We start from the raw sequence: 230,686 nt of genomic DNA on the forward strand, positions 1-230,686 counted from the left end.
CGAGCCGGCCTCTTCCGTCGCGCGCGCCGCGCCGAAGATGCGCTTGGGGCGCTCCAGGGCTCGGCTGTCCACGCCGCCCGTCATGGTGCGGCCCGAGCTGTCGACTTCCTTGTTGTAGGCGCGCGCCAGACGCGTGATGGAGTCCAGGAGGACGACCACGTCCTTGCCTGCTTCCACCAGGCGGCGAGCGCGCTCCAGCGCCAGCTCCGCGACCTTCAGGTGGTCCCCCGTGGGCCGGTCCGAGCTGGAGGCCAGCACCTCGGCCTTGATGCTCCGGCGCATGTCCGTCACTTCTTCGGGCCGCTCGTCGATGAGCAGCACCATGACGTGGCACTCGGGGTGGTTGGTGATGACGGCCTGGGCGATCCGCTGGAGCATGATCGTCTTGCCCGTCTTGGGCGGCGCGACGATGAGCGCGCGCTGTCCCTTGCCGATGGGAGAGATGAGATCCAACACCCGCGTCACCATCTCGCGGTGGCCGCTCTCCAGCTTCAGGCGCTCCAGCGGGTCCACCGACGTGAGGTCGGCGAAGTGGGGGAGGCGGGGCGCGGAGTCGAGCGGACGCCCGTCCACCGTGTCCACCTTCTGCACCATGCCCTTGTGCCCGCGCATCTGCGCGAACGCGGTCAGGTACTGGCCCTGACGCAGCCGCAGCTTCTGCACGAGGTTCTTGGGGAGCTCCGGGTCGTCCGGCGCCGGCAGCAGGTTGCGTTTCACCTGGCGCAGGAAGGCGTTGGGGCCCTTGGCTTCCGTGTCCAGCACGCCCTCCACCGGCGACAGGTTCTGCTGGGGCGCGGCCTGGCCTCCGCCGTGGTGCGGACGCTGCTGCGCCTGCTGCGGCTGGCCGCCTCCCTGCTGCTGCTGTTGCTGCTGCGGCGCCGGTTGTTGCTGCTGCTGTTGCTGCTGGGCCTGACGCTGCCGGTACTGCTCCAGCTCCTGCGGCGTGAGGAACACCTGCACCTGCTGGCCGTCCGGGCCCGCCTGCATGCGGTACGCCTGACCGTCCGGAGTGAACAGCACCTGGGCGCCACGACGACGGCGGCGGCGGCGGCGGCGGCGGCCGCTGGGCTGCCCGCCGGGGCCACCCGCCTGTGCGGGGCCTCCCGCGGGAGACTCGCCCTCATCGGGGCCGTCGTCGCCTTCGTCGTCACCCCCGTCGTCATCCGCGTCGTGGGGCGGAGGCGGTCGGGCCGCCGCGGGGGGCGGTGGGGGGACGCGGGGGTCGTTGTCGGGATTCTCGCTCATGAGGCTCCACGCTGCGCGTCTTGCGTGGGCGCTCCCGTAGGGAGGCCGGGGACGCCAGGAAGCAGGTTGGTGGGACAGGATGACGGACGCGGGGCCTTCGAGGAGGCCGAACCGCCCGTCCCTGGAGCACCCCGGCGGCCCGAGAGCCGGCCGGGAGGCATTCGCAACCCTAACAGAGGCCGGGGCCGGGGGCTCCCAGAATTTCGCGTTCCCGGCGTGCGTGTTCGGCGTCGGACCTCTTCAGTGCAAGGTGAGCGTGAAGGGGACCATGGCCTTGAGGCCCCCGCGCAGCACCTCGGGAGAGTCCAACCCCAGCTCGCGGGCGAGCGCGGACAGGGCTTCTGGGGGACCGGGGGGCGGGCGGGGGAGCAGCAGCCCCGCCAGCATGTGCACGCCCGGCTCTCCGTCCAGCCGAGACAGGAGCCCCTTGGCCCCGCCCATCACCACCACGTCCAGCTCCTCCGACGGCTTCACGCCTGCCCGCTTGCGCGCCGTGGCCTCGGCCTCGAAGAGACCGCCCATGGCATCCACGAGTCCGCGCGCCAGGGCGTCCTGGCCGCTCCACACGCGCCCGCGCGCGACCGAGTCGACCCGCGCCTTGTCCAGCTTCCGACGGGCCGCGACCTCGGTGATGAACACGTCGTAGGAGTCCTCGACCCACCGCTGCACCGCGGCCTGCTCGTCGGGCGTCCACGGTCGCCACGTGCCGAGCAGGTCCGCCATGGGGCCGCGCACGACGGTCTCCTCGTTGACGCCGAGCTTGGCGCCCAGCCCCTGCAGCGCGGGCTTGATGTAGTAGACGCCGATGCTGCCGGTGAGCGTGGTGGGCTCGGCGAGGATTTCGTCGGCGCCCACCGCGGCGTAGTAGCCGCCCGAGCCGGCCACGTCGCCCATGGAGGCGATGACGGGCTTGTGCTTCCGGGCCTCCAGCACCGCGCGGTAGATGAGGTCCGAGGCGAGCACGTCGCCGCCCGGCGAGTCCACGCGCACGACGATGGCGACGACGGACGGGTCATCCTGCGCCTCCTGCAGCCCGCGCAGCACCGTCTCCGCGCCCGCGATGCGCGCCAGCCCGAACGGGTCCTCGCGGCTGCTGCCCCCGGTGATGTCGCCCATCACCGGGACGATGGCGATGCGGCGGCGGTGGCCCCAGCGGTTCTCCCGCTCGTCGCGCGGGGAGTAGGTCGGGTCGAAGCGCGCGCCCGGGACCCACTCGGCGACGCGCGCGTCCAGCTCCGTGGCGGAGATGACGCCGTCCAGCAGGCCCGCGGCCAACGCGCGCCGAGGCGACAGCAACCCTTGCGCCCATGCGGCGCGCTGACGCTCGGGGGACAGCTTGCGCCCGGCCTCCACCGCCTGCTCGTAGTGCGCCACCTGCGTGTCGAGGTAGCCGTTGATGGTCTCTCGCTGCGCGGTGCTCAGGTCCGTGCGGGTGAACTGCTCAGGCGCGGTCTTGAACTCGCCCACGCGCGCCACGTCCCAGGTGACGCCCAGCTTCTCCATCGTGCCGCCCAGCGAAATCATGGACACGGCCAGCCCGTTGATGGGCAGCGACGCCTCCGTCAACGCGTACACCCCATCCGCCGAGGACGCGGCCAGGTAGGCCTTGTCGTCCGCGGACAGCAGCACCGCCACGACCTTCTTCCCCGCCACACGCAGCCGGAGGAACGCCTGGCGCAGCTCCTCCGCCGTGCCCCAGCCCACACCGGGCAGGCCCTCCATCTTCACCACCACGCCGCGCAGCCGCTCGTCGCGCGCGGCGAGGTCCAGGAAGCGCATCAGCCGCAGGTATGGGTCTGTCTCGCTGACGCCCAGCAGCGCGAGCGCCGGGCTCACGTTGCTGGACAGCGCGTCGTTGAGATCCAACAGCGTCACGATGCCGCCGGGCGTGCGAACGCCGCGGTAGCGCTCGCTGGAGAGCCGCACGGCAATCACATGGTCCAGCCCGTCATCCGAGCCGCCGAGCGCATACGTGAGGCCCGCGTGTCCCAGGTCCATGGTGGCGGACACCTGGAGCGCCAAGGGCACGCCGTGCTCGAAGCCGTGGGAGACGCCCGCGCCCACGCGCAGCCCGGGCACCATCTCCGCTTGGAGCGTGTACGTGGCCTGGCCTCGGCGGAACGCGCCCTCCGTGAAGCGCCAGTCGATGCCCAGCGTGTAGCGCTCGTCCAAGGGGCGCAGGCCCACGCCGAACCCGTAGCGACGCCGCAGCTTGAGCCCGTCCTCGTCCGGGGCGTTGAGTTCCTGGACCGTGGCCGCCAGGGACAGCGCGCGGTCAGGGCGAGCCGTCAGGCCCACATCCCAGGTGGACAGCCGGTCAATGCTCCGCGTGTCCGAGCTGAAGTCGTGGTACGCGAAGCCGAGCTTCAACGTGCGCGGCCCCAGCGAGAGTCCGAAGGACGTCTTGCGGTAGTCCGGCTCGCCGTGGCCGCGGATCCACTCGAGCGAGAAGCCCGCGCCCAGGCCCAGCAGTCGCGCGCCCAGGTAGACGCCATCTCCCAACGCGTCCCGGTCGACGTCGCGCTCGTGCAGGTAGAAGAGCTGCGCGGCGTCCATGAAGCCCAGGCCCGCCGGGTTGAGCGTCAGGGACGGAGCCTCGTCCGACAGCGCGATCCCCGTGGGGGGCAGCGTCACCCCGCGCGGCGGTACGGCGTCCTGGACGATGTCGCTCGTCTGGGCCAGCGCGAGCGACGGCAGCAGCGACAGCAGGGGTAGGAGGCGCATTCGCCCCGGGACTCTAGGCCGCGAGGCCCCCGGGACAAGCGCCGTCCATCACCATTCCTCGGTTCCCGACACCCCGTCGAGCGGGTCCTTGCCGGAACGCTTCTTCTCGGACTGTCGCGTGCGGCCACCGCGGTCCTCGGCGCCCCAGTCCTCGGTGCCCGCACGGCCCTCCAGCGGATCCGAGCTGCGCACGACCTTCTCGCCGCCCTCCACCGTGTTGACCATCTGGTTCACCACGCGCTCCATCTCCGACTTGAGCTGCCCGAACTCGTCGCCCTGGAGCACCATGCGCCGCGAGCCCAGGCGCTTGCCGGAGGCGGTGTCGAAGAGCGACACGGTCAGCTCGGACGTGCCGTCGCCCACCGCGCGCACCGTTCCCAGCAGCGCGCGGTCCAGCTTCAGCGACTTGCCCAGGTTCATCACCGCGGTGGAGTTCGGGACGTTGGTGCGGCCCACGTCCCCCGCCACCCGGTCGAGCTGCGCGTCATAGGCCTTGTACGCCGGGGTGGGGGACAGGTTCGCCATGACCTCCACGTCGTCCGGGGTGACTTCCATGACCTCGCCGTGTTGGCGGAAGCCCGGACGCTCGATGCGCACCAGGTGCTTGCCCACCGTCATCGCGGAGATGGTCAGCGGCGTGTAGCCCTGCGGCTCACCGTCCACGTACACGCGGGCGCCGGCCGGGCGTGACTTGATGTTCGCGCTGCCGCGAAGCTGCGAGGTGCGGCTCGTGGCGACCTGCACGCGCAGGGTGATGAAGTCCCGGCTGAAGCGCTTGGGATTGAGCTCGAAGGTCGGCGACAGGGCGATGAGGTCGATGATGGCCAGCTTCGCCTCTTCCACGTCGCCGCGAAGCTGGAGGATGGCGCCATAGAGCGCGAGCGAGTCGCACAGGGGCGAGCAGGAGCGCATGGCCGCCGTGGCCGTCTGCAGCTCCTTCATCGTCGCGCGGACCTTGTGCTCCGCGTCCTCGTAGTCCTTGGCGTCGAAGGACTTGACGCTCTCCTCGTAGCCCTTCTTCGCGCGCTGGAGGGATGCCTGGGCGGCCTCGTCATCCGGCAGGCCGAACAGGTCCGCCGACTTGCGCACCGAGAAGTTGGCGAACTGCCCGAGCGAGTCGCTCATGTAGCCCTCCATCTGCACGCTGGCCGACTCGGAGGGCGGATCCATCGGGATGAGGAGCGCCGCGGCGCGCTTGGGCGCGGTGGGGGTAGCGGCGAGCGCGAGGGCCGGGAGGAGGGCGAGCGCGAGGACTTTCATGGCTGGAATCCTGGCAGGGTGCTGTCAGAACGTCACGCCGCCCGGCATGCCGCTCACGGGGTTGAAGCCACGGCCCTTGTCCTGCGTCGCCACGAAGACGACTCCGGCGGCGACCGCCGCAGTGCCACCCACAGCCGCCCAGAACCAGGGCTTGCGCCACACAGCCGCGGACGCGGTGGGCGTCGGGCCGTCCACCGGGACGACCGGGCCGGTGAGGAAGGTGTGCACCTGGTCCGCGGCGTACGTCAGGCTGTGCTTGCCATCGCGCGCGGCCAGCTCCACCTCCAGGCCTCGCAGGCGGTTCTTCGTGCGCAGGTCCCACGCCTGCAGCTCGGATTGGAAGCGGCCCTTCTTGTCCTGGCTCACCGCGGCGAGCACCACGTAGCGCGCGCCCAGCCGCTCGGCGAGTGCGCCCACCTCGGGCGCCGCCACGTTCGCGTCGAAGGCTTGCGCGGTGGACGCGCGGGTGGCGGCCTCACGCAGCGCGGAGTGCGCCGGCGACGGCTCCAGCTTGGACTTCACGCTCGCCGGGCCCGCGGCCTTCACCTCCGTGTACGTGGCGTACGAGGTGTAGCCCGCGAGCTGCACCACCACCGGATAGCCGCCCGGGGGCAGCGTCACGCCCTTGAGCGGCGTGGTGCCCACCTCGCGACCGCGCACGAGCACCGTGGCGCCCTCGGGGATGGACTCCACCGTGAGCGTCCCCGGCGCCTGCTTGGCCAGCTCCGCCTGCGCCTCGGAGAACGCCTTCTGCACGTCCTGGCCGAAGAGGGCCGTGTCCGGCCGCGTCGTCGGCTCGGCCACCAGCGCGTGGGTGAAGGCGGTGCGGGCGCCGGGCATGTCGCCGTTGAGCAGCAGCGACGCGCCGAGCATCAGGTACGTCTCGCCCAGCTTCTCGGCGCGCATGTCCGCTGGCTGCTGGGTGTACGCGTCCGCGGCGGCCTTGAACTTGGCGGCGGCGGCCTCGGGGTCCAGGTTGTCGTAGGCGGAGCGGCCTTCATCGAAGAGCGCGTCGGCCTTGGGCGTCGGCATCGCCGGCGCGGGCGGGAAGGCCGAGGCCAGGCTCACGAACTCCACGTCGTTGCGCGAGCGCAGCATCCGCATCAGCTCGCCTTCGAGCTTGGCGGCGGCGTCCGCTGCCTGAGGCTGGCGCGCGGTGGCGAACAGCGCCACCTGGCTTGAGGCCACCGCGGGCACCGGCGCTTCCTTCACGCGCGAGGGCAGGGGCTCCGGCGTCTTCACGGGCGTGGCCACGGCCGGGGTCGTCTTCGTCGTGCTGGCGGGAGTCTTCGCCGGCGTCGAGGCGGGCTCCGCGAGCGGCTCCGAGGGCGTCACGCTCTCGGGTGGCTCGAAGGCCTCGGAAGACTCGGCGGCGGAGGGCTTGGTGGCCGACGGCTTCTTGGCGGACTTGGACGTCTTGGCGGTCTTGGCCGCCTTCGGCCGGCGCGTCCGGGAAGCGGCATCGGCGGAAGGAGCGCTCAGCGAGATCGCGAGCGCGAGGATCATTGCAAGGCGAGCGAAGGGCACGGCCGGCGATGCTAACCGACACGGGGGGCGGAAGACCATGGGCCTCCGACCGCCCCCCGGCCCCTTCCGCTAGACGTCCAGATCCTGGACCTCGCCGGCGCGCTCGGTGATGAACTTGTACCGAGCGCTGACGTCCTTGCCCATCAGGTCGTTGATGATGCGATCCGTCTCCAGCGGATCGTCAATGGTGACCCGCAGCGTGATGCGGTTCTTGGGGTCGAGCGTCGTCTCCTTCAGCTCGTCGGCCGTCATCTCGCCGAGTCCCTTGAACCGCATGATGTTGGGCTTGGAGTTGACGCGGCCCTTCTCGCGGATGATGCGGTCGCGGTCCGGCTCGTCCAGCGCCCAGTACGTCTCCTTGCCGATGTCCACCCGGTACAGGGGCGGCTGCGCGATGTGCACCGCGCCGCTGTCGATGAGTGGGCGCAGGTGTCGGTAGAAGAACGTCAACAACAGCGTGGCGATGTGGTGGCCGTCGCTGTCGGCGTCCATCAGCAGGAAGACCCGGCCGTAGCGCAGCTTGGACTTGTCGAACTCCGCGCCGATGCCGCAGCCCAGCGCGCTGACGATGTCCTGCAATTCGCGGTTGGTGGCGACCTTGTCCGTGGAGGCCTGCTCCGCGTTGAGCACCTTGCCGCGCAAGGGGAGGATGGCCTGGGTGCGCCTGTCCCGTCCCTGCTTGGCGGAGCCGCCTGCGGAGTCACCTTCCACGATGAACAGCTCGCTGACGCTCGGATCCGTGGATGAGCAGTCCGCCAGCTTGCCCGGCAGGTTGAGCCGGTGGCTCACCGCCGTCTTGCGCGTCACCGCCGCGGAAGCCGCGCGGCTGGCCTCGCGGGCCCGGGCCGCGATGATGATGCGCGCGAGCACCGTCTCCGCGATGGACTTGTTGTCGTTGAGCCACTTCTCCAGCGCCGGCCGGATGACGCCGTCCACCTGACCCGCCACCTCCGGGTTGTTGAGGCGGCCCTTCGTCTGGCCCTGGAACTGCGGCTCCACCACGTAGACGGACAGGATGGCGGTGAGGCCCTCGCGGATGTCCTCCGCGGTGAGCGTCACGCCCTTGGGCGTCAGGTCGTGCGTCTCGATGTAGTTGCGCACCGCCTTCACCACGGCGCTGCGCAGGCCCGCCTCGTGCGTGCCGCCCATGCCGGTGGGGATGCCGTTGACGTAGCTGCGGATGTGCTCGTCGGTGGCCTCCGTCCACGCCAGCGCCGCCTCCAGCCGCACCCCGTTGTCGCGCGAGTGATAGAAGGCCGCGCTGCCCTCGGGCACCATCGGCTTCTTGCGCTCCGTCACCACCTTGGTGAGGTACTCGGCGATGCCGCCGTCGTGCTTGTACGTGACGTGCACCACGGGGCTGGCCGTCTCGTCCTTCCAGACGACCGTCATGCCCTTGTGCAGGTAGCTCTTGGCCTCGAGCCGCTCGCGCACCAGCTCCGCGTCGAACTTGAGCTTCTCTCCGAAGATCTCCGGATCCGGCTCGAAGGTGATGGCCGTGCCGGTGCCGCGCGCCGCGCCATCCACCTTCAGCGCGGAGGTCGCCTTGCCGCGGGCGTACGTCTGGACGTGCTTCTTCCCGTCCTTCTTGATCTCCACCAACATCTTGCGCGAGAGCGCGTTCACTACCGAGCTGCCCACGCCGTGCAGACCGCCGGAGTGGATGTAGTTGCCCTGCTCGAACTTGCCGCCCGAGTGCAGCGTGGTGAGGATGACCTCGAGTGCCGGCTTCTTGAAGCGCGGCATGATGTCCACGGGGATGCCGCGCCCGTTGTCCACGACGGTGATGGTGCGCCCGTCCTTGTGGAGCGTGACTTCCACCGTGGTGGCGTAGCTGTTGATGACCTCGTCCACCGAGTTGTCGAGGATCTCCCACAGCAGGTGGTGATAGCCCGTGCTGTCGGTGCCCCCGATGTACATGGCCGGGCGCTTGCGCACCGGCTCCAGGCCCTCGAGGACCTGGATGTCCGCGCCTGTGTAGCTGTCCTTCTTCGCCATGGGGTCCTCCGACTAGTCCTTCTTCTCGGGGAGCGGCACGAAGGTGACGGGCCGGAGCACGTCCTTCACCGCGTCGCGCCGAGACATCTCGTGGCCCTTGCCGCCTCGTCCCGTCACTTCGTGCTTCGCGGGGGTGAGGTGCAGCTTGCGGCCCTTCTGGGTCTCGAACTCGAGCATCACGTCCTTCTGGTTCGGGGCCACGGCCAGGAAGTCCACCACCCGGTCGCCGTCCTCCACCTTGATGACGGTGACGCCCTTGCCGGGGCCGGCCAGCTCGTTGACCTCCGACACCTTGCACACGAGCGCGTGCGTCTTCTCCGTCAGCACGCCCAACAGGTCGCGATCGCCCACCGGCTGCGTGCCGATGATCTCATCGCCCTCGCCCGTCTTCGCGTAGCGCCGTCCGGCGCGCGTGGAGACCTCGGTGTGCGGCGCAAGAAGGAAGCGCAGGCCCAGGCCCTGCTTGGTGACGGCCACCAGCTTCTCCGGCTGATGCAGCCGCGAGTCCAGGGACAGGGCGCCCACCACGCGCTCGCCGTCGTCGAACTTGAAGAGCTTCTGCACCGGGTCGCCGTAGCCCGTGGACGCGGGCACGTCGTTGAAGCGCGTGACGTAGGCGGTGCCGAAGTTGCTGAGCAGCACCAGGTTCGCCTTCAGGCTGCCGGCGAGCACCGTCATCACCGCGTCGCCCTCGCGCAGGCGGGTGGTGGACGGGTCCTTCACCTCGCGCACGCGCTTGATCCACCCGTCGCGGGTGATGACCACGTGGGCGTCCTCGTCCGCGATGAACGCCTCCGCCGAGAACTCCATCTCCTCGGCTCCGGCGCCGCCGACGCGGGTGCGCCGCTTGTCCGCGTAGGGACGAATCTCGCCCAGCTCGTCCTTGACGGTGCCCCACAGCTTCTTCTTGTCCTTGAGCACGCCCTCGATGCGCTTGATCTCCGCGCGCTTCTCCTTGAGTTCCTTCTGGACGACGAGGATCTCCAGGCGGGCCAGCTTGTAGAGCTTCATCTCCAGGATGGCGTCCACCTGGAGCTCGTCCATCTTGAAGCGCGCCATCAACTTCTGCGCCGCGTCCTGCTTGCCCTCGGACTGGCGGATGATGCGGATGATCTCATCCAGCGCGTCGTAGGCCTTCTCGAAGCCCTCGAGGATGTGGACGCGCTTCTTCAGCTCGGCCAGCTCGTGCTGGAGCCGCCGCGTCACGATGTCGAAGCGGAAGTCCAGGAAGTACTGGAGGATGGTCTTGAGGTCCAACCGCTTGGGCGTGCCGACCTCGGGGTTCTCCGAGGGCACGAGGCACGTGAGGTTGACCGCGAAGTTCGTCTGGAGCGGGGTGTGCTTGTAGAGGTACGCCATCACCAGCTCGGGATTGGCGTCCTTCTTCAGCTCCAGGACGATGCGCACCTCCTTGGTGGACTCGTCGCGCACGTCGACGATGAGCGGCAGCTTCCGCTCGCGCACCAGGTCGCCAATCTTCGCGACCAGGGTGGACTTGTTCACCGTGTAGGGGATGGAGGTGACGATGATCTGCTGGCCGCCGCGCTTGAGCTCCTCGGTCTTCCACTCACCGCGGATGCGGACGCTGCCCTGGCCCGTCTCGTAGATTTCCCGCAGCTCGGGCTTGCTGTTGAGGATCTGCCCGCCGGTGGGGAAGTCCGGGCCCTTGATGAACTTGAGCAGGTCCTTGGTGGCCAGCGTGGGCGCGTCGATGAGGGCCATCAACGCGTCCAGCAGCTCGCCCAGGTGGTGGGGCGGGATGTTGGTGGCCATGCCCACGGCGATGCCCGTGGTGCCGTTCATCAGGAGCTGCGGCACGCGCGCCGGGATGACGATGGGCTCGTTGCGGGTGCCGTCGTAGCTGGGCCGGAAGTCGACCGTCTTGCTCTCCAGCTCGCGCAAGAGCTCCGTGGCCAGCTTCTCCAGGCGGCACTCGGTGTAGCGGTAGGCGGCGGCGAAGTCGCCGTCGAGCGAGCCGAAGTTTCCGTGCCCGTCCACCAGCGGGTAGCGCAGGGAGAAGTCCTGCGCCATGCGCACGAGCGCGTCGTAGATGGAGGCGTCGCCGTGCGGGTGGTAGCGACCCATGATGGCGCCGACGACCTGCGCGCACTTCTGGTACTTCGTGTCGAACGACAGGTTCAGGTCGTTCCACATTCCGTAGAGGATGCGGCGCTGCACCGGCTTCAGGCCGTCGCGCACGTCCGGGAGGGCGCGCGAGGTGATGACGGAGAGCGCGTAGTTGAGGTAGCGCCGGCGCGCTTCCTCGCCCAGGGACGCGGGCACCCCGTTGGCGTCACCGCCGCCGCCGCCGGACGCGGAGGAGCCGCCTCCGCCGCTGCCCGAGGCCCCCTGCTTCTTTCGCGTCTTCGTTTCGGCGTCTGCGAGCATGGTCATGGAATCCAGATGGGTCCGTTCCGTACCCAACGCGGTGGGCGCCTTCCGCACTCCGCAGGCTGGGTGGCACAACTCGATGAGGGCGGCGGAACTACCACGCCCCCCCGACATTGAGAACGAATTCGGGAGGTTGCGTCATCTCCGCGCAGTTTTGTCTGAACTTTTGTTCAGTTCTATCCGCCGACCGGACCCTCACGCAACCCCTGGGAATCCTGGGGAACAGGGGGCCCAGCGACCGGCCTGGGGGGCCGTCGCTGGGATGGCGCGAGGAGGGCGGAGCGTCGAGCCGCTACTTGGTGCCCGCGGCGGGGGCGCGGCTCCAGTTGCCGGCCTTGCCGCTCGTCTTGCCGTTGTTGTTGCCCTTGAAGATCTGCACGCTGCTGCCCGCCCCGCTGCCGAGCATGCCGGTGACGGTGCCCTGCACGGGCTTGGCTCCGGGCGGGTGGTAGATGACGCGGACCTTCCGGCCGGAGGGCAGGGTGGCGGTGGTGGCGTCCACGAGCACGTAGACGGTGTTGCCGTCCGACTGGACGCGCTCGGGGTCCTGGCGGTGGTTCAGCTCGGCGAGCAGCTCGCCGTCGTCCGCGCTCTTGGCCTCGTCTCCGAGCTGGCGCACCTTCACGCGCAGGAAGGCGGACGACGTGCCGCCTTCCTTGTAGTCGCGAGCGCCCTGGATGATGACGGCCAGGTCCGCGCCGTTCTCCGGCGCGCCGCTTCCCAGGCGCAGGCCCGTCTGGGGGTTGGCGTCCGTGTCGAGGAAGAGGGTGGCGTTGGCGCAGCGGTTCTTGCAGTCGTCGCCCCAGGGCAGCTTGTCGAAGCGCAAGCGCATGGCGAAGTCGCTGCCTTGCGGGCCCACGGTGGCGTCGGTGATGACGGGACGCTCCTCGTCCATGGGGGGCTTGTAGCGGAAGGTGACGCTCGATTTGCCCGCAGCGGCGGCGCTCCCACCGAGGAGCAGGGTACAGGCAAGCAGCGCGGGCAGACGAATCACGGGAGAGACCTCCTGGCGGGACGGGGGCAGGGGACGCATTCAAGTGGGAGCGGCCCGCGCCTTCAAGCCTTCCGCGTAGAGTGGGCCGATTGGAGGCGACCATGCCGACGCCGTACGTGCGCCAACTGAAGCTCGGGCCGATGGACAACTTCGTCTACCTCGTGGGGCCGGCGGACGGCGCCGAGGTCGTGGTGGTGGACCCGGCGTGGGACGTGCCGGCCATCGAGGCGGCGGTCGCGGCCGACGGCAAGCGCGTGGCGGGCGCGTTCATCTCTCACAGCCACTTCGACCACATGAACGGCCTGGGCGAGCTGCTCTCCCGCCACGATGTGCCCGTCTACGCGCAGGGCGCGGAGGTGGACTTCTCGCCCGAGCTTCGCGACGTGGGCGGTGACGCGTTGCAGCGGCTCGGCGCGGGGGACTCGGTGCTCGTGGGTGCCCGCGCGTTCCAGGCGCTGCACACGCCGGGTCATACACCGGGCTCGCACTGCCTGTTGGCCCAGGACGCGCTCGTGTCCGGGGACACGCTGTTCATCAGCGGGTGCGGCCGGTGCGACATGAAGGGCGGCAACCCGGAGGACATGTATCGCTCGCTGTCGCAGGTGCTCGGCAAGGTGCCGGACACGGCGCGGCTGTTCCCGGGCCATGACTACGCGGAGGTGCCCGTGGCCGGCATGGACCAGGTGCGCAAGTCGAACCCCTACTTCGCGTTCCCGGACGTGGCCTCGTTCGTCGCGTTCCGCATGCGCCCAAGGAAGTGAGGTCCGAGGATGCCCGGTGGCAAGCGTCTTCCACCCCCCGCGACGTGGCCCCAGCTCTGGATGCAGGTGGGCCTCTACGCGTTCATTGCGGCCGTCTTCCAGCTGGGCGGTGTGTTCTCTCTCGTGGGCTTCTTCCGCGGGCTTCATCGCAGGCCGGAGACGGTGGCTGTGGGCGTGGCCACTTCGGCCATGGCCCTCGCGGTCATGGCCGAGGTGGTCCGCATCTACCGCGCGGGGCCTCTGCCCCAACATCCCGAGGCCATCGCGTCCATGTCGGTGCCGCCGCGCCATTTCTTGATTCTGGCGACGATCCTCTTTGCTCCCCTGTCCGTCTTGTTCTGGTCGGGCATGCGACCGCTGGTCGTGATTCCCGTGGGCGGCTGGCTCTATGTGGCCTTCCGGCTGTGGCACGACCGAGGACTCCGCGCGGGCGGCTCGGGCTCAGGCCCTCCGGGCCCGGGGAACGGGCGGCATCTGCACGCCTCCCCTCGGCCGGGCGTGCAGGGACCAGTAGGCAAAGAGTCCCAGGAGCGCCACGGACAGCAGTGACCACACCGCGGCCCAGACGATGGACGGAACCCACGTGAGTTCGGCCAGCAGCGCCGCGTCGCTGTGCGCTCGCACCGCGCTGTTCCACAGGTCATCGCGCAAGTCGAACAGCACGTAGAGCGCGGTGAACGCCGCCAGGAACAGGTTCACCGCGTCCACCAGCCCGTCCGGCAGGAACCGCGCGCCCAGCGCCATCACCACGGCCGTGCCCAGGCAGAACATCAGCGTGAAGCCGTCGCCCGCGTAGAGAAACCCCATCACCGCCAGCCACACGCCCGCCGCGCCCAGCACCCACCGGCGCGCGTGGAACCGGAACGTGGCCAGCATCAGCAGCGAGCCCGCCACCGCGCTGCCCACATACCCCGCTGAGTACACCGCCACCTGGTTGAACACGCCTGGCGGCAGACGGGACAGGCAGGCGCCGGACTCGTTGGCCGCCAGGTGGATGCGATCCACCGAGCCCCCCACGAGCAGCGTGGCGAGCGCGTGGCCGCTCTCATGCATCATCACCACCAGCAGCTTCAGGGGCCACAACACCGGCGAGTCCCAGAAATACCAGGACACTCCCAGCAGCAGGAGCAAGAGGGTCATCCGTCCCAGGTCCAGCGTGGCTCCGCTCGCGGTTCGCATCTCGGTTGCTCCCTCCCCTGGACACGGGAACTCCTAAGTCCGGTCCATCTTCCGCGAAAACGGCTCGCCGCGTACTGGAGGAGTCGCGTGCGGGCGGCGGACGGGGTAGGGAGGGAGGACCATGAAGAAGACGCTCCTTCTCCTCTCGCTCGTGGCTGCCCCAGCGCTCGCTGGGGAAGGGAAGTGGACCCCGCAGCAGGTCCTGGAACTGGACCCTGCGTGGCTCAAGGCCCAGGGCCTTCAGCTTCCTCCCAAGAAGTTGTGGGATCCCCAGCGCGGCACGGGCCTGCTGGCGGGCACGGTGAACACCGGTGGGTGTTCCGGCTCCTTCATCTCCGGCACGGGCCTCATCATCACCAACCACCACTGCGCCTTCTCCATCGTCCAGGAGCACAGCAGCCCGCAGAAGGACCTCATCACGCAGGGCTTCCTCGCCAAGGAGCGCTCGGATGAGCTGCCCGGCAAGGGCTCTCGCGTGCAGGTGCCTCGGGCCTTCAAGGACGTGACGGCGGAGGTGCTCGCCGCGGTGCCCGCCGGCGCGGATGATCTCACGCGTTACAAGGCCATCGACCGCAAGCAGAAGGAGCTGGTCGCCGAGTGCGAGAAGCGCCCGGCCACGCGCTGCCAGGTCGCGACGTTCGACGGCGGCGTCAACTACACGCTGGTGGACGCGGTGGAGCTGCAGGACGTGCGGCTCGTCTACGCGCCGCCGCGCGAGGTGGGCGAGTACGGCGGCGAAGAGGACAACTGGATGTGGCCGCGCCACACCGGCGACTTCGCCATCATCCGCGCGTACACCGCGCCGGATGGCAGCTCCGCGCCGTACAGCGACAAGAACGTGCCCTACAAGGCGGAGTTCTTCTTCCCGCTGGCCACCCAGGGCGTCAAGCCGGGCGACTTCGTGATGGTGCTGGGCTACCCGGGCACCACGTTCCGCACGCTGCTGGCGGACGAGATGGCCGAGCGCGAGGCGCGCTTCTACCCGAAGGTGCGCGACGTCGTGGGCGAGGCCATCCGCATCATGGAGTCCGAGGGAGAGAAGGACGCGGCGGGGAAGATCGCCGTGGCCTCGGTGGTGAAGGGCCTGAACAACTTCTACAAGAACTCGGGCGGGCAGCTCGCGGGCCTCAAGCGCGGCCACATCGTGGAGAAGCAGCACGCGGCCGAGGAGGCCGTGGTGTCGTGGGCCGAGAAGGGCGGCGCCAAGTGGGTGGAGTCCCTCCAGGCTCGCGAGGCGCTGCTCGCGGAAGGACGCGCGTCGGCGAAGACCTTCGAGCGCGAGTTCCTCCTGTCCATGTCGGGACGACTGGCGCGCAGCACGGCGCTGGCCACGACGGTGGCTCGGCTTGCCCAGGAGCGCGCCAAGCCGGACATGGAGCGGCGCCCCGAGTACATGGACCGCGAGCTGCCGCGCATCAAGGACCGGCTGGAGCGCGAGCAGAAGAACCTCTTCCTCACCGCGGACAAGAAGGTGCTGTTCGCCTTCGTCAAGCGCGCGCAGGCGCTGGGCCCCGACGAGCGCATCGCCTCCATCGACACGCACTTCGGCAAGGCCTCGACCGACGCGGAGCTGACCGCGCGCATCGATGCCCTCTATGCGCAGACCAAGGTGCTCACGCTGGACGAGCGCCTGAAGATGGTGGGCGAGAGCGTGGCGCAGCTCGAGGCGCGCAAGGATCCGCTGCTCGCCTTCGGCCTGGATTTGGCGAAGGAGCAGGCCGCGCTGGATGACCTGAAGGACCGTCGCCAGGGGGCCATGTCGCGGCTGCGGCCGGCGTGGCGCAAGGCGGTGATGGCGCACGCGGGCAAGCCGGTGGCGCCGGACGCCAACAGCACCCTGCGCGTCACGTTCGCCAAGGTGCAGGGCTACTCGCCGCGCGACGGCGTCATCTACACGCCGCAGACGACGCTGACTGGCATGCTGGAGAAGCACACGGGCCAGGAGCCGTTCAACGCGCCGGAGAAGGTCCGCGCGGTGGCCGAGGCGAAGCGCTTTGGCGCCTGGGCGGATCCCCGCCTCAAGGACGTTCCGGTGGACTTCCTCGCGGACGCGGACACCACGGGCGGCAACTCGGGCAGCCCCACCGTCAACGGCAAGGGCCAGCTCGTGGGCGTCAACTTCGACCGCGTCTGGGAGAACGTGGCCAACGATTTCGGCTACAACCCCGACGTGGCGCGCAACGTGAGCGTGGACGTGCGCTACGTGCTGTGGATGTTGGATCAGGTGGAGGACGCCGACGGACTGCTGCGCGAGCTGGGCGTGCGCAAGGGGTCGCCGGTGGCGAAGGAGACGCGCTGATGGCGGATGCGACGGATGGACTGCCCACGCTGCCGACGTTCCGACCCGAGGAGCAGGTCTGCGGCAACTGCAAGCTGTGGAGCCCGCACTCGGTGGATCACCGAGGGTGGGTGGGGCCGTGTCGGCTCCAACCCCAGCGTGGGCTGTATCCTCCGTCGGCCCCCATTTGCGACAAGTACGCGCCTCGGGGCACCGCGGTGGCCCCGACGGCGCAGTCTGGAGCCGGGCGTGAGCGCACGGCCCGGACCGTGGCGCCCGTCATCATCCGGCGCCGCGTGGACCCGAACGAAGCGGTGGACCTGGAAGGGTTGAGCATGACGCGTGAAGAGCTGATGGACATCTTCCGGGAGGCCTCCGGTCTGGCCGATGCGCCGCCGCTGGCCAACAAGTGGGAGGGCGGCACGGTGCGCCTCGTCCCTGGCAACCCGGAGCTGCAGGCCAAGGACCTTCCCATCGACAACTTGTTCCACAAGGTCGTGATGATTCGCGACCGGCTGCGCGTGCTGGAGCAGAAGCTCAACGCGCACCCGAAGTTGTCGGACGCGGAGAAGGTGGAGATGCAGAGCTACGTCACGCGCGTGTACGGCTCGCTCACCAGCTTCAACATCCTGTTCAAGGAGAAGGGCGACCAGTTCGTCGGCAGCAAGGGCGACGAGTAGCGCCGCGTCGTCGTCACGGCTGCTGTCCGCGCTCCTCCATCACCGCGAGGGCGCGGATCCGTCCCCGGTGCAGGGCGCTCTTCACCGTGCCCTCCGGAATCTGGAGCAGCCGCGCAATCTCCGGGTAGCTCAGGCCGCGCTCCTCGCGCAGGTAGAGCACCTGGCGCTGCTGCGCGTTGACCTCCTCCAGCGCCTCGTGGAAGTGGCGCTGCATCTGCGCGCCCACGGCCTGGGCCTCGGGGGACGCGACTTCTTGAGGCTCATGTCCGAGTCGCTCACGACGCCGGCGCGCGCGCAGCCAGTTGATGCTGCTGTTCACCATCACCCGATGCAGCCACGTGGTCCATGCCGCGCGTCCGCCGAACCCTGGAGTCCGGCGCGCCAGACGGGAGAAGACGTCCTGCACCACGTCCTCCGCGTCGTCGATGTCCCCGACGATGCGCCGGGCGATGGCCAGCGCGCGGGGACGGTGCTCGGCATACAGCTCGGAGAGAGCGGGCAGCGGGATGAGGGCGGCTTGCATCATGCGTGGGGGTCTCCTCTGTTCCCCCGATGAGGGCTTGGGGGTTGGAACGCACGAGCGCCTGGAAGGGTCTAACGGCCCCGAGGGGTCACGCTCGGGGCTGCGTGCGACGGTGGGCTCGTCCCGCAGGGTGGGGGGACGTGGCGGAGGACTCCCTGCATGCCCCGTCGCGTGCCTGACGAGGAGGCGGGCGACGGGGCTGCTCGTCAGCGGGCGCGCGCCGGGGGGGGCCCCAGCTTGTCGTGGGCGCGCCGCGTGGCGTGCGGGCGAGGGAGGGACGGATGGAGCGCGCGGCCGACCCGGAGCGAGGGGGGCACCGAGCCCCAGGACGACGACTCCGACGACGGAGGCACTCGGGCGTCCTCGACTTTCTCTTGGGGAGGCCGCTCTCCACGGCCCAGGCGCTGCACGAGCGCATCGGCATCGTGGCGGGCGTGGCGCTGCTGGGGCTGGACGCGCTGTCGTCCGCGGCCTACGGCCCCGAGGCCGCGCTCACCGTGCTGCGTCCGCTGGGGACCCAGGGCGTGTGGCTGTTGCTGCCGGTGGTGGCGTGCATCATCGGCCTGCTGATGATGGTCGCCAGCTCGTACATGCAGACCATCGCGGCCTACCCCCACGGCGGCGGCGCGTACACCGTGGCTCGCGAGAACCTGGGGCAAGGAGCAGGACGGCTGGCGGCGTCGGCCCTCATGCTCGACTACGTGCTCAACGTCGCGGTGGGTATCTCCGCGGGCGTGGGCGCGCTCGTGTCCGTCTTCCCCGGGCTGCACGCGTACACGCTCGCGCTCACGCTGGGGCTGCTCGCGCTGCTCACGCTCATCAACCTGCGCGGCGTGCGCGAGGCCGGCGCCGTGTTCGTGCTCCCCACCTGGCTGTTCATCGCCGCGCTGGTCACGACGCTGGGCGTGGGCGCGCTCCAGATGCTGACCCACGGAGGCCATCCGCTCGTGGAGGTGCCACCGCCGTCGCTGCCCGCGCCCACGAGCGCTGCCACCGTATGGCTGGTGCTGCGCGCGTTCGCCAGTGGCTGCACGGCCATGACGGGCGTGGAGGCCATCAGCAACGGTGTCCCGCTGTTCCGCGACCCCTCCATTCGTCGTGCGCGCACCACGCTCGCGCTCATCGTCGGCACCCTCGTGTTGCTGTTGGCGGGCGTGGCCGTGCTGTGCCGCGCCTATGGCGTGGGCGCCACCGTGCCGGGCTCTTCGAGCTACCAGAGCGTGTTGTCTCAGCTCATCGGCGCGGTGATGGGGCGCGGCGCCTTCTACTACGGCGCCATGGCGACCATTCTCGCGGTGCTCTCGCTGTCCGCCAACACGAGCTTCGCGGACTTCCCGCGCGTGTGCCGCCTGCTGGCCCAGGACCGGAACCTCCCGGTGCCGTTCGCGCATCGGGGCCGGCGGCTCGTGTTCTCCTACGGCATTCTCACGCTCGCGGTGCTGGCGGCCGTCCTCCTCATCGTCTGCCAAGGCATCACGGATCGCCTCATCCCGCTGTTCGCCATGGGCGCGCTGCTGGCCTTCACCTTGTCGCAGCTCGGCATGGTGGTGCATTGGAACCGCCACCGGGCGCAGGTGGGGTGGCAATGGCGGCGCGCGGTCAATGGCGTGGGCGCGACACTGACCGCGCTCACGCTGCTCATCGTCGGCGTGTCCAAGTTCGCCGAGGGCGGCTGGGCCGCGCTCCTGCTCATCCCGCTGGGCGTCCTGCTCTTCTCTCGCTTTCACGCGGCCTACGCGCGCATGGCCCGCGCGACCGGGCTGCAGCGCCCCATTCGCCTGCCCGCCACGTCATCCTTCATCGTCGTCGTTCCGGTGGACCGCTGGTCGCACGCGTCCGAGGCGGCGCTGTGCTTCGCGCTGGAGCTCAGCCAGGACGTCCACGCGGTGCACGTGTGCACGGGCGAGGACGCGGAGGCGGAGCTGAGCGCCGCGTGGCGCAACTACGTGGAGGGCCCCATGGCCGCGGCAGGACGCGAGCCTCCGCGCCTGGTCCATGTCCCGTCTCCGTATCGCGGCGTGGTGTGGCCGCTCCTGGACCATGTGGACTCGCTGCTGGAGCAAGCGCCGCATCGCACCGTGGTGGTGGTGCTGCCCGAGCTGTTGGAGCGTCGATGGTTCCTCTCCGCGCTCTACGGACATCGCTCCGAGGTGCTGCGCAGCGCGCTCCTCATGAGCGACGAGCGGCGGCTCGTGGTGACCAGCGTGCCTTGGTACCTGCCCAGCGCGGACCGGCCCGAGCCTCACTCCGCCTGGTGGGGTGCCTCCCCCGGCGACGAGGCCCCTTCCCACTGAGGCCCGGGCTACACCGTCTGCGGGGCGTGCTCGTGCGTGGACTCGCGCGAGCGCACCTCGTGGGGCTCGCTCATCCGCGCCTGCGCGGCGTAGCTGGACAGGTCGGGCTGGCGCATGTCGTGCCACCGGGTGTCCGGAGCGATGAGCGCATCCGCCTCCGACGGGCCCCAGGTGCCAGGCGTGTACAGATGCAACGGCGTCACATCTCCGAGGACGGAGTCCACCACGCGCCAGGCCTGCTCCACCGCGTCCTGCCGCGCGAAGAGGGACGAGTCGCCGCGCATCGCGTCCCCGAGCAGCCGCTCATAGGGTTCCTTCTGCGCGCCTCGGTTGCGCAGGGCGATGAGTTCCACGTCCTCGCCCACCATGGCCTCGCCTGGGCGCTTGGTGCGCGCGCCGATGGAGATGAGCACGTCGGGCCCCAGCCGGAAGCGCACGAAGTCCGGCGTGCCGGGGTGGCCGTTGTCGAAGATGGGGTAGGGCGGGCGCTTGAACTCCACGCGCACCTCCGTGGCCGTCACCGGCAGGCACTTGCCCGCGCGCAGATAGAAGGGCACGCCGGCCCAGCGCCACGAGTCGATGTGCAATCGCACCGCGGCGAACGTCTCCACGTTGGAGGTGGGCGACACGCCCGGCTCGCGGCGGTAGTCGGTGAACTGGCCGCGCACCACGTCATCGGGCCCCAGCGCGACCATGTGACGGAAGACGCGGCTGCGCTCGTCTCGGATGTCCTCGGGGGACGGGCCCGCGGGAGGCTCCATGGCCAAGAGCGCCACCACCTGGAGCAGGTGGTTCTGCACCACGTCGCGCATCGCGCCCACCTGCTCGTAGAACGAGCCGCGCCCCTGCACGCCAATGCTCTCCGCCAGCGTGATTTGCACGCTGCTGACGTACTGGCGGTTCCACACCGGCTCCAGGAACGAGTTGGCGAAGCGGAAGAAGAGCAGGTTCAGCACCGGCTCCTTCCCGAGGAAGTGGTCGATGCGGAAGATGGCCTCCTCGGGCAGGAAGCGGTGCAGTTCCAGGTTGAGCGCGCGCGCCGAGGTCAAATCCCTTCCGAAGGGCTTCTCCACCACCACGCGCCCATTGGCGAGCGCGCCCGCGTGCGCGAGTCCCTCCACCACGACGGCGAAGAGCGCTGGCGGAATGGCGAAGTAGTGCAGCGGGCACGTGGCCCCGTCCATCGCGGCCTTCACCCGCGCGTACGTGTCGGGCGAGCGGTAGTCCCCGTCCACGTAGCGCAGCAGCGAGCACAGCTTGGGGAAGGCCACGGGGTCCACTCCGCCGTGGGCCATGATGCTGTCGCGGGCGCGCTGGCGCAGGTGCTCCAACGTCCATCCGGACTTGGCCACGCCGATGACGGGACACGACAGCCGTCCCGCGCGTACCAGGGCCTGGAGGGCAGGGAAGATTTTCTTGTACGCCAGGTCACCCGTGGCGCCGAAGAAGACGAGGGCATCGGACAGGAGTTCAGCCATGGCTCAGGCTCCCGGGGTGGGCCGCTCGAGGTGTCCGCCGAACTGGAAGCGCATGGCGGACAGCAGTTGGTTGGCGAAGGCGCTCGCGCCCTGGGCGCTGAAGCGCGCGAACAGCGCCGCGGCGAGCACGGGTACCGGCACGCCCTCGTGGTCCGCGGCCTCCAGCGTCCATCGGCCTTCGCCCGAGTCCGCCACGCGGCCAGAGAAGTTCTGCAGCGTCGGGTCCAACCGGAGCGCGCGCGCGGACAGGTCCAGCAGCCACGAGGAGATGACGCTGCCGCGCCGCCACACCTCGGCGATGGCCCCGAGGTCGAAGTCGTAGAGGTAGTGCTCGGGGTTGCGCAGGGGCGCGGTCTCCGCGTCCACGGGCCGGGGATGCTTTCCCACGTTCGCCTTGTGCAGGATGTTGAAGCCCTCGGCGTAGGCGGCCATCAGCCCGTACTCGATGCCGTTGTGCACCATCTTCACGAAGTGCCCCGCGCCGTGGGGCCCGCAGTGCAGCCATCCCTCCTCGGCGGGCAGGGGCGGCGACGCGTCGCCGGACTGGCGCTCCGCGCTCGCCACGCCTGGCGCGAGCGAAGCGAACAGCGGCGCCAGCCGGGTCACCACGTCCGCCTCGCCCCCAATCATCAGGCAGTAGCCGCGCTGCCGACCCCACACCCCGCCGCTCACTCCCACGTCCACGGCGTGCAGGTGTCGCTCGCGCAGCTCGCCCGCGCGGCGCAGGTCATCCAGGTAGTAGGAGTTGCCGCCGTCGATGACGGTGTCGCCGGGCTCCAGCAGCGGAATGAGGGCCTGGAGCGTCAGGTCCACCAGCCCCGCGGGCAGCATCAACCAGACGGCGCGCGGAGCGGCGAGCTGGCGGACCAGCGCCTCGAGCGAGTCCGCGCCCGTCGCGCCCTCCTGGCGGAGCGCCTCCACGGCCGTCGGGCGGATGTCGGTGACGACGCAGCGGTGTCCCGCCTGGAGCAGCCGGAGCGCCATGTTCGCGCCCATCCGCCCCAACCCCACCATGCCCACGTCCATGCGCGCCTCCCCGCCCCGGGAGTCCGTGCCACGGGGCGTCGCTCACGGTGAGCACTGGTGGACGGACGCGGCAGCACGGACCGAGCACAGGGCCTGCCTGGAAGGCCGCCCCGCGCCCGCGCGGGCCTATTCCTGCTCGTCCTGTCTCGTGAGGCCCCAGTCCTTCAATCGCTTGAAGAGGGTGGAGCGGGCCACGCCCAGCTCCCGCGCCACGCGCTCGCGGTTGTTGTTGCAGCGGCGCAGCGCGGCTTCGACGATCTGCCGCTCCAGCTTCTCCATCATCTGCTCCAGCGTCATGCCGGGCGGCAGCTCCGGCACCACCACGCCCGTCTCGCGGTTCAGCTCCTGGTCGAAGGAGATGTCGCCCGCGTCGACGGCGGTGCCCTTGCGCAGCAGCAGTCCCCGGTGCACCACGTTGCGCAGCTCGCGGATGTTGCCCGGCCACGCGTGCTGCTGCAGGCGCTCGGCGGCGGCGGGGGTGAACGTCACGGACTGCCCGCGCGGCGCGAAGAGGCGCAGGAAGTGCTCGGCCAGCGCGACGATGTCCCCGCGGCGGCTGCGCAGCGGAGGCAGGTGCAGCGGGATGACGCAGAGGCGGTAGTACAGGTCCTCGCGGAAGCGACCCTCGCGCGCCGCGGTCAGCAGGTCCACGTTCGTCGCGGCGACCACGCGCACGTCCACGTGGAGCGGGCGGCTGGCGCCCACGCGCTTGATTTCCCCGCTCTCCAGCGCGCGCAGCAGCTTGGCCTGGACGTCCAGCGGCAGCTCGCCAATCTCGTCGAGGAACAGGGTGCTGCCATCGGCCTCCTCGAAGGCGCCCTTGCGCGCGTTCACCGCGCCCGTGAAGGCGCCCTTCTCGTGGCCGAACAGCTCGCTCTCGATGAGTTCCTTGGAGATGGCCGCGCAGTTGACGGGGATGAGCGTGCGGTCCGCGCGCGGCGAGCACGCATGGAGCGCCTGTGCCACCAGCTCCTTGCCCGTGCCGGACTCGCCCAGGATGGTCACCGCCGCGGTGGATGGCGCCACGCGCTCGATGAGCTCCGAGATGCGCCGCACGGAGGGATCATTCCCGATGATGCCGTGGAACGATGTGTCCTTGCGCTGCGCCGGTACGGCCTCCAGCACCAGCTCCGTCTCGCCCACGCGCAGCGTGGTGGGCAGCGCGACCTCTGCCTCGTGGACGCGCACCGGCCCCACCCACGTGCCGTTGGTGGAGCGCAGGTCCACCACCTGGAAGACGCTGTCCCGCCGCGCCACCTTCACGTGGCGACCGGAGATGAAGCGGTCCTGCGCGAGCACCAGGTCGCAGCCCGCGTCCTTGCCCACCGTGAAGCTGTCGCCCGTCATCCGGTGCACGGTCTCGGTGAGCCCCTGCCGCACGCGCACCTGGGCCGGAAGCCACCGTCCCGCTCGCGCATCGGGGGCCCGCACCGCCGTCGTGTGCGCGCCTACCTCGGTATCCGGCTCGGCCTCACCACGGGTGGTCACCCGGAACACCGCGCGCCACGGGCCCAGCTCCAGGTCCGCGCCGTCCGCCAGCTCGCCGCGCTCCACGCGCTGGCCGGCCACCACGGTGCCCTTGCCGGACAGGTCCTCCACGAGGCAGCGCTGGCCATCCCACGCGAGGGCCACCTGCTGGCGGCTCACCTCGGGGTCTGGAATGGCCACGTCGCATGCGTCGCCGCGCCCCAACACCAGCCGGGCGCGCTCCACCCCCACCCGCAACACCTCCTCGCCACGACGGAAGAACACCAGCTCCGGCATCCCAGCCACTCCCACGAAGGTCAGTCCGGGGATGCGTTTACATGGCGCGCTGGCCGGCTTTCAACCCCACGCCCGGAGTGGGCGTGGGGGCTCGCACGGGCCTAGCGCTTGGGCTGGAAGCGCACGCTGCTCAGCATGCCCGTCAGCTTGCCTGCGCGGTACTGCGGGTTCTCGCGATCTGCCGGCAACATGTTGAGCGCGATGCTCAGCGGTCCCAGGCGCTTCTGGAAGTCCGGGTCGAACTTGATGCGCACGTCCAGCGCCAGCTCGCTGTACTCCGGACGCTTGCCGAGCTTCACCGTGCCGGTGCCCGAGCCGTCCAGGTCATCGCTCTTGAGCGTCAGCGTCTTCACCGTGCCCAGGCCCTTGTCGAACTGGATGTCCCCGTTGAGTTCGCCCAGCTGGATGCGCGGGGCGTCCATGGGCATGGCGGGAGTGCCAGGGGAGAGCGGGATGGCCACCTTGCCGCCCTTGATGAGCAGCCCCTTGGTGTCGAGCGTGAGCGTCCCCGTCGCGGCGGACCAGTCCGCGGAGCCGGCCTTGAGGACCGAGCCGGGCATGTTCAGCGCCAGGTTCCCGCTCACGTTGCCCTCCATGTCCAGGCCCGTGTAGGCCGGCAGGTTGCCGCCGTCGGCCTTCAGGCCCCGGGCCTCCAGCCGGATGGCCAGGTCGGAGAGCCCGCCCACGCTGAAGAACACCGAGCCGCCCATGGCGTTGGCGTTCACCGCCAGCCCCGGAGGGAAGAGGGTAGGGCGCATCGCCACGCTGTCGAAGACGAGCGCCTCGCCCAGCTCGGCGGCGCCCAGCATCGTACTCTCCCCGCGCGCGAGCGACGCCACCGTGTCCGGGCTGAGCGGCGCGGGCGGCTTGCTCAGGCGCACGTCGTGGGCGGTGATGCCATACAGCCCGGGCCGCAGGCTGCCGATGCGCACGGCGAGCCCCTGGGCGGCGGCCTCGGTGACCACGCGCGAGCGCACCGCGTCGTACGGGAAGGTGAACAGCAGGCAGAGCATGAAGGCGACCACCGCGAACGCGGCGTAGCCGAGGACGACCTTCCAGCGAGCGGGCTTGGCGTCAGAACTCATGGCTTATTGCTTCATCCGGTAGGTGGCGACGGTTGTCCACACCGCCAGCGTGTCGGTGGCGGGCCGCGGCTCCACGCGCAGGTACTTCACCTTCACCACGCCCGGGCCGCTCTCCACCGTGCGAAGGAAGTCCGTCAGCTTGCGCAGGTCCACGTCCGTGAAGGTCAGCTCCACGGAACTCTCGATGATCTTCCCGTCCCCGATGCCCACGTCTCCCTTGGGCGACATGTTGGGCACGGTGAGGCCGGCCGCCGTGGCCTTGTCCTCGATGTAGCTGATGAGCCGCACGTTGCTGCGCGTCAGCTGCTGCTCCACCGCCTGCCGCTCGGACTGGGCCTCGCGGTAGCTGGCGGCCAGCGCCTGCACTTCCTGGAGCTTCGCCTGCTTGTCCTGCGTGCGCCGGCGGTAGCCCTGCGCGCTGTTGGCGAAGCTGAAGAGGATGGCGAACACGATGAACGCCGTCACGGCCGAGCCCGCCAGCGCCACGAGCTTGCGCTCGCGATCGCTCAGTCGCTCGAACCACGTCTGGAGGGGACCGAAGAGTTCCCGAAGTTTTCCCATGGCCTAGCTCTCCCCGCCCTGCTGCTCGCCGGGGCACTGCACCTGCACGTCCAGGCGGAAGGAGAGCTTCTGCCCGTCGCGAGTCTTCTCCACCTTGCCCTCCTTCACTTCCTTGAAGCAGCGGTGGTTCTTCAAGGCCGTGGAGAGCGCGTCGATCTGCTTCGAGCTGTCCGTCTCACCCTGGAGGATGATGCGGTCCAGGTCGATCTGGATGCGGTCGAACTTCACCGGGATCTCCGGGGGAATCCGCTGCGTCACCTCGGACAGCAGGTTGACGGCGGACAGCTGCGGCAGCGCCGCCGCCGGGCTCTCCACGCCCTTGAGCATGTTGAGCGCGCGGTCGTAGTTCTTCTCGCAGGTGCCGAGGATGCGCTGCGTGGTGTCGCACAGCACGGCGTCCACCTGCGCCTCGCGGCGCGACAGCACCGTGTTGCGCACGACGCCGAACGCCACGAGCAAGAGCAGGAGCGTGACGCCGAACGACGCCAGCAGCCCCAGCTTGTCCTTCACGTAGTCGAAGTCGCCCTTGAAGGCGAACTCGCCCCGGCGCAGGTTGAAGCGCGGCGCGCGCGCGCCCGAGGCATTGCCTCGCATGGCCAGCGCGTATGCCTGAGCGGCCGAGGACTGCTGCGCGACGGGGATGACCTCCGTCGAGTCCGCGGGGAGCGCGAGCACCCGCACGGGCACCCGCAGGTCCTGGCTGAGCTGCTCCGCCAGCCCGGGCATCTTCGCCGTGCCACCGCTCAGGACGATCGCGTCCACCTGCTGGCGAGTGCGAGCGGTGAAGGCCTTGAACGTCTGACGCAGCTCGCGCAGCACGGGTTGGATGCCGCGCACGAAGGCCGCCGCGGCGCGCTCGGCGTCCGGCCCCTGGGCCGCGCCCGCCATGGCGCCGTGCTGCTCCTTCCACTGGTGCGCCTCGGGATAGGACGTCTGGAACTCGGTGGCCAGCGCGCGGCTCAGGTCCCGGCCGCCGCCCGCGAACGTGCGCGCCATCTCCACGCCCTGGCCCGGCCGGCCAATGGCCACGGACGTGCGCTCGTGCCCGATGTCCACCACCGCCACCGTGCCGCCCTCGCCCACGCCCTGGAAGAGGCCCGGCGCCTGCTGGAGCAGGTTCTGATAGGCGAGCCCCGGGTGCGTGACGACGCGCGGGTCGAGCTTCATTTCACCGAGCAGCCCAAGCAGGCCCTTCATCTCCTCCTGGCGGACGACGCCCACGAGCAGGTCCGCGGCCTTGTCCTTGGGGTTGCCCGCGTCCTTCAGCCCCACGACCTGGTAGTCGTAGACGGACTCGGAGATGTCGAAGGGGAGCTGGCTGCCAATCTCGAACGGCAGCGCCGCCTCCACGCGACGGGCGTCGGAGAAGGGGAGCTGGAGCGCGTGCGTGGTGAGCCCCGGACCGGGCAGGGCGATGACGACCTGATCCAGGTGCCCGGGGGGAATCGCCGCCATCAGCTCTCGCAGCGCGGCGCGCAGCGTCTCCGCCTTGTCGCCCTCGGGCGCGCGGCGCACCTCGGCGTAGGCCTTGGGGGTGTGTCCCTTCTGTTTGGACTCCAGCACCACCGCCTTCACGGATTGGCTGCCGAGGTCCAGGCCAAGGATGCGGGCCATGCTATTCCTCTCTCCAGTACAGGAGCTTGCCCAGCCCGTCGTCGAGCCGGATGACCGCGGTGAGCGTCTTCTGGACGCTGCCCGCTTCTCCCACGGATTTGATGGTGAACGTCGTGCTCTTGTCGCCCAGGTAGCGATTGTTGGCGACGTTGCTCTTGATGCTCGGGTTGGTCGCGACCCCCGCCGCCTCCATCACGGCGAGGAAGTCCTGCACGGACATCCCGAAGAAGCTGAACATGCGCGCGGCGCGGATGCGGGAAATCAGCTCGTTGAGGAACACCGGATCCGTCAGCCGGGGATCCGGCCGGCTCGGGTCCGCCGCGGACATGATGGCCAGCCCGAGCATCACCGGATCATCCGTGTTGATGTTGGGCTTGGAGTTGGGGTCCGGGTACACCGTGAGCCGGTCCCGGAAGGCCGCCATGAACGCGTCGTTCACGCCGTGCACGCGGTACAGCTCGTCCAGGCTGTCGAAGCGGGCGTTCTTCGGCTCGTAGCGCGGCTCATAGCGGCTGTAGGGCGAGCCCTCGTCCGCGAAGCCATTCACCAGCGGGTTGGTGGGGTCCTTCAAGTTCAGGTTGGACTGGGAGGTGTCATCGTCGGCCCAGTCCTTCATCGCGAGCAGGACCTCTTGGGGCGTGGTGCGCACCTTGTTGGCGTCCTCGTGGTCCCAGAGGAACTCGAAGCGCTTGTCGGACATCATGTCCAAGAGCCGCGACGCGGTGGGCAGCGCATCGCCCGCGCCCGAGTTCAGTCGCACGACGTTGAGCTTCTCCTCCTCGTCGCTGATGGTGGCCAGGAAGCAGCCCTCGAATCCGCCGAAGGAGCGCTTGTGCATCTGCGACGCGACCTCGGAGGAACCGCCCTGCTCCTCGTCCTCCTCTTCCATCCGGAACTTGGAGTCCACCTTCACGGGCGCGGTCTCCGAGCGGCCCTCCTCGTCGGTGGCGCCCTCGCTCTTCACCAGCCCCTTGAGCATGTGGCAGTCCACGCGCGCCAGCTTCCAGAGCTGGATGTTGAGCGACTGCGGCTGGGCCTGCTGCGCGCCTCCCTGCTGCGCGCCGGGCATGATCTGCTTGAGAAGGTCGCCGATGTTCGGGATGGGCGTCTGGTCCACCTGCTTCTGGAACCGCATGAGCAGTCGGCCCAGCGCGATGCCCGAGCGCGCCATGTAATAGGCGCGGACCTCGTCCCGCTGGTTGGCGGCGAGCTGGAGGTCCACGCGCGTGTTGTAGGCGAACTCAGTGGCCACCACCGTGAGCAGCGCGATGGCCACCACCGCGATGATGAGCGCCACGCCGCGCGAGCGACGGCCCTCGCGGACAACCGGACCCTGTGGAGGCTGCGCGGCGGCGCTGGCGGGGCGCCTCCGTCGGGGCGCCTGCTGGAAGAAGGGCAGGGGCATCAGAACCTCGGCAGCTCCGTGTTGAGCATCACGCGCGTCTGCGTGGTGTAGCGCGCTTCCTTCCCATTCTCGTCGAGCGCGGTGACGGTGATTCGCACGCGGGTGGGCAGCACGGAGCGCTGCTCGTTGCGGCGCGTGTCCCACTCGTCATCCCACTCCTTCTTCTCCGAGTTCCAGTAGGCGAACTCCAGGGTCTTGACGCCCTCGAACAGGACGTCCGTGGTTCCGCCGCGGTCCATCCGGTCGCCCACGTTGGGGTTGACCCGTCGCTTGAGGTCCAGCCGCCCGCGCGCGCCGCGGTCGTTGGAGGACTCCACGAAGTACTCCACCACCGCCTGGTCGGACTCCTTCACGTCGGTGTACAGGCGCTGGTTGGCGAACGTGGTGAAGAGCAGCTTGTCGCGCTCCCCCACGAAGTTGGTGGGCCGGTCGTTCTGATCGCGGAAGCGCTTCAGGTCATACCGGTCGCTCACGTAGGCCGAGCCAATCTCGCGGGCCATGCGGTTGAGCGCCACGCGCACCATCCGGTAGTGCTCGGCCTCGCCCTCCACGGTCTCCTTGGCGCTGAAGCCGGTCTGGAAGGCCATGGCCACCACGGTGCCCATGAGCGCGGTGATGGCCACGGCGACCATCACCTCCATCAGAGTGAAGCCCCGCGTGAACCCGCTTCGCGCGTGGCGCTTCCTGCGAGCGCTCATTGGAGGTTCCTCCCCGCGCCGAAGTTCGGCATGTTCAGCCGGCCGAACGGGCTGTTCGGAGCGTTCGGGACGATGCCGCCCGTGCCCGGGCGCTGCGGTGAGCCGCCGTTCTGCTGCTGCAGCCACTCATTGCGGTTCTGCAGCGGCTTGCGCGTCGTCGGGTCGAGCATGGTGCGGCCGTCCGGACCGGGCACCGGGTTCTGGACGATCATCCCCGTGGACGGATCCACCCACTGGCCGCTGGTCGCCTGGCTCTGGGTCCCCGGGTTGGGCGTGAAGGGCGTGGAGCCATTGCGGTCGCCACCCGGCCCCAGCGACACGACGTGGGTCACCACGTCCATGCTCTCCACCTGCTTGCCATCCTTCCAGTACACCGTGAGGTGCACCTCGCGGACGGACTTGGTGAGCTGGTCCACCATCTGCGTGAACATGGGCTGCGCCATGCTCATGGCCGAGCCCTGCAGTCCGTTCATGCCCTGCGTCATGCCCGAGGCGCTGTCGCCGCCCTTCTTGTCGCCACCACCCCCGAACATGGCCGCGAGGCCGCCCAGTCCGTCACCGTCTCCGCCGCCACCCATGGGCAGGTTGAAGATGGCGCCGATGAGCTGATCCGGCGACACGCCTTGCGTGCGGGGCGCGATGATGCGCGCGCGCCACTTGAACTGGGGCCAGCCCTCCTCGGAGAAGTCGCCGGAGTCCTCGTCGTCGTCGTTGTGGAAGCCCTCGTCATAGAGCTTCTGCTCCAGGTCCGTCATCTTCGAGCGGGCCAGGAGCGCCGCCACCGTGAGCCGCTTGGTGTAGGCGTGGTTGGCCACGGCCCCTGAGTTGAGGTCGAAGATGGCCATGAGCGCCAGCGAGAGGATGGCCATGGCCACCACCACCTCCAGCAAGGTGAAGCCGCGCGTGCGTCTCATGAGCGGGGGACCTCCAGGGCCTCGGCGACGATGTTCACCTTGCCCGTGAGGGGTGACACGTCCAGCGTCCACACGTTCTCGCCCTGGCGCAGGTACACCATCGCCTTCTCCGTGTAGCCCTGAGGGAAGAAGTAGAGGTACGCCACGCCGCTCTCCACCGCCGTGTGCTGCTGCCGCGTCCACACGGACACGGACACGCCCGCGGGCAGCTCGCGAGGGCCCACCTCCTCGGCGGTGAAGGAGGAGAACTTCGTCGTCTCCTCGACGCGCTCCTTCTCCTGGGCCATCAGCTCCTGCGCGGACGGGGTGCTGTTGTCCGAGCGCGTGTAGTTGCGACGCTCATCGCGCCCGCTGCCGTGGTCTCGGGCGCGCTCCGTGCGCGCCTTGGCGTCGTCTCGCAGCGCGGCGTCCCGGTCTCGCGAGGTGGTGACGCCGCTGCCCGCGCATTCCGCGTGGTAGCGCGTGGCCTCTTCGGTCTTCGGATCGGGAATCTCGAAGACGAGCCGGCACGTCTTGCCGCTCAGCGCCGCCGAGTCGTAGAGCGAGCGGATGACGCCCGCCATCTCCACCGCGGAGCTCTTCGCCTTGGCGCCCGTCAGCGCGCCGATGCCGATGGCCACGGCGGCGAACAGCACCGCGGCGATGGCCAGCGCGATGGAGATTTCAATGAGGGTCAGCCCGCGGCGCGAGCGCTGACGCCACGCTGCCGAGAAGGGCGAGAACCTCAAGGTTGACCTCCCTGTGCCACGAGTCCGCCACTGAAGACGTCCGTCGCGTCCCCCGTGCCTCCCGGCTGTCCGTCCGCGCCGAGCGACAACACGGCGCCCGTGCGGCCCTCCATCCGGTACACGTAGGGGTGGCCCCAGGGGTCCAGCGGAATCTGCCCGAGCACCTTCGAGTCCAGGAGCGGCTGGAAGCCCTCCTCCTGCGAGGGGAAGCGCCCCATCAGCCGGTTGTAGGACTTGAAGATGCCCTCCAGGCGGCGAATCTGATCGCGCGCCTGTCGCTGCGGCCGGCTGAGCGTGGCGTCATTGGTGGCCCACACCAGGCTGAAGGCCAGCAGCGTCGCCGCGGTGAAGACGACGCCGAGCAGGACCTTCCCAGTCCGGGAAGGACGCGCCTGGGCGGGAGGAGTCGGTGAGGAAGCAAGCTCGGTCATCGGGGCCATTCCTACGACAACACGTGAGAGGCGCGTCGACTTCGTGTTCGAGGGCCGCGCCTGCTTCAGGGCTTCGCGGCCCCGTCCTTGGAGGAGATGTCGGCGTCCGAGCCCTCGCCGCCCGCGTTGCCATCCGCGCCGTACGACATGACGACCGGCTTGCCGCCCTCGTTCATGTACACGTACTCGTGACCCCAGGGGTCGGTGGGCACCTTCTCCAGGTTCTGCGTGTCCACCAGCGCCTTCAGGCCCGTGCCCGTATCGGGGTAGCTGCCCTTCTTCGTGTAGTAGAGCTTCAGGGCGCTCTGGATGCTCTTGATGTCCAGGCGAGCCGTGTCCTGCTTCGCCTCTTCCAGCTTCGGAATCACGGCCACGCCCACCGCGGCCGCGATGAGGCCGAGGATGGTGATGACCACCATGATCTCGATGAGGGTCATGCCCCGACGGTTGCGGCGGCGCTGCGACTTCGTGTTCGTCGTCGTCATCTCTGCACTCCTCTTCGGGTGACTTTCTGGCAAGCCACCGGGATGTCGTTGTGTCGTCGTGTCAGACTCAGGGCGAGGCGCTGAGTCCAGGCTGGGCGCGGGAGGTCGGCTCCGCGTACAGCCTCGCTCCCACTGTCACCAGGGCCGCCGCCAGAGCGAGAAGCCCCGCCAGCGTCGCGCGTTGGATCCACCGGTCGAGCGTGTGGTTCATCGGTTTCCGGGCTCCCTAGTGGATGGCCGTGTTCACCTGAAGGATCGGCATCAGGATCGAGAACGCGACGAATGCAATCACCGCGCCCATCATCACGATGAGGATGGGCTCCAGGAGCGAGGTGAGGGCGCCGATGCGCACGTTCACCTGCGTCTCATAGCTGTCCGCCACGGACATGAGCATGTCCTCGAGCTGGCCCGAGCGCTCGCCGATGGCGACCATGTGGTAGACGAGCGGCGGGAACTGCCCCGAGCGCTTGAGCGGGTTGGCGATGCTCTCGCCCTCGCGGATGGACTCGCGGGCGTCCTCCACGGCCTCGGCCAGCACCGAGTTCGTCATGATGGCTTTGACGATGTCGAGCGCGGCCAGCATGGGCACGCCGCTCTTGAGCAGCGTGGACAACGTCCGGGCGAAGCGTGAAATTGCCAGCAGGCGCACGAGGCTGCCGAAGATGGGCGCCTTGAGCGTGAAGCGATCCCACTTGGGCTTGCCCTTGGGGCTCTTCGTCCAGCGGGCGAAGAAGATCACCCCGGCCACCATGGCCGGGAAGATGACGAACCACCACCCCTGCAGGAAGTTGCTCGTGGCGATGAGGATGCGCGTCTGGATGGGCAGCGTCGCCTTCATCGTCTCGAAGATCTTCGTCACCTTCGGCACGACGAAGACCATCAGCAGCACCAGGATGCCGCCGCCCACCACCATCATGATGGCGGGGTAGAGCATGGTCCCGATGATCTTCTGCTGGAGCTTGGCCTGGTTCTCCGTGAAGTCCGCCAAGCGCAGCAGCACCGTCTCCAGCGCGCCCGAGGCCTCACCCGCGCGCACCATGTTGACGTAGATGCTGGGGAAGATTTTCGGGTGCTGGCCGAACGCGTCGCCCAGGGACGAGCCCTCGTTGACGCGCTGCTTGATGTCCGAGAGGGCGCGCTTGAGGCGCTCCTTCTCCGCCTGGTCCACCAGGGCGTTGAGGGAGTCCACCACGGTGACGCCCGCGCCCAGGAGCGTGGCGAGCTGCCGGGTGAGGATGGCCACGTCCTCGGTGCTGACGCGCCCGCCCGCCAGTTTGCGCAGGTTGATGTCGCGCGCCACCAGGGACGCATTGCCGCCCTGGGACACCGCGCCGCGGCTGCCCTCGGCCTGGCCGAGGACGTCCGTGAGAAAGAGGCCGTCCGCGCGCAGCTTGGTGCGCAGCGTCTTGGGCGAGTCCGCTTCCAGCAGGCCCTTGATCTGCTTGCCCGCGCTGTTGAGTGCTCTGTATTCGAAGACCGGCATGGGAATGGCTCACCCCCCGGCGCTCCTGCGAGGGGAGCGCGGGGTTAGATGTCCTCCTGCGTGATGCTCAGCACCTCAGCGATGGTCGTCTCGCCCAGCGACACCTTGCGCGCGCCGTCCTCCAAGAGCGTCAACATTCCCTTGGACAGGGCGGACTTCTTGATGGTGCCCGCGTCCACGTTCTTGAGGACGAGCTGGCGCACGTCATCGTCCACGGTCAGGAACTCGTAGATGCCGGTGCGGCCGCGATAGCCGTTGCGGTTGCACGCCGGGCAGCCCTGCGCCTTGTAGATGCGATCCACGCCATAGCGCGCCTTGAACGACGCCACGGTGTGTCCCAGCTCCCGCAGCTCGATGTCCGTGGGCGTGTACTGCTGCCGGCAGTCCGGGCACACCCGGCGCACGAGGCGCTGGGCAAGGATGCCGGTGAGCGACGACGCCACGAGGAACGGCTCCACGCCCATGTCGACGAGACGGGTGACCGCACCGGCCGCGTCGTTGGTGTGCACCGTGGAGAGCACGAGGTGACCGGTGAGCGAGGCCTGGATGGCGATTTCCGCCGTCTCCTTGTCGCGGATCTCACCGACCATGATGACGTCCGGGTCCTGGCGCAGGAAGGAGCGCAGGCCCTGGGCGAAGGTGAGGCCAATCTTCGGGGCGATCGCCATCTGGCTGATGCCCTTGAGCTGGTACTCGACCGGGTCCTCGACGGTGAGGATGTTGAGGTCCGGCGTGTTGATCTTCGACAGGGCGCCGTAGAGCGTGGTCGTCTTGCCGGAGCCCGTGGGGCCCGTCACCAGGACGATGCCGTGCGAGCGCTTGATGACCGCCGACATGGAGCCCAGCACCTGCTGGCTCATGCCGATTTCCGCCAGGTCCAGCAGCGTGGCCGACTTGTCCAGCAGACGCATGACGATGCGCTCGCCGAACGAAGTGGGGATGGTGGACAAGCGGATGTCGATGTCGCGGCCGGCCAGCTTGATGCGGATGCGGCCGTCTTGCGGCAGGCGCTTCTCCGCGATGTTGAGCTGCCCCATCACCTTGACGCGCGCGACGATGGAGTTCTGGTAGCGCTTGGGCGGCTTGATGACTTCCTGGAGCACACCGTCCACGCGGAAGCGCACCAGCAGCTCGCGCTCCATGGGCTCGATGTGGATATCGCTCGCGCGCTCCTTGGCGGCGCGGAAGAGCACCGAGTTCACCAGTCGGATGACCGGGGCCTCGTCGTCCGCGTCGAGCAGGTCCTTGGGCTCCTCCAGCTCATGGGCGAGGGAGTCCAGGTCCTCGGTCGTCTCCATCTCGTCGACGAGCTGCTCGGCCTCGTTGACCGAGCGGTCGTACACGGCGTTGATGGTGTCGACGATGGTGGACGCCAGCGCGATGCGCGGGCTGATGTTCTGCCCGAGCAGCAGTCGCGCGTGGTCCAGCGCGGTGGTGTCCAGCGGATCCGCCGCGGCGAGGATGACGGCGTCTCCCTCCACGGCGAGCGGCAGGATGTGCGTCTGGCGGGCGAAGTTGATGGGGATGCGCTTGACCAGCTCGACATCCACCTCTTCGGTGAAGATGCGCTGGAGGTAGGGCAGGTCGAGCTGGTGGCCGAGCGCGCGCGCCACGTCCTCCTCGGTGACCGCCTTCAATCCGACCAGCACCTCACCCAGACGGCCGCCCTTCTCGGCCTGCGTGGCGAGCGCCTCCTGGATCTTCTCCTCGGTCAGGGCCGGGACGAGCGCGCGGAGGATCTCCCCCAGCGGCCGGCCGCAGAGATAGGCCTGGCCATGGGCGACGACCTGCGTGGCGTCGTTGCGCGGCGCGGCGCCGGACGCGGCGGCGCCTTGAGTGGTGGGATCCGCGGTCACGTTCATGGACTCATTCCCCCTGGCCCGGCTGGATGCGCAGGCGCTCGGGCGACGCGTCCGGACGGGACGCGGGGGCCTCGGGCTGCGCGCTCGGAGCGGGCGCTGATTTGTCGGAACCCGCGGGGGGCGGCGCGAAGTCCCGTTGGGCGGCGCCGTTGGGCGGTGCCTGGACCTCGGGGCCCGCGCCGGGAGCGGGCGAGGGGGCGGCGGACGGCTGGTTCGTGCGGGGGGCCGGCGGGGGAGCCTGGGGCGTGGCCGGACGGATGACGCGCTCGCCAGCGGAGCCCGGGCCGCCGTTCTCCACGCGCTGCTCTTCCTTCATGACGGCCTGGTTCATGCGCATGAGCGGACCGGGCTTGCGGCTGAAGTCCACCGCCACGTCGTAGCCCGCCACCTGGCCGTAGAACTGCTCAACGAACTGCTGACGCTCCTTCATCTTGCGCTCGAAGATGCGGCGGAAGTCCTCCTGGCCTCGGATGATGTAGGGCGTGAGGAAGAGCAGCAGGTTCGTCTTGGTCTTCTTGTTCGTCGTCTGGCGGAACAGGTGACCGATGAGCGGGATGTCACCGAGCACCGGCACCTTGGCCACGGACTCGATGGTGCGGTCCTGCATGATGCCGCCGATGACCACGGTCTCCTGGTCCTTGGCGATGACGGTCGTCTTCGCGCTGCGCTTGCTGGTGGTGGGGCCGAGCACCGGATCCGTGGAGGCGATCTCCTCGGTCTGCTCGGTGATGACCAGCCGGATGTAGTCGCTCTCGTTGATCTGCGGCTTGACGGTGAGCTTCAGCTCCACGTTCTGGCGGGTGATGGGCGCGTAGAGCGAGCCCAGGCCACCCAGCGACGCGAGCAGCGACGGGTTGAGGCCGCCGGTGGTGCCGGTGCCACCCGCGGCGCCGCCCAGGCTGGAGGGCGAGAAGCCGGACTGGAACGGGACGTTCTGGCCCACGGTGATCTCCGCCTCCTCGTTGTCGCTGGTGAGGATGTGCGGGGTGGACAGCACGTTGACGTCCGAGGACTGCTGGAGCGCGTGCAGCACCACGCCGAAGGCGGGAATGTCGATGCCCAGGTTCTTCAGCGCGGGGATGACCGGGCCCTGGATGCCGGCGAGGAAGCCGCCGAAGCTGGCCAGGTTGGCGAGGCTGAACGACGGAGGCGCGCCGGACGAGGTGTACTTCGTGCCCACGATGCCCGCGGCGTCGTTGTCACCCGCCTTCAGGCTGAAGCCCTGGTGGACGTTGACGCCGAACTCGCTGTTGCGGTCGAGGTTCACCTCCATGATGACGGCCTCGACGAACACCTGGCGGCGCGGCTGATCCAACTGCTGGATGACCTGGACCAGGTTCTTGTAGTCCGACTGGCTGGCGATGATGACGAGCGAGTTGGTGCCCTTGTCCGCGGAGATCTTCACCTCGCCGCTGAACAGCTCCGCCGCCTGGGTGCCCGCCGGGCGCTGAATGCCGCCGGGAGCCTGGGGCGGGGGGAGGTTGCGCGGGCGATTCGCCGTGCCCTGCGCCAGCGACTGGAGCGTGGCGGCGAGCTCCTCCGCGTTGGCGTTCTCCAGCGCGTAGATGTTGATGCGACCGCCGCCGCCCGCCGGGATGTCGATCTCCCGGACGATGTCCTGGATGCGCGCGAACGCCGCGGGGCTGGCGACGATGATGAGCTTGTTGGTGCGCTCGTCCGGGAGGATCTGCGTCAGCGTCACCGGACCACCGCTGGCCTCCTGGCCACCCGGGGACACGGCGCCCTCTCCGGGAGGACCGCCCGGGTTGACGGGCGGCGTGAACGAGCCGGGGCGCTGGCCTGGGCGCGTCGTCTTGGACTCGAAGAGGCGCTGCACCGTGGTGGCCACGTCCTGCGCGGTGGCGTACTGCACCTGGATGACGCGCATCTCGTCGCTGGCGGCGCGGCTGTCGAGCTGATCAATCAGCCGCTCCAGACGGTGGATGTTGGAGCCCACGTCGTTGATGATGATGGTGTCCGGCGGGAACGGGATGGTGTCGCCGTCCTTGGACACGAGCTGCTGGAGCACGCCGCGCAGGGGCTCCACTTCCACGTTCTTGATCTTGAACAGCTTCGTCACCATCTGCTCGTTGGTGGTGTACGGCTGATCCGGATCCGTGATGGTGGGGATGGGGTTCTGCTTGGCGGAGCGCTTGTCGACAATCTTCAGGAAGCGCCCGTAGGGGTAGACGGCGAGCCCGTTGGCGTCGAGCGCGGCGAGGAACGCGGAGTAGAAGGCGTCCGCGTCCACCTCCACGCGGCCGTTCTCCGGTCCGATGATGGAGATCTTCCCGCGCACGTTCTCCGGAAGGATGAACGTCTTGCAGGTCGCGTCCGAGACGGTCTGCACCAGCTTCTCGATCTCCACCTTGTCGAAGTAGATGCCGTAGCGCGCATGGCGCCGGGCGTCCTCACAGGTGGGCGTGGTGCGCGAGCCCTGGGGCTCGTTGCCGGAGCCCTGGTTCGTGGCGGGCGCGGCGGGCGCCTGCGGGGAAATCGTCCGCGCACCCGGAGGCGTGTTGTCGGGCAGCGAAGGACGGCGTTGCGCCCACGCGGGAGCGGCGAGCGCGAAGCACAGACAGAGCATCCAGGACAGGAGCGTCTTCATGGAGGAGCGGGCGCTGCTGGGGGTGTTTAACGGACGTTGTACGATTTGCGGATCGGCGCTCCGTTGCGCTCGATCTCGATCTCGATACGAGAGGAGTCCTTCAGCTTCGAGTAGACCTCCAGAGCCTTCTCTGGACTGTTCATGTCGAAGCCGTTGATGCGTCGGATGACGTCACCGTTCTGGACGCCAATCTTCGAATAGATGGAATCCGGGCGGATGGAGAAGAGCTTGAAGCCCACGGCCTGCCCATCCTTGAAGGCCGGAACGATGCGCGCCTGCATGGCCACGTCGTTGAGGTTGCCCAGGGTGCGGTCAATCTCCGCCTTGGGCACTTCGTACTCGTTCTCGCTGAGGGCCTTGATGCCGTTGCCCAGGCCGTTTCCGGCGGGCGGCGCGGTGTTGGCGGGGGCGGTGGTGGGCGGCGGCGTGTAGGCCGCGACGGCACCGTCACCCGGCTGCCCGTCGATGAACTCACGGCGGCCACCGTTGTTGATGATGACGCGCTCGCGCTCGATCTCCATGATGGTGGCGCCCTGCAGCGTGTTGCCGATCATGTACGTCTGCGAGCGCTGCGTGACCATGTCCTGGATGGACGCGAAGGACCAATCCGGGTTGGCCGCCACGAGCGTGCCCAGCAGCTTCACGCGCATGCCGCTCTTGGCAGGGGGCGCGTTGGGATCCATCTGCGGGGGACCCTCAGGCTCCTTCACCGCCACCTCGGGCTCGGGAATCTTGATGCCCGTGAGCTTGGACAACCGCTCCATGTCGAGCGAGGCCACGCTGGTCTCCGCCGCACGAGCGTGGTGCGGCGCGCGCGCGGACTGCCCCGATGAAGGGGCCGGCGCGATGGCGGACTCGACGAACAGGTTCACCGTGCGCGCCGCCAGCAAGGCGACGAACAGGATGAACAGCAAGCTCACCGTCCAGAAGTATTTGCGAAAGAAGAGTTCCATCACGCTTCCAAGAGAAAGCCAGCCCCGGATTCAGCAAGCCAAGTGCCACCGGCGGGGGCGGGCAGAGAACTTGAGCCTTACGGCCAAGTGCTCGGAATTATTTCGGAATAGCGGACGCGCCGGAGGGGGCGAGCGGGCCCGCGCCGCTGTGCGGACAAATTGTCAAAAGCGAGCGGGGGCTGGTGTGACGCCCTGTCAGTCCGGCACGCCTGGGGGAGGGGGCGTCTCCGGGCCGGTCTGCTCACGCTCGAGCTTGCGGTAGATGGTGCGCGCGGCGATGCCGAGCAGCCGCGCGGCCAGCGTCTTGTCGCCCCGGGTGTGGCGCAGCGTTTCGTGGATCACCCGGCGCTCGATCTCCTCCATGGGCGTGCCAATGGGGATGACGAGCTGACCCGCGGAGCCGAGCGGCCCCTTGCGCACCGACTCGGGCAGGTCGCTGGCCTCCAGCACCTCGCCGCGGGCGAGCACCACGGCACGCTCCACGGCGTGCTCCAACTCGCGCACGTTGCCGGGCCACGCGTAGTTCTCCAGCACGCCCAGCGCCTCGGCGGAGAAGCCGCGCAGCACCTTGGCGTTCTTCGCGGCGAAGCGGCGCAGGAAGGCATCCGCCAGCAGGGGGATGTCCTCGCGGCGCGAGGCCAGCGCGGGCACGCGGATCTCCACCACGTGCAGGCGGTAGTAGAGGTCCTCGCGGAAGCGGCCCTCCGCGACCTCCTTCTGCAGGTCCTTGTTCGTGGCGGCGACGAGCCGCACGTCCACCTTCACCGTCTGCGTGCCGCCCAGCCGCTCCAGCTCTCCCTCCTGCAGCACGCGCAGCAGCTTCACCTGCGCGGTGAGGGGAAGCTCGCCTACTTCATCCAGGAAGAGGGTGCCTCCGTGGGCGCGCTCGAAGCGGCCCTCGCGCCGGGCCACCGCGCCCGTGAAGGCGCCGCGCTCCACGCCGAACAGCTCCGCCTCCAGGATGCTCTCCGGCAGCGCGCCGCAGTTGACCGCGATGAAGGCGGCCCGGGCTCGCGACGAGTACTCATGCAGCGCGCGAGCGGCCAGCTCCTTGCCCGTGCCGGACTCGCCCAGCAGGAGCACGGTGGCGGTGGAGGGCGCGGCCTGCCGCAGGGTGTCCAGCATGGCGCGGAAGGCAGGGGACTGGCCCACCATGGCCTTCCCACCCGAGGGGGATATCTCCGCCAGCTTCGCCTTGAGCGACTGGTTCTCCGCCACCAGCGCCTGCTTCTCCAGCGCCTTCTGGACCGCCTTCACCAGCGAGTGGCGCTTGAGGGGCTTGGTGATGAAGTCGTAGGCGCCGTCCTTCATGGCCGCCACCGCCGTCTCCACCGTGCCGTAGGCGGTCATCAGCACCACCTCCACGTCCGGGCGGATGGCGCGGCTGGCCTTGAGCAGCTCCTGCCCGTCCATGCCGGGCATCATCAGGTCCGTCACCATCACGCTCACCTCGGGGCGCCGGAGCATCTCCAGCGCCTCGGTGCCCTGGGCCGCGGTGAGCGTGGCGAAGCCTTCCCGCTGGAAGATGCGGGCGACCGAATCGAGGTTGGCGCGGTCGTCGTCGACGACCAGGACCGTGGGCGATGTCATGGGTGTGCGTGTGCCTTTCGCGGACCACGGACTTGCAAGGCCTGTTCCCTAGCTGGCGTCCTCATCCGGCTCCAGGGGCCCGCCCCCCATGCGGCCGATGTCTTCCTTGCGCACCGAGTCCACCTTGAACTTGCGGGCGCTGGCGAGCATCCGCTCCAGGGTGGCGTCGAAGTCCGGCGGCGCGCCGTCCTTGCGGAAGCGCAGGAAGTTGATGCGCGCGACGACGAAGTTCTTGAGGTAGGGGCTCTGCATGCCCCGCTCCTTGAGCGCGTTGACGACGGCGACGACCGCGTCGTCCAGCTCCAGGAGGCGCGTGGCGCGGGCCTCGCGCAGGGGGAGCATCTCGGCGAGCGGCCGGGACTGGAAGGACTCCACGAGCTTGACGAAGGGGTGGTAGGCGCCCGCGGAGAAGCGGGGGCGCAGCTCATAGGCCGCGCCCAGGGTGATGAACGAGGGCTCGTCGAAGAGCGGCGCGAAGTTCGTCTCGGGGCCTCCGCGCCCGGCGCCCACGAGGCCGCGGTACATGCGGATGACCTCGAGCGAGCGCTCCTTTAGGTTGTGGGCCTTCTCCGTGTTGAGGGCGAGGATTTGATAGGCCACGTCCTCCTCGGGCAGGAGCAGCGCGACGATGGCCTTGGCTCCGAGCAGCTTGCTGGCGTGCAGCCGGTGGTTGCCGTTGGGTGTCCAGTATCGGCCGTCCTTGCGCACCGCGATGACGGGGTCGAGGAAGCGATCCAACCGCTCCATCGCGGTGGCGAGCCGCTTCACGTGCGGCTCGGACAGGTCGCGTTGGTAGGGCGTGGGCTCCACCTTGTCGATGGGCAGCGCGGCGAGCACGACGGGGTGCGCGCCCAGCGGATCCCGATAGACGCTGAGCACCTCGCCGCCGTCCGCGCGGACCGCCTCCAACAGCTCGATGGGGTACGCGGCGGCGTCGCTGGCGACCTCCGCCACGGTGAGTCCCCTGGACTTCGGCTCGGCCTTCTTGCGGCGCGGCTTGCGCGGCGTCGTCGTCTTGGCGGCGGCCTTGCGTGCGGACTTCGCTGCCATGTGCGTGCCCCTCCCTGGACGCGCGCCGCGATGGCGCGCCGGGTGTGTGGATACAAGAGACCCCTGACATCCTCTCGCCCCAGCGCCAGGAGCGTCAGCGGCGGGGGAGCGTAGGGCGACGTGGCGGGGCGGACTACGCGCCCGAGACCGTGAGCTGACGGAAGCGGACAGTGGGCGCGCCCACGGGGCCGCCTCGGAACTGGAGGTCGCTGGCCACCGCGTCCAGGTCGGTCAGCATCTGGAGCAGGTTGCCGGCCACGGTGACCTCCTGCACGGGGTGCGTCAGCTCGCCCTTGTCGATCCACAGCCCGGTGGCGCCCGCGGACAGGTCCCCGGACACGGGATCCGCGCCGTGTCCCAGGAGCGCCGTCACGTAGAGGCCCTGATCCACCTCGCGGATCAGCTCCTCGGGCGCGCGCTTGCCCGGCTCCAGGTAGAGGTTCGTGGTGCCGATGCCCGGCAGCGCGTTGTAGCCGCGCGCCGCGTTGCCCGTGGTGCGCGCCTTGGCCTTGCGCGCCGTGAACGCGTCGTAGAGGAAGTGGGTGAGCACGCCCTGGTCCAGGATGGGCGTGCGCCGCGTGGGCACGCCTTCGCCGTCGAACGGCGTGGTGGCAAGGCCGCGCGCGAGCAGCCCATCATCCACCAGCGTCACATGTGAACCCGCCAGCCGCTTGCCCTTGAGCGACGCCAGCACGCTGGCCTTCTGGTGCACGGCGTTTCCGTCCGCCGCGGTGGCGAGGTTGCCCACGAAGGACGCGGCCACCAGCGGATCGAACAGCACCGGCACCTGCTGCGTCTTGACCTGTCGGGCGCCCAGCATGCGCACCGCTCGGCGCGCGGCCTCTCGGCCAATGGACTCGGGCGACTCCAGGTCGTCGAGGAAGCGCTTGTAGTCGAGCCAGTACCCCGTCTGGAGCTGGCCCCCCCCCGAGGCCACCGGCACCGCGACGATGTACACGTAGGTGCCGCTGTGGCTCCCCGTCATGCCCTCGCTGGAGGCCAGGTAGACCTCCGTCACGAAGTCACCGGCGGACACCGAGTCGAACGTGGCCACGCGCGCGTCCTCGTCGCGCCCGGCCTTCTCGGCCTCGAGGGCCGCGCGAATCTTCCAGTCGCCGGCGAGCCCCGCCACCTTCGGGTCGAAGAGGGGGCCTGGATCCACGGGCTTGCCCAGCTCGTTGCGGGTGGGCAGCCCGTTGAGCTTGTTGGGCGCGGCGGCCTCGGCCAGTTGCACGGCGAGGTCCGCGACTCGGTCCAACCCCGCGGGCGTGAAGTCGGACGTGAAGGCGAAGCCGAGCCGGTTCTTCACGATGACGCGGACGCCCACGCCCTTGCTGGTGGCCTCGGTGAGGTCCTCCACCTGGCCCTCTCGCACGCGGACGCTGCTCTGCCGGCCCACCTCGAGGAATGCCTCGGCCTGCTGCGCGCCCTTCTTCTTCGCGCGCTGGACGACCTTCTTCGCGAGCTGCTCGTAGTTGCTCATGGTCGACGTCTCCCTCTTTCCGTCCGGCCTCAGCCGACCCGCGTGCCGCCCACCGTCACGTTGTCGATTCGCACCGTGGGCAGCCCCACGCCCACCGGCAGCATCTGCCCATCCTTCACGCACACGCCCATGCCTGGATCCGGGCGCGGATCGCACCCCACGCGCGTGACGTTCTTGAGCGCCTCGGGCCCCACGCCCACGAGGATGGCGTTCTTCACCGGGCGGCCCAGCTTGCCGTCCTCGATCTGGTAGGCCTCGCTCACCTCGAAGACGAAGTTGCCGTTGCTGATGTCCACCTGGCCTCCGCCGAAGGTGGCGCAGTACAGCCCGCGCTTCACCTCGCCGAGGATGTCCTCGGGCGCGTGGTCTCCGGGCGCCAGGAACGTGTTCGTCATGCGGGGCAGGGGCATGCTCTTGAACGTCTCGCGGCGGCCGCTGCCCGTGGAGCGCTGGCCCATCAGCTTCGCGTTGAGCGAGTCGTAGAGGTAGCCCTTCAGGACGCCCTTCTCGATGAGGACCTTGCGCTCGGCGGGAGTGCCCTCGTCGTCGATGTTGATGGAACCGCGGGCGCTCGCCACCGTGCCGTCATCGATGACCGTCACGAGCTCCGAGGCGACTTTCTCGCCCAGCTTCCCGGCGAAGAGGGACGTGCCCTTGCGGATGAAGTCCGCCTCCAGGCCGTGGCCCACCGCCTCGTGCAAGAGGATGCCGCTCCAGCCCGGCGCGAGCACCACCGTCTGAGGGCCCGCCGCGCAGTCCACCGCGCCCAGCGTGGCGATGGCCTGCCGTGCCGCCTCTCTGGCGACTTCCTCGGGCGGGTGCAGGTCCCAGTGCGTGAAGGGCACCCGACCGCCGCCGCCGTACATGCCCGTGCGCCGCTCGTTCCCCTTGCCCAGCGCCACCACATGCACCGCGAGCCGGCACAGGTCCTGCGTGTCCTCGCTGTAGTGCCCGGTCGTGTTCGCCACGGAGATGCGCCGCGTCTGGTCCACGTAGGTGGCGTTCACCTGCTGGATGCGCGAGTCGAAGCCACGCGCCGCCCGGTCCGCGCGCATCAGCAGCTTCGTCTTGAGCGAGACCGCCACGTCCTCCAGCGGCGTGGCCACCCGATAGTGGCTGGGCACTGGCGCGCGGTGCACTGGGAACGAGCGCTCGGCGCCACCGCCCTGGGCAATCATCGCGGCCGTCTGGGCGGCGCGCACCAGCGCGGGCTCGTCCCAGTCGTCCGAGTAGGCATAGCCCACCTTCGCTCCGGCGATGACGCGGACGCCCACGCCCTGCACCAGTCCCACCTGGGCGCTCCGGATGCGGGATTCCTCCAGGACGACCGCGGTGGTGGAGGTCCGCTCGACGTACACCTCGGCGAAGTCCCCGCCGCGCGCCATGGCCTCGGCCAGGAGGCGTTCGAGCAACCCCGACGGCAGCAGCGGGGTGGGCGCGGGCTGCCGTGTCGCCAGCGGGGCGAGCTGCGAGGGACGGGCCCGCCTTGGCGGGGCTGATGCTCGGGGCATGATCGGACTCTCCCAGGGTGAAGGGTGGGGCGCGAAGTACCTACATAGGAGGCACGGCGGCCGGGTTCAACGGACAAGGGCGGCCAGTCTTCCTGGAGGGACGGGCCTGTCCGCATTCCCACCGTGGGGACAGCCATCTAAGATGCCCGCCGCTTCAACCTGGAACCTGCACATGCCTCCTCGTCGTCCCCCACCTTCGTCTCGCGCGGGCACCGGTCGTCCGGATGGCGCGCCGGCGGAACGCAGACCCAAGCCCGCGGCCTCGGGCCGTGCCTCCCGTCCGGCGCCGGAGGAAGAGGACTGGTCCGCGCCCGAGTCGGAGGAGGGGGGCTCGGACGAGGCTCGACCCGAGCTGTACGGTGAGGATGACTCCCAGCGCTCGCTCACGGGCGAGACGCGGGTGGCCTCCGTGGAGGTGCTCCGCGAGGAGGCGTCCAACAGCTCGGAGGACGAGGACGACAACTCCGAGGCCACGCGCGCGGGGCCTCCCGTGTTGGTCGAGTCCCTGGAGGGGCCGGACAAGGGCCGCAAGAAGCGCTTCCAGGGCGTGCGGCTGGTGGTGGGGCGCGGCAAGGACTGCGACTTCGTCCTCACGGACCAGTCCGTGTCCCGGCGCCACCTGGAGTTCGTGTACGGCGAGAAGGGCGTCGTCATGCGCGACCTGGGCAGCGTCAGCGGCACCAAGGTCAATGATCAGCGCGTGGACGAGTGCCTGCTGAAGCACGGCGACGAGATCGCCGTGGGCAAGACGCGCCTGCGCTTCGTGGACGAGGCCGAGCAGATCAAGGAGCTGCGCGCCAAGGCGGACAGCGAGAAGGAGTCGGCGCCCAAGGAGAAGCCCGCTCCGGCCAAGGAGGGCGCGCGGTCCTCGGGCGCGGCGCGTGGCTCGGACGTGGATCCGAATGATCCGCGCTTCAACGAGGCGACCAACGCCAACTACAAGCTCTCGGACCTGATGCGGCCGGGCGCCCAGCCGCAGGGCAGCTCCCCGGGGCCGAGCAAGTCGCGACCGCCGGCGCGCTCCGTCAGTCGGACGCCGCAGGGGATGGATCCGAAGATGAAGCTCTTCGCTATCGGCGGCGGCGTGGTCGTGCTGCTGCTGGTGATGGGCCTCGTGTTCGCGAAGAAGGATCCGCCGCCTCCGCCGCCTCCGGATCCGAAGATCGCCAAGTCCACCCAGCTCATGCAGCGGGCCCGCGAGTCGGTTCGCGGGGGCGAGTTCGCGGACGCGGTGCGCTTCGTGGAAGAGGCCGAGAAGCTCAACCCTGGCGTGGACGTGGATGGGCTGGGCAAGGCCGCCCGCAAGCAGCAGGCGGTGGCCGAGGCGCTGGAGCAGGCGCGCGCGCTCATCGCGGAGAACAAGTTCGAGGAAGCGCGGGCGAAGCTGGCCGCGGCGCCCCAGGGCACGGCGAAGAGCGACGAAGAGAAGACCAAGCTGGAGACCGAACTCCAGGAGAAGGAAGGCCAGTTCCTCGTGTCGCAGGCGGACGCGGCGCTCGCGTCGAGGGACCCCGAGGCGGTGCGACCGCTCCTGGAGAAGCTGCCCGAGAACGCCCGGCCCATCTACCAGCAGAAGCTGACGGACCTGGAGGCGGAGCTGGCGAAGGAGGCGACGGACGCGGCCCGGCAGACGCGCATCCGCAACGCCAACGCGGCGGACTCGGCCAAGCGTCGCCGCGAGGAGCTGGTCGCCGAGGCCTTCATCGACGTGGAGCGGCGCTTCAACGGCGGTGACTTCCAGCGCGCGGTGTTGGAGTGCGACCGCGTGGTGGACAAGAACAAGGCGGACAAGGACATCCGCGATCGGGCGCGCGACCTCAAGCGCCTCATCCCGCTGTTCAAGACGGCGTTCGAGGACGGTCAGCGCAAGTACCAGTCCGGTGCGCTGGAGGCGGCGGTGAAGCCGCTGCGCCGCGCCGCCGAGCTGTACCGGCAGATTGGCTTCAGCGGCTCGCTGGTGAACTCCATCGACGAGCAACTCGCCTCGGCGTCCGTGTCCGCGGGCCAGGCGGCCTTGAAGCGCGGCGACCTGGGCGCGGCGTCCACCCACTTCCGCGAGGCGCTGCGCCTCAACCCGGGCGACTCGCGCGCGCGGGACGGGCTCAGCACGCTGCAGAAGCGGGTGGAGGAGCTGTTCCTCCAGGCGTACATCCAGCGGGACCGGGATCCGCAGGCCGCCACGGAGAAGTTCAAGATCGTCATCGAGGCATCCGCCGAGGACGCGGACGTCAAGCGCAAGGCCGAGATGTACCTGGGCGAGATGCAGCCGAAGTCGGGAGAGTGACACGTGGGCCGTGCGCAGGGTGGGATGATGCAGACAGGGCGAGAGGTTCGGGATGAGTGAGTCGTCGCTGCGTGAACTCGGGGTGGACCTCATCGAGGAGCGCCAGTTCGAGCGGGCCCTCGCGGTGTTCGCCGAGGCGGTGCGCCGTGTGCCGGCGGACCATCGCTCGCGAATGCTGGCGGCGCGGTGCCTGGCCGAGCTGGGCGAGCGAGAGCGCGCCGTCACCGCGTACCACGCGTGCGCGGAGGGACTCCTGCGCCGCGACTACCTGCTCAGCGCCATCGCGGCCTGCAAGCTGGGGCTGGAGCTGTCTCCGTCCGAGCGGCGGCTGAAGGACACACTGGTGCGCGTCCACTCGCGCGCGGCACGCAGCGCCCCGGGCCGCGCGGCCGTGCCTCCGCCGCTGCCTCCCGAGGTGCTCTACGACGGCAAGGTGGACACGGACCTCATGGGCCTGATGGGCGAGGAGCTGTCCTCGCGCGCCATCGAGGTGCTCGCCGCGCCGGATCCGGGCGGCGCCGCGGATCCGCACGGCCGTCCGCCGCTGCCGCTGTTCGCGGACCTGGGCCGCGACGCGTTCATCGACCTGGTGGCCCGCATGGGCTGGCGCGTGGTCAAGCCGGACGAGGTCATCATCCACGAGGGTGAGCCGAACGACCACCTGCACGTCATCGTCGCTGGCAAGTCAGAGGTGACGCGTCGGGTGGAGGGCGAGGCGCGCACCCTGGGCTTCCTGGGCGGCGGCTCCATCTTCGGAGAGATCTCCCTGCTCACCGGCGCGCCACCCACAGCCACGGTCACCGCGGTGTCCGATGCGGAAGTCTTCGAGATCCGCCGTGAGCACCTCAACGTGGTGGCCAAGAGCCACCCGGACGTGCCGCAGGTGCTGGCGGACTTCGCGCAGCAGCGCATGGCCCGCAACCTGATGGCCACCTCGCCCATGTTCCAGCAGCTCCCCGAGTCGGAGCGCGGCGCGATGCTCCAGCGCTTCACCTTCCGGGCCCTCCAGGCGCGCGAGAAGGTGCTCGTGGAGGGTGAGCACTCGCCGGGCCTGTTCCTGGTGCTCGCCGGCGAGCTGGTGGTGCAGAAGGAGGACCCCGCTGGCGGCGTGGTGACGCTGGGCGTGCTGCGCGAGGGCGACGTGGCGGGGGAGATCTCCCTGCTCACGGGCCTGCGTGCCACGGCCACGGTGGTGGCCACGCGCAAGACGGCGGCGGCCTCGCTGGACCGCGGCGCCTTCCACGAACTGGTGAAGGCCTTCCCGCACATCCGCACGTACCTGGAGCAGCTCTCGGATCGCCGACTGAAGCAGATTGGCGAGGCGCTGCGGCCCGCGGAGATCATCGACGCGGACGAGCTGGTGATGGAGCCGGACACCGAGGCGGGAGCGGCGTGAGATGGTGACGGTGACGCGTTCGCGCGTGGTGGCGGGTGGACTGGCGTTGGTGGCGGCGTTCCTCGTGCTGTGCTTCTGGCCGCGCGAGGAGCCCGGGGTGAAGGACGCCGTCACCCGGCAGATCATCAACATGACCCGCGCGGCGGAGGAGAAGAACGTCGGCGCGGTGATGGAGGGCGTGTCCGAGCGCTTCAAGACGACGGACGGGTGGAACCGTCAGGACGTGCATCGCATCCTGGCGGGCCAGGTGCTGCGCGGCCAATGGGTGCGCATCTTCACCACGGACATCGACGTGCACGAGGTGTCGCCCACGCAAGGCGACTTCCGCGCGCGCTTCATCTTCGGCCGCTCACAGGCGGACAAGCTGGAGGACCTGGCGCGTGAGAGCGTCCTCAGCGCCTATGCCATCGAGGGCACGTTCGAGAAGGAAGCCGACGGCGAGTGGCGCGTGGTGAAGGCGAAGCACCGCCAGTTGGATCCCGCGGAGCTACTGTAGCGTCGCCGCCGTCTGCGTGACCCACGCCTTGGCCATGTTGGCCTGCCCGGCGGCCTCGAGCCGCTGGCGCACGGCCTCGATGCGAGAGGCGAGCTGGGCGCGGGGGACACCCTGGGCCCGCGCCCGCACCAGCCCGAAGTAGTGGTGCTGGCAGCCCACCGCGAAGTCGCCCTGCGCGAAGAGCAGGTCCCCCATCGCCGCGTAGGCCTCCGGCAAGGTGCCCGCGCCCGTCTCCGGCGCCACCGCGGCCAGCAGCGGCTTGGCTCCCGCGTAGTCCTTGCGCGCGAGCAGCAGCGCGCCCTTCGCGTACTGCGCCCGGGCCATGCCCACGCCACGCACCGCGAGCGCCTGCTCGTAGGCGGCCAGCGCGTCGTCCTGCTTGCCCGCGGCCTCCAGCACTCCGCCGCGCGCCAGCCAGTAGCGATCATCCCGGCTCAGCGCGGCCACGGGCTTGCCGTCTGGCGGCGTCACCTTCACATCTCGGAACGTCGTCGCGTAGGCGTCCAGGAGCGCCAGCGCGCCGGCACCATCCCCCGCGGACTGGAGTGCACGCGCACCCTCGACGTAGGGCAGGGGAGCGGTGCGGCGCGCGGCCACCGCGGCCTCGAAGGCGGCCCGAGCCTCGGGTGACTTCTTCGCGGCCAGCACACGGGCGCGGGTGAAGAGGGCGAAGCGCTCGTCGGCGCGCGCCCGGAGCGCTTGATCCGCCGCGCCCAGGGCCTCGTCCAGCGCGCCCTTCGCCAAGGCCATCTCCGCTTGAAGCGCCTCGGCTCGTGCCTGGAGCGTGGGCGTCAGCTCCCGCCCGCGTCCGCGCACGTCCGCGAGCGTGGGCTCAGCGCTCTCCCGGGGCTGGCCCGCGTACAGCCTGGCCAGCGCGGCCGTCACGCGCGACAGCAGGTGGTCCGGGTTCGCGGTGGTGGCGCGCGAGAAGGCCTCCACGGCCTGGGTGTACTGGCCTTCGTCCAAGAGGGCCTCGCCGTACGCGGTCGCGAAGCGAGGGTCCTTCCAGGAGGCATCCGCCGCGCGCGCGTAGGCCTGTCGTGCTCCCGCCAGGTCGCCCTTGAGCTGGAGGACACGCGCCTGCGCCAGCGTCAGCCGAGGACTGTTCGCCCCCTGGGACCGAAGCTCCTCCAGCAGCCGCTCCGCCTCGGCCGTCTTGCCCTCGGCGAGCAGGAGCTGTGCGCGCGCGCCGTAGCGCTCCCCGGAGCGTGAGTCCAACGCCTCCGCGCGCTCCAGGTGCGCCCGCGCCCGCGCGTCCGCTCCGGGCTGCCGGTGCTCCAGCCACATCTCCGCCTGCACATCGGCCGCGAGCGCCTGGGCGTCCCGCATGTCGGAGTTGAGGGCGAAGAGCGCGTCCAACTGCTGCATCGCCACCGCGAGGTCCGCCGGGTTGTCCCGCTGCGCCGCCGCGCGCGCCATGCGCAGGTGCGTCTCGGTCTCCTGGCGCACCTGCCCGCGATGCACGCCGTACGTCACCCCGCCCGCCAGCAGCGCCGCCACCACGCCAATCTGAGCCAGCGCGCTCCCCAGGCTCTCGCGCCGCGGTCCCCCGTCGCGCCCCTTGCCGCCTGCCGTGTCCATGGGACGCCCCTCTCCCGCGCGAAAATTGAATGGTTTCGGACGTTTATGATGACTATACGAGATGCACTGATATGTCTGGCTTCCGTGGGTGTCAACGCCGGGAACCGGTGGGGCATCCGCTCGGGAGGTGCGCGATGGCGGTGTACACGACACTCTCGGCCGAGGCGTTCGCGCAGGTGGCCGAGGCGTTCGAGCTGGGTGCGGTGCGGACGGTGACTCCCATCCCGCAAGGCTCCATCAACACGAACCATCGCCTGGACACGGCGCAAGGCCGCTACTTCGTCCGTCACACGACGGTGCGCACGGAGGCGGACCTGCGCTTCGAGGCCGCGCTGCTGACGCACTTGTCCCAGTTCCACTTCCCCTCGCCGGTGCTGCTGTCCACGCGCACGGGCGCGAACTTCCTGCCGCTGGAAGGCGGGCGCGTGAGCGTCTTCCGCTGGCTGGTGGGTGAGGAGCTGCGGCGCGAGCAGCTCACCGCCGAGCACGTGGAGCAGCTAGGCCAGGAACTGGGCAAGCTGCACCGGGCCACCCAGTCCTTCAGCGCCTCGCGCGACAATCCCTACGGCCCGAGTCAGGTGAGCGGGTGGCTGGAAGGGCTGCGCCAGCGCCCCGAGCCGGAGCTGGCGGAGGCCGCGCGAGAGCTGACCTCACTGCTCGCGCGAGCCGAGTCCGAGCGCCAGGGCTTGGAGCCCCTGGGCGTCATCCACGCGGACCTCTTCCTGGACAACGTGAAGTGGCTCGGGGAGCGGGTGGGGGCGTTCTTCGACTTCGAGATGGCCTGCCGGGAGGCGTACACGCTCGACGTGGCCATCACGCTCAACGCGTGGTGCTTTGACGGGGCCTATCAACCCGAGCTGTGCCGCGCGCTGGTGCGGGGCTACCAGGACGCGCGCCCGCTGTCCGAGGTCGAGCGCGCCAGCCTCTACGGCCACGCGCTCTTCGGCGCCGTGCGCTTCACGGCCAGCCGCATCCGGGACTACCACCTGTCCCCGCTGCCGCCGGACAAGCTGACGCCCAAGGACTACCGCACCTACTTGTCCCGGGCGCGTGCGCTGGCGACCCTCGGCCCCGCGGGTCTTCGCGACCTCGTCGGGGCCTGAGGGGCGCGCTTGCGGCTCAGATGCCGGAGACAATCTTCCAGTGGCCATCCACCCGCTGGAAGACCATCTGCTTGAGCTCCGAGTCCTGATCCGCGCGCGGCGTCAGGCCCGGCAGGCGCCAGCTCGCCTTCCAGTAGTAGACGGCGGCGGCCACGTCGCCATTGTCGCTGAACTCCACGCGGCGCACGTTCATCTCCACCTTCGGGTCCTTGATCTTCTGGAACAGGGCCTGGAGGTGCGGCAGGAGGTTGGCGTAGGTGAGGTCGTCCTCAGGGCTCTCGGTGCCCGCGTCATCGTGGAACTTCGGGGACACGAGCGCGACGATCGCCTTGGCGTCCAGCGCCTCGAGCGCGGCCCGGTAGCGCTCCATCTCCTGCAGGATGGCGCGCGTCTCGGACGTGTCGCTGATGTTGGTGCCGGGGATGCGCTTCGGGGCGCACGCGGCCAGCAGGGACAGGCAGCAGACGACGAGGAAGCGTTTGTGCATGACGGGGCCTTATGGGGTGAACCACTCAGGTGTCAACCCATTCCCTGGCCCCTCGCGCCGCCTCGCCGCGCGCCTCAGGCGGCCTTGCGGATGACCTCGGCGATGAAGCGGTTGAGCACCGGAATCTCGTTGTCGAGAATCTTCAGGCCCTCGGCCTGGATGATCTTCTCGCCGATGAGCGCCAGCGGCTTCATCAGGAAGGGAAGCTTGAGGGAGATTTCTCCGTCCAGCGAGCGCTCCGTCTGGCCGTTGCCCAGGTCGCGGAAGCGCAGCACGCCCGTGTTCACCAGCATCTTGGAGATGGTGCCGGAGGTGGGCACGTTGGTGAAGGACATCTCCTTCTTGCGCTTGTCGTAGGTGGACGTCTCGATGAAGGCGAACCACTCGGGCGGAACCTGCTTGGGCCCGATGGACGAGATGACGGGCTTGGGGCGGTAGCGCACCTTGCGGCGCACCACGTTGCCCTCGTCCTTCACCTCCAGGGGCTGCAGCTCCAGCAGCACGCCGTGGTGCTTGAGGAGAAATTCGAAGTAGCGCGCGTCGAGCAGCGCGTTCTCCACCTCCGTCACCGACCCCTGGATCCGCTGCCTCGTCTCGAATCGCATTCCCTGCCTCCTGCGGGTGTAGGCAATGTCGCGCCCGTGGCGCGGGCGCCAGCGTCTAGCGGAAAGCCTGGCGCGGCACCAGAGGTCCGCGGAAGGTGGTTTCCTCGAAATCACACCGAGCCTGCCATTCTGACGCTGCCAGACGGAACGCCGGCCCATAGTCGGGAACCGAACCGAGCGCGTGCCGCACCGCGCCGCAATCTCCCGCCAGGTACGCCGTCTCGATGCTCAGCCTCCACGCCTCGCGACGCAGGGCCTCGGGCAGCACGTCCAACGTCAGGGCGCGTTGCAGGTGCTCGGCGGCCAGCGCGGGCGCGCCGGCTTGTCCCAGCCGCCGCCCCAGCAGGTAGTGCAGGTACGCATCCTGTGGCGCGCCCTGGAGCGCGCGAGAGAGCAGCAGGAGGCGCAGCTCCTCGCGGGGCGCGCGGAAGTACGCGGTGATGGGTTCGCGCAGCCCCGGGGTGTCCAGCGCGGCCAGCTTCACCTGCGCCGTGCGGGTGGGGTCCGGGCCCGCGTCGAGCGCGAGCACGCTTTGTAGGAAGCCGCGCGCGGTGTCGGGCTGCTCCTGTCGCAGGGCCACGTCGGCGCGAGCCAGGGCCACGTCCGCGGCGAGCGCGGGCCGGTCCTTCACCTGCTCCGCCAGCGCGCTCAGCACGGAGGCGGCCTCGTCCGAGCGCTCCAGCGCGTCCAGAGCCACGGCCTGTCCCAGCCGGTACGTGGGCTCCTCGGGCTGGAGCTGCGCGGCGCGCGCGTAGCGTTGCAGCGCGTCCTCGGGGTCGCTCGTCAGCGCGTCGCGGGCGGTATCGGCCAGTCGGGCCACCTCACGCGCACACGCGCGCGAGAAGAGGCTTCCCGTGCGGAAGCGAGCGAAGGCGCGCGCCACCGCCGAGGCATCCAGCGGCAGCGCATCCACGTAGCGCTCCCACTCGGACACCAGTTCGTCCAGGGGCCGCCCGTAGGCGCCGGCGAAGTCCGCGTGCGCATAGGCGGCGAGCAGCTTGGGCGCGCCGTAGGTGTCCGCGAGGTAGCGCAGGAACGAGCCCGCCACCGTGTACGCGCGCGCGGGCGCGGACTGGTAGAAGCCCTCGGGGCCCATCAGCTTGCGCATGTCCGGCGCCAGCTTCTGCTTGCGCATGCCCGCGGCCCACTGGTGCAGCGTCAGGTCGCCCTGGACCGGATCATCCGCCGCCACCGCGAGCCCCTCGATGACGCCCATCAGGGGCCACACGCCCATCCGCGTGGTGACGTGGAAGAAGCCGCTGCCCGCGGGGCCCGCCATGACGTGCGCCAGCTCGTGGTGCAGCGTGCTGTGCGGGAAGGGCCGGTCCTGGATGTGCAACTCGCGCCGCCACGGCTTGGCGAACTGCGTGCGCCCGGCGCCCACCAGCCGCTGCTTCTCGTCCTCGGAGCGGTAGAGCCACACGGTAATGCGGCCCTCGGGGGCCACGCCCAGGAAGCCCGACAGCTGCGCGTAGCGGAACTCCAGGTCGCGCGCCATCCGGTCCATGTCCTCGCGCGGCTTGCCCCGCGGGTAGTGCAGGACGAAGTGGTCCGTCTCACGCACGCCGCCGAGCTGCTCCGCCAGATAGCCGTCCGTCATGCGCAGGCCCAGCTGGGGCCCATGTCGCTCCAGCATCACGATGCTGGTCGCCGCCAGCGCGACGAGCACCAGCGCCCCCGCGCTCCGGGGTCGCCCCAACCGTCCCGTCGTGGCGTCCAGCAGCGCCGCGGAGAGGGCGGCGAGCAGCACGGCCCACAGCAGGGTCTCCAGGCGGAACCAACCCAGCGCGGGCGTGACGTGGAGCGCCTCGTCGTACAGCGGCCCGGGCAGGTGCCCCAGGAAGTGATTGAAGGCGAACACCTGAGGACCGGCCACCAGCGGCCACGCCGTGGCCACCGCCGAGCCGAGCACCAGCAGGGCGTAAATGCCCGCCGCGCCCCGAGGGCGGCTCGCCGCGAGGCCCGAGAAGACGCCGGCCGCCGAGGCCAACAGGGCGGTGGGCAGGGTGAGCAGCGGAAAGAACCCCACCAACTCGAACGGGTCGCACGCCGTGCGCAGCCGCGCGAAGAGTGTGGCGCACACGAAGGGCGGAATGAGCACCGCGACGTTGAGCAGGGCACTGGCACCCCAGGCGCGCAGCACCGTGACGGCGGGGGAGGTGGCGGGTTCGACCCCGGCGGGCCGGGGCCCCGTCGCCTGGAGGACGCGGCGCTCCTGGAACGCCGCGGCGATGCCCGTGCCACCCCCGAGCAGGCCCCCGGCGATGGAGAGGGCCAGCCCCAGCTCGAAGCCGGGCACCTCGAAGAGCGGGGCGAGCACGAGCGCCGAGCCACCCCCGGCGAGCAGCAGGACGATGGCCAGGACGGCCGGGCGGGCCAGCAGGCCCCGGGCACGAAGGAGGACTTGCCGCATGGCCTCCCCTATACTCCCCGCCAGCATGTCCGAACAGAAGAGCGGATCCGACCTGCGCCAGCACGGGCGCGCCCCAATCGAGCTCAAGGTCGATTACAAGAAACTCAACTCCTTCTTCGCTGACTACACGAAGAACATCAGCAAGGGGGGGACGTTCATCAAGACGAAGAAGCCGCTGCCCATCGGCACGCGCTTCCTCTTCAAGCTGACGGTGCCCCAGCGCGAGGCCCCCTTCGAGCTGCTCGGCGAGGTCGTCTGGTCCAAGGCCGACGGCGAGGAGCCGGGCATGGGCATCCGGTTCATCTACAGCAGCGAATCCCAGCGCGTGGACTTCGAGACGCTCGTGGAGCGCCTGATGTCGGACAGCCTGGGCTCCGACCTGACCGAGAAGCTGCTCAACAAGCCCCTGCACCCCCAGCACCCGTCATGACGCGCTCGCTTCGTGCCGTGGCCCTGGGCGCCGCGTTGCTGGGCGCGCCGGCCTGCCAGGAAGCCCCGGCCGCGCCGCCGCCCCGGCCCCCAGCCCCGCGTCCCGCCTCGAAGGACCTCGCCGCGGAGGACTATGTGATGCCAGCGCTGCCGCGCGCAGCCGTGCGGCTGAAGGACGCCTTCGGGGGGGTGCACCGCGTGGAGGTGGAGGTGGCCGCCACGGCGGACGCCCGCACCCGTGGCCTCATGTGGCGCAAGGCGCTGCCCGCGGGCCAGGGCATGCTCTTCATCTTCCCGGAGGAAGAGGTCCAGAGCTTCTGGATGCGCAACACGCTCATCCCGTTGGACATGCTCTTCATCAATGCCGAGCGCCGCGTGGTGGGCATCATCGAGCGCGCCGAGCCGCGCACGCTCACGGGCCGCACGGTGGGCGTCCCGGGCCTGTACGTGCTGGAGGTTCCCGGAGGGTGGTGCCAGTCCGTGGGCGTGGCTCGCGGCGGCACCGTGGAGTTCGAAGGACTCGGCGGCGTGCGCGCTGAACCCTGAGTGAGAACGTCACGCGAGGTCGCCGGGTTGTCACCTTCCCGGCGTCCTCGTGATGAACAAGTCACCGCCCGCAGCGACCGTTCGCCACATGGCCTCCCCAGGATGCGCCCCGCGTCACGCCACGCGGCGAGGCGCTCATCCTCTGGAGGTTTCGGTTCATGTCTTCACGTCTCGTGGGGCTCGCCACCGCGGCGCTGCTCCTGGGCAGCACCACGGCCCTGGTGGGTTGCGAAGGAGAGAAGGGCCCGAAGGGAGATACGGGCGTCGCGGGTCCGCAGGGGCCTCAGGGCCCGCAGGGTCCCGCCACCGTCATTCCAGACGCGGGCGTCCCGGACCCGGGCCCCGGTGCGCTCGCATCCGCGCACGAGGCCGCGCATCAAGCCGGCACGCCGCACGCTGACCGCGTCATCTTCTTCCTCGGGGACGGCATGGGCATCCCCGTCGTCACCGCCGCGCGCATCTTCGCTCGGGGCGAGGACGGTGAGCTGACCCTGGACACGCTGCCCGAGACGGGCTTCGTGCGCACGTACTCGCGCGACTCGCGCGTGACGGACAGCGCGCCCTCCATGTCCGCGTACATGACGGGCGTGAAGATGAACAACGACATCCTCTCGATGTCGCCGGAGACCGCGTTCAACGGCAAGGGCTCCGCCGTGCCGACGTTCCTGGAGTGGGCCGAGGCCGCCGGTTGGTCCACGGGCGTCGTCACCACCACGCGCGTGACGCACGCGACGCCCGCCGCCACCTACTCGCACATCAGCAACCGCGACCTGGAGGAGGCCATCGCCCAGCAGCTCGTGCCGGGCGCGCCGGGCTCCAACTCCAGCCTGGGGGATGGCCTGGAGGTCATCTTCGGCGGCGGCAGCAAGCAGTTCACCACGCGCGCGGACAAGCGCGACCTGGTGGCGGAGCTGAAGGCCCGCGGCTACGGCTACGTCACGCAGGCCGCGCAGCTCCAGGACCTGCCTCTTTCTGGAGCGCCGAAGCAGAAGGTGCTCGGCCTCTTCACCGAGAGCCACATGTCCTACGAGCTGAACCGCGACCCGGCCAAGGAGCCGAGCCTCGCGCAGATGGCCGTCAAGGCGGTGCAGGTCCTCGACCAGAACCCCAAGGGCTTCTTCCTCATGGTGGAGGGCGGGCGCATCGACCACGCGCTGCACGAGACGACGGCGAAGAAGGCGCTGAAGGACACGGTCGCCTTCGACGACGCGCTCGCGGCGGTGCTGGCCGAGGTGAAGAAGAAGGATCCGAACCTGGAGCACACGCTCGTGGTCCTCACCTCGGATCATGACCACACGCTCGTACACCTGGGCTACGCGAAGCGCACTGGCGCCACCACGGCGACCAACGCGGGCGTGCTGGGGCTCGTGCGCAACTACGCCGGTGCGCAAGAGGGCGCGCCCACGCTCGACGCGGATGGCCAGCCGTACACCATCCTCGGCTTCGGCAACGGCGAGCGCCGCGTGATGGGCTCGCGCGCCTTCGCGCCCACGCTCACCGAGGACCTCACCGCGGGCGACGAGTACCACCAGGAGGCCGCCATCCACATGCCCACCGGCGCCGAGACGCACGGCGGCACCGACGTCACCCTCCGCGCCGTGGGCTTCGGCTCCGAGCAGTTCCACGGCTTCATGACCAACACCGAGGTCTTCGGCCTCCTTCGCAACGCCTCCAAGCTGTGACGCGGACAAAGGGAATCGCCGCCATGAACCTCAAGAACACGCTGCTCGCCGGGGGCACCGCCCTGGCCCTGATGGCCGCTCCCGCGCACGCCGCGGGCAAGGCGAAGAACGTCATCTTCTTCCTCGGCGACGGGATGGGCCCCACCACCGTCACCGCCACGCGCATCTATGTCTACGGCGAGGCGGGCAAGCTCCAGATGGAGAAGCTGCCGCGCACGGCCCTCATCAAGACGTACTCGCTCGATGCGCAGACCACCGACAGCGCGCCGTCCATGTCCGCGTACATGACGGGCGTGAAGATGCGCAACGAGGTGCTGTCCATGAGCCCGGACACCGTCGCGCGCATCGAGGCGGACGGGCACTGCGCCGCCACGGGCAACGGCTCGCCGGTGCGCACCATCCTGGAGCTGGCCAAGGCCGCGGGCAAGTCGGTGGGTTCCATCACCACGACCGAGCTGACGCACGCGACGCCCGCCGCCACGTACTCGCACATCTGTCATCGCGACCTCGCGTATGACATCGCGGCGCAGGCGGTGCCCGGGGGCGCGGGCGCGAATCCGTCGCTGGGCACTGGCGTGGACGTGCTGATGGGCGGCGGCGCGAACCACTGGACGCCCGTCAACGCCACGACCAATCCGAAGGGCCGGCCGGATGGGCGCGACCTCGTCGAGGAGCTGCGGTCCCAGGGCTACACCTACGTGAAGGACGCGACCGGCCTGCGCACGATTCCGTCGACCACCACGAAGCTCATCGGCTTGTTCTCCGCCACCAGCCACATGAGCTACGAGCTGGATCGCGACTCCACGAAGGAGCCGAGCCTCGCGGAGATGACGCTGGCCGCCATCCAGGTCCTGAAGAAGGCCTCGGCGGCGGACAATGACGATCGCGGCTTCTTCCTCATGGTGGAGGGGGGGCGCATCGACCATGCACTGCACGGCACGCAGGTGCAGAAGGCGCTGGGTGACGCGGCCGCGTTCGATGCCGCCATCAAGGCCGCGGTGGACAGCGTGGACCTGAGCAACACGCTCATCGTCGTGACGGCGGACCATGACCACACGCTGGCGATGAATGGCTACGGCCAGCGCGGGCAGGGGACGCACGTGGTGGACGTGGTGCGTGACCCGGCCACGGGCACTCCGCTGGTGGATGGCGATGGCTATCCCTATCCGACGCTGGTGTTTGGCAACGGCCCCAACCGGCCGCTCGTGCGCTCCAGCACGGACACGGTGAACGTGCTCGACAAGAACTTCACGCACCTGTCGGCCGTGCGCGTCTCCAGCGAGACGCACGGCGGCGGCGATGTGATGCTGATGGCCGGCGGCGCGGACGCGGAGCTGTTCAAGGGCACGCTCGACAACACGCGCGTGTTCCAGTTCCTGAAGACGGCGGCGGGGCTGTAGTCATGGGGCGCGTCGCGTTGCTGCTGCTGGGGGGGCTCCTCGTGTGTGGGGCGTGTGCGGAGCCTCCGCGGACTCCTGGGAGCGAGCCACCCGTGGCCGTGCTCATCTCGCACGAGGAGCAGGGGGTCCGGCCGGATGGGGTGACGCAGGTGCTCCGTTATCAAGAGCGCGTGCTTCGCCGGGACGGTCACCTGTGGTCGGAGCGCGTGCTGGATGGGCGCGTTCCCGCCGTGGCCCACTCCGAGTCGCGGCGCGACGTGCATGACTGGAGCGTGGTGCCGCGCTGGGTCTCTCGCGAGGCCGATGGGCGCGTGCGCCTGCGCTTCGTCCTCGCGGACTCCCGCGAGGTGGTGGAGGTAGAGCCCCCGGAGTACGACTCCGTGGGCTTCACGCCCGCGTGGGATGAGCTGTCTCACCAGGTCTCCAACGAGGTGCTCGCGCGGCTCACGCCCTCGACCCGTCCGGATGCCCCCGAGGGTGCCCGGTGGTTGGAGGCCACCACGGCGGACCGCTACATCCGAGTGCTGTGGAGCGACAAGCTCGCCCTCGCGCTGGAGATGGAATCCGGTCGCAAGGATGGGACCGCGCTGCATCGCGCCAAGGTCCAACTGGAATCGCTGCCCGCGACGGCGCCTTGGGAGTCGACTCGTGCTTTCGCTCGCAAGGACATCAACGATTATCGCGACTGAGTCAGTCCGATAATCCTTCTTGAGCCTGTTTTGCGTTGATACGCTCCGGGTGTTTCACCACACACCCGGAGACGGTATGTCCATTGGAGTGAAGCGAGTCGCGGCGGTCGTGGCGTGCGCAGCGGGCCTGCTGCTGGGAGCTTGTGGCGGGGAGATGGAAGATGGGCAGGTCGCCCCGGTCGCGACCCAGGAGTCCGCCATCATCGTGGGGGGCTCTGAGGTCAGCCAGGTGTATTACTCGGATTCGACGTACACGGTGCAGGTTGGCTGGGCCCTCACGAAGTGTGACGGCTCATACAAGCTGGAAGGCTATCGCACCCAGTACGTGATGACGGCTGTCTATCATTGCTGAGTCGTTCACCGAGCACCCCTTCCCAGACAGGGAGGGGTGCTTGGGTCATTGAGATGTCCCGTTCGCGCGGCCAGCCAGTTCGGCGATGCGCAGGATGAGCTGCCGCATCGTCACGGTGCCCAGGAATGCGCCGGTCGCGTCCGTGACCACCACGGGGTCCTGGGTTGCCGACGTGGCTCGTGCCAGTGCTTGGGGCATGAGTGCGCAGACAGTCATGTCCTCCTCGGCGATCAGCGGCGCGGGGTGCGTGTCTGACCGGGCCTCGAATCGCTGACGCGTGATCAACCCGCGTGGCTGTTCGTGCTCCAGGAGGACGACATGGTCCAGACCCGGCGTCTGCTGAAACAGCGTCGCGAGGCTCGCGTCATCCACGGGTGTTTGCGCGCTGGCGCATCGGACGGCGAGGTTGCCCACGGTGTCTTCGCCCGAGGACGTGCGGTGGTGCAGCGCACGCATGGTTCCGTGGCGTCGCCGCTCGAACTCTTCCCCGGGGAGCGGAGGCGTCGGCGCGGGGCGCGCGAGCAGGAAGCCCTGCGCGTGGCGAATGCCCAAGCGCAGCAGCACGGCCAACTCGTCCCAGGACTCCACCCCCTCCGCGATGAGCGTGGCGCCCACGTTGGTGGAGAAGGCCACCAGGGACTTCAGCAGATGCTGGAGATAGGCGTGGTGGTGGATGTCTCGCACCAGCGCCTGGTCCAGCTTGATGAAATCTGGCGCGCTGTGCACCAGGGTCACGAGCCCTGAGTGCCCCGCGCCGAAGTCATCCAGGGCGATGCCGAAGCCTCGCGTGGCGAGCGCTCGTGCCAGGCGTCTCAATTGCGCGGTGTCTTCGAAGGCGCCTTGCTCGGTGATCTCCAGCACGAACTGACGCGGGTGCAGGCCGTGCTGTTGGACCAGGGCTTCGAGGGCGGTGTCCGCGAAGCGCTCGTCGGCGAGGACCTCGGGGCTGACGTTGAAGAAGAACGGCGCGCGGCGGTGGGCCGCGGGAAGCTCGGCGATGCGGCGGAGCGCGGAGCGCCAGCATGCGTGTTCGGCCTCGAAGGTGACGCCCTCGTGGCGGGCGCGGGTGAAGAAGTCGAGGGGGGACTCGGAGGAGCCTTCACCTCGGGACAGCACCTCGTGACCCACGATGTTGCCGGTCCGCAGGTCCACGATGGGCTGGAACACGGACGCGATCCGAGGCTCGTCTCCGCGCCACAGCCAGGACTGCGCCGGGGCGACCGGGGGGGAGCGGGGTGGGTTCATGTCCGAAAGATGTAGCCGAAAGTCCCCCGTGCTTCAGGGACCCTCGTGTCACGAGCAGCCACGCGAGCATGGCGTTGGCGTCACGCCGCCATCACGGCGACCGAAGCAGCGCTTGAGTCCGCGGCTGCTCGGCGCGAGGTGAGCTGGCTTCCAGCTCCACGCCGAATGCCCGGGCGCGGTGAGGCCCGCGCGCTCCAACCGTGTCACTCGCGCGGTCGCTCGGTCATCGAACGAGGGGCCGCGGTGTTCGGGGCCGCGTCGGAGATCGGCTCCACAGGCAAGAGCGCGGGGACCATCCGCTGCGTCTCCGGAGACGCCGAGGCAAGGGCCTCCAGCGTCGGCTCCACCGGCGTGGGAGGAAGCGCCGCTCGCGAAGTCTCCACGGGAGTCGAACCACCCGCCGCCCGCGCCATCTCCGCCGAGGCATGGGCAGGGCTCTCCAGCCGCGACTCCGCCCCTGTGGCCGCGGGCACCTGGGCGAGCGTGGCCTGGGCCGCGACCGTATCCAGCGCGTGCCCCTCCTCCCACTGCGCGGAAGAGAGTGAACGGAAGCGTCGAGCCAGCGCGGCCAACTCGGCGGCCTTGAGCTGGGCATGTCCGCTGCGCAGCGACAGGAGCGCCACGCGAGCCCGCTCCAGCAAGGCGACCTCCGCGCGCAACTTCGCGAGGATTCGCTCGCGACGCTGCCGCAGCTCACCCAGTCGCTCCACTTCTTCGCCGAGCGACTGGGCCGCGAGCTCGAGCTGCCGACGCGCCACCGGATCCGTGCTGGCGCGAGCGCTGCGCTCCAATCCGTCCCGCTCCGCTTGGAGCTCCGCCTGGGCGCGCTCCTCGAGCTGCGCCTCCACGCCCGCCCACTCGGAGGCCAGCTCCACCGCGCCGCGCGTGATGCGCGCCAGCGTGCGGGCCAACTCCTCGCGGGCCGGCTCACGCGGGAGCTTCGCGAGGGACTCACCACACTGGCGATAGAGGCTCAGGGCGCGCTCGGCCAGCGTCCGGAAGTCTCCCGCGAGCTGGGGCAGCAGCTCCTCGGCGCGCGCCTCGACAGGGTCGGCGGACAACCCGATATGCGCGGCGATGGCGCTCAAGCCCACGAACAGGCCGAGGATTCCACCCGTGAGGCTCGCGCTGAGCAGCGCGGGCGTGGCCACATCCGCGAGACGTGAGGCGAAGATGCTCGCGACCTCGGTGCCCGCCAGCGTGAGCCCCGCGGCGAGCAACGCGCCGAGCGAGAAGTGCAGCAGGGTAGGGCGGGCCTCGGCCACCTGGCCCTCTTCGCCGCGCTCGTTGAGGCGCGCGCGCACCAGCAGGGCGCCCGCCGCGGCGGCGCTGATGGCCAGCGTCCACCCTGGCGCCATGCCGAGCGCATAGGGCAGGGAAGTGAGCACGACCCCCAGGCCTGCCACGAGCGCCCGGTCCCACTTGTCTCCCTGGGCACAGGCGAGCACCACCGCGACGGGGACCCACCACGACAGCGGCAGGGGCAGTCCCACCCGGCTGGTGGCGAACTGGAGCAGGCCCGCGCCAGCGCCCGCCGCGAGGGCGCGCGTCACGGTGCGTTCGAAGACTTCACGGTGATGGAACTGCAGCACGGTGGCACTCATCGGTCGCCCCTGGAACGGCGTCAGGCCAGGAATTCCACCTGGAACGCGTGGCCGAATTAAAAGGTCTGCCGATGAGTGCTCCCCCCATCCCCCCGACGATGCGCGCCTTGGTGTTGACGGCTTACGACGGCCGCCCCGAGTCGCTGCGCGTCCAATCGCGTCCCGTCCCCAAGCCTGGACCGGGACAGGTGCTGGTGCGGCTGGCGGCCTCGCCCATCAACCCGTCCGACCTGATGTTCGTGCGAGGGCGCTACGGCGTGCGCAAGTCGCTGCCCGTGGTGCCAGGGTTCGAGGGCAGCGGGACGGTGGTGGCCGCGGGCGGCGTCGCGGGGCGCCTGCTCGTGGGACGTCGCGTCGCGTGCCTGGCGCCGTTGGACGGCGAAGGGCTGTGGGCGGAGTACGCGGTGGTGCCCCTGCCGCAGTGTCTGCCGCTGCGCGCGCGCATGAGCGACGAGCAGGGCTCCACGCTCTTCATCAATCCGCTGACGGCCTGGGCGCTGTTGGAGCGCGCACGACAGGAGGGCCATGGCGCGCTGGCGCAGACGGCCGCGGCGAGCGCGCTGGGGCGCATGCTGGCCACGCTGGCCCGTCGTCGCGGACTGCCCATGGTGCACGTGGTGCGTCGGCCCGAGCAGGTGCAGGTGCTGCGCGCGCTCGGCGCCGAGCACGTGCTGAGCAGCGCGGAGCCCGAGTTCGACGAGCGTCTGCGTCTCCTGTTCCACGAGCTGCGCGTGACGCTGGCGTTCGATGCGGTGGGCGGCCACATGACGGGGCGCCTCTTGAGCGCGATGCCGGACGGCGCAACGGTGACCGTCTACGGCGCGCTCGCGGAGCAGGAGTGCCGCATCGACCCGGGCGACTTCATCTTCCACGACAAGAAGGTGGACGGCTTCTGGCTGGCGCGTTGGGGCCGCGGCCGCTTCGGGCGCGAGCAGCTCCGGGCGCTCGTGGGCGCGGCGACGCTGATGGGCAAGGCCCTGGAGACACCCATTCGCGCGAGCCTGCCGCTGGAGTCCGCGGGCGAAGCGCTGCGCATCGCCTCATCGGACATGACGAGCGGCAAGGTGCTCTTCGCGCCGAGCCTCGACGGTGGCGCGCAGTCCTGAGCGAGGCCTACGCCTTGGGCCGAGAAATCGGCCCCGTGCGGCCCTTCGTCACACGCAGATAGTCCGCGGGAGCCAGCACGAGCTGCGTGCCGCGAATGCCCGCGGACACCGCGATGGTGTCGAACAGCTCCAGCGTCTCATCGACGAAGACGGGGTAGTCCTTCTTGCCGCCTATCGCGGTGCAGCCGCCGCGCACGTAGCCGGTGAGCGGCTGCAGCTCCTTGAGCGGAACCGTGTCCACCTTGCGGTCTCCGCTGAGCCGGGCGAGCGCCTTGAGGTCCAACTCGGCGTTGCCCGGCACCACCGCCATCAGCACGCCGGTCCGGTCGCCGCGCGCCACGAGCGTCTTGAACACCTGCTCGGCGGGCATCCCCACCTTGCCGGCCACGGTCTCCGCGGACAAGTCATCCGGGTCCACCTCGTAGTCGCGCAGCTCGTAGCGCACGCCGAGCGAGTCCAGCAGCCGGGCGGCATTCGTCTTCATGGCGTCACATCCCCAGCGCGGTGGCGGCAGTCTTGACCCGAGCCAGTGCCTCCTCGGGGGTGGAGCCCACCGCGGAGAGGTGGCCCATCTTCCGGCCCTTGCGAGCGTCGCGCTTGCCATACAGATGCAGCCGCACGCCGGGCATGGCCAGCGCCTGGGCGAACCGCGGCCCGCCCTCGCGCAGCCACAGGTCGCCGAGCAGGTTGACGATGGCCGCCGGGCGCACCACCTCCACCGAGCCCAAGGGCAGGTTGCACACCGCGCGCACCGCCTGCTCGAACTGGCTGGTGAGGCACGCCACCTCGGTGGAGTGGAAGCTGTTGTGCGGACGCGGCGCCAGCTCGTTGACGAGCAGGCGGCCGTCTCTCAGCAGGAACATTTCCACGACGAGCAGTCCCTCAACCTGGAGCGCGTCGGTGATGGCGCGCGCCACCTCGGTGGCCTGCGCCGTGATGGCGGGCGGCAGTTGGCCTGGCAGGAGCGACCACGCGAGGATGCGCTGCTCGTGGTGATTGAACGCGGGCGGGTAGACGACGGCCTGCCCGTCCGGGCCGCGCGCCACCAGCACGGACAGCTCCGACTCCAGGTCGAGCGCGGCCTCCACCACCACCGAGCGCTCACCCAGCTCGCGCCACGCGGTGGGCGCCTCGTCGGCGCGGGAGACCTCGTACTGGCCGCGTCCGTCGTAGCCCCCCTCGCTGGACTTCACGAAGCACCGGCCGCCCAGGGCCTCGATGGCCTGCGCCAGCTCGGCGGCGGAGTGCGCCTCGCGCCACGGACCCAGGGGGAAGCCTCCGCGCGCAAGCCAGCTCTTCTGCCGGCCGCGGTGCTGAATCACCTCCAGCACGCCCGCGCCGGGACGCATGGGCGTCTGACGGGCCACGGCGTTGAGCGTGGCGAGCGGAATCTTCTCGATCTCCAGCGTGACGACGTCGCACGCGCGCGCCAGGTCGCTGGCCGCGTCGATGTCGGAGAACGCGGAGGTCAGGCAGCGGTCCACCACCGAGCGCGCGGGCGCGGTCGAGTCCGGATCCAACGCCTGCACCTGGTAGCCGAGCGTACGCGCGGCCAGGGCCATCATCCGCCCGAGCTGTCCCGCACCGAGGATGCCCAGCGTGCCGCCAGGGAGCACCGTGCGCGCCTTCATCCCTCCACCTCGCGCTCGCGCAGCACTTCCTGCGTGCGGGCCGTGCGGTAGGCGGACAGCCGCTCACGCAGCTCGGGGTACTTCAGGCAGAGGATGGCGGCGGCATGCAGCGCGGCGTTCGCGGCGCCCGGCTTGCCAATGGCCTGCGTTCCCACCGGCACGCCCTTGGGCATCTGCACGATGGACAACAGCGCGTCAAAGCCGTTGAGCACCGTGGTGGGCATGGGCACGCCGAGCACCGGCAGCAGCGTCTTGCTGGACACCATGCCAGGCAGGTGGGCCGCGCCGCCCGCCGCCGCGATGATGACGGACAGGCCGCGAGCCTCCGCGGTGGAGGCGTACTCCATCATCCAGTCCGGAGTGCGGTGCGCGGACACGATGCGCACCTCGTGAGGGATGCCCAGCTCGTTGAGGATATCGATACCGGGCTTCAGGAACTCCAGATCGCTCCTGCCACCCATGATGACCCCGACCCACGGGGTGCTCGCCGCGCTCGCCATGCTGTGAAGCGCCTCCCATGCGCTCTTCCGGCTGAAGCCCGGAGGAACGCGGAGATAGGGCGGCGTGATTCCATCGGTCAACCGGGAATGTGCGCTCCGCGTCGTTGCAATGACTTCACAATGCCATGGCGCGAGCCGTGCCCCTCCCGACGGGCGGCCGGGAGGGCGGTGGCCATGTGCGCCTACTTCTCTTGCAGGCTGGCGATGTCAATCACGAAGCGGTAGCGCACATCTCCACGGAGCATGCGCTCATACGCCTCGTTGATCTTCTGGATGGGGATGAGCTCGATGTCGGACGTCACGCCGTGCTGGGCGCAGAAGTCCAGCATCTCCTGCGTCTCGCGGATGCCACCGATGAGCGAGCCACCGAGCCGCCGCCGCCGCATGATGAGCGGGAAGGCAGACAGCGGGGTGGGCTCCTCGGGTGCGCCCACGAGGATCATCGTCCCGTCCACCTTCAAGAGGCTCAGGTACGTGTTGTAGTCGTGCGGCGCCGACACGGTGTCGAGGATGAAGTCGAAGCGCCCCGCCAGCCGCTGGAACGTCTCCGGCTGCGACGTGGCGGCGAAGTCGGTGGCGCCCAGGGCACGCGCGTCCTTCTCCTTGGAGGGCGAGGTGCTCAGCACCGTGACCTCGGCGCCCATGGCCCGCGCGAGCTTCACGCCCATGTGGCCCAGGCCTCCGAGCCCCACCACGGCGATGCGGTCCCCCGCCTTGAGCCCGTAGTGCCGCAGCGGCGAGTAGGTCGTGATGCCGGCGCACAAGAGCGGCGCGGCCTTGTCCAGCGGCAGGCCCTCCGGGATGCGCAGCACGAAGTTCTCGTCCACCGTGATGCGCGTGGAGTAGCCGCCGTAGGTCACCGCGCCACTGCCGCGCTCGCGGCTGTTGTAGGTGCCCACCATGCCTTTGTCGCAGTACTGCTCGTCACCGGCTTTGCACGGCGCGCACTCGCGACACGCGTCGACGATGCAGCCCACGCCCACGGTGTCGCCCGCCTTGAAGCGGCGCACGGCACTGCCCACCTGGGACACGCGCCCGACGATTTCGTGACCGGGGACGAGGGGGAAGATGGCGCCGCCCCACTCATCCTTGGCCTGATGCAGGTCCGAGTGGCACACGCCGCAGTAGAGGATGTCGATGAGCACGTCGTGGGCTTGGGGCTCTCGGCGCTCAATCGAGAAGGGGCCGAGGGGGGCCTTGGCACTCGGGGCGGCATAGGCGCGGGTCTTCAGCATGGAGGCTCTCCGCAAGTGTGGAAACGACGCGGCCCCGGTGCATGACCGAGGCCGCGTGGCGGGAGACTAGTGATGAAGGCGCGCGTCCGCCGAGGAAAGCGCCATCGGCTCGGCCCGGTCGCTCAGTAGGTGGTGCCCAGTCGGCCAAAGCTCTTGAGCGCTTGCACCTTGCTGTTCTTCACCGCGGCGCCCACCGCCGAGGGCGTGGCGGCCGACTCGTACTCGTCGAGGGCGGCCTTCTGCTGGGCCTGATCCTCGGCCACCGCCGCGGCGCCCGCCACGGCGGCGGTCTCGGTGAAGAGGGTCTGGTTGTCCTGCAGGTAGGCCTTGGCCTCTTCCTTACGGCCCTGGCTCATCGCCTCGGCGGCCTTCTGGAGGTTCTGGGCGCTGCGGGCACGGGCCGCATACACCGTGGCGTCCTTGTCCTGTCGCGCGAGGATCTCCTCGCGGCGATCCGTGACCTGCGCGCTCAGCGCGGCGGCGCTCTCCACGCCCTTGTTCTGGAGCAGGTCCGTGTACGCCAGCTTCAGCCCCGTGACTTGCACGGACTGACCCACGGCGTTGCCCTGGACGAGCAGCCGCACCACGACGCGCTCCACCTGGCCCGCGGAGAAGTCCGGCATGGCGACGCGCACGACGTTGCCCGCCTGGTGCGCGGTGTAGCCCAGCACCTCGCCCAGCGTGACGCCGTCGGGCAACTCGAAGGACAGCTCCACGTTGCGCGCCACGGTGGTGGAGGCCTGCTGAAGGTCGCGCTGGAAGAGGGTGGCCAGCTTGCCCGCGTCCTCGAGGAAGCCGTAGGCACCGGCGCCGTACTCGGCGAAGGACTGCATGAGGTCCTCGTTGAAGTCCGTGCCCACGCCAATGGCGCTCACCGTGACGCCCGCCGCGCGGATGTCGCGCACCTCCTGCTGCAGGCCGGCCGCGTCGCTGATGCCCTCGGTGGGCTGGCCGTCGCTCATGAGGATGAGGCGGTTGACCCGGAAGTGCTCCATCCCGGAGGCGAGCTGGAAGCGCCCGGCGGACAGGCCCGCGCTGATGTTGGTGCCGCCGTCGTCCCAGATGCCCTCGATGAACTGCAGCATCCGCTCGCGGTTGGCGGGCGTGGCCGGCTGCGACGGAAGGCTCTTCACGTCCGAGCCGTAGTGGATGATGGCGAGCCGGTCCTCATCCCGCAGCAATCCCACGAGGTGCCGCGCGGCCTGCTTCGCCTGCGCCAGCTTGTAGCCGCTCATGGAGCCCGAGCGGTCGATGACCACCGCGAGGTTGACCGGGCTGCGCGTGGAGCCCGGCACCTGCGCGCCCGTCAGGTCCACCGTGGCGAACACCTCCGAGGCACCCTGCGGGATGTACGGATGCGACAGCCGGCCCGTCAGCGAGAGCGAGCCCAGCGACGTGGTGGCCGGTGGAGTGGGGGGGATGGGGGTCGCCACGTGCGTCGCCGGGGGAGGCGGCTGCGGCGACCCACCGGCCCGCGGCAGCCCCAGCACCAGCGCGGTGAGAGCGAGGCCGCCGGCCAGGGCGAGGAAGAGGACCGTTCGGTTCATGGCAGGGCTCCTGGGCGTCCTCGGAGGGGACGCCGCCCTGCCTTTACGAACGACGTGGGGAAATAGGTCTACGCCCCCACGCCGGAACTGTCAGGGAGTCTGCGTTGCGGGCACCGTCGCCGCGCAGAAGAACGGCGACGTGTTCTCGCCGAAGATGCGCCGGTAGCCGGCCTCATCGGAGATGCGCAGTGCGTCCAGGGTGGCCTGATCCAGCATCATCGCCCGGCAGGTGAGGCGATCGCGCAGATCCTTCGACACGGCGGTGTCAGTCACCTCACAGCTCTTGGAGGAGCCCTCGACGCAGGCCTTGCTGCAGTAGCCCCCGGCCAGGGATTCCGGGTTGCCCGAGCCCGCCATGGAGGCGTCGCGCACGCAGACCAGATCCTCGCACTCCACTGCGCCAAAGGAGATGAAGTCCTGGTTGGGCTGCAGCTCCTTCTCCTTCATCAGCACGAACTTGGCCGTGGGGTCAGGGTCGCTCGCGTTCGGCTTGCGGACCAGGTTGCACGGCAGGCCCAGCTGGGTGGTCACATTACAGCCGCCCAGCAGGACGACAGCGCAAAGCAGGAGGGCGGATCTCGCGGACATCGTCAGGAACCTCGGACGAAAGGGGGAGTGAGCGGCGGGGGCCGCTTGCAAACGAAGGGAGCCGCTTCGTGGGTCGAGGCTACCACACCGATTCGGCCTGCCAACGCAAGCGCCCAGAGCAGGTGTTGTCCTGACGAGACTGGAATTGTGCAGAGATACCGAAGGGATACATCGCTTCCACGCACTGCGTGGCGGTTGATGGTTCGAGACACGGCCGATAGGATGCACAAACCAGAGTCACGCTGAACCCCGGTGGCAGTACGCCCCCTCCCCCACGGAGCCCCCGGACTTGAACCGCCCGACGCTGCTGCTCGCGCTGAGCCTGATGTGGCCCACGCTGGCCCTTGCCCAGAAGCCTCAAGAGGGCATGGGTCTCGACCTCACCGAGGACACCCAGGCCAAGCCTCAGGAAGACACCCCCGCCCCGCCTCCAGCTGAGGAGGCCCGACCCGCGACGACGCTCGCCAGCAGTACGACGGATGCGCCCGTGCCGGATGCTCCGCCGCCGCTCATCGACATCACCCAGGAGGACCGGGTGAAGAGCGTGCAGCGCAAGGTCTATCTGAAGAAGAACCGCTTCGAGCTTTCGCCGCTCGTGAGCATCTCCGTGAACGATCCGTTCTACTCCAAGGTGGGACTGTCGGTTCGCGGCGCGTGGTACCTGGCGGACACGCTGGCCTTGTCGGCGCGCGTCTCGCTCCTCCAAGTCGTTCCTTCCGATGACGTGCGCACCGCCAAGCGCACCTTCAACAGCAAGATCTACAACTCGGTGCCGGAGTGGTCTGGCATGGGAGACGTGGAGTGGGCGCCGCTGTACGGCAAGGTCGCCTTCCTCAACTCCATCCTCCACTTCGACGGGTACCTCCTGGGCGGCCTGGGCGTGGTGAAGACGGAGACGTCGTCGCTGCCGGGCCGGGGCCTCAACCCCGCGGCGGACCTGGGCCTGGGCATGCGGTTCGTGACCAAGGACTTCCTGGCCGTGAACGTGGCCCTCATCAACACCGCCTACGTGGATCAGCCGCTGGGCAGCAGCAAGGGCGCCATCCAGAACGTCATGACCCTCAACGCCGGCATCTCGATCTTCCTGCCGCTGCACTCGACGGGGAGGGACTCGGAATGAAGTCCGCCCTCCGCCTGCTGTTGTCATTGTGTCTGGTGCTCCCAGCGCTCTCGCGCGCCGCCGAGCCCGCGCCCGCCGCCAAGTCCGAGGGCTCCGACGCCAAGCCGGTGCCGGCCGCCGCGCGGCCCCCGGCGCCCATCGCCAACTCCGAGGACGAGGCCGGAGACGTGTCCGAGGTGGACAAGGACGCGCTCGGCCCTCTGCGCGAGCGCATCCGCCCGGTGTCCGGCCACATGTTCCTGAAGAAGGGGCGCTTCGAGTTCAGCCCCTCGGCCACGGTCACCATCCGCGACGCGTTCTTCAAGAAGTACATCTTCGGCGCCACGCTGACCTACCACCCGTTGGAGACGCTCGGCGTGAGCCTGCGCGCTGGCTACGCGCTCAACTCCGTGGCGGGCTCGGCGCAGATCTGCTCCTTCACCGAGGGGGCGGATGGCTCGCAGCGCGGCTGCCGCGCCCCGAGCAAGAGCGAGCTGAACGGGACAGCCCCCGGACAGCTCACGCTGATGGGCGGCGCGGACCTCCAGTGGGCCCCCATCTACGGCAAGCTGTCGCTGTTGGCGGAGAAGTTCGTCCACTTCGACATGTACGGCATCGTCGGTGCCTCCGTGGTGCAGTACCAGGGGCCCTACTTCCGCACGGAGAACGACTCCACGCCCGTCGACGTCGTGAGCAAGTCGTACCTCACGGGCGGCGGCAACGTGGGCGTCGGCCTGCGCTTCTTCTTCAATCGCTGGATGACGCTGCGCACCGAGGTGCGTGACCTCATCTACGTGGAGAAGGGCCGCGAGCCCACGCCCCACTACCTGCGCAACCAGCTGATGTTCGAGCTGGGTGTGTCCTTCTTCTTCCCCACTGCCCATCCCGAGTCATGATGAGCATCCACCGGCTCCTCCGCATCGCCGTCCTCGGGCTCGCGCTCGTGTGGGCGGCCCCCAGCCACGCGCAGAGCTTCGAGGGTCTGGACCTCGCCGGTCAGACCAAGAAGAAGAAGAAGCGCGGCGGCTCCTCCACCACCACCAGCGCGTCCGCGAAGAAGAAGGCCCCGCGCAAGACGCGCACGGCCAAGGGCAAGGGCAAGGTCGCTCCTCCTGAGCCGGACACCGCCACCGCCGAGAGCGCCGCGCCCGCAGCGGCGACGCCCTCCATCGCGACGCCCTCCGCCACGCCGTCGCCGGTAGCCCCGGCCGCGCCCGTGGTGGCCAAGCCCGCGCCCGTGACGCCTCCGCCCGCCACCGCGTCCTCCGGCAGCGGGGGACTCGGCCTGGACTTGACGAACGACACGCCCAAGCCCGCCGCGCCCACCATGACGTTCGATGCGGTGGACGTGTCCGGCAAGACGGCGGACCGCCAGCGCCTGGACGTGGCGGTGTCGCTCTTCAAGAACGACGAGTACGAGAAGTCCGCCATGGCGGCGCACGAGCTCTTGAAGGACCCCAAGCTCGCGGGCCTGCACACCGAGGCGCGCTACGTGCTCGCCAAGTCGCTCTACCGCATGGGGCTGTACCACTCGTCGCTCGGCGAGTTCTCGAAGATCCTCGCGGTGGGCCCGTCCACGCGGTTCTTCAAGTCGAGCCTGGAGTGGCTGTTCTTCATCAGCCGCAAGACGAAGAACGAGACGGTCATCCTGGATGAGATTGCCCGGTACGCGAACTACGAGTTCCCGGAGAAGTTCCGCAACGAGTTCCGCTACCTCTTGGCGCGCTACCACTTCGTGCGCGGACGCGCGCTGGACCAGGTGGGCCAGTACGCGGACGCGGACAAGAGCTTCGAGGAAGTGAAGCGGCTGGCCCTCACCATTCCGCGCACGGACACGTTCTTCGCGCGCGCCAAGTACCTGGAGGGCCTGGCGTACTTCCGCAACGGCGCGCGTTCCAAGGACGCCGCGGGCAAGCGCTCCAACAACGATGTGGTCGCGTCCGTGGAGGCGATGAAGGAGGTCGTTCGCCTCACCCGTCCGCAGGCGGGCCGCGTGGGCGAGCAGGCCAAGCTGGATCAGTCGCTGCGCGAGCTGGCCTTCATGCAGCTGGCGCGCACGCACTACGGCATGCAGCAGAACCGCTTCGCCATCTTCTATTTGAACAAGGTGGAGCGCGGGAACACGCAGTGGCTGGAGTCCCTCTTCGAGGCGAGCTGGGCCAACTACCGCATCGGCCAGTACGAGCAGGCGCTGGGCAACCTCATCACGCTCTCGTCGCCGTTCTTCCGCGAGGAGTACTTCCCGGAGGCGCTCATCCTCAAGGCGGTCATCTATTACGAGAACTGCCGCTACCGGGAGTCCAACCTCATCCTCCAGGACTTCGAGCGCACGTACCTGCCGGTGCATGACCAGCTGGACTCGCTCGTGAAGAAGAACATGGACGCCAGCGAGTACTACACGGTGCTCGCCGACGTGCAGAAGAAGAACAAGGACGGCCTGGAGAAGAACGGCACCGACGTCATCCTGGAGCGCATCCTCCGGCTGGCCCTCACGGACCAGGACCTGAAGAAGACGAACGACTCCATCCTCGAGCTGGAAGGTGAGATGGACCTGTTCTCCAACAAGGGCGACACCTTCAAGTACTCGGAGCTCACCAAGGAGCTGCTGGAGGGGCTGAAGGGGCAGCGCACGGGGCTCATCTCCAAGGCCGGCATCATGGCCAAGGGCAAGCTGGAGACGGAGCTGGGCTCGCTCAAGCAGTTGCTCGCCAACGGCCTGCGCATCAAGTTCGAGACGACGACGAAGGAGAAGGAGTTCCTGGAGGAGCAGCTCAAGGCCGGTGGCCGCACCGCCATCGTCAAGAAGTACAAGTTCTCGGTGGCCGTGGCGGACGATCAGCTCTACTGGCCGTACGAGGGTGAGTACTGGCGCGACGAGCTGGGCACGTACCAGTACACGCTCACCAAGGGCTGCATCGAGCGGGACACGGCCAACCGCAACATCCAGTCCGCCGAGGCGAACTAGCGCCTCGGGGCGAAGGGATGTCCTTCCCATCCGCCGGAGCGCCCGCGTGCGCTCCGGCGGTTTTCGCTTTCTGAAGGTCCGTGCGTGAAGGAGACGGTGGTGGCTCGGGTGGCGTCGTTGCGGGTGGTGTTCGGCATCGTGGCGCTGGACCTCATCGGGTTTGGCCTGCTGATTCCCCAGTTGGGGGTGTACGGGGTGAAGTACGGCGCCTCGCCCTTCACGGTGGGGTTGCTGGTCTCCGTCTACTCGCTGATGCAGCTGGTGGCGGCCCCGGTGCTGGGCCGGTGGTCGGACCGCTTCGGGCGGCGCCGCGTGCTGCTCTTGAGTCAGGTGGGCTCGCTCCTGGGCTACGTGCTGTTCGCCTTCGCGCACGCGCTTCCGCTCTTGTTCCTGTCGCGCGTCATCGACGGGTTGTCGGGCGGCAACATCTCCACGGCGCAGGCGGTGGTGGCGGACATCACGCCGCCGCACGAGCGGGCGCGGGGCATGGGGCTCATCGGCGCGGGCTTCGGGCTGGGCTTCGTGCTGGGGCCGGCGCTGGGCGGATTCCTGGGCGCGTGGGGCGGCAACCTCGCCATCGGCCTGTTCGCGGCGGCGCTCACCGCCATCAACCTGGCCTGCACGTGGCGCTTCCTGCCCGAGACGCGGGTGCCCGGGGCTCCGGGCGTGCCGGTGCGCTCGGCGAAGGGCGCGGCGTTGGCGTTGCGGCTGCCCGTGGTGGGGCGGTGCCTGCTCCTGGTGCTGCTGTTCAACACGGCCTTCGCGCAGATGGAGGGGACGTTCTCGGTCTACCTGCTGACGCGCTTCCTGTCGTCCGGGCCGGTCGCCTTGGCGGGTGGGTGGCTGCTCCATCCGGTGATGCCGGACGCCGCGGTGCTGCGCGAGGCGAGCCTGCGCGCCGGGTGGCTGTTCGCGCTCGTGGGCGTGCTGTCTGCCCTGGTGCAGGGCGGGCTGGTGCGGCGGCTGGTGGGTGGCAAGAAGGGACAGGGAGGGCGGGAGGCCCCGGTGGCCGTGGTGGGCTTCGGCCTGACGGCCGCGGGGCTCGGGCTGCTGCCGATGGCGACCTCCTACGTCGGGTTGTTCCCCATCATGGGACTGTTGGCGGTGGGCTCGGCGCTGGTGAATCCCTGCCTGTCCGCGCTCGTTTCGCTCTACGCGCCGGAGGACCGGCAGGGCGCCGCGCTGGGGGCGTATCAGGCCTTCGGCTCACTGGGCCGCATTCTGGGGCCCGCGCTGGGCGGCCTGCTGTTCACCCGGCTGGGGCCCGCGGCGCCCTACGGCACGGCGGCGGCGATGGTGGCGGTGGGCGGGGTGGTGGGGCTGACCCTGATGGCTCAGGTGCGAATGACGGGGGCGGGGCAGAGGCAAAGCTCGTAAGATGGGAGGCATGGTGGGCAAGCCGGAGCAGGTCACGATCGCATTCGACGTGATGGGGGGAGACTACGGGCCGACGGAGGTGGTGCGCGGTGCGGCCCAGCTCTCGCTGGAGTCGCCTCACATCCACACGCTGCTCGTGGGGGATCGCGCGCTCATCGATGAGGTGCTGGCGCAGACCAAGCACAACGGCGAGCGCCTCTCCATCCACCACGCCGCGGAGTACATCGGCATGGACGAAAAGCCGGGCGAGGCGCTGGCGCGCAAGCCCCAGGCCTCCGTGTCCGTGGCGGCGCGACTGGTGGCCGAGGGCGAGGCGCAGGCGCTGGTGTCCGCGGGCAACACGGGCGCGGGCGTGCTCGCGTGTGCCCGGCACTTCCAGCTCATCCCCGGCGTGCGGCGCGCGGCGCTGGCCACCGTGTACCCCACGCGGGGCGTGCGCGGTGAGAAGCAGGACCCGTTCAGCCTCATCCTCGACGTGGGCGCCACGGTGGAGGCCACCGCGGATGACCTGGTGGCGTTCGCGGTGATGGGCTCGGCCTACGCGCGCATCATCTCGCGCAACGAGCGGCCCAAGGTGGCGCTGCTCTCCAACGGCGTGGAGCCGCAGAAGGGCCCGCCCCGCGTGACGGAGGCGCATGCGAGGCTGCTCGCCATGCCCAACCTCAACTTCACGGGCAACGTGGAGGGCATCGACATTCCCAAGGGCACCGCGGACGTCATCGTCACCGACGGCTTCGTGGGCAACGTGTGCCTGAAGATGCTCGAGGGCGTGCACGACACGGTGATGGAGCTGGCCCAGTACGCCTACAAGGAGAGCCTGCGCTGGCGCGCGGGCCTGGCCATGCTGTCCAGCGGCATCCAGCGGCTCAAGGACATCACCGACTGGGAGCAGTACGGAGGCGCGCCCATCCTCGGGTTCGACCGCATCTTCATCAAGGCGCACGGCCGCTCGCGGGCGCGCGCCATCGCCAACGCGGGGAAGGTGGCGGCCAAGGCCGTGTCGCACGAACTGGGCACCGCCATCCGGGAGGGGCTCGAGCGGTGAGCCTGCCGGACCGCATCGATCCCCGGCCCCCTCGGCGCATCTACCGGTGGGACCTGGACAAGACGTACCTCCAGACGGAGTTCGAGTCGCTCCGGGACCTGGTGCGCACGGCGTTCCAGAAGGCCCACGAGAAGACGGCCGTCCCGGGCGCCAGCGCGCTCATCCGCGAGCTGGCGGCCAACGGGGACTCGCGGCTGTGCATCGTCTCGGGAAGTCCCAAGCAGATGCGCGCCGTGCTGGAGGAGAAGCTCAAGCTGGACGGCGTGCAGTGGGATGAGTTCGTCCTCAAGGACAACGTGGGTAACCTGCTGCGCGGGCGCTTCCGGGCGCTGCGGGGACAGGTGGGCTACAAGCTGCCCGCGATTCTCGAGAGCCGCGTCAACGCGCCCGTGGAGGCCGAGGAGGTGCTCTTCGGCGACGACGCGGAGGCGGACGCGTTCATCTACTCGCTCTACGCGGACCTCATCGCGGGCCGCGTGGATGAGCGCGTGCTGTCGCAGGTTCTGGAGGCGGGCGGGGTGTACCCGGACGACGTCACGCGGGTGCACGCGGCCTGGAAGAAGATTCCCGTCGCGGATCCGGTGCGCCGCATCTTCATCCACCTGGACCGGCTGACGCCGCCCGCGCACTTCACGCCGTACGGGCCTCGCGTAGTGCCCGTGTTCAACTACTTCCAGGCCGCGCTGGTGCTCCTGGCGGACGGACACCTCACGGCGCCCCAGGTGCTGAAGATCGCCGTGGAGATGGTGCAGACGGCGGGTCACAACATCATCACCCTGTCCAACTCGTTCCAGGACCTCCTACGCCGGGGCCTGCCCTTGCAGCAGGCGGCCATCGCGCTGTCGCAGGCGCTGGAGGGCCCCAACGCGCTGTTCAAGGCGATGCGGCCGGTGCCGGACATCCTCGCGGCCTTCAGCAAGCGGCTGGCCGCGCTGGGGACCCCTCCGCCGCCGCCGCCGGTCCAGGCCGTGGACTACGTGTCACTCATCTCCCACGCGCTGCCTCGCAACCACAAGGCGCGCACCAAGCCGGCGACGTGACCTGACGGGGCGGATGGCCCGCTGGCTGCCCGCTCCCCGAACAGGCGGGCCTCGGGGCGCGGGGCCGGCTGCAGAACGTTTCGCGTCTGGGAGGCGTTCACCCTGGGATGACCCGGGTCCTTTCCGCAGCCCTGTCCCCGACGTCCGCTCCGCTCGGAGCGGACGGGAGGGGCCCGTCTTCCCGGTTACCTGGCAGGTGGGCGGAGGCGGCCGCGCGCCGGATGGCGGGCCCCGGTCAACAATGTCTTCCTGCGCTACTCCCTTCCCGGGAGGATGCGGTATAGACGGCTGCCCTTGTAGCGCCCCGTTCGGGGCGTCCATGGCAATGACGCGAGACCCGACCGACACGCCGACAGACGGCGAACTGCCGCCAACCGCGCCCGAGAACGCTGCGCGCGGGGATGCCTCCTCCGAGGCGGCGGCGCTCGGCTCAGCGCGCGAGGTTCTTTCTATGTCTTCCCCCCTAGAACTCACGGGACACACGGAGTCGACCGAGGCGAGCGCGCCGACGGTCCCCGCGTCGCTCCCGGTCGAGAGTGAAACCCTGTCCTCCCATCCCCGAGACCCGGAAACCTCTGAACCCTCCCTCGCCGCCGACGCGGCGGATTCTGGTGAGGCGTTCGATGACGACGACACCGATGACGGCGACGACTCGGACCTGTCCGAGGATGGCGACGACGTCCTGCTCGCCCTGGGCGCCGAAGAAGAAGTCGCCGAGGTGGAGGCCGAGCCGGTCCCCGAGCCCGAGCCGGAGCCCGTCTCCTTCGAGCCCGAGTTGCAGGCCCCCACCACGACGCGCACCGGAGAGCCCGCGGAGATCGACCCGGACTCGCTGGACCCCGACGCGCTGAAGGTGGTGCTGCGGCTGCACCAGCACGGCCATCAGGCCTATCTGGTCGGCGGGTGCGTGCGCGACCTCCTGCTGGGTCGCAAGCCCAAGGACTTCGACGTGGCCACCAGCGCTCATCCGGGCGAGGTGCGCGCCATCTTCCGCAACTGCCGGCTGATTGGTCGTCGCTTCCGGCTGGCGCACGTCTACTTCAAGGGCGGGAAGATCATCGAGGTCTCCACCTTCCGCGCCAACCCGCTGGAGATGGAGGCGCCCGCCGTCGAGGAGGACAGCGAGGCCTCGCCGTCGGAAGACGACCTGCTGATTACGCACGACAACGTCTTCGGCACGGCGCAGCAGGACGCGCGCCGCCGCGACTTCACCATCAACGGCCTGTTCTACGACGTCAGCGAGGGACGGGTCATCGACTACGTCCGCGGCCGGCGCGACCTGGACGAGCGCTTCATCCGCACCATCGGCGACCCGGAGATTCGCATGCGCGAGGATCCGGTGCGCATCCTCCGCGCGGTGCGGTTCGCGGCCAAGCTGGACCTGGACATCGAGTCGCGCACCTACGCGGCGATGGAGGGCGCGGTGGAGGACCTGCCGCGCTGCGCTCCCGCGCGGCTGCTCGAGGAGACCTTCCGCCTCATCCGTGGCGGCGTCGCGGCCCCGGCGCTCAAGCTGCTCTCCGCGCTGGATGCGCTGAAGCTGCTGCTGCCCCCGCTGGACGCGTACCTCAAGCAGTACGGCAAGGAGGGGGAGACGACCTTCTACGCCTTCGCGGGGGCGTTGGATCGCCGACTGGCGGCGGGTGAGCCGCTGGATGACGCCATCCTCCTGGCCACGCTCCTGGTACCCATCAGCCGCGCGCAGCCGCCGGAGGAGTCGCAGGACGCGGGCCGTCCCTCCGTGGCGCACGTCATCGAGGAGCTGCTCGCGGGCTTCGTGCAGTCCGCGCGCCTTCCGCGCCGCATCGCGGAGCGGTGCCGCATGCTGCTCCTGGTGCAGCGCACGCTCTCCGGCGAGCGCCGCAAGAAGCCGGCTGCCTTCCGTCGCCACCCGCTCTTCAACGAGGCACTCGCCGTCTTCGAGATGACGGTGGAGGCCACGGGAGAGGGACGGGCGCAACTGGACGCGTGGAAGGCCGGCGAGGTTCCGCCGCCTCGCGCCGATGCCTCCGCCGCGTCCGCGGAAGGCGATGGCGCGGGCCGCAAGCGTCGCCGCCGTCGTCGCCGTCGCTCGGGGAGTGGTTCGGGCAAGGGCTCGGGCCCCGTGTCCGGTTCCGACGCCGGCGAAGCCTGAGCTTCACCGCCGAGGCTCCCTTCCGCTCGGGGAGGGGCCTCGGTGCTCGTGCTCAGCGACGAGGCTTGTCCACCGGTCGCTCGGAGCGGTGGGCCCCGTCGTCCGAGGCATCCGCTCCAGCGATGTCCGCCGTGGTGATGGCCTTGGTCCCGAAGCGGTCCGCGATGCGATCCAACACCGCGTTCAGCTTCGCGCTGCGCGGAGGCGCGGCGGGGAAGAGACCCAGCTGGGGCGGCTCCTCATCCAGCAGGACGCTCACGCCCGTGAGTCGCAGCGCGCGTCCTTCGTGCGAGCGCTCCAGGAGTTCCATCGCCGCGCGATAGAGGGCCTGACCGTCGTCGGTGGCCTCGCGCAGCGTGGTGCGCCGCGTGACGACCGTGAAGTCGCTGAACTTCAGCTTGAGCTGGATGACGCGCCCCTTCAGTCCCGCGCGACGCAACCGCCGCCCCACGCGCAACGCTTGCGCATGCACGTGCGGACGGAGCGCCTCCTGGCCCGTGAGGTCTTCGTCGAAGGTGTCCTCGGCGCCCACGCTGCGCGCCGCGCGGTCCGGCACCACGTCGCGCGCGTCGATGCCGTGGGACAGCTCCCACAGGTGTCGCCCGCTGCTGCCGAACCGACTGTCCAACCAGGCCGAGTCCTTGAGGGCCACGTCCCCAATGGTCTCCAGGCCCTCCTTCTTCAGCGCCTCTTCTGTCTTCGGCCCCACGCCCCACAGGCGTGACACGGGCAGGCCCGCGAGGAAGGCCACGGTCTCCTCGGAGCGCACCTCGCGCTGCCCGTTGGGCTTGGCGAGATCCGAGGCAATCTTCGCCACGAACTTCGCGTTCGCGATGCCCGCCGACGCTGGCAACCCCAGCTCCGTGGCGATCTCCTTGCGGATCCGCCGCGCAATCTCCGCGGGCGAGCCGAACAGCCCCACCGAGGCCGTCACGTCCAGGAACGCCTCGTCCAGGGACAGGGGCTCGATGAGCGGCGTGTAGCGCTCGAAGATGTTGAAGACGGCCTCGCTGGCCTCCGCGTAGGCGGGGAAGCGCGGCTTGACGACGATGGCGTGGGGCGCCTGCTTCATGGCTCGGGCCATGGGCATGGCGCTGCGCACGCCGAAGGGCCTGACTTCGTAGGACGCGGCGACCACCACCCCGCGCTGGGCATGTCCGCCGACGATGACGGGCTTGCCCCTCAGGGACGGGTTGTCCCGCTGCTCCACCGACGCATAGAACGCATCCATGTCCACGTGGATGATGGCTCGCATGACGTGGGTCACTGTAGCGGTCCCCTCTGACAGAGCGTCCTCATGAAGACCCTCACCGAGTATCTCTGGTTCGAGACGAAAGCGAGGCGCGAGCTGGTGCGCCTGACGGACACGGTGACGTCGCTGGTGCGCAAGAGCGGCATCCAGGAGGGCATGGTGCTCGTGTCCGCCATGCACATCACCGCGGGCATCTTCGTCAACGACGACGAGTCCGGTCTCCACGAGGACATCTGGGAGTGGCTCCAACACCTCGCCCCCGCGGGTCCTGACTATCGCCACCACCGCACCGGGGAGGACAACGGCGACGCGCATCTCAAGTCGCTGCTCGTCCACCACCAGGTCATCCTGCCCGTCACCGCGGGGAAGCTCGACCTGGGGCCCTGGCAGCAGGTGTTCTACGCCGAGTTCGACGGACAGCGCCGCAAGCGCGTCGTCGTCAAGGTGATGGGCGAGTAGCCCTTCAGGGGCGCGGCGTGGACTCGGGGAGCGTGAGGCCGTGGCGCTCCAGCTCCGCGCGCAGCTCGGCCGGCAGCGGGCTCTCCACGTTCAGCCGCTGCTGCGTCACCGGATGCGTCAGCTCGAGCGCGCGCGCGTGGAGGAAGAAGCGCGAGAGGCCCGGAGACTCACGACCGCCGTAGAGCGCGTCGCCGACGATGGGCGCGCCCACGCCCGCGAGGTGCGCGCGCACCTGGTGCAGCACGCCCGTGAGGATGCGCACCTCGACGAGGCTGTAGTCCCCCGAGCGCGCCAGCACGCGGAAGCGAGACAGGGCCTCGCGCGCGTCCTCGGCGCCGTGGGGCGCGGGCTCCACGCGGTCCGGATGGCGCGGGTGGTGGCGCAGCGGGACTTCAATCTCGCCCTCGTCCACCAGCGGGCCCGTCACCAGCGCCAGGTAGCGCTTGTCCACGGCGCGCTCGCTGAAGGCCTCGCGCACCGTGGTCCAGGCCTCGCGCGTGCGCGCGGCCACCTGCACCCCGGAGGTCTCCACGTCCAGGCGGTGACAGAGGCCGCCCTCGCGCGGAGACAGCGACGCCTGGGCGCACTCGGGATAGCGCGCGATGAGCGCGTTGGCCACGGTGCCCGTCTCGCCGGGCTGGAGCGGATGCGAGGGCCGACCCGCGGGCTTGTCCACGAACACGAGCGTGGCGTCCTCGTGCAGGACGACCAGGGGGAAGCCCTCGTCGGGCACGGCCTCGGGGGCGTCGGGCTCCACCACGACGGACACCTGCTGGCCGGCCGTGATGGTGAGGCCCTTCTTCGCGGGGCGCCCGTTGACGCGCACCGCGCCTGAATCGAACAGGCGCTTGAGGCGCGCACGGGACAGCCCGAGCGCCTCACCGACAAAGAGGTCGACCCGCTGGCCCGCCTTCTCGGCGTCCACGGTGAGGGTGTGCGTGGTGGGGGTGCTCACTCGGAGAGGGCCTCGTAGACTTCCTCGGCCGTCTGGAACCGATCGTCCGGCTCCTTGCGGATGAGGCGGTGGGCGACCCGCGCGAACTGAGGGTCCCCATGCAGGTTGAGCGCGAGCAGGGGTGGCGGCTCGGTCTCCAGGACCTGTCGCCACAGCTCGTGCGGTGTCTTGGCGTCGAACGGCGGACGCCCACCGAGCAGCTCGTACAGGATGACGCCCAGGCTGTACAGGTCCGCGCGACCATCCAGCGGCTCGCCGAGGATCTGCTCCGGCGCCATGTACCGGTAGGTGCCCACCAGCTTGCCGTCCGCGGTGATCTGCGCGTCGTCCGCGAGGAACTTCGCCAGGCCGAAGTCCATCAGTCGCACCTGGCGATCCTCATCCACCATGATGTTGGAGGGCTTGAGGTCGCGGTGCACCAGCCCGTGCCCGTGGATGTACGCGAGCGCCTCGCAGACCTGGAGCATGGCGTCCTTGAGGCGACCCAAGCGCTCGGGCCGGTTGAGGTCCTCCATGCGCGGCGCGGTGGGGACGGGGGCCTTCTTGGGCGCGGGCGCGGGACGCGGCGGATCCATCGAGTCATCGGAGTCCGACTCGGGGTGCGCGGCGTCGCCCTGGAAGCTGGCGAGGTCCTCGCTGGGAGACTCCTCCGCGAAGGCATCCAGGTTGAAGGTGCCCGGGAGGACGTCGTCGTCGGAGTCGTCGAAGGGCTCGCGATCGCTGTCGCTGCCGAAGTCGTCGTCGGCCGTGCGACGCACGGAGAGGGAGCGGCGGGGCGTGTGGCCGCTCGGTGGTGAGAGCAGCTCCGTGCCGCGCATCTCCAGGTAGGGCCGCAGCGTGAGGCCCTCGATGAGCTCCATGGCCAGGTACGGCCAGCCCTGATGGACGCCAGCGTCGAAGACCTTCACCACGTTGGGGTGGGAGAGGTCCGCGAGCGTCTCGAACTCGCGCGCCAGCCGTTGTGACGCGCGCGCGTCCAGCGCCGGGCCCGCTGACAACAGCTTCAGCGCGACCTCGTCGTTCGTGCGGCGGTCCAGGGCGCGATAGACGGTCCCGGCCCCGCCGCTGCCGAGCGTCTCCAGGACGTGGTAGGGGCCAATGGCCTTCGGGGGCATGGGGGGCAGGATCCTACGAACCCGGTCACGCCAGGGTCAAACACCCAGTGCGCCTGCGCCGGGGTGTGCTGGGTGGGACGCCCGGCAACCAAGAGGGTTTCCCTTTTCCGACAAACCGGAGAATCCTCCCGTCAATGCAACTGGGGAAGTATCAGCTCATCCGCAAACTCGCCTCCGGAGGGATGGCGGAGGTGTTCCTCGCGAAGGCCGCGGGGCCCATGGGCTTCGAGAAGACGCTCGTGCTCAAGCGCATCCTCCCGCACCTGGCGGAGGACGAGGCGTTCGTCGAGATGTTCTTGGGGGAGGCGAAGCTGGCGGCGCAGCTCAACCACCCGAACATCGTGCAGATCTTCGACTTCGGTGAGGCGGAGGGCAGCTACTTCCTGGCCATGGAGTTCATCGATGGGCCGCACCTGCGGCGGCTCATCAAGCGCTCGGGGGAGCAGGGGCGCGAGCTGCCCGTGGGCATCTGCGCCAAGCTGGTGGCGTCGGCGGCGGAGGGGCTCGCGTTCGCGCACGAGCTGGTGGACCCGGAGACGGGCTCGGCGCTGGGTCTCATCCACCGGGATGTGAGCCCGGAGAACGTGCTCGTCTCGCGGCAAGGCTCGGTGAAGGTGGTGGACTTCGGCATCGCGAAGGTAGCGGGGCAGGGGCACCGCACGCAGACGGGCGTGGTGAAGGGGAAGGTGGCGTACATGCCGCCCGAGCAGCTCCAGGGGCGGAACATGGACCGGCGCGTGGATGTGTATGCGCTGGGGGTCGTGCTCTACGAACTGCTGACCGGGCGGCGTCCCTTCGACGCGACGACCGAGGTCAGCATGATGCAGGCCATCCTGTTCGAGCCCTTCGTGCCCGCGGTCCAGCGGCGGCCGGGCTTGCCGGTCGCGATGCAGCGCATCCTGGATCGCGTGCTGGAGAAGGACCGGGAGGCGCGCTATCCGGACTGCCGCGCGCTGCAGTCGGATCTGGAGCGCTTCCTCCTGTCCGAGGGCGAGCCGGTGGGCGCGTATCAGATCGCCCAGTTCGTGGCACAGGTGACGGACTCGGAAGGGGGAGGTGGGGCGCTGCCTTCGCCCGTGACGCCTTCGCGTGAGGCCGCGGAGAAGGCCGCGCGAGCGGAGCCCAAGCCGAGTCCCGCCAAGCTGGGAGCGCCTGCCGAGAAGCGCGACCCCGATGATCGGACCGACCCCGCGACGCCCGCGGCGGGAGTGAAGGCCACTCCGCCGGGCGGGAAAGAGCGCGGCGGAGCGCCGACCGTGGATGCATCGCCTGGGGCGGGGGTTCGCGGGCGCGCTGCTTCGCCTTCGTCGGACGCGGTGCCCGCTTCTCCTGGAGCGGGGGCCGTCGTGGCTCCGGCGGGTGGACGCGGGCGCGCTGCTTCGCTGTCTTCAGATGCTGTGCCCGCGTCGCCTGCGGTGGGTGGTGCGGCGGTCCCCAACGGTGGGCGTGATCGCCTGGCCAAGCCATCCTCGCAGACGGTGCCCGTGTCCCGCGCCGGGGATGCGGAGGCGGGGGCCTTGGCGAAGGGGCGTTCGACCACGCCGCCCACGGACTCCGAGGGACCTCGACCGCCCAAGGCCATCGCGGGGCCGCGTAGGACTCCAGAGCGGCCCACTGTTCGCGTGGCGACTCCAGTCGATGCCGCCACCCTGGCCCCTCCCGAACAGTCCGTGCCTTCGTCCGGCGGCCGACGCGGAGTCCTCGTCGCGGCGGTGGTGGGCCTGCTCCTGATTGTCGGTGGGGTCGCCCTGACGCGCGGCTCAGGGCCGACGGAGGGCGACGCTGCGTTGCCGGGCTCCACCGCTGAGCCCCCATCACGTGAACCCGGAGTCGCGGGGAGTGGTGAGCCGTCTCTCGATGCCAAGCCCGTGGCGCGCAACACGGCTCCAGAGGGCGCACCTTTGGCGGCTGCCGAAGAACGTGAGGGCGCATCGCCGCCCATCGCCGAGAAGGCCGCTCCATCAGGTGACGGCGCTCACCCTGCGGGCGGCGCCACGGCTCCAGACTCCCTCGGTACTGCTCCCGGGGAAGCGGGGCAGGGGAGCACGCTTCCCTCGGAGCCGATGGCCGCGGCGCAGTCTGTCGGCGCCTCGACGCCCACCGTGGCAGATGCAGGCAGCCGCGCGCAGGCACATCCCACTTCGCCGACCCCGGAGATGCCCACGCCTCCACCCGCGCCCAAGGTCGCTCAGCGCGACGTGCGTCCATCCTCCCCGCCGTCCGTGCGTCGCGCGCCGCCTCCGCCGGCGCCCGTCCGCCGCGCCATGCTCGAGTTCCGGATCCGCCCGTACGCGACCGTGTTCCTCGATGGAAAGAACCTGGGGCAGACGCCCTTGGACCCCGTCGAGGTCACCGTGGGGATGCATGTCGTGCGGTTGGTCAACCGTGACCTCCAGAAAGAAGTCACCCGCCAGGTCGAGGTCAAACCCGGGGACCCCACGCTCTTCAAGCTCAACCTCCAGGCGGAGTGAGCCTACATTGGCGCACCTCCTCCAGGCCCAGGCGCCGCTCGCGCGGCGGTCGCGACCGTCCAGCGCTGCGGGGGGACGGCTGGGTCACGCGCCCGTGGACGCGACGCGGCGCCACCGCTAGGGTGCGCGGCTTCATGGAACGCCCCCCCGTACCCAGCGCCCTCGAACTGCAGGTCAAGGCCCGGCCCCTGCCGCGCCACGTGGGCATCATCATGGACGGCAATGGGCGCTGGGCTGAGTCCCGAGGTCTGCCTCGGCTGGAAGGCCACCGCGAGGGCAGCGTGAGTGTGCGCGAGGTCACCCGCGCCGCGCGCCGGCTCGGCATCCCGGCGATTACCCTGTACGCCTTCTCGTCGCAGAACTGGGCCCGCCCCGCTGAGGAGGTCGCGGGGCTGATGGAGCTGCTGCGCGAGTACCTGGAGTCGGAGCGGTCGGAGATCCTCGACAACAGCATCCGCCTCAACGCCATTGGCGAGGTGGACAAGCTTCCCCGGTACGTGCGCGAGCCGCTGGAGCGGCTCATCGCCGACTCGGCGCACAACACGGGCATGGTCCTGTCCCTGGCGCTGTCCTACGGCGGCCGCGAGGAGATCCTCCGGGCCGCGCGCGGGCTGGCAGAGGCGGCGGCGCGGGGTGAGTTGGACCCGGCTCGGCTGGAGGAGACAGACCTGGAGTCGCGTCTGTGGACGCAGGGCCTGCCTCCGGTGGACCTGGTGGTGCGAACCAGTGGCGAGCAGCGCGTCTCCAACTTCCTGCTCTGGCAGCTCGCGTACGCGGAGCTGTGCTTCACGGACGCGCTCTGGCCGGACTTCAGGACCGATGAGTTCCTGCGCTGCCTGTCCCAGTATCAGGGCCGGGAGCGGCGCTTCGGTCTGACTTCCGCGCAGGTGCAGCGGGAGGACACTCCCCAGCGGGCCAAGGCGTGAACGAGAAGAATAAAAACCTCATCATCCGCGCCGTCACGGCGGTGACCCTCCTGCCGCTCGTGCTGTTCCTGCTCTTCAAGGGCGGGGTGCTCAGCGCGGGCCTCCTCGGCGCCGCCGCGGCGGCATGTGCCGGCGAGTACTACTTCATCACCCAGAAGCGCCTGGGCGTGGCCGCCTGGGTCGGAATGGCCGCCGCCGCCCTGCTGCCCTTCCTGCCGCTGCGAGACGCCGCGCGCACGGGCGAGACGGCCTTCTGGGTCACGGCCGTCTTCTTCTTCTTCGCGTGGATCTACCACCTGTTCCACGGCCCCCTGGCCGAGGCGCCCTCGCGCGCGGCGCACCTCGTCACGGGCTTCCTCTACAGCGGCATTGGGCTCACGGCGCTGTCCGCCCTGCGCCTGCTGCCCCAGGACGGGCTGGCGTGGGTCATCTGCGCGCTGACCATCACCTGGGCCAATGACACGCTGGCCTACTTCGCGGGTCGCTTCCTCGGAAAGCACAAGCTCTACCCGGCGGTGAGCCCCAACAAGACGTGGGAGGGCTTCTTCGGCGGCATGGTGGGCTCGGTGCTGGGAATGTTCATCGCCCGGGGATTCTTCTTCCCTGTCTTCACCGCGTGGGACTGCGTGCTGCTCGGCATCGCCGGCGGAGTGCTCGGGCCCATTGGCGACCTGTGCGAGTCCATGCTCAAGCGGGCCTATTCGGTGAAGGACTCGGGGTCGCTCATCCCGGGACATGGCGGCGTGCTGGACCGCATCGACGCGCTGCTCTTCAACGCGCCGCTGGTGTTCGTCTACGTGCAGTTCGTGCGGGGCCTGTTGCCGTAAGTGGCTGTTTTCGCGCCTGCCCGTCTGGTGCCCGGGGTCGGATGCGCGTTGTCCGTCCTGGCACCCGCGATTACTCTTGCGCCCATGCTCCACAACTCCGGGTACTTCGTCCTGCTGCTGGGCGTGCTCGTCACGGTGCACGAGTTTGGTCACTTCATCGTGGCCAAAGCCTGTGGGGTGAAGGTCCTCAAGTTCTCCATCGGCTTCGGGCCGAAGCTCATCGGCTTCACCAAGGGTGAGACGGAGTACCAGATCGCCCTGCTCCCCTTGGGGGGCTACGTGAAGATGGCGGGCGACCTTCCCCACGAGGAACTCAGCCCGGAAGAAGCCAGCCGAGGCTTCCTGGCCCAGCCGCCGTGGAAGCGCGCGCTCATCGTGATCGCCGGGCCAGCGTTCAACCTGCTGTTCCCCATCCTGGTCTACTTCTTCGTCTTCGTCGGGCCGCACCAGGCCACGTCCACGCTGGTGGGCGGCGTGGAGCCCGGGATGCCCGCGGCCGTCGCCGGCATCCGTCCCGGCGACCGCGTGACGGCGGTGGATGGCGAGCAGGTCCGCACGTTCGACGACATGCGCGACGCCTTCATCGGGCGTTTCGAGCGGCCCATCCCCATCACGCTGGTGCGCGATGGCCAGTCGCGCGTGGTGCAGGTGACGCCGCAGAAGAACTCCGAGTCGACGGCCCTCGAGTCCGTGGATCGCGGCATCATCGGCGTGGCCCCGGCGAAGACGCCCTTGCTGGGCGTGCCGGTCGGATCCGCCGCGGCGCAGGCGGGCCTGCGCACGTTCGATCGCATCATCGCCATCAACGGCGAGGGCGTGCAGGACGAGGCGGCCCTCTACCGCGTGCTGGACAAGCACCCGGTGGGCGACACGCTGAAGGTGGTCGTGCGCCGCCTGTCCCCCGTGATGGCGGGCGCGGTGATGGGGCGGGTGACCCAGGTGGTGGAGGTCTCCGTGCCGCGCCAGACGGGCGATGGGCCCGCGGCCCTGGGCGCCGAGGCGGCGGACCTCTACGTGGCCTCGGTGGCGCCCGGCAGCGTGGCGGCCAAGGCGGGCCTCGCGACGGGGGACCGGCTGGTGTCAATGGATGGCCAGCCGCTCAACTCGTTCATGGCCCTGGCGGTGCGGCTCAACGCGCTGAAGGAGACGCCCTTCACCCTGACGTGGCGTGGCGCTGACGGCGAGAAGACGCAGACGCTCGCGCAGGCGCCGCTGGCGGTGGAGGACGAGCTGGGCCGGCCCAGCAAGGTTCCGGTGCTGGGCGTGCGCAACTGGGCGCTCTCCGCCGCTGACGCGACCCCGGTGGACGAAGTCACCGTGCACATGGGAGCGGGCGCCGCGCTGAAGGAGGCGGTGCTCATCGTCCCGCGCATCGTCGTGCAGATGGTGAAGGTGCTCTACGGCCTGGCGACGTTCCAGGTGTCGAGCCGCACCATCGGCGGGCCCATCATGATGTACCAGCTGGCCGCGAAGAGCGCCGAGCAGGGCCTGGACAGCTTCCTGAACTTGATGGCGATCATCTCCATCAACCTGGGCGTGATGAACCTGCTGCCCATCCCCGTGCTGGATGGCTTCCACCTGCTGTCCGCGGTGTGGGAGGGCATTCGCCGCCGCCCCATTCCCATCCGCGTCCGCGAGGTGGCCAACGTCGTGGGACTGGCGCTGCTCATCCTGCTGATGCTGCTGGCCGTCACCAACGACGTGACGCGCCACTAGCGCCATGCGAGGCGCGGTGGTGTTGGCGGTGGTGTGCGGGCTGCTCGCGGGCTGTGCCTCGCGGGTGGCTCGGCCCACGCCGTCCGAAGACGCGTCCGAGGGGCGCGTGACGACGCGGGAGAAGATGCCGCGCACGTACCTGGGCGAGGGACTGGCCTCGTTCTACGGCCCGGGACTCCACGGGCAGCGCACCGCGAGCGGCGAGCGGTTCGACCAGCAAGCCCTGTCCGCGGCCCACCGCACCGAGCGCTTCGGCGCCTGCGTGAAGGTGGTGAACATGGAGAACGGGCGCTCGGTCGAGGTGCGGATCAACGACCGGGGTCCGTTCGTGGAGGGGCGCATCATCGACGTGTCGCGCGCGGCGGCGAAGGCGCTGGGCATGCTCGACAAAGGACTGGCGCGCGTGCGGCTGTACCGATGTGGTACTCGCGTGTCCGAGTTGTTGGCGCCCCCTGGGGCGTCTCCTTCCTGACGATAGGGATTGCCGTGCTGCTCGCGCTGGATACCTCCACGCTGACGTTGTCGCTGGCCCTGGTGGAGCGCGAGGGCGAGGCCCTGCGCGTCGTGGAGCACGCGGTGGTGGGCCCGCCCCAGAAGCAGAGCGAGGTCCTTCCCGGCATCATCGGGGAGCTGCTCGCGCGTCATGGCGTGGCGCTCGCGAGCCTGGAGGGACTGGTGGTGGGCCTGGGGCCGGGCTCCTTCACGGGGTTGAGAATCGGGCTGGCCACCTTCAAGGCGCTGGCGTACGCGACGGGGCTGAAGGTCGCTGGCGCGTCGTCGCTGGCGGCGGTGGCGCTGGAGGGCCCGGAGGGCGTGCCGTTGTATTGCCTGGCCGTGGCGCGCAAGGACGACCTGTACCTGGGCGCGTACGTGCGGCGCGGCCAGTCCGTGGAGGCGCTCGCCCCGGAGACGGCCATGTCTCCCGAGGAGGTGGCCGCGAAGCTCGCCGCCGAGCCTGGGGCGGTGGCGCTGGGGCCGGCGCTCGTCGACTACCGAGCGGCGCTGGTGTCGCATGGCGTGGCGCCGGAGCGCTTGTTGGAGGGCCCCACGTTCCCGTCGGCGGTGTCGCTGGCGCGGCTGGCGCGCATCCCCGCGTCCCAGACGCTGGATGCGCTCTTCGCGCTGGAGCCCCACTACGTGCGGGCCTCCGAGCCGGAGCGCAACCCGAAGTTCCCTCCGCTGCCCGGGCCCGCGCCCACGGCGCGGTTGAAGGAAGACTGAAGCGCCGCGAGGTGCTCGCGCCGTGGCGGCCGGTGGCGTAAAGGGACCCGCCATGAGAGACGACCTGAAGATCGCCGTGGTGGGCGCCACCGGAGTGGTGGGCCGCGAGGTGCTGGCCGCGCTGTACGCGCGCGACATCCCGGCCGAGCGGGTGCGGGCGTTCGGCTCCGAGCGCTCCCAGGGCCTCGAGGTGGAGTACGGCGAGGACACCCTGGAGGTGGAGCGGGCGACGCCGGAGGCGTTCCGAGGCGTGGGGCTCGCGCTCCTGGCCACTCCGGCCGAGGCCTCCCGTGTTCTCGCCCCGGCCGCGCAGGCCGCGGGCGCCTGGGTGGTGGACGCCAGCTCCGCCTTTCGGAGCGACGGCAACGTCCCCCTGGTGCTGCCGGGCTTCAACCTGGAGGCGCTGGGGCCGCAGTTCACCTTCAAGGGCCGCGTGGTGGCGCTGCCCGGCGTGGTGTCCGCCTCGGTGATTCACATCCTGGAGCCGCTGCGCCGAGCCTTCGGCGTGGTGCGCGCGCAGGTGACGGCGCTCATGTCCGTGTCCGGCGCGGGCGTGCGCGGCGTGGCCGAGCTGGAGAAGCAGACGGCGGATCTGCTCTCGGGGCGTGAGCCGGAGCCCCAGGCCTTTCCGCACCGCGTGGGCTTCAACCTCGTGCCCCAGGTGGGCGGCTTCATGGTGAACTCGCCCTGGACCGAGGAGGAGGGTTCCTGGACGCTGGAGGCCGCGCGCCTCTTCGCGGCCCGGGGCGAGGTGCCCGTCATCGCCGGCACCGCCGTTCAGGTCCCCACGTTCCATGGCCACGGGCTGACGGTGAACGTTCAGCTCAAGACGCCGGGGCCGGTGGACCAGGTGCGGGCCGCGCTCAAGACGTCGCCCTCGCTCAAGGTGCTCGATGCGCCCGGCGAGCGCATCTACCCCATGCCCATGCTCATCGTCTCGGACCCCGCCATCCAGGTGGGGCGCGTGCGCGCCTTTCCGCAGGCGCCGGAGTGGGTGTCGCTGTTCGCTGCCGTGGACAACGCGGGTCGGGCCGCGCAGCACCTCGTCGAGGCCGGCCTCAAGCTGGCGGAACGGCCTTCCTGACATTTTGGCAATCCCCCTCATCCCGCCGTGTCTGTTTGACGCGGTGGGGTGGGCGAACCGAAGAATTTCCGACGGAGCACGCGGGGCTTGTGAGTGGCCTCACGCTTGCTAGCGTCCGCCTACCCATGCGCCTTCTACTCGTCGGCTTCATGCTTTGCGCGTCGACGGCTCTCGCCCAGAGCGTCACGTTCTCGGTGACGTCCACCACCGGCACGGACTTGCTCGTGTCCAAGGACAACTGCGAGACCAGCCGTCAGGTGACCTTTTCCCGCTCGGGGGGGAGCTGCGACGTCATCACCCTCTGGGTGGCGTCAGGCGGCTCGTGCTCGTCGAACAGCTCGCAGCCAGGTACCAATGACTTGATCCTCAAGGAGATCCCCACCAGCGACACGACCACGGTGTCGGGGACCCTGAACTTCAGCGTGTCGCAGGTGCTGGCGAAGCTGGCCGTGCCCACGGACGGTGCTCCCACCATCTCGTGCAGCAATGACCAGGGCATCGAGCGCAACTTCAAGATCTGCGCGACGACGCGCAAGTTCTCCACGTCCGGGGTGGGCACGTCGACGTGTGACACGGTCTTCACGTCCGTCGGCAACTCCATCAACGTGAAGTATGACCCTCAGGCGCCGGATGCGCCGGTCATCACGGGTGTCACGCCTCGGGACTCCGCGCTCGCGGTGTCGGTCTCCGCTGAGACGGACTCCACCATCACCGTGACGGCGGTGCCGCAGGAGGCCCAGCCGGTGCAGGACTCGGGCACGGCGGACGCGGGCACGACGGATGCCGGCCAGACGGACGGTGGGGATGCGGGACAGTCGGGCGCGGGCGCGCAGCCGCGCATCGTGACGGCGCAAATCGTCACCGCGATGCAGCGCTCTGGCACGAAGGTCGAGGGCGAGGGCGCCGTCATCATCGACGGACTGAAGAACGACGTGACCTATGTCCTCACGGCGACCACGACCGACCGCGCTGGCAACAAGAGCCCGGACTCGGCGACGGCGCTGGGTACGCCGGTGGGGAGCCTGGGTATCTCGGATGCGTACGCGTCCGCGGGCGGGCATGAGACGGGGGGCTGTGCTGCCACGGGTGGGGGCCTCGCGGGTGGCGCGGTGCTGGCCGCCCTGGGCTTCTGGTTGTCGTCCCGGAGGAAGGTGTCATGAGGCGGGTCCTGGGGTTGGGAATCGCGGCGCTGCTGTTCGCGCTGCCGGCGATGGCGCAGGACATCACGGCGCCGCCCATGCGCTCGCCGCGTCACGGCGCCGTCATCTTCCGCGGTGGCGGCTACATGCCGCGCATCGACACGGAGAAGGGGCTCACGAAGAAGCCCTACAAAGAGACGTTCAACGACGCGTCGCTGCTCGTCATCGAACTGGAGCTGCAGCGGTTCTTCTACCAGGGCATCGGCACCGCGGGCATGGGCCTCTCCGTCGGATACGGAGAGAAGTACGCGCCCGCGAAGCTCGACTCGGGTGAGGCCGCGGCGGAGAAGACGGCCCTCAAGCTCGTGCCGCTTCAGCTCAACGCCTTCTACAAGTTCGACTACGCCGCGTTCGAGTGGGGCATCCCGCTCATTCCCTACGGAAAGCTGGGCCTTGTCTACACGCCGTGGTGGATGACCAAGGGCTCCGGCACGGGCCTCATCAATGGCAACAAGGCCTCGGGCGGCAAGTGGGGCTGGGCGGCCACGGGTGGCGTGGCGTTCCTGCTGGATGTGCTGGAGCCGCGCTTCGCGCGCGACTTCGACTCGGACCTGGGCGTGAACCACACGTTCCTGTTCGCTGAGTACTCGCACGTGGAAGTGAACAACTTCGGCGAGGCTGGACTCGTCCTGTCCAGTCGGCGCTGGATGTTCGGACTGGGGCTGGATTACTAACGGGCGGATATGCCGCCTCCGTTGGGTTCCGCTTCCAAGCCTCTGCCGCTCCTGTTGTGTCTGGCCGCCGTGGGACTCGCATCCTCCGGCTGCCACGCGGTGCGGCCCGAGGTGGGCCAGGCGCGAACGCTGGAGGCGGGGGTGCCGGAGTCCTTCGGCTCCGCGTCTCCGAAGGCCCCGGTCGTCACGTGGGACTTCGGGGACGGCACGCCGCACCAGTCCGCCGCTCAGGTGCATCATGCGTTCGCGCGCGCAGGCACGTACACCGTGCGCGCGCTGAGCGCGGACACCGAGGCGGCTCGAGTCCAACTCACCGTGGTGCCGCGTCCGTTGCTGCGCGCGGTGCCTCCGGATGCGCAGACGGTGCTGTGGCTGCCGCGCCTGCATGGCGGCGTGGAGCCACTCGTCGACTTCTACGAGCGGCTGGTCGGCGCGGAGAACGCGCGCGCGACGCTGGAGGAAGCGCCGCTCGTGCCGCTCGTCCTGCGGAGCCTCGTCGGCGGGCCCAGCGTCGTGGATCCGGAGGAGGGGCTTGGCTTCTTCCTCGTGCCGGACTTCGAGGGCGTGGTGGCGCTGCTGGGGGTGACGGAGACGCCCGCGGCGATGGATGCGGTATCCAAGGAGCTGCGCGGCGCGGGCCACCAGGTGCTCCCGCAGGCGGACGGCACGGTGCGCGTGGTGCCGCAGGACGGTGGCCACGCGATGCTGCTCTTCGCGGACCGCGGCTACGTGTACCTGGCGGTGCCGGACGCGGCCGACACGCCTCCCGAGGGCACTCCGGTGCAGGCGCTCGCGGACGTGCCCGCGGACTTGTCCACGCTGCGCGCGAAGGTGGAGCGCTCGCCCCCGGCTGGCATGTCCGAGTCGCCGCTGCTCAGTGAGCTGCGCGAGCGCGTGGCGCCGGGGGATGTGTTCCTCTTCGCGTCTCCGCCCAAGCAGGTGCCGGAAGAGGCAGGCACGGTGCGTGGCTTCCTGGGCTCGTTGGCGGTGAAGGCCACCGAGATGTCGCTGGATGGTTTCCTGAGCACGTCCGCGCCGCTGCTCGAAGGGGAGCGAGGACCGGCCGCCGCGGTGCTGTCTCGCAGTGTGTTGGGGCCGGTCGCCGTCGCGCAGTTGTCGGTGCCTCCCGAGGAACTGGCGCGGTTGACCTTCGGCGCGCCGGGCTCGGCGCGGCGCGAGAGGGTGCTGGAGCGCTGGAAGGCGCAGGGCGTGGACGCGGAGGCGTTGCTCAAGGCCCTGCGCGGCGACGTGGCGATGCTCGTCTACTTCGACGCGGCGGCCTTCTATCGCGACTTCATTCGCGCGCGGCAGCCGTCGCCCAAGGGCACGGTGGTGATGGAGGCGGGACTCACCTCGGCGGATCCGGTGCTGAAGCTGCTGACGCGACAGCTCGAGGAGAGCGGCCTGCGCTACGACCTCCAGCGACTCAATGACGGCATGCGCTTCCGGACCCGGTTGCTGGAGCAGCCCGTGGAGCTGACGGTCACCTCGCGCGCCGCGACGTTGCTCGCGGGCGAGACGCTGGCGGGGCAAGCGACGGGGGACGTGGGCGCGCGGCTTCGCGAGCGGTTCGGCGCGGAGGCGTTCGGTCCGGGACACCTGTCGCTGATGGTGGACGTGGGGCGGCTGCGCGAGGAACTCCAGGCGCGGCGCGAGGTGGCCGGGGTGCCGCAGGGGCAGCTCATCGCGGCGCAGGCCTTCGTGGGCGCGCTGTTGGATCAGCTCACGCCCCTGGACCACGGCTTCTTGGACTTCACGCCCACCGAAGGGGGAGGGCGGCTCAAGGGCCGCGTCGTCCTGCGCGAGCACTGAGGACGATGCCCATGGCTCTGACCGTCCTGTATTTCGCCGCGGCGCGGGAGCGCGCTGGGACATCCCGCGAGTCGCTCGAGGTGCCGGAGTCGGCGAGCGTGGCAGAGGTGCTGCGACTCTTGACGGAGCGGCACCCCGCGCTTGGGCCGTTGCTGCCGCATCTTCGCGTGGCGGTGAACCAGCAGTTCGTGGGGTTGGATGCGCCGGTGCCCGCGGGCGCGGAGGTGGCGCTGATTCCGCCGGTCGCGGGAGGCGCGCCGCGGCTCTTCTCCGTGGTGGCGCGCCCCCTGCGGCTGGAGGAAGTGGTGGACGCGGTCGCCGGTGAATCCGCCGGAGGGCTGGTGACGTTCTCGGGCGCGGTGCGGAACCAGACGCGCGGCCGGCGGGTGTTGCGGCTGGAATACGAGGCCTACGCGCCGATGGCCGAGCAGAAGCTGGCGGAGATTGGAGACGAGGTGGCCGTCCGCTGGCCTGGGACTCGGCTGGCCATTGTCCATCGCGTGGGCACGCTGGTGCCCGGCGAACTGGCGGTTGTCATCGCGGCGGCGGCGGCGCATCGCGCGGAGGCGTTCCGCGGTTGCGAGCACGCCATCGAGCGGCTCAAGCAGGATGTGCCCATCTGGAAGAAGGAGTTCTTCGAGGATGGGGAGGTCTGGGTGGGGCTGGGGCCGTAGGCGGACGCTGTCCTAACGGACGCCGAAGCTGGCGGGCACTCGGATGCGGGTGCCCGCGTCCTGGGCGTCGGCCTGTTCCTGCTCCGTCATCGGACGCGCGGGCTTGTCCAGGCCTTGGGCCTTGCGGCGCTCGGCTTCCTGGGCGCGGGCCTGCTGGAGCACGCGCGCGTTGGTCTCGGCGAGGCGCGCGGGATCTGGCGCCATGGTGAGGAAGGCGATGGGGGCGCTGAGGAAGAACAGGACGGCGAGGACGAGCCGGACCACGTCCTGGGTTTCAAAGCGGCGAGGCGCGTCCTTCACGACGGAGGGGGCCACGACGAGCCGCAGCTCGCCCTCGCTGATCCGCAGGCTCATGCCCTCGCGCAGCTCGATGGAGTCCTGGCCGGAGCCGTCAGTGAGGGTGTCGCTGGACAGCGGGGCGAAGGCGGCGCCCGATTGGCTGTACTCGACGCGCGCGGCGGGAGGCACATGGATGCGCCAGCCCTGGCCGGTTCGCTCCGCGAGCAGGAAGGGCTCGTGGGGCAGGGTGAAGCCGTAGAGGGGAAGGGGGGCTTTCTCGTCCGGTGCTGCGTGGATGTTCACCTGGTCGGGGCCGTAGCTCCACGCCTCCGACAGGGTCGTGCCCCAATACAGCTCGCAGAAGAGGCCGCCCTTCGCGGGGGCGCGGGTGCTCGGAGTGCGGGTGTCCATCGTTCGCGCCAGCATAGGCGTTCTGTCCCGGTGGGCCCACTCACGCGCGCAGGCCCGTTGCGTCGCCAACGGCAGGGCCTGCCCGCTTGCTCCACGTCCGACGCGTCACGGAGGCGCGGGCTGCGCCACCTGTCTCGTGTCCGCACGGCCAGCATCGGGACGCGGATCCGCCGCGACACGCGCTCCAACATTCGCGCTCCCTGCATCGGCGCGCGCCGCGGATGCGGCCAGCGGCTCCGCGAGGGGGCTGCTCGCGTTCATGCGAGCCGTTGAGGTGCTCCCCGCATCCGCGCGAGGTGGTGACGTGGCGAGCGTTGCGGTGCCTGCATCCGCGCGCGGTGCTGTCGTGGCTGTGCCTGCGCTGCCCGGATCCGCGAGAGGGGGGGCCGTGACGAGCGACGGTGCGCCCGCGCTCCCCGCGTCCGTGAGGCGCCCGGAAGTGGCAAGCGTGGACGGGCCCGCGATGCCTGCATCCGTGAGCGGCGTTGCTGTCGCGAGCGTCGGAGTGCTCGTGCTGCCAGCATCCGCCGGTTGAGGCGCTGTCGCGGCGAGGCTCCCCGCGTCGGTGGTGCCCCCATCCCAATGTGGAGTCATTGCGGCCAGGGCACCCGCGTCCGCGCTGCCCGCATCGAGATGGGCCGCCGACGCGGCGAGGGTCCCTCCATCCACGCTCGTCACGGCTCCACTGTCGCTGTCCGCATGGAGCGCGGCGAGACCCGGAGCACTCATCCCCGCGTCCACCGAGGCCGTGGCTCCTCCGTCACTCACGGCGCTCGCGAACATCGGGAATCGCACGCTCGGGAGGGCACGGCGGATCTCCGCTCCCGCCACGAGCACGATGGCGGAGGCGAGCGCCAGGAACCCGAGCGTCTGCGCCAGCGTCTCCACTCGCGTGGGCAGCCGTCGGCCGCTCACCGCCTCGATGAGCAGCAGCAGCACCCGTCCCCCGTCCAATCCCGGCACGGGGATCAACGTCAACAAGGCCAGCGCCACCGACGCCGCCACCAAGGCGCGCAACAGCGCATCCACGTCCGACGTCGCCACGTCCGTGGACTCCTGCCGCATCAGTGCCCCCGGGCCGCCCGGGCCCGCGTCATGGCCCTGGAGCAGCTCGGTCATCGTCGCGAGGCCCTCGGCCGCCACGTTCGCCGTGTGCACGAGCGCCTGTTTCAGCGCCTCGCCGGGGGCATGCGTGCGATAGACGTACTGCTGACTCACGCCGATGCGGCCCTGGCCTCGCTCGTCGGCGCGGGGGCGCACCGTCACCTCGCGCGCCTCGCCGTGCCGGTCCACCCCGAGCGTCAACGCGCGGCCTGTCCCCTGCGCCATGCGCTCCACGAACTCCGACCAGCTCGACAGCGCCTTGCCGTCCACGTGGACGATGCGGTCTCCCGGAAGCAACTGCGCGCGCGCCGCCTCGGAGCCCGGCAGCACCGTGCCCACCGTCAACGGCACCACCACGTGCGTTCCGGACAGGTACAGCCCCAGCAGGATTCCCACCGCCACCACGTAGTTGGCCAGCGGCCCCGCCACGATGATGAGCAGTCGCCTCCAGGGACGGCGCCGGTCGAAGGCGGTCTCCTCGGCCGCGTCCGCGCGATGCGGATTCATCCCCTGCAGATGTGCCGCCGCGCCCAGCGGCACCGCCCCCACGATGAACCGCGTGCCCCCCACGCTGAACGACAGCACGGGCGGCCCGAAGCCGAACGTGAACCTCGGCACCGGCACGCCGAGCAAGCGCGCGGCGATGAGGTGCCCCAGCTCGTGCACGACGAGCAGCGCCTCGAGGGCGAGGAGGACGAAGAGGTAGTGCATCCGTGGCGCGGGCTACAGCTTCCGGCGCTTCCCCGTCCGCTTGTAGGTCAGGTAGTCCGAGAGGATGGTGCCGTGGTCGAAGCACAGGTCCTGCGGCAGCGCGCTCACCGGAAAGGCCCGAGCCTCGGCGGCGTCATCCGCGCCGTGCGGCTCGCCCTGCGCCCTGCCGATGAACACCGTGGAGATGGTGTGCAGCCGCGGGTCGCGCTTGGGGTCCGAGTACGTGAAGAACTGCTCCTCCAGGGTGACCTCCAGCTCCGTCTCCTCCCGGGCCTCGCGGACGGCCGCCTTGTCCAACGGCTCGCCCTCGTCCACGAAGCCGCCGGGCAGGGCCCATCCCACAGGCGGATTGGCGCGCCGGATGAGCACGATGCGGTCCCCTGGCAGCTCGATGATGCAGTCCACGGTGGGTTTGGGGTTGCGGTATTCGGGCATGGGGACGCACTCTACCCCCTGCCGCCGCGGACGCACCGCGCCGCGTGCATCCCGTGGGGTATGGTGAGAGCCGTGTCCACCCTCCGACGCTTCGTGCTTGCGCTCCTCGTCTGTTCCGCTCTCACGCAGACGGCCTGTCTGCCGTTCGCTCAGCGCGAAGGCGAGTACAACATCACGCCCACCGAGGTGCTGCGCGACGACTGCGAGCTGCTCAGGGAGACGCAGGCGGATCTCCACCTCGCGCTCCAAATCACCGGCCGCGTGGTCCGCATCGACTTCGGCGTGCAGAACATGCAGCTCATCGGCTTCTTCCTCGAGGAGGGAGAGTCCTTCACCGCCGACGGCAGCGTGGCCAACGTCAGCACCAACACCAACGGGCTGGAGTGCCTCCTGGACGATGTGAGCGTCCACATGGAGGGCACGACGCAGTGCGCGACGCAGTTCGATGGCGTCCTGCGGGTCATCTACCAGTCCAACCGCCTGGAGCGCTGCTCGTGCGAGCTGTGGATCCGCTACCAGGCCGTTCAGGATGACAAACGGTGCGTGCCGGAGTCTTGAGTTGAGTGCCCGGGGTTCCTAGAACGGGGGGCGTTGCCACCTGTCTGGAGGGGAGCCCCATGGCTGACACACCGCAGGAGATCCACTCGGTCCTGACCGAGGCTCGCGTCTTCCCGCCGCCCGAGGCGTTCGCGCGGCGAGCCCACATCCGAGGCATGCAGGACTATCAGCGGCTGTGGGACGAGGCCGCGAAGGATCCGGAGAAGTACTGGGGCGACCGGGCCCGCGAGGAGTTGTACTGGAAGGAGCCCTTCCAGACCGTGCTCGACTGGAAGCCGCCCCACGCGCGCTGGTTCGTCGAGGGCCGCACCAACCTTGCGTACAACTGCTTGGATCGGCACCTGCCGGCGCTCAAGGACAAGCCCGCCATCCTCTTCGAGGGTGAGCCCGGGGACCGGCGCCGCATCACCTACGGCGAGCTCTCCGCGGAGGTGAACCGACTGGCCAACGGCCTCAAGTCGCTGGGCGTCCGCAAGGGCGACCGCGTGGGCATCTACCTGCCCATGGTGCCCGAGGCCGCGGTGGCCATGCTGGCGTGCGCGCGCATCGGCGCGGTGCACTCCGTGGTGTTCGGTGGCTTCTCCGCCGAGGCGCTGCAGGAGCGCATGAACGACGCGGGCGCGCGCGTGCTCCTCACGGCGGACGGCGGCTGGCGCAAGGGCGCGGTGGTGCCGCTGCTCAAGAACGTGACGGCGGCGCTCGCGAACACGCCGAGCCTGGAGAAGGTCGTCGTGCTGAAGCGCACGGCGGACGTGGAGAGCCCCTCGGGCCCCAAGTGGGTGGCGTGGGATGCGCTGGTGAAGGGCCAGTCCGACGTGTGCGAGCCGGAGTGGGTGGAGAGCGAGCACCCGCTGTTCATCCTCTACACCTCCGGCTCCACGGGGAAGCCCAAGGGCGTGCTGCACACCACGGCGGGCTACGCGCTGGGCGCCTCGCTCACCACGCGCTGGGTGTTCGACCTGCGCGACGACGACGTCTACTGGTGCACGGCCGACGTGGGCTGGGTGACGGGGCACAGCTACGTCGTCTACGGCCCGCTGATGAACGGCGTCTCCACCGTCATGTACGAGGGCGCGCCGGTCCACCCAGGACCGGATCGCTTCTGGGAGATCATCGCGCGCTACAAGGCCACCATCCTCTACACCGCGCCCACCGCCATCCGCGCCTTCATGCGCCTGGGTGAGGAGCACCCGCGCAAGCACGACCTGTCCTCGCTGCGCCTGCTGGGCAGCGTGGGCGAGCCCATCAACCCCGAGGCGTGGATGTGGTACCGCGACGTCATCGGCGGCGGGCGCTGCCCGGTGGTGGACACGTGGTGGCAGACGGAGACGGGCAGCATCATGATCTCCCCCTTGCCCGGGGCCACGCCCACCAAGCCGGGCTCGGCAACCTTCCCGCTGCCCGGCATCCACGCCGAGATTCTCGACCGCTCGGGCAAGCCGGTGCCGCGCGGGCAGGGCGGACTGCTCTTCATCACCAAGCCGTGGCCGTCCATGCTGCGCAGCGTGTACGGCGACCCCGAGCGCTACGTGCGCACGTACTTCAGCGAGCTGCCGGGTCGTTACTTCACCGGCGATGGCGCGCGCACGGACCAGGACGGCTACTTCTGGTTGATGGGGCGCGTGGACGACGTGGTGAACGTGGCCGGCCACCGGTTGGGTACCGCCGAGGTGGAGAGCGCGCTCGTGGCGCACGCGAAGGTCTCCGAGTCCGCCGTGGTGGGCCGCCCAGATGACCTCAAGGGCACCGCGCTCGTTGCCTTCGTCACGCTGAAGGCGGGCATCCGCCCGTCGCCGGAGCTGAAGAAGGAGCTGGCGGCGCACGTGTCCAAGGAGATTGGCGCCATCGCGCGGCCGGATGAGATTCGCTTCGCCGAGGGCCTGCCGAAGACGCGCTCCGGGAAGATCATGCGCCGGCTCTTGCGCGACGTGGCCGCGGGCAAGCAGGCCACGGGCGACACCACCACGTTGGAGGACCTCAACGTGCTCGCGGCCCTCAGCCAGAACGACGAATAGCCACGCCACGGGCCCCGCGTCGACCGCACGCGGGGCCCGAGTTCGTCGTCAACGAACCATCACGAGGTCCCCCGGAAGTCCCAGGGCGAAGGCTCCGTACGCGCTGTCGTACCAGGTGCCCGTCGCCGCGCGGTAGACAAGGTACTCGTCGGTGCCGTCGCCGTTGAGGTCGCCGAAGCGCGGCACGTCTCCTGGGATGCCATAAGCGAAGGTGCTGGTGCCTCCGCCGTGGATGTTGCGCGTGGTGAAGGTGCTGTCGCTCGGGCGCCACATGGCCAGGTTCCACTGGTTGCCGGACTTGTAGGGCACGGGGACCTCCGTCCATGCGCCGAAGGTGTACGTGGTGATGGCGCCGCTGATGGCGCGGATCATCCACTGGCCCGTGGAGGGGCGGTACAGCGTCATGTCGTCGTAGCCGTCGCCATCGAAGTCCCGCGCGAGCGGAACATCGCCCGCGGCGCCCCAGTTGACGGTGGCGCTCGTTCCGTTGGCGTAGCGAATCAGCCACTGCCCGCTGCTGCCGTTCCCCGTGAGGTAGGGCGGGCGATAGACGACCATCTCGGCCTTGTGGTCCCCCGTGAGGTCCATGGGCACGGGGATGTCACCGCGCGCGCCCCACTGGATGGCGATCGAGGTGTTGTCCGAGTTGAGCACGTACCAGTAGCCGGTGTCGGCTCGCCACACGGCCAGCTCCGCGCGGGCGTCGCCGGTGTAGTCACCCGGCACGGGGACATCTCCCGGTGCGCCCCACCCGGTGAACGTGGTGGCACCCGTGGCGGACGCCCGGATGATCCACGCCCCCGAGTCGGGCCTCCACACGGCGAGGTCGCTTCGCCCATCGCCATCGAAGTCGGTGGAGTGCGGGTTGGGGTAGCGGTTCTGCATGTGGGCGATCTGCTTGCGCAGGTCCGGGCGCGGCCCCACGTGTCCGCCTGCCCCTTGAGGCGTGCCGTCGCGCCGCAGCACGTCTCGCAACTCTCGTGGGGCGTAGATGGATCCGTAGCGCAGGTACATGACGGAGGAGAGCGCCACCGCGGCGCCCGTGACGATGGGCGACGCGCCGGACGTGCCCGCGAACATTCGGGTATAGGAGAGGTTCTCTCCCTCGGCGTTGTACAGGTCGCCGTAGCCCGTGGTGACGATGTGCCAGTCCCCCTCGGACTGCGTGTCCACGCGGCTGCCGTAGGTGGAGAAGCTGGCCTTGTTGCCCGTGAACTTCTCCGCCGCGCCCACGATGATGGCGCCCGAGTCCATCGCGGGATCCACCGCGCTGAAGTAGCCATTGAACGCGGGCAGGTCGAGGTTGCAGTTCCCGTTGCCGGCGGCCTCCACGACGATGCGGCCGTTGGCCGTGGCGACCTTGATGGCATCACGCACGGCGGGCACTACCTCGGAGGGGACGAGGTCGTTCGCGTCGAGCAGCCTGTCGCCGTTGCAGTCGAAGGTGTTGTACGCCTGCATCTCCAGGAGGATGACGGCGCCCGGCCAGAACTGGTTCGCCGCCGCATAGATGGCGGAGGGCCGGTCCTGTCCCGTGGTGGGGAACTCCGTGGACAGGCGCACGGCCGCGCTCGTCACCAGTCCCGTGGTGCCAAAGGCATTCAGGTCGCTGCTGAGCAGGCCTGTCACGGCGCTGCCGTGGTCGCGAGTGGACAGGAGGTTCGCGCTGGCGTGCGTCGTTCCATTGACGAGCACCGCGCCCGCCAGCTTCGTGATGTCTTGATGCGAGCGATTCCAGGCGTACTCGACATCGGTGTAGCCCCAGCCATCGCCATAGGCGTTCCAGTAGTGCGAGCGCAGCCAGTCCGTGTCGATGCCCACGGGCGCGGCCTCGCCGTAGTCCTGATCCGCCGTGTAGCTGGCCGTGAGTGACCACCCCGCGCCCGTGTTCGGAGCGGGCGACGTGAGGGCGCGCGGTAGTGGTGGGGCCTCGGCCAAGGTCGCGTCCTGGCCTCGCTCCCACTCACGAACATGCTCGGGCGTGGGCCAGTCCAGGCGGGGCTGCTCACGCCACGGGGCTTCGAACGCCGCCGCGCTCGCTCGGTCCATGCTCGGAGGCGCGACGGGAAGCGGCGAGGGATAGGCCACCTCCACCCCGTCCAAGGCGTTGAGCGCGGTGAGCGTGTCCGCGACCACCTGGTCCGACGCGGCATCGAGGTAGAGGTAGAACCACAGGTTCGGATCCGGCAACGGCTGTCCGGACAGCCGCTCGCCCTCGGCCTTGAGCTGTTGGGCGACGGACTCGGTGAAGGGATGCATCTTCATCGCCACGGAGCGCCGCACGCCGCCGAGCACGGCGCGGACCTGCTCCCACTCCACCCGGGCCGCGGTGTCGCGTGCCTGGCTCGTGTCGAGGACCAGTGCGCCTTCTCGGGCGCGCAGCGCGCGGCCCTCGCGGAACTTCACCTCGATGCGATTGCGGAAGCTGTTGCGCAGGTCGTCCGCCACATAGGTGCGCTTGAGGCCCGCATAGGTCGCGCGCGCGTCCGTCCTGGACTGCATGTCATGAGGCGAGTTCGAGATGCCGCGCGTCCCCGCCGCGCTCGTCGTGGTGCAAGTCAACAGCGTCGCCAGCAGCATGGCTGGCCGGGTGTTTCGACGTGTCATCGACCGCTCCTTGTCATCGCCCTGTTCGCAGGACGAACCCTGGAGTCTCGTGCACGCGTTGCACGCCGGCACCTGAGTCGCGTGCTCGCGGCCCGAGTCGCTGTCCACCCGGCGCCATGGCGACGCGATGCACGTGCAAGCTGCGAGGAAATCTCCGCTGGCGCGGTGAGGCGCGTGAGGAATTCGCCATGCGAGTGGGCGCGCGGACGTGCGTGGCGAAAGCGCGCGCTATGCTCGATGCATGTCAGCGCTCCTTCCGTATCTACCTGGGCAAGCCGCGACCTGGGCGAGGCGTGACGACGAGGGCCAGGAGCCCGTGACGATGGATCTGCCGGGCTGGACGATGACGGTCCAGGGCACCGAGGCGGGTGGCCCGCCCAACCTCCGCTGCTGGTCCTTCGAGCGCGGGAACGCATGCGTGCGCATGACGCGCCATTGGGATCAACCGCTGTCGCCGGGCTACCCCATGGTGGTGGCCTCGCGGCGCGTGGTGCGCACGGGCGCGGGCATGCTGGAGCTGGTCACCACCCGCGTGTTCGAGGGGCAGGAGGCGCGCGTGGACGTCGCCTTCATCCAAGGCGCGGACTGGCTGGTGCGCATCGTCTTCGAGAACTGCGACGCGCCCACGGTCGACGCGGCGATGGGCCGGCTGTCCGTTCGCGAGTGAGCCCGCGTGGCTAGGGTGAGGCGAGCACCCATTCGATGAAGTGCAGGTCCTCGCGCGTGTACACGAAGGACACGCTGGTGGGCGTCCACTCCACGCGGTCCACCAGTCCAATCGCGTCGGTGAAGACTTCGTCGAGCTTGCGCCCGTGCGCGTCGCGCAGCCGCACGTAGCCGGGGCTGTACGTGTCGCCCCCGTCACCGGGCATCGTCATGCGCAGGAACTTGGGCGGGAAGCTCCAGAGCACGGCGCGCTCCAGCTGGAAGTTCCCATCCGGGCTCACCTGGACGGAGATGACGGTACCCTCGTGGTACGTCACCCCGAGGGCTCCGCCTGCCACCAGCGCGCTGCCCGCCAGCAGCGCCCACGCGAGAGGCCGGGCTCGCCGGACGCCAAGGCGCTCGGCCTGTCGCGTGGGGGGGGCCGCCATCAGACCGCGCGGATGTTGCGCACGTCGGGCGCGGACGCGGGCTCAGGAGAGGCGGGGCGCGCGGGCCGCTCGGACGCGAGCAGCTTCTTGCCGCGCATGAAGGCCGCGGCGTTGACCACCATGCGCTTGGCCTTGCCGCGCAGCGTGGCCGAGGCCACCACGTCCCGCCGCAGCAGCAGCCACGGCGCGGTGTTCCGCAGCAGCGTCACCGGCGAGTACAGCACGCCCAGGAACAGGTACTCGGTGGACAGGTGGTTGACCCGCTTGCGCAGCGACATGCTGACGCGGTTCTCGCAGCCGCCCTGCGCCGACTCGAAGTGGTAGAGCACCGCGTCCGGCGCGTACACCAGGTGCTCGCCGTGGCGGAACAGCTCCGAGCAGAAGAGCGTCTCGTCGCGGAAGGCGGAGGGCGCCATGCGCTCGTCGAACCACGCGTGCCCGAAGAGGGCGGTGGTGGGCGCGCGCTTGAAGCTCATGTTCGCGCCCATGGGCGTGTGCGGCACCAGCACCGCCGAGCGCTCCACCGAGTCGAAGTTCGCCTCCACGAAGCCCGACATGCGGATCTGCCCGACGGCGCGCTCCTTCGTGGTGCGGTCGGCGTCCAGTCGCGAGCGGATCCGCCCCGCCACGCCGATGGCGCCCGGGTTGTCCTGCGCCGCGCGCACGTGCGCCATGACGAAGCCCGGCGCGAGCACCACGTCGTCATCCACGAAGATGACCAGGTCCCCGTGCGACGAGGCCACGCCCACGTTGCGCGCGCGCGTCAGCCCGGCCGGCTGGGACGGCACGAAGCGCAGCGCGGGCTCGTCGCGCCAGTCCGGCCGCATCTCGTAGACGCGCTCGGGCATGCCCTCGTTCTGGTACACGACGATGACCTGCGCCTGGATGCCCGCCTCGCGCGCCGCCGTCGCCTCGCGCAGCAGCGAGGGCAGCGAGATGGTCAGCTCCTCGAAGCGGTTGTACGAGCAGCAGACGATGTCCACGCTGTTCACGGGCAGCTCGCGCAGGCGCGCGGTGCGCGTGCGCTCCAGCGTGGCGTCCGGCATCTGCGGCGCCACCTGCGTGCGCACGAAGTCCAGGTAGGCGCGGTCGTTCTCCGCGTAGAGCTGCTGGAGCACGGCGCGGTTGCGGGGCGCGCCGGCCTCGTACGCCGAGATCCGCTCGGGCAGCTCCGCGAAGACGCGCGTCAGCTCCTGCGCCTTCTTGAACAACCCCAGGTAGCGGATGCCGCGGCGCTCCAGCTCGCGGGCCGCGCCCACCTCGGCCGCGATGACCGGCAGGTCCGCCGCCAGCAGCTCCACCAGGTTGAACCCGAACGACTCGGACGTGGACGCCATGAGGCCGCCGTCCGCGTTCGCCATGATGCGGGCCAGCTCCGCGTCGGACACGCTCCCCATCCACTCGAAGGCCGTGTCCGCGATGCCCGGGAAGCGCTCCTCGAGCATCTTCTGGTAGCTGCCGAACGGGCCCATGGGGACGTCGCGGCCCACCGCCTGGATGCGCACGCGGCGGCGCTGCTCCGGCGTCAGCCCCGCCAGCGCCGAGCACACCAGGTCAAAGCCCTTGCGGTGCTCGATGCGCCCCACCATCACCAGCCGGAACACGTTGTCCGACGGCGCGCGGGCGCGCTTGGTCCGCGGCGTGATGCGGGCGAAGTTGAACGGCAGGAGGAAGTCGTGCTCGCGCGCGCGGCTCACCCCGAGCAGGGACGTGCGCACGCGGTCCTTGAAGTACCCGGCATAGTCCGGGTTGGAGTACAGCCGGTGCTTGAGCAGGAGCTGCTGGATGGTCTCCGAGTGCAGATGCACCTGCACGCCCAGGTCGCCGCGGTCGAGCCCGTTCTGCTGAACGACCTCTTCGTACGGCGTGACGATGCGCACCACGGTGCGCTCGTTGAGCCAGGGCACGAAGTGGAAGAAGAGCGTCTCGGCGCGCCAGTTGGTCGTCTCCACCCAGAGGATGTCGCGACCCCAGAGCTGCGTGAGTTCGAACGTCTTTTCCAGGACGCGGGCCGCGAAGGCCACGTTGCCGAAGTGCAGCTTGCGGCCCAGCACGGGCACGGCCTTCTGCAGGGCCTTGGACAGATAGGAGCGCGACCCGGTGACGCGGTGGACGAGGTTTCCCGCCGCGTCGAGGTGCATGAACTCCTCGTCCGTATCGGACTCGGCGATGACCTCGACTTCGAAGCCTTCGCGCTGGAGCTGCACGGCGAGGTGCTGGGCGAGATACGCGGCACCGCCCCAGGCGGTGTAGGGAGGGTATTCGCCGAACACGAGGAGGACGACTGGCTTGCGATTCATGGAACTCCCCATCCCGGCCCGACCCAGGCGGGGGCCTGGGGTCTGGAGGACGGAGAGAATGCCATCCGCCCTCGTGGGAACCAACACCGGATGATGGATGAAACAGAGCGAAAAATGAGCGGACGCCACGTCTTGTGGTGCACGTCAACACCCGCGGGTTTCATGGCGGACTACGGGCCTCGCTGAAGGTGGATGATGGCCTCGTCCAACAGCGCGGCCACGCCTCGACGTACCACGTGAACAACCTTGTGGTGGTGGATCGTCGACCCGTGCGTGTAGTGACCGCTGACCTTGTGGTGCAGCTCGGTCGCACCCCAGACGAGCACCAGGTCTCCCCACTCGAGGTCGCTCTTCGCCCGGTCGGCCGTGCGCCGCTCCGTCCCATCCACCATCCGCAGCGCGATGTGCTCGCCGAGCTTGGCCTCCAACTCCTCGCGAACCGCAGGAGAGCCGCCCACCACCACCACCCGGTGGACGCCATGGCGCCGGCACGCTTCCAGGAAGGCCACCTCGGCGCGGTGATTGGCCGAGCCTCCGCATCGGGCGCAGTGGCTGCGAGGCTCCACGCGCAGGGGCTCGCGCCCGCTTGCTCGCGCCACCTGGAGGCAGGCGGGATCCGCGCAGACGGGGAAGAAGCGCTCGGAGAGCAGCTCGGCGGCCCGCAGCAGCTTGGGCTCACTCATGCGCGCCTTGCCCTGGCGGGTGAGGCCCGCGCCCTCCAGCACCTCGCGGGCGCGCGCGCGCGTCTCGGTGAGGCTGAGCCCGCGCTCCGCCAGCCATCCGTCGATGTCCCGGTCCGCGCTCATGGCGAGCCCGCCGGCCTGGCGCGAGGGGCGAACAGGTCCGTCTGCACGGGGCCGGGCGCATCCAGCCCGAGCGCCTCGCGCACCGGCGCGAAGGACCGACGGTGGATGGGCAGCACGCCGCGCTCGCGCAGCGCCTGGAAGTGTTGCGCGGTGGGGTAGCCCTTGTGGGCCGCCAGCCCGTAGCCCGGATAGCGCGCGTCCAGCTCGCCCATGAGTCGGTCGCGCGTCGTCTTCGCGAGGATGGAGGCGGCGGCGATGCTCAGCGACAGGGCGTCGCCGTGGATGATGCCTCGCTGGGGAGCGGGGCACTCCGGGATGGTGCGTGCGTCCACCAGCACATAGTCGGGCCGGTGCGAGAGCCCCTCGACGGCCCGGCGCATCGCGAGGAGGCCCGCGTGGTAGATGTTGAGGCGGTCGATCTCCTCGACCTCCGCCTGGCCTATCGCCCACGCCACCGCGTCGCGCTTGATGGCCACGGCGAGCGCCTCGCGCTTGTCCGCGTCGAGGACCTTCTTCGAGTCATCCAGCCCCTTGAGCTTGAAGCCCTTGGGGAGGATGGCGGCGGCGGCGACCACGGGGCCGGCCAGCGGCGCCATGCCCGCCTCGTCCACCCCCGCGACCTTCATCAACCCCTGCTCCCACAGCTCGGTCTCGAAGCGCAGGAGGTGGCGCAGCCGCTGCCCCTCGGCGCGGTTCTTCTCCTGCCGGGAGCGGATGCGGCGAGCGAGGGTGCGCGCGCCCTGACGGGCATCTGCCTCCAGGGCCTGGAGCAGCCCCTGGGGCACGGCTTGCGCCTGGGTGACGTAGCGCTCGGTCAGCTCGGAGAGCGAGCACTGGAGAAGCGATTCCACGCTGTCGACGGACATGACGGGGCCTGCGAAGGGCTATGCCCTAGAGGTATCCGGGGGAACGACCTGCTGGACACTGCCAACACGCGCGGTCCCACAACATGCCCGGTCCTTGTCCGCCCGAGTGCACCGCTGTCCCGCCACCAGGAAGGGGAGGGAGGCCGGGCATCGGACAGCCGCGAGGACGTGACGCATGGCGCAAGCCGTACCCCAGGCGATGGGGTCGGCACAACCGCCAGAGGAGGGCTTCGAGTGGATTTCACCGGGACGCCAGGAACGCCCGGGCCGTCATTCGCTCAGCTGAAGGCGGAGGGCCGTGGGGACTGGCGCGCAGTGGCACGGGTCGCACGTCCACTCCACGCGCACCGCGGAGGACGTCTTCGAGCCCGCCGTCGCCACCACGTGCAGCGGGCCTGGGGAGAGCACCTCGTCGATGGCGGTGGTGACCCCCTGGTCATTGGTGAGGGCGGTGATGCTGACATTGGAGTCCAGGTTGGTGGCGACCACCGTCGCGCCCCGCACGAGCGCGCCGTCGGCCGCGACGACCTCCACGTGCAGTGCCAGCGGATCCGGTTGACAGGTGGACTCTGTCCGCGTGCCGCGAGGGGCGTCGTCGCACCCCGCCAGCAGCAGCAGCCCGAGGATTCCCGAGCGCCATGACCCGTGCCTCCGCTTCGCCCCCGTCCCACCCACCCGCGCCATGGAGGAGAAGGTGGGGCGGGGAGGTGTCGCTGGCAACGCGACTGTCGCGCGGAAGTCGCTCCTGTCGCGCCGGGCGTCCGGTGTTAGCTGGGCCCGGTGGCCTCGTCCCACGGCGCGCCGAGCCAGGCCTGGAACGCGGCCTTCTGCGCGTCGGTGGGCTTGTCCACCCGCACCAGGTACGCGGCCTCGGCGGGCTTCTGTCCCAGCACCACCGGCACGGTCAGCAACCGGTCGCGGCGGTAGAGCGTCACGCGCACCGTGTCGCCCGGGCGCTTGTCCTCGCAGCGCCCCACCAGCGCGGCGCCGTCCGCGCGCCAGCCGTCCAGCGCGACGATTTCATCCTCGGGATAGAGGCCGGCCTCCATCGCGGGCGAGCCCTCCAGCACCGAGGCGAGCGTGGCCTGTCCCTTCGTCGTCACGCCCAGCCAGCCCTTGGGCTTCTGCTCACTGGCCTTCACGCGGGGCGCGCTGCCGCCCTTGTCGCTCGCGGACTCGCGCGGGCGCAGGCGCAGCTCCAGACCCACGTGCGAGAACAGCGAGTAGTCCAGCTCCTCGGTGGAGCGCACCGCCCGGTCGAAGAAGGGCGTGAGGTCCGTGCCCGCCACCTCGCTGGCCAGCGCCTCCACGCCGTCCTCGGGCACCCCCGAGCCGTCGCCGTAGCGCTGCCACAGCCCGCGCATCACGTCGTCCAGGCCGCGCGTGTCCTGGGTCGCGCGGCGCAGCTCCAGGTCCAGCAGCGCGGAGACGACCTCGCCCTTGAGATAGTAGGAGATGGCGCTGTTGAGCGAGTTCTCGTCCGGGCGGTAGTGCTTCACCCAGCTCACCAGCGATGCCTCGGCCAGTGTCTGTGTCTTGCGGCCCGGCGTGGACTGGAGCGCGGTCAAAGTCTCGCCCAACCGCTGGAGGTAGCGCGCGGCGGACATGAGCCCCGCGCGGCGCACGAGCAGGTTGTCGTAGTACGCCGTGGCGCCCTCGAAGGCCCACAAGAGCGTGGTGTAGTTCTCCTGCGCGTAGTCGAACGGCACGAGCGCGCGTGGCTTCACCCGCTTGATGTTCCACAGGTGGAAGTACTCGTGCGCCGCCAGGGTGAGGAAGTCCTCCCAGCCGCGGTGCGAGCCCAGCCCGAGCCGGGGGAAGACGAGGACGGTCGACGCCTGGTGCTCCAGTCCGCCCCGGCCCTTGTCCGAGAGGTAGACGAGGAACAGGTAGCGCTTCATCGGGAGCGAGCCGCCGTACATCCGCGCCTGCGTCTCGCACACCCGCTGGAGGTCCGCGCAGAGCTTCTCCGCGTCCGGAACGCTGTCGCCCCACACCACGACGTCATGGGGCACGCCCGCGGCGGTGAAGGTCAGCGGCGTGTGTGGCCCCACCTCGAAGGGGCTGTCGATGAGCGTGTCCAGGTCCTCGGCCACGAAGGCGCCGTCCTGCTGCTCCAGCGCGCAGAAGGCTCGCCAGCCCTCGGGCGCCACCACGGTGACGTGATGCGCGAGGCGCCGCGTGGCCTCCGTGTAGAGGAAGACGGTGGCGCCGTTGAAGTAGCCGTGGCTGCCATCCAGGTGGCTGGTGCGCACCGTCAGCTCATTCGCGTAGACGCGGTAGCGCAGGGTGACGGCCTGCCCACCGGCCTGCACGCGCCACGTGCGCTTGTCCACGCGCGACACCGGCAGCGGGCGGCCTTGCGCGTCCTGCGCGGACACGTCCTGCACGTGCCGCGCGAACTCGCGCACCAGATAGCTGCCCGGCGTCCACACCGGCATCAGGGCCTCGAGCACGTCCGGGCCCGAGGGGAAGCGGGCCTCGACCTCGAAGAGGTGCGCGTGCGGCCGAGGCATGGAGACGCGATAGTGGACCGCTTCCGGCATGGACTTGTCCCTCGTGCGGATGTCCTACGGGCGCTTGGCCCGGACGAGCACGGCGCCGAAGAAGCCATCCGTGCCATGGGTGTGCGGAGCCAGTCGCAGGTACGGCCCAGGGCCCACCTTCGCGCCCAGCTCGGCGCCGAGCACCTCGGCCACCGGGCGCACCGTGAACTCCGGGTGGTGGGCGAGGAAGTGCTCGATGACCTGCTCGTTCTCCTCACGCAGCACGCTGCACGTGCCGTAGATGAGCCGGCCGCCTGGCTTCACGAGCTGGGCGAAGCGCGCGAGCAGCGTCTTCTGCCGCGCCACGTGCATGGCCAGGTCGTCGGGCGTCAGGCGGTAGCGCGCGTCCGGCTTGCGGCGGAAGGTGCCCGTGCCGCTGCACGGCGCGTCCACCAGCACGCGGTCCGCCTTGTCCTTCAAGGGCTCGAGCGCCGCGTCCACCTCAGGGCCTTCCGGCGGGATGAGCAGCGTGCGCACGTTGTGTACGCCCGCGCGGCGCGCGCGCTTCTTGAGTTCTTCCATCCGGCGCGTGTCGATGTCCAACGCGTGAAGGTCGCCGCGGTTCTTCATCTGCGCGGCGAGCTGGAGCGTCTTGCCACCCGCGCCCGCGCACGCGTCCACCACTCGGGTCGGGGGCGCATCGACGAGCATGCCCAGCAACTGGCTGCCCTCGTCCTGGATCTCCAGCCCGCCCTCGCGGAACGACTCCAGCGAGAAGATGTTGAGCCGCGTCTCCAGCACGAGCCCGAACGGCGACAGCGGCGTGGGCGTGGACTGCACCTCCTCGGCCTGGAGGCGGGCCTGGAGCGCGGTGCGGTCGCCCTGGATGGGATTGGCCCGGGCGGTGAGCGGCGCGCGCTCGTTCATCGCCTCGGCGGCGCGGGCGGCATCCTTGCCGAAGACGTCGCGGAAGCGCTCGGCGAGGAAGTCCGGCAGCGACGCTGCGATGGCGAAGCGCTCGGCCTCGGGCAGGGCCTCCAGCGCGGCGGCGGCGCTCGGCAGCGCCTCCAACACGGCGGCCTCCGCGGGGCTCAGCGCGCTGGTGCGAGCCACCATCGACGGGGACTCGCCGTACAGCACGCGCGAGGCGGCCAGCCGCATCACGTCCTGGCGCGTGGTGTCCAGCGAGTCGAAGCGCTTGTGGGCGCGGCCGAGGAGGAAGTCCACCGTGCGCTGGCGGCGCAGGAGCGCGTAGACCCGCTCGGCCACGGCGCGGCGCTCGGACGAATAGAGGTTCGTCTTGCGGCGCAGCACGAAGTCCAGGGCCCGGTCGGACAGGCGGCCCTCGTGGCGAACCAGCCCGTATGCCTCCAGGCTCGCCTGGAGCACCAGGTCCTCGCGCATGGGCCGGGTGGCGCTCTCGGCGGCGGTCGGCTTGGGCCGCTTGCCGGGGCGCTCGCCGGGCGCGCGCGACGAAGAGGGCGAGGATGCGGAGGCGTGCCGGCGGGACTGCCCGGACTTTCGTTTCATGGCCATGGAGGACTGGGGCCATCGCACCCCCAGGGCCGGGTTGACAAGCGCTGATGTGCGGGAGGCCCTTGGGGACCTTGAGTTTCCCGGAAACCCCGAAGGCAGACATGTCGGCCTGGGAGGACGTCCCACGTTGGGCCCGAGGGGGCCGGGGGAGGGGCCAGGGGCTCGTTCAGGACGAAGCCATCCTCCAGGGCCACGCAGTCCGTGGACCGGCGGAAGGCCACAGGAGCCTGGGGCGGCGCCACATTGGGGAGGCAGGGCTGACAGGTCGGCACGGGCGCGGCGTGGGCCTGCATGAGCCAGGGGCGCACCCCGAGGAGCCACCCGATGCGCATGGGGACCACGGCCATCCCTTCCGCGCGCGACGCTAGGGCGCCTTCACGTCGTAGGCGCTCAGTTCCTCGGTGCGCTCGCCTTCCTCGCGGACCTTGCCCACACCGGGCACCAGCCAGTAGGTGCGCCGCTTCCCGTCTTTCGCCTGTCCCGCGCCGTCGAGCTTGTCGCGCTGCACCTCGATGGCGTCATGGAACGTGCCCGCGGGCGTGACGACCGTCTCTCCCACCGCCACCACCTTCCACGCATAGGTCGTGGCCTTGGTGGTGGCGGTGCCATTCGGCGCGGTGACGGTTTCACGCACCACGTCCCGCTGTTCCCATGGCAGTGCCGCGGGCACCTGGGCCACGGCCTTCATCGTCGCGGGGGCCCAGGTGGTGACGCGCACGCGCGTGCCGTTCTCGAAGTCCTCTTCGCGCAGCCGCACCACCACACCCTGGGCCAGCTCGAGCTGGAACGAGTCCTCCGCGTACACGTCCCCCGTCGTCCGGGAGCGGTCCTGCACGCTGTGCACGCGCACCGCTGTCGTGCTCGTGCCCTCGACACGCTCCGGGCCCTGCACCGTCACGGTCTTCCGGAAGGTGCCCTGGACGGGGTCGGTGATCCGATACGTCCAGGTGGAGCCCGTGGTCAGCGGCCACAGGCCGTGTGGCGACGCGGGCACGGGTGTTCCGGTGGCGCCGTCGTCGGGAGCGTTGGGGTCCACGGGGGTGCCGGGCACGTCCACCGGCGCATTCCCGGGAGTCGGCTCGGTGGGGAGGCTGCCGCCGCCACAGGCCATCAGCGCTCCACTGGCCACGAGCGCGGCCGTCCATCCGAGCCTCATGCCGGGTCCTCCTTGGCGCTCTTGGGCGCCATCGCTGTCCAGCGCAGCCCCCGGAGGGGCGCTCCCACCGTGCGGCCCATGGCCGCGGCCAGCATTCCCGGCTCGGACTCCTCGACCTCCAACTCCAGCCGACGGCTGTCGAAGTCGAGGGCGCAGCTCTTCACCAGCACGTTGCGGTCGCCCAGGGCCTTGCGCAGCGCGGCCTCGGCGCCGACGAGGTCATCGGACTGCGCGCTCAGCAACAGCCGCTGCCGGGCCACCGTCTTCGCGGGCCGATTGAACAGGTCCAGGACGAACAGCAACACGGTGGTGAAGGCCGTGCCCACGGCCGCCAGCACGAGGTTCCCGTGCCCGCACGCCATGCCGAAGCCGATGACAAGGAAGAGGATGGCCGCGTCGCGCGGATCCTTCAGTCCCGAGCGGAAGCGCACGAAGCCGCCCAGCCCCACCAAGCCGAACGCCTTGGCCACGCTGTTGCCGATGACGGTCGTGATGACCGCCGCCGCGGCGCACAGCAGCACCTGGGCCTGCACCATCTCCGCGCGGGGCAGGGGATGTCCGAGCAAGGGCCGCCAGGGCCTCAGCGACAGCAGCGTCCCGATGAGCACCGCGGCCAACATGCGCGGAAGAATGGACGCCAGGGAGAAGGCGTGAAGCTCGGTCTGAACCTCTTGCATGAGGGGCGCGAACGCGGTGTCCATGTCGGCGGCCTCCTAGGATTCGAGTTGAACCGTGGGGCTCGGCTGAGTCCCGGAGCGAGGAACACGGCCCGAGCGCGCTGCTTCGCGCGCCGTGGCCACCACGGCGTAGGCATTGCGCAGCACCGGCAGGCTGCCCGGATGGGACTCCAGCGCGCGCTCCAGCAACACGCGGGCTTCGGGCCCCAGCAGCAGTCCGCGCAGCGAGGACACCACCGTGCAGGTCCACTGCCGTGCGTGGCGCGCGCGCAATCGCCAGGCGCGCGGATCATCCAAGCCATCCAGTGAGTCGATGGCCTCCTTCGTGCGTGTCGCGCCGCGCTCGCGCAGGGCCCACGCGTCGTCCGTGGTGAGCCCCGTCACGGAGCGGAGCACGAGCTTCAGTGCCTTGCCCTCGAGTTGGGCCCGAAGGGTCCGTGCCACCGGCGTGTCCAAGCCGGTGGTGCTGCGCAGCACCGCCAACCGGTCGTGTGACACCAGCTCCTGGCGCACGGCCTCGGCGCGCGGGGAGTCCAGTCCCGCGAGGCTGCGCGCGACCGCGGGATACAGCTCGCGTCGCATGCCTGCCTCGCGAACCTCCCAGGATTCTTCTCCATCCACGCCCCCCAGGCCCGCGAGCACGTCTGCAAGTCGTCCGTCGCGCAGGCCGCGCTCGCGCAGGGCCCAGGCCTCGGGTGAGGCATGGTGTGACAGGCTGGCCAGGACCTCGGACGCGGCCTGGGGATACAGCCTCATTCGCAAGGCATCCGCGCGCGGTGACGTGAGCGCCTCCAGCCCGCTCGCCACGCTCGTGGGCGTCGTCGCCGCGAGCGCCTCGCGCAAGTCCCACGCCGCTTCGTCGTCCAGTCCGAGCAGCCCGCCCGCGATGAGGGCAGGGTAGCGCTCGGCCAGGGCGAGGCGCCGCTGATGCGCGGGCAGTCCCGGAATGCGGCCCAACATCCATGCGGCCAGATGCGGCTCGCGAGGCTCCAGCGCATCCATCGCGAGGAAGAAGCGCGACTCCACATCGGCCACGGATGCCGTGCCCGGCTGCGGTGCCGGGGGCGCGGGCACGAGCCGCTGCACGGGCAGCTCGCGCTGCTCCAGCCGCGCCACCACGGCCTCCACCAGCCGCTGCTCCAACACCCACAGGGGCTGCTCGTTGTTCTCCAGGATGAGCCAGTGATGCGGATCCTTCCGGGCCATGGCGAGGAAGGACTCGCGCACGCGCACGGACAGGCCCGCGCCCGACAGGCCCTTGCGGCTGTCGGCGTCTTGCGCGCGTCCTCCCTGGACCTTGCCCAGGCGCTTGCGCAGCCGCGCCAGCTCGGGATCCACATCCACCAGGATGACCAGGTCGGGCCACAGCCCCTGGGCGGCCAGCTCGCAAGCGCCCTGCAGGGAGTCCATGGGCAGGCCCCGGCCACCGCTGCTCAGCGCGAGCTGCGAGTGCAGGTACCGGTCCGTGATGCACACCTCGCCGCGAGCCAGCGCGGGCGCCACCACCTCTTCCAGTTGCTGCGCATCGCGCGCCAGGTTGAGGAAGAACTCGGCGCGGGAGGTCATCTCCAGCAGGCGCGAGTCGCGTGTCAGCTCCCGGATGCGCCGCGCGGTGGGCGACTGCAGCTCGCCGCCCTCGCGCGCGTGCACCACCTTGTACCCGAGCCGCTTGAGCCGCGCGGCCAGCAGGTTGGACAGCGTCGTCTTGCCGCTGCCGTCGATACCTTCAAAGTCGATGAACACGGTGCCCTATCCCCCCGTCGCCCCGGCCGCGGTGAAGGCGTGGACGCGTGCCATGCCTTCCGCGAACTTGCTGTAGGCCGGCGCGCCCCCCACTTGCAGCGCCGCCAGCCACCCGGGCAGCTCCCGCCCCAGGTGCTTCACCTCGACCACCACGCGCGAATCCCTCGCCACGGGCGCGCCCAATCGCTCGAACGTCAGCGCCGTGTCGCCCAGGGCCACCTCGGGGGTGATGGCGTGGAAGCCGATGCTCCGGTCCACCGTCACTCGCCAGGTCTCTTCCGCCTGGTACACGTGCCGCTGATACGTCACCGCCAACACGGGCCGCAGGCTGCCGCCCGCGATGAGGGGCAGCAGCCGCGCGCCCCCGCGCACCGCCTGACCGAGCCGAGCGCGTGGCACCCACAGGCGCCGCTTCTGCGTCACGCCGCCACGCTCCCGCTTGACCTCCAGCACCACGCGCTCCTGGCCTCCTGCTCCCAGGTCCGGCGCGTACTCCTTCGTGCGGACCTTGAGGCAGTCCTCGGGCGTGCGCAGCGCGCGCAGTGCCAGGGGACAGCCCGGCTTGTCGAAGTAGACCGACACGATGCGGGTGGGCGGGCTCGATGTGCCCTGCATCTCCTGGGACAGACGGTCGTGGAGCGCCGCGACCTGGCTCTCCTCGAGCACGAGCTTGAACTCACGGCGCAGCCGCGTGACCTCGCCTTCGGCGAACGAGCGCATGGTGGACTCCGACTCACTGGAAGCGGGTGGCGAGTTGCAGCGACAGCTCCAGCGCGGCCGCCGGATCTCCGGGCCTTAGGGCGCGCTCCACCTGGAGCTGGACCTTGAACAGGTCGGCCAGCAACAGGTTGAGTCCCCCCACCAGCGCGTGGCCCGTCTTCGTCACCGCGTCGACGCGAAGCTGGAGCGCTTCCGCGCCGAGCACCGGTTGGAGCGCCCAGCCATGCTGCCCCAGGCCCACCAGCCACGACGCCAGGAAGAGCTGTGCGGTGAAGGGCCCCAGGGCCACTCTCCCGGCGACGCCCTCGGCGGTGAGCAGCAGCGCGCCCACCTGGAGCTGTGCGTCGGTGGAGAGCGCGTACTGGCGCGTGCCGTCGAAGACCTGCGTGAGATAGGTGCTGGCCCCCACCGTGAGGCGCTTGAGCGGCTGCACGCTGACGCGCACCGCGCCGTCCTCACTGAGGCGCTCGCCCGCGTCATCCTCCGCGCCCTGGAAGAGTCCCGCGGACACCTTGAGGCCCCAGGCTTCCTTCCACCGCGCCTCACCCATCACGCCCAGCCGACGTCCTCCCAGGTCATTCGTGTCGACGAGGTAGTCCGTCACGAGGCCGCGGCCCTGCAATGGCAGCGTCCACGAGGAGTCCAGCTCGCGCTGGAGGAAGGGCGCCTTGAACCGGCCGCCGTACAAGCGAAGCCGCTTCGAGTCGTTCGACAGTCGCACGAACGCGTCCTTCAGGATGGACTTGGAGGCGAGGTCGGCGCTCAGCTCCGCGTCCACGTTGGGGAAGGACGCCTCCACGCCCACGCGCGCGGAAGGGATGCTGAGCGAACGCGCGTAGTTCGCCCGCTCATCCGCCCGCGCTTGCGCGAAGACCCGTCCAAACAGTCGCAGCGTGTGGACGGGAGCGTCCGCGTCCTGAGCCGCGTCGTCGACCTTGTCCGCACCCGCCGGGTCCTCACCCAGCGAGTCCGCGGGCTTCACCTTGCGAGGTGCCGCCTTGTCCTTCGCGCCACCCGACGCACGCGGCGGGGGCTTGGACTGAGTAACCGACTCGCTGGGGTCCGGCGGAGGCCCGCCCTCATCCCGCTCCGCCCCCGCCACCGCCGGAATCCCCAGGAGGACTGCGGCGAGAAGTCCCCGCCACTCCTGTTCAGCCAACCGCCACCCCACCATTCCCCTCGCCTCCCGCCGCAGTCGCATGCCCCTGGTGCAACCAGGGTGCCTAGGGGGAGGCCTTCATGGCGGTGTGTGATGGTCGACGCGCGCACGGGCCCCGCGTCGTGATTCGGCCGTCCTCAGAGGAATGGGCGCGCCTCGGCCTGGGAAGGTTTTTTCCCTCGGAGAGCGAGGGAGCCTGTAACGGCCCCCTGTAAGAAGTGGCGCGTTACTGCCCGTTGCCGCGGTCCGGCGAGGTCTCCACCGGCGCTCCCGCCGAGGACTCCTGGGGCGCCGGGCCGGAACCTTCAGGCTTCGGAGCGGACTCGGTGGGCGCTGACGCGACCTGCTCCATCATGACGGTGGACTCCTGGGAGTCCGCGGCGGCCGTGGGAGGGGTCTCGGAGGAGACGGAGTTGACCGGCGCGGGCGCGTCGGAGGCACCCGCGGCATGGGACTCGGTGGGCACCGCGCTGCCCGCCTCGGGCACTCCGGTGGGAGCCACCTGGGTCACGGCGACAGCACGCTGGGTCTCATCCACCCGGGGCTCCGGTTCGCCTTCGCGCTTCAGGAGGTTGCGCGCACCCAGCACCAGCGCCACCACGACGCCCGCGCCGAGCAGCGCCCAGGCAAGCTCCTTGGGCGGAGGGCCGGACGCGACGGTGAAATGGGTGTGCAGCACCTTGAGCCGCGTGGTGCGGAAGCGCACGTCGACCTGCCAGGTCCCAGTCGTGGGCGGGGTGAACTCCGTGCGCCAGCTCTTGCCGTCCCGCTGCAGCGTGACGGTCTGCTGAGACAGCGCGCCCTCCTGTTGGAAGGTGACGGTGACGGGGCCCTCGAAGGAAGGGCCCTCGAAGCTGTTCACCCTCAAGGTGAGCTGGACGGGTGAGTCAGGCCGAGGATTGAGGGGGGTGATGGAGCCTTGGATCCGGTCCTCGGCGTCTTGCCAGGACAGCTCCAGCATGCCTGCGCGCCGCTCCACGGCGAGCTGATCCGTCGCTGGCGCGGCGGCTGCCTGCATGGCCCACAGCCAGACCCACAAGAGGGGTGTCCAGGAAAACCTTCTCAGACACCTTTGCCTCATCGCGGTGTGTCGCCTAGGATGCGCTGCTTTGACGCCTTCCACCGAGTTCGCTCCCCCCGGCGAGACCCCGGGATGAACCCTCAATCTTTCGGGAAATACCAGCTCCTTAAGAAGCTCGCCACCGGTGGCATGGCCGAGGTCTGGCTTGCGCGCCAGATGGGCATCGAGGGCTTCCAGAAGAACCTGGTAGTCAAGCGCATCCTCCCGCATCTCGCGGAAGACCGCGAATTCGTGGAGATGTTCCGCAACGAAGCGTTGATTGCGGCGCGCTTCAACCATCCGAACATCGCGCAGGTCTACGAGTTCGGCGAAGCCAACGGCACCTACTACATCGCCATGGAGTTCATCCACGGCGAGGACCTGGGCCGTGTGATGCGCAAGGCGTACAGCTCGAACCAGTGGATCGCGCGTCCGCTGGCCATCCGCATCGTCGCCTCGGCCTGCGAGGGCCTGTACTACGCGCACACGCGCATGGATGACGCGGGACGTCCCCTGAAGGTGGTGCACCGGGACATCTCACCGCAGAACATCCTCATCAGCTTCGACGGCTCGGTGAAGCTGGTGGACTTCGGCATCGCGAAGGCGGCGGATCAGGCCTCGCTGACCAAGTCCGGCGCCATCAAGGGCAAGTTCGCGTACATGGCGCCCGAGCAGGCCGCGGGCCGGCCACTGGACGCGCGCGCGGACATCTTCGCCATCGGCCTGGTGCTGTACGAGCTGCTCACCGGGCATCGGCCGCTCAAGCGGGACTCGGAGCTGGCCACGCTCCAGGCCGCCATGGAGTGCGCCATCCAGGTGCCCTCCGCCGTGGCGGACGTGCCGGAGGACATGGACGCGGTGGTGATGCGGGCGCTGGCGAAGAACGCCGACGACCGCTACCGCGAGGCCCGCCAGTTCCAGACGGCGCTGGAGGAGCTGCTCGTCAGCCAGCGTTGGGTGGCCGGCTCGGTGCAGATCTCCGAGCTGATGGAGACGCTGTTCGCGGACCGGCTGGAGGAGGAGCGCAAGCAGGGCCAGTTCGTGCCGGTGGATGAAGAGGCGAGCAGCTCGGGCTCGAGCCCTCCCGCCGCGCCAGACCGGGGCCGCAACCGCCCGGCCACCATGGACATGAGCTGGGAGGCTCCTCCGGGTGAGTCGTCCCCGCGCGATCGCTCGAGGGCCTCGTCTCCGTCGCGCACGGCGGTTCCGCGCCGCAGCAGCGTGGCCCCGGCCGTCCAGCCCGAGGAGCCCAACGAGTGGGAGGCCCCCTCGGGCACGGGTGTCGAGGTGCCGCCTCGGCGCCGCACCAACGTGGCGGAGCCCGCGGCTCGCCGGGGCACGTCCACGTCCAATCCCAACGCCACCCAGGTGGCGCGCACCAGCTCGCGCTCGGACCTGAGCCGCGCGGGGGGCGCGGAGCCTTCGTCTCCGCCCCGGCGCACGCAGTCGCGCGTCGCGCCCGCGGCCGAGGAGTCACCACCGCCGCGCTCACGCTCGGGCGTGCATCCGATGGACGAGGAGGCGGACGACGAGCGCACGATGTTGCCGCCGCCGGAGCCGCCGCCGCGCCGCCGCACGGGCATGGTGCAGGCCGCCGCCGAGTCGGAGCCGCCTCGGCGCCGCACGTCCAGCCGCGTGGATCAAGTCGCGGCCGCGCCGCGCGCCCGCCCCGCGCCCCGCGACGAGGATGCCGAGGAGTCCGCGCGCCGTCCCGAGCGCGTCATCGCCGCCGACGACCGGAAGATGCGCCGAGGCATCGAGTTCCGGAACGTCGCGATGATTGGCTTCATCGTGGGCCTGCTCGGCGTGCTCGGGGTGTTCCACAAGCCCATCCTCAAGGTGCTCAACTCGACCGCCTCGGACGGGCAGGGTGTGTGGCTCACGGTGAACACCAACGAGAAGGTCAAGGTGTCCGTGAAGCACTCCGAGCGCTGCAGCGCGGCCGAGCCCGTGACGGTGCTGGGCTTCGCGCCATTCACGCGCAAGGACGGGGCGCACCTGCAGGACACGCTCATCCTGGAGAACGAGGACCGGGGCATCTACGTCGAGGATCCGGACGTGCTCGCCTTCGGTGAGCCCGGCGACGTGAAGGTCCTGGACCGCACGTTCAAGGATGGCAACCTCCGCTTGAAGATCACCCCCAAGGGCCTCACGGGGTTGGTCATCATGCGCGACAATCAGCGCGTGGGCCTCCCCGGCAGCCAGCTGTCGCTGATGGAGGGCAAGCAGAAGCTCGAGCTGCGCGGTCCCAAGTTCAAGGACCCCGTCTTCTTCGAGGCCATCATCAAGCCGGGGGAGACGACCGAGGTCACCCTGGACGTCACCTCCGCCCTGGGTCAGTAGCGGGGCAGGGCGGGGTCGACCGTCCGCGCATACAGGTCGATTCCGCCGCGCAGCGACACCGCCTCCAGCCCGCGTGACAGCAGGTACGCGGTGCCGTCCAGGCTGCGCACGCCGTGGTGGCAGTAGACCACCACGGGCCGGCCTCGGAGGGCGTCCAGCTCGTCGTCTCGCTCGGCCAGCTCCGGCAGGGGAATCAGCACGGAGTCGGGCAGCGCCACCATCTCGTGCTCCTCGGGGAACCGCACGTCGAGCAGCGCGGGGCGCGACTCGACGGGGCCCGCGAGCAGGCGCGCGAGGTCGACGGGCATGATTTCGGGGATGGGCATGGACAGCGTCCTCGGGCGCGCGGGCGTTACCCGCCGGTGGAGCAGAAGCGTTCGGTGTCGACCAGGTCGATGCGGGCGCCGGGCGCGCAGGTCGGGCAGTTCGGATCCCTCCGCGAGCGCAGCTCCAGGAAGCGTGAGCCGAGCGCGTCGAAGGTGAGCAGCCGGCCCACGAGCGGCTCGCCCTGGCCGAGGATGAGCTTGATGGCCTCGGTCGCCTGCAGCAGCCCGATGACGCCGGGGAGCACGCCGAGCACGCCCGCTTCGGCACACGAGGGCGCCAGCTCCGGCGGCGGCGGGGCGGGGTAGAGGCAGCGGTAGCAGGGGCCCTGCCCGGGGAGGAACGTGGTGACCTGCCCCTCGAAGCGGAAGATGGAGCCGTGGATGTTGGGCTTGCCCGTGAGGACGCAGGCGTCGTTGAGCAGGTAGCGCGTGGGGAAGTTGTCGCCCCCGTCGAGCACCAGGTCGAACCCCTCCAGGATGCGCAGCGTGTTGGCCGCGGTGAGCCGCTCCTGGATGGGCACCACCTTCACGTCCGGGTTGAGGGCCTCCACGGCGGCGCGCGCGCTCGCGACCTTGGGCTGCCCCAGGCGCTCCTGCGTGTGAATCACCTGCCGCTGCAGGTTGCTCAGGTCCACCACGTCCGAGTCGACGATGCCCAGCGTGCCCACGCCCGCGGCGGCCAGGTACAGCGCGGCGGGAGAGCCGAGCCCCCCCGCGCCCAGGAGCAGCACGCGCGCGCCGAGCAGCCGCGCCTGCCCTTCCTCGCCCACCTCGGGGAGCATGAGGTGGCGGCGGTAGCGCTCCTTCTGCTGGGCGCTCAGGACAACGGGCTTCTCCACCGGCAGGGCCGCGTCGCTCCACCGGTTGAACCCACCCGCCAGGGAGGCGACGTTGACGTAGCCCATGTCCCGCAGCGTCTTGACCGCGAGCGCCGAGCGCGTGCCGCCCGCGCAGTACACGACGAGCGACTCGTCCCGCTGGGCACGCTCCTCGATGCGCAGCTCCAGGAATCCTCGGGGGATGTGCTGGGCGCCGGGCAGCCGTCCCCCCGCGTACTCGTCCGCCTCCCGCACATCCACCAGCTTCACGGGCGTCCGAGCGTCCAGGAGCTGGCGCAGCTCCTCCACGGAGACCTCGCGAATCTCCAACTTCACTGCCGCCAGGAGCTCTCGGAAGGTGGGCGCCATGTCCGCCGGGTATAACCCGGGGCTCGGGGGGCGTCCTCCTGTTGAAGAAGGGGGCGCTCCGGCGTGCGGCCGCTGGTTTTCAGCGGGCCAGGGCGTTATGAGGCTTTTTTCAGAGGAGACTCAAGGACATGGATACCACCGCTTCCACGCCCACCACCGCGCCGGCTTTCCAGCCCAGCCCCGAGGTTCCGGTTCGCCTGTCGAGCGCCGCCATCGCCCAGGTGAAGTCCGTCATCCAGGCCCAGGGCTTCGAGGGCTACTACTTCTCCATCCGCGTCGTCCCCGCCGGCTGCAGCGGCCTGGGCTACGACCTGAACCTGGTGAAGGAGTGCAAGGCCGGCGACTCCATGTGGGAGCAGGACGGCGTGAAGATCGCCACGGACGCGCTGAGCGCCAACTACCTGCTGGGCACGGAGATTGACTACGTCTCCGCCATCACTGGCGCGGGCTTCAAGTTCACCAACCCGAACGCGAAGTCCTCCTGCGGCTGCGGCACGTCGTTCACGACCTGAGCCGCGCCGTCTCACGATGACAACTCGCGGGCCGGAAGCGGGTGCCAATGGCGCCCCTCCCGGCCCGTGGTGTTTCAGGCTCCCGCGAACGGGGGCATCACCTTCAGCCAGGACTGGCTTTCCTTCTGGCGCGCGATGCGCTGGGCACGCCGGGCCTCGGCCTCGGCGAAGGCGGCCCGCTCGGAGTCCGTCTCCAGGATGAGCCCGGGCACAGGCACGCGCTGGCCCGCGCTGTCCAACGCCACGAAGGTGAGCAGGGCGCTGGTGGTGAGGTGCCGCTCGCCCGTCAGCGGATTCTCCGCGTGCACGGTGACGCCCACTTCCATGGACGTGCGGAACGTGGCCAACACGCGCGAGTGCAGCAGCGCAATCCACCCCACGCGGATGGGGGCGTGGAAGTGCAGGTCATCCATGGACGCCGTGACGACGACTTCGCGGCAGTGGCGCTGGGCCGCGATGGCGCCGCAGATGTCGATCCACTGCATCACCTTTCCACCGAACGCGGCATCCAGATTGTTGGCGTCGGGCGGAAGGATGAGCTGGGTCATCACCACTTCCGAGTCGCGGGACTTCTTGGGCGTCATCGAATGCACGGGTACACCTGTGATGCGGCGTGACGGAGGCCCGTCAGGCCAGGAAGGAAGACACGCGGTCGAGGAACTCCTCGCGGCCGCGGCCTCGGCGAATGTCTTGCTGGGACACGTCCAGCACCAGGCAGTCCACGCCGTACTTCTCCTGGAGCACCTGGGGAAAGCTCGTGTAGTAGCCGTTGAGCCCGCGAAGGAAGTCGCGCCCGATTCCCTTCTCCTCCTCGCGCCCGCGCGTGCGGATGCGGTCCAGGAGGATGTCCACGGAGCCCACCTCGAAGCAGATGACCTTGTCGGGCCGGACGATGTTGCGCGACAGCCGCTGGAAGTACTCGTAGTACAGGTCCAGCTCCGAGTCCGTCAGGTGCCCCAGTCCGTGCAGGTACTTGGCGAAGATTTCGGGGTCCTCGTAGAGCGTCCGGTCCTGCACGCAGCTCTTGCGCACCGAGTGGATGAGCTCGTGATGCTCCACGCGCCGGATGAGGAACTCCAACTGGAGCGTGAACGACCACCGCTTCATGTCGGTGTAGTAGTCACGGAGGAAGCGGTTGTCGATGACGGGCTCGTCGAACAGCTCGAAGCCGAAGGACTGGCTGAGCATCTTCGCGGCCGTCGTCTTGCCCGCGCCGATGTTCCCCGCGAGCGCCAGGAAGCGCCGGGACAGCGGCGCCTTGGTGCGCACCGTGTTGCGCGGCTTGCGCGCGGGAGTCTCGGGCGGGGCGGGGGACGGAGTCGGCTCCGGAGTGGCAGCGGGAGCCGGCGGGGGAGGGGACGCGACCGAACGCGGGCGCTTGCGTGCGCTGGGACGGGGCATAGGGGCCCTGGGGCTTAACCCGGCTTGCTGAAGGCGTCCATTCGTTGGCGCAGCAGGTCGGGTCGGTCGGTCATGACTCCACCCACTCCCTCCCGGAGCAACAGGTCCATCTGCTCCGGGTCATCCACCGTCCACACGTTGATCCACTTGCCCCTCGAAGCCACCCAGGCGAGCAGCTCCGCGTCCACCAGCCGCACGTCGCCGAAGAACAGCGGCATGTCGAGCACGTGGTAGCGAGTGTCGTCGGGCGGCACCTCGCCTGCCTTCAAGCTGAGCACGGCGGCGGCCAGGGCATCGCGCGGGTAGAAGTGGCACGCCTCAGGAAGGGCGTGGACGAGCCGCTCGCCCACCGCGTCCAGCTCACTGCCCATGCAGACCCTGTCCACCGCGCCCTCTTCGCGCAGGAGCGCCGCGAACACGTGCTCGATGCCCGGCGTGTCCGGCTTCACCTCGACGTTGAGGCGCAGCGCGGGGAAGGCGCGCAACACCTCGCGCAGCGTGGGCAGCCGCACGCCCTGACCTCGGAAGGGGAAGTGGGCGCCGTCATCGGGTGTGAAGCCGTGCCCCGCGTCCAGGCGCTGAAGCTCGGCCAGCGTCAGCGCGGCCAGCGGCCCCTTGCCGTCCGTGCAGCGCTCCAGCGTCTCGTCGTGCGCCACCACCAGCTCGCCGTCGCGCGACAGGTGGACATCCAGCTCCAGCATGTCCGTGTGGTCGCGCTCCACGGCCTGGCGGAAGGCCACCAGGGTGTTCTCCGGCGCGAGCAGTGCGCCGCCTCGGTGGGCGATGTGCAGCGTGGGCTTCAGTCCGTGGAGGAAGGCGGGGCGAGACGTCATGGGATGAGGACGATGTTGCCGAACTGCGAGCGGTCTTTCAGCAATCGATGCGCGTGTGCGGCATCGGCCAGCGGGAGTGTCCGGTCCAACACGGGCCGCAGCTTCTTGTCCTGCACCAGCTTGAGCACGCGGAACAGGTCGCCCTTGGAGCCCATGGTGGAGCCCAGGAGCGAGATGCGCTTGTAGAAGAGGACCCGCAAGTCGAGCTTCACCTCATGGCCGGACGTGGCGCCGCAGGTGACGAGCCGGCCCCCGTACGGCAGGCACGCCACGCTCTTGTCGAACGTGGCCGCGCCCGTGTGCTCGAAGACGACGTCCACCATGCGCCGCGAGGTGAGGCGCTTCACTTCCTCCAAGAAGTCCTTCTCCACGTAGTTGATGGTGTGGTCCGCGCCCAGCTCGCGGGCCCGCCGCAGCTTCTCCTCGGTGGAGGCCGTGGCGATGACGGTGGCGCCCATGAGCTTGCAGATCTGCACCGCCGCGCTGCCCACACCCGAGCCCGCCGCGTGCACCAGCACCGTCTCCCCCGGCTCGAGTTCCGCGCGGCGCACCAACATGGTCCACGCGGTGAGCATGGTGAGCGGCAAGCAAGCAGCCTCCGCGAACGTCAGCTCCTTGGGCTTGGGCAGAATGTTCTGGCGCGGCACGCTCACGTACTCGGCGTAGCCGCCGCGCACATGCTCCCCAAGCAGCCGGTAGTGGCGGCACAGGTTGTCCTCGCCGCACAGGCACCGCTCGCACGCGCCGCACGAGAGCCCTGGGTTCACGAGCACCTCGGTGCCCGGCGCCACGTCTGTCACCTCCGCTCCTACCTGCTCCACCACCCCCGCGATGTCGCTCCCCAACACGTGCGGCAGCTCCAGCCGCAGCCCCGGCCAGCCCTGGCGAACCCACACGTCCAGATGGTTGAGCGCCACCGCCTTGACCCGGACCCGCACATCGCGCGCGCCCACCGGTGGGTCGGGCATTTCCACGACTTGAAGGACTCCCTCGTCTCCGTGCTGCTGGAACGCCACGGCCTTCATTTGGATGTCTCCCGGGTTCACTGAAGTGTCACCGGCAGCATGGCGCAGCGTTCCTTGCCGCCCCCCGCGAGGCGCCGGTATAAGGCCCGACATCCTCAGGCCGACCGGCGTCGGACTTCAAGAATCGCGGCGCCCCAACGAATAGGAGACTTCAGTGATGGAACTTCGAAAGGCGCTGGGCGCCGCAGCGGTGGTTGCGGCCACCGCGATGATGGTTTCGGCGGGATGTTCGGGGCGCGATGAAGAGAACCCCGAGCCAGGGAACCCGGGTTGCACCGGCGTGTGCAGCCAGGATGCCGGGTTCGATGCCGGCGTGGACGCGGGCGTCGATTCCGGCGTGGACGCGGGCACGGATGCCGGGAGCAACACGGGCCCGACGATCGCGGAGATCCGCAAGCTCAAGTTCGCCACGCCCGTGACCCTCCACGACGTGGTCATCACCAGCATCGAGTACGAGAAGCTCAGCGACCAGAACGGCAAGGACTTCCGTTCGCGCTTCTGGGTGACGGACCCGGCGCGCCCCACCGAGGGCATCTTCGTCGACAAGTTCTACAGCGACACGCCCGTGGACTACCACCCGGCCGTGGGTGACAAGATCGACGTGGAGGGCTTCGTCAACACGGATCTCCCGTACGAGCAGTTCCGCGCCTATCGCCAGAAGGTCGTCAACGACTTCAAGAACTCGAAGATTCTGAAGATCACCCTCAAGGAGAAGGCGTCGCGTCCGGCGGACAACGTCGTGACGGTGCAGAACCTGAAGGACGCGATGCAGGCCTCTGGCCAGGCGGACGCCGGCTACGCGGGGACGCGCGTGCACCTGACGGGCGACATCGCGATGACGAACCCCACCCCGGCGGCGTTCGCGCGCGTGGACGCGCCCGGCACGGACGGCGGCCCGGCGACCTTCTACGGCTTCGAGGTCGCCGACGGCATCCTCGTCAACCACGTCAACACCCGCGACCAGCACCTGTCGGACGGTGGCACGGTGGTCCGGTGTGACTGGCAGGCGGCGGTGAGCAACGGCGGCACGGTCCGGTTCCCCAACGGCATCAGCGGCGTCTGGGACACGTACTCGTTCTCCCAGTGCGATGGCACCGACTCCAACACAGATGTGCTGACCTGCCACCGCCAGAACGGCTCGGTGCCGGGCTCGACCAAGAAGTTCACCTACGTCATCTACCCGGATGACTGCGGCGACGTCGTCGGCGAGTTCGACGCTGGGACCCCTCCGTAGTCCCTCGGGCGTGGGCCGGCCAGTCGCGCCGGCCCGCTCCGCATGCCGCCCCTCGCGCCTGTCGCGGGGGGCGGTTTTTTATTTCCAGGGGGCCCCTCCTGGATCCAGGCTGTCCGTCGGGAGCCGCCGCTGCTCCCCCTGACTCCTGATTGCAGGTAAGCTCCGGAAAAGGTCCACCGTTCAACCTGAAGGCACACCCAAGTTCCCGTGAGCTCGCCCCAGACGGCCATTCCGTTCGGAAAGTACCTCCTCATCAAGCGGCTCGCGGTGGGAGGGATGGCCGAGCTGTTCCTGGCCCAGGAGCCGCCCAATCCCGAGTTGGTGGTCCTCAAGCGCATCCTCCCGTACCTCTCGGAGGAGCCGGAGTTCGTCCAGATGTTCCTGGACGAGGCGCGCATCGCCGCGCAGCTGCACCACCCCAACATCGTGCAGGTGCATGAGCTGGGGAAGCTGGGCGAGAACATCTTCATCGCCATGGAGTACGTGGAGGGCGTGGACCTTCGGCGCGTCATGTCCGAGGAGTCCAAGTTCGGCGCCGCGATTCCGTACGGCGTGGCGGCGCGCATCTGCGCGCAGGTGGCGGGCGGGCTCGACTACGCGCACCACAGCCGCGGCGTGGATGGGCGCCCGCTGGAGCTGATCCACCGGGATGTCAGCCCGCAGAACGTGATGATTGCCTACGACGGGCGCGTGAAGCTCGTCGACTTCGGCATCGCCAAGGCCGGCGCGTTCATGGAGCGCAGCAAGCCCGGCGTCATCAAGGGCAAGTTCCTGTACCTGGCGCCCGAGCAGGTCATGCAGGAGCGGCTGGACCACCGCGCGGACATCTTCGCGCTGGGCTCCATGCTGTACGAAATCAGCACCGGCCGGCAGCCCTTCGCCAAGCCCACCACCGAGGGCATCCTCTACGCCATCCGGTACGAGGACCCCTCGCCGCCGCACCTGATGCGCCCGGACTATCCGGAGGCGCTGTCGCGCATCGTGATGCGCTGCCTGACCAAGGACCGCGCCCAGCGCTACCAGCGCGCCGCGGACGTGCAGGCGGACCTGGACGCGTTCCTCGCCTCGGGCACGCTGCGCCAGAGCACCGACGTCGCCGATTACATCTCCCGCCTGCTCGGGGAGGAGGAGGAGCGGACCATCCTCCACATCCCGCTGGCGGCGCCCACGGGGCGCAAGGACGCCACGGTGCCGCTGTCGGCCCAGCGGTCCAATCCACCCATCTCCGCGGAGCCCACCGCGCCCATGTCGCGGCCCTCGCCCACGGTGCCGCCGCCGCGCCCGCCCGTGGCCACGCCCACGCCTACGCCGGGGGCTCGCTCGAGCAGCACGACGGTGCCCCTGCCGCCCGCGGGCCTCACCGCGCGCCCGGTGCCGCGCCGGCCCACGCACGAGACGCTCAGCGCCCCCGACTACGACAGCGAGCCGGAGCCCGCCACGCAGATGGCGCGGCCGCGAGACCTGCCCACGGCGGACCCTGGCGACGACGAGGAGGAGTCCACCGCCATCCGCACCGTGCCGCTCACCGTTCCCACGAGCGACGACGCGGAGAACGGGGACGGCGAGTTCACCGTTCCCTTGCGCAAGCGCCCGCGCATCGATGAGGTGCCCACCCGGCCCATGCCGGGCCCCGGCCGCCGGAGCATGACGCCCGACGAGCGCCCGGGTCCGCCCGTGCCCTCGCGCGTGCAGGAGTCCCCGGTGGGGCAGGCTCGTGCCACGCCGGATGCCCTGCGCCCGCGGCGTGCGACGAACCCGGCCTCGCCGCCTGCGTCGCCACCGCGCCGCTCCTCGGAGGAAGAGGACGAAGACGACGGCTCTGGAACGCTCTCGCTCACCCAGCCTGTCCAGCGTCCTTCTTCCCACCGGGACGATGCGCGCACGCAGGACAGCGCCATCACCCCGCCGGTTCCCGCCTCCACGCCTCGCGCGAGCCGGACCACGGGCCCTCCTCGGCCCGCGCCCCTGGATGAGCCGTCGCTGCCCACGGGCGTGAGCCTGTCGGGCGCCACGGACCCGAACTCGTTCGCGGGCACGGGGGGGCTGGATGACGATGACGACGAGTCCACCGTCGGTTCGTCGGAGGCCTTTGCCCGCCGCTCCGAGGATGACGAGGAGCGCGACACGCTGGCCCAACCCTCGTCGCCCTCGCGCGGCATCCTGGGCATCGTCCTGCTGGTGGGCGGCGGGCTGCTGTTCTTCCTGCTCGCCGCGGGCATCTTCTGGGCGCTGAACTCCCCGGCATCCTCCGAGCCGGAGCCGCTGCTCCCGGAAGTGGGCCAGGCGACGGCCATCGTCCCGCGCGGCGCCGAGCCTCGACGAGCGCCCGAGGTGGTGAGTCCTCCTGTCGTCACCGCGCCCGCGACGTCGGAGGGCGTCGACGCTGGAGCGCAGGACGCGGGTTCGATTCCCGCGGCCGAGAGTCCTCCCGCCGTGGTCGCGGCGCCCGATGCGATGGATGCCGGCGTTCCGACGCCGCAGGTGGCCGCGGCGCCCGTTGCCACCGAGGCCACGGTGCTCTTCGACGCGCCCGCGAAGACGATTCTCAGCCGGCCGGGCGGCGCCCGCCTGCCCATCAACAAGGTGCTGACCCTCCCCACGGGCCCCTTGCGCGTGAGCTTCGACTGCCCCGGACGGCGCGCACCTCGGGGCACTGAGACCTACGTCATCCGACCCGACTCGGGGGAGGCCCAGGTGCTCAAAATCTCCTGCAAGGTCCGACGCTAGTCGCATCGGACACTTGCTCGTATGGGCCATCCTCCTCCTGGGGAGGACAAGTGGGACCGGGTGGGGTTGAGTGCCCTTAAGTCGTTGGAATCCCTCGGCTTTCTAGCAGGCGAGCGCGTTTACACGTGTCAGACGGGTCCGTAGAATCCCGCCCCACGTCATGGCGCCCTCGAAGAAGCAGAAAAGCGTAGTGAAGAAGCGGAGTTACACGGCCGGTCGCGTCGTTCGGCAGAGCCCCGTGGACCCCGAGCCGAACCGCTTGGTGAAGGTGTGGCGGCGGGTGCTCGAGCGCCGTCTGCGCACGCGCATGCGCGCGAAGGTGGCGGTCGAGATCCACGACAACACGCACACGATGCTCACGTTCCAACGTCAGCGGGCGTTGTGGCGGCTGCGGCTGCACCACATGTTCCTGGCCGCGCCGGATGAGGTGCTCCAGGCGCTCGCCAGCTTCGTTCGGAAGGGGGACCCGGACGCCAGTGCGCTCCTGGACAAGTACATCGAGCGCAACCGGGTGTTCATCCGGCGCCTGTCCCCGGCGCAGATGCGCCGACGCATCCGGTTGGAGCCGGTGGGACAGCACCACGACCTCTTGCGCATCTACGAGCGGCTCAACGAGCGCTACTTCCAGAGTCGCATCGACGCGGCCATCACCTTTGGCCCGGCGCCTCGGGTGAAGGCGCCGCGCAAGAGCATCAAGATGGGCTCGTACTCGGCGGACTCGAAGGTCATCCGCATCCACCCGGCGTTGGACCAGCCCGTGGTGCCCCGGTACTTCGTGGAGTGGATCGTCTTCCACGAGATGCTCCACCACGTGTACCGCGCGCGGCGGGGCGAGGACGGGCGGCGGTGCATCCACCCGCCGGCGCTGATGGCGCACGAGAAGCGCTTCCACGACTACTCGCGCGCGCTGGCCTGGGAGAAGGAGAACCTGGACCTGCTGCTGTGCGCCGGCATGGCCCCGGCTTGAGGCAGACGGTGGAAGCCCCTGAGGCCCAGCGGCTCAGGGGAGGATGAGGCCGCCTGGGCTGCGCCGCTCCGTCGGGAGCGGGGCCCCGGTGGCCGGCGCGGTGGGCTCGGTGTCCTCGGAGAGGGAGCCGGCCGCCGCCAGGGCGAGCACCTTCTGGAACAGCGTGTGCGCGAAGCTGGAGAAGGGCTCGTCGGGCCCGTGGTAGAGGCGCCGCGCCTCGCCCCGCGCCACCTGGGCTTCGTGCGTGCGGTCCGTGTGCTCGAAGAAGCGGGCCATGTGCCACAGGCGCAGGCCGTAGCGGCGGCGGACCTCCGGAGTGAAGAACGCGCGGGCGGCGCCGAGCACCATCTGGTGGAGCTGCTCCTGACGCTGCCCTTCGCTGAGGGCGAGCGGGCTGGAGGTGAGCGAACCCACTTGGGCGAGGAGCTGGCGCGTCTCGAGTTCTGGAGGCAGCCACTCGGCCACCTCAGGGGTGCTGTGGAGCTGGTAGCCCGCGAGGACGTGGCGCGTGTCATCGGGCTCGGGCGAGGGCGGGGCGGCGGGCTCGGCGCGGGGCTGCACGCCGTGGTGGCGCAGCATCGTGTCCAACTCGGCGGGGAAGGGCGTGTGCGACCGGAGGTTGGCGCCGGCGGCTTCGGCCAGCAACGCGGCGCCTTCCTCCTGTGACACCTCCACGCCGTACCGGTTCTCGTGCCCGAGCTTGAGCATGCGGCGCACTTCGGCGCGGCTCGTGTCGACGCGGGTCAGCTTGAGCACACCGCGCTCATCCGAGACGACGGCCTGCGCCACCTCCATGCCGCCGCGGATGGGGCGCGACAGCAAGAGGCCGAACTCGCCGTCCGAGGACATCAGCGTGACGAGCGCGGGCAGGGTGTCGGTCGTGGGCGCTGGCTGGGGTGGCCCGGGCGCAGCGGGGCGCGGTGCCTCGGCCACGGCGACGCCGCGCGAGCGCAGGCGGTACAGCGCCTTCTTGGCGGTCTTGGCCAGGGACTTCATCGAGGAGGCGGCGAGGGCCTCGGGCAGCACGGCGTGTCCGTCCACGACGGCGCCTTCCAGCACCGCGGCGGCCAGGGCCTCGGGGAGGGCTTCCACGTCGGCGGCGGTGAGCGAGGCGGTGTCTCGAACGAGCGCGCGCGCCCGGTCCACGGCATCGGGAGGGAAGGCGGGCAGCGGCGTGCCGGCGCGCAGCGCATCCAGCAAGGGGCGGGGCTCGGTGGGCGAGGGGCTCATGTGCGTCCCCCTTCTACCGCACGTCGAGCGGAATCGCGGTCTCGGCGCGGAGCCGCCGCCCAGCAGGCCACAGTCGCAAGGGCTCCAGGGTCAGCGGCGACGCACGAGCCAGCTCGAGCCGGCGTGCTCGGCGATGACGAGTTCGGACTGGAGCCTTGCGCCGAACACTCGCGATGGGTGCACGCCCCGGACGAGGAAGTGATCGTACCAGTCGCCCTCGGTGTCCCAGCGCATGTCCTGCGGGCGCCACTCGGAGGGGAAGGTCGGCGGCGCCTCGTCCCGGTAGCGCAGCGGCGAGTGGGGCGTGGAGGCGAAGGTGAAGTTGGGCACTCCGCCGCGAACGCGCGCCAGCACCGCGGCGCTGTGCAGGAAGACGGGGAAGCGCACCACGCGCGAGCCCGGGTCGAACACGAGCCCCATGACCTTGGGGCGCGACGCGGTGGCGGCGGCCAGCGCGTCCCACTCGGACGCCTCGCGCGAGAAGGCTCGGAACCCCGATGCCATCACCCCGGCCAGGAGCAGCGCGCACGCAGCGGCGGCCAGCCGCAGCGGACGCCACGTGTCCGGCGCGGCGGCGGGCATGGCGATGATGAGCAGGGCCGCCGCCAGGTGGGCGTAGCGCGTGTTGAGGTAGTAGACGTACCCGCGGATGTCGAAGGGCAGCAGGAAGAAGAGCGCGAGCCCCAGCAGCCCAAGCCCCAGCAGTCGGAATCGCGCCACGGAGCCCTCGGCGCGCGGGCCGGGCCGGACGAAGCCCAGCACCCAGCCTCCGAGCGCCACCGCGCCCACCGCGTACAGCGGCCAGCGGTCCGAGCCGTCATGGAACGTGTTGGCGAGGACCTGCAGGAACTCGGCGCGGTTCTGCTCGAAGCCCTTCCACGCCAGGTTCTGCGGCGAGAGCGGCGGACCCCAGGCGTGCCACGGTGCTCCCGGCTGGATGTCCGGCGCGTCACCGAATCTCAGCACCACCCAGGCGAGGAACAGCGCCACCCCAGGCGTCACGCCCAGGAGCGCTGCCACCCGAGGACGCACGCGGTCCATGAGCCGAGCCGCCTGGGCATCCTCCGGCACCGGTGTGGTGAGCAGCAGCCAGGGCAGGCCCACCGCGAGGAATCCAAAGGCCTGCACGTGGAAGAGGAGCACCGCGACCAGGCACGCCGCGAGCCCCACGGCCCAGGCTCGGCGGCGAGGCACATCCGTCAGCGTCCGCACGAACAGGCCGCAGCACAGGAACGTCAGCGGGAGCGCGGCGAGGTAGTTGATGAAGCCCCAGCCGAAGCTGTCCCCATACGCCAGCGGCAGCGCGAGCAGCGCGGGCCACGCGGGGCGCCCCAGCGAACGCAGGAGGAACGCCAGGCTCAGCGGGAGCCCCACCACGTAGGCGGTGAGGAAGACGCGGTTGGCCAACTCCAGCGGCAGCAGCCAGTTCAGCGCGCTGACCAGGTAGTAGTACCCGAGGTAGGGCGTCAGCGCGTGGCGCGCGGCGAAGAGCTGGGGATACAGCGTGGTGGGGTCATCCAGCCGGTGCAGGACCGAGATGAGGTACAGGTGCTGCGGCAGGTCCACCATGGGCAGCGCGCGGGACACCCACAGCGGAAGGGCACCCAAGAAGAGCGCGGCGACGGTGACGAGGCGGTCGGTTCGGTTCGGCACGGGAAATGGGCGCGGACTGTATGCGGCGGTTCCCCTCCGAGCGAGCGGCCCTTGCGCCCTCGCGGGGTAGGCAAAGGTGGGGCCGCTGTTCTTGGCACTGGGGCGGGCGCTGGGGTATAGGCGCACCTGTAGCAGGGGACGGCGACTGTCCCCGGCGAGGAGAGCGGACATGACGCGCATCGCGGCTGTGCTCACGGCGGGACTGCTGGCGGGTGGCCTGTTGGGCGCGCCGAGCAGGGCGGATGCCTGCGAGGCCCACGCGAAGGCCGCGGCAACCGCCACCGAGCCTGCCTCCCCCGAGGCGAAGCCGGCCGAGAAGTCCGAGGCGGCACGTCCGCTGGACGCGGTGGATCAGCTCCTGTCGGCCAAGTGCTCCTGCGGGAGCAAGGCGGACTGCACCTGCAAGAAGGGCGCGTGCGAGTGCAGCAAGTGCAAGGGCCGCCACCCCACGCGCCAGGTGATGGACGCGCTGCGCGGCCGCACGCCGGAGCCCAAGCTCCAGGACGCGCGCTACGACGCGTCCGCCGGCATCTTCATCTAGGCGTCTGCGCCGAGCCCTTCTGGGCCTTCACCACCAGCAGCGGCGGGAGCGAGACGCGCTCGAAGCGCACCATCCCCGCCGCGCTTGCCGCCGCCTTGAGGGAAGCCTCGGTGCGTGGATGAAGCCCGGCGCTCCGATGGAGCGCGGCAGCGGGGCGCCCCGGCGGCAGATAGGTGGCCGCCACCCAGCGGCCCTCCGGGCGCAGCACGCGGGCCACCTCCAACAGCAGCCGGCCCAGGTCCTCCACGAAGTGGAGCGAGCCCGCCATCAACACCGCGCCCAGGGACGCGTCCTGGAAGGGAAGGGCAGGAGCCTCGGCGCGCAGGAAGTCCACCGCCGCGCCGTCCTCGCGCGCCTGCGCCACGCCCTCCTCCAGCATCGCCCGTGACACGTCCAGGCCCAGCACCGGTGGGAAGCCCGGCTCGCGCGCGAGCCTCCGTGCGACGAGCCCGGTGCCGCAGCCCACGTCCAACACGGGGGCCTCGGGCTGACCCAGCAGCGTGCGCAAGAGGACGTACTCGCTCTCGCGGTCCAGGGGCTGTCGCGTGAGGGTGCGCTGGAGGGCGGGGCGCACGTAGCGCTCGAAGGAGCGGGCCACCCAGCGCTGCTCCAGGCCGCGCTGCACGGCCCCCATGCGCGGAGGCTCCAGGACCAGGTCCGCCACCCCTTCCGCCACGGGGTAGCTGGCCCCGCAGTCTGAACAACGCAAGGGGCCGAAGTGGAGGACGGCAGCGTCGTCCGGAGGGCTCAGGCTGGAGCGCCTGCATCGGGGACACCGCAGCAACTGGAGGAGCGCACGCCGCATGGGCGGCGCACCCTATCAGGCGGAGGGGGCCTTCGAGCGGCCCGCGCGCGCGCCCTCGGCGACGAGCACGGGCCAACCTCGGGCCATGGCCTCGCGGAAGAAGGCGGCGAGCTGGCGCCGGCCGGTGTTCACCGCGCCCTGGAAGGGGTCGATGAGGGCTTCCTCGCCCAGGCTCCGGGCCGCGTTGAGTTCCACCGGCGTGCCGCAGCGCTCGCAGCGGATGGACACCTGCCGCACCAGCGCGACGGGGACGGCGTAGCGCGCGCCGCACTCGGCGCACTTCCACACCAGGGCGCGCTCACCGGACTCACGCCGGGCCAGTGCTTCCAACTCGTCGGCGAGGCGCAGCAGGGCGGGCAGGTCCTGGGGCGGCTGCGCGAACACGGCGCTCGGGCCATAGCCCGCGCCGGGAGAGCCGTGGGCAGGAGGGCGGTCGCCTTGCAGCAGGGCGCGAAGCCGGTCCCGGGCGCGCTCGTCGCGGAACTCGGCGCCGGTGAGGGCTCGCTCCACGGCCTCGTGCATCGGAGGCAGCTCCGGCTCGAGGCGCTCATCATCCGGCAGCGTCTGCGACGAATCCGTCAGGCGGTGCCCTGGAACTGCGAGAAATCGGAAGGCCACGGGCTCTCCATTGCACCCTGGCTCGCCCGGCGCAAGGCGGGAGTTGGCGAATGTCCGCCCTGGCGACAGTGTGACCCGGCCCTACCGAGACCACTCCAACATGCGCGTCAGGGGCGCGAGCGCCGCACCCTGCAGGTCCAGTGGCAGCACCAGCTCGGGCGTCCGGTCCTTCATGCACCGGTACAGTTTCTCCAACGTGTTGAGTCGCATGTACGGGCACTCGTTGCAGGCGCACCCGTTGTCCGGCGGCGCCGGGATGAAGGTCTTGTGCGGCGCGCCCTTCTTCATCTGGTGGAGGATGCCGGCCTCGGTCACCACGATGAATTTTTCGGCGGGGTTCGTCAGCACGTGGTCCAGCAGGGCCTTGGTGGATCCGATGAAGTCCGCGTGGCGCAGCACGGCCTGCTCGCACTCGGGATGGGCCACCACGCGCGCGTCCGGGTGCTCCACCTTGAGCTGCACGAGCTTCTTCTCGCTGAAGATCTCATGGACGATGCAGCTGCCCGGCCACAGCACCATGTCCCGCCCGGTCTCCTTCATCACGTGGCGGCCCAGGTGCTGGTCCGGCGCGAACAGGATGCGGCGGTCCTTCGGGACGCGGTTGACGATCTTCACCGCGTTCGAGGACGTGCAGATGACGTCGCTCATCGCCTTCACCGCCGCGGAGCTGTTCACGTAGCTCACCACGAAGGCATCCGGATGCTGCGCCTTGAACGCCTGGAACGCGGCGGGGGGACAGCGGTCCGACAACGAACAGCCCGCCTTCAGGTCCGGCAGCAGCACCTGCTTGCCCGGGTTGAGGATCTTCGCGGTCTCGGCCATGAAGTGCACGCCGCAGAACACGATGACGTCCGCGCGCGTCGTCGCCGCCGCCTGCGCGAGCGCCAGACTGTCCCCCACGAAGTCCGCGACGTCCTGGACCTCGCTCTCCTGGTAGTAGTGCGCCAGGATGACCGCGTTCATGGAGCGCTTGAGCTCCGCGATCTCCCGCTCCAAGTCGACTGCGACGCCCATCGGGGGCCTCCCTCGCTGGAGCGTCATTTAACCGGCATGCCGCACGGGGGCCAGCCTCACATCCCGCCCCCTCGGCCGCCCGCACGCGCAGCGGGTTCCGACGGTCGGATGACACCCCCGGAGTGCGTGCCGCATCGCCCCTCTAGGCCCCGCTGCTGGGTTCGTTAAGATGCGCCCACGTTTCCCGCCGTCCTGCATCCTGACTTAAGAAAAACTTGTTTGTCCTGTTTCCAGGATGATCAGGGGAGAACGACTCCCTGGGCCCGCGTCTGTCCTCAGGCGTTCGGGGGCTCAGGTGCCCACGTTCTTCCTACCTGGCGAGTTATGCGGTCCGGGGCTGGAGGCAGTCCCCGGTACGAGGAGGACGTATGAGCGTGTCCACGCGTGCTGTCCTGGTCGTCCATCCGAGCGCGGAGCGCCGTGCTCAACTCCGAGAAATCCTGGCGGAATATGAAGTTATCGAAGCGACCAACCGGTTGGATGCTTCGAAATTTCTCATTCGAACTCCGCCCGCCCTGGTCTTGACGACCCCGGAGCTGTTCCCGCGGCTGCTCAAGGACCTGGAGCGGTCCGCGCCCCGGGCGGTCCGCGTGGTGCTCTGCCCTCGCCGGACGGTCCAGGTGCAGCAGGAACTGGTGGACCTGGCGGCCGCCGGCCACATGTTCTTCACCTTGGAGGAGGAGCCGCTGGACGCGCTGCGCAAGGCGCTCCACGAGCTGATGCAGGTGCGCGGCTCGGGCCGGCGCGACCCCGCCGAGCCCTTCATGGCGCACTTCGAGGCCGGGGGCGTGCGCTACCAGGCGGAGGTGGCCGACGTGGGGACGGGCGGCGTGGGCCTGCACCTCATGGGCGGCGTGCACGTGGAGCGGCTCACGCCCGGCACGCGGCTGGAGGGCCTGGTGCTGACGCGGCGCGACGGAACTCCGGTGCTCCATGCGGTGGGCGCGACGGTGCGCGTGCTGCGCGCGATGAACGGCGCGGGGGGCCACCACCTCGGGGTGTCCATGGAGCGGCCGCCGCGCTCGGACGAGGGCTCGCTGTCGGCGGTGCTCCAGGACCGCGTGGCCATCCACGGGTTGCTGCGTCGGGCGGTGCGGCGCGGCGCGGCGTTCTCGCTGCGCAGCCACGAGGGCAACCGGCTGGTGGACTTTGGCCATGCGCGCTTCGCCATGGAGTCCACGCGCCTCTTGCTGTCCGAGCAGCGCCACACCGCGGAGCTGTTCAACCCCGGTGACATGGTGCAGCTGTGCTTCGACCTGGGCGGCATGAGCCACGTGGGCACCACGGCGGTGCTCAGCCAGGACGGCGCGGTGCTCTCGGTGGCCATCCCGCGCTCGCTGACCGAGTACCACCGGCGCAACAGCCTGCGCTTCCGCTCCACGCCGGACCGGCCCTTCGCCATCTCCTTCGTGGCGCCGCTCACGGGGGAAGAGGTGTACCGCCCGCTCTTGGATCTGCATGTCGGCGGCGTTGCCTTCTCGTTCGACGCGGGACACGAGGTGTATCCGCCGGGCCTGAGGTTGGATGCCCTCACGCTGCACCTCCCCGGGGGCAGCACCGCGCGGTGCCGCGGACACGTGGTGGACACGGGCCCGCTGGCACACTCGGATGAGACGCGCACCATGGAGCGTCCGCGCCGCTGCGGCGTGCGCTTCGACGAGCTGGATGACGTGGCGCACCGGGCCATCATGGAGGCCTTCATCCATGCGCGCTGCCCGTTCATCCACGACGGCTCGATGCTCCCGTTCCCCGCCATCTGGGACATGTTCCGCGCCGCGCGCGTGCGCTTCCCGGACTATCCGCTGGAGGGAGGGGCCTCCATCACCACGCTGGAGGACTCGCACCGCATGCTCGGCGATGGGCGCCACGGCTTGTCCAAGACGCTGGTGTTCGAGCGCGATGGCGACCTGCGCGGCCACTCGTCCGGCCTGCGCATCTATTCGCGCACGTGGATGTCTCAGCACCTCGTGGTGCGCCCGGGCTATCATCGGCAGGAGTCCATCTCTCAGGACCTGGTGAGCCTCGCGGTCGACTACGCCGAGTCGCTCGGTGACATCGACTACCTGCGCGGACTCTGGCGCGGCCACAACCGCTGGAGCGCGCGCATCTTCGGCGGCATCGCGGCGCGCATGCAGCGCCCGGGGCTCAGCAGCCTCCATGCGTATACGCCGTGCCGCATCCCCATCCAGCGCGCGCTGGCGATGGATCCGGGCTCGTGGCGCGTGCGCCCCGCCGCCGAGGAGGACGTGGCGTGGCTGGAGGCCTACCTGCGCGAGCATCAGGACATCGTCCGCCTGCGCAGCACGGACTTGCTCGGCGACGAGATGCGCCTGTCCACGCTGTCGCGGCGCTACTCCGAGCAGGGCCTCGTGCGCGGACGCGAGTTCGCCGTGGTGGACGGGCCTTCCGGGCCTCTTGGAATGGTTGTCATGGAATCCATGACTCCGGGCTTGTTTTGGGCCGAGTGGTTCAACGCCTTCTGGATGGTCATTCCCGACCCGGCGTTGCCGCACGCGGACGAGGTGCGGCGCGCGTTGGTGGCGCATGCATCGCGGCGGATGGCCGAGCGGGGCCGGCCCGTGGCAGAGTGCCTGGCCGAGGACGGGGACCTCTCCCTGCTGGCGACGCTGGGCTTCCAGAACCTCGGGCGCGTGTTCGAATGGAGCATTCATCGGACGCTGGCGCGCGAGTGGAACAACCAGCTCGTCTCCGTCTTCGAGCGTCTGTCGCGTCCACAAGAGGACGAGGCGACCCTGGAAGGGCACGAGACAGCGGCATGACCTATCTGATGGAGTCGGATTCCGAGGCGCGGCGGCTGCTGGAGCAGGAGCGCTCCTCCCCGAGTCTGGAGCGCCTGCGGGTGACGGGGCTTCGCCCAGGCGCGGTGGTGCTCGATGCGGGCTGCGGTCCAGGAGCCATCACCGCGTCGCTGGTGAAGATGGTGGGGCCAGAGGGACGGGTCGTCGCGTTGGATCCCAGCGAGTCTCGGTTGGAAGAGGCCGCGCGGGTGCTGCACGGGAATGACAACGTGGAGCTGATCTGCGCGGCGCTGCCTCAGGCGGGCCTGCCGGCGTCCATCGCGCAGACGGGGCTGCCGTCGGATCACTTCGACTACACGTGGTGCCAGTACGTCTTCGAGTACCTGCGCGATCCCGAGACGGCGCTCGATGAGCTCATCCGCGTGACGCGGCCTGGCGGCAAGGTGGTGGTGGCGGACATCGACGGAGTGGGGCTGCTCAACTGGCCCTTCCCCGCGCTGCTGCGCGACGGCACCGAGAAGCTGATGCGCGCGTTGTCGGAGCAGGGGTTGGACTTGAACGTGGGGCGCAAGCTCTACCACCTGTTCCGCCAGCACGGCCTGCGCGACGTGCGCGTGCACCTGTCGCCGTTCTACGTGGTGGGGGGCCGCGCGGACGACGCGATGGTGGCGGACTGGTCGCTGCGCTTCGACGTGCTCAAGCCCGTGGGCGTGCCCGCGCTGGGAGGCGAGGCCGCGTACACGCTCTTCCGCGACGCCTTCCTGGAGATGCTGCGCGACGAGGAGACCTTCAAGTACGCCGTGGTGCTCACCACGGAAGGGACCAAGCCATGACGTCGGGAGGCGCGGCGCCGGACGACCTGGCGCCAGTCCCCGCCGATACCCCGGAGATCAGCGTCCGAACCCTGCGCGGCTTCCTCCTGCACTTCGAGGAGGCCTATGGCCGTGAGCGGTTGGCCGCGCTGTGGGAGCGCGAGAAGCTGCCGCTGCCGCTGAGCTACGTGGAGACGCTGTCTCACTTCGTGTCGCTGCGCTTCGTGGAGTCCATGCTGGACCTCATGGTGCGCGACTCGGGGGACCCGGAGTTCGCGACCAAGGCGGGCATGCGCATCGCGAGCCCGGGCGCCATGGGCTTCGCGTACTACATGCTCAAGGCGCTCGCGACGCCGGCCGTCTGCTACGAGCGCACCGTGGAGCTGGGGCCCACCTTCAACCGGGTGGGCACCTTCCGCATCGTCCAGATGGGCAGCGACCAGATGGTGCTGCGCTACACGTCGCGCATCCCCGAGCATGGCCGCAACCTGTGCCGCGCGCGCATGGGCAACTTCGCCTCGCTGCCCACCATCTGGGACCTGGCGCCCGCGGAGGTTCGCGAGACGCAGTGTCACGTGGAGGGCGCGCCCTGTTGTGAGTACCACCTGCGCTGGCAGGCCCTGCCGCCGGTGGCGTGGCGCCGCTACGTGGGCGGGCTGGTGGGCGTGGTGGGCGGGTTGATGGCGCATGCGCTCGCGCTGGGGCCCGCGGGCTTCTCCGTGGGCGCGTTCGCGCTGACGGGCTCCGCGCTGGGCGCGTGGCTGGACACCCGCGCGGAGCTGGAGCGCAAGGACCTGCAGCTCAACGAGCAGCACCAGGGGCTCAAGCGCTCGCTGGAGGACCTGCAGCGGCGCAACGAGGAGATCTTCCGCACCAACCTGGAGCTGGAGGACCGCGTCGAGGCGCGCACGCGCGAGCTGTCCGAGGCCAACTCCAAGCTCGAGGCCGCGCTCGTGCGGCAGCAGGAGCTGGATCGCGTCAAGAGCGAGTTCTTCGACAACGTGAGCCATGAGCTGCGCACGCCGCTCACGCTCATCCTGCTGTCGCTGGAGTCGCTCCAGAAGAAGGCGCCGGAAGACCTGCCCGACGTGCTGCGCCAGCACCTGGCCACGATGGACCGCAGCGCGCAGCGCCTCTTGCGGCTCATCAACAACCTGCTGGACCTGGCGCAGCTCGAGTCCGGCAAGGTGCGCCTGCGCTATCACCCGCTGGAGCTGTACGGCTTCCTCTCCACGCTGCTCCTGCCGTTTCGCACCATGGCGGAGAAGCAGGGCGTGGAGCTGGTGCTGGATGGGCAGACCGTCTCGCCGGTGCATGTGGACAGCGAGCGCATCGAGATCGTCTTCCAGAACCTGGTGTCCAACGCGCTCAAGTTCACCCAGGCGGGCCGCGTCACGGTGCGCGTGCGCGAGGACGACGCGGACGTGCACGTGGAGGTGGTGGACACGGGGCCGGGCATCGCGCAGCGCGACCTCGCCGTCATCTTCGACCGGTTCGCGCAGGCGGACACGTCCGGCACGCGCCGGTTCGGCGGCACGGGCATTGGCCTGGCGCTGGTGAAGGAGACGCTGGAGCTGCACTCGGGCGGCATCTCGGTGACGAGCGAGGTGGGCCAGGGCTCCAACTTCCATGTGCGGCTGCCCAAGGGCATGGCGCACGTTCGCGACGAGCTGCGCGAGCGCCGACGCCAGGATGTCCCCGTGCGCCGCGACCGCCGCATCTCCGGCAACTTCCCCTCGGTGGCGACGAGCACGCCCGCCGCCGCGCCCTCCTCCGCGCCGCATGATCATCCGGGGCCGGATCAACGCGCGCCCCGCGTGCTGGTGGTGGAGGACGACCACGAGATCCGCGCGTTCATCGCGGGCATCCTGGAGCAGCACTACCGCGTGCTGGAGGCGTCCAACGGCGAGGAGGGGCGTCAGCGCGCGATGACCGAGCACCCGGACCTGGTGCTCTCCGACGTGATGATGCCGGTGATGTCCGGACTCCAGCTCCTGGACGTGCTGCGCGCGTCGCCGCAGACGGTGGACATCCCCATCATCCTGCTCACCGCGCGTCAGGACGTGTCCGCGAAGGTGGAGGCGCTGGGCTCGGGGGCCAATGACTACCTGGGCAAGCCCTTCAGCCCGCGCGAGCTGCTGGCCCGCGTGGAGACGCAGCTGCGCCTGCGCGAGGCGGCGGTGCGCGCGGCGGAGAACGAGCGGCTGGCGGCCATCGGTCTGTTGACGTCGGGCTTCGCGCACGAGGTGCGCAATCCGCTCAACGGGCTGATGAACGCGCTGGTGCCGCTGAAGGAAGTGGTGCAGGGCGGGCAGGGCACGGATCCCGACATGGGCGTGGCCATGCTGGAGGTGATGGAGGAGTGCGGTCAGCGCATCCGCCACCTCGCCGAGTCGCTCCTGTCCTTTGTCCGCACGGCGGAGAAGCCGGTGGCCGTGCGCCTGGACGCCGCGCTGGACTCCACGCTGAGCGTGCTGGGATGGAAGGTGCCGCCGGGCGTGGTGGTGGAGCGCGCGTACCACTGCTCGGAGCCCGTGCTGGGAGACCCGGGCACGCTCAACCAGGTGTGGCTCAACCTGCTCGATAACGCGCTGCGCGCCGTGGGGGAGAGCGGGCGGGTGCGCGTGGCCACCGCGCGCGAGGGGGACGAGGTGCTCGTGTCCTTCAGCGACACGGGCGTGGGCATCCGCCCCGAGGACATGGAGCGCATCTTCCAGCCCTTCTTCTCCACCCGCGCGGCGGGCGAGGGCACGGGGCTGGGGCTCGCGCTCAGCCGGCGCATCATCCTCCAGCACGGAGGCCGCATCGGCGTGACGAGCAAGCCGGGCGAGGGGACGCGGGTGGAAGTCCGCCTGCCCTTGCGCCCGACGGTGGGCGGGGCGCCTGCTCCCACTCAGCCCTCCCAGGACAGGTGGACACGCCGGCTCGGCTGAGTGCGTCACGACGGGCCGGAAATTCTGCCGCTTCTCAAGTGTCCTCTCTGTCAACGCAAAGGTGCGGCTCTGCTACAGTGCCGTGCCTTTTCCAGTCCTACCCCTCACATCCTTTCGAGGAAGACACGGCATGCAAAGCACCGTCGCCGCAGGAGAGACCCGCAAGGGACATCCCCCGGGCCTCTACCTGTTGTTCGCCACCGAGATGTGGGAGCGCATGTCCTATTACGGCATGCGTGGCCTGCTGGTGCTCTTCCTCACGGCCAAGGTCGCGGACGGAGGGCTCGCGTGGACCAACGCCGCGGCGCTCGAGGTCTACGGCACGTACACCGGGTTGGTGTACCTGACGCCCATCCTGGGCGGTTACATCGCGGACCGGTACATCGGGCAGCGCAAGGCGGTGGTGATTGGCGGCGCGCTGATGGTGCTGGGGCACCTGCTCCTGGCCTTGCCCGGCATGGCCATCTTCTACGCGGGCCTCGGACTGCTGATTGTGGGCAACGGCTTCTTCAAGCCCAACATCTCCACGATGGTGGGCGGGCTGTATGCCAAGGGCGATGGGCGCCGCGATGCCGGCTTCACCATCTTCTACATGGGCATCAACCTGGGCGCGCTCCTGGGCAACTTCATCTGCGGCACGCTGGGTGAGAAGGTGGGCTGGCACTGGGGCTTCGGCTCGGCCGGCGTGGGCATGTTCCTGGGGCTCATCATCTTCCTCGCGCTGTCGAAGAAGCTGCTGGGGGACGTGGGCCTCGCGCCGGCGCCCCAGCCGGTGGTGAGCGAGACCCGTGCGGACAAGTCCTCGCCGCGCGGCTTCACGCGCCAGGAGATCGACCGCATCGTCGCCATCTTCATCATCTCGATGTTCGTCGTCGTCTTCTGGACGGGCTTCGAGCAGGCCGGCGGCCTGATGAACCTCTACACGAACCAGAAGGTGGACCGGACCATGTTCGGCTGGGAGGTCCCCACCACGTGGTTCCAGAACTTCAACTCGATCTTCGTCGTGTCGCTGGCTCCGGTGGTGGCGCTGGTGTGGAGCTTCATGTCCGCGCGCGGCAAGAACCTGAGCTCGGCGGTGAAGATGGCCCTGGGCCTGCTGCTCATGGGCATTGGCTTCCTCTTCATGATGGGGGCCTCGCGCGAGAGCGAGCTGATGGGCAAGGCCGCCTCGTGGTGGGTCATCGCGGCGTACCTGTTCCACTCGGTGGGCGAGCTGTGCCTGTCGCCGGTGGGCCTGTCCATGGTCACCAAGGTGGCCCCGGCGCGTGTCGTCTCCGCGATGATGGGCGTGTGGTTCCTGGCGAACGCGGCGGCCAACAAGCTCGCGGGCGTCCTCGGCTCTCGCGCGGACAAGCTGGGTGAGATGGGCGTGTTCGAGGCCATCGCCATCGGCGCGATCGCCTCCGGCGTCCTGTTGCTGGTGCTCGCCCCGCTCATCAAGCGGATGATGCACGGCACGGATCAGGGTGAGGCCCCTCCAGACGCGGCCGAGTCAGACCGCCGCGCGGTGTCCTCCGCGGCCTGACGCACGGCCGCGACGGACGAGGGCGCCTCACGGACCCTCGGACATGACAACGCCGGAGCACCCTGGGGGCGCTCCGGCGTTTTTTGTTTGCCCCGAAAGTCAGGCCGGGGCGGCTCGCGCGCTTCGCTGACGGAGCCGCCGCATCGGGCGTGGCGCCAGGGGGCCTGCTACTTCGAGCAGGCCGTCACCCGGAACGAATCCTCGATGCCCGAGGAGTAGGTGAGCGGGGCGTAGGAGCCGCCGCCCTTGTACGTCCCCGAGAAGCCCAGGTCTTCGTAGAGCCGGCAGAACCCGCCGTCGCTCGCGACGCGCACGAGGGCCGCGCCACGGGTCGACTGCGCGAGCGGGATGCCCAGGTCGTTCTTCTCGATGACCGTCGTGCCGGAGGTGCGCAGCTTCACCAGCGTTCCGCCGAAGGACTTCACCTGCGCGGCGACCGGGCCGTTGAGCTTCGCGTCGCTCGTCGCCCAGGCCTTGGGGAAGCGATCCACGCGGACCGCGGCGGCCAGGGCGTCCTTGAACTTCTTCGCCTGGACCTCGAGCGGCTTGAAGTGGTCGGCGCCGACCGTCACGCCCGTCGGGGCGATGAGCTCGCCGAACTCGCTGGTGACCTGCTTGACGTGCTCGGCGGGGTTCTTGAAGCGCGCGAGCCAGACATTGGAGAGGATGCCCTCCTGCTCGAGCGCGGTGAGCGCCTCCTGGTCGACCTTGAGCTGATCCTCGAGGCGCGCCTTCGCCGCGAGCGACACGTAGGTCTCGGCGATCTTCTTGTGGTTCGCGGCCAACTCGCAGACGACCTTCGGCTGCTTCTCGCGCTCCTTGTCCTCGTAGCGCTTCTGGATCGTCAGGTACTGCTGCTCCTCGCACTCCTCGGCGAGGGCGGGGAGCGCGAGGATCGCCGTGATGTCCTCCTGGACCTGCCCGAGGACGCCTCGCACCTTCCCGTCGACGACCATGAGCCCGGCCTGGATGGCGGCGCCGTGGCGATCCCCGATGTTGGTGAACCGGGCGCGGCGCTCCAAGTCGAGATCCGCCGCGTCGTGGGCCGCGTTCACCTCGTCGCTCGCCTGCTTCCACTTGGCGGAGGACTCCTTGAAGAACGTCTCGAAGCTGGAGGTGTCCCAGTCCTTGTCCTTCTCCTTGATGCGCGCGATGCGGGTCTCGACGTCATCGAGCAGCTTCGCGATCTCATCGAGCGTGTTGGGGTTCTTCCAGTCCGACCGCTCGAACTTCTTGGTGAGGGTCTTCATCTTCACTTCGACCGTCTGGATGTCGACCTTGGCGGGGCTGTTGTTCGCGGCCGAGGGCGCGGCGAACGCCGTGCTGGCTGTCGCCAATTGCAGGGCGGCGGCAAGGAGAAGGGCGGCGCGGGCGCCTCGGCGGGCGCCGAGCTGCTGGGAGGAGGGACGGATGTGGGATCGCTCGAGCGACGGGGTCGGCAAGGAGGGACTCCTGATGGCTGGGATTGCGACGGGCCCGGGGCAGCGAACCAGCGCTTTCGCGCCCACCTCGTCGCTGTGGCTCAGTCGTACGAACCCGGTGCTGGCCGCGGCCGAGACTAGCCACAGCGAGACCGTGTATCAGCGAAATTCGTACACTGAGTATGAAAACATTCGGGAGCACCGGGCGGCTTCCGCTGGGCGGGCGCTCCGATGTCTTGCTTTGTCCCGAGGTCTTGCGCTGAGCCCCGGAGAACCGCGGGGCTCAGCGGTTGATAACAGCTACGTCGCGGGCGCGGCGGCGGGGGCGGCGCCATCCACCTGCGCGGGAGTCGGGGCCTGGTAGTAGTCGCGGACCACGAAGCGGCGGGCGACGAGCGCCATGCCCACGGCGGCGACGGCGGCGAAGCTCGCATAGAAGAAGAACTGGCCGGCGCCGGTGAAGACATTCAGCTCGGAGGCGATGGCCACCGCGAAGTTCGCCGTGGCGTTGCACACCAGCCAGATGGATTGCACCACGCTCTTCATCTCACGCGGCGCCTGGGTGTACGCGAACTCCAGGCCCGTGGTGGACACGAGAATCTCCGCCACCGTCAGCACGATGTACGGCAAGAGCTGCCAGGCGATGTTGAGCGTGGTGCCGTGCTCCATCATCACCTGATAGCCGCCCGCGATGACGTACGCGATGGCGCCCACCGCCAGCCCCAGGGGCATGCGCCGCAGCGGCGTCAGCTCGAGGCCCACGCGCTGCAGCGCCGGGTACACCACCGCCGTGAGGAACGGGATGAGCAACATCACCAGCGCGGGGTTGATGAACTGCATCTGGCTGGGCTCGAACTTCAGCGGGCCCACGTAGGGGTCCATGGCGCGGGCCTGGACCACCCACGTGGAGGCCTTCTGGTCGAACAGCATCCAGAAGAAGGGCACGAACGGGAGCATCAATCCGCTGATGCGCAACACCGCCTTGGCGCCCTCCACGGCCTCGGGCGGGTGCCGCTGCAGCGCGGCGTCCAGCCAGTGGGACTTCGCGCCCGCTTGGGCCTCCGGGCGCTTCCCCTGGAAGGCCGCGAACACGATCTTCAGGAACGAGTGAGGGTTGGGCCCCGAGGGCGGCACCATCACGTAGTGCTTGCGACCCAGCCAGAACAGGAAGGTCGCGACGAACATCAGGACGCCGGGGATGCCGAAGGCCACCGCGGGCCCCAGGCGCTTGAGCGCCAGCGGGATGAACAGCGACGCGAACAACGAGCCCAGGTTGATGGTCCAGTAGAAGATGGCGAAGATCTTCTTCAAGAGGTGCTTGTTCTTCGCCGAGAACTGGTCACCCACCATGGCCGCCACGCACGGCTTGATTCCGCCGCTGCCCACCGAGATGAGGAAGAGGCCGGCGAAGAAGCCCGGGATGCTGTTCTCGAACAGCGCGAGGCACGCGTGCCCGGCGCAGTACACCAGGCTCAGCCACAGGATGACGCGGAACTTGCCGAAGAACCGGTCCGCCAGCCACCCGCCCACCAGCGGGAACCAGTACACGCCGAACATGAAGAAGTGGAAGAGCGCCTTGGCCCGCGTGGTGCGCATCTCCGTGTCCGGAATCTGCGTCAGCAGCAGGTAGTCGATGAGGAACACCGTGAGGATGTTCCGCATCCCGTAGAAGCTGAAGCGCTCACACGCCTCGTTCCCGATGATGTAGGGGATCTGCGGCGGAAAGCGGTCGTCCTGCCCGGTACGTGTCTCGGCCATGGGAGGGCGAACCTACCCAAGCCCACCCTCGGACTCCACCGGCCTCGTAGCCCCGAGGGCCTCGCTCGCCCGGCCACCGTCCCGCTCGCGCCCAGGTGCAACGCCATTGCAGATGCAAGCCGGACGCGCTCGCCTGCCCACCCATCCGCAGTGTGCGGCTAAAAAGCTCTGGCGGTTTATGCCTGAATTATGTCTATGCCGGATTTGACATGAATTGAGGAGTCTCTATCATTCCGGACACTCCAAGGTGGGCGGAGGGGCGGGGCGCGGTCAGGGCCCCGTCCCTCTTCCCCTGAACCTCTGAGCGGGAGGAGACGCTCCGCCAGGACTCAGGCGGCGTCGTCCACGCGCTTGCCGACGCGGGCGCGGCGCGACTTGCTCAGGACGTGGCGCAGGTAGCGGCCGGTGTGGCTGCCCTCGACCTGGGAGACCTGCTCGGGCGTACCGGCGGCGAGCACCTGTCCGCCGCCCGCGCCGCCCTCGGGGCCCAGGTCCACGACCCAGTCCGAACTCTTGATGACGTCCAGGTTGTGCTCGATGACGAGCACCGAGTTGCCCGCCTCCACCAGCCGGTTGAGCACGGACAGGAGCTTGCGGATGTCCTCGAAGTGCAGGCCGGTGGTGGGCTCGTCGAGGATGTAGAGCGTGCGGCCGGTGGCCACGCGCGCCAGCTCTCGCGCCAGCTTGATGCGCTGGGCCTCGCCGCCGGACAGGGTGGGCGAGGGCTGTCCCAGGCGGATGTAGCCCAGGCCCACGTCATCCAGCGTCTGCATGACGCGCATGATGTCCTTGTGCGCGCCGAAGTGCTGCATGGCCTCGCGCACGCTCAAGTCCAGCGTCTCCGCGATGTTCTTGCCCTTGTAGCGCACGCGCAGCGTGGCCTCGTTGAAGCGCTGGCCGTGGCACACCTCGCAGGGGACGTACACGTCCGCCAGGAAGTGCATCTCCACCAGCTTCACGCCGTCGCCCTCGCACGCCTCGCAGCGTCCGCCCTTGATGTTGAAGCTGAAGCGCCCCGGCCCGTAGCCGAACGCGCGCGCCTCGGGCGTCATCGCGAACACCTCGCGGATGGCGTCGAACACCTTGGTGTACGTGGCCGGGTTGCTGCGCGGGGTGCGCCCGATGGGGCGCTGGTCGATGTCGATGACCTTGTCCAGGTGCTCCAGGCCCGTCACGGCTTTGTGCTTCCCCATCGGCTCGCGCGTGTCGTAGAGCGCGCGCGACAGGGCAGGGAAGAGGATTTCATTGATCAGCGTGGACTTGCCCGCGCCGGACACGCCGGTCACCGCGGTGAACATGCCCAGCGGCAGGTCCACGTCCACGTTCTTGAGGTTGTTCTCCGCCGCCCCGGTGATGCGGATCTGATGCTTGGGGTTGGGCACGCGGCGCCGGTCCGGAATCTCGATCTCCTTGCGGCCGGACAGGTACGCGCCCGTGAGGCTCTGCGTGTCCGCCATCACCTGCTTGGGCGTGCCCTGCGCCACCACTTGACCGCCCAGCTCCCCCGCGCCGGGCCCGAAGTCCACCAGCCAGTCGGACTCCTCCATCGTCTCCTCGTCGTGCTCCACGACGATGACGGAGTTGCCCAGGTCGCGCAGGCGCTTGAGCGTGGTGAGCAGCTTGCCGTTGTCGCGCTGGTGCAGGCCGATGGAGGGCTCATCCAGGATGTAGATGACGCCCGTCAGCTCACTGCCCATCTGTGAGGCCAGGCGGATGCGCTGGCTCTCACCGCCGGACAGCGTGGACGCGGTGCGATCCAACGTGAGGTAGTTCAGGCCCACGTCCACCAGGAAGGACAGCCGGCTGCGGATCTCCTTCAGCAGCTCGCTGGCGATCTTCCGCTCGTGCTCGGACAGGCCCAGCGCGCCCAGGAACGCGTGCGCGTCCGCGATGGTCATCCGGCTGAGCTCCACCAGCGAGCGCGCGTGGACCTTCACCGCGCGGCTCTCGGGGCGCAGGCGCTCGCCCTTGCAGGCGGGGCACGGCTTGTCGCTGAAGTACTTCTGCAGCTCCGCCCGGCGCGCCTCGGAGGTGGTCGTCTTGAAGTTGCGCATCATCTTCTCGACGAGTCCCTCCCACTCCATCTTGTATTGGCCGCCCTCGCCCCACTCGACGGTGAACGCCTTGCCGGACGAGCCGTGCATCAGCGTCTCCTTCTCGCGCTTGGACAGCTTCGCGTAGGGCACGTCCAGGTCGATCTTGAACGCCTTGGCCAGGCTCTCCACGAAGTCCGCCGTCCAGCCCTCGCCGCGGTTCATGCCCGTGGCCCAGGGCTCGATGGCGCCCTCGCGGATGGAGCGCGACGGGTCCGGCACGATGAGGTCCGGATCCATCTCCGGCTTCGTGCCCAGGCCGTTGCAGTCGGTGCACATGCCCAGCGGGTTGTTGAAGGAGAAGGACGCGGGCGTCAGGTCTCCGAAGGACAGGCCGCAGGTGGGGCACGCGTTCAGCTCGCTCATCACGCGGTCGGACGCGATGGCGCCCGTCTCGTCGGTGACGATGAGCGTCCCCTTGCCCTCGCGCAGCGCGGTCTCCACCGAGTCCGTCAGCCGCGTGCGCACGTCCGCCTTGAGCACGAGCCGGTCGATGACGAGCGCGATGTCGTGCTTGGACTTCTTGTCCAGCTCGATGCGCTCCTCCAGGTTCTTGAGCTTCCCGTCGATGCGCGCGCGGGAGAAGCCGCGCTTCTGCGCGTCCGCGAGCAGGTCCTTGTGCTCGCCCTTGCGGTTCGTCACCAGCGGGGCCAGCACCTGCACCTTGCTGCCGGTGGGCGCCTTGAGGATTTCATCGACGATCTGCTGCGCGCTCTGCTTGCCCACCTTGCGACCGCACTGGGGGCAGTGCTGCACGCCGATGGAGGCATAGAGCACGCGCAGGTAGTCGTGGACCTCCGTGACGGTGCCCACCGTCGAGCGCGGGTTGTTGCTGGCCGCCTTCTGCTCGATGGAGATGGTGGGCGACAGGCCCCTCAGGGTGTCGTACTTCGGCTTCTCCATCTGCCCGAGGAACTGCCGGGCATAGGAAGACAAGCTCTCCACGTAGCGACGTTGCCCCTCCGCGTAGAGGGTATCGAACGCGAGCGAACTCTTGCCGGATCCCGAGACTCCCGTGAAGACGACCAGCTTCTTCTTGGGGATGTCCAGGGACACGTTCTTGAGGTTGTGCTCCTTGGCGCCGCGAATGGAGACGACATCGGGTTCGGACATGGGCGGGCGATCTATCACTGAATGGGTGTTCCGGTACGTGGAAAGGCGGACGCACCGAGTGATTGGGGACCAACGCGTGGGAGCGCAATGTGCATCCCCAGTCGGCCAACCCAGGGGAGCGCGGGCCCGCAGGGTGACGAAGGCGACGGACTGACCCTCGGACCGAGGCCGGTGTCAGGAGCTGGCGCTTCCGGAAACTCTTTCAGGGTTTCCGCGTTCGATGGGAATCCGGTTCCTCAGGATGGGTAAGGCTTTTCCTAGCCCGGCCAATGAGTTGTCGCGTCGGCCGCACGACGTCCCGCCTGCAGAGCCAGCGGGCATCCGGGTTGCAGACGTCCGGCCTAGCCGGGACGTGCCGCACGAGTGGGGGCTTCCCGGCGTCTGTGGGGAGGACGGCACCGTATGCGAGGACCTCGGGTGTGGGCGTGGGTGGCGGTGGTGGCGGCGTGCATGGCGTGTGGACGACCGTCCTCACATTCTGCGCGGACTGCATTCGAGGCCCGGCCGGAGTCACTTGAGTTCGGGGCCGCGGCGGTGGGCCGCACGAAGACGTTGAAGCTGCGGCTCACCAATGGTGGGCGCGCGCCGTACCGGGTGGAGGGCGCGACCTCCAATGTGGCGCACGTGCAGGTGCCGGCGTTCGAGCCCTTCACGCTGTCGGCCGGCGCGGAGCAAGAGGTGGAGGTGCGCTTCACGCCCGACGTGGAGGGCGATGTACAGGGGCAGGTGCAGTTCCTCACCGATGCGGACGGCGAGGCCAGCGCGACGGTGCCGGTGTCGGGGCGCGGCGTGAAGGCGACCCTGGAGGTTCCCGAGGCGCCGCTCGATTTCGGCAACGTGGGGTTGGGGCAGGTGGAGACGCTGCCCTTGACGCTGCGCAACACCTCGGCGGTGGACAGCCCGCTGGAGCTGGCGCTGGCCGGGGCGGACGCGGACGAGTTCTCCGTGGGGCCGGGGCTGCCCGCGATGCTGTCGCCGGGAGAGTCGCGGCAGGTGACGCTGTCCTTCGAGCCCACGCGGCTGGGCTCGGCGGAGGCGGAGCTGCGCGTGACGGTGTGCTCCGGGTGTGAGCCGGCGGTGGTGCCTCTCAAGGGCACGGGGGTGGCGAGCCTCCTGGAGGTGACGCCGCTGCACGTCGACTTCGGGCGCGTGGCGGTGGGCTCCACGGCGGAGGAGCGCATCACCGTGCGCAATCAGGGCACGGAGCCCCTGCGCTACACGGGCGCCTCGCTGGTGGACGACCCGGGCGGTGTCTATCGGGTGGTGAGCGCGCCGTCGCTGCCGGGGAACCTGCTGCCGGCGGGTGGCTCGGTGGAGGTGCGCGTGGCCTTCACGCCGCTGGCTCCGGGGGCGGCGGGCGCGGGGCGGGTGTTGCTGGACGTGGGCAAGGCGGGCACCACCACGCCGGGCCCCAAGGTGTCGCTGACGGGCGAGGGTGGGGGCTCGTGCGTCGCGGTGCTGCCGGAGCGCCTGGACTTTGGCCTGGTGGCGACCGGCATGACGGCCACGCGGCAGGTGGAGGTGCTCAATCACTGCCGCGACGAGGTGCTCTTGAGCAACCTCGCCGTCGCCACGCAGCAGGGCGGCTACTTCACGCTGGCGCAGCCTCCGGCGAGCACCCCCATCGCGTCCGGGCAGTCGCTCAAGGTGGGCATCACCTTCAGCCCTCGGCCGAGCGCCACGGGAGGGAGCGCGGGGCAACTGGGCGTCACCGTGCGCCATGGCTCCGCGTCCTCCACCCAGGGCGTGGCGCTGCTGGGCGAGGGGCAGGCGTTCTCGCCCTGCGTGTTCGCGGTGCCGTCCACGCTGGACTTCGGTGGAGTGCAGGTGGGCACGGAGGTGGCGCTGGGGGTGACGCTGCGCAACACGGGCACGGAGCGCTGCTACGTGGCCTCCATGGCGCTGGCCTCGGGGTCGGACGTGGCCTTCAGCGCGGACTCGGTGGAGAACGGCGTGCTCTCGCCGGGGCAGAAGGCGACGTTGGTGGTGCGCTTCAAGCCAGACGAGGAGGGCGACTTCACGGGCATGGCGGAGGCGTGGCTCAACCATCCGACGCTGGGCCACCCGCTGGTGACGCTCGTCGGCAAGGGTGTGAAGGGGTGCTTCTCGGTGCAGCCCTCCACGGTGGACTTCGGCACGGCGAAGCTGTCGTGCGGCCCGCGCACGCGGGACGTGGTGGCCATCAACCAGTGCTCGGGCCCGGTGTCCGTCTCGCGGCTGGGGTTGGAGCAGGTGGGCTCCGAGTTCGAGGTGAAGGGCGTGCCGGGCCTCCCCTTGGAGATTGCGCCGGGCGCGAAGCTCCGGATGACGGGCGTGTATGAGCCCGTGGACGACGGAGACGACGCGGCGGCGCTGCGCTTCACGCTGCCAGATGGGCAGGTCTACACGGCGGGGCTCGTGGGTCGGGGCGTGACGAAGGCCGAGCAGACGGACGTCTTCTTCCAGGAGTCCGAGGCGAAGGTCGACGTGCTCTTCGTCGTCGACAACTCGGGCTCGATGATGGAGGAGCAGCAGAGCCTGGGGCAGAACTTCGCGGCGTTCCTCAGCGCGGCCAGCAAGGCCAACGTGGACTTCCGCATCGGCGTCACCACCACGGGCTTGGATCCATCGCCCGGCGGTTGGTCCGAGTGCCCGGGTGGCGCGCAGGGCGGTGAGAATGGCCGGCTCTTCCCCGCGGATGGCTCCAGCCCGCGCGTCATCACCCCCAGCACGCCCAACGCGGCGGCGGTCTTCGCCAACAACACGAAGGTGGGTGTGTGTCATTGGAATGAGCAGGGCCTGGATGCCGCGTACCGCGCGCTCTCCGAGCCGCTGCTCAGCAGCGAGGACGACGTGCGCACGCCGCTCTTGCACGATGGCAACGCGGGCTTCCTGCGCGACGACGCCAAGCTGGCCATCATCGCCCTGTCGGACGAGGAGGACTTCAGCTCGCAGCCGGTCTCCTTCTACGAGAACTATTTCCTGTCGCTCAAAGGGCAGGACAAGTCGCGTGTCAGCTTCAATGCCATCGTCGGCCCGCCGGACCTGACCACGTGCCCCACGGCGAGCAGCTCGGGCAGCCGCTACACGGCGCTGGCCCAGGCCCTGGGTGGCGTGGTGGACAGTATCTGCACGCCGGACTGGGCCACCTCGCTGGAGAAGCTGTCGCTCAGCGCCTTCGGTCCCAACCGGAACTTCCCGCTGTCCGCCAAGCCCGCGGACACCTCGAAGATTGTCGTCAAGGTGGACGGTGTGGTGCAGACCGGTGGGTGGATCTACGACGCGGCCACGAACACTGTTGTCTTCGATGCGGCGACCGCGCCCGCGCCTGGGGCGATGATCGAGATCACCTACCCGCTGGGCTGTGACTGAACCCTTGGGGCCACGGCGGACGAAGTTCTGTCCGCCAGTGGCGCTCGGGTGCAAAGGCTGCTCGACAGGGTGGGGCCATTGTGCGCACCCTTCGCGCCAACATGCCGCAGGGCTCTCTCCTGGTCGCCGGGCTGGGCGACATCCATGGCCGCTTCCATCGCGTGGAGGCGTGGTTGGACGCGCTGGCGCAGGCGCGAGGCAGGGACGTGGACCTGGTGCTCGCGGTGGGCGACGTGGAGGCGTTCCGGCGCGCGGATGACCACCGGCGCAAGGCCGCCAAGCGCGCCATGCCGGCGGAGTTCGCCGAGTACGCGGATGGCGTGCGCCGGGTGAATCGTCCGCTGTATTTCATTGGCGGCAACAACGAGGACTTCGAGGCCCTGCACGATGTGCAGGACGGCGGCGAGCTGGCGCCCGGGGTGCATTATCTGGGGCGCTCCGGCCTGCGCGAACTCCGGGGCCTGCGGGTGGCGTACCTGTCTGGCATTCACGCACCGCGCTTCTATTCCCAGCCGCTCAAGCGGCCCTCGTCCCTGGATACGGCGAAGCAGGCGGGCTACTTCCGCGAGGCCGAGGTGGAGCGCCTGCTTTTGGCCCGTGACGTGGATGTGCTGCTCGTCCACGAATGGCCTCGAGGCATCGTGCAGCGGGCGCGCGATGAGCACCCGGATCCGCCTCGGCCGCTGCCTTCGTATTGGATTGGCAATCCGGTGACGCGGCGGGTGGTGGACACGCTGGAGCCGCGGTGGGTGTTGTGTGGCCACTCGCACAAGGCCTTCGCGATGACGCTGGAGGGACATGGGCGCTCCGGGGCGACGCGCGTGGCGTGTCTGGATCAAGCCTCGCGCCCGGACGAGTCGCTCTTCTGGATGGAGTTCGAGGGGCGCGAGGTGGTGCGCGCGGGCTGGGGGACCTCGGGCGCCGTGACGTGGGAGCCGCCGCGCCGCTGGGACATGTCCATGCTGCCGCCCCTGCGCGCGGAGGGCGACGGCGCGCCGCTCGGGCTGTGAGCCCCGGGCACGCCGCCGCCTGCGCCTCTCGCTACTGCCGCACGAAGCCGCGCGCGCGAGCCCGCGCGATGCCGGACGGACGCAGCGTGGCCGACTCGAAACTCGGGTACTGGAAGCCCGAGCCCGGCGCGAAGACGTAGGCCGTCACCTCGTACGCCGTGGCCTGTCCGCTCGGAGAAGGACGGCTGGGCGCGAGCGTGCTCGGCAGCGGGAACGCGAAGGTGCGCACGCCGGCCTGCGACGGGCCCACGTACTTCCAATCCCACGTCATGCCGCGTGCGCCGCGCAGCACGGAGACAAGCCCGGTGCCCGCGGGCGCGGTGTACTGGTAGCTGCCCTCCAGCGCGGTGGGGGCCGAGGCGGTGTCACACTCGCTCACTCCCGGAGACAGGCTGCGCACGCCGTCCGGCAGCGCGAGCATTCCCACGCTGCCCGCGGTGGGGGCGTAGTTCCAGGCGGTCAGCGTCTCGCACAGGGCGGGGCGGGTGTTGTCGGCCTCGGCCTGAAGGGCCTGGGCCGCGGGGGCGATGGCCGGGAGGTACTCCGCGCTGAAGGCAGTCGTGGCTCCCGCGACCGCCACCGACTGTCCAATGGGCTGGACCGGGAAGCCGGGCTGCGTGCGCACCGCGCGGGTGATGAGTCCGTTGGACGTGCCGGCCCAGTCGAGCGGGAAGGCCACGTCACCCGTGGAGGTGGTCGTGGTGAGCGGGCCCGGGTCGAACGCGATGTCGAGCGAGGTGTCGCTGCTCAGCGGCCCCACGCTGCCCATGTCCTTGTGCGAGTACAGGTTGCCGCTCGACACATGGTACGCATACACAGACAGCGGCACGCCCGCCGGAATCCCCGAGAGCGAGTACGTGGCGGTGCCGCCCGTCATGGCCACGGCGAAGGTCGTGAGCGAGAAGCCATTCGCGCCGACGACCCAGACCGTGGCGCTGCCCGTCGCCGCGCCGCCCGACAGCGTGCCGGACAAGGTGACGGTTCCTGCCGTGGCGGAGGACCGCTGTGCCCACGTCGTGCCATCGAACGTCCACACGTCACCCGCGCTGGTGACGAGCACGAGGTTGCCGGTGACAGGGTCATACGCGAGGTTCTTGCCGCCCGCGGGAGGACTGCCCGCCGCGCCTTGCGCTGTCACGGTGCTCCAGGTGCCCATGCGGAAGCGGATGAGGTCATTGCGCGCGGTGCCGCTGGCGGTTCCGCCAAAGACATACAAGCCGTCCCCGGGACGGTAGGCCATGCCGTGTCCGCGACGCCCCACGGGCATGGCGGGCGCGCCGGCCCACGCGTTGGTGGTGCGGTTGTACGTGGAGCATGACGTCTGGTCCGCGCCGCCGAACGGCGTGCCGCTGGCTCCGCCGCACATCCACATGAGGTTGGTGCTCGTGTCGAGCGCGGCCGCGGCGAACGCGCGGGCGGTGGGGAGCGTTCCGGTGGGGGTCAACTTGCCCCAGCCTCCCACGAAGGTCCAAAGCTCGTTGTTGACCAGGAGCGCGCTCTGCGAGCCCGTGCCCGTCGTCCCGCCGAACAGCAGGATGCCGCCCGCGACAGGGGAGGGCGCGATGGCGGCGCCGGAGCGCGCGGTGGGGCCGGGCGCTCCAATCTGCTGCCACGTGTGCGTGGCGGACGAGAACTGCCACGTGTCCGAGAGCTTCGCGCCCGAGCAGCTCTCCCCGCCGAAGAGGACGCTGAGCCCACTGCCCTTGAACTGGAACGCCGAGGCCACGCGCGCGGACGGCGTGGCCGTGCCCGTCATGCCAGGCGGAGCCCACTCCTCCCAAGCTGGGGTCGCCGGAGTGCCCAGCGCCACGGTGTCGTTGAGACAGCCCGTCGGCATGCCCGGCGTGCTGTTGCGTCCGCCGGTGACGATGAAGCGTGCGGCGGTGGTGTCCCACGTGGCGGCGGGCGAGGCGCGCCGCAGCGGCACGGGATACGTCGGGGCGACCAGCGTCACGCGCGATGCGTTCACCTGCGCCAGCGTGACGTTGAAGAGATTGCTGCCGTTGGCGGTGATGTCCACCGTGTCCGTCACGCCGTCGAGGCCCAGCCCGGTGAAGTACACGCGGCCCTGCGCATCGGTGAGCGCCTCGCGCGCAGGCGTGTACTCCGCGCCGTTCTTGCGCACGCGCACGCCCACGTTCGCGCGGGGCTGGTTGTTCTCTCCCAGGACGAACACGGTCAGGGCGTCCGTGATGGGGCTGCCCTCGGGCTCGACGCCCAGCGCGCCCATCGAGGCTTGAGGCTGAGGCGCCACGACCTCCAGCGACAGGGCGCCATGCGCCGCGTGCCCATTGGCATCCACCACGTCCACGTCCACGGCATGCACGCCCGCCGCGCCCGGAGTGGGGATGCCCGACAGCTCGCCCGTGTCTCCATCCAGGGACAGACCCGTGGGCAGGCCCGTGGCGCTCAGGTGCAGCGGCGCCTTGCCCGCGGAGGCGACGAGCGACTCCGAGACGCCCGGCGCCCGACGGTACGTGACACCCTCGGTGGCCCGCGTGAGCGTCGTCGTGTCGAGGCTCGGCGGGGCGTAGACCGAGAGCGAGAACGCCTGGGTGGACTCCGCGCTGACCGCATCCGTCACGGACACCGTGAACGTGGCGGTGCCCGAGGCGGACGGCGTGCCGGACAGCGCGCCCGTGCTCGCATCCAACGTCAGGCCCGCGGGCAGCGCACCCGCCACCACGGCCCAGGTGTAGGGCGACTGACCTCCAGTGGCGGACACGCCGGCGCTGTAGGCCTCGCCGGTGTAGCCGTCCCCGAGCGCCGCCGCGTCGATGACCGGGGCGTCGTCGAGGGCGCGCGCGATCTGGGTCGGCATGTCTGTCTTTGTGGCGCGGGCAGCCGGCGCGCCCGCCGTCGGAGTTTCATTCGAGCAGCCCGACAGCAGCGACGCGGTGAGACACGTGAGTCCAAGCAGACGCGTTGGGTTCATGGGGCTCCTTGTGGGGTCATGGCTCTCGCCTCTCCGGCCCTCGGCGGAGGGTCGGTCTTGACTGGGTGTCCTGTCAGTCTTGGGAAGGCTTGAGTCGCGGGCAGGGTGGCGATTCAAGACATCCACGTCAAGAAAGGTTTTGACCGATGTCTGGGATGTCTCGCGTGGCGTGTCACATGACACCCACGGGAAATCAACGAGCCCGAGTGCGCCGAGGTGAAACAGACTCCCGGGGCCTGGGTCGTGAGAGCCCGGCCCCGAGAGGGACGTCACGTCACGACGCCTGGGCCACGAGCACGATGAGGCCGCGGCCGCACACGTCATACGTCGTGTACTCGCCGCCAATCTTGTCGGTGATGGTCGGCGAGAGGCGGACCTGGTTGGCGCCCTCGTTCCACGAACAGGTGTCGGTGACGCGGTACCAGCTGTTGCCGGTGCCGGGCCAGGGCAGCGTGAAGGTCACGCTGCCAGACCAGCCGTTATAGGCCACGTAGATGGCTTTCACCGTCTCGCCGGAGAACTCGGTGGCGTCGACGCGGAAGGCAATCGCGTGGTTCGACGGGTCGTCGAAGTAGGTGGAGTTGGGCACGGTGCCATCCGGCTTGAACCAGCGGTGCTGCTCCATCACGTTGACGGCGGGGTTGCCGTCCACGGCGCTGTAGAAGCCCGCCGGGCGCAGCGACGGATGCGCGTTGCGGAACGCGATGAGGTTCTTGGTGTAGAGGCGGAAGTTGGTCTGGTCCGTGTTCCAGGCGTAGTTCAGCCAGTTCCCGGGCGAGTCCAGGTTGTATGCGTTGTTGTTGCAGTTGACCGAGCGGAGGAACTCGTCTCCACCCGTGAGCATGGGCACGCCCGCGCTGAGCATCAGGAACGCCACGCCATTGCGCGCGGCCTGCCGCTGGAGCGACGCGGTGCCGCCCTGGTCCCAGCTGTGGTTGGTGTCCTCGCCGCCGTCGGAGGGGCCATAGGGCCACGCCAGGGTGTTGTTCTTGCTGTTGCAGGAATAGAGGTCCTTCAGGGTGAAGCCGTCGTGGGCCACCATGAAGTTCACCGAGTTCAATGGCTTGCGGCCGTCATCCCCGAACAGGTCCGACGAGCCCGTGAAGCGCGTGGCCAGCGTGCCCGTCGTCACGGACACCACGCCGAGCTGGTTCTGGTCCTCGCGGAAGGCGTCTCGGAACATGCCATTCCACTCCTTCCATCCCGCGGGGAAGTTGCCCACTTGATAGGAGTTGCCGCCGATGGCCCAGGGCTCGGCGATGAAGTCCGTGCCGGCGCCTCCTGCGTCCGGCCGGGGCGCGAGCGCGCTGATGATGTGATTGAGCGCCGTGCCCGCGTTGTCCCGGTTGTAGTTGAAACAGCCATGCTCGCAGGTGTTGCCCAGCACGGAGGCGAGGTCGAACCGGAAGCCATCCACGCCGAGCGTGTCCTTCCAGTACGCGAGGGAGTGGATGATGACGTCCTGGGCCACCGTGTTGTACGTGTTGTAATTGCCACCCACGCCGGTGTTGTCCCAGCTCAGCTGCTTGTCCGCGGTGAGGCTGTAGTACGTGGGGTTGTCCAGGCCACGGAAAGACATCACGTTGAACGTGCTCGAGTCATTGCTCACCCACGCGCCGCCCTCGCCGGTGTGGTTGTAGACGACGTCCACCAGCACCTTGATGCCCACGGCGTGGAAGGCGTTGACCATGGCCTTGAACTCGCGCGTGGGGCCGCCCGCGCTCTTGTCACACGCATAGCGGCGGTCCGGCGCGAAGTAGTTCAGGGTCATGTAGCCCCAGTAGTTGTCTCCCGCCGTGGTGGTGGGCGCCGTGTCGTTGTTGTCGTTGTCCGTCTCCTGGAGCGGGAGGAACTCCACCGCGGTGACGCCGAGCTGAGACAGCGCGAGCGCCTTCTGGCCCGCGGTCTTGTACGTGCCCAGGCAGTTGGCATCCAGGCCAGAGGCCGTGTCCTGCTTCGTCAGCCCGCGCAGGTGGACTTCATAGATGACGTCGTCCTTGAACGCGCGCGTGGGCTTGGTGCCAATGGACGTGGTGTCTGGCAACAGCACCAGGCCCTTGGGCGCCACCGTGCCGCTGTCCTTGTAGCGGTGCGTCGGGCCCGAGGCGAACACCGTCGCGTCCGCGTTGAGTGGGTTCACGGGGTCGTGGCTCAGTTCCAGCGCGTACGGGTCCCACAGCAGCTTGTTGGGATTGAAGCGGTTGCCATTGGTGTCCACATCCGAGATGAAGCCCGCGGTGCGGTTCGTCTTGGACCAGCCCGCGACGTGCGGCCAGTTGGGACCCCAGGCTCGGAACCCGTAATAGACGGTGCCAGTGATTCCCGCTGCCTTCACCGCGCTGACGTCGACGCTCAGACTCCACACATGCGTGGTGGCGTTGGGCGTCATGGAATACTTCACGACCTCGGCGGCACCCTGCGGCATGGCGTAGAGCCACAGCTCGATGTCCGTGGCGTTCAGCGAGTACACGCGAAAATCAATCTTGGTCTGGTCCGCGTTGTAGCGAGCGCCCAACGTCCAGGTGACCAGCTCCTGTGAGGCTTGGGCCGGGGCGGTGGGCTCAGGCTGGGATGGCGATGGCTCGGTGGGGGCGCAAGACATCCACACGGAAGCGAGCCCCGAGAGGATGAGCGCGGGCCAGCGCGCGAGCCAGGGGCTCCGGCGATGACGACGGGAGAAAGACTGCATGATGTGGCTCCTGACGCGGCAGGCTGGAATTCCGGAGGGGAATTGATTCAACGGGTCCGCGCTCTGCCCGGGGAATTCCGGTATGCATACCATCGCATCGAGGCGGTGCGCCGCCGGCCACGGGCGGGGTCTGTATCACCCGGTGGGCATCAGAAACTCCCGGACAGGCCCACGTCGCGCGGGCCCACGGACAGGCTCAAGTGTGGGCCCGACGAAGGCGTCGCGTCGTCCGTCCGACCATGCAGCAGGAGGGGTACCGCCGCGCCGAACGCCGAGCCGAGGACCGCGCCCGTGACGACATCGGTGAGGTAGTGCTTGTCCGCGGCCATGCGCAGCAATCCCACGGACGTGGCCAGAGGCAGGCCGATGCCCCACAGCCAGGCTTGATGTGGGTCGCCGCGCAGCGCGGCCACGGTGCCCGCGGAGACGACCAGCGAGAACGCGAGCTGCGTGTGTCCACTGTAGAAAGACAGGTTGTTGTCGTTGGGGTGCGCGGTGAGGCGCTTGTCCGGCTCGGGCAGGACGTGCACGAAGGGCCGCTCGCGTCCCGCGGCGAACTTCACCGCCTGGTTGAACACGGAGCCGAGCATCGCGCTCTCCAGCATGATGGTCGCGTCCTGCGCGAAGCGCGCGCCGGAGTCCGGGCCGCTGGCGCCCACCGCGTACTTCAGGCCGAACATGGCGAGCGGTACGCCCGCGAAGCCCACGGCGTTGCTCCACGTGTCCGCGCGCCGTCGCGCGTCCGGCGTGTCACCGGCGAGCCCGCGTCCCCATCGGTCCAATCGGTTGAGCGTGTCGCGGCCATCGGGGGCTCGGTCGCACCAGCGGCAGTGCGCGGGCGCCAGCTCGTCCTTGAGCAGCGTCTCGCTCGTGAGCCAGAGCACGGCGGGGACACCGGTGAGCAGTCCATCCCGCGTCCAGTCGAAGCGCAGCGCATGGGGCGGTGCGGAGGCCTGCTCGGACTGGGCCCGGGCGGGGACGCCGGACACCAGCATCAGCAGGGCAACGAGGGCGAGGGAGCGAGGGGAGGGCCGCACGGTTGCGAGCATAGGCACGGTCAGCGTCCAGGTCGGGAGGTGTCCTGCCGAGGAATCCTGGAATCTCGTGGCCGCCTCCCTCCGCGGGGGGAGGGTGGGCGGGCCGCCGATAGAGCACAGTGGCGAGCGGCCGTCGAATCGAGCATGAAACCCCGCCGCGCCCCCGTTCTACACTCCGCCCCCCGCATGTCCGCCCCTGGCCGCACGCTTCATGTGTTCCCCGACGCTGGCCGGCGTCAGGCCGCGCTGCGCGCCGAGCGACAGGGCCGGGGCGTCTCGGTGGGGACACACCTGCTCACCTGGGATGCGTTCGTGCAGGCGTTGGGTGGGGCGCGGGAGTTGAATCGGCGGCCCTGCTCGGCGCTGACCGCGCGGACGGTGGTGGCCACGCTGGGGCCGAGCCTCGGCGCCACACCGTACGGCGACTTCGTGCGCGAGCCCGGCTTCGCGCGCGCTGCCTTGGACGCCTTGCTGGACCTGAAGGCGGGCCGCCTGTCACCGCGCGAGCTGCAAGACGCGGCCGAGGCGCTGCCTCCCGAACGCCGTCCGCGGGTGCGGGTGCTGGCGCGGCTGTTCTTCCTCTACGAGCAGCGCCTCGCGGTGCTGGGACTGGCGGACCGCGAGGACGTCGTGCGGGGCGCGCGCGAGGCGTTGGACCGAGGCACCTGGCCCGCGGCCTGGGAGGACGTGAGCACGGTCGTCCTGCATGGCGTCTACGATGTGCGGCCCTCGGGTCTGGAGCTGCTGCTGGGGTTGGCGGCTGCATGTGAAGCGCGGCGCGTGGCGCTGCGGGTGGAGACGCCGGTGGGAGGTTCGCCGGTGGCGGACGCCGCGCTCGCCGCGCTCTTCCGCGCCTTCGAGAGCCGGGGCGAGACCATGCCCCACGTGGACCTCTTCAAGGCGGACGTCACCTTCGAGGGCCGCCCCTTCACCGACCTGGGACGGCATCTCTTCTCACCGCGAGCGCCGCGCGATGTCCTGAAGGGCGCCGAGCCCGGGCCGAGGTTGTGGAGCGCCGCCACCGCGCGGGACGAGGCGCGCCTGCTCGCGCGAGACGTGCGGCGCCTGGTGTCCGACGGCACGTCGCCCGGAGACATCGCGGTGGCGTATCGCGAGTTGGGGCCGGAGGCGGGCTGGCTCGCGGAGGCACTGGGCGAGCTGGGTGTGCCGGTGCGGCTGCCGTGGGGTGAGCGGCTCGCGCTCGCGGGGCCGGTGCGCCTGGCGCTGGGCCTGCCGCAGTTGGTGGAGGACCGCTTCCCCGCCGAGCGCGTCGCGGAGCTGGTGAGCAGCCGTTACGCACCCACGCTGTCGCGCGGAGGCCCCGAGGCTCCGGCCTCGCTTTTCGCGTTGGCCGCGGTGCGGGATGATCGCCTCGGCGCGATGCGTGGGCGCGGCGCGTATGACGTGCGCCTGGATGGACTCGCGCGGCGATTGCTCGCGCTGTCCGGGGCGCGTCGCAAGGAAGACAGTGCCCGCGTGCACGCGGTGCAGGTGCTGCGCGAGCGGTGTCTGCTCTTGTTCCAACAGTGTCGCCGCATCCCCGAGGAGGGCAGCGCCGAGGAGCTGCTGAACGCGTGGTGGTCGGTGGTGGAGCGGTTGGGGCTGCTCGACTCGGAGGGGCCGCTGGAGCCTCGCGAGGAGGGCGAGCTGGGCGTGCGCGCGGTGGATGCTCGGGCCCGCGACGAGGCGGCACGGCGGGGGCTTCGCCACAGCGTGGACGAGCTGCGGCGCTCGCTGCGCGCGGTGGGCGGCGGTCCGAAGCTGCGGCGGCGCACGTTCGGTCGATGGCTGACGGATGCGCTCGCGGATCTCCACCTGCCCGCGCGAGGCCCGACGACGGGCGCGGTGGAGGTGCTTGACGCACGCGAGGTCCCGGGGCGCACGTTCCGACACCTGTTCCTGGCGGGCCTCACCGAGGGGCGCTTCCCCGGGCGCGAGGCGGCCTCGCCGCTGCTCGCGGACGCGGAGCGCATCGCCCTCAATCAGCACCTGGGCCGCGACGTGTTCCGCCTCACCGGCGGAGAGTTCGAGGACCGCGCGGCGTGGCGTCTCGCGGAGGACCGGCTGCTGTTCGCCAGCGCGCTCTCGTCGGCGGCGGAAGGGCTGAGCCTGTCGTACGCGGTGGAGGCGGCTGGGGGCCAGGAGCAGGTGCCCTCCGCGTTCCTGGAGGAAGTGCGGCGACTGACGGGGCTCAAGTGGTCGCCGCGTTCGCTGCCGCCCATCGCGCCGCTGGATGAAGTGCTCACCGCGACGGAGCTGCGGCGGTGCGTGGCGCTGGAGGCGGTGGCGTGGCCCAAGCTGCGCGTCACGGAGCCCGACCCGGCGGGCCCGCTGCTGCGCCATCGCTTCGAGTCCGAGGGCTGGTACCGCAGCGCCCGCGAGCTGGCGCACATGGAAGCGGCGCGTCTGCGCTTCTTTGGAGACCCCGATGCGGAGCCCGGCGAGTTCACCGGAGGCGTCCAGTCTCCCGAGCTGGGAGCGAAGCTGCGAGAGACGTTCCACTTCGGCCTCGAGAGGCCGCTGTCCGCGTCGGCGCTCGCGCGCTTCGGCAACTGTGGCTTCCAAGGCTTCCTTACGTACGGACTCAAGGTCGCCGAGCCCGACGCGCCGGGCGAGGAGTTCGACGCGCGCGGGCGCGGCACGTTCTGGCACCGCGTGGTGGAAGAGGTGTTCAAGGCGCTGAAGAAGCAGGACCTGCTGGGCAAGCCACCGGAGGAGATTCCCGACGCGGTGCTGGACGCGGCGCTCGCCTCGGCCGTGACGCACTTCGAGAAGTTCCACCACGTCGGGCACCCGGAGCTGTGGAAGCTGGCCCGTGAGCGGGCGCGCGCGATGGCTCGGCGCATCCTCACCGATGATCGCCGGGGCCTGCCCTTCGAGGCGCTGTCGCCCGAGGGCTTCGAACTCGAGTTCGGACCCACGGCGGATGACGAGCGCTGGAGCAAGGTGCTGCTGCCCATCGCGAATGACGCCATCGTGTTCGAGGGGAAGATCGACCGGCTCGACGTGCGCGGCTCGGAGGTCGGCGTCATCGACTACAAGTCGGGCCGACTGGACAAACGCGCGCTGCGCGAGAACCTGCTGCGCTCCGACTTCCAGCTCCCGCTCTATCTCTATGCGGCGCGCGAGAGCGGTCATGAGCGGGCGCGCGACGCGGCGTGGTTCTCGCTGCGCACGGGCGCCAGCATCCACCTCACCGAGGTCCTTCCGCCCGAGGAACTGGAAGACTTGTTGTCGAAGGACCCCGCGGTGCGCGAGCGCGTGAAGGGCTCGGGAGGACTCAACCTGCCCAACGCGGTCGAGGGACTGGTGAACACGCTGCGGGCGGGTGAGTTCCCCGCGCGGCCCAATGACTGCGGCGCCTGCGGCTTCCGCGCGGTGTGCCGCATCACCGAGCGTCGCGTGACAGAGGAGGGGAGCGGATGAGCGACACGCCCTCGCCCCTCGCGCTGGAGCGCAACCTCGCGTTGTTGGCCGGCGCCGGCGCCGGAAAGACATACAGCCTCGTCACCATGACGCTGCACCTGTTCTCGGGCGCTCGGACGGGAGGCGAGGCGCTGCGGCCCGCGCGGCTGTGCATGCTCACGTTCACGGACAAGGCCGCGGCGGAGATGCGTCGCCGTGTGCGAGAGCGTCTGGATGCCTTGGCGCAAGGAGACGCGCCCGCTGGAGCAGAGCCGGTGCTGCGCGCGTCGTTGGAGCGGCTGGGGCGTCCGTTCCCTTCGACGGAGGCGTGGCGACAGGTGCGCGAGGAGTTGAGCGCGGCCACGGTGGGCACGTTCCACTCACTCTGCGGACAGATGCTGCGTCGCGCGCCTCCCGCGGTGGGCATCGATCCTGCCTTCGAGGTGTTGGATCCGCTCGAGGCCTCGGGGCTGGTGCAGGACGTGGCGGAGCGCGTGGTGCTCGACGCGCTGGAGGAGCAGGACGCGCAGGTGCGCGAGCTGTGCTCGGAGCTGGGCTTCTCGGGCTCTGGGTTCTCGGATGGGCTCGTCGCCGCGCTCATCTCCGTGTACGCGACGCTGCGAGAGGAGGGCCTGCGTGCGGCCGCCGCGCGAGTGGGCGACGCGGCCGAGGGCCGTGCCCAGTTGGAGGTCCTCATCCAGGACAGCCGTCGACTCTGCGGCGAGGCGCGCGCCCATGATGCGAAGGGCGAGTGGAGTCAGCTGCTGGCCGCGTGCGACCGCGCGCTGGCTGGAATGACGCCCGAGACCTTCCTGGAGCCGGGCCACTTCCCGCTGCTGCGCTCGGTGCTGTTGTCCGAGCCGCGCAACCTCGCCCATCTGCGCAAGGGCGCGGGCGCGCTGGTGAAGGAGCTGCTCTGGAAGGTGAAGGGCAAGAGCGACGGCTCGGTGCGGCGCCTGGAGGATGCCTACGCCGCGTGGCGCTCGGCGCCCTTCGAGGCCACGTTCCGCGAGCTGCTCAGTCGACTGGAGACGCGCCACGACGCGGAGATGGCGCGGCGCAACGTCTTCGACTTCACGTCCCTGCTCGTGAAGGCGCGCGACCTGCTGAGAGACTTCCCGGAGTTTCGCCAGCAGGTCCAAGAGCGCCTCGGCGCGCTGCTGGTGGACGAGTTCCAGGACACCAACCGCTTGCAGTTGGAGTTGGTGCTCTTGCTCGCGGAGCAGCGCGAGGGTGGGCCGCGCGAGCTGGCGCCGGACGCTGACCTGGTGGCCTCGCTGCCGCTGGAGCCCGCGTTCCTGTGCGCGGTGGGTGACCGCAAGCAATCCATCTACGAGTTCCGCGGCGCGGACGTGTCTGTCTTCACCGTGTTGGCGAAGAAGATTGTCGCGGAGGGCGGGGCGCAGGACTTCCTCCAGCACAACCGGCGCTCGGTGCCGGGCCTGCTGTCGTTCTTCAACCGCGCGTTCGCGGGCGTGCTCGTCTCGCGTCACGAGCCTCCACGTCCCTACGAGGTGACGTACGTCCCCGAGCAGGACGACCTGTCTCCCGTGCGTCCCGCGCTGCACGAGGCGCCCGTGGTGGAGCGGCTGATGCTCCCCGAGGCGGCGACCTCGCTCGATGTCCGCGAGTCGGATGCGGACGCGATGGCGCGACGGCTCCGATTGCTGCTCGCGCCTGGAGCACCCGCGACGGTGGCGCGCGAGGACGGAGAGGGGCCACGTCCCGCGCGCGGTGGCGACGTGGCGGTGCTCTTCCGGACGTTCACGCACCTGGAGGTCTATCGCCAGGCGCTCATTCGCCATGGCGTTCCGCACCGGGTGCTGCGAGGGCGAGGCTTCTACGGGGCACAGGAGGTGTTGGACCTCGCGTCGCTGCTGGCGCTGCTGGCGGACTCGGAGGACTCGCTGGCCTTCGCCGCGGTGCTGCGCTCACCGCTCGTGGGTTTGTCGGATGCCTCGCTCTTCCGCCTCGCGGGGGATGCGCCGCTGTCGCTCGCGTCCGCGGGCCTTCGAGACGCCGAGGTGCGGGGGCGACTGCCCGCGCGCGAGCGTGTCCGCCTGGAGCGCTTCCTGGACGTGCTGCCCGCGCTGCGTCGCGAGCGAGATCGCCTGGGCGTTCGCGCGCTGCTGCACGTCGCGCTGGAAGAGACAGGCTATCGCGAGGCGCTGGCGGGCTCGCCCTACGCGGAGCAGGCCAGCGCCAACGTGGACAAGCTGCTCGCCATGGCCGCACGACGCGACGAGCGCGGCACGGGCGGATGCGTGGCCTTCGCGCGCGAGCTGCGCATGCTGGCCGAGTCCGACCCGACGGAGGCACAGGCGGACCTGCTCGACGCGGATGATCCGCGCGCGGTGCAGTTGCTCACCATCCACCGCGCCAAGGGCTTGGAGTGGCCCATCGTCGTCGTGCCCGCGCTGGGCGGACGGCGGCGCACCACCACGGCGCGAGCCCACTTCGAGCGCTCGCACGGGCTCGCGCTGCGCCCTTGGGTGCCGGACTCGCTGGAGACGTTCACTTCCGAGCGCTTCGAAGCCGTGCGCCAGGAACTGAAGGCCCGCGAGGATGCCGAGTACCGCCGCCTCCTCTACGTGGCGCTCACCCGCGCCAAGGACCTGCTCGTGCTGTCTGGAGGCGAGGAGCCGCGCGCGGGCAAGGACTCGTGGTGGCACATGCTCGACGCGCGCGTGGCGGACGACGTCGAGGTGCGCGCGCTCGTGGAGGACGTGGACGTCAATGCGTTGCCTCCACCCCTTGAGCCCGAGCCTCCCGGACCCGAGGACGTGGCGCGCGCGGAAGCCCGAGTGGAGGCCGCGCTGCTGCGCGTGGCGGGGCTCGACGAAACCCTCGCGGACGCGAGCGACGTGGTGGCCACCGTCGCGGGAGTGCAGGACTTCCTCACGTGCCCGCGTCGCTATCACCACGTGCACCGCGTGGGGCTGTCCGCCTCGCCGCTGCCCTGGGAAGTGTCACCGCAGGCCGCGTCTCCGCTCGTGGAGGAAGACGCGTGGCTCCCCGCGATGGGGTCGGACGCCCAGGTGGCGCGGCTGCTGCGCGACGTGGACCTCGTGAGGACCTCCGGTCCGGACGCGGACGCGGCGGATCGCAGGGCGCACCTGGAAGCGCTCTGGCGCGAGGCGGGGCACGCGCCGGACTCGGAGGACATGGAGGCAGCGCTGCGCACGGCCGAGCGCTTCCTGTGCACGGACTTCGCGCGACGACTGGGGGGCTCTCCTGCGGCTCGCGTGCACCGCGGCCTGTCCTTCGTGACTCACCTGGAGGATGGGGTGGCGTTGGAAGGAGAGGTGGACATCTTGTGGGAGTCCCCCGAGGGGGAGGCCGTGGTGGTGGCGCTGAGGGCAGGCGGGCGGCATCCCTTGGGCGCGGTGTCGTATGCGCACGCGCTGGAGGCTCAGGCGCTGGCGGCGCGAGGCCTGGTGCGCGAGGGCGTGCAGGTGCGCGCGGGAGTGGTGTTCCTCGGGGAACAGCGGCCCGAGCCGGAGTTCCTGGCCCAGGCAGCGGGGGAGCAAGAGGCGTCCCGGCGGCTTGCGAACGCGGTCCGGGCACTGGTCAAGGAAGAAGCGCGGGGCAAGTGGCCCGGACGTGACAAAGCAGCCTGCCAGGCCCTTCATTGCGGCTTCGCGGAACACTGTCACCCGGCCCCTCGCGCGTGCTAAGCGGCGGGCACCATGCCGAACGTCGTCGTCGTTGGAGCGCAGTGGGGAGATGAGGGAAAGGGCAAGGTCGTTGACCTGCTCACGGAGCACGCGCAGGTGGTCGTCCGTTTCCAGGGCGGCAACAACGCGGGCCACACCCTCGTGGTGGGCGGACAGAAGACGGTCCTCCACCTGATTCCCTCGGGCATCCTTCACCCGGGCAAGACGTGTGTGATTGGCAACGGGGTGGTGGTGGACCCGGCCGTCCTCGTCGGAGAAATCGATGCGCTCAAGGCGCGCGGCTTCCTCAAGGACGACACGCAGATGCTCATCTCGGACAATGCCCACGTCATCTTCCCGTGGCACAAGCTGCTCGACAGCTTCCGCGAGAAGGCGCGAGGAGGCAGCGCCATTGGCACCACGGGCCGCGGAATCGGCCCCGCCTATGAGGACAAGGTCGCTCGCCGGGGCATCCGCGTGCGTGACCTCCTCAACCCCGAGCGTCTGCGCAAGCGCATCGACGAGCGCCTGCCCGCCGCGCTGGAGGAGATGAAGGAGCTGTGCGCGAAGGCGGGCGTGGAGGTTCCCCGCTTGGAGGCGCCTCAGGTGCAGGCGGAGTTCTCCGCGCTGGGCGAGCGCCTCAAGCCCTTCGTGCACGACGTGTCGCTCTTCCTCTCCGAGCAGGTGCGTCGCGGCGCTCGCATCCTCTTCGAGGGTGCACAGGGCACGCTGCTCGACGTGGACCACGGCACCTATCCGTTCGTCACCAGCTCCAACTGTGTGGCGGGCAACGCCGCGGTGGGCTCGGGCCTGGGCCCCACGGCCATCGACAAGGTCATGGGCATCAGCAAGGCCTACACCACGCGCGTCGGCGGCGGTCCTTTCCCCACCGAGCTGAATGACGAGACGGGCGAGCGGCTGCGCAAGGTGGGCGATGAGTTCGGCGCCACCACGGGTCGTCCGCGTCGCTGCGGCTGGCTGGACGGCGTGGTGCTGCGCTACGCGGTGCGCGTCAACGGCCTGTGGGGCCTCGCGCTCACCAAGCTGGACGTGCTCAGCGGCCTCAAGTCGCTGCAGATCTGCAACGCGTACGAGCTGGACGGCCAGAAGGTGACCGAGCTGCCCGGGGACTACGAGGACCTCGCGCGCGTCAAGCCCGTGTACGAGACGCTGCCGGGTTGGGACGAGAAGCTCGCGGGCGTGCGCACCTTCGACGAGCTGCCCGAGAACGCCAAGCGCTACGTGCGCCGGGTGGAAGAGGTCAGCGGCGTCCCCGTGGTGTGCGTCTCCGTGGGCGCCGACCGCGGCGAGACGGTGCTGCTGCAGAACCCCTTCCGGAGCTGAGCGGCGCGTGGGTCGAGGCCCCACGGGATTGACTTTCGAATCAATCCTGTGGGTCGATCCTCCCCATGTCCGACTCGAACACCGCCGTCATCGTGGACGCCGTGCGCACCGCGCGCGGCAAGAAGAAGGGGACGCTGGCCGGGGTCCACCCCATGGACCTGGCCGCGCACGCGCTGAGCGCGGCGCTGCGCCGCACGGGCGTGGACCCGCAGCGCGTCGATGACGTGGTGTTGGGCTGCGTCTCCCAGGTGGGCGAGCAGGGGCTGAACATCGCGCGCGGCGCGGTGCTGGCCTCGGGGATGCCCATCGAGGTGGCGGGCGCCACGGTGAATCGCTTCTGCGGCTCGGGCCTCCAGGCGGTGAACTTCGCCGCCATGCAGGTGATGTCGGGGCAGGCGGACCTGGCCATCGGCGGTGGCGTGGAGTCCATGAACCGAGTGCCCATGGGCTCGGACGCCGAGGGGCCGGGCTCTCCCGCCGCGCCGTCCCTGGTGGAGCGCTTCCCCAACCTGGTGCCGCAGGGCGTGTCCGCGGAACTCATCGCCGAGCAGTGGAAGCTGTCGCGCGCGCAGGTGGACGAGTTCGCGCTGAGCAGCCAGCAGAAGGCGGGCGCGGCGATCCGCGACGGTCGCTTCACGAAGGAGATCGATCCCTTCCTCGTGACGGGCGCGGACGGCCAGCGCGTGGGCTTCGCCACGGATGAGCACTGCCGTCCGGGCACGACGATGGAGGCGCTCGCGGGGCTGCGGCCCGTGTTCAAGGAGAACGGCGTCATCCACGCGGGCAACTCCTCGGGCATCGTGGACGGCGCGGCCGCGGTGGTGGTGGCGAGCGACAAGGCCGCGCGGGCCTGGGGGCTGCCTCGCCGCGCGCGCATCGTGGCCACCGCGGTGGCTGGCTCGGATCCGGTGCTGATGCTGACGGGCCCCATCCCCTCCACGCGCAAGGCGCTGGCGCGGGCCGGGCTGTCGGTGAAGGACATCGACTTGTGGGAGATCAACGAGGCCTTCGCGCCCGTGCCCATCGTGGTGGCGCAGGAGCTGGGCATCTCCCCGGACCGGGTGAACGTGAACGGCGGCGCCATCGCGCTGGGGCACCCGCTGGGGGCCACGGGCGCCATGCTGGTCGCCACCTTGCTCAGCGAGCTGGAGCGGCGGGACCTGCGCTACGGCGCCGTCACCTTGTGCATTGGTTACGGAATGGGGGTCACCACCATCATCGATCGCCAGGTGGGCTGACGCAGCGTCGGCTTTCTGCTACGGCAATCGAGTACCCGCACGGTGGGGGCTGACATGGTCGTCGTTGTCTCGCGCGCAAGGGCCTGGAGTGTCGCCGCGGCGCTGCTGCTGGGCGCGGCGGCGCCGTCCGTCCTGGCACAGCAGGCACCCGTCGCGGAGAGCGCGCCCTCCGAGTCCAACGCCACCCTGGCCGCTTCGCGCATCCGGGACGGGGACGTGCTGATGCGCGATCGCCGCTACCGCGAGGCGGCCTTCGCCTTCCTGGACGCCTCGCACGCGGACGCGGGCCACGTGGAAGCGCGCTTCAAGCTGGGCAACGCGCTGGCCGTGCTCGGCTACTACGCGCAGGCCATCGAGCAGTGGGAGGCCGCGGCGCGCCTCACCACGGACACGGCCATCCGCCAGAGCGCGCAGGACAACGTGGCGCGCGCGAAGGTGAAGCAGGCGCAGTCGGGCAGCTCGCCCCTGGCGGCGGGGCAGCCTCCGGGCTCGGGCCCTGTCGCGGAGCCCACGCGTGCCCAGGCTCGCAAGGCCTACGAGATGGGTGTGCAGCGCATCGGCGAGCGCGACTTCGCCGGGGCGCTCCAGAGCCTCACGCAGGCGGTGCAGCTCGAGCCGATGTTGGCGGTCGCCTACACGGCGCGGGGCAGCGCGAACATCGGGCTGCGCCGGTACCCCGAGGCCGCGGCGGATTACCAGTACGCACTGAGGCTGGAGCCCGAATCGGCCTCCCCACTGTACGGGTTGGCCGAGTCCTACCGCGCCATGGGTCGCAACGCCGAGGCGCGCAGTCTGTACGAGCGCTACGCGGCGTCCACGGCCGCCGATGTGCGCCCTCCGCTGCAGGCGGAATCCCGACAGAAGGCGGAGCGTCTGCGTTGACCGCCTGCCAGCCCGTGGGGGCTGCGTTTGAAACCCACCCGTGTCCGTCACTAACTTCCAGGCATGGACGGCAACGACGCGCATGCGGAAGGCAGGCAGGTGTTCCGTCCCCGTCGGGTCTTCGCGTTGAGCATGGGCGCGGCAGGCCTGATGTGGGTCGCGGTGCTGGTGTACCTGTTCCGGTTTGATGGCGTCCCGCTGAAGACATTCCTCTCGGCGGGCTTCTTCGTCCTCTTCTTCGCGGTCTCGGTCACGTACTACGGCCGCACGCTCATCGTGGTGGACGCTCGCGGCGTCACGTACCGAGGGCTCGTGCGCACGCGCTGGTTCCCGTTCGCGGACATCCGCAAGCTGGACGTGCTCCCCGGGCCCGTGACGGTCTACGCCATCCGAGGCACGGGCGGCTTCGTGCACTTCACGAGCTTCTTTCGGCATCACCAGGACCTCGCCCGGCTCCTCGTCGAGCGGGCGGGACTGGCCCCACTGCACGGGGCCTAGCCCGCGCTCGTCAGCCCGCCAGCAGCGCATAGGTAACGAGCAGCCCCACCAGGGCCGCGGTCGCCGCGAGGGTGAGGAGCCAACCTTCCGCGTGGCTTCGCCGTGTCTCGGGAGTCGCCGTGGGTGGGGCAGGTGGCTCGGGCGTGGAGGGCGCGGCTGGCGCGGATGGGAGCGGAGGCGGCTCCGGAGGCGCTTCGACGACAGGCGCGGGTGGTTCGTCCACCGGGGCCTGGAACCGCAGGAGTGAGCGCCCTATCTCGATGATGTCCCCATCCGTCAGGGGCGTGGCCTGTCGCAGGGGCTTTCCGTTGAGGAAGACGCCGTTGGCGGTGCCCACGTCCTCGACCTGAAAGGCGCTGGCCTCATGGTGGATGCGCGCGTGGATGCGGGACACCGCGCGGTCGCGCAATCGCACCTTCACGCCACCACCGCGCCCGATATCCGTGAGCGCTTCCCCGAGCGCGAAGGTCCGCCCCATGTCGAGCCCGGTGAGGCAGGTGAGGGTGGCCGCGCGTGAGGCCACGCTCTCCGCGCCCAGGAGCAGCTCCTTGAGCACCGCCATCGTCCCCACGCCGCGCTCCACGGGGACCTCGGGCTCCAGGACGCGCACGGACATCTGCTCGGTGAGCCCGAGCACTTCGCCCGGCAGCACCAGTCGGGCGACCCCGGGCGGAACGAAGACCTGGTTCACGGTGAAGGTCCGCGAGGACGCGACGGTGAGCCGCTGCTCCTCGATGCTCAAGGTCAACAGCCCCGGAGGCAGTCCCGCCAGATGGACTTGATCCTCGGGGCCACCGCCGAGGCGGTGCGTGCCCTCGGGAAGCTCGAAGGGCGTGGTGCTGTCCGGGTGTTCGAACTGGAAGTGCATGGGCGCGGCCGAAGCAAGTCCGAGGCCCTGAGCGCGTGACGCGCTTTCGCGGGGTTGGCGCGCGGCGGTGGTCCGCGACGTCCGCTCCCGTCCGGGGCCCGAGACGGCGCGTCAGCTCCGTGCGATGCGCGTGCCGGGATACACCGCGACCGCGGATCCATCCGCGACGAACGCCGAGCGGGGCTTCGCGCCGAGGCTCTCCACGAAGGCCGCGCCGTACAGGGCCCGCACGTCGCAGTCGAACGTGGGCTCCGTCGCGCGCCAGACGTTCCAGCGGGGATGTTCGACGGCGTACTCCGCACAGCCGCCATCGCGCTGCGCGGTGTAGCCCCAGTAGTGCTCGGTGATGAACTCCTCCTCGGAGTTCGGTTCACTGGGGAGGGGCGCGCCTTCCGTCCTCGCGGAGAGCTGGTGCCAGCGCCCCGCGTACCGCCAGCCATACGCGACCTGTCCGGGCGCGCCATTCGCGGCGGCGTCCATCTCCACGGTGTGTCGCATGGGGACGGCGAGATAGGGCTCGTTGTAGAGAACGCGCGCCACGGTGGCGATGGCCCAGCGAGGGACCAACTCGCGCACGAACACGACACCGCGGCGCCAGCCCTCGGGCCCCTTGCGCCGCACATAGAAGCGCAGGTTGACCTCGTCGAAGTCTCGATGGAGCGGTACCGCGATGCCACGCACGCGCGTGTCGAGGAACCGGAAGCCCACCATGCTGGCGAGCGCCTGTCCCTGCCACCGGTCCAACTCGGTGCCCATGGGGACGAGTGGCTGGAGGACCTCCGGCGCGACCTCGTAGTTGAGCATCAGCAGGGAGCGCCAGGTCGCCGTGAGGAAGGGGCGCATGGTGGCGTCGTAGCGAACCCGATGCGCCGCGTCCAACCTCGCCCGCCGCCCGAGCGACTTGCGCGGCGTGGGAGGCAAGAAGCCCGCATCGTCCGTGCGCCTCGGGGCGCGAAGCTGGCTAGGATGCTCGGCCTCGATGCGCCTCCATTCCACGTCCTGGTTCACGCTTCTGCCGTTGCTCTGCCTCGTTACGTCCTGCCGGGACGAGCAGGCGGGCCCGGCTCATCGCACGCCGCGTCTGCCCGCGGCCGCGCAGGTCCGCACGCGCGAGGGTGTGCCCTCGGACCTCACCTTCCGCGCGGACACGACCTTCGCGGGAGGCGCGGTGGCATACCTGGGCTCGCGCGTGACACCTGAGCACGCGGCGCCGGGGCAGCCCGTCACGCTGACGCACTACTTCATGGCGCGCCGGCCTCCGCCTGAGGGCTTCGGCTTCTTCGTGCACGTGGTCGACGTGGCCAGTGGCCAGATGGTGGGCAACGCCGACCATGAGATTCAGGACGGCGCCGCGCCGCTCGCGACGTGGCCCGTGGGCAAGGTCATCGAGGACACGCATGTGGTGCCCATGCCGGCGAGCCCCGCGCGGCTGATGCTCGGCTTCTGGCGCGGCGACGACCGGCTGCCCGTGGACGATGCCCGCGCACAGGACGGCGCGAACCGGATGCTCGGGCCCACGCTCGGCGGCGCGCCTCCGGAGCTGCCCGAGTACAAGGTGTCGCGAGTGAAGAAGGCCCCGGTCATCGACGGCGTGCTGGATGACGCGGTCTGGAAGGATGCGCCCGCGGTCACGCTGGTGGGCAGCTTCGACGGGCGCCCTGCTTCACTCCGCACCGTGGCGCGGCTCGCGTATGACGACGCGAACCTGTACGTCGCCTTCGACGTGGAGGACCCCGATGTCTGGGGCACGCTGCGAGAGCGCGACGCCTCCATCTACGAGCAGGAGGTGGTGGAGATCTTCCTGGACGCCAACGCGGACGGGCGCACGTACAACGAGCTGGAGGTGTCGCCCCACAACGTGATCTTCGACGCGTACTTCCCCGCGCGGCGCCAGGGCATGGACCTGTCGTGGGACTCGGGCATGAAGACGGCGGTGAAGGTGCGCGGCACGCTGGATGATCCCTCGGACCGCGATGAGGGCTGGTCGGTCGAGATGGCCATTCCCTTCAACCGGCTCGCCGAGGTGCCGCACCTGCCGCCCCAGAAGGGAGACCGCTGGCGCTTCAACCTCTACCGATTGGAGCATCGCGATCGCCGACAGGTCGAAGGGCAGGCCTTCTCGCCGCTCTTCGTGGGGGACTTCCACGCGCTGCCTCGCTTCGCGTGGCTGACCTTCCAGTGAGCGCGTCTCACGCGTGAGGCGAGAGTTCCCAGTGCGCATCCGCCACGGAGCGCTCGGAGGGATCGCCGAGGAAGCGCAGGAAGCCATTCTGCTCGAGCGTGTCCACCAGCTCCTCGGCCTCCAAGGCAGAGAAGCCCTTGGCCTCCACGAGCAGGTTGCGCATGAACGACTTGCCGCGCAGGTAGCCAATCGGCTCGCCGGGCGGCAGCAGGGCCTTCAGGTCGGCGGTGAGCTGCCGGAGGTCGATGTCCTCGAGCGTCATCCGCTCAAGGATGGGAATCCCCCGTGCGCTCGGCAACCCGCGGCGACGCGGGCCCCGTCTCCCGCGTGAGGAAGGGGACCAGGCGGACGTCCTGGCCGTCGCTCTCCAGGGTGATGGCGCCGTCCACGTCGGTGCGCCAGCAGGTGGTCCCCATCGCCGCGTAGCGCGTGACGACTTCCTCGTGTGGAAAGCCGAAGCGATTGCGACGGCCCACGCAGAACACCACATGGCGAGGCTGGGCCCGCGCGAGCAGCGCCTCCGAAGATGAAGTGCGCGAGCCGTGATGGGGCGCCTTCATCACCGTGACGGGCCCGCCGAGTTGCTCCAGGAGCGCCGCTTCGCCCTCTGCCTCCACGTCGCCCGGGAGCAGCACGGTGACGTCGCCATGCCGCACGCGCAGCACGATGCTCTGGTCATTCACCCCCTCCATCAGCTCGCGGTCCCGAGGAGGGCCGAGCACCTCCAGCGTCGCCTCGCCCAGCCTCACGGCGGGATGGCCCAGCTCCACCTGCTCCACCACGGCACCGCGCGCCGAATCCATCACTGCCCGCGACAGCGCCCCTTCCGCGGTGCCAGCGGACAGCCACAGGCGCTCGGTGGGGACCTTCGCCAGCGTCGACACGAGCCCCAGCGCATGGTCTGGGTGTGGATGCGACAGCACGGCCAGCTCCAAGCGGGAGATGCCTTCGTGGTGAAGGAAGGGCACGACGATGCGCTCGCCCGGGTCCGCGCCCTGAGGCACGCCGCCCGCATCCAGTAGGGCGTGATGGCCACGGGAGCTGAGGACCACCGCATCCCCTTGGCCCACGGCGAGGAACGTGATGCGCAGCGCCGGAGCAGGACGCAGCGAGGGCAGCAGTACCGCCAGCATCACGGCGACAGGCACGAGCGCGCCTCCCCACCGCCATCGTCCCGTGCCGAGTGCCCAGAGCCCCAGGCCCGCCGCATAGGCCAGGGCCATGCCCACGCCGAGCCCTGGCACCTCCACCGCCGCGAAGGGCAGGGCGGAGAAGACTCGGGTCACCCCGAGCAGGAGTTGAGAAGCCCACGCGCCTGCCCACAAGACAGGCGTCGCGAGCACGGGTGAGAGCACGAACAGGGCCGCCCCGCCAGCAGCGAGCCCGGTCAACAGCCCGCAGAGGGGCAGGGCGACGATGTTCGAAGCCAGGCCCGCGAGGCTCACGCGGCCGAACGCCTCGGCCACGATGGGCAATCCAGACAACGTGGCCGCCGCGCTCGCGCAGAGCGTTTGAAGGACGGCCTCGCGAGCCTTGCCCAACCATCGCCGCACGCGGTGGGGCTCTTGCGGATCCGGAGGCGCCAGGGGAATGGCGGCGCGGAGCGCGGGCGACAGGAGGATGAGCCCCAGCACGGCCAGGAACGACAGCCGGAGGGACAGGTCCACCACGCTGGAGGGCAGACCTGCCACGAGCACCAGCGCCGCCGCCGCGAGGCTGTTGAGCCCATCCGCGCGCCGCCATAGCGCCAGGCCCAGCAGCACCACCATGGTCATCACCGCCGAGCGCACCGCGGGCGATTGATTGTCGGTGAAAATCACATAGGCCCAGACAAACGGCACCGACACGGGCGCCGCCACGCGCCCGGCGTCGAGCCGCCGCCAGCGCGCGCCCACGCGGACGAGCAGCCATCTCAGGAGCGCCAGCGTCATCAGCGCGAGCGCCGCGACGTGAAGCCCCGACACGCTGAGCACATGCGCGAGCCCCGCGCGCGAGAAGGACTCCTCCCAAGCGTCATCCAGCGCGGCGCGCTGTCCCGCCGCGAGCGTGAGGAACAACGCGGCTGCGTCGCGGCTCGGGGCCACGGCGTAGACGGCCTTCGCCAGCCGACCTCGCGCATCCTCCACCCAGGTCCGCCACGCGGGGGCGGGGGAGAGGACCAGCAGGCGGTCGGCCGCGAGGCTCCCCGTGAAGGCCACGCCACGCCTGCGCCGAGATGACGAGAGGTCGCGCTCGCCTGGGTTCGCGGCGGGCGCATCGGGAGCCAGCTTGGCCTCGACCAGGATGCGTTGCCCTGGCAGGAGCGCACGGGGCCCTCGCGCGGTCAGGCTCGCGCGGAAGCGCGCGGGCTCCATCGACCCCTCGAGCGGACCTGCCCGTGCCACCACCAGCCCCACGCGCGTGGCGCCGTCGAAGGCATCGACTCGATCCACCTCGCCTTCGAGTCGCGCGGACCCACCCCGAGCCAGGGTCGCGGGGACCTCCACGCGCGCCTCCAGGCCCGCCAGGCCCGAGCCGGTGAGTCCCAATCCCAACAACACGGCGAGGTGTGCCCCGGGCAGCCGAGCAAGCGTGCCACCCGCGACGACGAGCAGCGCGCCACCGAGGAGAAATGCTCCGGCCGCGCCACCTGTTCGAGTGGGCCAGAGCGCTCCGAGCACGAGGCTCAGCGCAGGGAAAAAGAGAGGCCGCGACCCCAGGTCGCGCCACGCAAAACGCTCCACGCCCGACCCCCGCCCGCCACCCTACGCGTCGCTCACACCGAGCGACTGCGCGTACAAAAGCGGACACCGTAGTCGGGCCCACCTTGGGTGGTCAAGGCGATCTCGTTGCCCGTCGATGTGGTTTGTGGTAGTAGTGCCCGGCTTGAAGGCCGGGGGTTGAGTCTTTCAAGGAGGCAGTTAGTGCAGACCAGCTTCAAGACTGGTGACAAGGCGGTTTATCCGGGCCAGGGCGTCGGTGAGGTGATGGGCATCGAGCACACTGAAGTGGCCGGACAGCGCCAGTCGTTCTACGTGCTGCGCATCCTGGAGAACGGGATGCGGATCATGATCCCGATCAACAAGGTCGGCTCCGTCGGCCTGCGGGAGATCATCAGCGAGGAGGACGTCAAGCAGGTCTACTCCATCCTGAAGGAGAAGGACATCTCCGTGGACTCGACGACGTGGAACCGTCGGTACCGCGAGTACATGGAGAAGATCAAGACCGGCTCCGTGTTCGAGATCGCCGAGGTGCTGCGTGACCTCTACCTGCTCAAGGGCGACAAGGACCTGTCGTTCGGTGAGCGCAAGATGCTCGACACCGCTCGCTCGCTGCTCATCAAGGAGCTGTCGCTGGCCAAGGACTGCTCCGAGGAAGAGATCGAGTCGGACCTGAAGAAGATCTTCAACCTCGCCTGACCCGTTACCGCGGGCGGCCTGCTGCCTCCGGTACCACCTCCGCCCCGGGTTCCCTCGTTGGAATCCGGGGCGTCGTGTTTTCGGCCCATGACCGAGCCCTCCTTCGACCCTGAATCCGAGCTGGCCCTCGTGCGGGACGAGCGCGCGCGCCGCATCGAGGAACTGGAAGCGCGCCTCGCCACCCGAGGCCGCGTCGGCGTACGCCCCTCGGTGGCGCTGATGGGCATGGTGCTGGGCCTCGCCCTGCTGGGGGTGCAGTGGCGCGAGCTTGCGTACTTCGCCTCGTCGTCGACGCCGCTGACGCTGGGCGCGGAAGGGGACTATCGCTACGAGCGGCTCGTCACCAACCGCTACGCCCAGGTGCACGGCATCCCCACGTCGCGCGGGGCCTACGAGCGCCAGGGTGACCGCTTCTCCGTGCTGGTGGGCCTGCGGGACTCGCCCTTCGTCGTGCGGCGCGCGCCGCTTCCTGGAGAGCACTGGGATGAGGGGCGGGCCCCGTCGCGCCCCGACCCCACGCCCTTCGCCATGCGAGGTCGCCTGCTCGCCGAGGAGGATGTCCCTCGTTACCGCGAGGCCTTCGCGCTGCTGCGCGCGCAAGGAGAGGTCCAGCCTCGCGATGGGCGGCTCTGGTTGCTCGTGGAGGGGGAGCGCCCCGGGGCGGACCGAGGGCGGTTGCTCGTCGCGTTGATGCTCAGTGCCTTCGTCTGCGTCAACGCGGTGCTGCTGGCGCGCGGGATTCGGCGCCGCTGAGTCGGGTCAGTCCGTCGCGCGCCTCGCGATCCTCCGCGTCGTATTGGAGGGCTCGCTCGAAGTGCTCGCGCGCCTCGGCTTGACGACCTCCCTGGGCGGCCTCCCGACCCACCAGGGTGTGCAGTCCGGCCAGTTGCTTGCGCAACACCGGACCCTGCTTGCTCCAGCCATGTGACAGTTCGAAATCCACCGACAGGGCCGTGGTCAGCGAGGCGATGGCGCGGGGCAAGTCCCGCTTCGCCAAGGCCTTGCGCGCGTCGGCCTCCGCGGCCTCGTAGCGCGTCAGCAGGGAGTAGAGCGCCGTCAGCTTCGCGCCTTGGGCCCGCTCCCGCGCGGCGGCGACGTTGCCGGATTCGTAGCGGGCGCGGACATCCGCCTCCAGCGCCGAATTGCCTCCCGGCGACGACGTGACCGCCACGACCTGCGGCGCGCCCCCACGCTCCGAGGCCGCGCTGGCGGCTCGCGGGCGCACGCGGGGCTCCTGTGGCTCGTGTGACGCGGCGGCCGAACCCGCGCCTCGGTTTCCGGCACGCGACTCTTGTGCCTCACGCTGCGCCGCGGCCGAACCCCGGCCTCCCGCTCGGGCCACCTGGGCCGCGCTGCGGGCCTCGGTGGGGGCTTCCTCGGGCGGGTCGTCCGAGGGCTCCACTTCCGTGGCCGTCAGCTGGATTCCGGGTCGCGGGGGCTCGGGCGCGACCTGCTCGCCCGCTGGCGCCGCTGGAATCACTGGGGGCTTGGTCTCCGTCGCGCGGACCGCCGCGAACGTCAGGAGGGCCGCCACGGCGGAGCCTCCGGCGGCGGCCAACAGCGCCACCCCCAGCGAGCTGGCGCGCATCCGGTGGGGCTTCTCCGGCGGAAGGGGCTCTGGCGGGACCACCGCGGGCAGCCCCGCGGCGGGCGTTCCACCTGGGCCTCGCAGGCGCAGCACGGCGTTGCCCAGGCTGACTTCATCGCCCGAGTTCAGCTCCACCTCCCCCGTGAGGCGCACCCGGTTGACGAACGTTCCGTTCTGGCTGCCCAGGTCTCTCAGGACGCAGTGGTTGCCCTTGCGGGTGAGCTGGGCATGGCGCCGGCTGATGGACGCGTGCTGGAGGCGCAGGTCCGACGAGGACGAGCGCCCCAGCGTCATGGCGCCCTGTTGCACTGGCACGAGCTGTCCGGCGCCAGGGCCTTTCTCCACGTACAGGAAGGCAGGGGGATGGCCCGGGTCCGAGTACTCCTTGTGCCAGTCGAGCCGAGGGGACAGCTCCCGGTCCGAGCCCGTCCGCTCGCCCCCTTTGCGCCGTCGTCCCTTGCGTGGCCCCGCTGGGAACTGGGGCACCCGCTGGGGGCGCGGGTCGTCCGCCTGGAGCGGCGCCACCTCGTCATCGTCGAAGGGGAGGTCCGCCGAATCGTCCGGGGCCGCTTGCTTTCCCGGCGGGCGGGGCGGTCGCGGCGGACGCTTGGGATTCGGTGGAGCCATGCGGACCATTCTCCCTGAGTCGGGCCGGGGACGGGAGTCTCCCGCCTGGTTGCCCGAGGTTGCGCCCGGAGCGGCCGGATTCTACCGGGCAACGCCGGCTGATACCTCCGGGCCGCTGTGTATTGCTGGCCTGTGTGGGACCCGGGATCCTAGAGTGCCGGCCACACCCACCAACACCCGAGGAGACCCGCCATCGTGTCCCCGCCCTCCATCCGGCTCTTCAACACGATGTCCATGCAGAAGGAGCTGCTCGAGACCCTCGTCCCGGGCAAGGTGGGGATCTACGTCTGTGGGCCCACGGTCTATAGCTACGTCCATATCGGGAATGCGCGCACGTTCACCTCTTTCGACGTGGTGGTCCGCTACCTGCGCTACCGCGGCTACGAGGTGACCTACGTCCGCAACTACACGGACGTGGACGACAAGATCATCAAGGCCGCGCACGAGACGGGCGAGGCCCCCGTGGAGCTGGCGGCGCGCTTCGTGGAAGCGTTCCGCGAGGACGCCCGGGCGCTCCACCTGCTGGAGCCGGATGTCTCGCCGCGCGTGAGCCAGACCATCCCGGAGATTGTCGCCATCGTGCAGACGCTCGTGGACAAGGGCTACGCCTACGAGTCCCAGGGTGACGTGTACTTCTCCGTCAGCCGCGACGCGGACTACGCCAAGCTGTCCAAGCGCAACATCGAAGAGCTGTGCGTGGGCGAGCGCGTGCAGCCCGGTGACCAGAAGCGCGAGCCGCTCGACTTCGCGCTGTGGAAGGCGGCCAAGCCGGGCGAGCCGTCCTGGGACAGCCCCTGGGGCAAGGGACGGCCGGGCTGGCACATCGAGTGCTCGGCGATGAGCGAGAAGTACCTGGGCGCCTCGTTCGACATCCACGGCGGCGGACTGGACCTCATCTTCCCCCACCACGAGAACGAGATCGCCCAGAGCGAGTCCGCCACGGACCAGCGGCTGGCGAAGTACTGGATGCACTGCGGCTTCCTGGACCTGGAAGGCGCGAAGATGTCCAAGTCGCTGGGCAACGTGGTGCGCCTGCGCGACGCGCTCGAACGCGTGGACCCCGAGGCCCTGCGCTTCTTCTTCCTCTCCACGCACTACCGCCATCCGCTCAACTTCGCGGACAAGGCCCTCGCGGACGCCGAGGCGCGGCTCGAGTACTTCTACGAGACGCTGCGCAAGGTGGACGAGCGCGTGGGTGGCAAGGACTTCGCCGCGGGCCCGCTGCACGGAGAGCCCGGGCGCTTCTGCGCTGAGTTCGAAGCGGCCATGGACGACGACTTCAACAGCGCGGGCGCGTTGGCGGCCCTGTCCGGCCTGTTCGCGCTGATGAACGAGCTGACCGACAAGCCGCCCGTGAAGGACAAGGCGATGGTCGGCCGCACGCTGCAGGCGCTGCGCGAGGAAGTGCGCCAGGTGTCTTCCGTGCTCGGGCTGTTCGAGGACGCGCCCGCGGCGTGGTTGCTGCGTCGGCGGGAGCGCGCCGTGCGCGAGCGTGGCATCGACGTGGCGCAGGTGGAGCGGCTGCTCGAGGAGCGGGCGGCTGCGCGCGCGGCGAAGAACTTCGCCGAGTCGGACCGGGTCCGCGGACTGCTCAAGGAGCAGGGAGTGGAAATCATGGACACGCCAGGTGGCACGGTGTGGAAGGTGGCTCCCGCCTCCACCTGAAAAGCCCCAGCGGGGACGCCAGGCTTCGTGTTACGCCCAGGGGCATGAGTCACTTCTGGCCCCTGCTGATGTGTCTCGGTGCTGGCCCGGCCCTCGCCGCCGGTTCAGCACCCTCCGTTACCCCCGCGGAGAAGAGCGCGGCGCGAGCCATCGACGCGAACGTGCTCCGCGCGCATGTGCGCTTCCTCGCGGGGGACCTGCTGGAGGGCCGAGGTCCGGGGACTCGCGGTGACGCGCTGGCGCAGGCGTACATCGCCGCGCAGTTCGAGGCCGCAGGACTCCAGCCCATGGGCCAGGACGGCACGTACCTGCAACCCTTCGAGCTGGTCGGGCTCTCGGGCCATCCAGACACGATGTCCTTCCGCGCATCCGGCGCGGCCCCCGCCACCGAGCTGAAGTTCCGCGACGACTTCATCGCCGTCTCGGGTGTGCAGGCGCCCGAGGCGAAGCTGGAGCAGTCCGAGCTGGTGTTCGTGGGCTACGGCATCGTGGCGCCGGAGTACGGCTGGGACGACTTCAAGGGCGTGGATCTGCGCGGCAAGACGCTGCTCATCCTCAACAACGACCCCGAGGATGATCCGCGCCTGTTCGCCGGGCGCACGCGACTCTGGTACGGCCGCTGGGATTACAAGTACGAGCAGGCCGCGAAGATGGGGGCCGCGGGCGCCATCATCCTCCACACGCAGCAGAGCGCGGGCTACCCCTGGCAGGTCGTCCAGAGCTCCTGGTCCGGTGAGCAGTTCGAGTTGCCCGCCGCCTCAGGCCCGCGGTTGGAAGTGAAGGCGTGGACCACCGAGGACGCCACGCGCCGCGTGCTGAAGCTCGCGGGGCAGGACCTGGACGCGCTCCGAGCCTCGGCCCAGAAGCGCGAGTTCAAGCCCGTGCCGCTCGGCGTGACGGTGTCGGCGAAGTTCGCCACCCAGGTGCGCCGTCGCCCCACGGCGAACGTGCTGGGCTTGCTGCCTGGAAGCGATCCCACGCTCAAGCAGGAGGTCGTGCTGTACAGCGCGCACCATGATCACCTTGGCATGAAGGCGGACCCCAAGCCGGGCGAGGACGCCATCTACAACGGCGCGGTGGACAACGCCTCGGGTGTGTCCGCGATGCTCGCCGTGGCCCGTGCGTTCCAGCAGCTGTCCTCGCCGCCGCGTCGCTCCATCCTCTTCGCCGCCGTGGCCGCGGAGGAGCAGGGCCTGCTGGGTTCCCAGTTCCTCGCCGAGCACCCGCCAGTGCCGCCGGGGCGCATCGCCGCGAACATCAACATCGACGGCGCGAACATCCACGGCCGTACGCGCGATGTCACCGTCATCGGGTTGGGCAAGTCCAACCTGGATCCGCTCATCATCGCGCTGGCGAAGTCGCAGGGGCGCGAGGTGAAGGCGGATCAGCTGTCGGACCGGGGCTTCTTCTACCGCTCGGATCAATTCAACTTCGCGCGCCAGGGGATTCCGGCCGCGTACTTCGGCAGCGGCATGGACTTCGTGGGCCGGCCCGAGGGCTGGGGCAAGCAGCGGCGCGAGGAGTGGGAGGCCCGGCACTATCACCAGCCCTCGGATGAGCTGCGCCCGGAGTGGGACTGGTCCGGCGCGGTGGAGGATGTCCAGCTCTTCTTCCTGCTGGGCGCCCAGGTGTCGCGCCTTCCGGAGGCCCCGCGCTGGAACCGGGGCGACGAGTTCGAGGCGGCCCGCCTGCGTGCACTGGAGGCGCTCAAGACGCAGGCCGTCACGGGCGAGGCGGGGGCCCGGTAGCGCCCGTCCGTTTTCCTCCAGACGGGCAGGCACGATCCTGCGTCGCCCCGACGTGCGGGGTGTTAAATCCAGGGATCATGCCGGAGTTCCAGCTCGTCAGTGACCACACGCCGCAAGGCGACCAGCCACGCGCCATCCAGGAGCTCACCGAGGGCTTGCTGCGGGGCGACCGCTACCAGACCCTCCTGGGCGTCACGGGCTCGGGCAAGACGTTCACGATGGCGAACCTCATCGCCAACGTGAAGCGGCCCACGCTCGTCATCGCGCACAACAAGACGCTGGCCGCCCAGCTCTACGGGGAGTTCAAGACGCTCTTCCCGCACAACGCCGTCGAGTACTTCGTCTCGTACTACGACTACTACCAGCCCGAGGCCTACGTCCCCTCGTCGGACACCTTCATCGAGAAGGACTCGTCCATCAACGACAACATCGAGCGGATGCGGCACTCGGCCACGCACAGCCTCCGCACGCGCGACGACGTCGTCATCGTGGCCAGCGTGTCCTGCATCTACGGCCTGGGCGCGGCGCGCTCCTACGTGGACCTGGCCATCCGACTCACCACGGGCGCGGAGCTGGGGCGCGACACCTTCATGCGCCAGTTGGTGGAGGCGCAGTACGAGCGCAATGACCTCGACTTCCACCGCGGCACCTTCCGCGCGCGCGGCGACACGGTGGAGGTGTTCCCCATCTACGAAGAGGAGCGCGCGGTGCGCGTCAGCTTCTTCGGCGACGAGGTGGAGCGCATCACCGAGTTCGACCCGCTGCGAGGCGAGACGCACGGCCAGCTCGAGAAGCTGGTCATCTTCCCCGCGAGTCACTACGTGGCCGGCCCCGAGGCGCGTCAGCGCGCCATGCAGACCATCCGCGAGGAACTCTCCGAGCAGCTCCAGGTCTTCAAGCGCGACAGCAAGCTGGTGGAGGCCCAGCGGCTCGAACAGCGCACCATGTATGACCTCGAGATGATCGAGCAGGTGGGGTACTGCAACGGCATCGAGAACTACTCGCGCCACTTCTCCGGGCGCGCGCCGGGTGAGCCGCCTCCGTGCCTCATCGACTACTTCCCGCGCGACCTGCTCGTCCTCATCGACGAGAGCCACCAGACGGTGTCTCAGATTGGCGCCATGTATCGCGGTGACCGCGCGCGCAAGGAGACGCTCGTCTCGTATGGCTTCCGCATGCCCAGCGCGCTCGACAACCGCCCGCTGAAGTTCGGTGAGTTCGAGGAGCTGGTGCCGCAGGTCGTCTACGTCTCCGCGACGCCGGCCGAGTACGAGCTGCAGAAGTCCAAGGGCGTCGTGGTGGAGCAGATCATCCGCCCCACGGGCCTGACCGACCCCGAGGTGGAGACGCGGCCCGCCGGCAACCAGGTGGATGACTTGCTGGAGGAGGTTCGCCAGCGCGTGGCGCGCAGCGAGCGCGTGCTGGTGACGACGCTCACCAAGCGCATGGCGGAGGACCTCACCGAGTACTTCGCCGACGTGGGCGTGAAGGTCCGCTATCTGCACTCGGACATCGACGCCATCCAGCGCACCGCCATCATCCGCGACCTGCGCAAGGGTGAGTTCGACGTGCTGGTGGGCATCAACCTCTTGCGCGAGGGCTTGGACATTCCCGAGGTGTCCCTGGTCGCCATCCTCGACGCGGACAAGGAAGGCTTCCTGCGCAGCCACGTGTCGCTCATCCAGACCATTGGCCGCGCGGCGCGCAACGTGAATGGCCGCGTCATCATGTACGCGGACCACCTCACCGACTCGATGAAGCGCGCCATGGAGGAGACGTCGCGGCGCCGGGAGACGCAGCGCAAGTACAACACGCAGCACGGCATCACCCCGCGCTCGGTTCGCAGCAACATCACGGACCTGTCCGAGCACCTGCCTGACTACGACGCGGGCGCCATGGCGCTGCCCCTGGCCGCCGAGGGTGAGAACGACGTGCTGGTGCCGAAGGAGATCAAACGGCTCATCGCGGAGTTCACCCAGGACATGCTCAAGGCCGCGGACGAGATGCAGTTCGAGAAGGCCGCGGAGTTCCGCGACCGCGTCCAGTTGCTCAAGGACATGGACCTGGGGCTCAAGCCCGCTTCTCGTTCGCTGCTCAAGGCGCCGCCCAAGGCCGTGGACGCCGTGGCGGCCGCGCCTCGCAAGGGCAGGGGAGGCCGCCCGTCCGCGTCGAAGAGTCCGGGGGGCCGCTCGCGCACGCGCGGCAAGAGCTGAGGACCGCGCGCATGGACATCCGGCTTCAGGAAAAGCTGGACGCCCTTCCCACCGACCCCGGCGTGTACCTGATGAAGGACCGCCGGGGGCAGATCATCTACGTGGGCAAGGCCGTCAATCTTCGCAACCGCGTGCGCAGCTACTTCACGCGCACCGGGGACACCCGCGTCTTCGTGTCGCTCCTGGATTCGCTCCTCGGTGACATCGAGACGGTGCTCGTCCACAACGAAAAGGAAGCGCTCCTCCTCGAGAACGAGCTGATCAAGAAGCACAAGCCGCGCTTCAACGTCCTGCTCAAGGACGACAAGCAATTCATCTCGCTGCGCTTGGATCGCACCCAGACGTATCCGCGCCTGGAGGTGGTGCGCAAATACGAGAAGGACGGCGCGCGCTACTTCGGGCCGTACTCCAGCGCGGGCGCCATCCGCGAGACGCTGCGGCTCATCAACCGCTTCTTCCGCCTGCGCACCTGCACGGATCACGTGCTGGCCAACCGCACCCGGCCGTGTCTGCTGTACCAGATCGGCCGGTGCCCGGGCCCGTGTGTCTACCCCGTTCCGCCCGAGGACTACCGCAAGAGCGTGGACGAGGTGGCGATGTTCCTGGAGGGCAAGGCCACGGAGCTCAGCGAAGGTCTGCGCCTGCGGATGAAGCGCGCCTCGGCGGAGCTGAAGTTCGAGGAGGCCGCGCGCGTGAGGGATCAACTCCTCGCCATCGAGCGCAGCCTCGAGCGCCAGAAGGTGGCCACGACCGACTTCAAGGACCAGGACGTGTTCGCCTTCCACCGCGAGGGAGATCGCATCCTGTTCTACGTGCTGCACGTGCGGCAGGGCCGCCTCAACGGCGGGCAGGCCTTCCCGTTCGGCAACCAGGAGTTCCCAGACGAAGAGCTGCTCGCGTCGTTCGTGAACCTCTACTACGACCAGGGCGGCTTCGTTCCGGAGGAGGTGCTGCTGCCGCTGGAGCCGGGCGATGGCACCGACGGCCTGGAGGCCCTGCTCGGCGAGCGCAAGGGCGAGAAGGTCCGGGTGTTGGTGCCACGCCGGGGCGAGAAGCACGACCTGGTGCTGATGGCGGCGAAGAACGCCGAGCAGTCCTTCATCGAGCGCCGACGCACCAAGGACGAGACGGACGCGGTGCTGTCACGGCTGCAGTCCAAGCTGGGCCTGCGCAACTTCCCGCGCCGCATGGAGTGCTTCGACATCTCGCACTTCCAAAGCTCGGCCATCGTCGCGTCCCAGGTCGCGGTGACGGATGGCGAGGCGGACAAGTCCCGCTACCGCCGCTACAAGATCAAGACGCTGGAGACCCAGGACGACTTCGCCAGCATGTACGAGATCATCTCGCGCCGCCTCAAGCGTGGCTTGGAGGAGGGAGACCTGCCGGACCTGCTCGTCATCGACGGTGGCAAGGGGCAGCTGGGCAGCGCGCACGCGGCCATGAAGGACCTGGGGGTGGAGGGCGTGGACGTGGTGGGCCTGGCCAAGAGCCGGGACCAAGAGGTCTTCGACCGCGACGCCGAACGCGCGCAGAGCCCCGAGCGCATCTTCGTCCTGGGTCGCAAGGACCCGGTGGTCCTGACCCAGAACTCCGCCGAGATGTTCATGCTCACGCGCATGCGTGACGAGGCGCACCGCTTCGCCATCACCTTCCAGGCTCAGACGCTGCGCAAGAGCCGGGTGCGTTCTGCCCTGGAGGACATCCCCGGCGTGGGCGAAGTGCGTCGCAAGCTGCTGCTCAAGCACTTCGGCTCGCTCAAGCGCGTGAGTGACGCGACCATCGAGCAACTGGCCGAAGCCGTGGGGCCGGCGATGGCGGAGCGCGTCCATGCGGGGTTGCATGGACACCCCGACGAAGACTCCGAGGACCCGATCCGCGAGGCCTCCCTGGACGACGCGACCGAGCCCCTGAGCGAAAAATCACAAGGAGGGTCCCCACCCGATGCGGCATGATTAAATTCGGCTGCGGATTCCCGGGGGGAGTGCGCTGGAACCGCGACGTTCCTAGGGTTTTTCATTGCGACCAAGCTTGGCGCTGATTTATAGCGGTTGACGATCCGAGCAAGTCAAAGAGGGTGAGGGACGGACAATGAGGCTGTATCCGAAGGTGATCCCGATCATCTCGCGCGAGGCCGTTCAGCAACTCATGGCGGACGGGGACATCGAGGTGGAGCCGATGCGCGTGGCCGACGCCGAGATGGACCTGTCGGCCATCATGCGCGAGTACCTCGCCAACGAAGAGCGTGTGAACCAGGCGACGCGTGAGGCTCTGGAGCGTCGCGGGTATGACTACTCGAAGTTCAACCAGGTGAAGCGCGAGATGGCGGACGTTCGCGGCTTCAAGATGGGCGACGAGGGCATCGAGTACGTCATCAACCAGATGATCGAGTTCCTCCTCATCAGCCGCAACGTCGAGGAGGTCTACTCCGTCGACAACATCCTGCGTCAGAAGATGTTCCAGGTGATGAAGAAGCACCTCGACGTGGACGATGAGATCGACAAGGAGGCCCGCTCCCGCCTGAAGCACCTGCAGGAGGGCACCAGCGCCTTCGACATCGAGTACAACAAGACCGTGGATCAGATTCGCCGGGCTCGCGGCCTCATCTAGTCCCGGGGCGTGCCGCATCCCGCCCCGCTGCCTACCTTGCTCGAAAGGGAGGCAGCGACGATGGCGGGTACCCTCATCACGCTCCTGTTGTCAGGTCTCCTGGTGGCGGCGCCAGGGGAGGGCGGGTTCACGTTCGAGGGCCTGAAGGCCAGCGCGAGGACCGAGCAGCCCGACGGCTTCTTCACCCAAGGCACGCTGCCCTTCACCGACCTGGCCGAGCGCGGCTTCGGTGATGCCTCGCTCGATGTCGAGGACCGTGTCTCCTTGCCGAGGGCCACCTTTGGCGACCGCGCCCGTCTCGACGCTCGCTTCCGGATTGGCGGCGTGGACTACCGCGTGGCGCTGAGGCAGGCCGGCTTTCCTCCCCAGCAGGCGATGGCGCAGGCGCCCACCCGCGCACTCCCAGCCCCTCCGCCCCATGTCATCGAGGGCGGGGTGATGCTCGGGCGCGAGGTGTATGGCGACAGTGGCGTGGGCTGGCGGGCGACGACGCGCGCGCATGCGGCCATTGCTGTCTGGGGCGTGGGGAGCGTGTGGCGCAACGGGAGGCTGCTGACGGACGCGGCCTTCGTGCATGTCGCCGCGCTGGATGCGGGCATCTTCGCGGATGATGACACGCACCGCATCCAGCGGCAGGCCCGCCCGGGGGACACGGAGCTGATCCTCCTGGTGTGGAACCTCCCGCCCAAGGCGGAGCCGCGAGGCTTCCTCCAGTTCGGCTTTGAGCGCGTGGCCATCACCGTGGGCGGCACGCCCGTGCGCTCGGTGGCGTTCGTGGATGTCACCGGCGAGCTGCCCGTGAGCCTCGTGGAGCTGACGCCCGTGGCCCCAGGGGCGTTCCCGGGGGCTTCGCCCCTGCCACCTCCGCTACCGCTCGCGCAGCAGGCCCAGGCGGCCGCCAGCGCGACGGGCGGTGCTGGGACGCTGGCCGGCACGTCCGCGCCAGATGTCATCAGCGGAACGTTTCTGCCCGTCACGGCGCCCACCCCGCCCGCGAACATCTCGGGCCAATTGCCCGGCACGCCGGACCCGGGTTCGCTGGAGCAGGTCCAGGGCTTCGTCTCACCCAGCGCTCCCGCGCCAGGCGCCCCCGCCTTCACGGGCTCTGCGCCGAGCGCCTTCCAGACGCCGCCCACGCCCGCGTTGGTGACGCTGGGGGGCTTCACGGTGCTGCCGGTGTCTCCCGCCAACTTCGATGCCTTCGTAGGCACGTCGCAGGTGAGCCCGGGGCTGCTGTCCACCGTGACGCCTCTGGGGCAGGACACGTCCGTGTCGACTCCGCCGTTGCTCGGGGCTCCCGCGCCGCTCAATGCCGCCGTGCCTCCGCCGTTGTTGGGCACGCCTTCGCCCCTCAACGCGAGTCCTGCTCCGGCGCTGCCCGCCACGCCCGCGCCTCCGGGGCCGGCGGGGACCGCGCCCGTGACGCCCTCGCCGTGAGAGGGCGTTCGCCGGTCGGACTGGAAAATTGACCCGGCGCTACGGGCCTGTAGCGTCCGCGACATGTCCTCTTCCGTCGCAGTCCTCGCTCCCCCCGCGAGTGTGCGCCGTGCCGACCCGGTCCGCGTGGCGCGGGACCGATTGACTCGGGCGCTTCCGGCGCGCACGGACGCGGCCGTGCTGGTGGACCTGCTGGAGGATGACCTGCGCGAAGGCTTGGACGCGCTGGGGGACGTGGAAGCCCACTTCCATGGGCTGCTCGACACGCTCCAGCGCGGCACGTTGTCGCCCGTGACGATGTTGGACGCGGGAGACGACGCCCGCGTGCTTCAGCGCCTGGAGTGCCTGCACGAGGCGGTGACGCACCTGCGTCGCCGCCTGTCGCAGGCCGCGTTGATGATGCGGAAGGGGTAGCGCCCGAAGGCGCCACCGCCTCGGCTCACAGCGAGCCGAGGAACTTCACCAGCGCCGCGCGGTCCGTCGCGTTGAGGGCGCGGAACCCATCGCGCGCCTTCTGCGCCTCGCCCCCGTGCCAGAGGATGGCCTCCTCGAAGGTGCGCGCGCGCCCGTCATGCAGGAAGGCCGCATACGGCAACACTGTCTGCGTCAGGCCCAGGCCCCACAGCGGCGCCGTGCGCCACTCGCTGCCGGTGGCCGCGCCGTCCGGGCGACCGTCCGCCAGATCCGGACCCATGTCATGCAGCAGCAGGTCCGAGTACGGGTGGATGCGCTGCTGGGACAACTCCGCGACGGGGTGCTGGCCCGTCTCCAGCGTCTCGCGGTGGCACTTCTCGCAGCCGAGCGCACGGAACTTCGCCTCGCCCAGCTTCACCTGCGCATCATCGAGGGCCGTGCGCGCCGGCACACCCAGGGACTGCGCGTAGAAGACCGCGGCGCTCAGCGTCGCCTCGGAAACCTCGAACGTGCCGTCCGCCTCGGGGAAGAGGGGATTCGAGAGCCCCATGTCGTTGAAGTACGCCTCGGCGGACTGCTGCGTCAGGTTGGGGCTGTTGGCCTTCCAGCCGAAGCGCCCCGGGGCCAGCGCCTGCTTGCGCACGTCCCAGACCTGATTCACGCGCCCGGAGATGCCATCGCCGTCCCGGTCGGAGGGGTCGGCCATGGATTCGAGCGTCGCGATGTCCACGGCCTCCAGCAGGCCCAGTCCGAAGACGGGCGGCGGCAGGCGCAGCGACATCAGCATGTTTGGCGGGAGCGCCGAGCCGTCCGTGGGAACCACGGTGACCGAGGGCTTGCGCATGCCATAGGCCGTTCCGTCCATGTACTGGCCCTGGCTCTCGGTCCAGGCCAGCGTGACGGCCGCCTCGGGCTTCACGTTGTAGACGGCCTGGTCCTGCACCTGGAAGCCGAAGCCCGGCACTGGCACCGCGCCGTTGGGATGGTTGGGCGTCCCTTCCGGCAGGCTCACGCGCACGAGCAACTGCGTACGCTGCGGGCCCTGGCCCATCACCGGCATGCCGCGGCCGTTGCGCAGATGGCAGCCGTTGCACGAGGTGTTGTTGTACGTGGGACCCAGCCCCGGGTTGACCGGGGCCGGACCGGGGACGAACAAGGCCGCGAAGGCCGCGTCGCCCTTGCGGTGAAGGTCCTCGTGCTCCGCGGAGAGATTGGGCGCGGGCAGGGCGAACGCCTGCGACGTACGGTTGTCGATGGTGGTCTCGCCTCCCGCCCGAGGAGGCGCTTCAGGTGTCACGGGCTCCTCGCCGCACCCGGCGGCCAGGAGCAGACTTCCCACAATCAAGGCACGTCGCATGGCATTCCCCCGCTTGGCTCGTCTCAGGGCAGGACAATCTTCTTCACGTCCTTCTCGAACGTGTCATGCAGCTTCCGGATGGCGGCCTGCGCGGCCTCGATGCGAGGCGCGGCCGCGGGATCCTTGATGGACACCGGGAACGGCTCCGGTACCTGACCCAGGGCCGCGATGGCGTCCGTGATCTCCTGGCGCACGCGCGCATCCAGCGCCGCGTCCTTCTCCTTCACCACGGACGTCAGCGTCGTGCCCTTCGCCGCCTCGTCCGGCAGGTGGCCCAGATAGACGTTCTGCACGCTGCGAATGTTGTTGCTGAAGTCGCTGAGCGAGTTGAGCGCGAACTGGCTCTCCACCAGGTCCGGATCCTTCGCGTCGTACGGGTCGGCGATCTTCCCGTTGGCGACCTCGTCGAGGATGCCCACGATGCCCGTCAGCATCTCCTGCGCGGCGGACTCCACGGTGGGGTAGGCCGTGTTGGCCTTGTCCCCCGCCGTGGCCAGTGTGTCGCGGTACGGCTTGTTGCCGTCCTTTCCCGTCGTCCACGAGTTCGCCAACTGGCTGCTGATGCTCTTCATGTCCGCGGTGATGGCCAGCAGGTACTCGAACTGGCGCGCGTTGAAGTCTGTCTCCTTCTTGGTGCGGTTCTCGCCGAAGAGCAGGTACTCCACCGTGTGGAAGCCCTTCTGCGCTTCGCCGAGGTTCGCCACGTACGCCGGGGTGAGCTCCTTGTCGTTCGCGAGCACTCCGTCCAGGTCCATGCGGTTGACCGGCCAGCTGTCCAGGGCCGGGTCAAACTGGTAGCTGGTCACCGGGCCGAACAGGAACGACTCGCTCTGCTCCCACGGCAGTCGCGCGGCGACCCACGCGTCCTGCGCGGCCTTCAGCTTCGCCGCGGACGGATCCGCCTTCAGCGCTGCAATCGCCGCATCCAGTTCCGTGATGCGCGTGGCGAGCTTGTTGTACGTGGGCACCACCACTGCGTCGGCGAAGTTCACCACCAATGCCTGATCCAGGCTGTCGGGCGACGGGGTCGGGGTCTTGTCGTCACCGCAGGCGCTCAGCGCGAGGGCTCCGCCGAGCAGGAGGGAGAGCTTCAGGGAACGTGAGGTCCGGAACATGACAGGTTTCCTCTTTGCAACCAGGTATCAGTAGACGAAGCCGGTGGAGAGCCGGAGCGTGTTCTCCGGTCGGAAGTCGGACGAGCCCATGCGGCGATGGGCGAAATCGACCTTGGCGAACGCGGTGCTCGCGAGCGTGTAGCCGGCGCCGACCGTGTACGTGGTGCGCTCGAAGCGGGGGTTGTCGAACAGCTCCGAGCGCGGGTTGAACTGCGTGTCGGAGTAGTCGACGCGCACGAAGGGCTCCAGCCGGTGGTCCTCGCCCAGGCCCAGGAGCGGCGCCACGTCGTAGCCCAGCTCACCCCAGGCGGCGAGCGCGTTGTCCGACACCGGCGTGCGCAGCACGTTGAGCAGGTTGGACAGGCGCGAGTTGCGCGCGGACACCGCGCTCGCGTTGCTCAGGTGGCCCCAGAGCAACAGCGCGTGGGCGCGGAACGGACCGCGCTTGAGCGACAGGTGCGCATCCAGGATGAGCACCGAGGCGGACACGTAACCGCACGGCGCCACCACGTTGGGGTTGGCGTCGTCGCACTGTTGCACCAGGTCCGGCTTGGGACGGTTGCGAGAGGTGCCGCCGTAGTACGCCGACGCTCCGAAGGTGATGCCCTCGAAGCGCGTCACGTCCGCGCGCGCCACCGCCGCCAGGTCCGAGGCCTTCACCAACTCGAAGCGCGTCTGGTGTCCGCGAGCCACCCAGTTCTGCGAGCTGAAGCCCGTGGAGTCGAGCCCGTTGACCACCTGGCCGATGAGCCGCAGTCCCCAGGGAACCTCGAGCTTCGCCTGCAGGCCCATCTCGTCCCACGTGTTGGGGATGACGCGCGTCTCGGCCTCAGAGCGAATCGTGCCCAGGTAGTCCGTGGGACGGTAGTCGTCGAACAGCGTGCCCACCGCGACGTAGAAGCGCCCGGCGGACAGCTCCAGGTGCTGGCCCAGCTTCTTCGTGAGGTACAGCTCCTCGAGGAGCACCTCGCCGCCGCGCCCAATCTCCTGCTCGAACTCGCCGAACTCCTCGTACTCCAGCTCCATCGCGGTGCCGGTGCCGGCGTGCTCGAACTCGACCTCCATCTCGGCTTCCAGGCCGTACTCCGGCAGGCCTGCTTCCATCTCCAGCACGAGCCGGGTCGTGTCGAACTGCAGCCGCGAGTCCTTCTGCGAGCCGCCCACGCGGTTCTGGTTCTCGCCGTAGTTGAAGTAGCCGAACTGCAGCTCGCCGTAGGCGCCGAACTCCAGGTCGAGGCGAGGACGGTGCTTCTCTTCCTCGTCCTTGCCCTCCGCGGGGCCATGCGCCTCGGCGGGACGCCCGTGCTCCTCGCGCTCCTCGCGCTCTTCACGCTCTTCCTTCTTCGCCTCCTGGCGCGTGGCGTGCTCCTCGTCCACGTGGGCCGTCGGCGCGTCGGCGGGGACGGCCTCGCTCGAACCCGCGCGGGGCTCGTCCTCGATGCGGCCGCGCGCCGCTCGGGCGGTGACAGGGGTCAACAGGAGGGGTGCGAACAGCAGGGGCACCAGCAGCAGCGGCGTCGAGGTGGTGGAGCGCATTGGAACGGCGCGCACCCTAGACGCGGGATTTTGATTTTGCAAACCACTTTCAATTGAAGGCCCAAGTAAAACGCCAGCGCTGGGGTGGGGCGCTGGCGGGACGGGGCGCTAACCCTGTGTCACCACTTGAGGTCTTCGGTTCCCTGGGCCTCGATGCGCTTCTCGCCGGGGCGGGAGACGGCGGTCAGGGTGGCCCGTACCGCGCCCAGGTCGATGGTGCCGACGGCGGCGAGCGGGAGGCGGCGCGCATCGTCGGAGATCCACACGTGCACCTCGCGGCGTTGGCTGGGGCGATCCACGCGCACGGCGGTGCCGGACATGTGCCACGCCTCGAACTCGCCCAGGGGCAGCGACACGTGCTCGCGCTGAAGCACGGTGCCCGTCATGCGCCACATGCGGCGCACGCCGTAGACGTCGAAGCAGACCTGGAGGTCCTTCTTCAGGGGGAGCTGACGCAGCAGGTACACGGAGCCGGCCACGTCGAGGCCGTCCTTGTCGAAGTTGTAGTTGGCGACGCCGCGAGGCCGATCCCCAATCTGGTAGTCCACCTTGACGGAGCGGTCCTTGGCGCCGAAGGCCACCTCCACCTTGCGGTGCAGCTCGTTCTCGGTGGCGTCCTCGGTGTATCGGGACGGGCGCAGCGTGCGCGGGTGCAGGTAGCTCATCGCGGTGCCGTGCACGCGGCGCACCTTGGAGAAGAGGGTGTTCGTCTGCGCCTCCACCTGCACGGGCAGGACGCCGTTGGCGGGGCGCTGCACGCGCATGGTCATCTTCCCGGCCTTGGCGCCCATGGCGTCCAGGTCGAACTCGAGCAGCTCGCCGGGCATGAACGCCAACGGCATTCGCAGCGCCGGCAGGCCCTGGGCGCAGGGCTCCACGGTCATCGGCGCTTCGGGCTTGGTCGGCTCGGGCGTGGTGTCATGGCCATCCGGAAGCTGGGCCCAGGCAGTGGTGGTGGACAGCGTGAGCCAGACCACGAGGAGGGTGCGCATTGAATCCATCCTTCTTTCATCCGAAGGGACTACGGGGGGCTCCCGGGGATTGGACCGCCCGGGCGCTGTTTCTGTTCAGAGGCTTCCCACCGCTGGCGCAGTCGCGCCGTGAGGTCGTGGCGCACCTGCTCCCATTCTCGCGCGTCGCGGGTGATGTCATAGCCCGAGCGAGCCAGGCGGCGCGCGGCGGCCTGGGCGAAGGACGCGTCCCCCAGGCGGGCCAGCAGGCGCAGGTACTCGTAGTCTTCCAGGCCGTCTCGCAGGTGCTTGAGTCGCAGGGACACCACGGGCTGGTGTCGCGATGCGCCCACCCGTCCCGGAGTCCCTGGGTAGAAGAGCGTCCCATCGCCGTTCCCGCCGAACTCGAAGACGCTCGACCACACGTCCTTCTGCGTGTTGTAGGCGAAGACGGTGTCGAAATAGAGCTCACCATCCACGCCGGACTCGAAGGCCAGCACGCCCATGGCGCGGTTGAGCGGGGCGGGGTGGTCCACCATGTAGGAAGCCCAGCCGCCATACACGGCATCCACCTCCGCGTCGGGCAGGGGGCCTCCATTGCAACCGTGTGAGTTGCAGCTCTGGTACCACCACACCTTCGTCTCGGAGGGCAGCCGCGCGCGCAGGGCGCCCACCCCCAGCACCGTGGGACAGGTCTGCGGTCCGGGCCGCGGATAGAAGCAGTTGAGCGTGGGCGCCAGGATGTCCGCGGTCCCCTTCAAGGCATCATCCAACGGGCTGGTGACAAGCACGGGGATGTGCCCGGCCTCGCGCACCCGCTTGGACTGCGCGCGCACCAGCGGCACGTCCGCGGGCTTGGGCTCGTCCTTGGCGTAGAAGAAGAGCTGCGCGGCCCAGCCCTTCTGGCGGAAGTGCTCGGCGAAGGCGCGGTAGTACGCGACCTTCTCCGCGTCGGTGCTGGCCTTCTTGTTGTCGCGCACGTCGGTGGTGGTGAAGCGCGCGCCCGAGGGCAGCACCGTGCCGTCGAGGAAGGGCGCCATCTCCGCGTCGTAGGCGCGCCAGTCCACCACCGCGCGACCCTGCTCGAAGTGGACCGGAGGTGGATCCATGCCCATGCCGTGCGCGCTCACGCGGTGCTCCAGCAGCGCTCGACCGTAGTCGCGCAGCAGCGTGTGCGCCTCGTCCGACTCCGGGGCGAGCCCATGCGCTCGCGCGATGCTGTAGAGCGAGATGCCGAAGCTGTTCGGCAGGGATGACGTGGCGGGCAGCGCGAACGGCTGCACCTCCACCGTGAAGGGCACGCGGGCCAGGTTCGCACCATCCGCGGACAGCGCGAGCTTGCCGCGATACGTGCCAGGGGCCTGCTTCTCGGGCGCGCAGACCTCCACGTAGACGACGGCTGGGAGCGCGGCGTTGGTGGGCGCCTGCAGCGGCAGCAGCGGATCCGGCCAGGGGCCCGCGCGGCCTTGACCGTTCGACGGGGTCTTCACGTCGATGAAGCCCTCGCGCCAGACGGACGCCGTGAGCGACGCGCCTGGACCCCGCAGAAACAGCGGACGGGCGCGGATGCGCTCCACCATGCCGGGGAGGACGACCTGCGTCGCCTCACACTCGCCTCGGGCCACGCTGAGGCGGGCCTCGCGCTCACCCCGGGCGGGTGCTCCCGGTCGGATCTTGATCAACGGAGACACGACTTGTGGCGCGACCGGAGCGGCGGCCAGTGTCACCAGGATTGCCCACGCCCATCCCACGCCCGTTCCCCCTTCCCCCGAGCACCGCCGCTAGCCGCCTGGGGTCTCTGCTCGGGCCACCGTGACCGCTCGGCCCGGTTTGTAGTCGGTGAGTTCCGCCACCACCGTGCCCAGCGAGAACTCCGCCTCGATTCGCACGGGGACATGGCTCGCGTCCGAGGACAGGTACGCGACCAGGTCGCGCTTCGTGTCCAGTTTGCCGCCGAACTCGGTGTGCACGCGCACGCGGAAGGCCTCCCGCGGTCCCATGCCGGTGGAGACGACCTCGCGCGCTTCCACCATCGCGTGCATGGAGAACTGCTTGCTGCCGGTGAACACGGAATAGACATACTCGCGGCCCACCGCGAGGTCTTGATTGCGCAGCGCGAACGTGGCGCCCGTCATGTCCATGGTGCCTCGCGGCAGCTCATGTGTGGACTCGCGTGGGGCGTCGCTGTCCTTCTGTTTGATGACGAGCGCGCTGGTGCCGTCCGCGGTCATCTTGATGCGCTGGCGTCGGCGCTTGCCATTCTCGTCCGAGTGCAGGTCGCTGCCCGCCACGCGCTGGCCCGCCGCGTCCCAGTACGACACGAAGCGGCTTTTGATGGGCCACACGCCGATGACGTCATCCGACTTCGCCACGGACACGATGGGCCAGACGTTCTGTTCCCATTGCGTCATGGGCGCGCCCACCGTCACCTGCGCCGTGCCCGCGGTGATGCCGAGGTACCTCACGCGATATTGGGCCTGCTCGCCGGGACCGAACGCGGACGGCGCGGTGCCATCGGCGAGACAGACTCCTGCCCACAGCAGCCCCGTCAACGCGGCTCCGAGCCCCCACTTGGACTGCCTGCGCATCGAGCGAACTCCCTCGCAAGGAAACTAGGTAGCCGGCCCTGGCTCCGCCAACCCCGCCCCCCCGAACCCTTCGCCGCGCCGGACATTTCCAGGACGCGCCCGGCCTTCCGCCATTCAACGCCCGCCCGGTCGTTCTCCGGTCGCACGGCCAGGGTGCCCCACCAGGTCCGCACTTTGGCATGTCCGGGTGACAAATCCCCGACGCCCCGCGTCGTCCTCCATGGGAGGTGGTTTCGCGGGTAGGGACTGGCGGGACGGGCTGCTAGCCTCGCGCCCCGCGTCCACACGCCCAGGAGTCGCGCGCATGGCCAGTGATTTCGATTTCGACGATGACGCCCAGCAGGAGTCCGGCAGCGCTGGCAAGGCGCGCAAGGACTACGATTGTCCGTCCTGCAACGCCAACAACCCGCTGGACGAGCCGCTCGTCAACGGCGACGAGGTTCGTTGCAACTACTGTGGCTGCGAGTTCAAGGCGACCGTCAACGCCGAGGGCCGCATGAAGTTCAAGGAAGTGTGACGAGGGCCCGGGGGCGGGCCTCAGGTCCGCTCGCCGAAGATGGCCGTGCCCACCCGGACGAGCGTGGCGCCTTCCTCGATGGCCTGCTCGAAGTCGTGGGTCGTTCCCATGGACAGGCCCGGCAGCCCGTGCGCTCGGGCCAGCTCCCGCAGCGCGCGGAAGCCCTCGCGCACGCGGGCGTCGTCCTCGGAGGGAGGCGGCAGCGCCATCAGTCCCACGAGCTGGAGCGCGGACAGCTCCTTCGCCGCATCCAGGAATGCGCCCAGCTCGGAGGGGGGCAGGCCGCTCTTGGTCGCCTCGCCCCCCACGTTCACCTCGACGTAACAGGGCAGGGGCGGCGCGTCCTGGCGGCGCTTGGCCAGCTCCCGCGCGACCTCCAGGCGGTCCAGCGCGTGGAAGGCGCTCGCGACGCGGGCGACGTACTTCACCTTGTTGGTCTGCAGGGCGCCGATGGCGTGCCAGCGCAGGTCCTTCAAGTCGGCCAGCTCCACCGCCTTGTCGCGCAGCTCCTGGGCGTAGTTCTCGCCGAAGTCGCGCTGCCCGGCGGCGTACGCCTCGCGGATGAGGGCCGCGGGCTTGAGCTTGGAGACGGCCACCAGCGTGACGGACTCCACGGGACGCCCCGCGCGCTTGCACGCCGCCGCGACGCGCTCTCGCACCCGGGCCAGGTTCTCCGCCACGCTCGTGCTCATGACTGGCCCTTCCAGGGAAGCGGCATCCCCGCGCGCTCCAGCAGCGCGAGCGTCTCGCAGAGAGGCAGGCCGATGACGTTCGTGGGGCTGCCCTCCACGCTGGCCACCATGAACGCGCCCTTGCCTTGCAGGGCATAGCCCCCGGCCTTGTCGAGCGACTCGCCCGTCGAGGCGTACCAGGCGATCTCCGAGTCGCCGAGTGACCGGAAGGTGACGCGGGTTCGCACGATGAACGATTCCTCGTGCCGGCCCGCGAGGGCCACGCCAGTGTGAACCTCGTGGGTCCGACCGGACAGTCGGCCGATCATCGCACGGGCCTCGGCGGCGTCCTGGGGCTTGCCGAGCAGCTCCAGTCCGAGCACCACCGTGGTATCCGCCGCCAGCACCCAGGCGCCGGGATGACGAGAAGCGACGGTCCGGGCTTTCTCTCGGGCCAGCCTCGTCACATAGTCCACCGCGGGCTCGCCCGGATGGGGCGTCTCGTCGATGTCGGCCGCGGACACGATGAATGGGAGTCCGAGTTGAGACAGCAGATCTTTGCGCCGAGGCGAAGACGAGGCGAGGACGAGCTGCGGGGTTTGATCCGCGTGCGTGTGCATGTTAGGGCTCGCGGCCTTAGCAGACTTGCGCGCCGGAGTGGACCCCGATGAACCCCGCGGACCTCCTGACGGCCATGAAGCGGACGGTCGAGCAGCTGGCCGCCTTCAACGAGATGGCGAAGGCGTTGACTTCCACGCTGGAGCTCCGGGAAGTCCTGGCGCTCGTCATGCAGAAGGTGAGCGGCCTGCTGCTCCCGCGGAACTGGTCGCTCATCCTCCAGGACGACCGGACCGGAAAGCTCTACTTCGAGATCGCCGTGGGGGAGGGCGCCGCGGTCCTCAAGGGCCTGCAGCTCAACCCCAGCGAGGGCATCGCGGGCGCGGTGTTCAGCTCCGGGGTGGCGCGGCTGGTCCATGACGTGGGCGGCGACCCCAGCTTCTCGCCCCGCTTCGATGAGGCCTCCGCCTTCCACACCCGCTCCATCCTCGCCGTTCCGCTGCTCGCGCGCGGGCGCGTGCTGGGGCTCATCGAGTTGGTGAACGGCCCCACGGATCCGCCGTTCTCCAACGACGACCTCACCATCCTCACCGCCATCGCGGACTACGCGGCCATCGCCATCGAGAACGCGCGCAACTTCCGGCGCGTGCAGGAACTCACCATCACGGACGAGCACACCGGCTGCTTCAACGCGCGGCACCTGCGCGCGCAGCTCGAGCTGGAGGTGAAGCGTTCGGTGCGCTTCCACCGCCCGCTGTCGCTCGTGTTCCTGGACCTGGACCACTTCAAGTCCATCAACGATCACCACGGCCACCTGATGGGCAGCGCCACGCTCAAAGAAGTGGGCGATCTGCTCATGGGCCTGGGGCGCAACAACCTGGACGCGGTGTTCCGCTACGGCGGCGACGAGTTCGCGGTGATGCTGGTGGAGACGGGCGCGGACGGCGCTCAAATCATCGCCCGGCGCATCTGCGAGGCCTTCCGCGAGCGGACCTTCCTCCAGGCCCAGGGCCTCGACGTGCGCCTCACCGCGAGCGTCGGGGTGGCATCCTTCCCTGACCACGCCCACTCGTCGCTGGACCTCATCCGCGCGGCGGACTTCGCCATGTACGCGGCCAAGGCGCGCGGCCGAGACGGCGTCGCGGTGGCGGACCGGCCGGTGGGGGACCGCGAGCCGCCGGACTTCTCCTCGGCGCGCTGAGCCGCTGGGTCCCAAAATGGAAGAGGGCGGCGGGGTTTCCCCGGCCGCCCTCCCATGCGCCCTCTCGGTGGAGGACTACCCCGCGGACGCAGGGCCGAGGAGCGAGTCGATCGCCTCGGTGTTGGTGATGACGTTGCCGCTCTTGCGCAGCGACTTGAGGAACGACTCCGTCAGCTCGATCTGCTTGGCCTGATTGGCCTGGGCGCGCAGCTCGTCCTTGCGCTTCTCGAAGCCCGCGGCGTCCGGCTTCTGACGGTCCACCACCTGCGCCACCACGAAGCCCTCACCGATGGGGAAGACCTCGCCGAGCGGCTGCGCGGCATTGGCGGCGAAGGTCGCCTTCACCAGCGCCGGCGCGGGGCCCAGGTGCGGCACCGACTCGCCCGCGGACGTGAAGCTGTCCGTCTCCACGGCCTCGGGCTTCGTCTCCGTCTCGAAGCGCAGCAGGGCTGGCTGCTGGCCCTCGGCCACGGGGAACTGCTCCTTCAGCGACTTGCCACCCTTGAGGGCGGCCAGCGCCTTGTCCGCGTCCGCCTTGGCCAGCTCCTTGGCCTTGTCCTGCTTGTAGAGGGTGGTGGCGATCTCGCCCTTCACGTCCTCCAGCTTCTTGTCCTGGGCGGCCTGCTTCTCGTCCACCTTCACCAGGTGCACGCCGAACTTCGTCTCCACCGGCTGCGAGACCTCGCCCGCCTTCAGCGCGAAGGCCGCGTCCGCCAGCGCCGGCTCCCAGCTGCCGCGCTCGATCCATCCCAGGTCGCCGCCCTTGTCCTTGCTGCCCGGATCCTCGCTGCTCGCCTTGGCCACCGCGGCGAAGTCCTTGCCGCCGGCGATCTCCTGGCGCAGCGCCTCGGCGCGCGTCTTGGCCTGGGCCTTCTGCTCCGCCGTGGCGTCCGGCGCCAGCTTCACCAGGATCTGCCGCGCGCGGATGCGCTCCGGCTGCTGGTACACGAACTTGTTCGCGTCGTAGTAGTCCTTGATCTCCTTCTCGTGAGCCTTCGAGAAGTCCGCGAGCTGCTGCGCCGTGGGCGCCGTGACCTTGTCGGCGTACATCGTGGGCAGGAAGCGCGCGAAGGCCAGCTTCGCCTGGTTGCCGTCCTTCTCGTAGCGCGCGTGGACCTCGTCGTCGGACACCACGGCGCCCGTGCGGACCACGTCCAGCATCTTCTGCGCGGAGAGCGACCGGCGCAGCTCCGCCTCGTACTCGGGCGGCGTCTTCCGGTAGAAGTCGCGCAGCACCTGCTGGTAGCGCTCGAAGTCGAAGTTGCCGTCCTTGTCGTGGAAGTCGGCGTTCTGGTGGATGAGCGTGCGCAGCTCCTCATCCGAGGGCGCGATGCCGTGCTGCTCGGCGGCCTGGGCGAGCAGCTCGGCGTTGACCAACCGCTCGAGCACCTGCTGGTCCAGATGGAAATTGCGTGCGAGCTGCTCCGTGATGGGGCTGCCCTGCGAGCGCAGGAAGTTCATCTGGCGAGCCCAGGCCATGCTGAAGTCACGCAAGGGGATTTCCTTGCCATTGACCACGGCTGCTGCGCTAGGAGCTGCCCGCGCCGCGCCACCGCCGCGACCGAACCCGGAGCTACCCGGGCCGAACTGCAGCGTGAACACCACGGCGATGCCGATGATGAACAGCAGGGAAATGACCTTCCGGGGGTTCAGACCGTCCATTGTCGTCACTTCACTTCGCGCTGGACGCGCCCGAAATACTTCCCTCTGCGGAAGGTCTCGCGGCGCGGTGTTGTTGGTAGCCCGGCCGGTGAGGGATGGACCTGAACCCTCCCCCCACGTAGGGCCTTGACTGCCTAGGACAACAGACCAGAAAATGCAAGCGATTTAGAGAGTTTAGCCAGCCCCCTCTCCCTCCCGTCGTCCCCTCCCACTTCCGGGAACTCCACCCGTGCTGTCCTTGCTCAAGCGGTACCGCCGCCCCTTGCTCGTGGGGATCCTGCTGCTCTACCCGCTCGCCGCCTTCCTGGTGAGCGGGCGACGTGGCAGGGACCCGAATGTCATCGACCGAGGCGTCATCGCCCTGACTGCCCCCGTGCAGCAGGGACTCACCGCGACCATCGACGGCGCCGTGGCCGCGGTGCGCAACTACCTGGACCTCCGGGGGGTGCGTCAGGAGAACGACGCGCTCCACCTGGAGAACCTCCAGCTGCGCTCGACGGTGCAGGTGCTGGGGGAGGCCAGGGCGGAGAACGGGCGGCTGCGCAAGCTCTTGGCCTACGCGGAGGCCGTGCCGGGGCCCGAGGTGCCTGCCCGGGTGGTGGGCGTCAACCCAGTGGCCAAGCTGCTTTCGGTGCGCATCAGCAGCGGCGAGCAGGACGGCGTGTTTCGTGGCATGTCCGTGGTGACACCGGATGGCATCGTGGGGCAGGTCATCCGGGCAACGGGAGGCTACGCGGACGTGGCGCTGGTGACGGATCCTCAGAGTCGGGTGGCGGTGCGCGTGCAGCGCTCGCGTGCGCGCGGCACGGCGGCGGGGGCCGGCAACGGGCCGCTGACGCTGGAGAACATGCTGCGCACGGAGGACGTGGAGGACGGCGACCTCATCATCACCTCCGGCACGGACAGCATCTATCCCCCGGGCCTCGTGGTGGGGCGGGTCACCCACCTGGAGAAGAAGGAGCACGGCATGTTCCAGCGCGCGGACATCATCCCCGCGGTGGACACCAGCCGGCTCGAGGAAGTGCTGGTGGTGGGCAGCCCCTACAGCGCGATGGCGCCTGGGGCCACGGCGGAGGGCTCGCAGAAATGAAGTTCCTGGTGACCGTGGGCATCGCGCTGGCGCTGCTCACGCTGGAGTCGGTGCTCGTGCAGCAGGCGGGCCTCGTGCTCGGACGGGTGGACGTCACGGTGGTGCTGGTGGCCTTCCTCGCGCTGCGCGCCAGCCTGGTGGAGGGCGCCATCTCCGCCTTCGCGGTGGGCTACCTGCTGGACCTGATGAGCGGGCAGCCCACGGGCCTGTTCACCTTCCTGGCCGTGCTCACTTTCCTGGTGGGCCGGCTCGTGTCGACGTTCGTGGACGTGCGCGGCGCGGTGTCCTTCGCGCTGTTCGCCATGGGCGCGGACCTGGGGCACGGCCTGTTGTCCGCCTTCTTCACGTGGCTCACGCTGAAGGATGGCATCACGGCGCCGCTCTTGTCGGGCATGCCGCTGCAGGTGGCGCTCACGGGCCTGGCGGCGCTGGGCCTGTACCCGCTCTTCAAGCGCTTCGAGGCCGCGCAGGACCGCCAGCCGGGGTTGCTGCGGTGACGCCTCCGACGCTGGGCAACACCACGCCGGGCCGCGATCTCAAGCGGCGCTTCCTCTGGCTGGGCCTGGCGATGTCGCTGGGATTGTGCGCGCTGGCCATCCAGCTCTACCGGCTTCAGCTCATCCGCTATGACGAATACGCGGCCAAGAGCGTGGCCAACTTCGTCAAGGAAGTGCGGCTGCGCGCGGACCGCGGCGTCATCAAGGACGCGCGCGGCACCATCCTGGTGGACAGCCGTCCCTCGTTCGACGCCTTCGTCACGCCGGCCTTCTGCACGGACTGCTTCGAGCAGGTCGTCCCGCGCCTGGCGGAGTTGCTGCAGTGGGATGGCGAGCAGCGCAAGAAGGTGGAGGACCTCTTGCGCGCGGGCCGCCGCAACGCGCCGTTCCAGCCGGTGCCGGTGCGCATCGACCTGACGCGCGACGAGTACGACCGCCTGGCCGCGCGGCGCGACATCCTGGACGGCGTGGAGGTGGTGCCCGTCCCGCACCGCAACTACCGCTCCGGCAACGTGCTGTCGCACGTGCTGGGCTACATGAACGAAATCACCCAGGAGGAGCTGGATCGGCTCAATGCCGACGGCGCCCGCTACGCCCTGGGCGACTACATCGGGCGGCGCGGCCTGGAGCGCTACTTCGAGTCCAAGCTGCGAGGCGAGGACGGCGTGCGCAAGGAAGTGGTGAACGCGCGCGGGCAGACCATCGAGGAGCTCAACGTCAAGCTGGGCGAGAACGCGGTGGTGCCGCCCACGGCGGGCAGCAACCTCGTGCTGTCCATCGACATGCGGTTGCAGGAGGAGGCCGAGCGCGCCTTCCCCGGTGTGTCCGGCGCGGTGGTGGCCATCGACGTCAACACGGGCTTCATCAAGGCGCTGGTGTCGCGCCCCGGGTTTGATCCGAACCTGCTCACCGGCCGCGTGACGCCGCAGCAGATGGCGCTGCTGGCGAGGGATCCGCTCCACCCGATGATCAACCGCGTGGCGGCGGAGCACTACAGCCCGGGCTCGACGTTCAAGATCGTCACGCAGCTGGCCGCGTACAAGTCGGGCCTCTTCCGTCCCGAGACGGTGGTGAATTGCCCCGGCGGCTATCGGCTGGGCGCGCGCCTGTGGCGCTGCCACAAGGACAGCGGTCACGGCCCGCTGGATGGCAAGAACGCGATGAAGGCGTCGTGCGACACCTGGTTCTACAAGGTGGCGGACACCATCGGCCTGGATCCCATCTCGGAGATGGGCAAGTCGCTGGGCCTGGGCAGCCCCACGGGCATCGGCGTGGTGGCCGAGGTGCCGGGCATCATGCCGTCCACCGCGTACCACGAGAAGGCGTCTCCCGGCGGCTACACCAAGGGCATGGCGCTCAACAGCGCCATCGGGCAGGGCGACGATAACGTCACACCACTCCAGCTCGCGCTGGTGTATGCGGCGGTGGCCAATGGCGGCACGCTGTTCAAGCCGCAGCTCGTGCAGCGGTTGGAGAACCTGGACGGACAGGTGACCGAGGAGTTCAAGCCGGAAGTGGTGCGCATGACGGACATCAACCCCGCGCACCGCAAGGCCGTCATCGAGGGATTGATCGCGACGGCGCAGGAGCCGGGCGGCACGGCGTACCGCGCGCGCCTGGCGGGCATCCGCGACAAGGACCTGCTCGTGGCGGCCAAGACGGGCACCGCGCAGGTGTCGCGCATTGGCGCCGTGCGCTTGAAGACGTTCCAGATGAGCTACTTCGAGCGGGACCACGCGTGGTTCGCGGGCTTCGCGCCCGCCAACAAGCCCGAGCTGGCGGTGGTGGTGCTCAACGAGCACGGCGGCCACGGCGGCGCTGACGCGGCGCCCACCGCCATGGCGATCTTCCAGAAGTACTTCGACCTGAAGTCCGAGGACGCCACGGCGCCACCGCCGCGTCCCAACCAGCCCTACACGCCCACGCTGCCGCCCGCGCCCAGCCTGGACGAGGCCGCTCTGACGCGCAGCGCGGCGGTGCCGCCCATCGAGCCGCTGGCGCCCGGTGAGCCCGCGAATCCGCCCGACGAGTCCGAGGAGGAACCCAGTGCAACTGCGGATTGAGCGGCGCATGGTGCCCCACGTCCCGTGGGGACTCATCGTCTGCGTGCTCGGCGTGTGCGCGCTGGGAATCTGGAATCTGGCGTCGGCCTCGCGCCCGCCGCTCGCGCCGGTGTGGTCCAGCCAGCTGCTCTACCTGGGGCTGGGGATCGCCTCGGTGCTGGTGGTGTGCCTGGTGGACTACCGGTGGATCCAGACCATGGCCTTGCCCATCTATGGGCTCAACATCCTGGCGCTCCTGGCGCTCAAGGTGATTGGCCATACAGCCAAGGGCGCGGAGAGCTGGTTCGTCATTGGCCCGTTCCGCTTGCAGCCCGCCGAGTTCATGAAGATTGGCGTCGTGCTGATGCTGGCCAAGGTCTATCACGACGACTTCCGCCCCAACGAGCCCTCCTACGGGTTGATCCGTCTGTGGAAGCCCGTGCTCGTGGTGATGGTGCCGTTCGTGCTGGTGCTGGTGCAGCCAGACCTGGGCACCGCGCTGATGATCTTCCTCTCGTCCCTGACGGTCATCCTGTTCGGCAAGGTGCGCTGGTACCTGTCCGCCGTCCTGGTGGGCGGGCTGCTCGTGGGCGCGCTCATCATCTGGAATGACTACGTGCGCGAGATGCCCGAGCCGCGCACCACCATCGTTCGCCACTACCTGAAGAAGCACCAGAGCCAGCGCATCTCGGGTTGGTTGGATCCCGAGGCGGACCTGCGCGGCAGCGGCTATCACGCGGCGCAATCGAAGATCGCCGTGGGCAGCGGAGGACTCACTGGCAAGGGCTGGCGCGAGGGAACCCAGACGGGGCTGCGCTTCCTGCCGGAGCAGCACACGGACTTCATCTTCTCCGTGTGGGCCGAGGAGCATGGCTTCGTGATGTGCCTGCTGTTGCTCGTCTTCTACGGCGGCCTGTTCATCCTGGGCCTGGGCGTGGGGTTCAACGCGCGGGACCGCTTTGGCGCTTTCGTGGCCGTGGGCGTGGTGGCCACCATCTTCTGGCAGGTGTTCGAGAACATCGGGATGGTCATCGGGCTGTTGCCCGTGACAGGAATCACGCTGCCGCTGATGAGCTACGGCGGGTCGTCCATGCTGTCCGTGATGATCAGCATCGGCTTGTTGGTGAATGTGAGCATGCGCCGCCACATGTTCTGACGGGGGCGCGGCCGGCCGGAGGTTCCGGACCGGTGAGGGTTGGGATGGAGGCTGGCCAAGACGGGTGGCGACGTATCGCCCCTGGGCCAGCGGAGAATGACGATGCAGAAAAAGGGAACGCAGAAGGCTCAGGTCGGGGCGCAGGTGGTGACACGGGATGGGGCAATGACGGAGCGGAGCAGCACTCCTGTGCGCCCTCCCATGATGCGTCCTCCGGTCGAGGTGGCACGGCCTGTCGCGCCGCCCGTGAAGGTGACGACGCCGGCGCCGCAGCGTCCAAACTTCTCACCCATCATCGAGGCCAACGACGGCGAGCCGGAGCACCGGCACTTTCCGCGGGCTCAGCTCGCCACTCGGTTTGATTTGTGGATGGAGGACGAGGAGGGGGGACGCCGCTTCTCCGCCAGCCTCACGTCCATCAACGTGAGCGTCAGCGGCGCCTTCCTGGAGAGCACCTTCTTCCTGCCGCTGGGCACCGTCATGGGCAGCCGCTTCGCGCTCGAGGACGGCGCACCTCCCGTGGAGGCGCGCGCGGAAATCGTTCGCGAGGAGCGAGGCACCGGACATGACGGGCGCAGCGGCTTTGCCCTGCGCTTCTTGGACTTTTCAGGACAGACGGAGGTGGCGCTCGCCAGACTCTTCCTGGGTATGCGCTTGCGTGCCTTCGCCGAGGACTACCTCAAATCCCAACGGGCCCGTTCACTTCCCAACGAATTGGAGCGCGTGGTGGATGTGTTGGCCGCCTGGGAATTGATGAAGGCGACCTCCCCCGGAGACCCCTGGCGGGGCGAGTGACGACCGCGTCTCAGGCCGGCTTGCCGTGCGACAGCAGGCGGCGGCGCTCGGCCTGGTAGTGCGCGGAGCACAACCCCTTGGAGCGCTGATCCCGAGTGCAGCCCTCCACCGTGCAGCGGCGGCTCATCGCGTTCATGCCGCCCGAGACGACCTTGGGCGGACGGCCGCGGCGGCGGCTCGCGGTGACGGTATTGCTGCTCGGCGTGCTGCCCAAGCCAGGCATGCCGGTGTTGAGCGCGCGCAGCATGCCGCGGCCAATGGCATCCCCAATCGCCTCTGCCCACGACGTCAGGGCAGGAGTAAGGGGTGCGGTGATCATTTCCTTGTGCGGACGTGCCATGAAAACTCCCGGTGAAACTCGTTAAACAAGACAGAGCCAGCTCGCGTCTATTTGTCTGTTGAGGCGAACGCTGTCAACAACACAGCGGCGGGTCTGGTTTGACTCGTAAAAGAATTTCGGCAACTGGTAACAAGTCTGCACTTGGCGCTGCGGCGGCAAGAGAGTGCTTGCATGTGGCTGCATCCCCGGGGGGCGGGACGAAGGATTGGCCGTGGGAGGGCTTGGCGCCGGTGACAACCCTTACATCGCGCCAGGAAACGCTGTTTCACAGACAAATTGAAACAGCACTGTCACTGGGACGGCTCGGATTGCGCTGTGCGGGGGGCCTCCGCTGCCATGCGCGGCTTCCGAGCGGGGAGCCACGGGCGCGGCAGCGGAGGCGAGGGCACTACAGGGTCTTCTTGATGGCGTCTTCGATGCGGGACTTGGGCACCGCACCGACAATCTGCTCGACGACCTGGCCACCCTTGAAGACGAGCAGGGTGGGGATGGAACGGATGCCGTAGTTCTGCGGCGTGTCCTGGTTCTCGTCGATGTTGACCTTGGCGAACTTCACCTGGCCCTTGTACTGGGTGGCCAGTGCGTCGACGGAGGGCGCGATGGCGCGGCAGGGCGCGCACCAGGTGGCCCAGAAGTCGACCAGCACGGGCTCCTTCGATTCCAGCACCTGCGTCTTGAAGTCTCCGTCCCCGATGTTGATCACGTCAGCGCCTGCCATGGTGTCTCCTTGGGCCTTTCGAGGGCCGCGACGGCGCGTGCTCTAGTACGTGCGTACGGGACCCTGCAAGAAGCGGTGGAACTCCCACCGCCCGCCTCAGATGCGGTCAACGAACGGGCGTTGCAACCAATTCCCCGCGAGCCCTCGGCGGGACGCTGGTGTAGGCTCTCGCGCGTGACGAAGCTCTTCCTGTCCCAGACCCAACTCGAAGAGTGGGCGCTGGACGACAAAGCAGACCTGCGCGAAGGCAAGCTGGTGGTGGCTGCCGAGGGTGGCGGCGCCTGGCCGGTCGTCCCCGCCGTGCACTTCGTGCAGCTTGTCTCCGGGGATGACATCCACCGGTTGGTGGCGCGGGTGAAGACCGAAGAGCAGCTCGCGAAGCTGGGGGCCGAGCAGATGGCCGACTCGGTCCTGGTGGGAGAGACCGCATACGAGGTAGTTCCGGGGTATGTGGCGGAAGTCACGGCTCCGGCTGCTGACCCGAAGAAGCCAAGCTCGGAGACGGACCTGTTGGCCGCCTTCATCCTCAACAAGATGGGCTGATCGCGGGCTGATTGCCCGCTCGGCCGTGGTTATGAGCCTGCCGCCATGAGCCATTCGCTCGTCTCGCTCGCATGTCACGCCTATGGGCTCGCCGCCCTGGTCTACTTCGCCTACCTGGTCCGCCAGTCGGAGGTGCTCGCCACCACGGGTCGGGTGCTGGTGGGGGGCGGCCTGGTGCTGCACGGCGTGGCGCTCTTCGCACTTTTGGGAGCGCAAGGCGGGCTGCCCGTGGGGCCGGCGCAAGGCTTCTCCTCGCTCGCCTTCCTGCTGCTCGCCATCTTCTTCGCCTTGGACGTGCGCTATCGCAGGCCCGTGATTGGCGCGTTCCTCACGCCGCTCGCGGTGACGGTGCTGGTGCCGGGGCTGTTGATGGAGGGCGGGCCGTCTCCGCTGCCTCCCGCGGTGCGCCAGCCGCTCCTGCCGCTGCACGTGAGCCTCGCGCTGCTGGGGCTCGCGGCCTTCGCGGTGGCCGCGGGGGTGGGGGTGATGTACCTGCTGATGGAGCGCCAGGTGCGCGCCAAGCGCTTCGGGCTCCTGTTCTCGCGGTTGCCGTCGCTGGAGTTCCTGGACACCCTCAACCGCCGCCTGGTGGTGTGGGGGTTCATCGCGTTGTCGGTGACGCTGGCCACGGGGGCCTTCTTCGTGAGCACGGCCCCAGGCGTGGGCTGGACGTGGGATGCGAAGGAGGTGGCGACGGTGGTGGCCTGGGGGGTGTTCGCCGCGCTCGTCAACGCGCGCATCTTCGCGGGCTGGAGAGGTCGCCGCGTGGCGCTGCTGACCATGGCGGGCTTCGGGTTGGTGTTGGTGTCGTTCCTTTCTTCGTATGACCTGTCCTCCGCGACTCGGGGGATGCCTTAGTCATGGAACTGATTTGCATTGGCTTGTCCCACCGCTCGGCCCCCCTGGCCATCCGCGAGCGACTGGCCCTGCCGGAGCCCCAGCAGGTGGAGGTCCTTCAGCGGCTGGCGCAGGCGCCCGTGGAGGCGCTCTGGGTCTCCACCTGCAACCGGGTGGAGGTGTATCTGGCGGCGCCCACCGCGCGGCTTGGGCGTGAGCGCGTCCACGCGGAGCTGCGCGCGCTCGGTGGCGCCGAGGCGCTGGAGCACCTGTACGAGCACGAGGGCGAGGCGGCGCTGGTGCACCTGTTCCGCGTGGCGTCCAGCCTGGACTCCATGGTGCTGGGCGAGGCGCAGATCCTGGGCCAGCTCAAGGACTCGTTCGAGCGTGGCCAGGGCGCGGGCGCGGTGCGCGGCGAGATGACGCGGGTGTGCGCGGCGGCGTTCAGTTGCGCCAAGCGCGTGCGCACGGAGACGGCCATTGGCCGAGCGGCCACGTCCATGGCGTCCGCCGCGGTCCAACTGGCGAGCAAGGTGTTCGACGGCCTGCGCGACAAGACGGTGCTCGTGGTGGGCGCGGGCGAGATGGGCGAGCTGGCGGCGCGGCACCTGCGGCAGGCGGGCGCGGGGCGGCTGTGGATCACCAACCGGACGCTGGCGCGGGCCGAGGCGCTCGCGGGCGAGGTGGCGGGCGTGGCGCGGCCGTTCGAGGAGCTGCTCTCGCTGGTGGCCGCCGCGGACGTGGTGGTGACGAGCACCGCGTCGCAGGTGCCGTTGTTCACGCGCGACAACGTGAGCGCGCTCAGCAAGGGGCGCAAGGGGCGGCCCCTGTTCATGGTGGATCTGGCGGTGCCGCGAGACATTGACCCCGAGGTGGGTTCGCTGGACTGGGTGCACGCGTACGACGTGGACGACATCCAGAAGTTCGTGGCGGAGAACGCCGCGGCGCGCGCCGAGGAGGCGCACAAGGCCAGTGGGCTGGTGGCGCAGGAGGTGGCGCGCTTCGCGAAGGACCGCGCGCTGCGCGACGGCATGCCGGTGTTGGCGCGGCTGCGGCAGCGCGCGGAGGGCATCGCCCGTGCGGAGGTGGAGCGCACGCTGGCCGCGCTCGGCGATGACCTCTCCGACAAGCAGAAGAAGAGCATCGAGGCCATGGGGCGGGCGATCGTGAACAAGCTGTTGCATGAGCCCACCGCGCGGCTGCGCGCCGTGGGGCCGGAAGGTGATGGGAACCGGTTGGCGGGCGCCGCCGCGGAGCTGTTTGGTCTGACGACGGAGGAGTCCGGGGCGGCCCAGGACACGCCGCAGGCGGTGCAGGCGGCCTCGGGAGGGCGGCGATGAAGTCCCTGCGAATCGCGACCCGACAGAGCCCGCTGGCGCTCTGGCAGGCGCGCCACGTGGCCTCGCTGCTCACGGCTCGGCACCCCGGGCTGGAGGTCTCTCTCGTGGAGATGACCACCGCGGGTGATCGCTTCCTGTCCGCGCCCCTGTCTGCGGTGGGCGGCAAGGGCCTGTTCGTGAAGGAGATCGAGCAGGCGCTGCTCGACGGCCGGGCGGACCTGGCGGTGCACAGCCTCAAGGACATGACGTCGGTGTTCCCCGACGGGCTCATCCTGGCCGCGGTGCCCGTGCGTGAGGATCCGCGAGACGCGTTCTGTGCGCCGGCTGGCGTCACGGTGGGCTCGCTGCCGACCGGCGCCCGCGTGGGCACCTCGTCCCTGCGGCGCAGCTGCATCCTGCGCGCGCGGCGGCCGGACGTGGAGATCGTCTCGGTGCGCGGCAACGTGCAGACGCGCCTGCAGCGCACGAAGGAGCTGGGGCTGTCGGGGGCGCTGCTGGCGTTCGCGGGCCTCAAGCGCCTGGGCCTGGAGCACGTCATCAGCGAGGTGCTGTCCGTGGAGGAGAGCCTGCCCGCGGTGGGGCAGGGCGTGCTGGCCATCCAATGTCGCGAGGACGCAGCCGAGGTGCGGGCGCTCCTGGCGCCGCTGGAGGACGCCACCACGCGCATCGCCGTGCGCGCGGAGCGAGCGTTGCTGGCGAAGCTGGAGGGGGGGTGCACCGTGCCGTTGGCGGGCCATGCCACGGTGTCCGGAGCGCGCGTGCACCTGCGCGGGCTGGTGGGGCGGCCGGATGGCACGCTCGTCATCCGGGGCGAGGTGAGCGGCGACGCGGCCGACGCCGAGACGCTGGGTGAGGCCCTGGCGGACGACCTGCTGGCGCGGGGCGCGGCGAGCATTCTGCGCGATTTCGCCCGCCGCCCGGCCCCGTCGACGCCCTAGAGTGCGCCCGCGTGGAACGGCGACTGGAAGGCATTCGAGTCTTGGTGACGCGCCCGCGTGAGCGGGCCGAGGAGCTGTGCTTCCTGCTGGAGGACGAGGGCGCGGAGGTGTCCAGCGTGCCGCTCCTCGAGCTGCAGCCCCCCGAGGACCCCCGGCCGCTCGCGTCGGCGGCCGAGCACATCCAGCGCTATGGCTGGGTGGTGTTCGCGAGCCCGTCGGCGGTGGACGCGCTCATGGAGGCCTTGCGCGAGGCGGGCACGGTGAGCCGGCTGTCCCGCGTGAAGCTCGCGGCGGTGGGTCCGCGCACGGCGCGCACGCTGGAGTCCTATGGGCTCACGGTGACGCTGGAGCCGATTGAAGGCACGGGCCTCGCGCTGTTCACCGCCATGCGGGACGGGCTGCTCCCCGAGGACGAGGTCCTCTTGCCCGCCGCGGAAGCGGGCCGCCGCGAGCTGGAGGACGCGCTGCGAGACCAGGGCGTGCGGGTCACCCGGGTGACGGCCTACCGCTCCTCGCCCGCGCTCTTGTCCGAGGACGCGCTCTCCGCGCTGGATGCGGCGCCGCCGCAGGTGGTGCTGTTCGCCTCGCCGCGCACCGCGGAGGCCTTCCTGGAGGCCGCGGGCCGCGAGCGCCTCGTGGGGGCCAAGGTGGTGGCGATTGGCCCCACCACGGCGGGGGCGCTGGAGCGCCTGGAGATTCCGGTCGCCGCGGTGGCGGAGCGGCCCACGCCCGAGTCGCTCGTGGATGCCGCGGTCGCGGCCATTCGCGGGTAGACTGTCCGCTCGGTGACGCTTCGGGCACTCCCGTGTGCCCCTGCGCGATGCGATGCGGAGAGGTGCGAGATGAGTCGTGGAATGCAGCGGGGGGCGCTGGTCCTGGGGCTGTGTCTGATGGCCGCCACGGCGATGGCGCAGGGCTCGGGTGACTACAAGTACCTGGACTTCACGGTGCTGGGGAACAGCCAGGACCCCTTCGTCTACTACATCGATGGGCGCACCCCGAAGCCCGCGGGCATCGACCTCACCGAGGTGGAGAACGCGGTGAAGGCCGCGCTCCAGACGTGGGAAGACGTGGACTGCGCCTGGCCCGCATTCAAGTACGCCGGGCGAGCCACCGCGGCGAACGTCCCGAACGTGGAGGAGCGGCAGGACCGTTTCAGCATCGCGGCCATCTTCGTCACGGACAAGACGAACCCCAACTACGTGGGCGCGCTCGCGCAGGGACAGAGCGCCGCCACCGCCGTGCCGCTGACGTACGGCGGTTACGTCTATCAGTGCGACATCTTCCTCAACGCGGTGGACTACCGGTGGACCACGCTGCCGGCGACGCCCGCGGGCTTCATGGACCTGCGCTCCCACGTGCTGCGCGAGATGGGGCACTGTCTGGGAATCGCGTCCATCTACTCGCTCGACTCGGATCCCATCATGGCCTTCCTGCCTCCCGGGCCGGGCGTGAGCAAGCGGACCCTCAGCACGTATGACCGCGGCGCCATCTGTCAGCTCTATCCGCAGGAGGGCGCGGTGGGCTCGCCGTGCACCACCACGTGCACGAACGGCCTGACGTGCGTGTCCACCACGTCCACCACGACGGGCAACGCCATCAAGGTCTGCGCCAAGGCCTGCACCAACACCACGCCGGGCGAGTGCCCGGACCCCTACGTGTGCCGCGCCTCGACGCTGGTATCCGGCAGCTCCTACGCGTGTCTGCCGGCCCTGCCGGATGCCGTGACGAAGGTGGGCCAGCCCTGCACGGGCAAGACGGCGGGCGAGTGCGGCTCGGCGCGCAGCCGCTGCATCGAGGCCGGCACGTCGTATCCGTCCTTCCCCACCTCGTGGACGGGCGGCTACTGCACCGAGGGGTGCACGACGTCCAAGGACTGCCCGGCCAACTCACAGTGCATCGAGACGGGCGCGGCCACGGGCAAGGTGTGCGCGCAGCAGTGCCGTCCGGGAACGGGCGACTGCCGGGATGGCTATGCGTGCGCGCCGCTGGGCGAGGGCAGCGTGTGCGTGCCGGCGTGCTCGACCAACTCGGAGTGCGCCGCGACCTCGGTCTCGTCGGTGTGCCGCGTGTGCGACCGCGTCTGCGTGGCGGAGCAGGCCACGGGCCGCCAGATTGGTGACGCGTGCGGCCAGGATTCCGAGTGCGGCACCAATCAAATCTGCCTGCGTCTGAACGACACGACCCTGGGCGTCTGCGCGTCGCCGTGCTCGCTGGAGGCATGCTCCTGCCCGGCGGGCACCACGTGCCACACGGCGGGCACGCGCGGCGAGCGCTTCTGCCTGCGCGACTGCGAGGGCAGCACCTGTGGTTCGCAGCTGCAGTGCAGTCCCTATGACACGAGCCCGGCCTGCATCCCCACGTGCCGCACGACGAAGGACTGCCCCAATGGCACGCAGTGTGGTCTCGGAGGCCGCTGCTTCGATCCGCGCGCGAAGCCCGACGCGGGCACGTGCACGCTCTGCAACGACGCCGGCACTCCGCCGCCTGTCGTCACGGACGCGGGCACGGGTGGCACCACCAGCCCGAGCGGGTGCGGGTGCCAGAGCGCGCCCACCTCGGCGGCGTTCGCGATTGGCCTCGGCGTCATGTTGCTCATGAGCCGGAGGCGGACGGGGCGCAAGTCATGACGCCGGCGGGCGGCGGTTCTCCGGTGCGGACGCGCGCCGACTTCACCACGCTGTTCGTGCTGGAGGCGCTCGTCGCGCAGGAGCTGCTTCGGCCCGAGCAGGCCCAGGAGATCCTCGCCCGCGAACCGGCGGCACGTGCCCGCGTGCTGAAGGCCCATGCGGGGCAGGGGAAGGAGGCGGCGCGCTACGACGTGTCGCCCGTGGAGGTGGTCGCCGCGTTCCAGATTCCGCTTCCGGGCGGAAGGACGGTGCTCGACGAGGACCACATCACCGAGGCGGCGGCGCGCGCCTCGGGCATCGCGTACCGGAAGATTGACCCGCTGAAGCTGGACATGGCGCTGGCCACTCGGACGGTGTCGCGTCCGTACGCGCAGAAGCACGTGCTGCTGCCCCTGGAGCGCACCGAGCAGGGGCGGCTGCGCGTGGCCGTGGCCAACCCGTTCGATCGCGAGCTGTTCGAGAGCTTCCAGCGACTGACGGGCGTGCCGGTGGAGCCGGTGCTGTCCTCCAAGCTGGACATCCTCAAGTCCATCGCGGACATCTACGGCTTCAAGAAGACGCTGGCGCGCGCGGCAGACGACTTCAGCGGCGCGCAGGTGCAGCTGGGCAACTTCGAGCAGCTCGTGTCGCTCAGCGGCACGCAGGAGCTGGAGGCCTCGGACAAGCCCGTGGTGCAGGCGGTGGATTACCTGCTGCGCTACGCGTACGACAACCGCGCCTCGGACATCCACATCGAGCCCAAGCGCGCCACCAGCGTGGTGCGGCTGCGCATCGACGGCGTGCTGCATCCCGTCTACACGCTGCCGGTGCAGGTGCACGCGCCCATCGTGTCGCGCGTGAAGATGCTCTCGCGCATCGACATCTCCGAGAAGCGCCGGCCCCAGGACGGCCGCATCAAGACGGAGCGGGACGGGCGCGAGGTGGAGCTGCGTGTCTCCACGCTGCCCACGGCCTTCGGCGAGAAGGTCGTCATCCGCATCTTCGACCCGGAGACGCTGGTGCAGGACATCGCCCAGCTCGGCTTCGAGCCGGACGAGAAGGGCTCGTTCGAGTCGTGGATCGATCAACCCCACGGCCTCATCCTGGTGACGGGCCCCACGGGCAGCGGCAAGACGACGACGCTCTACTCGGCGCTCAAGGCGCTGGCGGGGCCGGATGTCAACGTCGTCACGGTGGAGGACCCCATCGAAATGGTGTGGGACGCCTTCAACCAGGTGCAGGTCCAGCCCAAGCTGGGCCTCGACTTCGCTGGGGCCCTGCGCCACATCCTGCGGCAGGACCCGGACGTCATCATGGTGGGCGAAATCCGCGACGCGGAGACGGCGGAGAACGCCATCCAATCCGCGCTCACCGGACACCTCGTGCTGTCCACCCTGCACACCAACGACGCGCTGGGCGCCGTGGCGCGCATGCGCGACCTGGGCGTGCCGTCGTTCCTCCTGGCGCAGTGTCTGCTCGGCGTCATGGCCCAGCGCCTGCTGCGCCGCGTGTGCGGCCACTGCGCGCAGGAAGCCACGCTCACGCCGGACGAGCTGCTCGCCCTCCAGGCGCCCTTGCCGCTGCTGCCCGGTGGGGTGCGCCTGCTCCAGGGAGCAGGGTGCGTGCGCTGCCGCAACACGGGCTACGTGGGACGCACGGGTGTCTTCGAGATCGTCACCGCGGGTCGCGAGCTGCGTGAGCTCATCGCGCAGGACGCGCCCTACGAGCGGCTGGTGGACTCCGCGCGGCGCACCGGCATGCGCACGCTGCGCGAGGCGGCCGTGCGCAAGCTGGCCCAGGGCCTCACCGCGTTCGACGAAGTCGTGCGGATGACCTCCGCCTGAGTCCCAGGTGCTGCTGAAACGACCGCGGCCCGACGCCAGTGAAGGCGCCGGGCCGCGAGTACCGCACAACCCCAGAGGCTAGAAGCGCGACTGGAGCAGCGTGTTGAAGCCGAGCGCGTGCGGCTTCTCGAAGTTCGGCTGCGCCACGCCCGTGACGTCGTCCTTGAAGGTCGTCCGGTTCGTGTCGTACGTGTAGTAGACCTCGCCGACCGCGGCCACGGACTCAGACAGGTCCCAGCGGAACGTCGCCTTCGCGGAGAAGATGGGCTCCGCCTCGCACGGCTTCGTCTTGTTCTTGTCGCACGTGGTGGGGAGGATGCTCAGCTGGTTCACGTCGCGCACCACCACGGTGCGCGTGCCCGTGAGGCCCGCCGGCGGGTTGTTGCCACCCAACGTCGAGTCCGGGCTGCGGTACGAGGCCGGCTGCTGGACGCCGAGGATGAGGCCCGGCGTCAGGTGCAGCGCGGGCAGGTGGTAGTCCGCGCCCACGGCGACGAACATCTCGGGCTTCAGCTCCGTGCCCTTCGGGAAGTTCTGGAAGGGCGGCAGGCCCGGAACCTCGAACTGGATGAAGGACAGGCTGCGGTACAGGCCGAGCACGTTGAGGCGCAGGAAGTCGAACTTCGCGCGCGCCTGCAGCGCCATGGCCGTGGCGCCCTGCGGCTTCGTGGCGCCGAACTTGTCCGGGTCCTGCAGCGTCTGCGACAGGTAGCTGCCCTCGAGCGACACGGAGTAGGACAGGCCGCCCGGGTACTGCTCCGGCGCGAAGAAGCGCTGGTAGATTTCCGGGTCGTTCTTGTAGAGCTTGAAGTCCACGCTCGTGCCCACGGGGACGCCCACGTGGTAGACGATCTGCGCGGACGCGCCCGTGGCGTTCACCGCCGCCTCGATGCCCTGGTTGGCGAGGCCCGGGACGATGCCCTTCTGGAAGTAGCCCCAGCCGCCCTCGACGCGCAGCGTGTCCAGGATGTCCCAGCCCGCGCCGGCCATCACACCGTAGAGCGTCTCCTGCTCCAGGATGAGGTCGTTGAGCACCAGCGACGTCTTGCCGCCCACGTAGGCGTACCAGCGGTCGCGGGTAATCTGGAGCTTGGCACCGGGCGCGCCCGAGTTCGCCGAGCGGTTGGTGAAGATGCCGCTGCCGCCCCACGAGATGCGGTACGCGTAGCCCAGACGGAAGCGGTCCGCGGACACCGGGAAGCCGGTGAGGCTGATGCCTTCCTTCTCACCCCAGCCTGACGGCGTGTAGTTGAGCCGGATGTAGCTGGAGTTGTCGCGCAGGTCGACGCCACCCGACGGCTTCTCCAGCACCAGCAGCGTCAGCGCCGCCTCGGTGGTCAGCCCCTCGAAGAAGGCCGGCATCCGCTTGTACAACACCAGGTTCGACAGGGTCTCGAAGCCTGAGAACTTGGTGTTGAAGTTGTCGTAGAACTGCGTGTTCTGGTTTCCGGCGCCGAAGCGCGCGGCTGGACTGCTGGGCGTCGTCTCGCCAGCGCCCGCCAGAATGTTGTCATCCGCGAAGACGAACGACAGGCGGGTGTCCACGAAATCACCGGCCCAGGCGGGCGCGGAAAGGCCTGTCAGGCCCATCAGGGCCAGGGTCTGCAGCGTTTTCAATGTCCCTCCACGGACACGGCCCCCGGGAGGGCCGCTCTTCCCTGTACCCCGCGTCAGCGGGGTGCGTTGCTTCTCAAAGATGAATCACTACGGGCACGGCTTGATGGGCCGCGGGCACTGCATGTTCGGGCCGGGGTAGCAGCACAGGTCGTCCTGATCCCGCGGAATCACCGCCCACCGGGGACGCGCCGCGCCGATGTGGCGCAGGTGACCCACGACATCGAAGGAGGCGGCGTGCAGGTAGGCGCACTGCTGCGCGCGGTCGGGATTGGGGTCCGTCTCGCTGCAGTTGGGCACCAGCTCCGGCACCGCGTCCTTGGTGATGAGCAGGATGCGCGAGCGCATGTTGGGCGTCACCTGGCACGTACCGTCGGCGGTGGCCGTCGCGTCGCGGAGGAGGGACGCCATCGTCTCCTCGCTCCCGAGCTTGTACTTGAAGAGCGTGTTCGCCGGGATGAGTGTATCCGCCGCGGTCGCCGTCACGGTGTCTCCGCCGAAGCGCACGCGCGTCGGCTGGCTGCACCAGAGGGTGACGTGGGTATCGGCGTCCAGGCTGCGCGTCAGGCTGGTGGGCGTGGCCTTCACCGCAATCTTCTGGATGCGGGCTGGCACCGACTCGTCCAACCCCGCCGCGGCCGGGCCGGACGGATTCATCTCCACCACGAACTGCGAGAAGCCATCGTAGTTCGACTTCTCCGTGCAGATGGTGTTGGCGTACTGGCCCACGCCAAGGGTGCAGTCGATGAGGCACTGGCGCTCGGCGCCGTCCGGATCCGCCGGGTTGTCACCGAAGCACGTCGTCCACGTGCCGGTGCCGGTGTTGGAGCAGAAGCGGGGCAGCGTGCTGTTGCCGTTACCGTCACAGCTCACGAACTTGGTGGGGAACTTCACGCGCGGCAGCTTCACGAGGGAGGACTCCAGGCTCTCCATCTTGAAGGTCTTGTAGACGTAGCCGCACAGCGCATCGTTCACGGACGGAGACGCGCCGAAGCCACACAGCCGGCCCGAGATGACCGTGGGCGGCACCTGGCTCAGGTACTTGTTCCACTCGGCCTGAGGCAGCAGGCGGACCTTCTCGCGGATGCTCCAGGCGGGGAAGGTGAGCTGCGTGGTCGAGGTGAACTCCTGCACCGAGCCCGACAGCGTCCACAGCAGGTCACCCTGATCCAACCCCTCCGGGAAGGAGTAGTTGTAGATGAACATGCTGTTGAACCGGCCGGGGGTAAAGCCATCCGGCTCGGGCGTGGGGACGGTGTTGCTCGCGATGCTGGTCTCCTTCATCCGGCACGCCGTCATGTCGGTGACGAAGAAGCCGCTGGGGTCGAGCCCCGTGACGAGCAGCGTGACGGGCTTGCCGTTGTTCGGGTCGTCCGGCGCGCAGTTCTGGGTGAGGGCGGGGCCCGCCTCGGGGTTGCGCCCGATGCGCAGGAAGCTGCCCTGGAAGGCGGACTCCTGCTCTCCGGCCTGCGGAATCTGCACCGCGGCGATGGTCGGCTCCTGGAACTGGATGGGCACGGACAGGCCCGTGGCGTAGGTGCGCGTCTCAGGCTCCTTCGGGAGCTGCGAGACGTCGCCCTCGATGCCGCCATCCCAGTACTTCACCTCGGGGGCCTCGTCCGCCACCCACACCCGGACTTCACCGTAGACGTGCGACGCACGCACCTTGCCGGTGCCCTCGCCGTTGGTGAGCTGCGTCCACCGGGTGGTGTAGTCACCGGACAGGTCGCCCGGCACCACGCGGAACGACACGGGGCCGGTGAAGCTGGTGAGCGGCTGGCCCGAGGCGTCCAACGCGACGATTCCCAGCGCGATGTCCACCGGGGCGCTGGGCATGACATAGGCGCAGTCCGCCGTGCCGCGCACTTCCACGGGGACCTTGTCGTCACCGTTGAACCGCGCGCTGCACGAGGTCACCACCGGCAGGACGATGTTCGCGCTGCCGCTGGGCGTGGTGATGCCCTTCACGGTCACCCGGAAGGAGGACACGCCCGAGGGCTGGACGGAGTCCTTCGTGACACAGCCCGTTGCCACCAGGGCCGACAAGAGGAGCAGGCGCTTCATTACTTCACCCTCCGGCCAATGCGGCCGTCATCCAGAGCGTTCGCGAGGGGCATCGCGGTCGGGTTCTCGCAGAAGTTACGCAGCTGCAGCGTCACGTTTCCGCAGGTGGGGTTGTTGCCCGCCAGCACGTCCCGGCACGTGCAACGGCCGGTGTAGGGGCCAGGGGAGGTGGTGCAAGCGGCCTTGGCCAGCTCCACCGTGCTGATGTCCGGCGCGTTGCAGCCCGCGGGGTTGAAGTCGCGGCCCTGGAGCTCGCCGCAGGTGCACGAGCCCACCTTCTTGGCGTTCATGCAGGCCTGCTGGGCCTGCTCCGGCGTCGTGACGTTCTCCGCGCCGCAGCCCTTGGGGTCGAAGCCGCGCTTGAGCAGGTCTCCGCAGGAGCAGCTCCCCACGCGGACGCTCATCTCGTCCTCGAAGTCCTGCATCTCGCGGCAGCTCGCCTTCGTCGCGTCGTCCACGGTCCACACGCCGTTGACCAGCGAGCCGCACGGCTGCGCTCCCGCCACCCCACCGCGCGTCGCGTGGCCGGCGTTGATGTCATCGCACGTGCAGAAGTTCTGCATGTAGCCGATGAGCGAGTCGCGCAGGCTGATGCCCGTCTCCTGGCGCGTGGTGTTGCGCTTGAGCACCGTGAAGCCCGAGCCGCCCTTGGCGATGTAGTCGTTCACCGCGACGCGGTACGTGCCGTTGGGGTCCAGCGGCTTGCCGTTGATCTGGATGTCCGTGGCCGGGTGCGCCCAGCAGCGCGCGCCGTTCACGTCCTCAAGGCACTGCCACGGGGCATGGCCGTCGCGGTTGTCGGCGGGGCACTGGGAGCAGGGGATGCGCAGGTCGTTGAGCTGCACCTGGGCGCAGTCCATGGTGAACTTCGCGCCGGAGATCTGCGCCTGGCTGACGCAGCCTCGCTCCGAGGACCGCTCGGCGACGAAGTCGAACATCTCCTGCATCTCCAGACCGGAGAGGTACATGATGTTGATGGTGTTCTCGAACGGGAACACGTTGAACATCGCCTCCTGGGTCACCACGCCTGCATACAAGTTGTCGCGGATGCCCAGCGAGTTGGTGAGCGCGACCTCCGCCTCCACGCGCTTGCGCTTGCGCATGGAGTCCGCGGCGATGTTGCCCAGCGGCGAGTCACCACCCGTGGAGGTGTTGCGGCGCTGCACGTCCTTGGGGGCGTAGGAGAAGATGGACGTCAGCTGGAGGTTGAAGTCCATGCCCAGGATGTAGGGCACCAGCAGGTCCGTGGTCTCCGCGTCCTCCTTGAGACGGCACTGCTCGATGGCCTCGCGCACGCCGGGAGCCTGGATGAACTTGCCGGCCTCCCAGAAGATGCGCGGGTCGAAGCGGTACTTGCGCATCGCCTCGTTGCACCAGAGCGCGTCCAGGGGGAACACCTGGTAGTCCTCGCTGACCACCTCGGCGCCTTCGCCCTGGCCGAGCACCTCCGGCATCTTCACGACCAGGTCCAGGCGGCCCACGTACTTGGCGAACGCGCCCGAGTGCGACAGGACGACCTTGCGGCCGCTCGGGTCCGCGATGAGCTGGGGCGGGTTGAGCACCACGTGCAGGTGGCCGCCGAGCACCACGTCCAGGCCGCTGACGCCCGGGATGTGCACGCGCACCACCGACTTGGGGTCGCCCTCGGGGCCGAACCACTCCAGCACCGTCCACTTGTCGGTGGGGCGCTCGAGGAAGCTCGTGATCTTCCCGTACTCGTAATAGGCCTCGTAGCCCTGGATGAGGTCCTGGTCCTCGGTGAGGCCCAGGTGGCTGACCACCACCAGGAGGTCCGTCACGGGGCGCAGCAGCTCCACGTAGGCGCGCGCGGCCTCGTTCTGCTCCAGCGGGGTGGCCTGCAGGCTGTTGCCGCCCTCGACGATGGAGTTGAGCGAGGAGATGTTCGCCATGCCGATGACGCCCACGCGCACGCCCTTGATCACCTTGAGGGTGTAGGGCGAGGTGACGAGCTCAGCCTGGTTGTTGTCCAGCTGCTTCCAGTCGTCCCACTTGTAGTTGGCGGCGAGCAGCGGGAAGGTGGCGAAGTCGCGCGCCTTCTGGACGAAGTTGAGCGCGCCCGCGTCGAACTCGTGGTTTCCCACCACGGCCGCGTCCGCGTGCATGCGGGACAGGAAGCGGAACTCCACCTCGCCCGTGTTCACGTTGAAGATGGGGGCGCCCTGGAAGCAGTCTCCTGAGTCCAGGTGCAGGATGCGGTCGCCCTTGGTGCGCTCGCGCTTGAGGATGCCCGCCATGCGCGCCGCGCCGCCGAACGGACCGGCCTCCGGGACGAGTCCCAGGTCCTGGTCCGTCTTCAGGGGCGTGAAGTCGTACGGGATGATGCGGGAGTGGATGTCAGAGGTATGCAGGATGGTCAGGCGCACCTCCTGACCCTCGAGGTGGTAGTCCTGTCCCTCCAACACCGGCATGCACGAGGCGGTGGCCAGGGCGCAGAAAAGGCCGAGCAGTGCGCGACGCATTCGATACGGATCCGTAAGGCGATTTCGGGGGAGTGACCGCTAGAAGACGGCGCAAGGTACGGGATCGTGGGGGCATGGGCAAGCAACGCCGCCATGACACCCCACCACATCGCATCAAAATCGGGAGCAGGCAGACATGCGGCCCAGTAGTTCCAATGTGACTGATATCGAGATCATCGAGGATTTCTCATCCACGGCGCGCTGCGACGAGGGTTTCCTGCGCGTCCGGCGGCTGCGGTGCCGGAACCGGCGCGCGGATGGCTCCTCCTCCCCGGTGTATCGGGTGGACGTGGTGGACCGCCCGCGGCTGGACGCCGTGTCGGTGCTCGTCTACCGGAGGAGTGACGCGGGGGGACTGGAGGTCCTCACCCGGATGAACCTGCGCCCGGCCGCGTATTTCCGCCGGGAGCAGACCGCGTCCATGACAGTCCCCGACGCAGTGAGCTATCTGCGCGTGGAGGAAATCGTCGCGGGACTGCTCGAACCCGAGGACAAGGGGGAGGAGGGGCTGCGACGCCGTGCGTCGGAGGAAGTCCGCGAAGAGGCAGGGTACGCGGTGCGCCCCGAGGACATCCGGCTGCTGGGGGGCGCGTTCTTCCTCGCGCCGGGCATCCTCTCCGAGAAGGTCTTCCCGGCGGCGGTGGACGTCACGGGCGTGCCGGCGGGAGAGCCGGAAGGAGATGGGTCACCTCTAGAGGAGGGGACGCATCTGCGGTGGCGGCCGCTCCAAGAGGTGTTGGAGGCCTGCCGGCGCGGTGACATCGCGGACGCCAAGACCGAGGTGTCCCTCACGCGGCTGCTCGCCATCCTGTCGTGATGTGCGCGCGGGTTTCCGGAGCAAGACAGACGGGGTAGGGTGCGCCCCGCCTTCTCTTCCTTTGACGAGGTTGCTGCATGTCGTCGTTGCCCCCGTGGCTGGCCCAGCTCCTGCCGATCGTCATCCTGCTTGGGGCCATTGCCCTGGTGCTCACGCGGCTGCCCCGCGTGGATTTGGGGCACTCGCCAGCGTTCCTGCGCCGGCGCTTCCTCAACTGGTTTCCGCTGGGGATGACGTACGCGTTCCTCTACATGGGGCGCTACAACGTCAACGTGGCGACGAGCGCCATGGAGAAGCAGACGTCCAACGCGGACTTCGCCACCATCTTCTTCTGGGGGACGCTGGTCTACGGCGTGGCCTTCCTCATCAATGGCCCGCTGACGGACAAGCTGGGCGGGCGCTTCACCATCCTGCTGTCCGCGGGCGGCTCGGCGGTGGCCAACATCCTCATGGGCGCGGTGGTGTACGCGGTGGTCGATCGCGGCTGGGCGCCGCCGGGCGGCGTGGTGGCGTGGCTGTCCGCGCTCTACGCGGTCAACATGTACTTCCAGAGCTTTGGCGCCGTCTCCATCGTCAAGGTGAACGCCTCGTGGTTCCACGTGCGCGAGCGCGGGCAGCTGGGCGGCGTGTTCGGCATCCTCATCTCCCTGGGCCTGTACTTCGCGTTCGACTGGTGCAAGTTCATCGCGAACGCGGCGCCGGTGTACTGGGTGTTCTACGTGCCGGCCGCGCTGCTCGTGGCGTTCGTCGTGCTCGACAGCTTCATCATCCGCGACACGCCCAGCCAGGCGGGGTTCACGGACTTCGACACGGCGGATGCCTCCAGCGGTGACACCGGCCCCTCGCTGGGCGTGATCGCCCTCTTCAAGCGGATGCTCAGCAACCGCATCATCCTCGTCATCCTCGGCGTGGAGTTCTGCAGCGGCTTCCTGCGCAACGCGGTGATGCAGTGGTACCCCAAGTACGCCAAGGCGGTGGGCGTGGGCGGCGAGTTCGTCGCGTCCAACTGGGGCATGCTCTCGTGCGTGGCTGGCATCCTCGGCGGCATGTTCGCGGGGGTCATCAGCGACCGGGTGTTCGACTCTCGCCGAGGGCCCGTGTCCGCGGTGCTCTATGGCGGGCTGCTCGCGGGCGCGGTGGCGACGGTGTTCCTGCTCGGCACCACGGGCACGGGATGGGCGGTGGTGTTCATGTCCCTGTGCGTCATCGGCGTGCACGGCATGCTGTCCGGCACGGCCACCATGGACTTCGGCGGCAAGAAGAACGCGGGCGTGGTGGTGGGCATCATCGACGGCGCGGTGTACGCCGGCACGGCCATCCACGCGCTTGTCTACGGGGCCATCCTCCCCACGGGCGCGGACATGAAGGTCGCGGCCAATTGGATGCCCTGGCCCGTGGCCATGCTGCCCCTGGCGGTGGTGGGGCTGGTGCTGGCCACGCGCGTGTGGAACGCGAAGCCTCAGCCTCGGTCGGTGCCCCAACTATCTCCCGCGCCGGCCGCGGGGGCTCCGGGCCGAACTGGCACCGAGGGCTGAAGTCCGCGTGGTGTCGAGGACGTCCCCCGGCCTCGGGGGACAGGTGGCTCACCATGTGACAGCCGCGTGACGTACAGTGGCGGCGTGTCCCAGGTCCCCGAAGCACTCATCAGCCGGTTCGACGTCCATGACCGGAAGCAGTTCGAGATCAAGCTCGAGTACCAGCCGGCGGGGACGGACGAGACCCGGTATCTGGTGGAGTCGTATCTCTTCCTGCCGTCGAGTCTGAACATCGACGCGGAGACGTACCCGCGCGCGGACTTCTACGCGGACATCCACAACTACGTGCGCTTCAAGACGCCGGTGATGGGGCTGGCGGAGCTGCTGACGTCGGATGGCTCGCCGCTCGTGTGGCTGGAGGCGTGGCTGCGCACGGGGCTGGGCACCGAGGTGGACGTCGTCTACCACGCCAAGCTGTTCTCCTGCGTGCTGCGCGGAGCGCTGCGGCGGTTCGCCACCACGGTGGAGTCGCGCTGCGATGGGAAGGACGTCGAGTCCGCGCGCACCGAGTTGGAAGAGGTGGTGCTCGTCGCGGGTGACGGCATGGCCCGCGTGCTGGAGCGCTTCCGCACCTGGCTGCGCTCCGTGGGCGAGCTGCGGCTGACGGAGAAGACGCGCGCGTCGCTGCGGCTGGTGGACGAGTACGTGAGCCTGCTGGTGGAGCAGTTCTTCCGCCGCGCGGTGGCGGACATGGGCGCGCTGCCGCGGTCGAGTCAGTGGCTGACCTTGCGCAAGGGCTTGATGGACGCGGTGCTGCGCGAGGAGTCGTACCGCAAGGAGCACCGGCTGCGCAGCGTCCTCAGTCCCACGGGGGACAACGAGGAGTACATGCAGCGGCTGGGTTTCCTGAAGAAGTTCTGCATGAACGTCCTGTTCCTGTCCGCGCGTCGCAAGCAGAAGCGGCAGGGCTGGGAGGAGGTCCTCTTCGCGCTCGCGGCGGGCGTGGCCATGGCGTTCGCCACCGCGGTGGCCTTCTGGGCGCAGGTGCGCTTCACGCAGGCCAGCCTCAACTTCTTCCTCATCGCCGTCGTCGGCTACATGATGAAGGACCGCATCAAGGAAGGGCTGCGCCGCATCTTCAGTCGCTTCGCCGCGACGCATCTCTACGATCGCACCACGGACCTGGTGGATCCGGTGACGGCGCGGACCATTGGCACGTGCGAGGAGCGCGTGGACTACGGCGGCGCGGTGAAGGTGCCGCCGCAGGTGACGGCGCTGCGGCTGCACGACGACTTCACCACCGTGTCGCAGGGCGAGCTGTCGGAGATGGTCATCCGCTACCAGAAGCGCATCGTGCTGGATGCGCGCCTGCTGCCGCGCACCGAGCGGGGCCTCACGGGGGTGACGGACATCCTGCGCCTCAACGTGGAGCGCTTCCTGCGGGACATGGACGAGCCGGAGTTCGCGCTCGAGTACGTGGACCTGGAGGACTTCTCCGTGGGCCGCATCCGGGGCGCCAAGCGCTACGCGGTGGACCTGGTGTTCCGCTTCACGGTGGAGGAGGCCGGGGGCCGCAAGGAGTCCTCGCAGGTCGTGCGCCTGGTGCTGGACCGCAATGGCATCCAGCGCATGCAGACGTATCCGTCGCCCGCCACGCCCGAAGCGTCCGCCGGGCCCGGGGCCTGTCAGCCGGCCGCCTGACGGGCACTTTCGGTGTCGAGCCCGTGACGCGCGCATGTATCTTCCGGCGCTCATGGCAGACGACGACTTCAAGAAGCGCGTGCGCGACGACTGGCGCGACTCCCTCCGGGCCATCCTCGAGCACGCTCGCTCACTGAGCAGCCAGGCGGTGCTCGCGTTCGACCTGGACTCCACCCTCTTCGACAACCGGCCGCGTCAGGCGCGCATCCTGCGCGAGTACGGCGCCGCGCGCGGGCTCGCCGCGCTCACCACCTGCGCGCCCCACCACTGGGACACCGGCTGGGACATGCGCGCCGCCATGCGCGCGTGCGGCCTGGGTGACGCGGACATCGAGGCGCACTTCAGCGACGCGCGTCACTTCTGGCAGGAGCGCTTCTTCACCAGCGCCTACTGCGCGGACGACGAGGCCATCGACGGCGCGGCGGAGTTCACCCACGCCGTCGTGCGCACGGGCGCGCAGCTCGCCTATGTCACCGGCCGCCACGAGGGCATGCGCGAGGGCACCGTGGCGTGCATGACCCGTTGCGGGTTGGTGACACCCGCCGAGGCGCGAGGCATCCACCTGATGATGAAGCCCACGCTCCAGGAGGACGACGACGCGTTCAAGCGCGAGGCGCACGCGCGCCTGGGCCGAATGGGCACCGTGGTGGCCGCGTTCGACAACGAGCCCACGCACGCCAATGACTACCGGCGCAAGTTCCCCAACGCCTTGGTCATCCATCTGGCCACCGACCACTCG

178 protein-coding genes and 2 pseudogenes (1 of these 180 cut by a window edge) are annotated in these 230,686 nt (G+C 69.8%); 83 read left to right on the forward strand and 97 right to left on the reverse strand.

Annotated features, from left to right (window positions below):
• From rho to JGU66_20465, 7 genes are all read right to left on the reverse strand, one after another.
• Nucleotides 1–1,245: transcription termination factor Rho (gene rho / locus JGU66_20435; GenBank protein MBJ6763143.1), on the reverse strand; the 1,245-nt coding region annotated here is incomplete at its 3' end.
• A 240-nt stretch (nucleotides 1,246–1,485) separates the two neighbouring features.
• Nucleotides 1,486–3,969, reverse strand: coding sequence for a signal peptide peptidase SppA (sppA, locus tag JGU66_20440; GenBank protein ID MBJ6763144.1), 2,484 nt, complete (start codon nucleotides 3,967–3,969; stop codon nucleotides 1,486–1,488).
• Nucleotides 3,970–4,017: 48 nt separating this feature from the next.
• Nucleotides 4,018–5,229, reverse strand: a complete 1,212-nt coding sequence (locus JGU66_20445) for a PEGA domain-containing protein (protein MBJ6763145.1) — start codon at nucleotides 5,227–5,229, stop codon at nucleotides 4,018–4,020.
• A gap of 24 nt (nucleotides 5,230–5,253) precedes the next feature.
• Nucleotides 5,254–6,735: a PEGA domain-containing protein gene (locus JGU66_20450; GenBank protein MBJ6763146.1), complete on the reverse strand. Its 1,482-nt coding sequence runs from the start codon at nucleotides 6,733–6,735 to the stop codon at nucleotides 5,254–5,256.
• A 90-nt stretch (nucleotides 6,736–6,825) separates the two neighbouring features.
• Complete coding sequence (locus JGU66_20455) at nucleotides 6,826–8,754, reverse strand: type IIA DNA topoisomerase subunit B (GenBank protein ID MBJ6763147.1); 1,929 nt, start codon at nucleotides 8,752–8,754, stop codon at nucleotides 6,826–6,828.
• A gap of 12 nt (nucleotides 8,755–8,766) precedes the next feature.
• Nucleotides 8,767–11,142, reverse strand: a complete 2,376-nt coding sequence (locus tag JGU66_20460; GenBank protein ID MBJ6763148.1) for a DNA topoisomerase IV subunit A — start codon at nucleotides 11,140–11,142, stop codon at nucleotides 8,767–8,769.
• 295 nt (nucleotides 11,143–11,437) lie between these two features.
• Nucleotides 11,438–12,136, reverse strand: a complete 699-nt coding sequence (locus JGU66_20465; protein ID MBJ6763149.1) for a hypothetical protein — start codon at nucleotides 12,134–12,136, stop codon at nucleotides 11,438–11,440.
• A gap of 104 nt (nucleotides 12,137–12,240) precedes the next feature.
• On the opposite strand from JGU66_20465, the gene JGU66_20470 reads away from it, so the two are divergent.
• Nucleotides 12,241–12,900 (forward strand): MBL fold metallo-hydrolase, encoded by a 660-nt coding sequence (locus JGU66_20470; GenBank protein ID MBJ6763150.1) that lies wholly within the window; start codon nucleotides 12,241–12,243, stop codon nucleotides 12,898–12,900.
• Between the two features lie 441 nt (nucleotides 12,901–13,341).
• On the opposite strand, the gene JGU66_20475 is transcribed toward JGU66_20470, so the two are convergent.
• Nucleotides 13,342–14,079: a M50 family metallopeptidase gene (locus JGU66_20475; protein MBJ6763151.1), complete on the reverse strand. Its 738-nt coding sequence runs from the start codon at nucleotides 14,077–14,079 to the stop codon at nucleotides 13,342–13,344.
• Nucleotides 14,080–14,200: 121 nt separating this feature from the next.
• On the opposite strand from JGU66_20475, the gene JGU66_20480 reads away from it, so the two are divergent.
• Together JGU66_20480 and JGU66_20485 are read left to right on the forward strand one after the other, a co-directional pair.
• On the forward strand, nucleotides 14,201–16,378 hold the full coding sequence (locus tag JGU66_20480; protein MBJ6763152.1) for a S46 family peptidase: 2,178 nt from the start codon (nucleotides 14,201–14,203) through the stop codon (nucleotides 16,376–16,378).
• Nucleotides 16,378–17,037: a hypothetical protein gene (locus JGU66_20485; protein ID MBJ6763153.1), complete on the forward strand. Its 660-nt coding sequence runs from the start codon at nucleotides 16,378–16,380 to the stop codon at nucleotides 17,035–17,037. Before JGU66_20480 ends, JGU66_20485 begins: the two co-directional genes overlap by 1 nt.
• Before the next feature lie 13 nt (nucleotides 17,038–17,050).
• Here JGU66_20485 and JGU66_20490 read toward each other — a convergent pair whose 3' ends face one another.
• The gene (locus JGU66_20490) at nucleotides 17,051–17,560 is read right to left on the reverse strand and encodes an RNA polymerase sigma factor (GenBank protein MBJ6763154.1); all 510 of its coding nucleotides are present in this window, start codon (nucleotides 17,558–17,560) and stop codon (nucleotides 17,051–17,053) included.
• Between the two features lie 281 nt (nucleotides 17,561–17,841).
• Here JGU66_20490 and JGU66_20495 point away from each other — a divergent pair, with 281 nt between their 5' ends.
• Nucleotides 17,842–19,854 (forward strand): APC family permease, encoded by a 2,013-nt coding sequence (locus tag JGU66_20495; protein MBJ6763155.1) that lies wholly within the window; start codon nucleotides 17,842–17,844, stop codon nucleotides 19,852–19,854.
• An 8-nt stretch (nucleotides 19,855–19,862) separates the two neighbouring features.
• Here JGU66_20495 and zwf read toward each other — a convergent pair whose 3' ends face one another.
• The 20 genes from zwf to JGU66_20595 form a co-directional block, all read right to left on the reverse strand.
• On the reverse strand, nucleotides 19,863–21,332 hold the full coding sequence (gene zwf, locus JGU66_20500) for a glucose-6-phosphate dehydrogenase (GenBank protein MBJ6763156.1): 1,470 nt from the start codon (nucleotides 21,330–21,332) through the stop codon (nucleotides 19,863–19,865).
• A 3-nt stretch (nucleotides 21,333–21,335) separates the two neighbouring features.
• Nucleotides 21,336–22,358, reverse strand: coding sequence for a decarboxylating 6-phosphogluconate dehydrogenase (gene gnd / locus JGU66_20505; GenBank protein ID MBJ6763157.1), 1,023 nt, complete (start codon nucleotides 22,356–22,358; stop codon nucleotides 21,336–21,338).
• Nucleotides 22,359–22,484: 126 nt separating this feature from the next.
• Complete coding sequence (locus tag JGU66_20510; GenBank protein MBJ6763158.1) at nucleotides 22,485–24,122, reverse strand: sigma 54-interacting transcriptional regulator; 1,638 nt, start codon at nucleotides 24,120–24,122, stop codon at nucleotides 22,485–22,487.
• 101 nt (nucleotides 24,123–24,223) lie between these two features.
• The gene (gene gspN / locus JGU66_20515; protein MBJ6763159.1) at nucleotides 24,224–25,207 is read right to left on the reverse strand and encodes a type II secretion system protein GspN; all 984 of its coding nucleotides are present in this window, start codon (nucleotides 25,205–25,207) and stop codon (nucleotides 24,224–24,226) included.
• 3 nt (nucleotides 25,208–25,210) lie between these two features.
• Nucleotides 25,211–25,768 carry a type II secretion system protein M gene (locus JGU66_20520; protein MBJ6763160.1) on the reverse strand — a complete coding sequence of 186 codons (558 nt, stop codon included), beginning with the start codon at nucleotides 25,766–25,768 and terminating at the stop codon, nucleotides 25,211–25,213.
• 3 nt (nucleotides 25,769–25,771) lie between these two features.
• Nucleotides 25,772–27,382, reverse strand: coding sequence for a pilus assembly protein PilM (gene pilM / locus JGU66_20525; protein ID MBJ6763161.1), 1,611 nt, complete (start codon nucleotides 27,380–27,382; stop codon nucleotides 25,772–25,774).
• 1 nt (nucleotide 27,383) lies between these two features.
• Nucleotides 27,384–28,787, reverse strand: a complete 1,404-nt coding sequence (locus JGU66_20530; GenBank protein ID MBJ6763162.1) for a general secretion pathway protein GspK — start codon at nucleotides 28,785–28,787, stop codon at nucleotides 27,384–27,386.
• Nucleotides 28,787–29,485: a prepilin-type N-terminal cleavage/methylation domain-containing protein gene (locus tag JGU66_20535; protein ID MBJ6763163.1), complete on the reverse strand. Its 699-nt coding sequence runs from the start codon at nucleotides 29,483–29,485 to the stop codon at nucleotides 28,787–28,789. Before JGU66_20535 ends, JGU66_20530 begins: the two co-directional genes overlap by 1 nt.
• Complete coding sequence (locus JGU66_20540; protein MBJ6763164.1) at nucleotides 29,482–30,399, reverse strand: prepilin-type N-terminal cleavage/methylation domain-containing protein; 918 nt, start codon at nucleotides 30,397–30,399, stop codon at nucleotides 29,482–29,484. Before JGU66_20540 ends, JGU66_20535 begins: the two co-directional genes overlap by 4 nt.
• Complete coding sequence (locus tag JGU66_20545) at nucleotides 30,396–31,127, reverse strand: type II secretion system protein (GenBank protein ID MBJ6763165.1); 732 nt, start codon at nucleotides 31,125–31,127, stop codon at nucleotides 30,396–30,398. The genes JGU66_20540 and JGU66_20545 overlap by 4 nt, the downstream gene beginning before the upstream one ends.
• Nucleotides 31,124–31,567: a type II secretion system protein GspG gene (locus JGU66_20550; GenBank protein MBJ6763166.1), complete on the reverse strand. Its 444-nt coding sequence runs from the start codon at nucleotides 31,565–31,567 to the stop codon at nucleotides 31,124–31,126. Before JGU66_20550 ends, JGU66_20545 begins: the two co-directional genes overlap by 4 nt.
• A 56-nt stretch (nucleotides 31,568–31,623) precedes the next feature.
• Nucleotides 31,624–32,043 (reverse strand): type II secretion system major pseudopilin GspG, encoded by a 420-nt coding sequence (gene gspG / locus JGU66_20555; GenBank protein MBJ6763167.1) that lies wholly within the window; start codon nucleotides 32,041–32,043, stop codon nucleotides 31,624–31,626.
• A gap of 226 nt (nucleotides 32,044–32,269) precedes the next feature.
• Nucleotides 32,270–33,526, reverse strand: a complete 1,257-nt coding sequence (gspF, locus tag JGU66_20560; protein MBJ6763168.1) for a type II secretion system inner membrane protein GspF — start codon at nucleotides 33,524–33,526, stop codon at nucleotides 32,270–32,272.
• 44 nt (nucleotides 33,527–33,570) lie between these two features.
• Nucleotides 33,571–35,388, reverse strand: coding sequence for a type II secretion system ATPase GspE (gene gspE / locus JGU66_20565; protein MBJ6763169.1), 1,818 nt, complete (start codon nucleotides 35,386–35,388; stop codon nucleotides 33,571–33,573).
• Between the two features lie 4 nt (nucleotides 35,389–35,392).
• Nucleotides 35,393–37,996 (reverse strand): type II secretion system secretin GspD, encoded by a 2,604-nt coding sequence (gspD, locus tag JGU66_20570; protein ID MBJ6763170.1) that lies wholly within the window; start codon nucleotides 37,994–37,996, stop codon nucleotides 35,393–35,395.
• 26 nt (nucleotides 37,997–38,022) lie between these two features.
• A complete protein-coding gene (locus JGU66_20575) occupies nucleotides 38,023–38,949 on the reverse strand; it encodes a general secretion pathway protein GspC (GenBank protein ID MBJ6763171.1) in 927 nt (308 codons plus the stop codon).
• A 195-nt stretch (nucleotides 38,950–39,144) separates the two neighbouring features.
• A complete protein-coding gene (locus tag JGU66_20580; GenBank protein MBJ6763172.1) occupies nucleotides 39,145–40,539 on the reverse strand; it encodes a sigma-54-dependent Fis family transcriptional regulator in 1,395 nt (464 codons plus the stop codon).
• A 48-nt stretch (nucleotides 40,540–40,587) separates the two neighbouring features.
• Nucleotides 40,588–41,589: a ParB N-terminal domain-containing protein gene (locus tag JGU66_20585; protein ID MBJ6763173.1), complete on the reverse strand. Its 1,002-nt coding sequence runs from the start codon at nucleotides 41,587–41,589 to the stop codon at nucleotides 40,588–40,590.
• A gap of 133 nt (nucleotides 41,590–41,722) precedes the next feature.
• Entirely contained in the window at nucleotides 41,723–43,072 is a 1,350-nt protein-coding gene (locus tag JGU66_20590) for a TldD/PmbA family protein (GenBank protein MBJ6763174.1), read from the reverse strand.
• A gap of 29 nt (nucleotides 43,073–43,101) precedes the next feature.
• Nucleotides 43,102–44,583 carry a TldD/PmbA family protein gene (locus JGU66_20595; GenBank protein MBJ6763175.1) on the reverse strand — a complete coding sequence of 494 codons (1,482 nt, stop codon included), beginning with the start codon at nucleotides 44,581–44,583 and terminating at the stop codon, nucleotides 43,102–43,104.
• 172 nt (nucleotides 44,584–44,755) lie between these two features.
• Here JGU66_20595 and JGU66_20600 point away from each other — a divergent pair, with 172 nt between their 5' ends.
• From JGU66_20600 to JGU66_20610, 3 genes are read left to right on the forward strand one after another with little or no spacing between them, the layout of a single operon-like run.
• Nucleotides 44,756–46,867 carry an FHA domain-containing protein gene (locus JGU66_20600; GenBank protein MBJ6763176.1) on the forward strand — a complete coding sequence of 704 codons (2,112 nt, stop codon included), beginning with the start codon at nucleotides 44,756–44,758 and terminating at the stop codon, nucleotides 46,865–46,867.
• 52 nt (nucleotides 46,868–46,919) lie between these two features.
• Nucleotides 46,920–48,263, forward strand: coding sequence for a cyclic nucleotide-binding domain-containing protein (locus JGU66_20605; GenBank protein MBJ6763177.1), 1,344 nt, complete (start codon nucleotides 46,920–46,922; stop codon nucleotides 48,261–48,263).
• Nucleotide 48,264: 1 nt separating this feature from the next.
• On the forward strand, nucleotides 48,265–48,759 hold the full coding sequence (locus JGU66_20610) for a hypothetical protein (protein MBJ6763178.1): 495 nt from the start codon (nucleotides 48,265–48,267) through the stop codon (nucleotides 48,757–48,759).
• Here JGU66_20610 and JGU66_20615 read toward each other — a convergent pair.
• Nucleotides 48,751–50,340 carry a tetratricopeptide repeat protein gene (locus JGU66_20615; GenBank protein ID MBJ6763179.1) on the reverse strand — a complete coding sequence of 530 codons (1,590 nt, stop codon included), beginning with the start codon at nucleotides 50,338–50,340 and terminating at the stop codon, nucleotides 48,751–48,753. The two genes, JGU66_20610 and JGU66_20615, sit on opposite strands and share 9 nt — an antisense overlap.
• 134 nt (nucleotides 50,341–50,474) lie before the next feature.
• On the opposite strand from JGU66_20615, the gene JGU66_20620 reads away from it, so the two are divergent.
• Complete coding sequence (locus tag JGU66_20620) at nucleotides 50,475–51,443, forward strand: homoserine kinase (protein ID MBJ6763180.1); 969 nt, start codon at nucleotides 50,475–50,477, stop codon at nucleotides 51,441–51,443.
• 16 nt (nucleotides 51,444–51,459) lie between these two features.
• On the opposite strand, the gene JGU66_20625 is transcribed toward JGU66_20620, so the two are convergent.
• From JGU66_20625 to JGU66_20635, 3 genes are all read right to left on the reverse strand, one after another.
• Complete coding sequence (locus JGU66_20625; GenBank protein ID MBJ6763181.1) at nucleotides 51,460–51,930, reverse strand: nuclear transport factor 2 family protein; 471 nt, start codon at nucleotides 51,928–51,930, stop codon at nucleotides 51,460–51,462.
• A 74-nt stretch (nucleotides 51,931–52,004) separates the two neighbouring features.
• The gene (locus tag JGU66_20630) at nucleotides 52,005–52,535 is read right to left on the reverse strand and encodes a hypothetical protein (protein ID MBJ6763182.1); all 531 of its coding nucleotides are present in this window, start codon (nucleotides 52,533–52,535) and stop codon (nucleotides 52,005–52,007) included.
• 55 nt (nucleotides 52,536–52,590) lie between these two features.
• Nucleotides 52,591–54,948 carry a hypothetical protein gene (locus JGU66_20635; GenBank protein MBJ6763183.1) on the reverse strand — a complete coding sequence of 786 codons (2,358 nt, stop codon included), beginning with the start codon at nucleotides 54,946–54,948 and terminating at the stop codon, nucleotides 52,591–52,593.
• 25 nt (nucleotides 54,949–54,973) lie between these two features.
• On the opposite strand from JGU66_20635, the gene JGU66_20640 reads away from it, so the two are divergent.
• The 6 genes from JGU66_20640 (at nucleotide 54,974) to JGU66_20665 (ending at nucleotide 60,046) form a co-directional block, all read left to right on the forward strand.
• The gene (locus tag JGU66_20640; protein MBJ6763184.1) at nucleotides 54,974–55,378 is read left to right on the forward strand and encodes a TIGR02266 family protein; all 405 of its coding nucleotides are present in this window, start codon (nucleotides 54,974–54,976) and stop codon (nucleotides 55,376–55,378) included.
• Complete coding sequence (locus JGU66_20645; GenBank protein MBJ6763185.1) at nucleotides 55,375–55,923, forward strand: DUF192 domain-containing protein; 549 nt, start codon at nucleotides 55,375–55,377, stop codon at nucleotides 55,921–55,923. The genes JGU66_20640 and JGU66_20645 overlap by 4 nt, the downstream gene beginning before the upstream one ends.
• Before the next feature lie 158 nt (nucleotides 55,924–56,081).
• Nucleotides 56,082–57,605 carry an alkaline phosphatase gene (locus JGU66_20650; protein MBJ6763186.1) on the forward strand — a complete coding sequence of 508 codons (1,524 nt, stop codon included), beginning with the start codon at nucleotides 56,082–56,084 and terminating at the stop codon, nucleotides 57,603–57,605.
• Between the two features lie 23 nt (nucleotides 57,606–57,628).
• The gene (locus JGU66_20655; protein ID MBJ6763187.1) at nucleotides 57,629–59,005 is read left to right on the forward strand and encodes an alkaline phosphatase; all 1,377 of its coding nucleotides are present in this window, start codon (nucleotides 57,629–57,631) and stop codon (nucleotides 59,003–59,005) included.
• Nucleotides 59,006–59,097: 92 nt separating this feature from the next.
• The gene (locus JGU66_20660; protein ID MBJ6763188.1) at nucleotides 59,098–59,694 is read left to right on the forward strand and encodes a hypothetical protein; all 597 of its coding nucleotides are present in this window, start codon (nucleotides 59,098–59,100) and stop codon (nucleotides 59,692–59,694) included.
• Nucleotides 59,695–59,770: 76 nt separating this feature from the next.
• Nucleotides 59,771–60,046: a hypothetical protein gene (locus JGU66_20665; protein MBJ6763189.1), complete on the forward strand. Its 276-nt coding sequence runs from the start codon at nucleotides 59,771–59,773 to the stop codon at nucleotides 60,044–60,046.
• Nucleotides 60,047–60,091: 45 nt separating this feature from the next.
• Here the strand turns inward: JGU66_20665 and JGU66_20670 are convergent, their stop codons facing one another.
• Both JGU66_20670 and JGU66_20675 read right to left on the reverse strand, forming a co-directional pair.
• Nucleotides 60,092–61,291, reverse strand: coding sequence for an EAL domain-containing protein (locus JGU66_20670; protein MBJ6763190.1), 1,200 nt, complete (start codon nucleotides 61,289–61,291; stop codon nucleotides 60,092–60,094).
• A 479-nt stretch (nucleotides 61,292–61,770) separates the two neighbouring features.
• Nucleotides 61,771–62,895: pseudogene (locus JGU66_20675) on the reverse strand (hypothetical protein).
• 98 nt (nucleotides 62,896–62,993) lie between these two features.
• Between JGU66_20675 and JGU66_20680 the strand changes: the two are divergent.
• Nucleotides 62,994–64,001 (forward strand): zinc-binding dehydrogenase, encoded by a 1,008-nt coding sequence (locus tag JGU66_20680; protein ID MBJ6763191.1) that lies wholly within the window; start codon nucleotides 62,994–62,996, stop codon nucleotides 63,999–64,001.
• A 7-nt stretch (nucleotides 64,002–64,008) separates the two neighbouring features.
• On the opposite strand, the gene ybaK is transcribed toward JGU66_20680, so the two are convergent.
• The 6 genes from ybaK to cglC form a co-directional block, all read right to left on the reverse strand.
• Complete coding sequence (ybaK, locus tag JGU66_20685; GenBank protein ID MBJ6763192.1) at nucleotides 64,009–64,485, reverse strand: Cys-tRNA(Pro) deacylase; 477 nt, start codon at nucleotides 64,483–64,485, stop codon at nucleotides 64,009–64,011.
• A 4-nt stretch (nucleotides 64,486–64,489) separates the two neighbouring features.
• Nucleotides 64,490–65,632, reverse strand: coding sequence for a 5-(carboxyamino)imidazole ribonucleotide synthase (gene purK / locus JGU66_20690; GenBank protein ID MBJ6763193.1), 1,143 nt, complete (start codon nucleotides 65,630–65,632; stop codon nucleotides 64,490–64,492).
• On the reverse strand, nucleotides 65,629–66,132 hold the full coding sequence (gene purE / locus JGU66_20695; GenBank protein MBJ6763194.1) for a 5-(carboxyamino)imidazole ribonucleotide mutase: 504 nt from the start codon (nucleotides 66,130–66,132) through the stop codon (nucleotides 65,629–65,631). The genes purK and purE overlap by 4 nt, the downstream gene beginning before the upstream one ends.
• Before the next feature lie 182 nt (nucleotides 66,133–66,314).
• Nucleotides 66,315–67,364: an NAD(P)-dependent alcohol dehydrogenase gene (locus JGU66_20700; GenBank protein ID MBJ6763195.1), complete on the reverse strand. Its 1,050-nt coding sequence runs from the start codon at nucleotides 67,362–67,364 to the stop codon at nucleotides 66,315–66,317.
• A gap of 125 nt (nucleotides 67,365–67,489) precedes the next feature.
• Nucleotides 67,490–68,914, reverse strand: coding sequence for a VWA domain-containing protein (locus JGU66_20705; protein ID MBJ6763196.1), 1,425 nt, complete (start codon nucleotides 68,912–68,914; stop codon nucleotides 67,490–67,492).
• A gap of 90 nt (nucleotides 68,915–69,004) precedes the next feature.
• Nucleotides 69,005–69,502: an adventurous gliding motility lipoprotein CglC gene (gene cglC, locus JGU66_20710; GenBank protein ID MBJ6763197.1), complete on the reverse strand. Its 498-nt coding sequence runs from the start codon at nucleotides 69,500–69,502 to the stop codon at nucleotides 69,005–69,007.
• A gap of 289 nt (nucleotides 69,503–69,791) precedes the next feature.
• On the opposite strand from cglC, the gene JGU66_20715 reads away from it, so the two are divergent.
• The 7 genes from JGU66_20715 (at nucleotide 69,792) to pcnB (ending at nucleotide 79,162) form a co-directional block, all read left to right on the forward strand.
• The gene (locus JGU66_20715) at nucleotides 69,792–70,622 is read left to right on the forward strand and encodes an outer membrane beta-barrel domain-containing protein (protein ID MBJ6763198.1); all 831 of its coding nucleotides are present in this window, start codon (nucleotides 69,792–69,794) and stop codon (nucleotides 70,620–70,622) included.
• Nucleotides 70,619–71,497 carry an outer membrane beta-barrel domain-containing protein gene (locus tag JGU66_20720; protein ID MBJ6763199.1) on the forward strand — a complete coding sequence of 293 codons (879 nt, stop codon included), beginning with the start codon at nucleotides 70,619–70,621 and terminating at the stop codon, nucleotides 71,495–71,497. The genes JGU66_20715 and JGU66_20720 overlap by 4 nt, the downstream gene beginning before the upstream one ends.
• Complete coding sequence (gltC, locus tag JGU66_20725; protein MBJ6763200.1) at nucleotides 71,497–73,566, forward strand: adventurous gliding motility protein GltC; 2,070 nt, start codon at nucleotides 71,497–71,499, stop codon at nucleotides 73,564–73,566. Before JGU66_20720 ends, gltC begins: the two co-directional genes overlap by 1 nt.
• Nucleotides 73,567–73,662: 96 nt before the next feature.
• Nucleotides 73,663–74,943: an MFS transporter gene (locus JGU66_20730; protein MBJ6763201.1), complete on the forward strand. Its 1,281-nt coding sequence runs from the start codon at nucleotides 73,663–73,665 to the stop codon at nucleotides 74,941–74,943.
• 10 nt (nucleotides 74,944–74,953) lie between these two features.
• Entirely contained in the window at nucleotides 74,954–75,988 is a 1,035-nt protein-coding gene (plsX, locus tag JGU66_20735) for a phosphate acyltransferase PlsX (protein ID MBJ6763202.1), read from the forward strand.
• Nucleotides 75,985–77,028, forward strand: a complete 1,044-nt coding sequence (locus JGU66_20740) for a hypothetical protein (GenBank protein ID MBJ6763203.1) — start codon at nucleotides 75,985–75,987, stop codon at nucleotides 77,026–77,028. Before plsX ends, JGU66_20740 begins: the two co-directional genes overlap by 4 nt.
• A gap of 451 nt (nucleotides 77,029–77,479) precedes the next feature.
• Complete coding sequence (pcnB, locus tag JGU66_20745) at nucleotides 77,480–79,162, forward strand: polynucleotide adenylyltransferase PcnB (GenBank protein ID MBJ6763204.1); 1,683 nt, start codon at nucleotides 77,480–77,482, stop codon at nucleotides 79,160–79,162.
• A gap of 52 nt (nucleotides 79,163–79,214) precedes the next feature.
• Here the strand turns inward: pcnB and dinB are convergent, their stop codons facing one another.
• Complete coding sequence (gene dinB / locus JGU66_20750) at nucleotides 79,215–80,417, reverse strand: DNA polymerase IV (GenBank protein ID MBJ6763205.1); 1,203 nt, start codon at nucleotides 80,415–80,417, stop codon at nucleotides 79,215–79,217.
• 42 nt (nucleotides 80,418–80,459) lie between these two features.
• Between dinB and JGU66_20755 the strand changes: the two genes are divergently transcribed.
• Entirely contained in the window at nucleotides 80,460–80,873 is a 414-nt protein-coding gene (locus JGU66_20755; GenBank protein MBJ6763206.1) for a YjbQ family protein, read from the forward strand.
• Nucleotides 80,874–80,877: 4 nt separating this feature from the next.
• On the opposite strand, the gene JGU66_20760 is transcribed toward JGU66_20755, so the two are convergent.
• Both JGU66_20760 and JGU66_20765 read right to left on the reverse strand, forming a co-directional pair.
• Nucleotides 80,878–81,828, reverse strand: coding sequence for an RluA family pseudouridine synthase (locus JGU66_20760; protein ID MBJ6763207.1), 951 nt, complete (start codon nucleotides 81,826–81,828; stop codon nucleotides 80,878–80,880).
• Complete coding sequence (locus tag JGU66_20765) at nucleotides 81,825–82,943, reverse strand: serine/threonine protein kinase (protein ID MBJ6763208.1); 1,119 nt, start codon at nucleotides 82,941–82,943, stop codon at nucleotides 81,825–81,827. Before JGU66_20765 ends, JGU66_20760 begins: the two co-directional genes overlap by 4 nt.
• 134 nt (nucleotides 82,944–83,077) lie before the next feature.
• Here JGU66_20765 and JGU66_20770 point away from each other — a divergent pair, with 134 nt between their 5' ends.
• The 11 genes from JGU66_20770 (at nucleotide 83,078) to moaD (ending at nucleotide 95,547) form a co-directional block, all read left to right on the forward strand.
• Entirely contained in the window at nucleotides 83,078–85,414 is a 2,337-nt protein-coding gene (locus JGU66_20770) for a protein kinase (protein MBJ6763209.1), read from the forward strand.
• A gap of 134 nt (nucleotides 85,415–85,548) precedes the next feature.
• On the forward strand, nucleotides 85,549–86,340 hold the full coding sequence (gene uppS, locus JGU66_20775; GenBank protein MBJ6763210.1) for a di-trans,poly-cis-decaprenylcistransferase: 792 nt from the start codon (nucleotides 85,549–85,551) through the stop codon (nucleotides 86,338–86,340).
• Nucleotides 86,337–87,167, forward strand: coding sequence for a phosphatidate cytidylyltransferase (locus tag JGU66_20780; protein ID MBJ6763211.1), 831 nt, complete (start codon nucleotides 86,337–86,339; stop codon nucleotides 87,165–87,167). Before uppS ends, JGU66_20780 begins: the two co-directional genes overlap by 4 nt.
• 84 nt (nucleotides 87,168–87,251) lie before the next feature.
• Nucleotides 87,252–88,883, forward strand: coding sequence for an RIP metalloprotease RseP (rseP, locus tag JGU66_20785; GenBank protein ID MBJ6763212.1), 1,632 nt, complete (start codon nucleotides 87,252–87,254; stop codon nucleotides 88,881–88,883).
• Nucleotides 88,884–88,887: 4 nt separating this feature from the next.
• Complete coding sequence (locus JGU66_20790; GenBank protein MBJ6763213.1) at nucleotides 88,888–89,355, forward strand: septal ring lytic transglycosylase RlpA family protein; 468 nt, start codon at nucleotides 88,888–88,890, stop codon at nucleotides 89,353–89,355.
• A 14-nt stretch (nucleotides 89,356–89,369) separates the two neighbouring features.
• Nucleotides 89,370–90,104: a tRNA (adenosine(37)-N6)-threonylcarbamoyltransferase complex dimerization subunit type 1 TsaB gene (gene tsaB / locus JGU66_20795; GenBank protein ID MBJ6763214.1), complete on the forward strand. Its 735-nt coding sequence runs from the start codon at nucleotides 89,370–89,372 to the stop codon at nucleotides 90,102–90,104.
• Nucleotides 90,105–90,156: 52 nt separating this feature from the next.
• Nucleotides 90,157–91,188 carry an aspartate-semialdehyde dehydrogenase gene (locus tag JGU66_20800; protein ID MBJ6763215.1) on the forward strand — a complete coding sequence of 344 codons (1,032 nt, stop codon included), beginning with the start codon at nucleotides 90,157–90,159 and terminating at the stop codon, nucleotides 91,186–91,188.
• Nucleotides 91,189–91,313: 125 nt separating this feature from the next.
• Nucleotides 91,314–92,348 (forward strand): hypothetical protein, encoded by a 1,035-nt coding sequence (locus tag JGU66_20805; GenBank protein MBJ6763216.1) that lies wholly within the window; start codon nucleotides 91,314–91,316, stop codon nucleotides 92,346–92,348.
• Nucleotides 92,345–93,061 (forward strand): hypothetical protein, encoded by a 717-nt coding sequence (locus JGU66_20810; GenBank protein ID MBJ6763217.1) that lies wholly within the window; start codon nucleotides 92,345–92,347, stop codon nucleotides 93,059–93,061. The genes JGU66_20805 and JGU66_20810 overlap by 4 nt, the downstream gene beginning before the upstream one ends.
• 9 nt (nucleotides 93,062–93,070) lie before the next feature.
• Nucleotides 93,071–94,873 carry a PKD domain-containing protein gene (locus JGU66_20815; GenBank protein MBJ6763218.1) on the forward strand — a complete coding sequence of 601 codons (1,803 nt, stop codon included), beginning with the start codon at nucleotides 93,071–93,073 and terminating at the stop codon, nucleotides 94,871–94,873.
• 11 nt (nucleotides 94,874–94,884) lie between these two features.
• Complete coding sequence (moaD, locus tag JGU66_20820; GenBank protein ID MBJ6763219.1) at nucleotides 94,885–95,547, forward strand: molybdopterin converting factor subunit 1; 663 nt, start codon at nucleotides 94,885–94,887, stop codon at nucleotides 95,545–95,547.
• Nucleotides 95,548–95,559: 12 nt separating this feature from the next.
• On the opposite strand, the gene JGU66_20825 is transcribed toward moaD, so the two are convergent.
• The 3 genes and pseudogenes from JGU66_20825 to JGU66_20835 all read right to left on the reverse strand — a co-directional run bounded on the left by JGU66_20825 (nucleotide 95,560) and on the right by JGU66_20835 (nucleotide 98,487).
• Nucleotides 95,560–96,237, reverse strand: coding sequence for a hypothetical protein (locus tag JGU66_20825; protein ID MBJ6763220.1), 678 nt, complete (start codon nucleotides 96,235–96,237; stop codon nucleotides 95,560–95,562).
• Between the two features lie 567 nt (nucleotides 96,238–96,804).
• Nucleotides 96,805–98,052 (reverse strand): annotated as a pseudogene (locus JGU66_20830) (site-2 protease family protein).
• A 12-nt stretch (nucleotides 98,053–98,064) separates the two neighbouring features.
• Nucleotides 98,065–98,487 carry an NUDIX hydrolase gene (locus JGU66_20835; protein ID MBJ6763221.1) on the reverse strand — a complete coding sequence of 141 codons (423 nt, stop codon included), beginning with the start codon at nucleotides 98,485–98,487 and terminating at the stop codon, nucleotides 98,065–98,067.
• A 60-nt stretch (nucleotides 98,488–98,547) separates the two neighbouring features.
• On the opposite strand from JGU66_20835, the gene JGU66_20840 reads away from it, so the two are divergent.
• Both JGU66_20840 and acs read left to right on the forward strand, forming a co-directional pair.
• Nucleotides 98,548–99,045, forward strand: coding sequence for a hypothetical protein (locus JGU66_20840; GenBank protein MBJ6763222.1), 498 nt, complete (start codon nucleotides 98,548–98,550; stop codon nucleotides 99,043–99,045).
• Nucleotides 99,046–99,104: 59 nt separating this feature from the next.
• Entirely contained in the window at nucleotides 99,105–101,060 is a 1,956-nt protein-coding gene (gene acs, locus JGU66_20845; protein ID MBJ6763223.1) for an acetate--CoA ligase, read from the forward strand.
• 48 nt (nucleotides 101,061–101,108) lie between these two features.
• Here the strand turns inward: acs and JGU66_20850 are convergent, their stop codons facing one another.
• Complete coding sequence (locus tag JGU66_20850; GenBank protein ID MBJ6763224.1) at nucleotides 101,109–103,667, reverse strand: S8 family serine peptidase; 2,559 nt, start codon at nucleotides 103,665–103,667, stop codon at nucleotides 101,109–101,111.
• Between the two features lie 316 nt (nucleotides 103,668–103,983).
• Between JGU66_20850 and JGU66_20855 the strand changes: the two genes are divergently transcribed.
• On the forward strand, nucleotides 103,984–104,334 hold the full coding sequence (locus JGU66_20855; protein ID MBJ6763225.1) for a hypothetical protein: 351 nt from the start codon (nucleotides 103,984–103,986) through the stop codon (nucleotides 104,332–104,334).
• Nucleotides 104,335–104,344: 10 nt separating this feature from the next.
• Here JGU66_20855 and JGU66_20860 read toward each other — a convergent pair whose 3' ends face one another.
• From JGU66_20860 to JGU66_20920, 13 genes are all read right to left on the reverse strand, one after another.
• Nucleotides 104,345–104,761, reverse strand: coding sequence for a hypothetical protein (locus tag JGU66_20860; protein MBJ6763226.1), 417 nt, complete (start codon nucleotides 104,759–104,761; stop codon nucleotides 104,345–104,347).
• The gene (locus JGU66_20865) at nucleotides 104,761–107,061 is read right to left on the reverse strand and encodes a glycosyltransferase (protein MBJ6763227.1); all 2,301 of its coding nucleotides are present in this window, start codon (nucleotides 107,059–107,061) and stop codon (nucleotides 104,761–104,763) included. Before JGU66_20865 ends, JGU66_20860 begins: the two co-directional genes overlap by 1 nt.
• A 170-nt stretch (nucleotides 107,062–107,231) precedes the next feature.
• Complete coding sequence (locus tag JGU66_20870; protein MBJ6763228.1) at nucleotides 107,232–107,867, reverse strand: hypothetical protein; 636 nt, start codon at nucleotides 107,865–107,867, stop codon at nucleotides 107,232–107,234.
• Entirely contained in the window at nucleotides 107,864–108,733 is an 870-nt protein-coding gene (locus JGU66_20875; protein ID MBJ6763229.1) for a ribonuclease HII, read from the reverse strand. The genes JGU66_20870 and JGU66_20875 overlap by 4 nt, the downstream gene beginning before the upstream one ends.
• A gap of 270 nt (nucleotides 108,734–109,003) precedes the next feature.
• Nucleotides 109,004–109,417, reverse strand: coding sequence for a carboxypeptidase regulatory-like domain-containing protein (locus tag JGU66_20880; protein MBJ6763230.1), 414 nt, complete (start codon nucleotides 109,415–109,417; stop codon nucleotides 109,004–109,006).
• 83 nt (nucleotides 109,418–109,500) lie between these two features.
• On the reverse strand, nucleotides 109,501–111,279 hold the full coding sequence (locus JGU66_20885) for a M61 family metallopeptidase (GenBank protein ID MBJ6763231.1): 1,779 nt from the start codon (nucleotides 111,277–111,279) through the stop codon (nucleotides 109,501–109,503).
• Between the two features lie 24 nt (nucleotides 111,280–111,303).
• The gene (locus JGU66_20890) at nucleotides 111,304–112,755 is read right to left on the reverse strand and encodes an RsmB/NOP family class I SAM-dependent RNA methyltransferase (GenBank protein ID MBJ6763232.1); all 1,452 of its coding nucleotides are present in this window, start codon (nucleotides 112,753–112,755) and stop codon (nucleotides 111,304–111,306) included.
• Between the two features lie 364 nt (nucleotides 112,756–113,119).
• Nucleotides 113,120–113,911, reverse strand: a complete 792-nt coding sequence (locus JGU66_20895) for a hypothetical protein (protein ID MBJ6763233.1) — start codon at nucleotides 113,909–113,911, stop codon at nucleotides 113,120–113,122.
• A complete protein-coding gene (locus tag JGU66_20900) occupies nucleotides 113,908–114,612 on the reverse strand; it encodes a DUF4956 domain-containing protein (protein MBJ6763234.1) in 705 nt (234 codons plus the stop codon). Before JGU66_20900 ends, JGU66_20895 begins: the two co-directional genes overlap by 4 nt.
• 12 nt (nucleotides 114,613–114,624) lie before the next feature.
• Nucleotides 114,625–116,331, reverse strand: a complete 1,707-nt coding sequence (gene tmk / locus JGU66_20905; protein MBJ6763235.1) for a dTMP kinase — start codon at nucleotides 116,329–116,331, stop codon at nucleotides 114,625–114,627.
• A gap of 6 nt (nucleotides 116,332–116,337) precedes the next feature.
• On the reverse strand, nucleotides 116,338–117,051 hold the full coding sequence (locus JGU66_20910; GenBank protein MBJ6763236.1) for a VTC domain-containing protein: 714 nt from the start codon (nucleotides 117,049–117,051) through the stop codon (nucleotides 116,338–116,340).
• 13 nt (nucleotides 117,052–117,064) lie between these two features.
• Nucleotides 117,065–118,225, reverse strand: a complete 1,161-nt coding sequence (locus JGU66_20915) for a hypothetical protein (GenBank protein ID MBJ6763237.1) — start codon at nucleotides 118,223–118,225, stop codon at nucleotides 117,065–117,067.
• Between the two features lie 211 nt (nucleotides 118,226–118,436).
• A complete protein-coding gene (locus JGU66_20920) occupies nucleotides 118,437–119,228 on the reverse strand; it encodes a hypothetical protein (GenBank protein ID MBJ6763238.1) in 792 nt (263 codons plus the stop codon).
• Between the two features lie 135 nt (nucleotides 119,229–119,363).
• On the opposite strand from JGU66_20920, the gene JGU66_20925 reads away from it, so the two are divergent.
• Complete coding sequence (locus tag JGU66_20925; GenBank protein ID MBJ6763239.1) at nucleotides 119,364–121,613, forward strand: protein kinase; 2,250 nt, start codon at nucleotides 119,364–119,366, stop codon at nucleotides 121,611–121,613.
• On the opposite strand, the gene JGU66_20930 is transcribed toward JGU66_20925, so the two are convergent.
• Together JGU66_20930 and moeB are read right to left on the reverse strand one after the other, a co-directional pair.
• Entirely contained in the window at nucleotides 121,607–121,939 is a 333-nt protein-coding gene (locus JGU66_20930; GenBank protein MBJ6763240.1) for a hypothetical protein, read from the reverse strand. The genes JGU66_20925 and JGU66_20930 overlap by 7 nt on opposite strands.
• Before the next feature lie 26 nt (nucleotides 121,940–121,965).
• Entirely contained in the window at nucleotides 121,966–123,126 is a 1,161-nt protein-coding gene (moeB, locus tag JGU66_20935; protein MBJ6763241.1) for a molybdopterin-synthase adenylyltransferase MoeB, read from the reverse strand.
• Nucleotides 123,127–123,254: 128 nt separating this feature from the next.
• Between moeB and JGU66_20940 the strand changes: the two genes are divergently transcribed.
• Complete coding sequence (locus JGU66_20940; protein ID MBJ6763242.1) at nucleotides 123,255–123,638, forward strand: iron-sulfur cluster assembly accessory protein; 384 nt, start codon at nucleotides 123,255–123,257, stop codon at nucleotides 123,636–123,638.
• A gap of 74 nt (nucleotides 123,639–123,712) precedes the next feature.
• Here the strand turns inward: JGU66_20940 and JGU66_20945 are convergent, their stop codons facing one another.
• The 4 genes from JGU66_20945 to JGU66_20960 are packed head-to-tail and all read right to left on the reverse strand — an operon-like array spanning nucleotide 123,713 to nucleotide 126,897.
• Nucleotides 123,713–124,222, reverse strand: coding sequence for an acyl-CoA thioesterase (locus tag JGU66_20945; GenBank protein ID MBJ6763243.1), 510 nt, complete (start codon nucleotides 124,220–124,222; stop codon nucleotides 123,713–123,715).
• Between the two features lie 43 nt (nucleotides 124,223–124,265).
• Nucleotides 124,266–125,039 carry a deoxynucleoside kinase gene (locus tag JGU66_20950; protein ID MBJ6763244.1) on the reverse strand — a complete coding sequence of 258 codons (774 nt, stop codon included), beginning with the start codon at nucleotides 125,037–125,039 and terminating at the stop codon, nucleotides 124,266–124,268.
• 14 nt (nucleotides 125,040–125,053) lie between these two features.
• Nucleotides 125,054–125,872, reverse strand: a complete 819-nt coding sequence (locus JGU66_20955; protein ID MBJ6763245.1) for a glycerophosphodiester phosphodiesterase — start codon at nucleotides 125,870–125,872, stop codon at nucleotides 125,054–125,056.
• Nucleotides 125,869–126,897 carry a zinc-binding dehydrogenase gene (locus tag JGU66_20960; GenBank protein MBJ6763246.1) on the reverse strand — a complete coding sequence of 343 codons (1,029 nt, stop codon included), beginning with the start codon at nucleotides 126,895–126,897 and terminating at the stop codon, nucleotides 125,869–125,871. Before JGU66_20960 ends, JGU66_20955 begins: the two co-directional genes overlap by 4 nt.
• Nucleotides 126,898–127,054: 157 nt before the next feature.
• Here JGU66_20960 and JGU66_20965 point away from each other — a divergent pair, with 157 nt between their 5' ends.
• The 3 genes from JGU66_20965 (at nucleotide 127,055) to JGU66_20975 (ending at nucleotide 131,825) form a co-directional block, all read left to right on the forward strand.
• Nucleotides 127,055–128,131, forward strand: coding sequence for a hypothetical protein (locus tag JGU66_20965; GenBank protein ID MBJ6763247.1), 1,077 nt, complete (start codon nucleotides 127,055–127,057; stop codon nucleotides 128,129–128,131).
• Nucleotides 128,132–128,338: 207 nt separating this feature from the next.
• Nucleotides 128,339–130,858, forward strand: a complete 2,520-nt coding sequence (locus tag JGU66_20970) for a protein kinase (protein MBJ6763248.1) — start codon at nucleotides 128,339–128,341, stop codon at nucleotides 130,856–130,858.
• 160 nt (nucleotides 130,859–131,018) lie between these two features.
• Nucleotides 131,019–131,825 (forward strand): hypothetical protein, encoded by an 807-nt coding sequence (locus tag JGU66_20975; protein ID MBJ6763249.1) that lies wholly within the window; start codon nucleotides 131,019–131,021, stop codon nucleotides 131,823–131,825.
• Between the two features lie 33 nt (nucleotides 131,826–131,858).
• Here JGU66_20975 and JGU66_20980 read toward each other — a convergent pair whose 3' ends face one another.
• Complete coding sequence (locus JGU66_20980) at nucleotides 131,859–133,055, reverse strand: hypothetical protein (GenBank protein MBJ6763250.1); 1,197 nt, start codon at nucleotides 133,053–133,055, stop codon at nucleotides 131,859–131,861.
• A gap of 90 nt (nucleotides 133,056–133,145) precedes the next feature.
• Nucleotides 133,146–134,708, reverse strand: coding sequence for a hypothetical protein (locus tag JGU66_20985; protein ID MBJ6763251.1), 1,563 nt, complete (start codon nucleotides 134,706–134,708; stop codon nucleotides 133,146–133,148).
• Nucleotides 134,709–134,877: 169 nt separating this feature from the next.
• Here JGU66_20985 and JGU66_20990 point away from each other — a divergent pair, with 169 nt between their 5' ends.
• The gene (locus JGU66_20990; protein MBJ6763252.1) at nucleotides 134,878–135,249 is read left to right on the forward strand and encodes a metallothionein; all 372 of its coding nucleotides are present in this window, start codon (nucleotides 134,878–134,880) and stop codon (nucleotides 135,247–135,249) included.
• Here the strand turns inward: JGU66_20990 and JGU66_20995 are convergent.
• The 3 genes from JGU66_20995 to nadA all read right to left on the reverse strand — a co-directional run bounded on the left by JGU66_20995 (nucleotide 135,242) and on the right by nadA (nucleotide 137,686).
• Nucleotides 135,242–136,054 carry a class I SAM-dependent methyltransferase gene (locus JGU66_20995; protein MBJ6763253.1) on the reverse strand — a complete coding sequence of 271 codons (813 nt, stop codon included), beginning with the start codon at nucleotides 136,052–136,054 and terminating at the stop codon, nucleotides 135,242–135,244. The genes JGU66_20990 and JGU66_20995 overlap by 8 nt on opposite strands.
• Before the next feature lie 15 nt (nucleotides 136,055–136,069).
• Entirely contained in the window at nucleotides 136,070–136,672 is a 603-nt protein-coding gene (locus JGU66_21000; GenBank protein MBJ6763254.1) for a hypothetical protein, read from the reverse strand.
• A gap of 81 nt (nucleotides 136,673–136,753) precedes the next feature.
• Nucleotides 136,754–137,686: a quinolinate synthase NadA gene (gene nadA / locus JGU66_21005; GenBank protein MBJ6763255.1), complete on the reverse strand. Its 933-nt coding sequence runs from the start codon at nucleotides 137,684–137,686 to the stop codon at nucleotides 136,754–136,756.
• Between the two features lie 368 nt (nucleotides 137,687–138,054).
• Here nadA and JGU66_21010 point away from each other — a divergent pair, with 368 nt between their 5' ends.
• From JGU66_21010 to JGU66_21025, 4 genes are all read left to right on the forward strand, one after another.
• Nucleotides 138,055–140,466 carry a PilZ domain-containing protein gene (locus tag JGU66_21010; protein MBJ6763256.1) on the forward strand — a complete coding sequence of 804 codons (2,412 nt, stop codon included), beginning with the start codon at nucleotides 138,055–138,057 and terminating at the stop codon, nucleotides 140,464–140,466.
• Nucleotides 140,463–141,278: a methyltransferase domain-containing protein gene (locus JGU66_21015; protein MBJ6763257.1), complete on the forward strand. Its 816-nt coding sequence runs from the start codon at nucleotides 140,463–140,465 to the stop codon at nucleotides 141,276–141,278. Before JGU66_21010 ends, JGU66_21015 begins: the two co-directional genes overlap by 4 nt.
• A complete protein-coding gene (locus tag JGU66_21020) occupies nucleotides 141,275–144,190 on the forward strand; it encodes a response regulator (GenBank protein MBJ6763258.1) in 2,916 nt (971 codons plus the stop codon). Before JGU66_21015 ends, JGU66_21020 begins: the two co-directional genes overlap by 4 nt.
• A 130-nt stretch (nucleotides 144,191–144,320) precedes the next feature.
• Nucleotides 144,321–145,715 carry a peptide MFS transporter gene (locus JGU66_21025; GenBank protein ID MBJ6763259.1) on the forward strand — a complete coding sequence of 465 codons (1,395 nt, stop codon included), beginning with the start codon at nucleotides 144,321–144,323 and terminating at the stop codon, nucleotides 145,713–145,715.
• Nucleotides 145,716–145,882: 167 nt separating this feature from the next.
• On the opposite strand, the gene JGU66_21030 is transcribed toward JGU66_21025, so the two are convergent.
• From JGU66_21030 to uvrA, 3 genes are all read right to left on the reverse strand, one after another.
• The gene (locus JGU66_21030) at nucleotides 145,883–147,058 is read right to left on the reverse strand and encodes a hypothetical protein (protein MBJ6763260.1); all 1,176 of its coding nucleotides are present in this window, start codon (nucleotides 147,056–147,058) and stop codon (nucleotides 145,883–145,885) included.
• A 378-nt stretch (nucleotides 147,059–147,436) separates the two neighbouring features.
• Nucleotides 147,437–148,894 (reverse strand): POT family MFS transporter, encoded by a 1,458-nt coding sequence (locus JGU66_21035; GenBank protein ID MBJ6763261.1) that lies wholly within the window; start codon nucleotides 148,892–148,894, stop codon nucleotides 147,437–147,439.
• A gap of 329 nt (nucleotides 148,895–149,223) precedes the next feature.
• Nucleotides 149,224–152,100 (reverse strand): excinuclease ABC subunit UvrA, encoded by a 2,877-nt coding sequence (uvrA, locus tag JGU66_21040; protein ID MBJ6763262.1) that lies wholly within the window; start codon nucleotides 152,098–152,100, stop codon nucleotides 149,224–149,226.
• A 402-nt stretch (nucleotides 152,101–152,502) separates the two neighbouring features.
• Here uvrA and JGU66_21045 point away from each other — a divergent pair, with 402 nt between their 5' ends.
• On the forward strand, nucleotides 152,503–155,451 hold the full coding sequence (locus JGU66_21045; GenBank protein MBJ6763263.1) for a choice-of-anchor D domain-containing protein: 2,949 nt from the start codon (nucleotides 152,503–152,505) through the stop codon (nucleotides 155,449–155,451).
• Between the two features lie 101 nt (nucleotides 155,452–155,552).
• A complete protein-coding gene (locus JGU66_21050) occupies nucleotides 155,553–156,461 on the forward strand; it encodes a metallophosphoesterase (GenBank protein MBJ6763264.1) in 909 nt (302 codons plus the stop codon).
• Between the two features lie 31 nt (nucleotides 156,462–156,492).
• Here JGU66_21050 and JGU66_21055 read toward each other — a convergent pair whose 3' ends face one another.
• From JGU66_21055 to JGU66_21065, 3 genes are all read right to left on the reverse strand, one after another.
• Nucleotides 156,493–159,282, reverse strand: coding sequence for a putative Ig domain-containing protein (locus tag JGU66_21055; protein ID MBJ6763265.1), 2,790 nt, complete (start codon nucleotides 159,280–159,282; stop codon nucleotides 156,493–156,495).
• Between the two features lie 388 nt (nucleotides 159,283–159,670).
• Entirely contained in the window at nucleotides 159,671–162,085 is a 2,415-nt protein-coding gene (locus JGU66_21060; protein ID MBJ6763266.1) for a glycogen-debranching protein, read from the reverse strand.
• 149 nt (nucleotides 162,086–162,234) lie between these two features.
• On the reverse strand, nucleotides 162,235–163,134 hold the full coding sequence (locus tag JGU66_21065) for a phosphatase PAP2 family protein (GenBank protein ID MBJ6763267.1): 900 nt from the start codon (nucleotides 163,132–163,134) through the stop codon (nucleotides 162,235–162,237).
• A gap of 174 nt (nucleotides 163,135–163,308) precedes the next feature.
• Here JGU66_21065 and JGU66_21070 point away from each other — a divergent pair, with 174 nt between their 5' ends.
• The 6 genes from JGU66_21070 (at nucleotide 163,309) to JGU66_21095 (ending at nucleotide 174,145) form a co-directional block, all read left to right on the forward strand.
• Nucleotides 163,309–166,548 (forward strand): PD-(D/E)XK nuclease family protein, encoded by a 3,240-nt coding sequence (locus JGU66_21070; GenBank protein MBJ6763268.1) that lies wholly within the window; start codon nucleotides 163,309–163,311, stop codon nucleotides 166,546–166,548.
• The gene (locus JGU66_21075; protein ID MBJ6763269.1) at nucleotides 166,545–170,204 is read left to right on the forward strand and encodes a UvrD-helicase domain-containing protein; all 3,660 of its coding nucleotides are present in this window, start codon (nucleotides 166,545–166,547) and stop codon (nucleotides 170,202–170,204) included. Before JGU66_21070 ends, JGU66_21075 begins: the two co-directional genes overlap by 4 nt.
• Nucleotides 170,205–170,216: 12 nt before the next feature.
• Entirely contained in the window at nucleotides 170,217–171,527 is a 1,311-nt protein-coding gene (locus JGU66_21080; protein ID MBJ6763270.1) for an adenylosuccinate synthase, read from the forward strand.
• Between the two features lie 65 nt (nucleotides 171,528–171,592).
• Nucleotides 171,593–172,765, forward strand: a complete 1,173-nt coding sequence (locus JGU66_21085) for an acetyl-CoA C-acyltransferase (protein ID MBJ6763271.1) — start codon at nucleotides 171,593–171,595, stop codon at nucleotides 172,763–172,765.
• 54 nt (nucleotides 172,766–172,819) lie between these two features.
• Nucleotides 172,820–173,647 carry a tetratricopeptide repeat protein gene (locus tag JGU66_21090; protein ID MBJ6763272.1) on the forward strand — a complete coding sequence of 276 codons (828 nt, stop codon included), beginning with the start codon at nucleotides 172,820–172,822 and terminating at the stop codon, nucleotides 173,645–173,647.
• Nucleotides 173,648–173,710: 63 nt separating this feature from the next.
• On the forward strand, nucleotides 173,711–174,145 hold the full coding sequence (locus tag JGU66_21095) for a PH domain-containing protein (protein MBJ6763273.1): 435 nt from the start codon (nucleotides 173,711–173,713) through the stop codon (nucleotides 174,143–174,145).
• Between the two features lie 10 nt (nucleotides 174,146–174,155).
• On the opposite strand, the gene JGU66_21100 is transcribed toward JGU66_21095, so the two are convergent.
• Both JGU66_21100 and JGU66_21105 read right to left on the reverse strand, forming a co-directional pair.
• The gene (locus tag JGU66_21100) at nucleotides 174,156–175,013 is read right to left on the reverse strand and encodes an FHA domain-containing protein (protein ID MBJ6763274.1); all 858 of its coding nucleotides are present in this window, start codon (nucleotides 175,011–175,013) and stop codon (nucleotides 174,156–174,158) included.
• Between the two features lie 111 nt (nucleotides 175,014–175,124).
• Nucleotides 175,125–175,856, reverse strand: coding sequence for a DUF2071 domain-containing protein (locus JGU66_21105; protein ID MBJ6763275.1), 732 nt, complete (start codon nucleotides 175,854–175,856; stop codon nucleotides 175,125–175,127).
• A gap of 136 nt (nucleotides 175,857–175,992) precedes the next feature.
• Here JGU66_21105 and JGU66_21110 point away from each other — a divergent pair, with 136 nt between their 5' ends.
• Complete coding sequence (locus JGU66_21110; GenBank protein ID MBJ6763276.1) at nucleotides 175,993–177,195, forward strand: carbohydrate-binding family 9-like protein; 1,203 nt, start codon at nucleotides 175,993–175,995, stop codon at nucleotides 177,193–177,195.
• A gap of 7 nt (nucleotides 177,196–177,202) precedes the next feature.
• On the opposite strand, the gene JGU66_21115 is transcribed toward JGU66_21110, so the two are convergent.
• Nucleotides 177,203–177,457: a hypothetical protein gene (locus JGU66_21115; GenBank protein MBJ6763277.1), complete on the reverse strand. Its 255-nt coding sequence runs from the start codon at nucleotides 177,455–177,457 to the stop codon at nucleotides 177,203–177,205.
• A 4-nt stretch (nucleotides 177,458–177,461) separates the two neighbouring features.
• Nucleotides 177,462–179,918 carry a DNA internalization-related competence protein ComEC/Rec2 gene (locus JGU66_21120; protein MBJ6763278.1) on the reverse strand — a complete coding sequence of 819 codons (2,457 nt, stop codon included), beginning with the start codon at nucleotides 179,916–179,918 and terminating at the stop codon, nucleotides 177,462–177,464.
• A 180-nt stretch (nucleotides 179,919–180,098) separates the two neighbouring features.
• Between JGU66_21120 and JGU66_21125 the strand changes: the two genes are divergently transcribed.
• Both JGU66_21125 and JGU66_21130 read left to right on the forward strand, forming a co-directional pair.
• On the forward strand, nucleotides 180,099–180,593 hold the full coding sequence (locus JGU66_21125; GenBank protein MBJ6763279.1) for a CarD family transcriptional regulator: 495 nt from the start codon (nucleotides 180,099–180,101) through the stop codon (nucleotides 180,591–180,593).
• A gap of 87 nt (nucleotides 180,594–180,680) precedes the next feature.
• Entirely contained in the window at nucleotides 180,681–181,346 is a 666-nt protein-coding gene (locus JGU66_21130) for a hypothetical protein (GenBank protein ID MBJ6763280.1), read from the forward strand.
• On the opposite strand, the gene JGU66_21135 is transcribed toward JGU66_21130, so the two are convergent.
• Complete coding sequence (locus JGU66_21135) at nucleotides 181,306–182,808, reverse strand: FHA domain-containing protein (GenBank protein ID MBJ6763281.1); 1,503 nt, start codon at nucleotides 182,806–182,808, stop codon at nucleotides 181,306–181,308. The two genes, JGU66_21130 and JGU66_21135, sit on opposite strands and share 41 nt — an antisense overlap.
• A gap of 195 nt (nucleotides 182,809–183,003) precedes the next feature.
• Here JGU66_21135 and JGU66_21140 point away from each other — a divergent pair, with 195 nt between their 5' ends.
• The 7 genes from JGU66_21140 (at nucleotide 183,004) to JGU66_21170 (ending at nucleotide 192,892) form a co-directional block, all read left to right on the forward strand.
• Nucleotides 183,004–184,473, forward strand: a complete 1,470-nt coding sequence (locus tag JGU66_21140; GenBank protein ID MBJ6763282.1) for a cysteine--tRNA ligase — start codon at nucleotides 183,004–183,006, stop codon at nucleotides 184,471–184,473.
• 44 nt (nucleotides 184,474–184,517) lie between these two features.
• Nucleotides 184,518–186,221, forward strand: coding sequence for a M28 family peptidase (locus JGU66_21145; GenBank protein ID MBJ6763283.1), 1,704 nt, complete (start codon nucleotides 184,518–184,520; stop codon nucleotides 186,219–186,221).
• Between the two features lie 74 nt (nucleotides 186,222–186,295).
• Nucleotides 186,296–188,434, forward strand: a complete 2,139-nt coding sequence (gene uvrB, locus JGU66_21150; GenBank protein ID MBJ6763284.1) for an excinuclease ABC subunit UvrB — start codon at nucleotides 186,296–186,298, stop codon at nucleotides 188,432–188,434.
• A gap of 11 nt (nucleotides 188,435–188,445) precedes the next feature.
• Nucleotides 188,446–190,386: an excinuclease ABC subunit UvrC gene (gene uvrC / locus JGU66_21155; GenBank protein MBJ6763285.1), complete on the forward strand. Its 1,941-nt coding sequence runs from the start codon at nucleotides 188,446–188,448 to the stop codon at nucleotides 190,384–190,386.
• A 136-nt stretch (nucleotides 190,387–190,522) separates the two neighbouring features.
• Nucleotides 190,523–191,041, forward strand: coding sequence for a DUF507 family protein (locus JGU66_21160; protein MBJ6763286.1), 519 nt, complete (start codon nucleotides 190,523–190,525; stop codon nucleotides 191,039–191,041).
• Nucleotides 191,042–191,101: 60 nt separating this feature from the next.
• On the forward strand, nucleotides 191,102–192,478 hold the full coding sequence (locus tag JGU66_21165) for a hypothetical protein (protein MBJ6763287.1): 1,377 nt from the start codon (nucleotides 191,102–191,104) through the stop codon (nucleotides 192,476–192,478).
• 63 nt (nucleotides 192,479–192,541) lie between these two features.
• A complete protein-coding gene (locus JGU66_21170; GenBank protein ID MBJ6763288.1) occupies nucleotides 192,542–192,892 on the forward strand; it encodes a hypothetical protein in 351 nt (116 codons plus the stop codon).
• Between the two features lie 25 nt (nucleotides 192,893–192,917).
• Here JGU66_21170 and JGU66_21175 read toward each other — a convergent pair whose 3' ends face one another.
• From JGU66_21175 to JGU66_21200, 6 genes are all read right to left on the reverse strand, one after another.
• On the reverse strand, nucleotides 192,918–194,249 hold the full coding sequence (locus JGU66_21175) for a thiol oxidoreductase (protein ID MBJ6763289.1): 1,332 nt from the start codon (nucleotides 194,247–194,249) through the stop codon (nucleotides 192,918–192,920).
• A 23-nt stretch (nucleotides 194,250–194,272) separates the two neighbouring features.
• Nucleotides 194,273–195,364 carry a peptidase M75 gene (locus tag JGU66_21180; protein ID MBJ6763290.1) on the reverse strand — a complete coding sequence of 364 codons (1,092 nt, stop codon included), beginning with the start codon at nucleotides 195,362–195,364 and terminating at the stop codon, nucleotides 194,273–194,275.
• A gap of 27 nt (nucleotides 195,365–195,391) precedes the next feature.
• The gene (locus JGU66_21185) at nucleotides 195,392–196,594 is read right to left on the reverse strand and encodes a hypothetical protein (protein ID MBJ6763291.1); all 1,203 of its coding nucleotides are present in this window, start codon (nucleotides 196,592–196,594) and stop codon (nucleotides 195,392–195,394) included.
• A 425-nt stretch (nucleotides 196,595–197,019) separates the two neighbouring features.
• The gene (locus JGU66_21190; GenBank protein ID MBJ6763292.1) at nucleotides 197,020–197,901 is read right to left on the reverse strand and encodes a DUF3108 domain-containing protein; all 882 of its coding nucleotides are present in this window, start codon (nucleotides 197,899–197,901) and stop codon (nucleotides 197,020–197,022) included.
• Between the two features lie 20 nt (nucleotides 197,902–197,921).
• A complete protein-coding gene (locus JGU66_21195) occupies nucleotides 197,922–199,601 on the reverse strand; it encodes a DUF4091 domain-containing protein (GenBank protein ID MBJ6763293.1) in 1,680 nt (559 codons plus the stop codon).
• 30 nt (nucleotides 199,602–199,631) lie between these two features.
• Nucleotides 199,632–200,438, reverse strand: a complete 807-nt coding sequence (locus tag JGU66_21200) for a DUF3108 domain-containing protein (GenBank protein ID MBJ6763294.1) — start codon at nucleotides 200,436–200,438, stop codon at nucleotides 199,632–199,634.
• A 304-nt stretch (nucleotides 200,439–200,742) separates the two neighbouring features.
• Here JGU66_21200 and JGU66_21205 point away from each other — a divergent pair, with 304 nt between their 5' ends.
• Complete coding sequence (locus JGU66_21205; protein MBJ6763295.1) at nucleotides 200,743–200,955, forward strand: hypothetical protein; 213 nt, start codon at nucleotides 200,743–200,745, stop codon at nucleotides 200,953–200,955.
• A gap of 20 nt (nucleotides 200,956–200,975) precedes the next feature.
• Here the strand turns inward: JGU66_21205 and JGU66_21210 are convergent, their stop codons facing one another.
• Together JGU66_21210 and maf are read right to left on the reverse strand one after the other, a co-directional pair.
• Nucleotides 200,976–201,647 carry a YggS family pyridoxal phosphate-dependent enzyme gene (locus tag JGU66_21210; protein MBJ6763296.1) on the reverse strand — a complete coding sequence of 224 codons (672 nt, stop codon included), beginning with the start codon at nucleotides 201,645–201,647 and terminating at the stop codon, nucleotides 200,976–200,978.
• Nucleotides 201,644–202,246: a septum formation inhibitor Maf gene (gene maf / locus JGU66_21215; protein MBJ6763297.1), complete on the reverse strand. Its 603-nt coding sequence runs from the start codon at nucleotides 202,244–202,246 to the stop codon at nucleotides 201,644–201,646. Before maf ends, JGU66_21210 begins: the two co-directional genes overlap by 4 nt.
• A gap of 47 nt (nucleotides 202,247–202,293) precedes the next feature.
• Between maf and JGU66_21220 the strand changes: the two genes are divergently transcribed.
• The gene (locus tag JGU66_21220) at nucleotides 202,294–203,385 is read left to right on the forward strand and encodes a sensor domain-containing diguanylate cyclase (protein MBJ6763298.1); all 1,092 of its coding nucleotides are present in this window, start codon (nucleotides 202,294–202,296) and stop codon (nucleotides 203,383–203,385) included.
• Nucleotides 203,386–203,460: 75 nt separating this feature from the next.
• Here JGU66_21220 and JGU66_21225 read toward each other — a convergent pair whose 3' ends face one another.
• Entirely contained in the window at nucleotides 203,461–205,047 is a 1,587-nt protein-coding gene (locus JGU66_21225) for a SurA N-terminal domain-containing protein (protein MBJ6763299.1), read from the reverse strand.
• A 229-nt stretch (nucleotides 205,048–205,276) separates the two neighbouring features.
• Here JGU66_21225 and mreC point away from each other — a divergent pair, with 229 nt between their 5' ends.
• The 5 genes from mreC to JGU66_21250 all read left to right on the forward strand — a co-directional run bounded on the left by mreC (nucleotide 205,277) and on the right by JGU66_21250 (nucleotide 210,627).
• The gene (mreC, locus tag JGU66_21230) at nucleotides 205,277–206,137 is read left to right on the forward strand and encodes a rod shape-determining protein MreC (protein ID MBJ6763300.1); all 861 of its coding nucleotides are present in this window, start codon (nucleotides 205,277–205,279) and stop codon (nucleotides 206,135–206,137) included.
• Nucleotides 206,134–206,634 (forward strand): hypothetical protein, encoded by a 501-nt coding sequence (locus JGU66_21235; GenBank protein MBJ6763301.1) that lies wholly within the window; start codon nucleotides 206,134–206,136, stop codon nucleotides 206,632–206,634. The genes mreC and JGU66_21235 overlap by 4 nt, the downstream gene beginning before the upstream one ends.
• The gene (gene mrdA / locus JGU66_21240) at nucleotides 206,631–208,697 is read left to right on the forward strand and encodes a penicillin-binding protein 2 (GenBank protein ID MBJ6763302.1); all 2,067 of its coding nucleotides are present in this window, start codon (nucleotides 206,631–206,633) and stop codon (nucleotides 208,695–208,697) included. Before JGU66_21235 ends, mrdA begins: the two co-directional genes overlap by 4 nt.
• A gap of 7 nt (nucleotides 208,698–208,704) precedes the next feature.
• The gene (gene rodA, locus JGU66_21245) at nucleotides 208,705–209,832 is read left to right on the forward strand and encodes a rod shape-determining protein RodA (GenBank protein MBJ6763303.1); all 1,128 of its coding nucleotides are present in this window, start codon (nucleotides 208,705–208,707) and stop codon (nucleotides 209,830–209,832) included.
• Nucleotides 209,833–209,934: 102 nt separating this feature from the next.
• Nucleotides 209,935–210,627, forward strand: coding sequence for a PilZ domain-containing protein (locus tag JGU66_21250; protein ID MBJ6763304.1), 693 nt, complete (start codon nucleotides 209,935–209,937; stop codon nucleotides 210,625–210,627).
• Nucleotides 210,628–210,637: 10 nt separating this feature from the next.
• Here the strand turns inward: JGU66_21250 and JGU66_21255 are convergent, their stop codons facing one another.
• The gene (locus tag JGU66_21255; protein ID MBJ6763305.1) at nucleotides 210,638–210,967 is read right to left on the reverse strand and encodes a hypothetical protein; all 330 of its coding nucleotides are present in this window, start codon (nucleotides 210,965–210,967) and stop codon (nucleotides 210,638–210,640) included.
• Nucleotides 210,968–211,355: 388 nt separating this feature from the next.
• Nucleotides 211,356–211,685 (reverse strand): thioredoxin, encoded by a 330-nt coding sequence (gene trxA / locus JGU66_21260; protein ID MBJ6763306.1) that lies wholly within the window; start codon nucleotides 211,683–211,685, stop codon nucleotides 211,356–211,358.
• A 120-nt stretch (nucleotides 211,686–211,805) separates the two neighbouring features.
• On the opposite strand from trxA, the gene JGU66_21265 reads away from it, so the two are divergent.
• The 7 genes from JGU66_21265 to tadA all read left to right on the forward strand — a co-directional run bounded on the left by JGU66_21265 (nucleotide 211,806) and on the right by tadA (nucleotide 219,796).
• Nucleotides 211,806–212,228, forward strand: a complete 423-nt coding sequence (locus tag JGU66_21265; protein ID MBJ6763307.1) for a hypothetical protein — start codon at nucleotides 211,806–211,808, stop codon at nucleotides 212,226–212,228.
• 45 nt (nucleotides 212,229–212,273) lie between these two features.
• The gene (gene ccsA / locus JGU66_21270) at nucleotides 212,274–213,086 is read left to right on the forward strand and encodes a cytochrome c biogenesis protein CcsA (protein ID MBJ6763308.1); all 813 of its coding nucleotides are present in this window, start codon (nucleotides 212,274–212,276) and stop codon (nucleotides 213,084–213,086) included.
• 2 nt (nucleotides 213,087–213,088) lie between these two features.
• Nucleotides 213,089–214,405: a glutamyl-tRNA reductase gene (locus tag JGU66_21275; GenBank protein MBJ6763309.1), complete on the forward strand. Its 1,317-nt coding sequence runs from the start codon at nucleotides 213,089–213,091 to the stop codon at nucleotides 214,403–214,405.
• Nucleotides 214,402–215,343: a hydroxymethylbilane synthase gene (gene hemC / locus JGU66_21280; GenBank protein ID MBJ6763310.1), complete on the forward strand. Its 942-nt coding sequence runs from the start codon at nucleotides 214,402–214,404 to the stop codon at nucleotides 215,341–215,343. Before JGU66_21275 ends, hemC begins: the two co-directional genes overlap by 4 nt.
• Nucleotides 215,344–215,354: 11 nt before the next feature.
• A complete protein-coding gene (locus JGU66_21285; GenBank protein ID MBJ6763311.1) occupies nucleotides 215,355–216,116 on the forward strand; it encodes a uroporphyrinogen-III synthase in 762 nt (253 codons plus the stop codon).
• A 69-nt stretch (nucleotides 216,117–216,185) separates the two neighbouring features.
• Nucleotides 216,186–217,973 (forward strand): adhesin, encoded by a 1,788-nt coding sequence (locus JGU66_21290; protein ID MBJ6763312.1) that lies wholly within the window; start codon nucleotides 216,186–216,188, stop codon nucleotides 217,971–217,973.
• Nucleotides 217,970–219,796 carry a Flp pilus assembly complex ATPase component TadA gene (gene tadA / locus JGU66_21295; GenBank protein ID MBJ6763313.1) on the forward strand — a complete coding sequence of 609 codons (1,827 nt, stop codon included), beginning with the start codon at nucleotides 217,970–217,972 and terminating at the stop codon, nucleotides 219,794–219,796. Before JGU66_21290 ends, tadA begins: the two co-directional genes overlap by 4 nt.
• A gap of 78 nt (nucleotides 219,797–219,874) precedes the next feature.
• On the opposite strand, the gene JGU66_21300 is transcribed toward tadA, so the two are convergent.
• The 3 genes from JGU66_21300 to JGU66_21310 form a co-directional block, all read right to left on the reverse strand.
• Nucleotides 219,875–221,413 carry a hypothetical protein gene (locus JGU66_21300; protein MBJ6763314.1) on the reverse strand — a complete coding sequence of 513 codons (1,539 nt, stop codon included), beginning with the start codon at nucleotides 221,411–221,413 and terminating at the stop codon, nucleotides 219,875–219,877.
• Nucleotides 221,414–221,500: 87 nt separating this feature from the next.
• Nucleotides 221,501–223,474, reverse strand: coding sequence for a hypothetical protein (locus tag JGU66_21305; GenBank protein ID MBJ6763315.1), 1,974 nt, complete (start codon nucleotides 223,472–223,474; stop codon nucleotides 221,501–221,503).
• Nucleotides 223,474–225,954: a bifunctional metallophosphatase/5'-nucleotidase gene (locus JGU66_21310; protein ID MBJ6763316.1), complete on the reverse strand. Its 2,481-nt coding sequence runs from the start codon at nucleotides 225,952–225,954 to the stop codon at nucleotides 223,474–223,476. Before JGU66_21310 ends, JGU66_21305 begins: the two co-directional genes overlap by 1 nt.
• 136 nt (nucleotides 225,955–226,090) lie before the next feature.
• Between JGU66_21310 and JGU66_21315 the strand changes: the two genes are divergently transcribed.
• The 4 genes from JGU66_21315 to JGU66_21330 form a co-directional block, all read left to right on the forward strand.
• A complete protein-coding gene (locus tag JGU66_21315; protein MBJ6763317.1) occupies nucleotides 226,091–226,771 on the forward strand; it encodes an NUDIX hydrolase in 681 nt (226 codons plus the stop codon).
• A 77-nt stretch (nucleotides 226,772–226,848) separates the two neighbouring features.
• Nucleotides 226,849–228,306 carry an MFS transporter gene (locus JGU66_21320; protein MBJ6763318.1) on the forward strand — a complete coding sequence of 486 codons (1,458 nt, stop codon included), beginning with the start codon at nucleotides 226,849–226,851 and terminating at the stop codon, nucleotides 228,304–228,306.
• Nucleotides 228,307–228,390: 84 nt separating this feature from the next.
• Nucleotides 228,391–229,947 carry a hypothetical protein gene (locus JGU66_21325; GenBank protein MBJ6763319.1) on the forward strand — a complete coding sequence of 519 codons (1,557 nt, stop codon included), beginning with the start codon at nucleotides 228,391–228,393 and terminating at the stop codon, nucleotides 229,945–229,947.
• Nucleotides 229,948–229,999: 52 nt separating this feature from the next.
• Nucleotides 230,000–230,686 carry the 5' portion of a hypothetical protein gene (locus tag JGU66_21330; protein MBJ6763320.1) on the forward strand. The gene runs 63 nt beyond the window's last position, so the window shows 687 of its 750 coding nt (coding positions 1–687); its start codon is at nucleotides 230,000–230,002; the stop codon falls past the right edge of the window.

The organism is Myxococcaceae bacterium JPH2, assembly GCA_016458225.1.
Lineage (GTDB): Bacteria > Myxococcota > Myxococcia > Myxococcales > Myxococcaceae > Citreicoccus.

Excerpts from the sequence above, each read along its gene's own strand:
- sppA (MBJ6763144.1), bottom strand. The coding sequence starts at position 3,969 with ATGCGCCTCCTACCCCTGCTGTCGCTGCTGCCGTCGCTCGCGCTGGCC.
- JGU66_20445 (MBJ6763145.1), bottom strand. The coding sequence starts at position 5,229 with ATGAAAGTCCTCGCGCTCGCCCTCCTCCCGGCCCTCGCGCTCGCCGCT.
- JGU66_20450 (MBJ6763146.1), bottom strand. The coding sequence starts at position 6,735 with ATGATCCTCGCGCTCGCGATCTCGCTGAGCGCTCCTTCCGCCGATGCC.
- JGU66_20455 (MBJ6763147.1), bottom strand. The coding sequence starts at position 8,754 with ATGGCGAAGAAGGACAGCTACACAGGCGCGGACATCCAGGTCCTCGAG.
- JGU66_20460 (MBJ6763148.1), bottom strand. The coding sequence starts at position 11,142 with ATGCTCGCAGACGCCGAAACGAAGACGCGAAAGAAGCAGGGGGCCTCG.
- JGU66_20470 (MBJ6763150.1), top strand. The coding sequence starts at position 12,241 with ATGCCGACGCCGTACGTGCGCCAACTGAAGCTCGGGCCGATGGACAAC.
- JGU66_20475 (MBJ6763151.1), bottom strand. The coding sequence starts at position 14,079 with ATGCGAACCGCGAGCGGAGCCACGCTGGACCTGGGACGGATGACCCTC.
- JGU66_20480 (MBJ6763152.1), top strand. The coding sequence starts at position 14,201 with ATGAAGAAGACGCTCCTTCTCCTCTCGCTCGTGGCTGCCCCAGCGCTC.
- JGU66_20485 (MBJ6763153.1), top strand. The coding sequence starts at position 16,378 with ATGGCGGATGCGACGGATGGACTGCCCACGCTGCCGACGTTCCGACCC.
- JGU66_20490 (MBJ6763154.1), bottom strand. The coding sequence starts at position 17,560 with ATGCAAGCCGCCCTCATCCCGCTGCCCGCTCTCTCCGAGCTGTATGCC.
- JGU66_20495 (MBJ6763155.1), top strand. The coding sequence starts at position 17,842 with ATGGAGCGCGCGGCCGACCCGGAGCGAGGGGGGCACCGAGCCCCAGGA.
- zwf (MBJ6763156.1), bottom strand. The coding sequence starts at position 21,332 with ATGGCTGAACTCCTGTCCGATGCCCTCGTCTTCTTCGGCGCCACGGGT.
- gnd (MBJ6763157.1), bottom strand. The coding sequence starts at position 22,358 with ATGGACGTGGGCATGGTGGGGTTGGGGCGGATGGGCGCGAACATGGCG.
- JGU66_20510 (MBJ6763158.1), bottom strand. The coding sequence starts at position 24,122 with ATGCCGGAGCTGGTGTTCTTCCGTCGTGGCGAGGAGGTGTTGCGGGTG.
- gspN (MBJ6763159.1), bottom strand. The coding sequence starts at position 25,207 with ATGAGTTCTGACGCCAAGCCCGCTCGCTGGAAGGTCGTCCTCGGCTAC.
- JGU66_20520 (MBJ6763160.1), bottom strand. The coding sequence starts at position 25,768 with ATGGGAAAACTTCGGGAACTCTTCGGTCCCCTCCAGACGTGGTTCGAG.
- pilM (MBJ6763161.1), bottom strand. The coding sequence starts at position 27,382 with ATGGCCCGCATCCTTGGCCTGGACCTCGGCAGCCAATCCGTGAAGGCG.
- JGU66_20530 (MBJ6763162.1), bottom strand. The coding sequence starts at position 28,787 with ATGCCCCTGCCCTTCTTCCAGCAGGCGCCCCGACGGAGGCGCCCCGCC.
- JGU66_20535 (MBJ6763163.1), bottom strand. The coding sequence starts at position 29,485 with ATGAGCGCTCGCAGGAAGCGCCACGCGCGAAGCGGGTTCACGCGGGGC.
- JGU66_20540 (MBJ6763164.1), bottom strand. The coding sequence starts at position 30,399 with ATGAGACGCACGCGCGGCTTCACCTTGCTGGAGGTGGTGGTGGCCATG.
- JGU66_20550 (MBJ6763166.1), bottom strand. The coding sequence starts at position 31,567 with ATGGCCCCGATGACCGAGCTTGCTTCCTCACCGACTCCTCCCGCCCAG.
- gspG (MBJ6763167.1), bottom strand. The coding sequence starts at position 32,043 with ATGACGACGACGAACACGAAGTCGCAGCGCCGCCGCAACCGTCGGGGC.
- gspF (MBJ6763168.1), bottom strand. The coding sequence starts at position 33,526 with ATGCCGGTCTTCGAATACAGAGCACTCAACAGCGCGGGCAAGCAGATC.
- gspE (MBJ6763169.1), bottom strand. The coding sequence starts at position 35,388 with ATGAACGTGACCGCGGATCCCACCACTCAAGGCGCCGCCGCGTCCGGC.
- gspD (MBJ6763170.1), bottom strand. The coding sequence starts at position 37,996 with ATGAAGACGCTCCTGTCCTGGATGCTCTGTCTGTGCTTCGCGCTCGCC.
- JGU66_20575 (MBJ6763171.1), bottom strand. The coding sequence starts at position 38,949 with ATGGAACTCTTCTTTCGCAAATACTTCTGGACGGTGAGCTTGCTGTTC.
- JGU66_20580 (MBJ6763172.1), bottom strand. The coding sequence starts at position 40,539 with ATGACATCGCCCACGGTCCTGGTCGTCGACGACGACCGCGCCAACCTC.
- JGU66_20585 (MBJ6763173.1), bottom strand. The coding sequence starts at position 41,589 with ATGGCAGCGAAGTCCGCACGCAAGGCCGCCGCCAAGACGACGACGCCG.
- JGU66_20590 (MBJ6763174.1), bottom strand. The coding sequence starts at position 43,072 with ATGAGCAACTACGAGCAGCTCGCGAAGAAGGTCGTCCAGCGCGCGAAG.
- JGU66_20595 (MBJ6763175.1), bottom strand. The coding sequence starts at position 44,583 with ATGCCCCGAGCATCAGCCCCGCCAAGGCGGGCCCGTCCCTCGCAGCTC.
- JGU66_20600 (MBJ6763176.1), top strand. The coding sequence starts at position 44,756 with ATGCCTCCTCGTCGTCCCCCACCTTCGTCTCGCGCGGGCACCGGTCGT.
- JGU66_20605 (MBJ6763177.1), top strand. The coding sequence starts at position 46,920 with ATGAGTGAGTCGTCGCTGCGTGAACTCGGGGTGGACCTCATCGAGGAG.
- JGU66_20610 (MBJ6763178.1), top strand. The coding sequence starts at position 48,265 with ATGGTGACGGTGACGCGTTCGCGCGTGGTGGCGGGTGGACTGGCGTTG.
- JGU66_20615 (MBJ6763179.1), bottom strand. The coding sequence starts at position 50,340 with ATGGACACGGCAGGCGGCAAGGGGCGCGACGGGGGACCGCGGCGCGAG.
- JGU66_20620 (MBJ6763180.1), top strand. The coding sequence starts at position 50,475 with ATGGCGGTGTACACGACACTCTCGGCCGAGGCGTTCGCGCAGGTGGCC.
- JGU66_20625 (MBJ6763181.1), bottom strand. The coding sequence starts at position 51,930 with ATGCACAAACGCTTCCTCGTCGTCTGCTGCCTGTCCCTGCTGGCCGCG.
- JGU66_20630 (MBJ6763182.1), bottom strand. The coding sequence starts at position 52,535 with ATGCGATTCGAGACGAGGCAGCGGATCCAGGGGTCGGTGACGGAGGTG.
- JGU66_20635 (MBJ6763183.1), bottom strand. The coding sequence starts at position 54,948 with ATGCGGCAAGTCCTCCTTCGTGCCCGGGGCCTGCTGGCCCGCCCGGCC.
- JGU66_20640 (MBJ6763184.1), top strand. The coding sequence starts at position 54,974 with ATGTCCGAACAGAAGAGCGGATCCGACCTGCGCCAGCACGGGCGCGCC.
- JGU66_20645 (MBJ6763185.1), top strand. The coding sequence starts at position 55,375 with ATGACGCGCTCGCTTCGTGCCGTGGCCCTGGGCGCCGCGTTGCTGGGC.
- JGU66_20650 (MBJ6763186.1), top strand. The coding sequence starts at position 56,082 with ATGTCTTCACGTCTCGTGGGGCTCGCCACCGCGGCGCTGCTCCTGGGC.
- JGU66_20655 (MBJ6763187.1), top strand. The coding sequence starts at position 57,629 with ATGAACCTCAAGAACACGCTGCTCGCCGGGGGCACCGCCCTGGCCCTG.
- JGU66_20665 (MBJ6763189.1), top strand. The coding sequence starts at position 59,771 with ATGTCCATTGGAGTGAAGCGAGTCGCGGCGGTCGTGGCGTGCGCAGCG.
- JGU66_20670 (MBJ6763190.1), bottom strand. The coding sequence starts at position 61,291 with ATGAACCCACCCCGCTCCCCCCCGGTCGCCCCGGCGCAGTCCTGGCTG.
- JGU66_20680 (MBJ6763191.1), top strand. The coding sequence starts at position 62,994 with ATGCGCGCCTTGGTGTTGACGGCTTACGACGGCCGCCCCGAGTCGCTG.
- ybaK (MBJ6763192.1), bottom strand. The coding sequence starts at position 64,485 with ATGAAGACGAATGCCGCCCGGCTGCTGGACTCGCTCGGCGTGCGCTAC.
- purK (MBJ6763193.1), bottom strand. The coding sequence starts at position 65,632 with ATGAAGGCGCGCACGGTGCTCCCTGGCGGCACGCTGGGCATCCTCGGT.
- purE (MBJ6763194.1), bottom strand. The coding sequence starts at position 66,132 with ATGGCGAGCGCGGCGAGCACCCCGTGGGTCGGGGTCATCATGGGTGGC.
- JGU66_20705 (MBJ6763196.1), bottom strand. The coding sequence starts at position 68,914 with ATGAACCGAACGGTCCTCTTCCTCGCCCTGGCCGGCGGCCTCGCTCTC.
- cglC (MBJ6763197.1), bottom strand. The coding sequence starts at position 69,502 with ATGTCCGCGAGATCCGCCCTCCTGCTTTGCGCTGTCGTCCTGCTGGGC.
- JGU66_20720 (MBJ6763199.1), top strand. The coding sequence starts at position 70,619 with ATGAAGTCCGCCCTCCGCCTGCTGTTGTCATTGTGTCTGGTGCTCCCA.
- gltC (MBJ6763200.1), top strand. The coding sequence starts at position 71,497 with ATGAGCATCCACCGGCTCCTCCGCATCGCCGTCCTCGGGCTCGCGCTC.
- plsX (MBJ6763202.1), top strand. The coding sequence starts at position 74,954 with ATGGTGGGCAAGCCGGAGCAGGTCACGATCGCATTCGACGTGATGGGG.
- pcnB (MBJ6763204.1), top strand. The coding sequence starts at position 77,480 with ATGTCTTCCCCCCTAGAACTCACGGGACACACGGAGTCGACCGAGGCG.
- dinB (MBJ6763205.1), bottom strand. The coding sequence starts at position 80,417 with ATGCGAGCCATCATCCACGTGGACATGGATGCGTTCTATGCGTCGGTG.
- JGU66_20755 (MBJ6763206.1), top strand. The coding sequence starts at position 80,460 with ATGAAGACCCTCACCGAGTATCTCTGGTTCGAGACGAAAGCGAGGCGC.
- JGU66_20765 (MBJ6763208.1), bottom strand. The coding sequence starts at position 82,943 with ATGCCCCCGAAGGCCATTGGCCCCTACCACGTCCTGGAGACGCTCGGC.
- JGU66_20770 (MBJ6763209.1), top strand. The coding sequence starts at position 83,078 with ATGCAACTGGGGAAGTATCAGCTCATCCGCAAACTCGCCTCCGGAGGG.
- uppS (MBJ6763210.1), top strand. The coding sequence starts at position 85,549 with ATGGAACGCCCCCCCGTACCCAGCGCCCTCGAACTGCAGGTCAAGGCC.
- rseP (MBJ6763212.1), top strand. The coding sequence starts at position 87,252 with ATGCTCCACAACTCCGGGTACTTCGTCCTGCTGCTGGGCGTGCTCGTC.
- JGU66_20790 (MBJ6763213.1), top strand. The coding sequence starts at position 88,888 with ATGCGAGGCGCGGTGGTGTTGGCGGTGGTGTGCGGGCTGCTCGCGGGC.
- JGU66_20800 (MBJ6763215.1), top strand. The coding sequence starts at position 90,157 with ATGAGAGACGACCTGAAGATCGCCGTGGTGGGCGCCACCGGAGTGGTG.
- JGU66_20805 (MBJ6763216.1), top strand. The coding sequence starts at position 91,314 with ATGCGCCTTCTACTCGTCGGCTTCATGCTTTGCGCGTCGACGGCTCTC.
- JGU66_20810 (MBJ6763217.1), top strand. The coding sequence starts at position 92,345 with ATGAGGCGGGTCCTGGGGTTGGGAATCGCGGCGCTGCTGTTCGCGCTG.
- JGU66_20815 (MBJ6763218.1), top strand. The coding sequence starts at position 93,071 with ATGCCGCCTCCGTTGGGTTCCGCTTCCAAGCCTCTGCCGCTCCTGTTG.
- moaD (MBJ6763219.1), top strand. The coding sequence starts at position 94,885 with ATGGCTCTGACCGTCCTGTATTTCGCCGCGGCGCGGGAGCGCGCTGGG.
- JGU66_20825 (MBJ6763220.1), bottom strand. The coding sequence starts at position 96,237 with ATGGACACCCGCACTCCGAGCACCCGCGCCCCCGCGAAGGGCGGCCTC.
- JGU66_20835 (MBJ6763221.1), bottom strand. The coding sequence starts at position 98,487 with ATGCCCGAATACCGCAACCCCAAACCCACCGTGGACTGCATCATCGAG.
- JGU66_20840 (MBJ6763222.1), top strand. The coding sequence starts at position 98,548 with ATGGTGAGAGCCGTGTCCACCCTCCGACGCTTCGTGCTTGCGCTCCTC.
- acs (MBJ6763223.1), top strand. The coding sequence starts at position 99,105 with ATGGCTGACACACCGCAGGAGATCCACTCGGTCCTGACCGAGGCTCGC.
- JGU66_20850 (MBJ6763224.1), bottom strand. The coding sequence starts at position 103,667 with ATGACACGTCGAAACACCCGGCCAGCCATGCTGCTGGCGACGCTGTTG.
- JGU66_20860 (MBJ6763226.1), bottom strand. The coding sequence starts at position 104,761 with ATGGCGGCCCCCCCCACGCGACAGGCCGAGCGCCTTGGCGTCCGGCGA.
- JGU66_20865 (MBJ6763227.1), bottom strand. The coding sequence starts at position 107,061 with ATGAATCGCAAGCCAGTCGTCCTCCTCGTGTTCGGCGAATACCCTCCC.
- JGU66_20870 (MBJ6763228.1), bottom strand. The coding sequence starts at position 107,867 with ATGAGCGCGGACCGGGACATCGACGGATGGCTGGCGGAGCGCGGGCTC.
- JGU66_20875 (MBJ6763229.1), bottom strand. The coding sequence starts at position 108,733 with ATGTCCGTCGACAGCGTGGAATCGCTTCTCCAGTGCTCGCTCTCCGAG.
- JGU66_20880 (MBJ6763230.1), bottom strand. The coding sequence starts at position 109,417 with ATGGCGCGGGTGGGTGGGACGGGGGCGAAGCGGAGGCACGGGTCATGG.
- JGU66_20885 (MBJ6763231.1), bottom strand. The coding sequence starts at position 111,279 with ATGCCGGAAGCGGTCCACTATCGCGTCTCCATGCCTCGGCCGCACGCG.
- JGU66_20890 (MBJ6763232.1), bottom strand. The coding sequence starts at position 112,755 with ATGGCCATGAAACGAAAGTCCGGGCAGTCCCGCCGGCACGCCTCCGCA.
- JGU66_20895 (MBJ6763233.1), bottom strand. The coding sequence starts at position 113,911 with ATGAGGCTCGGATGGACGGCCGCGCTCGTGGCCAGTGGAGCGCTGATG.
- JGU66_20900 (MBJ6763234.1), bottom strand. The coding sequence starts at position 114,612 with ATGGACACCGCGTTCGCGCCCCTCATGCAAGAGGTTCAGACCGAGCTT.
- JGU66_20910 (MBJ6763236.1), bottom strand. The coding sequence starts at position 117,051 with ATGCGCTCGTTCGCCGAAGGCGAGGTCACGCGGCTGCGCCGTGAGTTC.
- JGU66_20915 (MBJ6763237.1), bottom strand. The coding sequence starts at position 118,225 with ATGGTGGGGTGGCGGTTGGCTGAACAGGAGTGGCGGGGACTTCTCGCC.
- JGU66_20920 (MBJ6763238.1), bottom strand. The coding sequence starts at position 119,228 with ATGCAGGCAGCCGCCGCGCCAGCGACGGATCAGCTCGCCGTGGAGCGG.
- JGU66_20925 (MBJ6763239.1), top strand. The coding sequence starts at position 119,364 with ATGAACCCTCAATCTTTCGGGAAATACCAGCTCCTTAAGAAGCTCGCC.
- JGU66_20930 (MBJ6763240.1), bottom strand. The coding sequence starts at position 121,939 with ATGCCCATCCCCGAAATCATGCCCGTCGACCTCGCGCGCCTGCTCGCG.
- moeB (MBJ6763241.1), bottom strand. The coding sequence starts at position 123,126 with ATGGCGCCCACCTTCCGAGAGCTCCTGGCGGCAGTGAAGTTGGAGATT.
- JGU66_20940 (MBJ6763242.1), top strand. The coding sequence starts at position 123,255 with ATGGATACCACCGCTTCCACGCCCACCACCGCGCCGGCTTTCCAGCCC.
- JGU66_20945 (MBJ6763243.1), bottom strand. The coding sequence starts at position 124,222 with ATGACGCCCAAGAAGTCCCGCGACTCGGAAGTGGTGATGACCCAGCTC.
- JGU66_20950 (MBJ6763244.1), bottom strand. The coding sequence starts at position 125,039 with ATGCCCCGTCCCAGCGCACGCAAGCGCCCGCGTTCGGTCGCGTCCCCT.
- JGU66_20955 (MBJ6763245.1), bottom strand. The coding sequence starts at position 125,872 with ATGACGTCTCGCCCCGCCTTCCTCCACGGACTGAAGCCCACGCTGCAC.
- JGU66_20960 (MBJ6763246.1), bottom strand. The coding sequence starts at position 126,897 with ATGAAGGCCGTGGCGTTCCAGCAGCACGGAGACGAGGGAGTCCTTCAA.
- JGU66_20965 (MBJ6763247.1), top strand. The coding sequence starts at position 127,055 with ATGGAACTTCGAAAGGCGCTGGGCGCCGCAGCGGTGGTTGCGGCCACC.
- JGU66_20975 (MBJ6763249.1), top strand. The coding sequence starts at position 131,019 with ATGGCGCCCTCGAAGAAGCAGAAAAGCGTAGTGAAGAAGCGGAGTTAC.
- JGU66_20980 (MBJ6763250.1), bottom strand. The coding sequence starts at position 133,055 with ATGAGCCCCTCGCCCACCGAGCCCCGCCCCTTGCTGGATGCGCTGCGC.
- JGU66_20990 (MBJ6763252.1), top strand. The coding sequence starts at position 134,878 with ATGACGCGCATCGCGGCTGTGCTCACGGCGGGACTGCTGGCGGGTGGC.
- JGU66_20995 (MBJ6763253.1), bottom strand. The coding sequence starts at position 136,054 with ATGCGGCGTGCGCTCCTCCAGTTGCTGCGGTGTCCCCGATGCAGGCGC.
- nadA (MBJ6763255.1), bottom strand. The coding sequence starts at position 137,686 with ATGGGCGTCGCAGTCGACTTGGAGCGGGAGATCGCGGAGCTCAAGCGC.
- JGU66_21010 (MBJ6763256.1), top strand. The coding sequence starts at position 138,055 with ATGAGCGTGTCCACGCGTGCTGTCCTGGTCGTCCATCCGAGCGCGGAG.
- JGU66_21015 (MBJ6763257.1), top strand. The coding sequence starts at position 140,463 with ATGACCTATCTGATGGAGTCGGATTCCGAGGCGCGGCGGCTGCTGGAG.
- JGU66_21020 (MBJ6763258.1), top strand. The coding sequence starts at position 141,275 with ATGACGTCGGGAGGCGCGGCGCCGGACGACCTGGCGCCAGTCCCCGCC.
- JGU66_21025 (MBJ6763259.1), top strand. The coding sequence starts at position 144,321 with ATGCAAAGCACCGTCGCCGCAGGAGAGACCCGCAAGGGACATCCCCCG.
- JGU66_21035 (MBJ6763261.1), bottom strand. The coding sequence starts at position 148,894 with ATGGCCGAGACACGTACCGGGCAGGACGACCGCTTTCCGCCGCAGATC.
- uvrA (MBJ6763262.1), bottom strand. The coding sequence starts at position 152,100 with ATGTCCGAACCCGATGTCGTCTCCATTCGCGGCGCCAAGGAGCACAAC.
- JGU66_21045 (MBJ6763263.1), top strand. The coding sequence starts at position 152,503 with ATGCGAGGACCTCGGGTGTGGGCGTGGGTGGCGGTGGTGGCGGCGTGC.
- JGU66_21050 (MBJ6763264.1), top strand. The coding sequence starts at position 155,553 with ATGCCGCAGGGCTCTCTCCTGGTCGCCGGGCTGGGCGACATCCATGGC.
- JGU66_21055 (MBJ6763265.1), bottom strand. The coding sequence starts at position 159,282 with ATGCCGACCCAGATCGCGCGCGCCCTCGACGACGCCCCGGTCATCGAC.
- JGU66_21060 (MBJ6763266.1), bottom strand. The coding sequence starts at position 162,085 with ATGCAGTCTTTCTCCCGTCGTCATCGCCGGAGCCCCTGGCTCGCGCGC.
- JGU66_21065 (MBJ6763267.1), bottom strand. The coding sequence starts at position 163,134 with ATGCTCGCAACCGTGCGGCCCTCCCCTCGCTCCCTCGCCCTCGTTGCC.
- JGU66_21070 (MBJ6763268.1), top strand. The coding sequence starts at position 163,309 with ATGTCCGCCCCTGGCCGCACGCTTCATGTGTTCCCCGACGCTGGCCGG.
- JGU66_21075 (MBJ6763269.1), top strand. The coding sequence starts at position 166,545 with ATGAGCGACACGCCCTCGCCCCTCGCGCTGGAGCGCAACCTCGCGTTG.
- JGU66_21080 (MBJ6763270.1), top strand. The coding sequence starts at position 170,217 with ATGCCGAACGTCGTCGTCGTTGGAGCGCAGTGGGGAGATGAGGGAAAG.
- JGU66_21085 (MBJ6763271.1), top strand. The coding sequence starts at position 171,593 with ATGTCCGACTCGAACACCGCCGTCATCGTGGACGCCGTGCGCACCGCG.
- JGU66_21090 (MBJ6763272.1), top strand. The coding sequence starts at position 172,820 with ATGGTCGTCGTTGTCTCGCGCGCAAGGGCCTGGAGTGTCGCCGCGGCG.
- JGU66_21095 (MBJ6763273.1), top strand. The coding sequence starts at position 173,711 with ATGGACGGCAACGACGCGCATGCGGAAGGCAGGCAGGTGTTCCGTCCC.
- JGU66_21100 (MBJ6763274.1), bottom strand. The coding sequence starts at position 175,013 with ATGCACTTCCAGTTCGAACACCCGGACAGCACCACGCCCTTCGAGCTT.
- JGU66_21105 (MBJ6763275.1), bottom strand. The coding sequence starts at position 175,856 with ATGCGCCCCTTCCTCACGGCGACCTGGCGCTCCCTGCTGATGCTCAAC.
- JGU66_21110 (MBJ6763276.1), top strand. The coding sequence starts at position 175,993 with ATGCGCCTCCATTCCACGTCCTGGTTCACGCTTCTGCCGTTGCTCTGC.
- JGU66_21115 (MBJ6763277.1), bottom strand. The coding sequence starts at position 177,457 with ATGACGCTCGAGGACATCGACCTCCGGCAGCTCACCGCCGACCTGAAG.
- JGU66_21130 (MBJ6763280.1), top strand. The coding sequence starts at position 180,681 with ATGACCGAGCCCTCCTTCGACCCTGAATCCGAGCTGGCCCTCGTGCGG.
- JGU66_21135 (MBJ6763281.1), bottom strand. The coding sequence starts at position 182,808 with ATGGCTCCACCGAATCCCAAGCGTCCGCCGCGACCGCCCCGCCCGCCG.
- JGU66_21145 (MBJ6763283.1), top strand. The coding sequence starts at position 184,518 with ATGAGTCACTTCTGGCCCCTGCTGATGTGTCTCGGTGCTGGCCCGGCC.
- uvrC (MBJ6763285.1), top strand. The coding sequence starts at position 188,446 with ATGGACATCCGGCTTCAGGAAAAGCTGGACGCCCTTCCCACCGACCCC.
- JGU66_21160 (MBJ6763286.1), top strand. The coding sequence starts at position 190,523 with ATGAGGCTGTATCCGAAGGTGATCCCGATCATCTCGCGCGAGGCCGTT.
- JGU66_21165 (MBJ6763287.1), top strand. The coding sequence starts at position 191,102 with ATGGCGGGTACCCTCATCACGCTCCTGTTGTCAGGTCTCCTGGTGGCG.
- JGU66_21170 (MBJ6763288.1), top strand. The coding sequence starts at position 192,542 with ATGTCCTCTTCCGTCGCAGTCCTCGCTCCCCCCGCGAGTGTGCGCCGT.
- JGU66_21175 (MBJ6763289.1), bottom strand. The coding sequence starts at position 194,249 with ATGCGACGTGCCTTGATTGTGGGAAGTCTGCTCCTGGCCGCCGGGTGC.
- JGU66_21180 (MBJ6763290.1), bottom strand. The coding sequence starts at position 195,364 with ATGTTCCGGACCTCACGTTCCCTGAAGCTCTCCCTCCTGCTCGGCGGA.
- JGU66_21190 (MBJ6763292.1), bottom strand. The coding sequence starts at position 197,901 with ATGGATTCAATGCGCACCCTCCTCGTGGTCTGGCTCACGCTGTCCACC.
- JGU66_21200 (MBJ6763294.1), bottom strand. The coding sequence starts at position 200,438 with ATGCGCAGGCAGTCCAAGTGGGGGCTCGGAGCCGCGTTGACGGGGCTG.
- JGU66_21205 (MBJ6763295.1), top strand. The coding sequence starts at position 200,743 with ATGGCCAGTGATTTCGATTTCGACGATGACGCCCAGCAGGAGTCCGGC.
- JGU66_21210 (MBJ6763296.1), bottom strand. The coding sequence starts at position 201,647 with ATGAGCACGAGCGTGGCGGAGAACCTGGCCCGGGTGCGAGAGCGCGTC.
- maf (MBJ6763297.1), bottom strand. The coding sequence starts at position 202,246 with ATGCACACGCACGCGGATCAAACCCCGCAGCTCGTCCTCGCCTCGTCT.
- JGU66_21220 (MBJ6763298.1), top strand. The coding sequence starts at position 202,294 with ATGAACCCCGCGGACCTCCTGACGGCCATGAAGCGGACGGTCGAGCAG.
- JGU66_21225 (MBJ6763299.1), bottom strand. The coding sequence starts at position 205,047 with ATGGACGGTCTGAACCCCCGGAAGGTCATTTCCCTGCTGTTCATCATC.
- JGU66_21235 (MBJ6763301.1), top strand. The coding sequence starts at position 206,134 with ATGAAGTTCCTGGTGACCGTGGGCATCGCGCTGGCGCTGCTCACGCTG.
- rodA (MBJ6763303.1), top strand. The coding sequence starts at position 208,705 with ATGGTGCCCCACGTCCCGTGGGGACTCATCGTCTGCGTGCTCGGCGTG.
- JGU66_21250 (MBJ6763304.1), top strand. The coding sequence starts at position 209,935 with ATGCAGAAAAAGGGAACGCAGAAGGCTCAGGTCGGGGCGCAGGTGGTG.
- JGU66_21255 (MBJ6763305.1), bottom strand. The coding sequence starts at position 210,967 with ATGGCACGTCCGCACAAGGAAATGATCACCGCACCCCTTACTCCTGCC.
- trxA (MBJ6763306.1), bottom strand. The coding sequence starts at position 211,685 with ATGGCAGGCGCTGACGTGATCAACATCGGGGACGGAGACTTCAAGACG.
- ccsA (MBJ6763308.1), top strand. The coding sequence starts at position 212,274 with ATGAGCCATTCGCTCGTCTCGCTCGCATGTCACGCCTATGGGCTCGCC.
- JGU66_21275 (MBJ6763309.1), top strand. The coding sequence starts at position 213,089 with ATGGAACTGATTTGCATTGGCTTGTCCCACCGCTCGGCCCCCCTGGCC.
- hemC (MBJ6763310.1), top strand. The coding sequence starts at position 214,402 with ATGAAGTCCCTGCGAATCGCGACCCGACAGAGCCCGCTGGCGCTCTGG.
- JGU66_21290 (MBJ6763312.1), top strand. The coding sequence starts at position 216,186 with ATGAGTCGTGGAATGCAGCGGGGGGCGCTGGTCCTGGGGCTGTGTCTG.
- tadA (MBJ6763313.1), top strand. The coding sequence starts at position 217,970 with ATGACGCCGGCGGGCGGCGGTTCTCCGGTGCGGACGCGCGCCGACTTC.
- JGU66_21305 (MBJ6763315.1), bottom strand. The coding sequence starts at position 223,474 with ATGAAGCGCCTGCTCCTCTTGTCGGCCCTGGTGGCAACGGGCTGTGTC.
- JGU66_21310 (MBJ6763316.1), bottom strand. The coding sequence starts at position 225,954 with ATGCGTCGCGCACTGCTCGGCCTTTTCTGCGCCCTGGCCACCGCCTCG.
- JGU66_21315 (MBJ6763317.1), top strand. The coding sequence starts at position 226,091 with ATGCGGCCCAGTAGTTCCAATGTGACTGATATCGAGATCATCGAGGAT.
- JGU66_21320 (MBJ6763318.1), top strand. The coding sequence starts at position 226,849 with ATGTCGTCGTTGCCCCCGTGGCTGGCCCAGCTCCTGCCGATCGTCATC.